Origin of the sequence: Brevibacillus sp. FSL K6-6036, assembly GCF_037964015.1 — a bacterium.
GTDB classification, from domain to species: Bacteria; Bacillota; Bacilli; order Brevibacillales; family Brevibacillaceae; genus Brevibacillus; species Brevibacillus borstelensis.
This window is the reverse complement of record NZ_CP150173.1, coordinates 4343759-4532500: the sequence shown is the minus strand read 5'-3', so window position 1 is coordinate 4532500 and position 188742 is coordinate 4343759. Positions and strand designations below refer to the sequence as shown.

The 188742-nt window shown below is 51.5% G+C and carries 170 protein-coding genes, 1 tRNA gene, 1 other RNA gene, 3 pseudogenes and 2 riboswitches (1 of these 177 running past the window's edge); of the genes and pseudogenes, 129 read left to right on the top strand and 46 right to left on the bottom strand.

The window, feature by feature from the left end:
• The first annotated feature begins 178 nt into the window (after positions 1–178).
• The 8 genes from NST37_RS22310 to NST37_RS22275 all read left to right on the top strand — a co-directional run bounded on the left by NST37_RS22310 (position 179) and on the right by NST37_RS22275 (position 6884).
• Positions 179–1864, top strand: coding sequence for a tetratricopeptide repeat protein (locus NST37_RS22310; RefSeq protein WP_003392510.1), 1686 nt, complete (start codon positions 179–181; stop codon positions 1862–1864).
• Between the two features lie 59 nt (positions 1865–1923).
• Positions 1924–2883 (top strand): thioredoxin-disulfide reductase, encoded by a 960-nt coding sequence (gene trxB / locus NST37_RS22305; RefSeq protein WP_003392512.1) that lies wholly within the window; start codon positions 1924–1926, stop codon positions 2881–2883.
• 253 nt (positions 2884–3136) lie between these two features.
• The gene (rapZ, locus tag NST37_RS22300; RefSeq protein WP_003392515.1) at positions 3137–4018 is read left to right on the top strand and encodes an RNase adapter RapZ; all 882 of its coding nucleotides are present in this window, start codon (positions 3137–3139) and stop codon (positions 4016–4018) included.
• An 84-nt stretch (positions 4019–4102) separates the two neighbouring features.
• Positions 4103–5113 (top strand): YvcK family protein, encoded by a 1011-nt coding sequence (locus NST37_RS22295; protein WP_024985590.1) that lies wholly within the window; start codon positions 4103–4105, stop codon positions 5111–5113.
• Positions 5114–5119: 6 nt separating this feature from the next.
• Complete coding sequence (gene whiA / locus NST37_RS22290; protein ID WP_003392518.1) at positions 5120–6070, top strand: DNA-binding protein WhiA; 951 nt, start codon at positions 5120–5122, stop codon at positions 6068–6070.
• Between the two features lie 53 nt (positions 6071–6123).
• Positions 6124–6381, top strand: coding sequence for an HPr family phosphocarrier protein (locus NST37_RS22285; protein WP_003392520.1), 258 nt, complete (start codon positions 6124–6126; stop codon positions 6379–6381).
• Positions 6382–6510: 129 nt separating this feature from the next.
• The gene (locus NST37_RS22280; RefSeq protein WP_003392522.1) at positions 6511–6684 is read left to right on the top strand and encodes a hypothetical protein; all 174 of its coding nucleotides are present in this window, start codon (positions 6511–6513) and stop codon (positions 6682–6684) included.
• Between the two features lie 20 nt (positions 6685–6704).
• Positions 6705–6884: an H-type small acid-soluble spore protein gene (locus NST37_RS22275; RefSeq protein ID WP_003392523.1), complete on the top strand. Its 180-nt coding sequence runs from the start codon at positions 6705–6707 to the stop codon at positions 6882–6884.
• 62 nt (positions 6885–6946) lie between these two features.
• Here the strand turns inward: NST37_RS22275 and NST37_RS22270 are convergent, their stop codons facing one another.
• The 6 genes from NST37_RS22270 to NST37_RS22245 all read right to left on the bottom strand — a co-directional run bounded on the left by NST37_RS22270 (position 6947) and on the right by NST37_RS22245 (position 11114).
• Positions 6947–7432 carry a QueT transporter family protein gene (locus NST37_RS22270; RefSeq protein ID WP_003392526.1) on the bottom strand — a complete coding sequence of 162 codons (486 nt, stop codon included), beginning with the start codon at positions 7430–7432 and terminating at the stop codon, positions 6947–6949.
• A gap of 8 nt (positions 7433–7440) precedes the next feature.
• Positions 7441–7485, bottom strand: a riboswitch (PreQ1 riboswitch).
• Positions 7486–7729: 244 nt separating this feature from the next.
• On the bottom strand, positions 7730–8326 hold the full coding sequence (clpP, locus tag NST37_RS22265) for an ATP-dependent Clp endopeptidase proteolytic subunit ClpP (RefSeq protein WP_003392529.1): 597 nt from the start codon (positions 8324–8326) through the stop codon (positions 7730–7732).
• A 120-nt stretch (positions 8327–8446) separates the two neighbouring features.
• Positions 8447–9574 carry a polymer-forming cytoskeletal protein gene (locus NST37_RS22260; protein ID WP_003392532.1) on the bottom strand — a complete coding sequence of 376 codons (1128 nt, stop codon included), beginning with the start codon at positions 9572–9574 and terminating at the stop codon, positions 8447–8449.
• A 1-nt stretch (position 9575) separates the two neighbouring features.
• A complete protein-coding gene (locus NST37_RS22255; protein ID WP_003392535.1) occupies positions 9576–10136 on the bottom strand; it encodes a zf-HC2 domain-containing protein in 561 nt (186 codons plus the stop codon).
• Positions 10123–10728: a sigma-70 family RNA polymerase sigma factor gene (locus tag NST37_RS22250; protein WP_003392537.1), complete on the bottom strand. Its 606-nt coding sequence runs from the start codon at positions 10726–10728 to the stop codon at positions 10123–10125. The genes NST37_RS22255 and NST37_RS22250 overlap by 14 nt, the downstream gene beginning before the upstream one ends.
• A 128-nt stretch (positions 10729–10856) precedes the next feature.
• Positions 10857–11114: a hypothetical protein gene (locus NST37_RS22245; RefSeq protein ID WP_003392539.1), complete on the bottom strand. Its 258-nt coding sequence runs from the start codon at positions 11112–11114 to the stop codon at positions 10857–10859.
• 401 nt (positions 11115–11515) lie between these two features.
• Between NST37_RS22245 and NST37_RS22240 the strand changes: the two genes are divergently transcribed.
• On the top strand, positions 11516–12763 hold the full coding sequence (locus tag NST37_RS22240; RefSeq protein WP_003392541.1) for a branched-chain amino acid ABC transporter substrate-binding protein: 1248 nt from the start codon (positions 11516–11518) through the stop codon (positions 12761–12763).
• A 255-nt stretch (positions 12764–13018) separates the two neighbouring features.
• Here NST37_RS22240 and NST37_RS22235 read toward each other — a convergent pair whose 3' ends face one another.
• From NST37_RS22235 to NST37_RS22215, 5 genes are all read right to left on the bottom strand, one after another.
• A complete protein-coding gene (locus tag NST37_RS22235; protein WP_003392543.1) occupies positions 13019–13156 on the bottom strand; it encodes a DUF4023 domain-containing protein in 138 nt (45 codons plus the stop codon).
• Positions 13157–13309: 153 nt separating this feature from the next.
• On the bottom strand, positions 13310–13660 hold the full coding sequence (locus tag NST37_RS22230; RefSeq protein ID WP_003392545.1) for a hypothetical protein: 351 nt from the start codon (positions 13658–13660) through the stop codon (positions 13310–13312).
• A gap of 149 nt (positions 13661–13809) precedes the next feature.
• Positions 13810–14265, bottom strand: coding sequence for a hypothetical protein (locus tag NST37_RS22225; RefSeq protein ID WP_024984827.1), 456 nt, complete (start codon positions 14263–14265; stop codon positions 13810–13812).
• 540 nt (positions 14266–14805) lie between these two features.
• A tRNA-Arg gene (locus tag NST37_RS22220) sits at positions 14806–14880 on the bottom strand.
• 153 nt (positions 14881–15033) lie between these two features.
• Positions 15034–16029, bottom strand: a complete 996-nt coding sequence (locus tag NST37_RS22215) for an iron-siderophore ABC transporter substrate-binding protein (RefSeq protein ID WP_031933209.1) — start codon at positions 16027–16029, stop codon at positions 15034–15036.
• Positions 16030–16202: 173 nt separating this feature from the next.
• Between NST37_RS22215 and NST37_RS22210 the strand changes: the two genes are divergently transcribed.
• From NST37_RS22210 to eno, 11 genes are all read left to right on the top strand, one after another.
• The gene (locus tag NST37_RS22210) at positions 16203–17213 is read left to right on the top strand and encodes an iron ABC transporter permease (RefSeq protein WP_003392552.1); all 1011 of its coding nucleotides are present in this window, start codon (positions 16203–16205) and stop codon (positions 17211–17213) included.
• Positions 17206–18246, top strand: coding sequence for an iron ABC transporter permease (locus NST37_RS22205; protein WP_122958724.1), 1041 nt, complete (start codon positions 17206–17208; stop codon positions 18244–18246). Before NST37_RS22210 ends, NST37_RS22205 begins: the two co-directional genes overlap by 8 nt.
• 161 nt (positions 18247–18407) lie before the next feature.
• The gene (rpoN, locus tag NST37_RS22200) at positions 18408–19784 is read left to right on the top strand and encodes an RNA polymerase factor sigma-54 (RefSeq protein ID WP_339166697.1); all 1377 of its coding nucleotides are present in this window, start codon (positions 18408–18410) and stop codon (positions 19782–19784) included.
• Between the two features lie 8 nt (positions 19785–19792).
• Positions 19793–20080 (top strand): glutaredoxin family protein, encoded by a 288-nt coding sequence (locus NST37_RS22195; protein ID WP_003392559.1) that lies wholly within the window; start codon positions 19793–19795, stop codon positions 20078–20080.
• Positions 20081–20354: 274 nt separating this feature from the next.
• Positions 20355–21380 (top strand): sugar-binding domain-containing protein, encoded by a 1026-nt coding sequence (locus tag NST37_RS22190; protein WP_003392561.1) that lies wholly within the window; start codon positions 20355–20357, stop codon positions 21378–21380.
• 19 nt (positions 21381–21399) lie between these two features.
• Positions 21400–22761 (top strand): Na+/H+ antiporter NhaC family protein, encoded by a 1362-nt coding sequence (locus tag NST37_RS22185; RefSeq protein WP_003392563.1) that lies wholly within the window; start codon positions 21400–21402, stop codon positions 22759–22761.
• 19 nt (positions 22762–22780) lie between these two features.
• Positions 22781–23785 carry a type I glyceraldehyde-3-phosphate dehydrogenase gene (gene gap / locus NST37_RS22180; RefSeq protein WP_003392565.1) on the top strand — a complete coding sequence of 335 codons (1005 nt, stop codon included), beginning with the start codon at positions 22781–22783 and terminating at the stop codon, positions 23783–23785.
• A 104-nt stretch (positions 23786–23889) separates the two neighbouring features.
• Positions 23890–25074 carry a phosphoglycerate kinase gene (locus NST37_RS22175; RefSeq protein WP_003392567.1) on the top strand — a complete coding sequence of 395 codons (1185 nt, stop codon included), beginning with the start codon at positions 23890–23892 and terminating at the stop codon, positions 25072–25074.
• A 14-nt stretch (positions 25075–25088) separates the two neighbouring features.
• The gene (tpiA, locus tag NST37_RS22170) at positions 25089–25841 is read left to right on the top strand and encodes a triose-phosphate isomerase (protein WP_339185849.1); all 753 of its coding nucleotides are present in this window, start codon (positions 25089–25091) and stop codon (positions 25839–25841) included.
• 12 nt (positions 25842–25853) lie between these two features.
• The gene (gpmI, locus tag NST37_RS22165; RefSeq protein ID WP_122958727.1) at positions 25854–27395 is read left to right on the top strand and encodes a 2,3-bisphosphoglycerate-independent phosphoglycerate mutase; all 1542 of its coding nucleotides are present in this window, start codon (positions 25854–25856) and stop codon (positions 27393–27395) included.
• 123 nt (positions 27396–27518) lie between these two features.
• Positions 27519–28805 (top strand): phosphopyruvate hydratase, encoded by a 1287-nt coding sequence (gene eno / locus NST37_RS22160; protein ID WP_003392575.1) that lies wholly within the window; start codon positions 27519–27521, stop codon positions 28803–28805.
• 407 nt (positions 28806–29212) lie between these two features.
• Here the strand turns inward: eno and NST37_RS22155 are convergent, their stop codons facing one another.
• From NST37_RS22155 to NST37_RS22140, 4 genes are all read right to left on the bottom strand, one after another.
• Positions 29213–29419, bottom strand: coding sequence for a DUF4083 family protein (locus NST37_RS22155; RefSeq protein WP_003392578.1), 207 nt, complete (start codon positions 29417–29419; stop codon positions 29213–29215).
• Positions 29420–29601: 182 nt separating this feature from the next.
• Positions 29602–30459 carry an ABC transporter ATP-binding protein gene (locus tag NST37_RS22150; protein ID WP_003392580.1) on the bottom strand — a complete coding sequence of 286 codons (858 nt, stop codon included), beginning with the start codon at positions 30457–30459 and terminating at the stop codon, positions 29602–29604.
• 20 nt (positions 30460–30479) lie between these two features.
• Positions 30480–31517 (bottom strand): iron ABC transporter permease, encoded by a 1038-nt coding sequence (locus NST37_RS22145; RefSeq protein WP_024984607.1) that lies wholly within the window; start codon positions 31515–31517, stop codon positions 30480–30482.
• A complete protein-coding gene (locus NST37_RS22140) occupies positions 31514–32524 on the bottom strand; it encodes an iron ABC transporter permease (protein WP_003392585.1) in 1011 nt (336 codons plus the stop codon). The genes NST37_RS22145 and NST37_RS22140 overlap by 4 nt, the downstream gene beginning before the upstream one ends.
• Positions 32525–32741: 217 nt before the next feature.
• Between NST37_RS22140 and NST37_RS22135 the strand changes: the two genes are divergently transcribed.
• Together NST37_RS22135 and NST37_RS22130 are read left to right on the top strand one after the other, a co-directional pair.
• Positions 32742–33755, top strand: coding sequence for an iron-siderophore ABC transporter substrate-binding protein (locus tag NST37_RS22135; RefSeq protein WP_339185847.1), 1014 nt, complete (start codon positions 32742–32744; stop codon positions 33753–33755).
• 227 nt (positions 33756–33982) lie between these two features.
• Complete coding sequence (locus NST37_RS22130; protein ID WP_152562252.1) at positions 33983–34213, top strand: hypothetical protein; 231 nt, start codon at positions 33983–33985, stop codon at positions 34211–34213.
• Between the two features lie 175 nt (positions 34214–34388).
• Here NST37_RS22130 and NST37_RS22125 read toward each other — a convergent pair whose 3' ends face one another.
• The 5 genes from NST37_RS22125 to NST37_RS22105 all read right to left on the bottom strand — a co-directional run bounded on the left by NST37_RS22125 (position 34389) and on the right by NST37_RS22105 (position 39005).
• A complete protein-coding gene (locus NST37_RS22125) occupies positions 34389–35750 on the bottom strand; it encodes a YjgB family protein (protein WP_339185845.1) in 1362 nt (453 codons plus the stop codon).
• Positions 35731–36264, bottom strand: a complete 534-nt coding sequence (locus tag NST37_RS22120; protein ID WP_024984602.1) for an RNA polymerase sigma factor — start codon at positions 36262–36264, stop codon at positions 35731–35733. The genes NST37_RS22125 and NST37_RS22120 overlap by 20 nt, the downstream gene beginning before the upstream one ends.
• A 743-nt stretch (positions 36265–37007) precedes the next feature.
• Positions 37008–37754, bottom strand: a complete 747-nt coding sequence (fetB, locus tag NST37_RS22115) for an iron export ABC transporter permease subunit FetB (protein ID WP_003392599.1) — start codon at positions 37752–37754, stop codon at positions 37008–37010.
• Positions 37742–38500, bottom strand: coding sequence for an ATP-binding cassette domain-containing protein (locus NST37_RS22110; protein ID WP_003392600.1), 759 nt, complete (start codon positions 38498–38500; stop codon positions 37742–37744). The genes fetB and NST37_RS22110 overlap by 13 nt, the downstream gene beginning before the upstream one ends.
• 109 nt (positions 38501–38609) lie before the next feature.
• Positions 38610–39005, bottom strand: coding sequence for a YqzM family protein (locus NST37_RS22105; RefSeq protein ID WP_003392602.1), 396 nt, complete (start codon positions 39003–39005; stop codon positions 38610–38612).
• A 321-nt stretch (positions 39006–39326) separates the two neighbouring features.
• Here NST37_RS22105 and secG point away from each other — a divergent pair, with 321 nt between their 5' ends.
• The 3 genes from secG (at position 39327) to smpB (ending at position 42976) form a co-directional block, all read left to right on the top strand.
• Positions 39327–39569 (top strand): preprotein translocase subunit SecG, encoded by a 243-nt coding sequence (gene secG, locus NST37_RS22100; protein WP_003392604.1) that lies wholly within the window; start codon positions 39327–39329, stop codon positions 39567–39569.
• Between the two features lie 133 nt (positions 39570–39702).
• Positions 39703–42177: a ribonuclease R gene (gene rnr / locus NST37_RS22095; RefSeq protein ID WP_172920173.1), complete on the top strand. Its 2475-nt coding sequence runs from the start codon at positions 39703–39705 to the stop codon at positions 42175–42177.
• A 325-nt stretch (positions 42178–42502) separates the two neighbouring features.
• On the top strand, positions 42503–42976 hold the full coding sequence (gene smpB / locus NST37_RS22090) for an SsrA-binding protein SmpB (RefSeq protein WP_003392607.1): 474 nt from the start codon (positions 42503–42505) through the stop codon (positions 42974–42976).
• Between the two features lie 230 nt (positions 42977–43206).
• On the opposite strand, the gene NST37_RS22085 is transcribed toward smpB, so the two are convergent.
• Positions 43207–43419: a hypothetical protein gene (locus tag NST37_RS22085; RefSeq protein WP_081787845.1), complete on the bottom strand. Its 213-nt coding sequence runs from the start codon at positions 43417–43419 to the stop codon at positions 43207–43209.
• Between the two features lie 3 nt (positions 43420–43422).
• Here NST37_RS22085 and ssrA point away from each other — a divergent pair.
• Positions 43423–43777: a transfer-messenger RNA gene (gene ssrA, locus NST37_RS22080) on the top strand.
• A 477-nt stretch (positions 43778–44254) separates the two neighbouring features.
• Positions 44255–44839, top strand: coding sequence for a Fic family protein (locus NST37_RS22075; RefSeq protein WP_339185843.1), 585 nt, complete (start codon positions 44255–44257; stop codon positions 44837–44839).
• Positions 44840–45086: 247 nt separating this feature from the next.
• Here NST37_RS22075 and NST37_RS22070 read toward each other — a convergent pair.
• A pseudogene (locus NST37_RS22070) lies at positions 45087–45199 on the bottom strand (TetR-like C-terminal domain-containing protein); the annotation flags it as partial.
• Here NST37_RS22070 and NST37_RS22065 point away from each other — a divergent pair.
• Positions 45188–45602 (top strand): annotated as a pseudogene (locus tag NST37_RS22065) (zinc-binding dehydrogenase); the annotation flags it as partial. The pseudogenes NST37_RS22070 and NST37_RS22065 sit on opposite strands and share 12 nt — an antisense overlap.
• A 285-nt stretch (positions 45603–45887) precedes the next feature.
• On the opposite strand, the gene NST37_RS22060 reads toward NST37_RS22065, so the two are convergent.
• Positions 45888–47219, bottom strand: coding sequence for a HAMP domain-containing sensor histidine kinase (locus NST37_RS22060; RefSeq protein ID WP_327925946.1), 1332 nt, complete (start codon positions 47217–47219; stop codon positions 45888–45890).
• Positions 47209–47907: a response regulator transcription factor gene (locus NST37_RS22055; protein WP_327925945.1), complete on the bottom strand. Its 699-nt coding sequence runs from the start codon at positions 47905–47907 to the stop codon at positions 47209–47211. The genes NST37_RS22060 and NST37_RS22055 overlap by 11 nt, the downstream gene beginning before the upstream one ends.
• A 142-nt stretch (positions 47908–48049) precedes the next feature.
• On the opposite strand from NST37_RS22055, the gene NST37_RS22050 reads away from it, so the two are divergent.
• From NST37_RS22050 to NST37_RS22005, 10 genes are all read left to right on the top strand, one after another.
• Positions 48050–48586: a hypothetical protein gene (locus NST37_RS22050; RefSeq protein ID WP_039070193.1), complete on the top strand. Its 537-nt coding sequence runs from the start codon at positions 48050–48052 to the stop codon at positions 48584–48586.
• 30 nt (positions 48587–48616) lie between these two features.
• On the top strand, positions 48617–50740 hold the full coding sequence (locus NST37_RS22045) for a multicopper oxidase family protein (protein WP_339185840.1): 2124 nt from the start codon (positions 48617–48619) through the stop codon (positions 50738–50740).
• A gap of 327 nt (positions 50741–51067) precedes the next feature.
• Positions 51068–52075 carry an ATP-binding protein gene (locus NST37_RS22040; RefSeq protein ID WP_339185838.1) on the top strand — a complete coding sequence of 336 codons (1008 nt, stop codon included), beginning with the start codon at positions 51068–51070 and terminating at the stop codon, positions 52073–52075.
• A gap of 12 nt (positions 52076–52087) precedes the next feature.
• Positions 52088–54661 carry a S8 family peptidase gene (locus NST37_RS22035; RefSeq protein ID WP_339185836.1) on the top strand — a complete coding sequence of 858 codons (2574 nt, stop codon included), beginning with the start codon at positions 52088–52090 and terminating at the stop codon, positions 54659–54661.
• Positions 54662–55252: 591 nt separating this feature from the next.
• A riboswitch (SAM riboswitch) is annotated at positions 55253–55357 on the top strand.
• A 116-nt stretch (positions 55358–55473) separates the two neighbouring features.
• Positions 55474–56406 carry an ABC transporter permease gene (locus tag NST37_RS22030; protein ID WP_339185835.1) on the top strand — a complete coding sequence of 311 codons (933 nt, stop codon included), beginning with the start codon at positions 55474–55476 and terminating at the stop codon, positions 56404–56406.
• 4 nt (positions 56407–56410) lie between these two features.
• Positions 56411–57358, top strand: coding sequence for an ABC transporter permease (locus NST37_RS22025; RefSeq protein WP_251247246.1), 948 nt, complete (start codon positions 56411–56413; stop codon positions 57356–57358).
• A gap of 13 nt (positions 57359–57371) precedes the next feature.
• Positions 57372–58394 carry an ABC transporter ATP-binding protein gene (locus NST37_RS22020; RefSeq protein ID WP_251237798.1) on the top strand — a complete coding sequence of 341 codons (1023 nt, stop codon included), beginning with the start codon at positions 57372–57374 and terminating at the stop codon, positions 58392–58394.
• On the top strand, positions 58387–59343 hold the full coding sequence (locus NST37_RS22015; protein WP_024984618.1) for an ABC transporter ATP-binding protein: 957 nt from the start codon (positions 58387–58389) through the stop codon (positions 59341–59343). Before NST37_RS22020 ends, NST37_RS22015 begins: the two co-directional genes overlap by 8 nt.
• Positions 59344–59371: 28 nt before the next feature.
• Complete coding sequence (locus NST37_RS22010; protein ID WP_339185833.1) at positions 59372–61003, top strand: peptide ABC transporter substrate-binding protein; 1632 nt, start codon at positions 59372–59374, stop codon at positions 61001–61003.
• 80 nt (positions 61004–61083) lie between these two features.
• Positions 61084–61248: a hypothetical protein gene (locus tag NST37_RS22005; protein ID WP_155808004.1), complete on the top strand. Its 165-nt coding sequence runs from the start codon at positions 61084–61086 to the stop codon at positions 61246–61248.
• A 137-nt stretch (positions 61249–61385) separates the two neighbouring features.
• Here NST37_RS22005 and NST37_RS22000 read toward each other — a convergent pair whose 3' ends face one another.
• Both NST37_RS22000 and NST37_RS21995 read right to left on the bottom strand, forming a co-directional pair.
• Complete coding sequence (locus NST37_RS22000; RefSeq protein ID WP_003390153.1) at positions 61386–61808, bottom strand: SRPBCC domain-containing protein; 423 nt, start codon at positions 61806–61808, stop codon at positions 61386–61388.
• Complete coding sequence (locus tag NST37_RS21995; RefSeq protein ID WP_003390152.1) at positions 61805–62131, bottom strand: metalloregulator ArsR/SmtB family transcription factor; 327 nt, start codon at positions 62129–62131, stop codon at positions 61805–61807. The genes NST37_RS22000 and NST37_RS21995 overlap by 4 nt, the downstream gene beginning before the upstream one ends.
• A gap of 493 nt (positions 62132–62624) precedes the next feature.
• Here NST37_RS21995 and NST37_RS21990 point away from each other — a divergent pair, with 493 nt between their 5' ends.
• Complete coding sequence (locus NST37_RS21990) at positions 62625–63044, top strand: VOC family protein (RefSeq protein WP_003390150.1); 420 nt, start codon at positions 62625–62627, stop codon at positions 63042–63044.
• Between the two features lie 99 nt (positions 63045–63143).
• Here NST37_RS21990 and NST37_RS21985 read toward each other — a convergent pair whose 3' ends face one another.
• Positions 63144–64421, bottom strand: coding sequence for an erythromycin esterase family protein (locus NST37_RS21985; RefSeq protein ID WP_339185831.1), 1278 nt, complete (start codon positions 64419–64421; stop codon positions 63144–63146).
• 404 nt (positions 64422–64825) lie between these two features.
• On the opposite strand from NST37_RS21985, the gene NST37_RS21980 reads away from it, so the two are divergent.
• The 11 genes from NST37_RS21980 to NST37_RS21930 all read left to right on the top strand — a co-directional run bounded on the left by NST37_RS21980 (position 64826) and on the right by NST37_RS21930 (position 75906).
• Positions 64826–65917, top strand: a complete 1092-nt coding sequence (locus NST37_RS21980) for a hypothetical protein (protein ID WP_339185829.1) — start codon at positions 64826–64828, stop codon at positions 65915–65917.
• A gap of 87 nt (positions 65918–66004) precedes the next feature.
• Entirely contained in the window at positions 66005–66412 is a 408-nt protein-coding gene (locus NST37_RS21975; RefSeq protein WP_339185828.1) for an ankyrin repeat domain-containing protein, read from the top strand.
• 150 nt (positions 66413–66562) lie between these two features.
• The gene (locus NST37_RS21970; RefSeq protein WP_003390143.1) at positions 66563–67246 is read left to right on the top strand and encodes an SOS response-associated peptidase; all 684 of its coding nucleotides are present in this window, start codon (positions 66563–66565) and stop codon (positions 67244–67246) included.
• 424 nt (positions 67247–67670) lie between these two features.
• Complete coding sequence (locus NST37_RS21965; protein WP_081607803.1) at positions 67671–67952, top strand: sulfite exporter TauE/SafE family protein; 282 nt, start codon at positions 67671–67673, stop codon at positions 67950–67952.
• A gap of 27 nt (positions 67953–67979) precedes the next feature.
• Complete coding sequence (locus tag NST37_RS21960; RefSeq protein WP_122957861.1) at positions 67980–69176, top strand: FAD/NAD(P)-binding oxidoreductase; 1197 nt, start codon at positions 67980–67982, stop codon at positions 69174–69176.
• Between the two features lie 88 nt (positions 69177–69264).
• A complete protein-coding gene (locus NST37_RS21955; RefSeq protein ID WP_339185826.1) occupies positions 69265–70698 on the top strand; it encodes a rhodanese-like domain-containing protein in 1434 nt (477 codons plus the stop codon).
• A 205-nt stretch (positions 70699–70903) separates the two neighbouring features.
• Positions 70904–71785 carry a PatB family C-S lyase gene (locus NST37_RS21950; protein WP_313897929.1) on the top strand — a complete coding sequence of 294 codons (882 nt, stop codon included), beginning with the start codon at positions 70904–70906 and terminating at the stop codon, positions 71783–71785.
• Positions 71719–72075, top strand: a complete 357-nt coding sequence (locus NST37_RS21945) for an aminotransferase class I/II-fold pyridoxal phosphate-dependent enzyme (protein WP_339186811.1) — start codon at positions 71719–71721, stop codon at positions 72073–72075. The genes NST37_RS21950 and NST37_RS21945 overlap by 67 nt, the downstream gene beginning before the upstream one ends.
• 22 nt (positions 72076–72097) lie before the next feature.
• Positions 72098–73501, top strand: a complete 1404-nt coding sequence (locus NST37_RS21940; RefSeq protein WP_243014883.1) for an L-cystine transporter — start codon at positions 72098–72100, stop codon at positions 73499–73501.
• 165 nt (positions 73502–73666) lie between these two features.
• Positions 73667–74221 carry an RNA polymerase sigma factor gene (locus tag NST37_RS21935; RefSeq protein ID WP_003390136.1) on the top strand — a complete coding sequence of 185 codons (555 nt, stop codon included), beginning with the start codon at positions 73667–73669 and terminating at the stop codon, positions 74219–74221.
• Entirely contained in the window at positions 74218–75906 is a 1689-nt protein-coding gene (locus tag NST37_RS21930) for a DUF4179 domain-containing protein (protein WP_031933184.1), read from the top strand. The genes NST37_RS21935 and NST37_RS21930 overlap by 4 nt, the downstream gene beginning before the upstream one ends.
• A 233-nt stretch (positions 75907–76139) precedes the next feature.
• Here the strand turns inward: NST37_RS21930 and NST37_RS21925 are convergent, their stop codons facing one another.
• Positions 76140–77216 carry a hypothetical protein gene (locus NST37_RS21925; RefSeq protein ID WP_339185822.1) on the bottom strand — a complete coding sequence of 359 codons (1077 nt, stop codon included), beginning with the start codon at positions 77214–77216 and terminating at the stop codon, positions 76140–76142.
• On the bottom strand, positions 77191–77781 hold the full coding sequence (locus tag NST37_RS21920) for a sigma-70 family RNA polymerase sigma factor (protein WP_003390131.1): 591 nt from the start codon (positions 77779–77781) through the stop codon (positions 77191–77193). The genes NST37_RS21925 and NST37_RS21920 overlap by 26 nt, the downstream gene beginning before the upstream one ends.
• Positions 77782–78388: 607 nt before the next feature.
• Here NST37_RS21920 and NST37_RS21915 point away from each other — a divergent pair.
• The 6 genes from NST37_RS21915 (at position 78389) to lpdA (ending at position 86280) form a co-directional block, all read left to right on the top strand.
• Positions 78389–80257 carry a sigma-54-dependent Fis family transcriptional regulator gene (locus NST37_RS21915; protein ID WP_339186810.1) on the top strand — a complete coding sequence of 623 codons (1869 nt, stop codon included), beginning with the start codon at positions 78389–78391 and terminating at the stop codon, positions 80255–80257.
• A gap of 22 nt (positions 80258–80279) precedes the next feature.
• Entirely contained in the window at positions 80280–81098 is an 819-nt protein-coding gene (locus NST37_RS21910; protein WP_003390128.1) for a biotin/lipoate A/B protein ligase, read from the top strand.
• A 309-nt stretch (positions 81099–81407) separates the two neighbouring features.
• Positions 81408–82400 carry a thiamine pyrophosphate-dependent dehydrogenase E1 component subunit alpha gene (locus tag NST37_RS21905; protein ID WP_327970315.1) on the top strand — a complete coding sequence of 331 codons (993 nt, stop codon included), beginning with the start codon at positions 81408–81410 and terminating at the stop codon, positions 82398–82400.
• Between the two features lie 18 nt (positions 82401–82418).
• The gene (locus tag NST37_RS21900) at positions 82419–83456 is read left to right on the top strand and encodes an alpha-ketoacid dehydrogenase subunit beta (RefSeq protein ID WP_003390124.1); all 1038 of its coding nucleotides are present in this window, start codon (positions 82419–82421) and stop codon (positions 83454–83456) included.
• A 70-nt stretch (positions 83457–83526) separates the two neighbouring features.
• A complete protein-coding gene (locus NST37_RS21895; RefSeq protein ID WP_339185820.1) occupies positions 83527–84888 on the top strand; it encodes a dihydrolipoamide acetyltransferase family protein in 1362 nt (453 codons plus the stop codon).
• Positions 84889–84900: 12 nt separating this feature from the next.
• Positions 84901–86280, top strand: coding sequence for a dihydrolipoyl dehydrogenase (gene lpdA, locus NST37_RS21890; RefSeq protein WP_327955496.1), 1380 nt, complete (start codon positions 84901–84903; stop codon positions 86278–86280).
• A gap of 39 nt (positions 86281–86319) precedes the next feature.
• Here the strand turns inward: lpdA and NST37_RS21885 are convergent, their stop codons facing one another.
• On the bottom strand, positions 86320–87600 hold the full coding sequence (locus NST37_RS21885) for an Nramp family divalent metal transporter (protein ID WP_339186809.1): 1281 nt from the start codon (positions 87598–87600) through the stop codon (positions 86320–86322).
• Positions 87601–87972: 372 nt separating this feature from the next.
• Here NST37_RS21885 and NST37_RS21880 point away from each other — a divergent pair, with 372 nt between their 5' ends.
• From NST37_RS21880 to NST37_RS21855, 6 genes are all read left to right on the top strand, one after another.
• Entirely contained in the window at positions 87973–88551 is a 579-nt protein-coding gene (locus NST37_RS21880; RefSeq protein ID WP_339185819.1) for a uracil-DNA glycosylase, read from the top strand.
• A 220-nt stretch (positions 88552–88771) separates the two neighbouring features.
• On the top strand, positions 88772–89692 hold the full coding sequence (locus NST37_RS21875) for a peptidase U32 family protein (protein WP_339185817.1): 921 nt from the start codon (positions 88772–88774) through the stop codon (positions 89690–89692).
• A 19-nt stretch (positions 89693–89711) separates the two neighbouring features.
• A complete protein-coding gene (locus tag NST37_RS21870) occupies positions 89712–90950 on the top strand; it encodes a U32 family peptidase (protein WP_339185816.1) in 1239 nt (412 codons plus the stop codon).
• A 680-nt stretch (positions 90951–91630) separates the two neighbouring features.
• Entirely contained in the window at positions 91631–92161 is a 531-nt protein-coding gene (raiA, locus tag NST37_RS21865) for a ribosome-associated translation inhibitor RaiA (protein ID WP_031931718.1), read from the top strand.
• 609 nt (positions 92162–92770) lie between these two features.
• Entirely contained in the window at positions 92771–93037 is a 267-nt protein-coding gene (locus tag NST37_RS21860; RefSeq protein WP_024984638.1) for a CD3324 family protein, read from the top strand.
• 314 nt (positions 93038–93351) lie between these two features.
• A complete protein-coding gene (locus tag NST37_RS21855; protein ID WP_024984639.1) occupies positions 93352–94017 on the top strand; it encodes an elongation factor G-binding protein in 666 nt (221 codons plus the stop codon).
• A gap of 393 nt (positions 94018–94410) precedes the next feature.
• On the opposite strand, the gene NST37_RS21850 is transcribed toward NST37_RS21855, so the two are convergent.
• The 4 genes from NST37_RS21850 to NST37_RS21835 all read right to left on the bottom strand — a co-directional run bounded on the left by NST37_RS21850 (position 94411) and on the right by NST37_RS21835 (position 97301).
• The gene (locus NST37_RS21850) at positions 94411–94485 is read right to left on the bottom strand and encodes a hypothetical protein (protein WP_275261596.1); all 75 of its coding nucleotides are present in this window, start codon (positions 94483–94485) and stop codon (positions 94411–94413) included.
• Between the two features lie 23 nt (positions 94486–94508).
• Positions 94509–94691, bottom strand: a complete 183-nt coding sequence (locus NST37_RS21845) for a hypothetical protein (RefSeq protein WP_003390111.1) — start codon at positions 94689–94691, stop codon at positions 94509–94511.
• Between the two features lie 347 nt (positions 94692–95038).
• Positions 95039–96658 carry a peptide ABC transporter substrate-binding protein gene (locus tag NST37_RS21840; RefSeq protein WP_003390109.1) on the bottom strand — a complete coding sequence of 540 codons (1620 nt, stop codon included), beginning with the start codon at positions 96656–96658 and terminating at the stop codon, positions 95039–95041.
• 133 nt (positions 96659–96791) lie between these two features.
• Positions 96792–97301 (bottom strand): hypothetical protein, encoded by a 510-nt coding sequence (locus NST37_RS21835; RefSeq protein ID WP_152562186.1) that lies wholly within the window; start codon positions 97299–97301, stop codon positions 96792–96794.
• A gap of 165 nt (positions 97302–97466) precedes the next feature.
• Here NST37_RS21835 and NST37_RS21830 point away from each other — a divergent pair, with 165 nt between their 5' ends.
• From NST37_RS21830 to NST37_RS21780, 11 genes are all read left to right on the top strand, one after another.
• Positions 97467–99086, top strand: a complete 1620-nt coding sequence (locus NST37_RS21830; protein ID WP_003390107.1) for an ABC transporter substrate-binding protein — start codon at positions 97467–97469, stop codon at positions 99084–99086.
• A gap of 136 nt (positions 99087–99222) precedes the next feature.
• Positions 99223–100404 carry an amidohydrolase gene (locus NST37_RS21825; protein WP_003390106.1) on the top strand — a complete coding sequence of 394 codons (1182 nt, stop codon included), beginning with the start codon at positions 99223–99225 and terminating at the stop codon, positions 100402–100404.
• 23 nt (positions 100405–100427) lie between these two features.
• A complete protein-coding gene (locus NST37_RS21820) occupies positions 100428–101444 on the top strand; it encodes an ABC transporter ATP-binding protein (RefSeq protein WP_003390105.1) in 1017 nt (338 codons plus the stop codon).
• A 2-nt stretch (positions 101445–101446) separates the two neighbouring features.
• Positions 101447–102415 carry a dipeptide ABC transporter ATP-binding protein gene (locus NST37_RS21815; RefSeq protein ID WP_003390104.1) on the top strand — a complete coding sequence of 323 codons (969 nt, stop codon included), beginning with the start codon at positions 101447–101449 and terminating at the stop codon, positions 102413–102415.
• Positions 102416–102486: 71 nt separating this feature from the next.
• Entirely contained in the window at positions 102487–103491 is a 1005-nt protein-coding gene (locus tag NST37_RS21810) for an ABC transporter permease (RefSeq protein WP_003390102.1), read from the top strand.
• A 14-nt stretch (positions 103492–103505) separates the two neighbouring features.
• Positions 103506–104402 (top strand): nickel transporter permease, encoded by an 897-nt coding sequence (gene nikC, locus NST37_RS21805; RefSeq protein WP_003390100.1) that lies wholly within the window; start codon positions 103506–103508, stop codon positions 104400–104402.
• A 48-nt stretch (positions 104403–104450) separates the two neighbouring features.
• The gene (gene gnd / locus NST37_RS21800) at positions 104451–105353 is read left to right on the top strand and encodes a phosphogluconate dehydrogenase (NAD(+)-dependent, decarboxylating) (protein ID WP_039070168.1); all 903 of its coding nucleotides are present in this window, start codon (positions 104451–104453) and stop codon (positions 105351–105353) included.
• Positions 105354–105471: 118 nt separating this feature from the next.
• Positions 105472–106344 carry a MurR/RpiR family transcriptional regulator gene (locus NST37_RS21795; RefSeq protein WP_003390098.1) on the top strand — a complete coding sequence of 291 codons (873 nt, stop codon included), beginning with the start codon at positions 105472–105474 and terminating at the stop codon, positions 106342–106344.
• A gap of 51 nt (positions 106345–106395) precedes the next feature.
• Positions 106396–107958: a gluconokinase gene (locus tag NST37_RS21790; protein WP_339185812.1), complete on the top strand. Its 1563-nt coding sequence runs from the start codon at positions 106396–106398 to the stop codon at positions 107956–107958.
• A 411-nt stretch (positions 107959–108369) separates the two neighbouring features.
• Positions 108370–109839 (top strand): polysaccharide deacetylase family protein, encoded by a 1470-nt coding sequence (locus NST37_RS21785; protein WP_339166638.1) that lies wholly within the window; start codon positions 108370–108372, stop codon positions 109837–109839.
• A 180-nt stretch (positions 109840–110019) separates the two neighbouring features.
• A complete protein-coding gene (locus NST37_RS21780; protein WP_031931711.1) occupies positions 110020–110709 on the top strand; it encodes a hypothetical protein in 690 nt (229 codons plus the stop codon).
• 276 nt (positions 110710–110985) lie between these two features.
• Here the strand turns inward: NST37_RS21780 and NST37_RS21775 are convergent, their stop codons facing one another.
• Positions 110986–111513, bottom strand: coding sequence for a DoxX family protein (locus tag NST37_RS21775; RefSeq protein ID WP_003390095.1), 528 nt, complete (start codon positions 111511–111513; stop codon positions 110986–110988).
• A gap of 279 nt (positions 111514–111792) precedes the next feature.
• Between NST37_RS21775 and NST37_RS21770 the strand changes: the two genes are divergently transcribed.
• From NST37_RS21770 to NST37_RS21760, 3 genes are read left to right on the top strand one after another with little or no spacing between them, the layout of a single operon-like run.
• Entirely contained in the window at positions 111793–112815 is a 1023-nt protein-coding gene (locus tag NST37_RS21770; protein ID WP_035990100.1) for a hypothetical protein, read from the top strand.
• 42 nt (positions 112816–112857) lie between these two features.
• A complete protein-coding gene (locus NST37_RS21765) occupies positions 112858–113418 on the top strand; it encodes a sigma-70 family RNA polymerase sigma factor (RefSeq protein ID WP_039070164.1) in 561 nt (186 codons plus the stop codon).
• Complete coding sequence (locus tag NST37_RS21760; RefSeq protein WP_339185811.1) at positions 113409–115589, top strand: YcdB/YcdC domain-containing protein; 2181 nt, start codon at positions 113409–113411, stop codon at positions 115587–115589. Before NST37_RS21765 ends, NST37_RS21760 begins: the two co-directional genes overlap by 10 nt.
• A 266-nt stretch (positions 115590–115855) precedes the next feature.
• Here the strand turns inward: NST37_RS21760 and NST37_RS21755 are convergent, their stop codons facing one another.
• Together NST37_RS21755 and NST37_RS21750 are read right to left on the bottom strand one after the other, a co-directional pair.
• Positions 115856–116521: a hypothetical protein gene (locus NST37_RS21755; protein ID WP_003390090.1), complete on the bottom strand. Its 666-nt coding sequence runs from the start codon at positions 116519–116521 to the stop codon at positions 115856–115858.
• 109 nt (positions 116522–116630) lie between these two features.
• Positions 116631–117038: a hypothetical protein gene (locus NST37_RS21750; protein ID WP_003390089.1), complete on the bottom strand. Its 408-nt coding sequence runs from the start codon at positions 117036–117038 to the stop codon at positions 116631–116633.
• A 201-nt stretch (positions 117039–117239) separates the two neighbouring features.
• Here NST37_RS21750 and NST37_RS21745 point away from each other — a divergent pair, with 201 nt between their 5' ends.
• The 5 genes from NST37_RS21745 to NST37_RS21725 are packed head-to-tail and all read left to right on the top strand — an operon-like array spanning position 117240 to position 122288.
• Positions 117240–118853 carry an ABC transporter substrate-binding protein gene (locus NST37_RS21745; protein WP_339185809.1) on the top strand — a complete coding sequence of 538 codons (1614 nt, stop codon included), beginning with the start codon at positions 117240–117242 and terminating at the stop codon, positions 118851–118853.
• A 33-nt stretch (positions 118854–118886) separates the two neighbouring features.
• Entirely contained in the window at positions 118887–119870 is a 984-nt protein-coding gene (locus NST37_RS21740) for an ABC transporter permease (protein WP_024985224.1), read from the top strand.
• Positions 119867–120682, top strand: coding sequence for an ABC transporter permease (locus tag NST37_RS21735; RefSeq protein ID WP_003390086.1), 816 nt, complete (start codon positions 119867–119869; stop codon positions 120680–120682). Before NST37_RS21740 ends, NST37_RS21735 begins: the two co-directional genes overlap by 4 nt.
• Positions 120683–120724: 42 nt before the next feature.
• Positions 120725–121693 carry an ABC transporter ATP-binding protein gene (locus tag NST37_RS21730; protein ID WP_003390085.1) on the top strand — a complete coding sequence of 323 codons (969 nt, stop codon included), beginning with the start codon at positions 120725–120727 and terminating at the stop codon, positions 121691–121693.
• The gene (locus tag NST37_RS21725) at positions 121683–122288 is read left to right on the top strand and encodes an ATP-binding cassette domain-containing protein (protein ID WP_003390084.1); all 606 of its coding nucleotides are present in this window, start codon (positions 121683–121685) and stop codon (positions 122286–122288) included. The genes NST37_RS21730 and NST37_RS21725 overlap by 11 nt, the downstream gene beginning before the upstream one ends.
• A 58-nt stretch (positions 122289–122346) precedes the next feature.
• Here NST37_RS21725 and NST37_RS21720 read toward each other — a convergent pair whose 3' ends face one another.
• Together NST37_RS21720 and NST37_RS21715 are read right to left on the bottom strand one after the other, a co-directional pair.
• Positions 122347–123783, bottom strand: coding sequence for an ATP-binding protein (locus NST37_RS21720; protein ID WP_003390083.1), 1437 nt, complete (start codon positions 123781–123783; stop codon positions 122347–122349).
• A complete protein-coding gene (locus NST37_RS21715) occupies positions 123773–124447 on the bottom strand; it encodes a response regulator transcription factor (RefSeq protein ID WP_003390081.1) in 675 nt (224 codons plus the stop codon). Before NST37_RS21715 ends, NST37_RS21720 begins: the two co-directional genes overlap by 11 nt.
• A gap of 313 nt (positions 124448–124760) precedes the next feature.
• On the opposite strand from NST37_RS21715, the gene NST37_RS21710 reads away from it, so the two are divergent.
• Entirely contained in the window at positions 124761–125507 is a 747-nt protein-coding gene (locus tag NST37_RS21710) for a stalk domain-containing protein (protein ID WP_003390080.1), read from the top strand.
• Positions 125508–125557: 50 nt separating this feature from the next.
• Here NST37_RS21710 and NST37_RS21705 read toward each other — a convergent pair whose 3' ends face one another.
• Positions 125558–126430, bottom strand: a complete 873-nt coding sequence (locus NST37_RS21705; protein WP_003390078.1) for a LysR family transcriptional regulator — start codon at positions 126428–126430, stop codon at positions 125558–125560.
• A gap of 131 nt (positions 126431–126561) precedes the next feature.
• Between NST37_RS21705 and NST37_RS21700 the strand changes: the two genes are divergently transcribed.
• The 3 genes from NST37_RS21700 (at position 126562) to NST37_RS21690 (ending at position 128903) form a co-directional block, all read left to right on the top strand.
• Positions 126562–127344, top strand: coding sequence for a SagB/ThcOx family dehydrogenase (locus NST37_RS21700; RefSeq protein ID WP_003390077.1), 783 nt, complete (start codon positions 126562–126564; stop codon positions 127342–127344).
• Positions 127345–127370: 26 nt separating this feature from the next.
• Entirely contained in the window at positions 127371–127724 is a 354-nt protein-coding gene (locus tag NST37_RS21695) for a nuclear transport factor 2 family protein (protein ID WP_003390076.1), read from the top strand.
• 213 nt (positions 127725–127937) lie between these two features.
• The gene (locus tag NST37_RS21690; RefSeq protein WP_338463196.1) at positions 127938–128903 is read left to right on the top strand and encodes a GNAT family N-acetyltransferase; all 966 of its coding nucleotides are present in this window, start codon (positions 127938–127940) and stop codon (positions 128901–128903) included.
• A gap of 69 nt (positions 128904–128972) precedes the next feature.
• Here NST37_RS21690 and NST37_RS21685 read toward each other — a convergent pair whose 3' ends face one another.
• The gene (locus NST37_RS21685) at positions 128973–129533 is read right to left on the bottom strand and encodes a cysteine hydrolase family protein (protein ID WP_031931702.1); all 561 of its coding nucleotides are present in this window, start codon (positions 129531–129533) and stop codon (positions 128973–128975) included.
• Between the two features lie 263 nt (positions 129534–129796).
• On the opposite strand from NST37_RS21685, the gene NST37_RS21680 reads away from it, so the two are divergent.
• The gene (locus NST37_RS21680; RefSeq protein ID WP_031931701.1) at positions 129797–130138 is read left to right on the top strand and encodes an MGMT family protein; all 342 of its coding nucleotides are present in this window, start codon (positions 129797–129799) and stop codon (positions 130136–130138) included.
• 88 nt (positions 130139–130226) lie between these two features.
• Here NST37_RS21680 and NST37_RS21675 read toward each other — a convergent pair whose 3' ends face one another.
• On the bottom strand, positions 130227–131264 hold the full coding sequence (locus NST37_RS21675; protein ID WP_339185807.1) for an acyltransferase family protein: 1038 nt from the start codon (positions 131262–131264) through the stop codon (positions 130227–130229).
• A gap of 268 nt (positions 131265–131532) precedes the next feature.
• Here NST37_RS21675 and NST37_RS21670 point away from each other — a divergent pair, with 268 nt between their 5' ends.
• The 26 genes from NST37_RS21670 (at position 131533) to NST37_RS21545 (ending at position 164910) form a co-directional block, all read left to right on the top strand.
• Complete coding sequence (locus NST37_RS21670; RefSeq protein ID WP_339185805.1) at positions 131533–132264, top strand: SDR family oxidoreductase; 732 nt, start codon at positions 131533–131535, stop codon at positions 132262–132264.
• A gap of 107 nt (positions 132265–132371) precedes the next feature.
• Positions 132372–132944 carry a DNA-3-methyladenine glycosylase I gene (locus tag NST37_RS21665; protein WP_003390068.1) on the top strand — a complete coding sequence of 191 codons (573 nt, stop codon included), beginning with the start codon at positions 132372–132374 and terminating at the stop codon, positions 132942–132944.
• Positions 132945–133069: 125 nt separating this feature from the next.
• Positions 133070–133549, top strand: coding sequence for a GyrI-like domain-containing protein (locus tag NST37_RS21660; RefSeq protein WP_003390067.1), 480 nt, complete (start codon positions 133070–133072; stop codon positions 133547–133549).
• A gap of 325 nt (positions 133550–133874) precedes the next feature.
• Positions 133875–135434, top strand: coding sequence for an ATP-binding protein (locus NST37_RS21655; RefSeq protein ID WP_003390066.1), 1560 nt, complete (start codon positions 133875–133877; stop codon positions 135432–135434).
• An 87-nt stretch (positions 135435–135521) separates the two neighbouring features.
• A complete protein-coding gene (locus NST37_RS21650) occupies positions 135522–138068 on the top strand; it encodes a WG repeat-containing protein (RefSeq protein WP_003390065.1) in 2547 nt (848 codons plus the stop codon).
• 268 nt (positions 138069–138336) lie between these two features.
• Positions 138337–140037 carry a molecular chaperone HscC gene (locus NST37_RS21645; protein ID WP_024985236.1) on the top strand — a complete coding sequence of 567 codons (1701 nt, stop codon included), beginning with the start codon at positions 138337–138339 and terminating at the stop codon, positions 140035–140037.
• Position 140038: 1 nt separating this feature from the next.
• Positions 140039–142675: a tetratricopeptide repeat protein gene (locus NST37_RS21640; RefSeq protein WP_339185802.1), complete on the top strand. Its 2637-nt coding sequence runs from the start codon at positions 140039–140041 to the stop codon at positions 142673–142675.
• Between the two features lie 3 nt (positions 142676–142678).
• Complete coding sequence (locus NST37_RS21635) at positions 142679–143596, top strand: DUF1266 domain-containing protein (protein WP_024985238.1); 918 nt, start codon at positions 142679–142681, stop codon at positions 143594–143596.
• Positions 143597–143855: 259 nt separating this feature from the next.
• Positions 143856–144524 carry an aspartate/glutamate racemase family protein gene (locus NST37_RS21630; protein WP_024985239.1) on the top strand — a complete coding sequence of 223 codons (669 nt, stop codon included), beginning with the start codon at positions 143856–143858 and terminating at the stop codon, positions 144522–144524.
• Positions 144521–145183 carry an AroM family protein gene (locus NST37_RS21625; RefSeq protein WP_003390058.1) on the top strand — a complete coding sequence of 221 codons (663 nt, stop codon included), beginning with the start codon at positions 144521–144523 and terminating at the stop codon, positions 145181–145183. The genes NST37_RS21630 and NST37_RS21625 overlap by 4 nt, the downstream gene beginning before the upstream one ends.
• 223 nt (positions 145184–145406) lie before the next feature.
• Positions 145407–146969 carry a PucR family transcriptional regulator ligand-binding domain-containing protein gene (locus tag NST37_RS21620; protein ID WP_339185800.1) on the top strand — a complete coding sequence of 521 codons (1563 nt, stop codon included), beginning with the start codon at positions 145407–145409 and terminating at the stop codon, positions 146967–146969.
• 150 nt (positions 146970–147119) lie between these two features.
• Entirely contained in the window at positions 147120–147749 is a 630-nt protein-coding gene (locus tag NST37_RS21615) for a hypothetical protein (protein WP_122957820.1), read from the top strand.
• Between the two features lie 77 nt (positions 147750–147826).
• The gene (locus tag NST37_RS21610; protein WP_339185798.1) at positions 147827–148306 is read left to right on the top strand and encodes a hypothetical protein; all 480 of its coding nucleotides are present in this window, start codon (positions 147827–147829) and stop codon (positions 148304–148306) included.
• A 533-nt stretch (positions 148307–148839) separates the two neighbouring features.
• Positions 148840–149850: an ABC transporter permease gene (locus NST37_RS21605; protein WP_339185796.1), complete on the top strand. Its 1011-nt coding sequence runs from the start codon at positions 148840–148842 to the stop codon at positions 149848–149850.
• A 24-nt stretch (positions 149851–149874) separates the two neighbouring features.
• The gene (locus NST37_RS21600; protein WP_003390053.1) at positions 149875–150771 is read left to right on the top strand and encodes an ABC transporter permease; all 897 of its coding nucleotides are present in this window, start codon (positions 149875–149877) and stop codon (positions 150769–150771) included.
• Between the two features lie 31 nt (positions 150772–150802).
• Positions 150803–152395, top strand: coding sequence for an ABC transporter substrate-binding protein (locus NST37_RS21595; RefSeq protein ID WP_024985243.1), 1593 nt, complete (start codon positions 150803–150805; stop codon positions 152393–152395).
• 111 nt (positions 152396–152506) lie between these two features.
• Complete coding sequence (locus NST37_RS21590) at positions 152507–153778, top strand: ArgE/DapE family deacylase (RefSeq protein ID WP_339185794.1); 1272 nt, start codon at positions 152507–152509, stop codon at positions 153776–153778.
• A 15-nt stretch (positions 153779–153793) separates the two neighbouring features.
• Positions 153794–154735: a DUF1177 domain-containing protein gene (locus NST37_RS21585; protein ID WP_003390049.1), complete on the top strand. Its 942-nt coding sequence runs from the start codon at positions 153794–153796 to the stop codon at positions 154733–154735.
• Positions 154736–154754: 19 nt separating this feature from the next.
• On the top strand, positions 154755–155732 hold the full coding sequence (locus tag NST37_RS21580) for an ABC transporter ATP-binding protein (protein ID WP_024985245.1): 978 nt from the start codon (positions 154755–154757) through the stop codon (positions 155730–155732).
• Positions 155729–156697, top strand: a complete 969-nt coding sequence (locus NST37_RS21575; protein ID WP_024985246.1) for a dipeptide ABC transporter ATP-binding protein — start codon at positions 155729–155731, stop codon at positions 156695–156697. Before NST37_RS21580 ends, NST37_RS21575 begins: the two co-directional genes overlap by 4 nt.
• 95 nt (positions 156698–156792) lie before the next feature.
• Positions 156793–158151 (top strand): amidohydrolase, encoded by a 1359-nt coding sequence (locus tag NST37_RS21570; protein WP_003390044.1) that lies wholly within the window; start codon positions 156793–156795, stop codon positions 158149–158151.
• A gap of 405 nt (positions 158152–158556) precedes the next feature.
• Positions 158557–159921: an amidase gene (locus tag NST37_RS21565; RefSeq protein WP_251237842.1), complete on the top strand. Its 1365-nt coding sequence runs from the start codon at positions 158557–158559 to the stop codon at positions 159919–159921.
• A 168-nt stretch (positions 159922–160089) separates the two neighbouring features.
• Positions 160090–160566, top strand: a complete 477-nt coding sequence (locus tag NST37_RS21560) for a hypothetical protein (RefSeq protein ID WP_339185792.1) — start codon at positions 160090–160092, stop codon at positions 160564–160566.
• Between the two features lie 244 nt (positions 160567–160810).
• Positions 160811–162505 carry a methyl-accepting chemotaxis protein gene (locus NST37_RS21555; RefSeq protein ID WP_339185791.1) on the top strand — a complete coding sequence of 565 codons (1695 nt, stop codon included), beginning with the start codon at positions 160811–160813 and terminating at the stop codon, positions 162503–162505.
• Between the two features lie 178 nt (positions 162506–162683).
• Positions 162684–162836 (top strand): hypothetical protein, encoded by a 153-nt coding sequence (locus NST37_RS21550; protein ID WP_243014149.1) that lies wholly within the window; start codon positions 162684–162686, stop codon positions 162834–162836.
• Positions 162837–162840: 4 nt separating this feature from the next.
• Positions 162841–164910 (top strand): methyl-accepting chemotaxis protein, encoded by a 2070-nt coding sequence (locus tag NST37_RS21545; RefSeq protein WP_339185789.1) that lies wholly within the window; start codon positions 162841–162843, stop codon positions 164908–164910.
• Between the two features lie 75 nt (positions 164911–164985).
• On the opposite strand, the gene NST37_RS21540 is transcribed toward NST37_RS21545, so the two are convergent.
• Positions 164986–165285 carry a hypothetical protein gene (locus NST37_RS21540; protein ID WP_003390039.1) on the bottom strand — a complete coding sequence of 100 codons (300 nt, stop codon included), beginning with the start codon at positions 165283–165285 and terminating at the stop codon, positions 164986–164988.
• 152 nt (positions 165286–165437) lie between these two features.
• Here NST37_RS21540 and NST37_RS21535 point away from each other — a divergent pair, with 152 nt between their 5' ends.
• A complete protein-coding gene (locus NST37_RS21535; RefSeq protein WP_031931685.1) occupies positions 165438–166448 on the top strand; it encodes an LLM class flavin-dependent oxidoreductase in 1011 nt (336 codons plus the stop codon).
• Between the two features lie 202 nt (positions 166449–166650).
• Here the strand turns inward: NST37_RS21535 and NST37_RS21530 are convergent, their stop codons facing one another.
• Positions 166651–168294: a formate--tetrahydrofolate ligase gene (locus NST37_RS21530; RefSeq protein ID WP_313897906.1), complete on the bottom strand. Its 1644-nt coding sequence runs from the start codon at positions 168292–168294 to the stop codon at positions 166651–166653.
• 180 nt (positions 168295–168474) lie between these two features.
• Between NST37_RS21530 and NST37_RS21525 the strand changes: the two genes are divergently transcribed.
• From NST37_RS21525 to ltrA, 3 genes are all read left to right on the top strand, one after another.
• Positions 168475–168882, top strand: a complete 408-nt coding sequence (locus tag NST37_RS21525) for a ClpX C4-type zinc finger protein (RefSeq protein WP_003390036.1) — start codon at positions 168475–168477, stop codon at positions 168880–168882.
• Between the two features lie 156 nt (positions 168883–169038).
• Positions 169039–170793, top strand: a complete 1755-nt coding sequence (locus NST37_RS21520) for a methyl-accepting chemotaxis protein (RefSeq protein WP_003390035.1) — start codon at positions 169039–169041, stop codon at positions 170791–170793.
• 632 nt (positions 170794–171425) lie between these two features.
• Positions 171426–172691 carry a group II intron reverse transcriptase/maturase gene (gene ltrA, locus NST37_RS21515; protein ID WP_024985202.1) on the top strand — a complete coding sequence of 422 codons (1266 nt, stop codon included), beginning with the start codon at positions 171426–171428 and terminating at the stop codon, positions 172689–172691.
• Between the two features lie 178 nt (positions 172692–172869).
• Here ltrA and NST37_RS21510 read toward each other — a convergent pair.
• A pseudogene (locus NST37_RS21510) lies at positions 172870–174103 on the bottom strand (FAD-dependent oxidoreductase).
• Between the two features lie 386 nt (positions 174104–174489).
• Between NST37_RS21510 and NST37_RS21505 the strand changes: the two are divergent.
• The 8 genes from NST37_RS21505 (at position 174490) to NST37_RS21470 (ending at position 182413) form a co-directional block, all read left to right on the top strand.
• Complete coding sequence (locus NST37_RS21505) at positions 174490–175284, top strand: DUF2167 domain-containing protein (RefSeq protein ID WP_279041682.1); 795 nt, start codon at positions 174490–174492, stop codon at positions 175282–175284.
• A 659-nt stretch (positions 175285–175943) separates the two neighbouring features.
• On the top strand, positions 175944–176138 hold the full coding sequence (locus tag NST37_RS21500; RefSeq protein ID WP_141334298.1) for a hypothetical protein: 195 nt from the start codon (positions 175944–175946) through the stop codon (positions 176136–176138).
• 645 nt (positions 176139–176783) lie between these two features.
• Positions 176784–177650 carry an McbB family protein gene (locus tag NST37_RS21495; protein WP_170208418.1) on the top strand — a complete coding sequence of 289 codons (867 nt, stop codon included), beginning with the start codon at positions 176784–176786 and terminating at the stop codon, positions 177648–177650.
• A complete protein-coding gene (locus NST37_RS21490; RefSeq protein ID WP_171505805.1) occupies positions 177643–178476 on the top strand; it encodes a nitroreductase family protein in 834 nt (277 codons plus the stop codon). Before NST37_RS21495 ends, NST37_RS21490 begins: the two co-directional genes overlap by 8 nt.
• Positions 178466–179551 carry a YcaO-like family protein gene (locus NST37_RS21485; RefSeq protein ID WP_327955515.1) on the top strand — a complete coding sequence of 362 codons (1086 nt, stop codon included), beginning with the start codon at positions 178466–178468 and terminating at the stop codon, positions 179549–179551. The genes NST37_RS21490 and NST37_RS21485 overlap by 11 nt, the downstream gene beginning before the upstream one ends.
• A 12-nt stretch (positions 179552–179563) precedes the next feature.
• Positions 179564–180676: a YcaO-like family protein gene (locus tag NST37_RS21480; RefSeq protein ID WP_024985469.1), complete on the top strand. Its 1113-nt coding sequence runs from the start codon at positions 179564–179566 to the stop codon at positions 180674–180676.
• Between the two features lie 215 nt (positions 180677–180891).
• A complete protein-coding gene (locus tag NST37_RS21475) occupies positions 180892–181650 on the top strand; it encodes an ABC transporter permease (RefSeq protein WP_081787884.1) in 759 nt (252 codons plus the stop codon).
• Between the two features lie 49 nt (positions 181651–181699).
• Positions 181700–182413: an AAA family ATPase gene (locus tag NST37_RS21470; protein ID WP_035980189.1), complete on the top strand. Its 714-nt coding sequence runs from the start codon at positions 181700–181702 to the stop codon at positions 182411–182413.
• Between the two features lie 253 nt (positions 182414–182666).
• Here NST37_RS21470 and NST37_RS21465 read toward each other — a convergent pair whose 3' ends face one another.
• Positions 182667–184220: a VWA domain-containing protein gene (locus NST37_RS21465; RefSeq protein WP_003390030.1), complete on the bottom strand. Its 1554-nt coding sequence runs from the start codon at positions 184218–184220 to the stop codon at positions 182667–182669.
• Between the two features lie 195 nt (positions 184221–184415).
• On the opposite strand from NST37_RS21465, the gene NST37_RS21460 reads away from it, so the two are divergent.
• The 5 genes from NST37_RS21460 to NST37_RS21440 all read left to right on the top strand — a co-directional run.
• On the top strand, positions 184416–185480 hold the full coding sequence (locus tag NST37_RS21460; protein ID WP_003390029.1) for a MoxR family ATPase: 1065 nt from the start codon (positions 184416–184418) through the stop codon (positions 185478–185480).
• Position 185481: 1 nt separating this feature from the next.
• A complete protein-coding gene (locus NST37_RS21455) occupies positions 185482–187068 on the top strand; it encodes a peptidase (protein ID WP_339185788.1) in 1587 nt (528 codons plus the stop codon).
• Positions 186960–187289 carry a hypothetical protein gene (locus tag NST37_RS21450; protein ID WP_339186808.1) on the top strand — a complete coding sequence of 110 codons (330 nt, stop codon included), beginning with the start codon at positions 186960–186962 and terminating at the stop codon, positions 187287–187289. Before NST37_RS21455 ends, NST37_RS21450 begins: the two co-directional genes overlap by 109 nt.
• Positions 187290–187651: 362 nt before the next feature.
• On the top strand, positions 187652–188302 hold the full coding sequence (locus NST37_RS21445) for a TetR/AcrR family transcriptional regulator (RefSeq protein WP_003390027.1): 651 nt from the start codon (positions 187652–187654) through the stop codon (positions 188300–188302).
• A gap of 41 nt (positions 188303–188343) precedes the next feature.
• A protein-coding gene (locus NST37_RS21440) for an ABC transporter ATP-binding protein (protein ID WP_003390026.1) crosses the window boundary here: on the top strand, positions 188344–188742 show its start. The gene runs 1329 nt beyond the window's last position; 399 of the gene's 1728 nt are visible here — the first part of the coding sequence; the start codon lies at positions 188344–188346; its stop codon lies beyond the right edge, outside the window.

Genomic DNA, 188742 nt, shown 5'->3' with positions numbered 1-188742 from the left:
TGTTTCCTGCTTTTATCCCGAAATGAAACCGCTTATTTGAAAAAATGAGAGCGGATCTGCTCTAGCAAAACGAAGCAGATCCGGTGAAAGAAAACTTTAAAAGGGTGCATCAGCTTGTGGCGTAAGGGCGCTTCTGGTACGATACATGGAGGTACTGCCCTGTGATGCTGGAGGTTCTATGAAACAAAACAAGAGAATCGAGAAGTCGACAGTCGTTCATTTTCATCAAGACGCCCGCTTTTTTGTCGAGCGCGGCTTGCGTTTTTTAAATCGCTATGACTACGATAAAGCTATTCGCAGCTTCCGCCGTGCCATCGAGCTGGAGCCGAAAAATGCCGAATACCAATGCCATTTGGCGAGTGTTCTGGCCGAAGTCGGCAATTTTGAAGCGTCCAACGACATCTTGTATGATGTGCTGGAAAAGTGCGAACCGAAAATAGTAGAAGTCTATTTTTATATGGCGAACAATTACGCCAACCTGGAAGATTACGAGATGGCAGAAGAGATGGCGATCCGCTACTTGCAACAACAAAGCGATGGGGCGTACCGAGAGGATGCCGAAGAGCTGCTGGACTATATCTACTTTGAGCTGGACATGCCTCCTCGCCATTTTCTCACAGGTGAACGCGAGGACGTGTACAGCAAGCATGAACGGGCACGGCGCAGTTTAGAAGAAGGCCGTTTTTTAGAAGCATTGGACATTTTAAAAGAAATCGTCGAAGCGGACCCTTCCTTTATGCCGGCTTGGAACAACCTGTCGCTGGCCTACTACTATGTAGGGGATTTTCAACAGGCAATGGCAACGATTGAGGAGACGCTGGAGAGAGAGCATGGAAATTTGCATGCTCTCTGCAACCTGGCAGTGCTGTTGTCACACCACAATCGGGCCAAGGAGCTGGTGGCACTCATCAACATGCTGAAAAAAGTCGTCCCCTACCATCCGGAGCATGCGTATAAGCTGGCGACGACAATGGGCGTCCTTGGCCAACACGAGGAGGCCTATCGCCTCTACGCCAAGATGCTTAAATCGGGTCGAACTCATGAAGCATGCACGTACCACTACGCAGCGATATCCGCCTATATGAGTGGTCATAAGGAACAAGCCATCCGCTGGTGGCAAAAGGTAAAGCAGCTGGACCCGGAATCGGGGGTAGCCGAGCACTACATGGAGATGGTAAAAGAGGCGAAGGACGGGCAAACTAAGCAGGTCATCCCTTACCATTACTATCAGCCGCAGCAGGAAGTGTCCTGGGAGAAGGCACCGGCATCCGGTGTTGAAGAGCTGAAAAACGATCCGATGATTCGCGCTTCCTTGTTGTGGGCCCTGCAGCACGGGCGCGATGAAGTTAAGTTTGCGGTTCTGCAAACCCTTGCTTTGATCGGCGATGACGAAGCGGAAGCAGCGGTTCGCCAGTGTTACCACCAAACGGACGATCCGCAGCTGCAAAAGCTCGCCCTGCTTGCACTGGCAGACATGGGAGCAGAGATGCCGGAAGCAAGGCCCAAGCGAAAAGCAAAGACGAAAGCGGCAACTGAGCATAAATTAGAGTTTCCGGGGAGCGAAACGGACAGTCAAAAAACGGAAGGCGTAGAAGACTGCATCAACCGGTTTTTTTCCGGTAGCGGACAGGAGGACATGAAGAACTGGTGTCTATCTGTTTGGAAACGGTTCTCGCAGCTAGAGAAGCCGCCTGTACAAGTGCGCAAGATTGTAGCGTGGGTGGCTGCACTCGAATATCTATACGGTGCGGTAAAAAACCAGAAACATGCGCAATCACAGGCAAAGGTAGCAGAAAAATACGAGCTTTCCCCCTCAACTGTGGCAAAGTGCGTAAAAGCACTGCAAACCCTTGATTTGAAATAGATTCTCATTTTATAATAAGTATAAATAAGAAGTGATTGCAGATTGAGGAGGCAGTGGATATGAGCGACCAAAAAATATACGATGTGATCATCGCCGGTGCAGGCCCCGCGGGGATGACTGCCGCTGTATATACCTCCCGCGCAAACATGAGCACGCTCATGCTGGAACGCGGAATTCCAGGCGGCCAAATGGCCAATACGGAGGAGATTGAAAACTATCCGGGCTTCGGCTCCATTTTGGGACCGGACTTGTCCACAAAAATGTTCGAGCATGCTCAAAAGTTCGGCGCTGAGTATGCATATGGCGAAATCAAGGAAGTAAAAGACGAGGAGCCGTATAAACGAGTCATTACTTCCGACAAGGAGTACCTGGCCAAATCGGTGATCATTGCCACCGGTGCGGAGCATCGCCTGCTGGGCGTTCCGGGAGAAAAAGAACTCTCCGGCCGCGGCGTTTCCTATTGCGCAGTATGTGACGGAGCATTTTTCCGCGGCAAAGAGCTGGTCGTAGTCGGCGGCGGAGACTCTGCTGTCGAGGAAGCCGTATTCTTGACCCGCTTTGCATCCAAGGTGACGATCATTCACCGTCGCGATCAGTTCCGCGCCCAAAAAATCCTGCAAAAACGGGCATTTGACAATGAAAAGATCGAGGTCATCTGGGATACGGTGGTCAAGGAAATTCGCGGCGACGGAAAAGTCCAAAGCGTACTCCTGGAGAACCTGAAAACCGGCGAAGAGCGCGAGTTCCCGACAGATGGCGCATTCATCTACGTAGGGATGGACCCGCTGACGGAGAGCGTTCGCAATCTGGGAATTACCAATGAAGCCGGGTATGTGCTGACAGATGAACGCATGCACACCAAAGTGAAAGGTGTCTTTGCCGCCGGGGATGTGCGCGAGAAGATGCTGCGTCAAGTAGTGACAGCTACTGGTGACGGCTCGATCGCCGCCCAATCGGCCCAGCACTACGTCGAAGAGCTGAACGAACGTCTGGCTGAGCAAAATGTCACAATCTCTTAACCTGCTTGTAACATGAGTGAAATAATTGGGCGGTAAGATGAAGACAATGAATTGACCCCCTTATCTATACGAACCATTTTGCGTGGCTGCCATAGCCACGCCATTTTTTTTCTGCAAGGCATGCACGAACGGCCGGATATCAGCTTCCTGTCTCCACGGGAGCGTTACGAGTCCTAACGGGACGAGTCCTAAAGGGTGCGAAAATGCCAACCGTTATGGTATGCTAAAGTCAGAATCGTAGGAGGCGAGTGGAGTGACAGAAGTGGAAAATGAGAGAGCCGTTAATCTGTTGATCATTACAGGGATGTCTGGCGCGGGGAAAACCGTTGCCGTACAGAGCTTGGAAGATCTGGGGTTCTTTTGTGTCGATAACCTGCCGCCGGTTTTGATCCCCAAGTTTGCGGAGCTGATCAAGCAGTCGGGAGGCAATATTGAGCGTGTCGCCTTGGTAGTTGACCTGCGCGGCCGCGAATTTTTTGTAAACTTGTCGGGAGCCATCGACAGTCTAAATCAAATGGAGGGAATCTCTTTCCATATTCTCTATCTGGATGCAAATGATCAAACATTGGTTTCCAGGTACAAAGAGACGCGTCGACGCCATCCGCTTTCACCCAACGGTTCACCATTGGAAGGAATCCATGCCGAGCGTCGGCTGCTTCAGGAAATGAAGGGGCGAGCCCATCAGATTATTGATACCAGCCAAATGAAGCCGGCACAGTTGCGAGAAAAAATAATTAGCCAGTATACACAGCAAGGTTCTTCCTTGACGATTAACGTCCTGTCTTTCGGATTCAAATACGGCACTCCGATTGATGCCGATCTTATGTTTGACGTACGTTTCCTGCCCAATCCGCATTACGTGGAAGAATTGCGGCCCAAAACCGGGTGTGACCCGGAGGTGGCCGAGTACGTCATGAATCATAAGGAAACGAAAGAGTTTGTCGATAAACTGATTGACTTTTTGGCCTATACGATGCCCCATTACCAACGGGAAGGGAAAAGCCAGCTGGTGATCGGGATCGGCTGCACGGGAGGCAAGCATCGTTCGGTGGCGATCGCGGAGCATTTGGGCGAGGTTTTTGGAAAGGACTACGCGATTCGGGTCAGTCATCGTGACATGGAAAAAAGCAAGTAAGCATAGGATGGCAGGAAAGAAAGAAACGCCATCCGTACTTGAACAGGGCCTTTGTATGTGTATCAGCATATAATGAGGTGACATATGCCGACGAGGAGAATGGGATCGCAGCAGGGCAACCGGCTGCGGGTTGTCGTGATCGGCGGAGGAACGGGACTGTCCGTGTTATTAAGGGGGTTAAAGCACGCACCGGTTCACATTACCGCGATCGTAACCGTCGCTGACGACGGCGGAAGCTCCGGGAGGCTGCGGGAGGAGTTGGATATGCCCCCTCCCGGAGATATCCGTAACGTTTTGACGGCCCTGGCCGATACCGAACCGCTGATGGAAAAGGTCATGCAGTATCGTTTTTCCACAGGTACCGGATTAGCCGGGCATAATTTGGGAAATCTACTTCTGGCAGCGATGAACGAAATTACCGGAGATTTTGTCACAGCGGTTAAGAAGCTGAGCGATGTATTGGCTGTCCGGGGAGAGGTGCTTCCGGCATCGACACAGTCGCTTCGGCTCATGGCGGAAATGGAAGACGGTTCAATCATTGCGGGAGAATCGCAAATTCCATTGACCGGCAAGCAGATCAAGCGGGTCTTTCTGGACCCCGAGGATGCTGTGCCATTGAGTGAAGCGCTGCTGGCCATCGAAGAGGCAGATGCGATCTTGATCGGCCCTGGAAGCCTGTATACGAGCATTTTGCCGAATCTATTGGTGAGAGGCTTGTTCGCCGCTGTAAAGAATTCGACAGCTCCGAAAATGTATATTTGCAATGTCATGACTCAGCCGGGCGAAACAGACGGGTTTTCCGCATCCAAACATGTCGAAGTGCTGTACGATCATGTAGGCGGACCGTTTTTGGATACAGTGATAGTGAACTCTGCTGCCATTCCCGATAAAACCTTGGAAAAATATGCGGAGAAGGGAGCAGCCCCTGTTGCTTGTGATGTAAAGCGCTTACGCCAGTTGGGACTGCATATCGTAGCCAAACCGCTGGTGGCGTTTGAAGAGGGGTATCTGCGTCATGATGCGACCGCCGTCAGCAAGCAGGTCGTCTCGCTGATCAAGCGGAGGCGCCGGACGCAGAAGATTGAGAAGGAGTGAAGGACGATGTCATCATTCGCCGCACAGACGAAAAAGGAACTGACGATGCTGGAGGGACCTGATTGTTGCAGCCGAGCAGAGCTGGCGGCGCTGATTCGGATGAACGGCAGCCTGCAATTCGGTGCAGGGCGTCTGGTACTGGATGTGACCACGGAAAATGCGGCGATTGCCAGACGGATATACACGTTGACGAAAAAAATCTTCAATATTCATGCCGAACTGCTTGTGCGCAAGAAAATGCGGCTGAAAAAGAACAACGTATACATCGTAAGAATCCCCAACAGAGCCAATGATATACTGCAAGAGCTGAGAATTATGGACGAGAGCCTTTCCTTCGTGCGCGGGATATCGCAGGACATTGTGAAGAAGTCTTGCTGCCGCGCTGCGTATTTGCGAGGGGCGTTTTTGGCGGGCGGGTCGGTAAACCACCCGGAGGCATCCAGCTACCATCTGGAGATCTTTACTTCGTACCAGGATTTTTGCGAGGCTTTGACCAAAATGGCCAATCGCTACAAGCTGAACGCGAAGTGCATTGAACGAAAAAAAGGCTACGTCCTCTACATCAAAGAAGGGGAGAAGATCACGGAGTTTCTCAGCCTGATCGGTGCGCATCAGGCACTGTTCTACTTCGAGGACGTGCGGATCGTCAAAGATATGCGCAACTCTGTAAACCGTCTGCACAATTGTGAAATCGCCAACATCAACAAGACGGTAAATGCAGCGGCCAGGCAGATGGAGAACATCCAGCTGATCCAGGAGGAAATGGGCCTGGAAAATCTGCCGAAGCGTTTGCGCGAGGTGGCAGAGCTTCGGTTGATTCATCCGGACATCAACCTGAAAGAGCTGGGAGAAATGATTCCCAGCGGAGTAGTCAGCAAGTCGGGGATCAATCACCGGCTACGAAAAATTAACGAAATCGCTGACAAATTACGAGAAAAACGAAATATTTCCGTGTAGAGACATGGTATACTAGACGGTAATAAGAGATACTGAGCGAGGAGGTTCCACCCATGGTTCAACAGCAGGTTGTGGTCAAGCTGAAAACCGGTTTGCAGGCCCGCCCTGCGGCATTTTTCGTGCAGGAGGCCAACCGGTTTGCATCAGAAGTATTTGTGGAAAAAGAAAACAAGAAGGTAAACGCGAAGAGCATCATGGGGATAATGAGCCTCGCTATCAGTTCGGGTACGGAGATCACGATATCAGCGGAGGGCCCTGATGCGTCTCAAGCGGTTACCAGCCTGACCAATCTGGTAAGCAAGGAAGAATAGCAAAAGAACAAGAGGGAAAGACACTTTCTACGGGAAGGTGTCTTTTTTTGTCCGGATCAGCTGCATGTTTCGACAACAAACAGGGCATTGCTAACTTATATAAAAATGGCTGACAAGGGGGGAGTTTAAGTGAGCACCGAACGCGATACATATACCGAGGGTCGAGACGATTACGACATGGATATTGACCGGATGGTAAACGAGGGGCTTGGCGGAGGACAGGTCACCGATCAGAATGGCCTGATCGAAGAGACCACGACCGAAACCATGACAGGAGCCAGCACAGCTCGCGATGATCGATAAACGGTAAAGGAGCGAAGAGCATGGATGTAAATCGCGCACAGGAAATTATCCGTTCCGAGAGCAAGATCGAGGTACAGTATCAAGGACAATCGGTATGGATCGACGGAGTTGACGAGAAAACGGCGCAGGCCCGCGTCCATACAGAGGGCAACCCGGCGGACAGCAAAACGGTGGACGTCGGTCAATTGGTAGAGAAATAGGCGGACAAGGCAAAAAACCGAGCAGCGCCGGAGAATCTCCTGGCAATTGCTCGGTTTCTTTTTCAAATCCGCTGTTCGAGGTTCAACCGTTTGTTCAGAACATACATGATCGGAGCTCCGACCAGCATGACGACAAATTCGCCAAGCGCAGTGGTGAGCCATGTAAAGTAGAAGGGCAGACCGAACGCCAGGTTCAGTTCAATCGCGATCAGAAACATCGTAATCGTAAAAACAATGGTATTGAATATCATGCGAGCCCAGACGCCTTTGATGAAGCGCATGGAAACAATCGTGACAAGCAGCGCCAGCACAGACTGACCCACTCCAAATACCAGGTCATAGGCGACCATGGGCGAGAAAAACAGATTCGTAAAAAAGACGCCGAGGACAATTCCGTACATGTACTTTTTGTTGAAAACGACGAGATGATTAAACATTTCTGAAACGCGGAATTGTACATTGGTAAAACCAAATGGCTGAATAAGCATCGAGACGGCAATGTACAAAGCCGCCAGGATACCGTTTGCGACAAGCGTTTTTACTTTCATATTCAATTAGCTCCTTAGTTTTTTATCGTGGGATGGTTTCGAACCACGTGGGTATAAAGACACCCAAGTTACTATACTAGCGCTTTACCCCGAGCCCAGTCAACCGTGAAATCTGCCCAGGGTGCAGCGGGTAAATCGCAGCCATAAAAAAAGCCGGAGACAAAAAAAGAAACCGAGGCCAAAAGAGAACCCCGGTAAAAAGACCCCTGGCATAGAGAACTCTGGTATAGAGAACCCCCGGTTAAAAAAGAACCCCGCCATCTCTGGCAGGGTCCTACGTAAATCAGCCGAAGCCGGTTATTTTTTTGCGGATGCCTCTGTCGAAATGACCTTGTCAATCAGGCCGTATTCCATCGCATCCTGGGCAGAAAGGAAATTATCGCGATCCGTATCCTTCTGGATGCGCTCCAGAGGTTGGCCAGTGCGCTCGGACAGGATTTGGTTCAGGTGCTCGCGCATTCTGATAATCCGTTTTGCCGCGATCTCGATGTCGCTGGCTTGACCTTGAGCCCCGCCGAGCGGTTGGTGAATCATGACCTCGCTGTTCGGCAAGGCGTAGCGCTTGCCTTTTGTACCAGCGGCCAGCAAGAAGGCGCCCATGGATGCGGCCATCCCGATGCAAATCGTCGATACATCCGGCTTGATAAATTGCATGGTATCGTAAATTGCCATACCGGCGGTGATGGAACCGCCCGGGCTGTTGATGTACAGGGAAATGTCTTTATCCGGGTCTTCCGCTTGCAGGAACAGCATTTGCGCTACGACAATATTAGCTACCGTATCGTTGATAGGAGTACCGAGAAAGATAATGCGATCCTTCAGAAGACGGGAATAAATATCGTAAGCACGCTCTCCGCGGTTGGTCTGTTCAATGACTGTTGGAATCAAATTCATGTGCATTCAGTCTTCCTCCTCTCTTTGTAAGAATATCATACACAAAAGGTCAATAAAGGTCAAACAGATAACTGCACGCCTCTTTCACCATAATTTCCAAAAAACGTGCGGCTAAACATGTCAGGCGAGGAAAGTTTTATTGGCCTGGGCGACAGAGCCGACCAATGCCCCGAAAAACGCGATCCAGACAGGCAGTGCAAACAGCCAGCCTACCAGCGGAATGATCAGCAGGCACTGCAGAGCGACGACACCAAGCAGCTCGGCCAAGAGCGGAGAAACCTTCCACGAAAAGCGCTCGGCTACTCGGATGCCGATCCATGAGCCGACGAATACTTTTGCCGACCAGGACAGGATCAGGAACGTCAGCAGCAGCGCAAGCGAGACAGGGATTCCTATGACCGTGATCAAAAGCAATAGCGACAAAAACGGCATACCCAGGACGAGGCACGCTCCCCAAACAAAGGTGGAGCCTTTTCGTTGATCCAATTGCCGGTAAACACGTGTCAATCCGGCCGGGAACAGGAAGCGGATGGCAAGCCAGAGCAACAGCGTACTCAAAAGGGAGGAAAGCCCGAGCAGAATCGGGAAATAGGAGAATCCTTCATCCGGTTCCTCTACCGGAGCAGGGGAGAAGCGTTCCTCTCCTTTGAGCGTCGCACCTTGGCTGATGACAGCCCGTTGGGGACTGGTATAGACCAAGTCACCGCCGATCACGGCCGGCCCGTCGATATGAATCGTACGACTGTACAGCATGGAGATACCCTCTCCGATGCTCCCCGTAATCCTGACGTTTTCCATGCGGCCGTTTGCTTCCCGCGCGATTTTGCCGTTCAAATCAACACTTGTCGCAAGCGTAAGCAGGTTTTTGCCGATACTGCCGTTCCGGTCAAGAACCAGGGTATGCGACAGATTGGTAACGCTTCCAGCCACCTTCCCGTTTAGGAGCAGCGTGTCTGTCATTGAACGGATGTCGCCGTCGATTTCGCCGGTGACAAGTGTTACGGCTGCAAACGTAAGGAGATCCCCTGTAATTCGTCCATTGACTTGGACATTTTCGCCAAATGCGTACACATCGCCGTCGACAACGCCATCGATGATGATTTTGGTGGCACTGACAGCCAGATCGCCGCGGTGAGCGGTATCAGGGGGCAGGTAGTACCGATCAGAGATGACCCCGCTAAACGCATAAGCGGTAGAGGCCACAATCAGCAAACTTACAAAAAGAATCAGACTAAGCAGCTTTTTCAATTCAATCCACCTCCCGCTTGGACAGTCGCGAATGGGGGAGAGGCGAAAAACGGATATTCAGGATAAGCAGCAGCCCGACCAGTACGAAAAACGGCAAGGGAAGCGCCATGACATACGATGCGGGAGCATGAAAAAATTCGCGGGCGTTGTCGTTGAGCCATAGGGCCGAACTCCAGAAAAGATGGCTTTTCCATGAGGTCCATGCCGGCGCAACCCACTCAAGCCAGATTCGCTGCCAAAACACGAGGTAACAAACAGCGACGGCCAGAATGCTGCCGCCAAGCAGGAGCATGCGCCACAGAAAGCGGCGGCGAGTTCGCTTGTGCAGCATGGCGATTCCATGAATCTGTGCAGAGGTCATGTCGTAGAGCTGGAAAGACATAGGGGGGAGGTCGTCGGAGAAAAAGCGGTCGGCCACGAATTGCCTCTCCGCGACCAGCTGCTCAAGCGAGCTGCCGCAGTGGTGACAACTGTCAACGTGTTTTTGGACGGCTTCTGCTTCTTCGCTAGAGAGTTCACCGTCACTGTACATCATCAAGGTAAGCTCATCAATATGCGGCATCGGACATTCTCCTTTCCTCCCTGTATTTATCCAACTGCTCTTTCAATTGTTTGCGGGCCCGGAACAAGCGGGTCCCGACCGTATTTTTACTCATGCCGACGATGCTTCCTATCTCATCGTAACTCATTTCCTGCACAAATCGGAGAGTCAAAATCAGACGATCCGTTTCGGGCAAGCAATCCAGCAAGGCCGTCAATTCAGAATAGCTTTCTTTTTCCAGCAGAAACAGTTCCGGACTTTTTACGGGACCGGAGGGACGCTTGTGAACATGCTGATGCAGCTGCTCATCCTCAAGCGCAATTTCCCGTCTCTTTCGCAAAAAATCGATGCAGGCATTGGAGGCGATGCGATACAGCCAGGAATGAAAGGGCAGGGTGGGGTCGTATTTGTGTAAATTTTGCGCTACTTTTAACCAAATTTCGTTGTGCAGGTCCTCGGCATCATGATAACTGGAGACCAGTCTTCTGATGATGCTCATGACACGGGGGGTAAATAAATTGACGAGTGCGGGAAAGGCCCGTGACTGTCCTTTGAGAAACTGCTGCACGAGCCGGACCGCTTCTGCATTGGCCCGAGCCAACTCTTGTTCCATGGTTGTATCCCCTCCTCCCCATACTAAATACGAAGACCGGCAGGAAAAATTTCACTGCCGCCCCCCTATTTATTTGCGGTTTAATTATCCACAAGTTGTGGAAAAGCGGGGGAGGTGAGCGAAGCGGATCACCCGTTTTCTTTCGCTGCGGCTTTATCCCCATCTGCTTCCGCCTGTGTATCTTCGTCCTCCTGCAGCTCCACAGCCAGCCGCAACGCTGCTCTCATCTTTCTTCCTTTGATGATCGTGTACTCGTCCACTTGCAGGGATTGCAGGCGGTTGATCGCTTCCGCCAGGGCCTGTTGGTCGTCGTAAGGCTGGATGGTCAGCAGGCATTCTTCATCGCTCGCTTCCTGATATATGAGGTAAAACCGGTCGGCTGACATGCAAAATCCTCCTCATCCACATTATCCACAGATTTATCAACAGGTTGTGCACAAAAACATTTGTTCGCGGTATAGATCAAAGGTTATCCACTGTGAGCGGATGCTCCTGATAGTTTTGGCATGTTTTTGCTGATGTCCGTTAGGTAAATCATGCCAAGGGTTGACGTTTGGCAGGTAAGCAAAATTTCCCGTCCGGGCCCGGGTAGCCTTTTTTGATTATGAAGGCAGCCGCAAAACTGTACTGGGACTTGAGTCTTGTATCGAATATCAATATTTTCGATGAAGTGAACAATATCAATCGATTTTGCCAATCTCTTTATATGTTGCAAATTTTCATATTTATTTTACAATGAGAGAAGGTGACTCATTGTTTGTCCGTAAAGTAAAAGGGGGATTTTCGAATGAAAAAACAGAAAACTATGGCTTTTCTTGCAACTGTAGTAGCGCTTGGTACAGCTCTTGCGGGCTGCGGCGGAGGCAACGCTGGCGGGGGCGGCGGAAATGCCAGCGGAGGCGAGCAGCCGGCTCCGCAATCCGGCGGCAATACCGGCTCTTCCAGCGGCGGCGCTCTGCAAAAAATCGTTATCGCGGCAGTAGGACCAATGTCCGGGCAGTACTCCGACTACGGAAGCACGGCAAAGGCCGGTGCCGAGTACGCACTGAAGCAAAATCAGGAGAAGTTTAAAGCGCTGGGCTTCGACGTCCAGATGCTGACACAGGATGACCAGGCCGATCCGAAGCAAGGCGTGGCCGTAGCCCAAATGTTGATCTCCAATCCGGATGTCCTCGGTGTTGTCGGTCACGTGACGACTGGTGCATCGATTACGGCATCGGCGCAATACGAGCAAGAGAAGCTGGTCATGGTGTCTCCGTCCTCCACAGGTTCCAACCTGACTGACGAGGGCAAGAAGGTCGTTCACCGCATCTGTGCGCGCGACGACCAGCAAGGCTCCAAGGCTGCAATTTACGCGAAAAACCAGTTGGGTGTGAAATCCGCTTATATCGTTCACGATAAACAAGCCTACGGCCAAGGCCTGGCTGATGAAGTGAAAAAGCAATTTGAGAAAGACGGCGTAACCATTGCGGGCTACGAGGGCATCACTGCCGGCGAGAAAGACTACAGCGCCGTGATCAACCAAATCCTCGCCGCGAACCCTGAAATGATCTACTTCGGCGGTTATTACTCCGATGCCGGCATCCTGATCAAGCAAGCTCGTGAAAAAGGCTACAAAGGCGTATTCATGGGCGGCGATGGCTACGACTCTGCTGACCTGGTGAAAATTGCGGGCGCAGACAACGCGAACAACGTAATCTTTACCTCCACTGTAGGCGATCTTTCCGCAACAGAAGAGGGCAAGAAGTGGATCAGCGAATTTGAATCGAGCACAGGCAATAAAGTAGGGATCTTCACTTCCTTTGGCTATGACTCCATGAACGTCATGCTGCATGGACTGGAAGAAGCGATTAAAGCGAACAACGGACAAAAGCCGACTCGCGAGCAAGTCCTGGATGCTGTCCATAAAACAAAAGACTTCCAAGGCCAGTTCGTAAAAGTAACATTCAACGAAAAAGGCGACAACGAATTCGCGTCTGTCTACGTGTACAAATACGAGAACGGTCAAAAGGTATTCGTAGGGGAAGCGAAGTAACGACTGATGGGGAAGGGCCGTACAGGACATACTACGGTTGATTGCGACTACCTTTGAAAGGGGTATCCACATGTCCAACAACCGCAGCACCCAATACGGCAACAATCAGGGACACAGCAGCAAATCGCAAACGTCCCAAAACCAAAAGTCCGAAAAGGACAAAAACCTGAACAGGCAAGACCCGCAGTAGCAGGTCAGGCCTTGAGAGGGAGCATAAGGAAACGCCCTGGAGAGGAGCAATCTCCAGGGCGTTTTTTAGCGGATGCGCTGTTTGCTGGGGAGACGTTTTTCCGGGTGGCCGTAGCCATTGTGCTCCTTGTTCTCCTGAGCATGGGCCTGCGCTTCGTGAACTTTTCCGACGAACTCCTTTGTGCTCATCTTGGTAAAATCCATGCGGCACCTCCCAAAATTGGCATCACGCTTTCTTACTATGGCCCAATTGGTCAGGAAACATTTACGGCTCTCCAGTTAACGCCTATTATGAAAAGCCGACATCCTTGCAGAAAAAGGATGATCGGCTTTGTTTTGTTAGTCCCAAGCGAATGTTTACATAGGACCTACATTGAAGTTGAATGTATAAACAAGCATACCGCTATAGTAAACATCTACCTTGTAGTAGCCTGTGGAAGAGGCAATCACTCGACCCCGGGAGTCGATGCTGATCCCGCCCGGTTTTGACTCGTAGGAGATGTAGTGTGTGTAATTGGGGCCGCTGGGAAGACTATCGTAAATAGGATTTTGATAGAGATCCAGGTTCACATTGACTTCAGTAACGCTTGCCACGCCGACTGCAGCTTGCGATGGGGCGATCAAGGCTTCGGCATTAGCCGCAGCTTGTCCTGCCAAAAGCAAGGGAATGGCCAGCAAACCTGACCTGATAAGGTTCATTTTCTTCATCAAGACCCGCTCCTTTATTTCAAATGAACGAACAATACTGTAAATTCCATATACAAAACGCTTTTCGCTGCAAACGACGCCTATCGAAGTTATTCAGTATTAGTAAGATGACGATGCCCGTTGGAATGCTCAACAGGCGCCAAAATAGATTACGGAGTTTGGATGTACATATAGTGCACATCAGCTCCCCAATTCCAGTTTCCAGATTCGTCTTGGACACCTACTGATACACCAAGCGTTTCATTTCTAGGCAGTGAAACGGGAATTTCGAAGGACTGCGTATTGCTGCTTGTGTTTTGGGGCAGTACACCAGAGCTATAAATACTGCCGTTTTTATCATAGACAAGAACCCAGAATGTACTAAATACGGTGTTGTCATCTGGATCAGATTGGACCCACGTTATTTTTGGCTGCTCATTATAGTAGATGGTCGGGCTGTACTCTTTGTTTGAAGCAGGGGTGGTGATGCTCACGTAAGGCCGGTTATTGCCCTGGGCAGATGCGGTTGCCTCGGTTTTGGCAAAGGAAATGGAAGGTACAAGCGAAGTAATTGCCATTAAAGAGGCTAGCAGCAGAGTGGTTTTCTTCAATTTTTTAAGAACCATAATAAAACATCACTTCTAAATAATGTAAATTCAAAATGAATTGTAAACCTTTGTTTCTCAAAAGTAAATAGGTTTATGGTAAAAAATGTAAAGAAAAAGCCGCACACCCGCCTTCCTAGAACGGCAATCTCTATGACGGCGCATTCGAGCGCAATAAAATTCGGAGGTCGATCGGTATATGACGACTTTATTGAAGGATGAAACGGTGTGCAGCGCGGAGTATAACGAAGTCGAACGTGAGGTTAACAAAGTCGAACAAAGTCGAACGTGAGGCTAACGTTGGGGGAGCCAGTAAAAACGCAGCATCAATCGTAACTCTTTTAGGTGCTTCCGTAGCGGCACTATGTATTAGCGCTGTCCACGGTCGTTTTTGCATAATAAAAGCCTCCGTTTCATGTAACGGAGGCTTGCACATATCAGGAACGAGTACATAACGGGTATGGGGTACACGGTGCAGGGGAACGGTTTTGCCGATTTGCTCGCCAGTCCGTCCGGCAAATCACCGCCAGAATCCCGTCATATCGTCGTTTAAAGTCAGTATGGTACGCCCGAGAGGAGTCGAACCTCCGCACGCGGTTCCGGAGACCGCTGCTCTATCCACTGAGCTACGGGCGCATAATAGGATAACTTAAATTATAAAAGATAAGGCGGACAGATGCAAATGAAAAAATTGCAACCCGGATGTTGGGATGCACGAAGGGGAAATGGTTCCATGTACAAGCTTACAGAGCAGCAGGGGTGGGCCCATACTGCTCTGTCGAGTGTGTGTTATTTTACATCAAAGCGCTTCAAAATATCGTCCAGCAACAGTTCGGCTGACAAAATGCTGCCCCCGATGTTCCACACGACGTCGTTGACTTCAAACACTTTGTTGTTTTTCACGACATTGAGGTTTTTCCAGAGCGGGTCGTTCATCACTTCTTCTCTATATTTGGAGCCTTCTTTCTTTTCTCCATGATCCGATACCCAGTAAAACAGCACATCGCCGTCGGCATCAGCCAGTTGTTCCTTTGCGATCACTTGCATGAATTCATCCTTATCCTGAGAGGCCGGACGGGCAAAGCCCAGCTGGCTCAGCATGACGCCTGCAAAGGTATCCTTCATGTAAAGACGGATTTTCCCTGGCTGAAAGCGGATCAATGATACTTTGGCTTTTGTTTTGTCGCCCAGCTTTGCTTTCGCCTCTTCTACCTTTTTGTCAAAGTCGGCCAGGAGCTTTTCACCGTCGGCTTTTTTGCCAAGGGCTTCGGCATACAGCATGAAGTTGGGCTTCCATTTGCCCGCCAGATCCTCGGAGAATACCGTCGGGGCAATGCCGGACAACTGCGAATATACTTTTTCATGGCGGACCTTGTTGCCCAGGATCAGATCTGGTTTGAGGCTCGCGATCAGTTCGATGTTTGGCTGCGCCTCATCGCCCAGTACGGTTACATCCTGCATTTTGTCTTTAATATGGTCATGCCACGGATTTCCGCGCGGGGACTGCACAGCGCCTACAGGTTTGACACCCAGACCGAGCAGGGCTTCTGTCCCCTCGCTGGTCAGGACAACGACGCGCTCCGGGGTACCTTTGATCTCGGCTTCTCCCATCGCGTGTTTTACTTTCCGGATGTCGCTCTTGGTGTCAGTGGCTGCAGCCTGGTCCTGGCCCTGAGATTGCGCCGGTTGGCTGCCCGTGTTGTTTTGGCCGCCGCTGCAGCCCGTGACCAAAAGCATGAGAGACAATGCTGCTGCGATCAAAAGCTGCCACGATGGCTTGTGAATTGCCGACATGATGAAAACCTCCTGATTGATAGTGATTATCATTGTAGACAACATACTGTATTTGGAAAATAGGTGTCAACAGTTTTTTGATAATAATTATCATTTTCATTGACTAGAAGGTGAAAGGGATACTAAAATGTTACCAATGCAATTGGGGAAAGTAGGGAATACGTGTGCCATTTCTCTTGTCCAGCCGAATCCAAAAATCTGTCGTACTGGTCGCAGCCGTTGCGGTGCTGATCGTGGCCGTCGTTGCGAGTATCTTGCTCGGCCTGCAAAATTTCCGTTTTTCGACGGCGGTGGAGGCCTATGTCAGTTTCAATGGAAGCAATGAGCATTTGATCATCAAAAATGCGCGAGTGCCCCGGGCGATCGTCGCCGCATTTGTCGGGGGGAGTCTGGCGGTAGCGGGGGCTCTTTTGCAGGCACTCACCCGCAATCCGCTTGCCTCCCCCTCTATATTTGGAATCAACTCCGGTGCAGCTTTCATGATCGTGTTGTCCCTGTTTCTCTTCGGTCCCGTGTTTTCGTTTACCGAGCTGATGTGGGTTGGCTTTATCGGAGCAAGCTTGACGGCTGTCATGGTCTACATGCTTGGATCAGCCGGACGGGGAGGGATGTCGCCGGTAAAAGTGACCCTTTCCGGCGCGGCAGTCGCTGCGTTTGCCTCGTCGCTGACATCGCTGCTCATGCTCATAGACAACATGGCGCTTGAAGAAGCCCTTAACTGGTTGATTGGATCTGTGTCGGGACGCGATTTGCGCCACGCCCTGCTGATCGTTCCCTATCTGGTATGCGGGTGGATCATTGCCTGGATGCTGGCAGGGTCCTTAAACCTGATGTCTTTGGGGGATGATGTGGCCAAAAGCCTGGGGCAAAAAATTGTCTGGGTCAAGGCAGGTATCGTGCTGGTAGTGGTTCTTCTCGCAGGAGGCGCAGTGGCTCTTGCCGGTCCGATCGGCTTTGTCGGTATCATCATCCCGCACATTTGCCGGTATCTGATCGGCTATGATTATCGTTGGATCATTCCGTACAGTATCGTATTTGGGGCCATCTTTCTGGTGGCAGCCGATCTTATATCCCGCTTTTTGCTAATGCCCAAGGAAGTGCCTGTCGGGGTGGCAACGGCTGTGATCGGAGTTCCGTTCATCATTGCCATCGTAAGGAGGAAGGCCCATGAATAGATATACCGTTGTTCGCAGCCACAAGCCTTCGTATTCGTTCCAGATAGACAAGCGAAACATCGGTATCGTGCTGCTGCTGAGCATCCTGCTGGCAGCGGTCGCCATCATCAGCATCGGCTTGGGCAGCATTCGCATCCCGGTCTCGGAAGTGTTGAGATCATTAGTAGGAGTGGCAGACAGTACGCATCAAATGATCGTCATAAACTTGCGAATGCCGAGAATTGTCGTTTCTCTCCTGGTCGGGGCGGCTTTGGCCGTATCGGGTGCCATCTTGCAAGCGCTGATCCGCAATCCGCTGGCCTCGCCGGATTTGACCGGGACAACTACTGGCGCAACAGCCGCGGCCGTGGCCTTTATCGCCTTTTCTGACGGAAAGTTCAGTATCCAGTGGCTGCCTTTGGTAGCCTTGGCAGGAGGTTTTTTCGCTTCCACTCTTACATACCTGGCCGCATGGAAACGGGGGGTATCTCCTTATCGGTTTGCTTTGATCGGGGTGTCCGTATCCACTGCGATGTCTGCATTGACTGTCTTTTTCATGGTCGCGGGTCCGCTGTACCTGGCATCCCAGGCGCTTGGGTGGCTGTCCGGCACGGTGTACGGCACTTCATGGGACCATGTCCTTGCTGTTTTTCCGTGGATCGCCGGATTTTTGCTGATCGCTGTCGTGCAGGCCCGCAATCTGAATGCCCAAGAGCTGGGGGAGGATGTGGCGAGAGGAGTGGGCGTACCGGTCGAGCGTAAGCGTCTGCTGCTGGTTGCCGTCAGCGTGGCATTGGCGGGCTCGGCTGTAGGGATCGCGGGAGGAATCGGGTTTGTCGGCCTGATGGCTCCTCATATGGCCCGCAAGCTGGTGGGCTCGTCTTATGGCACGCTGCTTCCCGTTTCGGCCTTGCTGGGCGCGTTGTTGGTACTGCTGGCAGATCTTGGAGCCCGCACACTGTTTGTTCCGCTCGATATTCCAGCCGGAGTGTTTACCGCAGCGGTGGGAGCGCCTTTTTTCATGTACCTGCTTTACAAAAGCCGGCAAGGGTAGATTTTTCAAGAAGCGATTCCGATGGTTGGAGTCGCCTTTTTTCATGGTTCCTTTCTTTATTCAGATATTGGCAGGAAAATTGCATGAAAAAGCGAATATAATGAAAAAAAGTGAAACTGCACATGTCGAAAAAACTGGATACTGAGAGGGGGCGGACGCAGATGAACATGGGGCTGGGGCTTTATCAAGAACAGACACTCAAGCTTGTGATGACACCGGAGCTCAGACAGGCCATTACGATTTTACAATATTCGGCCGTCGATCTCGTCTCGTATTTGCAGGAGCAAGCCAATGAAAATCCCGTGTTCGAGCTGCAGGAAGCGGTGGTGGAGCTGGCACCGGCAAAAATGGAAAAGCCGCTGCCGGAAATTGACTGGAAGGAAATTGTAGGCAATCGGGCGACGGGCGAATATACGGCGGGCAAAAATGAAAGCACTTACAATCCGCTGGACTTCGTTACGCAACGGTCGGTTACGCTGTATGAACATTTGGAGCGCCAGCTCGGCTATTTCAAAAGCTTTACGCAGCCGCAGCGGAGAATCGCTCTGTTTTTGATCGGAAACCTGGACGAAAAAGGCTACCTGGAAATTACCCTGGAGGAGGCGTCCCAGCGATTGGGCGCCGATCTTGAAGAGCTGGAGGACGTCCTGACTGTTCTGCAGCATTTCGATCCTGCCGGCGTAGCCGCGAGAAGCCTGGAAGAATGTCTGCTTCTGCAGCTCAGACACATGGGGAAGGACGATGATCATGTCGTTGAGATCGTCACCTCGCACCTCCAGGACCTGGCTGACTGCCGCTACCAGCGCATCGCCGACAAGGTGGGCTGTACGGTGCAGGAGGTTCAGGCGATAGCCGATCTCCTGCGGACGCTGAATCCCCGTCCGGGCGCAGCCTTTTCCCAAGTGGAGACGCGGTATGTGATTCCGGATGTAGCCGTTGAAAAGGTGGGCGACGAATACATCGTCCTGGTCAACGATGTGGCAACTCCCAGACTTAAAATCAACAGCTTTTACGAAAAAATGCTGAGCCAGCAAAAGAGCCAGGAAGAGGCGAAGCAGTTTATCCACGAAAAGCTGAACGCCGCCATGTGGCTGGCAAAAAGTCTGGAGCAGCGCCGTCTCACCCTGATGCGGGTGACGCAGGCCATCGTCGACATGCAGCGGGATTTCTTTGAGCGCGGCATTCATTATTTGAAGCCGATGACGCAAAAGGAAATCGCCGAGCGGGTAGGGCTGCACGAATCGACGATCAGCCGGGCGACGAGCAACAAGTACGTACAGACGCCGCGAGGCATTTTCGAGCTGAAATACTTTTTTACCTCGGCGCTTTCTACAGCGAACGGAGAAGCGACTTCTTCGGAAAGCGTAAAACGCAGGATCAAGGCGCTGATCGAGCAGGAAGACCGGAAGCAGCCGCTGTCCGATCAGAAGCTGGCCGAAATGCTGCTGCAGGAGGGAATTGAAATTTCCCGCCGCACAGTAGCGAAGTATCGCGAGGAGATGCTGATCCCATCCTCAGCCAAACGAAAGAGGTTCTAAGAGGTCCGATGAGTTCAAAGCCATTTCAAATCGTCCTGTACGGCCGCCCCGGATGCCATCTTTGCGACCAGGTGGAGCAACTGATCCTTCTGTTGCGGGAGGAATTTCCGCTGGAGCTGCGGCTTGTCAATATTGAGAAAGACCCCGCGCTGCATGAGCGGTACATGTTTGTCATTCCCGTAGTAGAGATTGACGGCGAGGAAGTATTTCCGTCGGTAACGCATGTGGTCACTTGGGAGGAGCTGCATGCCGAGCTGGCGAAGCGCGCGGCCAGAAAAACCGGGGAGGAAAAGTAGGTAGACCGAGGCAGAAAGCCCGGAAACCTCTGATCCTTTGTCCGCTACCTGCAAGCGGTCTGCGTGCAGTCGAGAGCCGGGCATATTATCATGTAATGTCATGTCAGATCCCTCTGCAAATCAGCGGAGGGATCTTGCATGTTATTTACATTTGTGCTACATTCGAAATGAAGCTGAAGTTTTATTTTTTTGCCCTAAGCGGGACGTAAAATGTATGTACAGGGACAAAAAATGTCCCGATTAGAAAAACCTTGGCAAAAAGGACGTACAGACAATGCGGCGATTTATCGAAATGCAACAAAAACTGCTTCCTGACCTGATCGAGGTTATGCGGGGCCGCTACATGCTGCTGCGGTCTGTTTACCACCTGCAGCCCATCGGGAGAAGGGCTCTGGCCCAAGCGATGCAAAGCACGGAGCGGATCCTCCGGGCCGAGGTTGAGCTGTTGAAGGAAACCGGACTTTTGCATGTGACAGCGGCAGGCATGAGCCTCAGCGAAGAGGGCCAGCGCATATTGGAGGAGATGGAGCCTCTGATGGGCGACCTGTTCGGGCTGACCGAGCTGGCTGAGCGTCTGCAGCATTTGCTCGGCATCCCGCACGTGATCGTAGTGCAGGGAAACGCGGACCACTCTCCCTGGGTAAAGGAAGAGCTGGGACGGGTCGGCGCCCGGATGCTGAAGCAGTACATCCGCGAAGGAGACATCGTGGCGGTGACGGGGGGAACCTCGATCGCGAGCGTTGCCCATCATCTGTCGCCGGCGCCATCCTTTCGGGGTGTGCAGTTTGTCCCGGCCCGCGGCGGTCTGGGCGAGCGCGTAGAGCTGCAGGCAAACACCCTCGCTTCCGCCATGGCAGCCAAGACAGGCAGTTCGTACCGGCTCCTCCACGTTCCTGACCGGCTTCACCCGGAAGCCCTGCAAACGCTGATGAAGGAGCCGCAGGTGCAGGATGTGCTCTCGCTTTTGCAGCATTCGCGGATTGTGATTCACGGCATCGGCGATGCGCTCGCGATGGCGAAGCGGCGGAACTACTCGGAAGCAGAGCTGGCAGAGCTGCAGGAGGCTGGCGCGGTATCGGAGGCGTTCGGCTACTACTTCAATGCCGCAGGAGAAACCGTACATCGGATGCCCACGATCGGGCTGCAGCTGGAGGATGTACAGCGGGCCGAGACGGTGCTGTCCATCGCCGGAGGAGAAAGCAAGGCAAAAGCGATTCTTTCCTTTGCCAGACAGTCGTGCCAAAATGTACTTATTACGGACGAAGGAGCAGCACTGGCGATTTTGTCCGAGCGACTGTAACGCAAAGGAAGTGCGCACGATGAAATTCCTGACGGTCCTTCCCATTGTCTCGCTGATTGTCGGCATAGCGCTCAGTTTGACATTCGGTTTTCCGCTGTTTTTGGGGATTGTTTTGGCAATCTTGGTCACACTGGTTAGTGTAAAAAGACTTGGGTATTCCTGGCGCAAGCAGTGGGAATTTGGCCGGGAAGGAATTAAACAGACGAAGCCGGTCCTGATCATCCTGTTTTTGGTCGGGCTGCTCATCCCGTTCCTGATGATGGGCGGCACCATCCCGGCGATCATTTACTACGGACTGTCTGTAGTCGACGTGCAGTACATGCTGAGTCTCTCCTTTTTACTGTCGGCCGGAACCAGCTATCTGCTGGGCACCTCGGTCGGCACCTTGAGCACGGTCGGGCTGGCGCTGATGGGCATCTCCCATACGGCCGGCATTTCTCCGGCTATGGTGGCTGGCGCTCTGATCAGCGGAGCGATGGTCGGAGAGCGGTTTTCTCCGATTTCCAGCAGCCGCCTGCTGATTCTCAGCACCATTGGCGTGCAAGAGGGAGAGGGGCGCAAAAGCAGTTGGCCTGCCTTGCTGGGGGTCGCGATCACGGCACTGATGTTTCTGGGGCTTGACCTCTTCCGGCAAGGGGCGAGCGAGACCGGGATGATCGGGCAATACCAAGGACTTCTGCGGCAATTCTTCTCCATCGGCTTGCTGCCGCTCGTGCCGCTGCTGGTGCTGGTCGGATCATTTGCCTGCCGGGTAAAGGCGATTCCGGCCCTCCTGTACGGCCTTGTCACGGCAGCGGTACTAGTCATCGCCACTGTACCGATGCAGTTCGCAGAGATGGGGCGCTCTATCCTCTATGGCTATGAGCTGCACACTGGCACAACGCTGGATCAGCTCGTGCACGGCGGAGGAATGCTCTCCATCCTGAGTGTCCTCGTGGTGATCACGCTGGCGGGCTTTCTGAACGGAATCCTGAACAAAGCAAACCTGCTGGCGCCACTCGTCGAGAAAATGATGGGGGATACGCAAAACACCGTCATCCTGGCCGGGAAGGCCGTGCTTTTGTCCCTGTTGGTCATCATGATCAGCTGCAACCAGACGATTCCGATCCTGGTGATGGGCTCGACATTGCTGCCGCGGTTTAGCCGCATGGAAAAAGGAAGCGTGTTTTTAGGGAGGACGATGCTTGATGCGACGCTGGTCATGCCTGTGCTGATTCCTTGGAACGGCCTCGCGATGGTCATGTCGGTGACGCTCGGCATTCCCACTTTAGATATATTGCCTTACTTATTCTTCTCATTTGTTTTGCCTGTACTGACGATAGCAACCGCCCGAACCTTTCAGGCCCCGGGCAGTCTTCTACCACACAAAAAAGCGATGTAGAGAGCAGGAGGTATTTTTTATGGTAAAAGTAGGGATTAACGGATTTGGACGTATCGGCCGCAATGTATTCCGTGCAGCACTGAACAACCCGAACGTGGAAATCGTGGCGGTCAACGACCTGACAGACGCCGCTACGCTGGCTCACCTGTTGAAATACGATTCGGTACATGGCGTGCTTCCGGTTGAAGTCGAAGCGCATGAAAATACACTGGTCGTAGACGGCAAGGAAATCAAGGTACTGGCTGAACGCGACCCGGCTGCTCTGAAATGGGCGGACTACGGCGTAGAGATCGTCGTCGAATCTACCGGCCGTTTCACCAAGCGCGAGGACGCTGCGAAACATCTGGAGGGCGGCGCGAAAAAAGTGATCATTTCCGCACCGGCTACAAACGAAGACATCACGATTGTTATGGGTGTAAACGAAGACAAATACGATGCAGAGAAGCACACTGTCATCTCCAACGCCTCCTGCACGACCAACTGTCTGGCTCCGTTTGCCAAAGTGCTGAATGAGAAGTTCGGAATCGTTCGCGGTCTGATGACGACTGTTCACTCCTACACCAACGACCAGCAAATCCTCGACCTGCCGCACAAAGACCTGCGTCGCGCCCGTGCAGCAGCCGAAAACATCATTCCGACGTCTACAGGAGCGGCAAAGGCGGTTGCGCTGGTGCTGCCTGAGCTGAAGGGCAAGCTGAACGGCTTCGCGATGCGTGTACCGACTCCAAACGTCTCTGTCGTGGACCTGGTAGTCGAGCTGAAGCAAGACGTAACGGTAGACGAAGTAAACGGCGTACTGAAGGAAGCCGCTGAAGGACCGCTGAAAGGCATTCTCGGCTATTCCGAAAAACCGCTCGTTTCTTCCGACTACAACGGTAACCCGGATTCCTCCACAATCGATGCGCTCTCTACGATGGTGCTCGAAGGCAACATGGTGAAGGTAGTCTCCTGGTACGACAACGAGTGGGGCTATTCCAACCGCGTCGTAGACCTCTGCCATTTTGTTGCACAGCGCGGCTTGTAACACGTAAAATAGAACTGTTGTGAAAAAGGGAGAGCAGCCTCTCCCTTTTCCCATATGGGGATGTTACTATTTTCGGGAAGCCATTCTACTGGGGAGGATCGTTCATGAACAAGAAGTCTATCCGCGATACAGATCTGGCAGGAAAACGGGTCTTTTGCCGCGTCGATTTCAACGTGCCGATGCAGGACGGCGTGATTACGGATGATACACGGATTCGCGCTGCCGTGCCGACGATTCGGTTTTTGCGGGACGCAGGGGCCAAGGTGATTCTGGCCAGCCACTTCGGCCGTCCAAAGGGACAAGTAGTCGAAGAGATGAGACTGACTCCGGTCGCGCAGCATTTGTCCGGGCTTTTGGGAACAGAAGTAAAGAAGCTGAATGATTCTGTCGGTCCGGAGGTGGAAGCAGCAGTTGCAGGAATGCAAAACGGCGACGTCATCCTGTTGGAAAACGTCCGCTTCCATGCCGGCGAGGAAAAGAACGACCCAGAGTTGGCGAAAAGCTTTGCGCAGTTGGCTGACCTGTTTGTCAATGACGCTTTTGGCGCCGCTCACCGGGCTCATGCGTCCACGGCAGGCATTGCAGATTACATACCGGCCGTAGCCGGGCTTTTAATGGAAAAGGAAATCCGCTTCCTCGGCGGCGCGCTGTCCCGTCCAGAGCGGCCATTTACAGCCATCGTCGGCGGGGCGAAGGTGAAGGATAAAATCGCCGTGATTGAAAATCTGCTTACGAAAGTAGACCATTTGATCATTGGCGGGGGAATGGCGAATACGTTCCTCAAAGCGCAGGGCTACGGAATCGGCGCATCCCTTTGCGAGGATGACAAGCTGGACTTGGCTCGCACGCTGATGGAGCAAGCGAAAGAACGCGGCGTACAGCTGCTGATGCCGGTCGACGTAGTGGTCGCGGATCGGTTTGCCGCAGACGCAGACAAGCAGACCGTTTCCATCGATGCCATTCCGGAAGGCTGGATGGCGCTGGACATCGGGCCGAAAACAGTCGAGCTGTATCGCAAGGTCATCGTCGACTCCAAGACCGTCGTCTGGAACGGACCGATGGGCGTATTCGAAATGGACGCGTTTGCCAGCGGTACGATTGGCGTAGCCAAAGCAATGGAAGCATGCCAGGGCACGACGATTATCGGCGGCGGCGATTCTGTGGCAGCTGTCGAGAAAGCGGGCGTAGCCGAGCACATGACGCATATTTCTACCGGCGGCGGCGCATCCCTGGAGTTCATGGAAGGCAAAGAGCTCCCGGGCGTGGCCGTTTTGCAGGATAACGAATAGGAGGGAGATTCCTCTTGAGAACCCCGATAGTGGCAGGAAACTGGAAAATGTTTAAAACGATTGCGGAGGCGAAGCAATTCGCCGAAGCTGTAAAACAGCAGGATGCTGTTGCAGGCGTGGAGCAAGTAGTCTGCGCGCCGTTTACGGCACTGGCGGCATTGGCCGAAGCGTTGAAAGGGACAGAGGTGGCCCTTGGCGCACAAAACATGCATTTTGAGGAGCAGGGCGCATTTACGGGAGAAATCAGCCCGCTGATGCTGAAGGAAATCGGCGTCTGCTATGTGATCATCGGACACTCGGAGCGCCGCCAGTACTTTAACGAAACAGACGAGAGCGTGAACAAGAAGACGCTGGCAGCCCTGAAGCACGGCCTGCGTCCGATCGTCTGCGTCGGAGAGAGCCTGGAGGAGCGGGAAGCAGGCAAAACGGCCGAAGTCGTTCGCAAACAGACGGAAGCCGCTTTGACAGACGTTACCCCGGATCAGCTCGCAGACGTAGTCATCGCCTATGAGCCGATCTGGGCGATTGGAACGGGCAAGTCCTCGACGGCAGCGGATGCCAACGAAACCATTGCGATTATCCGCAGTATGATTGCCGAGCGCTTCGGGCAACAGGAAGCCGATAAAGTCCGCATCCAGTACGGCGGAAGCGTAAAGCCGGAGAACATCGGCGGCTATATGGCCGAAAAGGACATCGACGGCGCGTTGGTAGGCGGCGCAAGCTTGACGGCAGACAGCTTTTTTGCGTTGGTCAAAGGCGCCAAATAAGGAGGGAACACCATGACACAACGTCCGAAACCGGTAGCCCTGATCATTTTGGACGGATTCGCCCTGCGGGAGGAGACGTACGGAAACGCCGTGGCGCAGTCCAAAAAGCCCAATTTTGACCGCTACTGGAATCAGTACCCGCATGCAACCCTTCAGGCGAGCGGACTGGCTGTCGGCCTGCCGGAAGGGCAGATGGGCAACTCCGAGGTCGGCCACCTGAACATCGGTGCCGGACGGGTTGTTTATCAGGATCTGACCCGGATCACGAAGTCCATCCAGGAAGGCGACTTTTTTGAGAACGAAACCTTGGTGGGCGCGTTCGAGCACGCCAGGCAAAACGGCAAGCAGGTGCACTTGTTCGGACTTTTGTCCGACGGCGGTGTGCACAGCCACATCAACCACCTGTTTGCGATTTTGGAGCTGGCGAAAAAGCAGGACGTGGACCGCGTCTTCATTCACGGCTTTTTGGACGGTCGCGACGTGGCCCCGGACAGTGCGGTTCGCTACATTGAAGAGCTGCAGCAAAAGATCGAGCAAATCGGCGTAGGCCGCATCGCGACGGTGCAGGGCCGCTATTACGCGATGGATCGGGACAAGCGCTGGGAGCGGATCGAAAAGGCGTACCGCGCCATGGTGTACGGAGATGCCCCAGCCTATACCGACCCGATCAAGGCCGTAAAAGAATCGTATGAGAAGTCGATCATGGATGAATTCGTCATGCCGACGGTGATCACGGACGATCAGGGCAAGCCTGTTTCCACGATCCAGAACGGCGATTCGATCATCTTCTTCAACTTCCGTCCGGACCGCGCGATCCAGATCTCGCAGGCGTTTACCAACGAGGACTTCCGCGGATTTGACCGCGGGGAAGGTCGTCCGCGCGACCTGTACTTTGTCTGCCTGACTCATTTTTCCGAGTCGGTCGACGGGTATGTGGCCTACAAGCCGGCCAATCTGGACAATACGCTGGGCGAGGTGCTTTCCCAGAACGGCTTGAAGCAGCTTCGCATCGCCGAGACGGAAAAGTACCCGCATGTCACGTTCTTTTTCAGCGGCGGCCGCGAGCAGGAATTCCCGGGCGAGACCCGCATCCTGATCCCGTCCCCGAAGGTAGCGACGTACGATCTCCAGCCGGAGATGAGCGCACCGGAAGTCACGGAGGCGGTCGTGAAAGAGATCGAGGCGGAGAATTTTGACGCCATCATTCTCAACTTTGCCAACTGCGACATGGTTGGCCACTCGGGCAAGATGGAGCCGACGATCAAGGCGGTCGAGACGGTAGATGCCTGCCTCGGAAAAGTGGTGGACGCTATCATCGCCAAAGGCGGTGTCGCCATCATCACAGCCGATCACGGCAACGCCGATCTGATGCTCGATGAGGCGGGACGTCCGATCACCTCGCACAGCACGTACCCGGTACCTGTCATTGTCACGCGCGAAGGCCTGACGCTGCGGGAAGACGGCATTTTGGCCGATTTGTCCCCGACGATGCTCCAGCTTCTGGGTGTAGAACAGCCTCCAGAGATGACAGGCAAGCCATTGACTGTGAAATAAACTTGCCGGGAAAAATATTTTGCAAAACGAAGAGCTTGACCGAATGATGTTCAAATAGGTATGAATGTATGTGTAACGGAATTGGTTATACATGAAAAGCGATCATAAGGAGATGGATGGCAAATGGCGATGATTACCGATGTTTATGCACGCGAAATCATGGACTCTCGCGGAAATCCGACAGTAGAAGTGGAAGTGTATCTGGAAGACGGCTCGATGGGCCGTGCTGCAGTGCCATCCGGTGCTTCTACGGGTGCATACGAGGCTGTTGAGCTGCGCGATGGAGACAAATCCCGCTACCTCGGCAAAGGCGTTTTGAAAGCCGTCGAAAACGTAAACGAGATTATCGCTCCTGAGCTGATCGGCATGGATGCCATGGATCAAGTCGGTATCGACATGGCAATGATCCAGCTAGACGGAACTCCGAACAAAGCGAAGCTGGGCGCAAACGCAATCCTCGGCGTATCGATGGCTGTCGCTCGCGCGGCTGCTGAATCTCTCGGCGTTTCCCTGTACAACTATCTGGGCGGCTTCAACGCAAAGACACTGCCCGTGCCGATGATGAACATCCTCAACGGCGGCAAGCACGCGGACAACACCGTCGACATTCAGGAATTCATGGTGATGCCGGTAGGCGCTCCGTCCTTCAAGGAAGCGCTGCGCACCGGAGCAGAGATTTTCCACTCCCTGAAAAAGGTATTGAATGAAAAAGGCCTGAGCACCGCTGTGGGCGACGAGGGCGGCTTCGCGCCAAACCTGAAATCCAACGAAGAAGCGATTACCACGATCCTGGAAGCGATCAAAAATGCAGGCTACGAGCCGGGCAAGGACGTCTTCCTCGCACTGGACGTGGCCGCTACCGAAATGTACAAGGACGGCAGCTACCACTTTGAAGGCGAAGGCGTCGTGAAGAGCACAGACGAAATGATCGCTTTCTACGAGGATCTGGTAAGCAAATACCCGATCATCTCCATCGAGGACGGCCTGTCCGAGGACGACTGGGATGGCTGGAAAAAGCTGACTGACCGTCTGGGCGGAAAAGTGCAGCTCGTCGGCGACGACCTGTTCGTGACCAACACCGAGCGTCTGGCGCGCGGCATCGAGTCTTCCACAGGAAACTCCATCCTGGTGAAAGTAAACCAGATCGGTACCCTGACCGAAACCTTCGACGCCATCGAAATGGCGAAACGCGCAGGCTACACAGCCGTCATCTCGCACCGTTCCGGCGAAACCGAGGATTCCACCATCTCCGATATCGCTGTGGCGACCAACGCGGGTCAAATCAAAACCGGCGCTCCGTCCCGTACCGACCGTGTGGCGAAGTACAACCAATTGCTGCGCATCGAAGACGAGCTGGGCGATACCGCTCGCTTTGGCGGCCGTGCTGCTTTTTACAACTTGAAGAAGTAAGGGCTGCGGTCCTTCAGGCAACTTGAAGAAGTAAGGGCTGCGAGCTTTGTTGCAACTCGAAAGAAGTAAGGGTTGCTTTCCTGCAGTCTTTTGAAAAGAGCTTTCTCCTTGAACAGGAGGAAGCTCTTTTTATGTGATGGGGGAGGCCCGTTATTTCTCAAAGAAGGGGGAATTGGCTTTTATCGAGACTATTGGCAACAGGCGATGGACGATTCGGAAACGAATGAACGGTTGTGCGGAGAAATAGTCAAAAGGGGTTTGGAGTATGAAGACTTCAGGAATGGTTGATCTCTTGAGATTTAAAAAATCCGGTGCTCCCGTATAGTGACGGCAGAAACATCGGATTTTCTTTTCGGATGCGAACATGAAAAAAATTTTACGCAGGCAGCAGCAGTCGCCAGCGGGAATCATTTGTTCTGATCGCGGTCTTCCTTGCGCTCCTGGAGTTCGATCAGCCGATCGAGCTTCTCTTCGATTTGTTTCAGCCCGTCGCTGCCCGTGCTCGAATTTTGGAGAAGCTTGCGGATAAAGGCTGCAAGGGAGATGACAAAGAGTATGAGCAGTATGACGACAACCGACATAAGAATGAGACCGGGGATGCCGATACTGTGCAAGGGTAGCAGCTCCTTTCAGTGGGTATATAGGAAGGATTCTCCATTTTACATAGTTTTCCTTGTACTTTCAGAAAGTTTACCCAGACTAAATCAAGCAGGCATAAAAAAGGCTCCGCCGTAATACAGCGAAGCCTTACTTATTTTGACAGTCATTGTCGTTCGTTACTCAGGTGATTCACTGATTAGGCGTGTACCGCGATTTTTTGCTCTTCCTTTTCTGTATTGGCACCTGAACCCGCAGTTGCACCAGCACCCAGACGGCTTTTGCTGAAAGGAATGCACATCGGCGTGTCGTAGATCGGATCCCGGGTGATCTGGCACTCCATCTGGAAGACGTGCCGGACGAGCTCCTCGTTCATGACGTCATGAGGATTTCCCTCGGCAAATACGCTCTGGTTGTGCACGGCCACGATGTGATGAGCGTAGCGGCAGGCGAGGTTCAAATCGTGCAGCACCATGACAATCGTCCGCTGCTCGGTCTGGTTGAGATCGTAGAGCAAATCAAGAATTTCAATCTGATGGGACATGTCCAGATAGGTGGTTGGTTCGTCCAGCAGGATCGTTTCTGTTCCCTGCGCCAGTGTCATGGCGATCCATGCGCGCTGGCGCTGGCCGCCGGAGAGCGAATCAACGGCACGGTCGGCCAAAGCGGTAAGCTGCGTCGCCTCCAATGCTTTGACGACCATCTTCTCGTCCTCTTCGGACCATTGCTGCAGCCAGCTTTGATGGGGATAGCGGCCTTGTTTGACCAGCTGCAGGACCGTCAGTCCCTCAGGAGCGACCGGGCCTTGGGGCAGGATGGCGAGCCGTTTGGCCACTTCCTTGGTAGGCCGTTTGGCGATCGCTTCGCCGTCCAGCAGGATCGCGCCTTCCTTTGGCTTCAGCAGCCGTGCGAGCGAACGCAGAAGCGTGGACTTCCCGCAGCCGTTGCTGCCGATAAAGACAGTAATCTTTCCCCGCGGAATGGTCAAATCAAGCGACTCGATAATATTCCGTTCCCCATACGACAAAGTGAGTTGACGGGTCTCCAGAGCATGCACGCTGATCCGTCTCCTTTCATTTAGCGATTTCGGTTTCTGTACAGCAGGTAAATGAAAAACGGTGCACCGACGGCGGAAGTGAACACGCCGACCGGAACGTCGATAGGTGTAAACGCCATGCGGGCGATTAAATCAGCAATCAAGACGATCAGTGCCCCGATAAAGGCGGAAAGGGGCAGTGCGCTGCCAAATGACGGCCCGATCAGCTGCTTGGCAATATGCGGAGCCAGGAGAGCGACGAAGCCGATCTCACCGCCTACGGAGACCGCTGTACCGGTCAAAGCTGCGCAGATCAGAAGCAGGAAAAAGCGGTCCCGCTGCACCGTGCTTCCGACGCTCATGGAAATATCGTCGCCCAGCTGTTGGATGTTGACCCGTCTGGCCATCAGCGCCGCGAGAAGCAGCAGCCCGATTGTCCAGGGGAGAATCATCCGCGCGTCTGCCCAGGACACCCCGTAAATACTGCCGGTCAGCCAAAGAATGGCTTTGTTTTGCAACAGGAACGGGCTGAACATGATCAGCATGGTGACGACGGCACTTGCGGCGATTTTGATCCCCACGCCAATCAGGACGAGGCGGAGCGGTGTCACCCCCTTTTTCCAGGCGAGAGCGTACAGCAGGAACATGATCAGTGTTGCCCCGAGAAACGCTACCGGCGGAAGCCACTTGATGCTCACCGTCTCAAAAAAGAGCAGGAATGCAACTGCGGCCACAGAAGCGCCGCCGGAAACACCGAGAATATCAGGGGCGGCCAGGGGATTGCGAACGACCCCCTGCATAATCGCACCGGCTCCGGCAAGGGAAGCGCCGACCAGCATGCCGACGACAACCCTCGGCATGCGAAACTGCTGAACGAGCAGGGTGTTTTGCTCGTCGCCCATGCCGATCAGCACCTTGAGGACGTCCAGCGGAGAGACCTTCATCTCTCCCATCCCCAGGCTGATCACCGCGACAGCCAATGTGGCGATGGCGGCGGCCACGGTCACCCATATCGATTTTCTGTGCAAATGAAAAGAAGACAAGCGCTTGCCGGGGCGCAGAGTCAGGTAGCCTTTCATCCTTTGTCCAGCCCCTTTCGTGCCACGTAGATGAAGAACGGAATGCCGATCAGGGCGGTCATCACGCCGATAGGCACTTCTGCGGGCTTGGCGACGAAACGCGCGCCGATATCGGCAGCAAGCAAGAGAGCCGCTCCCAACAGGCCGCTGTACAGCATCACCCAGCGCGTCTCAATCCCGACGAGAAAGCGGGCAAGATGTGGCGTGACCAATCCGACAAAGCCGATCGGACCGGCTACAGCGACAGAGCTGCCTGACAGCAGGACGATCGTAGCGCCTGCGGCCAGCTTCACCATCATCGTGCGTTGACCGAGGCCTTTTGCGACGTCGTCCCCCATCAGCAAGGTCTGGATGGGACGGGCCAGCAGGAAGGCGATGATCCAGGCGACAATCATATAAGGAAAGACTGCGGTCAAAAATTCCAGCTTTCGTCCGCCCACTGACCCGGAGAGCCAGAACAGCACCTCATCCACAGATTTTTCATTTAATACCATCATGCCGTGACGTGCGGAAGCAGCCAATGCGGTAATGGCGGCTCCGGCCAAGGTAAGCTTGACAGGCGTCATTCCGTCACGCCCGAGAGAACCGAGCAGGTAGACTACGACGCCGCTGACCGCAGACCCGAGAAAGGCGATCCATGTAAACTGCGTCAAAGAGCTGATGCCAAAGAAGGTGATGGCCACGACCACAAAGAAAGCGGCCCCTGCGTTTAGCCCGAACAGTTCGACATCGGCGATCGGATTGCGGGTCAGCGCTTGCAGCAGCGTACCTGCGATCCCCAGGCACATCCCTACGGCCAAGGCGTTGAGGACGCGGGGGACGCGCACCTCCTTGATGACGATATGTTCATTGGTACCGTTAAACTGCGTAAAGGCATCGATCGCTGTGTGCCAGCTTGTTTCCACGATGCCAAAAACAAGACTGGCGTAACTCAAGTACGCCAGAAGCAAGAGGAAGAATCCCACTCCCAAAATCTTTAAATAAGTATTGGATAGCAAAGCTTTCATAACAGGTTTTCATCCTTAGGTTGAGTTGTCTCGATCAATTGCGAACAGCGTATCCAATGATAAGTTTAGATGTAGGGATTTTTCTTGTCAATGATTTTGAGAGTCATTATCAATTTGTTGTTGACTTCCTCCCAGGCTTGGTTGTAGGATATTCAGTGTCAGTGATACACATTCTCATTCTCATTGATTCGAATACAACCCGAAGGGAGTCATCATCATGTTTCAACGTACATACAAGGGGACCAAAGGAAAGATGTTCTTTTCCGTTCTCATGGCTCTTCTGCTGATCGTCACCGGTTGCGGTGGCCAACAGGCGGAGCAAAAACCGACAGACCAAACGCAGCCGGCTGGACAAACTACCGGCAATGCAAGCGGCGGCTCCGACAAGGAATATGTAGTGAAGCACGCTATGGGCGAAACGCCAATTAAAGGTACACCGCAACGTGTCGTCGTTTTGACTGCTCAAGGCGTCGAGACACTGGTGAAGCTTGGTGTGAAGCCGGTGGGCGCGGTAGGTTCCTTTACCGATCCGACTCAGTTTTATGAGCCGGTGAAGCCGCACCTGGAAGGCACTAAGGTTGTCGGTTCCGAATCCCAGCCAAACCTGGAAGCGATCATGGCGCTCAAACCTGATCTGATTCTCGGTATGAAATTCCGTCACGAAAAAATTTACGAGCAATTGAAAGCAATCGCTCCGACTGTATTCGTGGAAGAGCCGCGCGGCGACTGGAAAGAGAACTTCATGCTGTACGCGGAAGCATTGAACAAGAAAGCCGAGGGCGAGCAAGTCATTGCCGATTGGAACAAGCGTGTTGAAGACTTCAAGGTAAAAGCCGGGGACAAGCTGAATACAAAAGTATCGATCGTTCGCTTCATGCCTGGACGGGTACGCATTTACTACAAAGACACGTTCCTGGGAACCATTTTGAAAGACCTGGGCGTAGCCCGTCCTGCAAGCCAGGATCAAGACAAGTTTGCTGATGAGGTAACGAAAGAGCGCATTCCGGAAATGGACGGCGACATCATGTTCTACTTCTCCTACGAAACCGGTGATGGCCAGGCGAGCAAGCTGGAACAAGAGTGGACAAATGATTCGCTTTGGAAAAACCTGAATGTCGTGAAAAACAACAAAGCTTTCAAAGTGGATGACGTTGTCTGGAATACCTCCGGCGGTGTAATCTGCGCGAACATGGTTCTGGATGAGCTGGAGAAATACATTATCGGTCAGTAAACGTTTTATGAACAAAGAGATGGCACGGTGCATGCTGTGCCGTCTTTTTTGTTATCAAAGAGGAAGACAGCAGCTATACGGATATGTTTTCTGGCAGCTTATTTCTCGTTCACACCGGCGGACATGGGGAACGGAAGGATGAGTTTACAGAATATGCTAAAATATACGTTGAAAGCACGATTTACACCGTGATCGGAAGAAAACCCAAATTGGGCGAGGGAGTAAAGATGTCGCAGACGCGTTCCATATTCATCATCTGTATGGCTGGCATCATGATGATATTTGCATTCCTGGGATTATGGGAGTCGTATCAGCCTCATGTCGGTCCTGTCGGAAATGGTCCGAGCCATCAACGAATTTGGTCCTGGTTTATTTTGCAGTTCCTCATCGCCGGATGTTTTCTTGCTACGGGCATACTCGGTTTGCGTGCGAGCAGAAAAGAGAGGGAGGAAGAGTAAGGAAACAGAGTTAGAGCAGATTGAGCTAAAGCAAACGATACCTTTGGGGAAGACGGTTTGCTAGAAAAACACAGTGCTAGGCTGTCTTGCTGTTTTACAGAACACTCTGAAACATCTTGCAAAGAAGCCGCTCCCCGTAAACCCGGGAAGCGGCTTTTTTGCAAAGAGTCTCTCGTTATTGCGCCATGATGTTAACGGCAGCTTTCGGATAAACGATATTCACATGATCGACAAGCAATGTTTTTGCGTTTTGACCGTTCGCCGTTCCGGAGAACACGAATTTCAATTCGTACTTGCTATTTACCTTGTAAGTGTAAATCGTTTGGCCAGACACATCGGCGGAAACGTCAGGCTTGCCGAGGGCAGATGTTACATCGGAGAGCGACAGCTCCTGCAAGCGGGTGTCATAGCTGCGAATATCGACAAGCTGCATTCCCTTGTTAAAGCCGAATACGACACCTTGCGTCCGGTAGCTGGCATACGTAACACCGTTAACCCCGCCCAGCATGTCGGCCTTGCCCCAGTCCTTTTCCACGGTGTCAAAGACGCTGGTTTCTACAGGGTATTCCACGCCGTACAGTCGGCCTTCTTTGGCGAGATCGCGGATGCTTTGCACCAGCTCTGGCGTGGTAACGGCCTGCATCAGATTGACGGTTCCGCGAGGGTAAAACACATCGGTGCGGACTGCACGAAGTTCGTTTTTGCCGTTATCTTCTCCTTGGTAGACAATCTTTAGCTGGTATTTGTCTGTGACGTTGTAGATATGAATCGTCTGGCCAGCGAACAGGATGGCGCGGTCCGGCTCCCCGAGCACACGAGTCACGTCTGCCATGGACAGGTAGTGAGGCTGGGAGCCCTTGCTGCCTATATTGCCGATCTCCCAGTTGCCGTATACCCGGCGGATATCGACGATTTGCATGCCCTTGTTGTACCCAAGGATGACCCCTTTGTTCTTGTAGGTCGCGTACGTAATGCCATTGGCGTAATCAGTACGGTCTGGCTTGCCCCAAGACTGCTCGACCTCGTCAAACATGGATGTTTCCAACGTTAGTTTTTGGTCGTATGATTGTCCGCGGACGGCTTTCTCCTTCATGGAAAGAATCACGTCTTTAATGGTGCGGTTCAGGTCTGCTTCCTTGTCGCTGGATGCGATCGGAGCACCTTCGCCTGAGCCAATCTCTCCTCCCGTGCCGTTCGGTCCTCCTGTTCCCTGGGACACGCCCTCCTGATGGGAACTTCCGGCGGGCTGCTGATTGGGGAGCTGGACAGTCGGATCAAGTGTCGCTGATTGATTCCACGTTATCAATTGACTCCCGAGCCACACTGTGGCAGCCAGCAAAGAAAAGGCGGCTGCTGTTCTGCCCAGCGTCGCCAGGCGGTACGAGCTTTTTTGTCCGTGGCGTGAGCTTCTTTTTCCGATAGAGGTATCTGTTTCGCGAATGGCGGTCATAATCTTCTCCTTTTGTTGCTCAGTGAGTGTGATGTCGGGCAGATTTCGCAAATCGTCCAACCAATGTTCATCGTGCTTTGACGGCATCTCCGAATCCTCCCTTTTCCCTGAATTGCCATATGCCTTTCATCGCCTTTAAGGCCCGGTGGTAGGTGACATTTACTTTGCTTTCGCTCCATTGCAAAATGTCGGCCGTTTCCCTGGCAGACAGCTCTTTGATGCCGCGGAGGATCAACACCTCGCGGAAAGCGGGCTTCAACTGCTGGAGGGACCGATAGAGCTCGTGCTGTTCCTCGTGAAGGTCCAGCCATTCCTCCGGTGTTTTTCGCTCGTCGCGGACGTCTTGCAGCCAACTGTCGGGCAGCCATTTGCGCAAACGCTGTTTTCGCCGGTGGTCGATGGCGGTGTTGCGGGCGATCGACAGCAGCCAGGTTTTGGGCTGGGCTCTGCCTTCAAACAGGTCCAGTGCTTGCAGGGCCTTGATAAAGACCTCCTGGACCAAATCCTCCACATCAGCGGTGCCTGTGTAGTACACGAGAAACTTGTATATCTCGTCACCGTAGCGCAGGAACCATTGTTCGATGAGTGCTTTCTTGTCCACGTGTTCCCCACCTTTTACGGTTGTTGTCTGTGTAATTGGACGGTGCAGCTTTTTAAATCTTACAGTTTTTTTGAAGAAAATTTTTGGCATCTTCAGATTTTGCCTCTTTGCCTTGCCGCAGCTTTCCTCTGATTTGGCATAGATCGGGCTTTGGCGGAGGAGATGAAAAAGGAGAAAATGCTCAGGGTACGGTGGGACACTCTCTGGGGGTGAACTGTCCGGCTCCCGTTCAAAAGGGAAACCGCGTCCAAAAGCAGCATGTTCAGGAAGGGTCTCAGAGTTGGACGCTAAAAGCGTGTTCCCCTTTTGAACGGGAGCCTGAGCGGGTGTCCCAAAGACCTTCGCATTTTCTCCTTTTTCATCTCTACAGCTGTTCCGTAAGTCGGCAAAGCAAAGAAAAGAGGGCTGGGGAGAAGGGGACGGAATATTTAAATCTTGCTTTCTTAGGATTGGTGATTATTTGGGAATGTATCAAGCGACTTTCTTTTGAGTGATTTGTGGGGTCCAATGGATGGGCAAATGGTTGAAAAGAAACGAGAAATGAATGTTGAGATTCTTAAACAGTTAGATGAGTATGAGGCACAAGCGGTTCGAATGATTGCACAGGATACCGGAATTGATCTCTCGGTGCTCGAATTACATTTTTCATAAAGGAAAAAGGCTGCACGTGGCGGCAGCCTTTGCTTAGAAAAGAAGTGGTAGTAAACAAGAGGCATCGATTTTTAGTGGGAGGAGTCACACCCTCACGGCCTCAGCATAGACTCACGTGTAAACCACGAGGAATAGGCGAGTGCGCTGATCAGGGCGGCAGAGATGGCCGCGGACGAGGAAAAGGCGAACATGATCAGGATTTGGTAGCGAACGGCTTCCAATGGGTTGGCTCCGGCGATGATCATCCCGGTCATCGTACCGGGCAGTTGGACCAGGCCGATGGTTTTCATTGTGTCAAAGGTGGGGATCATGCTTGCTTTTACCGCTCGTTTCAGCGCGCCGTGAATGGCCTGCTTTTTGTTTGCACCCAGGCAGAGCAGGGCTTCGATTTCCCCGCGGGCAGTCTCCGTCTCGCGCTTCATGTGGCTGAGGAACAGGCCGGCGACGATCATCGAATTTCCGATAATCATACCTGTGATCGGGATCAAATACTGGGGCGTCGGTTTGATCAGACCGAGCACAAGCAGCAGACTCATCGTCAGCGTTGCGGTCACGGTCAAGGAAGCGGCGACCCGCCACAAAATTCCCGGAAGGCCATCGCCGCGCCGGGATGCGTTCCAGGAGGCTACGCCAATCATCATGGCGATTACCAGCGCCTGGTAGATTGGATGGTCGGTGTGAAAGACGAATTGCAAAACGTAGCCGATCGCCAGCAACTGCACGGCACAGCGTACCGTCCCGATGGCAATTTCCTTTTCCAGACCGAGCTTTTGCCACATGGAGAGGAGCAGGGCGATGACGACAAAGGTAAAGGAAAACCACAGACTCATGGAAGACATGGGGCATCCTCCTTTTGAACAAGATGGGCGGATAAAAATTCTTGAGCCTCCTGTGTCTGCGGTCCTTCAAAGAAGCGATCGGCCGGGGAGTCTTCGAGCAGACGGCCACCCGCCAAAAACCAGATCCGCTGGCCGACCGCTCGCGCTTGCTCCCAGTCGTGCGTGATCCACAGCAGGGTAGTGCCTTCGCGGCGATGCAGGTCTACGAGAAGTTCTTCTGTAGCCCGCTTGCTGATGGTGTCCAGAGAAGCTGTCACCTCGTCCAGCAAGAGTACCGTTGGATGCAGGAGAAGAGAACGGACCAGTGCGACACGCTGCCGTTCGCCTCCGGAGAGCTGCGCCGCCTGCTTGCTCCAGTCCATCTCGCCGAGACCTACGGCTTCCATCCAGGTCCGGGCCAGCTCAGTCTCGAAAGGCCGCTTGTGCAAACGGCTGACCGCTCTCAGATTGTCTTCGACGCTGCCAGGCAGCATGACCGGCTGCTGAGCGACGTAGCTTACGGACATTCTCCATTTTTCCGGGCCCCACTCCGTTGGGGTTTTGCCCAAATGCCGAATCGTCCCGTCATCTGCCGTGTCCAAAAGTCCGAGCAGGCGGAGAAGTGTGCTTTTGCCTTGCCCCGATTTCCCCATGATCAGCGTAATCTCAGGCGAAGCAATGTCGACAGTGATATCGGAAAACAGCCAAGTATGCTGCTGTGTCGGGAGTTGTTTGCCCAGATGTTCCAGGCTCAGAACGCTGGCCATGATGATTCCTCCTCAAAGAGGTCTTCCAATGAATAGTCGGCAAAAACGAGAAAAACACCGAAGACATGCTTGCTTCGGTGTTTTGTCAGGTGGCAGGATGACTTATGTACTATTTATGTTCGGACAGCCACTGTGCAACCGCTTGAATCTCCGGTTGTTTCTTCAGAAGGCCAGGAGGCATGCCGCCTTTACCTTCTTTAATGATCTTTGCGATTTCGTCGGCACTGTACTTGCTGCCAACCTGTGTCAGAGCCGGTGCTGCGATACCTTCAAGGTTTTGGCCGTGACAGGAGGAGCAGTTTTGTTTGAACACGGTTGGCGCGTCGATGGTAGCAGTCGGTGCCTCTCCACCATTTGCCTGTTCTCCGTGTTGTGGTGGGAAAATAGCAGAACCTACAAGTGCGATGAGGAATACAAGAAACAAGATGCCAAACGAAGCAAAAAAGGCCTTCGCGGAATCAATTACGTCGTTTTGATTCATGTCTTTTTTGTTCGAACCAGCCATCTGACAAAGACCTCCTAAGGCGAGTATAGCAGTACACATGCAATTTTACGGCAAAATCGTGACACATGCAAGGAAACGTGAAAACAGACAAAGAAAGTACACAATTATTAATAGAAACAATCAAATCAGGAAAGCATGTTGATGATCATCCCTGTTTGTGATAAAGTAGTGATGCTGGTCTTTATTTAGTTGTCGCTGCTGCGGCATATAAATTGAGAAAAACCGGACACGCTTACCCAAAAGGCTTAGCAACATTCTCCTATAGAATGTTCATCTATTGCAATTCTTACGCCTTGGAAATATGTCTTGAGGTGAATAAACATGGCATTGGCAGCAAAAATTTTGCTTATAATCGCAAGTATCGGCTTGATTATTGTCGTCCTGCTTCAATCTGGCAAAAGTGCCGGCCTTTCTGGCGCGATTGGCGGCGGCGCGGAACAACTGATGGGCAAACAAAAAGCCCGCGGGATTGACGCATTGCTCGGAAAGCTGACTGTTATCTTTGCAGTGGCATTCATGGTGTTTGCCATCCTGCTCGGGTACTTCTTGAAAAGCGGAGCATAAAGTACGATTTGTCGAAGACAGCAAGGCTACCTTGCTGTCTTTTTCTCTATTTGGTTTGCCGTGAGCGCGAGCGGCGAATACTACATAGTAAGAGAGCTGGCGAGACACGTATTCGCGGCAGAGGAGGGTAAATATGAAAGAACAAGATATACTCGCGTTCATGAGGGAGCAGGCGTACCACCCGATGACGGTGGCAGAGCTGGAGGCCGCTTTCGGGATCACGGATTCCGACGACTTCAAAGAACTGGTCAAAACACTGAACCAGTTGGAGGATAGCGGGGAGATCATCCGGACGAGGACCAATCGTTACGGCGTGCCTGAAAAAATGAATCTGATCCGGGGGAAACTGCAAAATCATCCCAAAGGTTTTGGGTTTGTCATAACCGAAACGCCAGATCAGGACGATATTTATGTCCACGCCAACGACATGAATGGCGCCCTGCACGGGGACACCGTCCTGGTGCGAATGGAAAAAATAAGCGGGGGCAACCGCGCGGAGGGCAGGATTATCCGCGTGGTGGAGCGGGGCATCACCGAAGTAGTGGGGACGTTTCAGGATGAGAACCATTACGCCTTTGTCATCCCGGACGAAAAGCGGATCGGGAAGGATATTTTTATTCCGAAAGAGGCGTACAACGGAGCAGTGGACGGCCACAAGGTTGTGGTGAAAATCGTCCGTTACCCGGAGGGGCGCGTCAATCCCGAGGGTGAAGTAGTCGAGATTCTGGGCCATAAAAACGATCCGGGCGTAGACATTCTGTCCATCATTCGCAAGTTTGGACTGCCAGAGGCTTTCCCGGCGGATGTCATCGCCGAAGCGGAAGCGGCTCCGGACCAAATTTCCGAAGAGGAGATCAAGGGAAGACGCGATCTGCGCGACCGCATGATGGTCACCATCGACGGAGCGGATGCCAAGGACCTGGACGACGCTGTTTCCGTAGAGGTTTTGCCCAATGGCAACTATCGGCTCGGCGTCCATATCGCCGACGTCAGCTACTACGTCCGGGAAAATTCGGCGCTCGATCAGGAAGCGTATCGCCGCGGCACCAGCGTCTACCTCGTAGACCGGGTCATTCCCATGCTGCCGCATCGCTTGTCCAACGGCATTTGCAGCCTGAATCCAAAGGTCGACCGCTTGACGATCAGCTGCGACATGGAGATGGACGCCGGGGCCAACGTCGTCAAATACGACATTTTCCTGAGCGTGATCCGCACCAACGAACGGATGACCTACTCGGATATCCGCAAAATTCTCGAGGACAGTGATGAGGAGCTCATCGCCAAATACGAGGAGCTCGTCCCGATGTTCCGCAAGATGGAAGAGCTCGCCCGCAAGCTCCGGGCGAAGCGAATGGCTCGTGGCGCGATCGACTTCGATTTCCGCGAGGCCAAAATTTACGTCAACGAAGAGGGCACCCCGACAGACATCGGGTTCCGGGTGCGCTCCATCGCGGAGAGCATCATCGAGGAATTCATGCTGGCAGCCAACGAAACGGTAGCCGAGCATTTTCACTGGCTGAAGCAGCCGTTTATTTACCGGGTTCACGAAGATCCGAAAGAAGAGAAGCTGCAGGCCTTTATGGAGTTCATCACCAACTTTGGCTACTCCGTTCGCGGAAAGGGCAATACGGTCCATCCGCGTGCGCTGCAGCAGCTTTTGGAGGAAGTGAAAGGGACGCCGGAAGAGGTCATCATAAGTACGGTTATGCTGCGCTCGATGAAGCAAGCGCGCTACGACGCGGAAAGCTTGGGCCACTACGGCCTTGCGACGGACTTTTACACGCACTTCACGTCCCCGATCCGCCGCTATCCGGACCTCATCGTCCACCGCAGAATCCGCGAGTCGCTGGAAGGAGATCTGTCCGAGAAGCGGCTGGCGCATTGGCAGGAGCAAATGCCGCTCATCGCCGAGCATTCGTCGCAGCGCGAGCGTCTGGCTGTGGATGCCGAGCGCGAGACGGACGACCTGAAAAAGGCGGAATACATGCTGGAGCGTGTCGGCGAGGAGTTCGAGGGCGTCATTTCGGGCGTCACTTCGTTCGGGATATTCGTCGAGCTGCCCAATACCATCGAGGGCTTGGTCCACGTCAGCTTTTTGACCGACGACTACTACCATTACCACGAAAAAGCGTACGCGCTCATCGGTGAGCGGACAGGCAAGCAGTTCCGCATCGGCGACGTGGTGCAGGTACGGGTCTCCAACGTCAACGTCGACGAGCGCGCCATCGACTTTGAAATCGTCGGGATGAAAAAGTCGGGCGGCTTCCGCGGCCGCGAGCGCGGACCCAAGGTCATCGACGGCAGAGGCGGACAGCGTGCGGGCAGAAAATCAAAGCAGGAGCGCTCTGCAAAGCAAAAGACGGAAACGAAGCGAGAGCTGCACCCGGCTGCTTTCCGCAAGAAGCTCAAGGAACGGGGGCAAAAGACATATCGGCAAAACGCAAATCCGCAGGCAGACCTGGAAGGGGCTGGCGAGGTTGTCCCGCTGGGAGGTGCCGAAGGAGAGCAAGGCGCTCCGCGTGAAAAAGCATTCTGGGAGGACTTTGTCCGTTCCAAGAAAAAGAAGCGTAAAAATATAGCAGGCCAGGCGAAGAGGAAACGGCGGTAAAGCACCGCTGTTTCTTTGTTTGCTGGGCTGTAGAAGTAACTCGAAATACTTGAAAGCAGTTAGCAGCAGTTTAAAGAAGTTAAAAGCAATTAAAAGCAGTTAAAAGCAGTTAAAAGAGGTCAAACCGTTAAAAGCAGTTAAAAGCAGTTAAAAGCACTCAAAGGCTCAAAACTGCTCAATGGCTGAAAATCGCTCAAAACCGCTCGAATCTCTTAAAGCCACTCAAAGCAGCAGTCAGAAGGAATGGGTATTGCTGTATTAAGTGTTTTTTGCTATACTAACAGATACCATATTTTTTCATCCGGTACCAAGCGAGGTGATCTCCATGTCAAAACCGAAAACAGGTGTTAAAACGCTGGCTCAAAACCGCAAAGCGCGCCACGACTACCATATCGAGGAAGTCTACGAAGCAGGCATCGCCCTGACGGGGACGGAGATCAAATCCGTGAGGGCCGGACGCATACAGCTCAAGGACAGCTTTGCCCGCATCCAAAATGGCGAGCTGCTGTTGTACAACGTGCACATCAGCCCGTACGACCAGGGCAACCGCTTCAACCACGAGCCGGAGCGGACGCGCAAGCTGCTGCTGCACCGTCTGGAAATCCTCAAGCTGAACAGCCTCACCCGGGAACGCGGCTATTCGCTCGTGCCGCTCAGCATTTACCTCAAGGGCGGCTGGGCCAAGGTAGAGCTGGCGCTGGTCAAAGGGAAGAAGAACTACGACAAGCGCGAGGATTTGAAGAAGAAGGATGCTGCGCGTGAAGTGGAGCGTGCGCTGCGGGAGCGGCAGAAGGTGTAGGAAGCTGGTAAGGCAGGCAGTATTGCGGGGCAGCGGGAGGACCGTCTGGGTTTATACTGCAGCGGGTCGGGCCATAGGAACGCGGCTCTTGCCTGAAAGGCCGATGCAACACTGGCTGTGTCTCATGTAAGCCAGCCAAGCTGGCGCACACTGCCAAGGCTGCCACCAATATGGCGTTGAGAACGGTATCGATCATATGCTATAGTAAGAGAGCAATGAGTGATGCCAAATCAAACGTCTGGGTGTGGAACCGTTACCGTTTTCGCCTGGGCTTTTTTTATCTCGGCAAAGCTTGGCAAAGCGAGGCTCTTGCTGTTAGACAATGAGCTTCTGACGGTAAAACGAATCGTTTCCAAGCTGTAAAGTAATTCGTAACAGAAGGCTCTCATTGCCTTTTTGACAACCATCGTCGCTTGCCTAATCGGCGGCGCGATCTTTTCCATCCTGGGGGCGTTCTGGATTCGACGGGGATGGTAGAGCATAAGAAGCGAGCCGGGGGGTTGCGGACCTCGTCATCAACGCAAACGCCATTAACTGGCAACAAACAACTTTCTCTCGCTGCTTAATAACCAGTGAGGCGCTACCATTCCATCGCCCATGTGGCATGACTAGCGCTCAACTTTAGTGGGATACGCCGGAGGTCTCCGCCTGGGGCCAAAGGAAGAAGATCAATCAGGCTAGGTGCTGGGTCAGCGCGTCACTCCGCGAATCCATCACCGAAATGTAAATGAGTGACTGCGCTCGGAGATGCTTATGTATCGCTGTTTTCGGACGGGGGTTCGAATCCCCCCGCCTCCACCATACATAAAATAAGGCACCCTTTAAGGGTGTTTTTTTATATTTTGGAAGGTGCTTCTAAGCTCCTTAAGATAATAAATATAACCATATCATATAGCTTTAAGACACCCTGTTCTCAACTCATTTAGCCTTGCTATAACCATGTTGATGATAAATCCGAATGCAATCAAGTCATTGGGGAAGGAGCGCAACGAAGCATATATGTTTGTTATAATGGGAGTAATGGGATATTCAGATTGCAAGGGGGACAAACTTAAATGCATATGCATGTAGTAAGTTTGCGAAGCAACAGGAAAAGGGTGATCGTCTTGAAAAGATACTCACAGCAAAAGTTGCGACGTGCTCTATTAAATGCGAAAGCGTCCTTGGAGATTGAGGGGCTCTTTTTAACACCGCAGGAAGATCGTTTATTGTTGGATCGTGCGGAGGGGAAAATGACGTATAGCGAGTTTTTAGCACGAGCCAAGGAAATCGCAAAAAATGGATGAACAAGAGCATATTAAGTATTGTTACCCCGGCAGTGAAGCATTGATCAATCTTCCCGGATTTAAAGAACAAGCTCAGCTTGATGCATTTGAACGAATGGTGACAGTTGAGCGATTAAGAGCTCTTTATCTAAGACCCTTAAAAGGAAAGTTCGATAAAAAGCATTTATGTGATATCCACAAGTTTATTTTTAGAGATGTTTACCCCTTTGCAGGCAAAATACGGGACGAAGACATTTCAAAAGGCAATTTCCGTTTTGCCACGGCACGATTCTTACATGAGCAAACCGATGAGTTGCTAAACAAACTGCAGCAAGAAGGTTTTCTGAAGGAATTACCTTTTGATAACTTTGTGGACAAGCTAACCTACTATCTAACCGAACTTAATGTCCTCCATCCATTTCGGGAAGGAAACGGCAGAACTCAGCGCGAGTTTATTCGATGCTTAGCTTTACAAGCTGGGTATCAGATAGATTGGACAAAAGTTGAAGGCTCGAAAATACTTCATGCAATGATTCTTTCTCCAAGAGATGATTCGGAATTGAAAGACGTTATGAAAAAGGTTTTGTCGAAAAAATAACCAGCGAGGCTTCCCGCCGCGCCGCATCGGTCCGTGTGCCGTAGATCGGGCTCAACTTTAACGGGCTACGCCGGAGGCCTCCGGTGGTTCTAGATTCGCGAGCTATTACGTTCACGGACAGGATCGTTTCATAATGATTGGAGGAAAACAAATAAGTAGCGTTGCATTTCCGGTGTAAAAACAAATTTGAGTAAAGATCGAGAGCGTCCCGGCAATTACCGAGGACGCTCTTGTTATATATCAACGACAGACTTCTCCCTAACAAAACCCCGACTTGTTTGGCCATAACTTGCGGCGGGTACGGCATTTCATTTCGATCCACCACTCAATTACCCCTACATAGGCGTTCCCGGCAAGAAGATAGCTGTGGTTGGACTTGGGGGGCTTGGACACATGGCTGTGAAGGTCGCCCATGCCATGGGGGCAAAGGTTACGGTTTTATCACAAACAGTAAAAGTAGAAAGAAGACGGTTTGCGGCTTGGCGCGGACCATTATTATGCCACGAACGATCCAGAGACATTTAAAAAATTGGCTGGTTCGTTTGACCTCATCGTAAATACAGTCAGCGCGAAGATCGATCTGAACGCCTACCTATCGCTGCTGGCAGTGGACGGTACATTGGTCAACGTCCGTGCCCCGGCGGAGCCGTTGTCCGTTCATGTATTGTCTCTTATCGGTCAGCGGCGGTCGTTTGCTGGATCGATGATCGGCGGGATTCGCGAAACGCAGGAAATGCTCGACTTTTGCGCTGAACACTCCATTACGCGTCTTACAGGAAACTAACGGGTATCGATCGCTGAATAATGACACGAAGGCAGCCGACAAGTTCATCGGCTGCCTTTTTCTCAACTGAGGACAGGAATGTCTAATGGAGCGGGAGTGGAACGGGGGTGATAGCAACTATTCCCATACTTTTTGAAGAGGGAGTCCCTGCTTAGTTCGAGCCAGGTCGACAACATGCTGAATATAGGCAGTTTTTGCTCGGCCCTCATTGTCGGAATGATATTGTTCAGCCATCAGAGTCTGTCACAAGATTGCCTCCATCCGTCACATCGGCAAATAGACTTTGAACACAGAACCTCTCCCCACTTCGCTTTCCACCTCAATCCACCCCTGATGAGCCACGATGTTCTGCTGCGCGATCGCGAGCCCGAGACCTGTCCCGCCGCTCGGGCGGGCACGGGAATGATCCGCTCGATAAAAGCGGTTGAAGATATGAGGCAAATCCGCTTCGGGTATGCCGACCCCGTTGTCTTCCACCCGGATACAGGCGTATGGCTGCTGCCGGTCGGGCAGGTGTACGGTTTCCGCATGGAGGCGGATTTGGCCGCCGGGATTCGTATAGTAGATGGCGTTCGACAGGATGTTATACAGCGCTTGGAGAATCCGGGATTTCTCAACCGACACAGGAATATTCTCTTCTTTGGCGTGCACGGAAAGCTGTATGTGCTTATCCTCTGCCATAAACCGGGTCTTCGCCGTGACATCCTCCAACAACACGACCAGGTTTTCCGTTCGCGGGTGCAGTTCCATCATGCCGGCCTCAAGCCTGGACAAATCCAGTACATCATGGACCAAACGCGACAGCCGCAATACTTCATCGAGAAGGGAAGCTTGCTTGGCCGGAGAAAGGGGGGCCCCGGTCTCATGAGCCAGCTCTAATTCCCCTTGAATGATCATCAGCGGCGTTTTCAATTCGTGGGCGACATCGGACATCAGCTGTTTTCGGGTTCGTTCTGCGGCTGCCAGCGAATCGTTCATCTCCCGAAGAGCCTTGGCAATCGCTCCAAATTCATCTTTCCTTTGTTCCGGAAAGATGGCTGCAGCGTCGCCTTTTTTGATGGCCTCGATGCCCGCGATGATTTTGCGGATAGGGCTTGTCAGTCTCCAGGACAACAAAAAGATGGTCAGCAGAGCCGCGACAAAGGTGAACAGCAGGGAAGCGATGCCGATATTGGGCAGTATGCCGTACCACATCTTCTTAAACTCATACGTCTTGAACTGACTGTCGTTCATCACGTACAGCCTGCCGATCCTCTTGTCACCCGAGGCAAGCACGAGTTTGTAGCCGTCATTGCGTAGTTCATCCGCGCTTAGTTTTCCTTGCTGATACAGGAAGTTTCCATCTGCAGACAAAACGATTCCGGCAAAGGGGGCGGAATACTCAAACCTGGCGTCGCCGACATGTTCCCATGAATTGCCGTGGTCCCTATAGAATTGTTCGAACTCTTTCTTTAATGATTCAAAAGCAGCTTTATCCTCCAGATAAGCAAAATCACGAGAAATATAAAACTGTGCATGCGTGACAACGAGCAGAAAAAGCAGGAGCAGCACGATCATTACGCTCATCGTCAGGAACAGCTTGGTTCTAATTTTCATGTTCCGCTCCGAATCGGTAGCCGAATCCGTATACCGTCTGAATGTAGTCGGAGGTCCGGCTGCCGTTCTCTATTTTCTTGCGGAGCTTGCTGATATGGGAATCTACCGTCCGTTCGTCGACGACAAATTCCTCCTCGAAAGCGTGCTGCAGAAGCTGCATGCGGCTGTACACCCGTCCGGGCTTCGACGCCAGCAGGTGCAGGATTTTGAATTCGGTTGGAGTGAGATGCAGCTCCTCTGTCCCTTTAAACACCTGCAGACTGTCCTCGTGAATCGTCAAATCGCCTCTTCGCAGCACGCTGCCGGACCCGTCGCTTTCATTTCTGTTCATCCGTCTCAAGAGGGAACGGATTCGGGCGGAAAGCTCCCTCAAGCTGAAAGGCTTTGTCAGGTAATCGTCCGCTCCCATTTCGAGGCCGACGATTTTGTCGGTTTCCTCGGATTTGGCCGTGACCATGATGATGCCGGGAGAGCCGATCTGTCTGAGCTGCCGGCAAATGTCCAGTCCGTTCATTTGCGGAAGCATCCAGTCCAGGAGCACAATATCCGGTTTGTGTTTTGCAAAGAGCTGCAGGGCCGTTTTGCCATCTATCGCTGTTAGACAATCGTATCCTTCGCTCTGAAGAAACGATTCGATGAGCGATGCGATTTTGATTTCATCCTCTACGATCAGAACTTTACTCCCCATTTTCAACCTCCCAGTACTGCCCATTTAATACCACTTTATCGGATATCTGTGGCCCTCACAATGTGCAAATAGGTTCACCACAAGTTCGCAACATTTCGTTGGTAGGATGGCAAACAAAGAAGCTGTTAGGGAGGATTTGAGAATGGGTTACAAATTGTCGATCAGGAAAAAGCAATTGATCATCATCATCCATGTGCTTTCGGTCGTCTGCTGGCTTGGCGGAGCGATGGTCATGCTGCTGCTCGGTATGTATATGCTGAAGGCGGAGAACGGCGAGCAGCTGTATTACACCTTGGACAATATGCATTTGGTCGATGTTGTCTTCATCCGGTACACCGCTGTAGTCGCGCTGCTCACCGGCATTGTCTTGTCCGTTTGGACGAATTGGGGGCTTTTCAAGCATTACTGGATCTTGATTAAGCTGATCCTGACTGTATCGTTGATCGGTTTCGGCATCGGGTATATGGCAGACTGGTTGTCTCAAATCGTTCGGATCGCCGAACAGGAGAGATTCCTTGCGCTCGGCGATGCTGCCTTCCTGAACACTAGTTATTCATTGATTGGCGGAGCCATTGCCAATATCGTCTCGCTGATCTTTATGACGGCGATCACTTATTTCAAACCGTTTGGAAAAATCAAGCCGATCGTCCGGAAGCCCAAGCAAGAAGCGGCAAAATGACGAAGCATCCGATCACGAGGAGGGGAGACCATGTTTGAAACCATTTCCAGCATCGTGCTTACGATCTGTATGACCCTGTTGTGGGGGATCGCCGGTATTGTGGCAACAGGCCTTCCTTACTCGCAAACCAGCGACAGCTTGAAAAAGAGGAGAGCTTTCCTTCTGCGGGTGGGTGGCGCGGCGCTTCTTCTGAGTGCTCTGTGGTACGCGATCATCATCGGCCAACTCGTTACGAGCGGCTGGCTGTTTGTAGAGGGAACGGTCAAAGCGATTATCCCGCTGACGTTGATTCCTCAATTGTATTTGACGGTAACGGTATGGCCCCGGTTAAAAAGCTTGCGGGACTCCGGTGGAGATGCACCGACGACGGAAGCGTTGCGCACAGTGGCTCATCCATCCGTACTGCTGTCCTTTTATGCGGCAGCGCTCGCATCCGGCATTGCTGCTTTCAGCACCGTCTTTGCCCAGCCTGTTCTGCCCGGCCCGTTTGAGGTCGTTCAACGGATGATGCTGGTTGCGCTCCTTTTGCTTGTGCCGGCGATTTTTGCAAGAAGAAGGTACGCGAAGGTTGTACGGGGGGAACCACTTCAGCGCGGGCTTGTTTACAGGATGGTCAACTTCGTTGCTGCTGGTACGCTAACCGCGGTGGTCGCAATCGCCATCCTTGTATCAAACGTACTGGCGGGAGTGCAAGCCTCCAAGCTGCCGGAAGCATCCGACATGATGAATCACGACCGGATTGACGAAGGGGGCGGCGCGGCTACACGGATGTCTGCAGTCTCCGGGCATCATCGTCATGAGCAGCATGGCGCTCATCATCAAACCGGCACAGGGACAGTTGAAGTAGCAGCTCTGACCGGAGATATTTCCGCTCCTGCCGATGTGAAGTTCGAACTGGTGGCACAGCAAGAGAAGATACCGCTTGCGTCTGGAGCCGTGATCGATGCCTGGACGTATAACGGCGAAATCGCTCCCGAGCTCAGGGTGAAGCATGGCGATATGGTCGAAGTGAAGCTGATCAATAAAGATATCGATAGCGGAGTGACGATTCATTGGCATGGCTATAACGTGCCGAATGCAATGGACGGCGTGCCGGGGATGACGCAAAATGTCGTGAAACCGGGGCAATCGTTTACTTACAAGTTTCGGGCCGAGCAGGAAGGGACGTACTGGTTCCATTCTCATCAGCAAGCGTCGGAGCAAGTGGTGAAAGGGCTTTTCGGCACGCTGATTGTCGAGTCGAAGCAGGACGCGGAAACCTTTGACGAACAGTTTACCGTCATCAACCATCGCTGGACGACCAGCCAAGGGTATAAACATGCCTTTGGAAAAGAAGACGGTTGGCAAACGAAGCAGGTAAAGCCGGGGAAGAAAGTAAAGCTGAGAATCATCAATACGCATAAGCTTTCACAAAAATATCTTCTGCAGGGGACCGATTTCCGAATCACGAGCATTGACGGGATGCGGATTCAAGACCCGCAGCCATTGTCCGATCAAACAGCGTTGCGGCTTGGTTCGGGCGGCAGATACGACGTGACCTTCACGATGCCGGACCGTCCCGTTCTCTTTAAACTCGGCGATTACAAGAACACGAGCAATCCTGGCATCATTTTTTATACCGAAACCCCTCCGGAGGAACCGATCTTCAAGGCGGAATCTGCCGAGTTCGACCCGTCCGATTACGGTAAGCCCGTCACAAATGACGTCACGGCAGCGAAAAAATTCGATCGGGAATTCCAGATGATTCTCGGAAACGAGATGGGATTTTACAACGGCACGTTTCATTTTTTGTGGACGATCAATGGAGAGGTGTATCCCCGGGTGCCGACTTTTGTCGTCAAAGAAGGCGATAGCGTCAAAACGACCTTTGTGAATAAAAGCTTGACCGAGCATCCGATGCATTTGCACGGGCATCATATGACGGTTTTGAAGAAGAACGGCGAGAAGGTGAAGACTCCATGGCTTACCGATACGTTAAACGTGCTGCCCGGCGAATCGTATGAGGTCGCATTTGTCGCGGACAATCCGGGCATGTGGATGGACCACTGCCATAACCTGGATCATGCGGCGACCGGCATGATTTTGCATCTTATGTATGATCATGTGCGTGCTTCTTATGAAGTTGGGACGAGGTCTGGGAATTTGCCGGAATAGGTTATGGATTAAGGCCAGTCTAACACTTTATTTTCGTGTTTTGACTGCTATTGCCTGTATATAAATAAGTGTTGTTAGCTGATATAAGTATATCTCTTGTCAGAATAATGTTTCGCGGTTGGAGTTGTCGAAGTGCCGAAAGAAAATAATGGGGAATAATATAAAGATAACTATAGAATATTATACAAGCAGCATTTAGATCGTTAGAAATGACATTACAGTGACTAGTAGTATAACTTCGATTATAATGGCGATAAGATAAGTCTGTTAGTAAAGTGAAGAACAGTATACACGTAAAGTACCTCAACGGGAAAGGACAAGTTCAATATGAACGCTGATTTATATAAGAGGCTATTTAAAGCTATTTACTCAGAAGATATCGTTGCTTTAAAAAAAATTGCTGAACTCATTATCGCGAGTGAACGTAAAAAAAATCATGGAGTTTTAGCCGACTCCCTAGAAAAAATAAAAAATAATGATAAGCCGAAGGTGAATAATGGCTTTTCACTATATAGAGATAGAAATGAAAGAAATAGTGCCAATGGCATGGGTGCTTTGCCCACTAGTAAACGAAATGAGATGCCATTAGTTTCTTATGTTCCTCGTAACCAATTAAAACACCATATGATTCTAAATGATGAAATTGAAAATAGACTTTTGTGCATTGAAAAAGAATATGCGGCTAAAGAACGGTTGGCAAAATTCAACCTTACTCCCAAAAAAAAGATCTTATTATATGGTGACCCAGGTTGTGGTAAAACATTAGCAGCAGAACGCTTGGCATGGAACTTGGGGTTGCCATTATTGAAAGTTCGGTTTGATTCATTGTTATCCTCATACTTTGGAGAGTCAGCATCAAATCTACGAGCTGTTTTTGATTACTGTAAAAATGAACCTGTGGTACTGTTACTCGATGAATGTGATTTTATTGCTAAATCCAGAACATCCGGTCAGGACGTAGGCGAAGTCCCACGGATTGTAAATATGTTGTTAATGTTACTTGATGAATATAAATCACCGGGTTTAGTGGTGGCTACAACTAATTTAAAGGTTTCACTTGATGAGGCGTTATTTAGAAGGTTTGATGATGTTATTGAGATACCTAAACCATCAGTTAATGAAATAAGAAAATTATTGATAACCACATTTTCTGCTATGAATGTAAGTAAAGATATAGATTGGGATGCTCTTTCTCAGAAACTTGAAGGACATTCCGCCGCAAACATTGTGTCTATAGCACAAAATGCAGCTAAAAGTTGTGTCCTTGAGGGATCAAATATCGTAAAAAAGGAACATATCATGGGAGTAATAAAGGATATTACCATGAAATATTAGTGAGGTGGAACTATGTCTGAAAGAAATAATTTTTCACATCTTCCCTTACCTTTAGTTTTGGCTGGTAAACCCAAATTTCGAGGCATGGTGACACCGGATCAAAGGACAATTGAAAATAGAAAAAATCGAGTTAGCCATGGGGGATATATTAAAAGGAAGGTCGCCCAAATTTCTAAATTCTGGAGAGATAGACAAGAAAAACGCCTAAGAGAGCATTTGCCGGAAATCAAAAGTGGTATCCCAATTTTATTAGAGATTGATCCGAGTAGTGATGTAAGTTTTTTAAAAAACCTTGGATTTGAAGTTATATCTGAACTGGAGAATGGGTATGTAATAGTTTCCAACGGTGATACAGAATTTGCCACGTTAATAAGAAAAACAGAAGATTTTATAAATGAGGTGTCAAAAAAATGTAATACTCCGGCTCGCATATATGAATTTCATGAAGAAGATACTCGTTTGAAAAAAATACTCGGGAAGAATTTATTGAGTATTTGGACAACGTTAAAAGACGATGAAAAATATGAAGTTGATGTAAGTATCAGTTGCTCTAGTAATATTTTTGAGATAGATCGGCAGCCAGAAAAGCCCGATCATATCAGTGATGAAGAATATAAAAATAGTAGGGAGTATATAAAATGGCAACAAAAATATTACGAAGCTTATGATCGTTGGGATCAATTAAAGACGGAAAGAGAACTGCAATTTGAAAGCTTTATTAAGTCCTACGACGGAGAGTTTACTGGATCATTTATAGATGGGGAACCAACCTATCTAGAATTTTGCGATAGTTTTTCAGTTAGAGTTAAGATAAACGGAAAGTGTTTAAGGGACCTAATATATAACTTCTCACCCATATTTGAAATTGAATATGTTGGAGAGTTATGTATTGGAAAATCCCTCCTGGATGTTGTTGGAGATATAAATCCGGAGTTAACAATTCTTCCTCCTGATGATGATGCACCAATTGTTGCAGTTATTGATAGTGGGATTCAAGAAGGCCACAAATATATAATGCCCGCAATTCTTAGTGATGACTCAAAATGTTATGTCAAAGGAACAACTTCAGTTGCCGATGAAGTAGGAAATGGGGGCCACGGAACAAGAGTTGCTGGAGCAATTTTGTATCCTTTTGAAATTCCTCGGTCGGGTACATACAAATTGCCGTGCTTTATTCGGAATGCACGTGTTTTAGATGAAACTAATGGACATTCTATTCAAAGTAGTGTCTTTCCTCCCCTTATAATAAAAGCTGTTGTTAAAGAGTTTGCAGTGGACTCTACCAGAAAAACAAAGATTTTTAATCATTCTGTTGCTGAAATTAGCTCATGTGAGATTGAACATATGTCACCATGGGCTACTGAAATTGATATGCAAAGCTATGAGCATGATGTTCTATTTATTCAAGCTGCAGGAAATGTTTATGATACTACTATAAAAGAATTATACAACGAGGGGAAATCATATCCGAAGTATCTATTCGATGAGAGATCACGAATCGCAAATCCAGCACAAAGCATGCAAGCTCTTACTGTTGGTTCCATCGCGTATCTAAATTATGAAACGGAAGACTCTATAAGCATTGGTGGGGAAAATGAGCCTTCGGCTTTTTCACGATCTGGTGCAGGGATTTGGAATTCAGTAAAGCCAGATGTAGTTGAATATGGTGGGACTTGGGTGAAAAATAAAGAGGGTCATGATATACGACTTACTACACCATCAGATGTTTGTCCCGAATTGGTTAGAGTATCACCAGAAGGGTCTGCGTTCTCTAAAGATGCAATAGGAACATCATTTTCAACTCCAAAAGTTGCATATATTGCTGCTGAAATCCAAAAACTTTTTCCTAACTCTCCGGCGTTGTTGTATAGAGCTTTGATAGCACAGTCTGCTAGATGGCCGATTAGTATTAATGATAAATTTGTAAACGCACAGGAAATTGTTAGACACGTTGGTTACGGACTACCTAATGTAATTAGAGCTACTCAAAACGATGAATATCGTATTACTTTGGTAACAGAAAATACAATGTATATTTCAGAAGGACAGGCTCATATTTTTAAGATACCTATCCCAGAAGAGTTATATGCTATTGGTGAAGATTATGATGTTCGTATAGACGTAACTTTATCTTACGTAGCAAAGCCAAGAAACACAAGACGAACACTTAGTAGATACTTATCTACTTGGCTTGACTGGAGATGTAGTAAGATTGGTGAAAGAATTGATTCATTTGCAGAAAGAATTCTTAATACAGGTGCGTCTGTAGATGATGATGGAAATTTTAATTGGGTAATTGGTGAACAGAGCAATTATGGTCAAGCAAAAGATTTTTCTCGCTCTTATAGTACTTTGCAAAAGGATTGGACTATAGTTAAGTCAAACCAGTTAACTGATAGTTTCTGCATCGCTGTTCGCGGACATAAGGGCTGGGATTCGAATGAAGCCGCAAGATACTCTTTAGTAGTTAGTTTTGAAGCTATAAATCAGGATATACAAATTTACGAAATGATACGTAATCTTGTTCAAGTCGAAATTGATAATCTGGAACAGGAAATTGAAGTGGAAGACAGGCTGCAAGAGTAAATTACCGCGGAACCTCTGCGGGCATGATTTAATGATGAAGCCACATGGTTTCATTAAAAATTTTTGCAATTATTCCCGCTATACCACGTTACGACATAATATCTCCGTGTGGAATAACGAATAATTCCCCTGTCTCCTCCATATATATCAGTGATGCCACTATAGAGGGTGTGAGTTAAATAATAACTTTGCCGTTATGGTAACTAGTGGCGAAATATGCTATTAGAAATAGTTTTATAACAATAACTATTCGCATGCTCTAGTCTTTTCGTTGACGGGAGTATGCTTTTGTTTTATAAAACTTAAACTGATAACCTATTACAGTAACGAAAACAGGTTTAGTGGAATAATAGTTTCATTCAACTAGCGAGTATCGATAGTTAAATAGTGGTAGCCACAGCATCGGCAATCTAGGACTTTGTTTTTCCGTCTTAGTCTGCCGCTGTTGCTTTTATATGAGAGAATTCTAAAACCATTTAATCCCCCCAACAAATAAACAAAAATCAAATGCACTAAAACCACATTGACATATCCAAGTAAAATGATAAGATAAAAAAGAATTTAGTGAATGAAATTTAACTTCATAAAACATTCTTATCGAGAGTGGTGGAGGGACTGGCCCGATGAAACCCGGCAACCTTGGTCTGATGGACCTTACGGTGCTAAATCCTGCGGAGTTATTCTGAGAGATAAGAAGGTGGGAACCGTACAAATCGCCCCTCTTCTTTCTGGAGAGGGGCTTTCTGTATGTATAATCCACAGTATTCATATTTATTTACTTAGTATTGCAATTGCACAAAGGAGGAAACAACGTGCTTCATTATGCGGTCAAGCGAGGCTTTCTCGTGCTGGTTACGCTGTGGATCATTGTCACGGTGACGTTTGTGATCATGCACCTGATTCCGGGCGACCCGTTCGCGTCTGACGCCAAAATGCTTCCGGAAGAAGTCGTGAAAAACATGCGGGCCCAGTACAACCTGGATGAGCCGATCCCTATGCAGTACCTGCTCTATCTGAAAGGCTTGGTGCAATTTGACCTGGGGCCGTCCATCCAGTCCAAGACAAGGGACGTGAACACGCTGATTGCGGAGGGCTTTCCCGCCTCGGCTGTTCTGGGGCTCCAGGCGTTTCTTGTCGCGCTGGCAGGTGGGATCACAGTCGGAATCGTCGCGGCGCTCTACCAAAACCGGGCGTTGGATTTTCTGTCCATGTTCGCGGCCATCGTCGGGATTTCCGTCCCCAGTTTTATTCTGGCACCGCTGTTGATCAAATACATGGCGGTCAAATGGGAGCTTTTGCCCGTCGCGGCTTGGGGGAGCTGGGAGCATTCGGTTCTTCCGACGCTTGCGCTCGCCATCGGGCCGCTTGCCATTATCGCCCGATTCGTACGAGCCAGCATGCTGGAAGTCTGGCAGCAGGAATACATAAGCACGGCGGAGGCGAAAGGGCTTGGCACCTTTTCCATCGTCGTCAGACACGGGATGCGCAATGCCATACTGCCGGTGCTTACCTTTGTCGGTCCGCTGTTTGCCAACCTGATGACCGGAACCTTTGTGGTGGAAAAGATTTTCGCCATTCCGGGGCTTGGCAAATACTTCGTGGAAAGTATTTTTAACCGCGATTATCCGGTCATTTTGGGAATGACTGTGTTTTACAGCTTTGTGCTCATTTTTACTTTGTACATCATCGACCTGCTGTACCGGGTGATTGACCCGCGCATCAGATTGACGAGCGGAGGGAGATAGCGTTATGGCCAATCAGGCAACACAACTGGATTCGCTGTTTCGACCTGTCGACCCAAGCCGGCTTGCCGGGGAAGAGCGGGAACGTCCCAGCCTCGGGTATTGGCAGGAGGTATGGCAGCGGGTATGCCGCAACAAGCTGGCGATGCTCGGGTTCTTCCTGCTCGCGGCGGTGGTGGCGCTCTCGATCTTCGGACCGATGCTCGTTCCTCACAGCCCGCATGAGCAGTCGTTGACGCAGGGGAATCTGCCGCCCTCGGGCGAGCACTGGTTTGGAACGGATGACCTGGGCCGGGACATGTGGGCGCGTACCTGGATGGGCGGCCGCATCTCTTTGTTTATCGGTGTGGTGGCGGCGGCCATCGACCTGGTAATCGGTGTGTGCATCGGCGGCATTTCCGGATACATGGCAGGAAGGAGCAGGCTGGGTGACCGAGTGGACAACATCCTGATGCGGCTGGCTGAAATTCTCTACAGCATCCCGTATCTGCTGGTGGTGATCCTGCTGATGGTCGTTCTGGAGCCGGGACTCGCCACGATCATTATTGCGCTTTCGCTGACCGGCTGGGTGGGCATGGCCCGCCTGGTCAGAGGACAGCTCATGCAGATCAAGCGGCAGGAGTTTGTGCTGGCGGCAGAAAAGCTGGGCACCTCCCATGCCAAAATCATCATCAGGCATCTGCTGCCCAATACGATTGGCGTGATCATCGTCAACCTGACCTTTACGATTCCGCATGCGATCTTCGCCGAGTCGTTTCTCAGCTTTCTCGGTCTGGGCGTGCAAGCGCCGACGGCCAGTTGGGGAACGATGGCCAACGACGCGCTGGCGGTTGTGCTGAGCGGGCAGTGGTGGCGGCTGTTTTTTCCGGGATTCATGATTTCGCTTGCCATGTTCGCGTGCAACGCGCTCGGGGACGGTCTGCAGGACGCGCTGGACCCGCGCATCAGGAAATGAGGGGGAGTTCATCATGAAGCCATTGTTGGAAGTAGACCAGCTGCGCGTCTCCTTTCGCACGTACGGCGGAGAGGTGCAGGCAGTGAGAGGGGTGTCCTTTTCCGTGAGGGAGGGAGAGACGCTGGCCATTGTCGGAGAGAGCGGCTGCGGAAAAAGCGTGACCGCCCGGGCATTGATGGGGATGATTCCGCCCCGATCCGGCCAGGTAAAGAGCGGCAGCATCCGGTTTCGCGGGCGTGAGCTGACCCGGCTGACGAAACAGGAGTGGCAGCAGGTTCGCGGCTCGCAGATCGGCATGATCTTTCAGGACCCGATGACCTCGCTGAACCCGACGATGAAAATCGGGACACAGATTGCCGAAGGGCTGATCAAGCATCGAAAGCAGACGAAGGCGGAAGCAAAGGAAGAGACGCTGAAGCTGCTGGAGAGGGTGGGCATTCCGGAGGCGGCGAGGCGGTATGAACAATATCCGCACGAGCTGAGCGGAGGCATGCGGCAGCGTGTCGGCATCGCCATGGCGCTGGCCTGCCATCCAGAGCTGATCATCGCCGACGAGCCGACGACGGCGCTCGACGTGACCATTCAGGCGCAGATCCTTCGGCTGATGAAGGAGCTGCAGCAGCAGTTGAACACATCGATCATTTTGATCACCCACGATCTGGGCGTAGTCGCAGAGGTGGCCGACCATGTGGCGGTGATGTACGCGGGCGCAGTGGTGGAGAGCGGCCGGGTGGAAGAGATTTTTGACAACCCGCGCCATCCATACACACAGGGGCTGCTGCAGTCTGTGCCGCGTCTTGCGGCAGGAAAAAAAGAGCGGCTGGTCCCCATCGAAGGGACTCCGCCGGATTTGTTTCGTCCGCCAGCCGGCTGTCCGTTTGCCGCCCGCTGCCGCTTTGCTATGGAAATTTGCCTGGCGCATATGCCGCCAGCCGAATCGTTTTCCGATTCTCATGAGGCGAGCTGCTGGCTGAACGACCCGCGTGCCCCGAAGGCGGAAGCGTGGATTGCAGCAGGGAGGGAGACATATGCTTGACAACATCGTGGAGGTGGAGAATCTCGCCAAATCGTTTGAGATTGGCGGCGGCCAACGGGTCAGGGCTGTTGACCGCGTTTCTTTTGCCATCAGGCGGGGGGAGACGCTCGGTATCGTCGGGGAAAGCGGCTGCGGCAAGTCGACGCTGGGCAGGACGATCGTGGGCCTGTACCCGGCTACTGCGGGGCGCATCCTGTTTCAAGGAAAAGACCTCGCCAGGATGGACAGACACGAAAGGCGGGAAGCAAACCGCCACATGCAGCTAATCTTCCAGGACCCGCAAGCCTCGCTTAATCCGCGGCTCAGGGTGGGCGACATCATCGCCGAAGGAATCGACGCCTACGGATTGGCAAAAGGAAAAGAGCGGGAAGAACGCATCTACCGCCTGCTGGAGCTGGTCGGACTGCACCCCGGCCACGCAAAACGCTTTCCGCATGAATTCAGCGGCGGACAACGGCAGCGCATCGGGATCGCCCGGGCGCTTGCTGTGGAGCCGAGCTTTATCGTGGCGGACGAGTCCATCTCCGCACTGGATGTATCCATTCAGGCGCAAATCGTCAATCTGCTGGCAGATCTGCAGGCAGAGCGGGACATCACCTATTTGTTTATCGCACATGACCTGGCGATGGTAAAGCACATCAGCGACCGGATCGGCGTGATGTACCTGGGGCAGATGATGGAGCTGGCACCGGGCGAGGAGTTGTTTGCAGCACCGCTGCATCCGTACACGCAGGCTTTGATCTCCGCCATGCCGGTCTCCCATCCTGCCCAGCGCGAAGAGCGGGAGCAGATTGTCCTGACCGGAGAGATGCCGAGCCCGATTCATCCGCCAAGCGGGTGCCCGTTTCGCACCAGATGCCCGGCGGCCCAAGGCGTCTGCGCCGAAGCAGCGCCGGAGTGGAAGGAGGTGAGGCGCGGACACTGGATCGCTTGCCATTTTGTACAGTAGACAGAGGAGAACAAGGAGGAAATCATCGATGAAAAAAGGATTGCTCGCTTTTGCCGCACTGCTGGCGCTCGCCGTGCCTGCGCTCTCCGCATGCGGCAGCGATAAGCCGGCTGCGTCTTCCGATCAACAGACGGGGGCAGCCGTCAAACAAGTCATGACCGCCAATCTGCGGGGTGAACCGTACACATTGGACCCGGCATTCGCTTCCGATACCACCTCGTACTGGGTGATCGACCATCTGTACGAAGGACTGTACCGCTACGGCCAAAACGGGGACATCGTGGAAGGCGCAGCCGAAAAGGTGGAAGTCTCCCCGGATGGCAAAACCTACACGTTTACCCTGCGCCCCGAGATGAAATGGTCGAACGGCGATCCGGTAACGGCGCATGACTACGAATACTCCTGGAAGCGTGTGCTGAACCCGCAGACTGCCGCCTATGAACCATCTGCGCTCTACTACATACAAGGCGCGGAGGCGTACAACTCGGGCAAAGGCAGCGTGGATGACGTGCAGATCAAGGCAAAGGATGACCGGACACTCGTCGTCAGACTGAAAGACCCCATCACCTATTTCCCGAAAATCATGATGAGCCGCGCCTATCTGCCGGTGAACAAGAAAGTTGTGGAAGCGGACAAAAACTGGGCAGCGGAAGCGAAAGGCATCGTGACCAACGGCCCGTACACCGTGGAGAGCTGGGACCACAACAGTCAGCTGACCATCGCCAAAAGCCAGAGCTACTGGGAAAAAGACAAGGTAACAATGGAGACCGTCCACTTCAAGATGGTGAACGAAGCGACTACCTACTACCAGATGTTCAAAACGGGAGAGCTTGACCTGATCGACTCTTTGCCAATCGACGTGATTGAGCAGGAAAAGGGAAAAGAAGAGTACAAATCGTTCCCGGACTACAGCATTTATACGTACACGTTTAACGTAGAGAAAGAGCCGTTCACCAACGCGAAAATCCGTCAGGCCTTTTCCTACGCAATCGACCGGGACATCCTGACGGCAAACGTGACCATGGGAGGCCAGCTCCCGGCGTACGGCTACACGCCATTCGGGGTGAAAACTCCTGCGGGCAAGGACTTCCGGGAAGAAGTGGCGCCATACTATCAGTTCGATCCGGCCAAGGCGAAGCAGCTTTTGGCGGAAGGCTTGAAGGAAGAAGGCTGGACAGAGCTTCCGCCGATTACGCTGAAATACAGCACGGCGGAAAACCACAAGAAGATCGCCGAAGCGCTGCAGGAAATGTTCAAGAAAAACCTGGGCGTGCAGGTGAAGCTGGAAAATCAGGAGTGGAAAACCTACATCGATACGTTCAAGCAGAAAAACTTCCAGATCGCCCGCATGGGGTGGAACGGCGATTACCTCGATCCGCTCGCGATGCTGGAGCTGTACACGGGGAAAAGCTCCCGCAACTTTACCAACTGGGCCAATCCGAAGTTTGACGAGCTGATCGAAAAAGCGAAGGTCGAACAAAACGAGGAAGCGCGCATGAAGCTTCTGCACGACGCCGAAACCGTGTTGATGCAGGATATGCCGGTCATCCCGATCTATTTCAACAACGAAAACTACCTCAACAGCAAAAAGATCGAAGGTATCCGCTTCAGCGTAACTGGGACACCGGATCTGCGCGGGGCAAAAAGATTGGCTGAGTAACCTCACGGACCCGGAATAAAATCCCTCAGAGGCACTCATAGTAAGAAGGGTGTTTACCGCAGAACAGGAGGGGGACAGACATGTCCAGACCGAACAACAAAAAGCCGAATGATCAGCAGCGGGAGTCGCAGGACTTTTTGGCAAAGCAGGGGGATCGAGTAGAGGGCGAGAGCGAGCTGGTGAAGCGGATGTACACGGAAAACGTGGAGCCGGTCGCTTCCGTCCAGCGAAACGAGATCGAATAAACGAAACCAGCGTGGTCGAAACGTCTGAGGGGCCATGGCATGGCACAGCAAAAAACCGGAGCGATTACGTGCTCCGGTTTTTGCTGTTTATCGCCTCGATACGGCTGTCGCCATTGATGCATAAATATTGAATGCGCTTATTGTTCCAACACCTTTTCAAGCTCGCCGCACCATTTGGTCCAGCCATACTTAGCTCCACCCAGTGCTTGGGCATTTGAGAATCCGGTTTGTTCGAGATGAAGGTTAACCTTTCCGTCCCCTACATCCTGCAGCGTCCAGGTGATCGTATGCTTCTCCTCTCCGCTGCCCCAAGTATAGGACAATCGGTGTGGTGGCTCCACGATAAGCACTTCGCCTTCAACAATTCCATCCCAATATTCGTTCGGTTCCGTACGAAACTGAAAACGGTGTCCTACGACGGGTTTAAAATCATTTTCCATTGCCTGACCGGTGTGGATGTTGACCACCCACTTGGCAAGCTTGCTTGAATCGGTCAAGGCGGTCCAAAGCTTCTCCATCGATGTCTTGTACTGAAAATCCAGGGATAAGGTTAAACTCATTCTTCTTCCTCCTCTAATAGTTGGCTCAAGCGCAACATATTCGTACTCCAGAACTTGCTGTAGAAAGCCACCCAATCTTGAATTTCTCTGAGTGGAGAGGCGTTCAGCCTATATCGCGTTTCTCTGCCGACTTTTCGATCAAGTACCAGTCCGGCCTCTTTCAGGACTGTCAAATGCTTGGATACCGCTGTACGGCCCATTTCAAAATGCGTGGTTAACTCATGAAGCGGCATCTCCTCTGCCTCTGCCAACAGACGAATCAATCGGCGCCTGGTTGGATCTGCAATCGCGTCAAACACATCCCGCTGGTTGTTCTCGTTCACAGCTACCCGCTCCAAAAAATATGATTTTATGTAGGAGAAATCTATGGTGTACTAAGGGACAGCCGTTGATTTCACCACCTCCTTACAGTATGCAACTCTTCGGACGCAGTGTCCACGAGGCGATATTTCGTCAGCATGCACTTTTTTCAATCTTTTTTCCTCTGACTGGGTTTCTACTTTCGCAGTTGTTTCCGTACCAATAAGCTTGCTCATTGGTTTTCTTCTTTTAATTGGTTCAAGTCAAACTTATTCAGATTCAAACTTTACAAAATGAATAAATCGTCATTCGGACACCAAATGGTGTCTGTTTTGATAATACGACACCATTTGGTGTCCTGTCAAACAGTATTTTTTGCACCACAGCTTGTTTGAATGAGAGGCTGATAAATGAGCAGAAGAACCAATACAATGTTTGGGTTATTGAAGATAGCAATTGAAAAGAAATCAACGCATTTGATAAAAGGTATGATGGGAAAAAAGGAGCTGATCTAGGATGACAGTAAAACTTACCCCTTATGTAAATTTGGAAGGGAACGCAAGGGAAGCGATTCAGTTTTATGAACAAGCGATAGGTGCCGAAGTCCTCACCATCATTACTTACGGTGATATGCCGGAAATGCCTGATACTTTTACGGATGAGGTAAAGAATCTTGTGGCACACGCAAAGCTGCGTGTGGGTGAAACGGAACTCATGTTTTCCGATGCTCCAACCGGTTCGTCTATTCCCAAGGGCAAACAGGTAACCATTTGCCTTTCAACGAATGACGTGGAAAAATCAAAACGATTTTTTGAAGCCCTGCAGCAAGGCGGTCAAGTGAATATACCATTTGAAGAAAACTCTTTTAGCCCAGGGTTTGGCGATGTAACTGACAAATTTGGCGTGACCTTTCAAATTTATACGGAAAGCAGATAGAATTAGGAAAGAGAATGCCTTTTTTGCATCAGCAAAAAGGGCATTCTCTTTCTTTAAACTACGGTATGATCAGCAAGGAACCCGACAATTCCCGCTCCGTTACTCTTTTAACATTACCGAAGGAGTAGCAGTCCGCACGAAAATCAGCGCATCAAAAGCTTTCGCCGGAACCATCTGCAACGTATACATCTTTTCCATTTTTTCATACAATCCGCTAAAGACTGCTCCGATGGCACTGATGGGCTGCGTTTTATTCAGGTAGGCGGTGAAACTTTCATTATTTTTGGCCTTTGCAAAATCCAGGAATCCATCCTGCATGTTTGTCTGTGCAAACAGTACAGCCAGCCGATCGTTGCCGCTATTTTTTACATGAAACTCCTTTCGCTCATTGGTAAAGGCGTCATTGGCAATAAAGGAGCTTTCGTAAAATACACTGCCGATGGCGTAATACTGGTCCCCAAAGGCTTTGGCGAGATGGGCCCCCATGCAAGTGGCTGTTCCTGCGGTAGTGGAGGTTTTTTCAATGTGTCCATTATGTCCGGTGATGAACAGTTTTTCGCGACCGTAATATTTCTTTTCGTAGGACAAGACCCACTTCACTTTTTCCGCCATATAGAAATCGCGGGTATTGCTATAGTTGGCATTGGTTCCGCGAAGAGTAGCGTTTTGCTTGATCGCCTCGGCAAAGGCCAGTGCCAGCTCATATTCTCGCTCGGAGCTTTTGGCGATATAAACGGATTTATTTTCTTTCATACGCTCCATCAGGCTTTTCATATGGGAGAGCCCGTCTTGTACGGTGGCTTTCTTTTGATCATACACTGTCTTGTCATTCAGATTCGCAAGTGCCGTCTCATACTTGGAGGCAAGTGGCGGGTCCACCTTTTTCAAGTAGGAGAACAGCCCGTTTTTGTTGTGGTCATAGCGCTGCATGTCAAACCCGTAAAAATGAATTTTGTCTTTTGCATCCCGATGCTCGTTATAGGAGCGCATCCAGGAGAGAAGGGCTGCCATTTCTTGCGTATTGTAGATGGTAAATCCGATTGCCTTTGCCGCATCTTGGGCAGTTCCGCTGCCTCCCAGTATGTATTCGTTGACCTTTTGCCCTCCGCCAAAATCGCCTTCGATGGCGAATACGCGATATCCTTGCTTTTCTACGAGATGCTTGAAAATATCCAACTTTAGCATCGTAAATTGCTTGTTGCCATGTGTAGCTTCCCCAAACCCGATAATGGTTTTCGAAGGAAGCGCCATTTTGGAAACAGGGACGAGGCTGGATTTCACCGACTGTTGCAACGGGTTGGTGGATACCGCTTGGAAACCTGTCAGTACACTCATCATGATGAGCAAGCTCATGACGATCAAGAGGTTTTTTTTCATATCGTTCTCTCTTTCTTGAGTTGATCCTTGCTTTGATAAAAGATGACAACCGCATATGTCATCTTCCTTTTGGATTGATAGAAACGTACAAGGCTCATCTAATGGTTTTTCTTGCCATTTACATAATTATACTCTTTTCGGATACGTTTAACTACATTGAATTAATTTTATCCCAGTTCCAGTTTCATTTTTCGTCCCCGCGGAAAAGGGTTTTTGTGGAATTTGCGGAATAGTCAAATGAAAAGTTGCATTATCCGTTAGATGATCAGTCCGGCTAAGTAATTTTTTGGATGATTTATACAGTTCGTTTCACGCCAGAATCTTCGCTCAGGTAGTTGCGTTCTATAATGGACCGAAGCCATTTTGCCTCTGTCCGTTTCTGTATGATCGGAGGGAGTTCCCAATTGAAAAAATACATGCTGTTTCTGCTCGTATCCATCCTGTTCATAGCAGGCTGCCAGAATACGGATGAAATGCCTTTGCAAAATAAAACACCGCATCTGGCAGTCATCAAACAAGCGGGGAAATCCAATGTTGTTACTTTGGATAAAGACTACAAAGTAGTAAAGGAGAAGAAAATCGGCAAATTCCTGATCGATGCACAGATCGATGGGCAAACGCTGTATCTGATTGATCCAGGAATTGAGGAGCCCAGAAAAGACCTGTACGCCGTGAATCTATACGACCTTTCGTACGAAACATTGACCCTGCCCTACATTCCGCAAAAGCTTTTTATTCACGATCGAATCGCGTATATTGCTTCATCCGTGGAATCCCGAAATGTGGGTTTTCATTTCATGCTTGTCGATCTCGACACTTTTTCTCTCATCGAGACGCTAACCGTACCTGGGGCCGTGCGCTCTATGATCCCGGCAGAAAACGGCATAACGATGTACGTGAACTCAGGCGGGGCGCATAATTATGGGCAGTATGCAAAAAAGGTCCAAATTGGCAAAGCCGAGACGGGCAAGTACCAAATCATAACCATGAACGATATTCCGGAAGAACTTCCGCCCAATGGCGTTGTTCCATTTCAGGATCACTATATAGCTGTCTATGCCGGGTTCGCCAAAGGACCTAAACCGAAGTGGGTGAAACGTCTGGAATCCTATACGAGCAAAATGAAGGTGCTGAATCCGAAAACAGGTTCTGTCTTGCAGGAGATCACTTTGGAAGAAACCTTTCCTCAATCCATTGTGCGAAAGGGAGACATAGCCTTCGTTAATCATTTTACGGACTTGGACATGACGGGGGACACGATCTCAGTCTATGACCTGAAAAAAATGGAGCTGAAAGCAAAGCTGCAATCCCCAAAGCCTTCCTCTATCGCTTTGGATGGTTCAAACCTCCTTGTCTCGAATATGACACAGGGGACCCTATCGGTGTTTGATACTGAGGAGCTTAAACAGAAGCAACAAGTGGCAGTTGGCGAGTGGCCTTCCAAAGTGCTTGTCGTTCCAGAAAGGAATAAGCAAAGCAGCCTTTCGTTGAAATGACTCTGTTACGTAAACAGGATGCAAAGAGTTAGGCTTGCTGCTGCCATATACGTTCATAGGGGTTGTCTATAAAGAATGAGGTGCGATATGAATAAACGATATTTGATTTTTGCCCTATTCACTGTGCTTGTTGGAATCGGTTTATTTCAATTTTCCGCTGTTTTTCACTTCGGGCAAACGAAGAATTACAATGACAATTACGATGAAACCTTCAACCCAAATGAGTTCATCCGTGCTGCACAAAACGGCAATGTGGACGAGGTAAAGCCGTTCATCCAGAATAATATGAATCCCGATGTTACAGACAATGATGGAAGAACGGCGCTTTTACATGCTGTCATCGGGAAAAAGCATGAGGTAGCGGAGTACTTGCTAATGAACAAAGCCGATCCCAATATCAAAGATTTTTATGGAGACTCGCCGTTAAAAATCTCAAGGGAAATAAACGACGCAAAGCTCACAGAGTTATTAGAGAGAAATGGGGCAAAAGAATAGCGGGATTATGAAGAAAAAGCGCCTTCGGGGGCTTTTTTGTTATGTACCGGAGAGTAGGAGAGGGGATGACACGTCTAATCGCTCCCGTGCTTCGGGGAGGGGGTATTTTTGTTGGGAATGAGGAATGCTGGTGGCAGGAGGGAATTGCCTATGTGCGGGCGCTTTACGCTTGTCACCGACCCGGAGAAGCTGATGAGCCGGTTTCAACTGCAGGAAATCCTGTTCGACCTAAAGCCGCGGTACAACATCGCCCCCGGCCAGCCAATTCCGGCCATTCTAGCTGACGGAGGGCGCCAAAGACTCGGACAATTGCGCTGGGGGCTTGTTCCGTCATGGGCTCAAGACGACAGGAACAGTTATAAAATGATCAATGCGCGGGCCGAGACTTTAACCGAGAGGCCGGCTTTCCGAAAGCTCTTTGTCCGCAAGCGCTGTCTCATTCCGGCTGACGGCTTTTATGAATGGAGGCAAACGCAAAAAGGCAAGCAGCCCATGCGCATTATGATGAAAAATGAGGAACCGTTTGCTTTTGCCGGTCTCTTTGATACCTGGACAAATGCAGATGGGGTGAAGCTTCATACCTGTGCAATCATTACGACCAGTGCCAACGAGGTTGTCGCAGGCATCCATGACCGCATGCCCGTTATTTTAAAGGGACCTGAGGAGGAAGCAATTTGGCTGGATCGCGATACATGCGACTCTGAATTGCTGAGGTCGCTTCTCACTCCTTACGATGCGGCGCAGATGCGAGCCTACCCTGTCTCCCATATTGTCGGAAGTCCAAAAAATGATGTAGCGGAGTGTATACAGGAAATTGCCGAACCGGCGTGGTAGAGCCCGTTCCCGTTTTGGGAGAGGCGAGGTATAAGATTTGCAAGGTCACCTGAAAGGGTGGCTTTTTTGCGTAGCTTCCCGAATCTCTGCCTGCCTTTTGCCAACAATGCCAAACCGTTGTCAGTGTTGCAAGAGGCTTCAAGCTCAAATTATAACTGAATATTCCATCAATTATGCTTTCAAAGCTGACAATTGCGCATAAAAGCGACAAGCGAAAAATGGCGATTTGACGGGAAAAATCGAATTGGCACGATGCTTGCTATTACTCATGGTCAAGTATGTCTGAAGGGAGGGCAAGCGAGTCGGGAAGGAGGGAGTTATCAAAAGGACGGGTGTTGTCCAAAAGGCCGATGTTGTCAGAAGGAGAAGGTTGAGCAGACATCGATTCACGTGATTCTCGCAATCATGTCGTTGCTCCAATTTCATTCCGCACGCCAGGGCCGGTCATGTCCGATGGAAAACAGCGGTGATTTTTGCCATTCTTGGTGCAATAGGAGCATATTTCGGATCGTTTGCCGGTACATTGATACCTGAAAACCAATTATTGTTTTTATTTTCCATCTCGATGATGAGCATGGCTGTCCGAATGTCTATGCCAAAGAAAAAGCAAGAGGAGGCGAGTGCTGCTGGTGAGCAGGTCAATGTTTGGCGGGCCGCAGTTGCCATTTACATGCTGTTTTTCAATGCAGAGGCCTTGAATTTGTGACTTTACATGGGGATGGGGTGGATGGAAATGTCAGTTGCTCACTACAAAATCGTGATTGTAGGCGGAGGCAGCGCAGGCATCTCGGTTGCAGCACGTCTTCTGCGCAAGTCGCGTGATTTGTTCGGAAAGATTGCCATCGTAGACTTCTCGACGAAGCATTACTATCAGCCATTGTGGACGCTTGCCGGTGCCGGTGTCGTTCGCAAGGAGGTTACCGAGCGCGAGGAAGCATCGCTGATCCCGAATGGCGCGAAATGGGTGCAAGATGCCGTTACTGAATTTTTGCCGAACGAAAACACCGTCGTAACCGCGTCCGGAGACAAAATCCGCTACGACTATCTGGTCGTTTCAGCGGGCATCCAGATTGATTGGGAGAAGGTAAAAGGGCTGAAGGAGAGTATTGGCAAACACGGGGTTTGCAGCAATTACTCTTATGATTACGTCGAGAGCACATGGGACAATATTCGCAGCTTTACGGGCGGCACGGCGATTTTTACCAACCCCAATACTCCCGTAAAATGCGGCGGGGCTCCTCAGAAAATCATGTATTTGGCGGATGATTACTTTCGCAAATCAGGCGTACGCTCCCGGGCATCCATCCGTTTTGTCTCCGGCGGAGCGAGCATATTTGCCGTGAAAAAGTATGCGGATGCTTTGCAGAAGGTGATTGAAAGAAAACAAATCGAGACACGGTTCAAGCATAATCTCGTTGAAATTATCGGTGATAAAAAACAAGCGGTCTTTGTGAACATGGATACCAACGAGCGTGTGATCATGCCCTATGACATGATTCATGTCGTGCCGCCGATGAGCGCCCCCGATTTTATCAAAAAAAGTCCGCTTGCGGCAGGCGACGGTTGGCTCGATGTGGATAAATACACACTGCAGCATAAACGGTTTGGGAATGTTTTCGGGGTGGGGGACTGCACCAATTTGCCGACATCAAAAACGGGCGCCGCGATCCGCAAGCAGGGGCCGATCGTCGTGCAAAACCTGCTGGCCATGATCAGCGGAAAGCCTGTTTGCGACAAATACAACGGATATACCTCATGCCCGCTCGTGACCGGCTATGGAAAATTGATATTGGCGGAATTCGATTATGAGCTCAATCCCCAAGAGTCGTTTCCCTTTGATCAATCCCGTGAAAGGCTCAGTATGTATTGGCTGAAAAAGGATTTGCTTCCCGTGATGTACTGGAAGGGCATGCTCAAAGGGATGATGTAAAACCAAACCATTCCGCACAAACGCTTTGCTTACCGATCTCTTGTCAGATCGGACAAAAATTAATGAAAAGATGGATGGAGGCTGACTTATGCTGCTCAAGTATTTCTATGATGACAAATTGGCCCAGGCATCTTATCTGGTGGGATGCCAGGCTTCCGGCGAGGCCATCGTCATTGATCCTGCCCGCGATATCGAAACATATGCCAAAGCTGCAAAAGCAAACGGGGTGAAGATCGTTGGCGTGACGGAAACACACATTCATGCCGACTTTCTTTCCGGCGCACGGGAAATCGCTTCGAGATTCGGAGCTGCCTTGTACTTGTCCGATGCAGGAGGGGCGGATTGGCGCTACCAATACGCAAGCGAATACAAGCATTGCTTGCTAAAGGACGGGGACACCTTCCAGATTGGCAATCTTACGTTCGAGGTGCTCCATACGCCGGGACACACCCCCGAACACATATCGCTGCTGTTGACAGATGGCGGTTCTTCGGCGAACGAACCGATCGGGATTTTCACAGGGGACTTCGTGTTTGTCGGTGACGTGGGGCGTCCAGACCTTTTGGAAAAAGCGGCAAAGGTAAGCGGCTCCGCTGAGGAGATGGCACGGAAAATGTTTCACTCGCTGGCGCGATTCAAAAAACTCCCTGACTATCTGCAAGTCTGGCCCGGGCATGGGGCGGGCAGCGCGTGCGGCAAGGCGATCGGGGCCGTCCAATCGTCCACGGTCGGCTATGAGAAACGGACGAATTGGGCGTTGCAGCATGAGCATGAAAATGATTTTATCCAGGAATTGCTGGCGGGGCAGCCCGAGCCGCCAACCTATTTTGCGATGATGAAGCAGCTCAATAAAATGGGCCCACAACTGGTGCAAGAGATAGCAGCTCCGTTGCAAGCAGAGGCTTCATTAGACGTAGTAGAGGCATGGGTGCAGCAAGGCATGGTTGTCGATACCCGTCCGGCAAGCATGTTCGCCCAAAGGCATTTGCCGGGAGTCATCAATATTCCTTATGACCAATCATTCGTCACGTGGGCTGGCTGGCTGCTCGACTATGATCGGCCCATCTACCTGTTGGCCGACAAGCAGTCCGTTCCAGATATTCGAAAGGCTTTGCAGTCAATCGGATTGGACCAGGTCGCTTCCACGATGGATCTGGATGTGTTCGAGCTCCATGATGACTCGAAGTTCGCCAAATACGAGGAGGTAACGCCAGAGGAGGTAGGGGAGCAAGTACAAACGGGACAGATATACGTTCTAGATGTCCGTTATGCAAAAGAGCATGCTGATGGCTGTATTCCCGAAGCGAAACACATCATGCTTGGATACTTGCCGGCAAGCATTCAGGAATTGCCCCGTGACAAACCGATCCTGGTCCAATGCAAATCAGGGAGAAGATCCGCCATCGGGGTGAGCCTTTTGCAGGCACACGGCTTCAAAAATGTTCGGAACTTGATCGGCGGCTTTGACGAATGGGTGAAACAAGGGCTTCCCATCGTAAGGCGAGAGACAAGGAGAACCTAATCGAACATGGACATGGACCAGGTAGGTTTATGAGCACGATGCTGCCACTCGGGATCGAGAAGCCTGTATTCGCCTGTTTGGCAGGTCTGTATCACAGTGGCTCTGGCCGATGAAAATAGACGGTTGCCGAAAGGGAATGGCTGCCTGCTTTTTTACAGGCAGCGCAACAATAAAATGAAAGCGCCATCATGGGGAGGTTAGGTACATGCACTACGATTTCGATCAAGTCCACAACCGATTTCACACTGATTCGATCAAGTGGGACAGAACGGAAAAGCTGTTCGGTGACAAAGATATCCTGCCCATGTGGATAGCCGACATGGATTTTCGCTGCCCTCTGCCCGTCATTGAACGTCTGATCAGCAGGGCGGAGCATGGGATTTTTGGCTATACAGCGAGGTCCGACAGCTATTTTGAGTCGTTTGCCGGCTGGGTGAAACGCCGGCATCATTGGGAGATCAAAAAAGAATGGATACGCTGCAGTCCAGGCATTTTAACAGCATTGAGCATCATTGTCCAAACCTTTACGGAGCCGGAAGACAAAGTGATCATTCAGCCGCCGGTGTACCATCCCTTTCCCGGTATTGTGCAAAAAAATAACCGGGAGCTGGTGCTAAATCCGCTGATGCTGAACAATGGCCGGTATGAAATGGATTACGACGATCTTATCGGCAAAATCGATCCAAAGGTAAAGATGATCATTCTTTGCAACCCGCACAACCCGGTCGGGAGAGTGTGGACAAAAGCGGAGCTTGAACGCTTGGGCCAAATATGTGCCGAGCATGACATCCTTGTAGTATCCGATGAGGCTCACTTCGATCTGATCCACAATGGACATCGCCATACGCTGTTTGCCAGCATTTCGGAACCGTTTGCGCTTGGGTCGATTACATGCACAGCACCAAGCAAAACATTTAATATGGCAGGTCTGCAAATGTCCAACATCATCATTCCGGATCAACAGAAACGGGCGATGTTTACGAAAGCATTTGATATGCTTCATCTGAGTCTGTCCAACACATTTGGCCTGCCGAAACGGCCTACCGACACGGTGATGAATGGCTGGATCAATGCCTCGCGTATGTAGGAGACAATCTGGCTTTTCTGACAGACTTTATTGAAGCCCATATAAAGCCAATCAAAGTGATCCAGCCGGAAGGAACCTATCTGGTATGGCTCGATTGCCGCGAATTGGGAATGGATGCGAAGACACTCGAACAGTTCTTTCGAAAGCAGGCCAAGGTGGCATTGGACGAGGGCTACAAATTTGGGAAGGGAGGAGAAGGGTTTACGAGAGTGAATATCGCTTGTCCACGGTCTGTCCTGGAAGAGGGCTTGCAGAGAATGGCCAGTGCCGTTCACCAATGGGTCCAATAAACCATGAAAAGAGGGAGTCCTCATGACTGTACAGGTGCTTCTGAACATCCTGGGCATGCTGATCATTCTATTCATCCTGTATTCCATGCAAAAGAGGTTCGTCTCTTTTACCAAGCGGGTGTTTGCCGCATTGGGCCTGGGAATACTGTTTGGCCTCTTGCTGCAATTTGTCTACGGATCAGGGTCTGAAGTGATCAAGCTGTCCGTCGATTGGTTCAACATCGCGGGGAATGGCTATATCAAATTGCTGCAGATGGTTGTCATGCCGCTCGTGTTCATTTCGATCCTGTCCGCATTCACGAAAGCGACGCTGTCGCACAATATCGGCAAAATCGGGGGCTTGATCATCGGGTTACTGGTTGGCACGACTGCGATTGCTGCGGCAATTGGCATAGGGGCATCGCTTGCGGCCGATTTACAGTCCTTGCAGCTGGATCAGGGAGCAAAAGAGGTCGCCCAGATAGAGAAAATCGAAAAAACATTGGGGAATCTTGAGAACATGTCCGCACCGCAAAAACTGGTAGAGCTCCTCCCCGGCAACCCGTTTCTGGATCTGACGGGAGCGCGTCCGACATCGACGATTGCGGTCGTGATCTTCTCCGCCTTCTTGGGCATGGCTTATCTGGGAGTGAAGCGGAAAAAAACGGACCAGGCCGACATGTTTGCGAAGATGACCGACGCCCTTTACACGATCATCATGAGAGTCGTGACATTGATTCTGCGACTGACTCCATACGGCGTGCTTGCCTTAATGACAAAAATAGCGGCGACGAGTGATCTGAATGCCATTTGGCGGCTTGGCAAATTTGTGCTGGCTTCGTATGTCGCTCTGCTCATTATGTTTGGTGTTCACCTGCTGCTTATTGCGCTCTCTGGCTTAAATCCTTTGACCTACGTAAAGAAAGCGATCCCTGTCCTGACCTTTGCCTTTACCTCGCGTTCCAGTGCAGGCACCCTGCCGCTAAATGTCCAAACACAGCACAAAGAATTGGGCGTCCCCGAGGGAATCGCCAATTTTGCAGGATCATTCGGAATTTCGATCGGGCAAAATGGATGCGCCGGAATTTATCCGGCCATGCTGGCAGTCATGGTCGCACCTGCGGCAGGGATCGACCCGACGAGCCCAACCTTTATTTTGACCTTGATCGCTGTCGTGGCCATCAGTTCCTTTGGTGTTGCAGGGGTAGGCGGCGGAGCAACGTTTTCGGCGCTTATTGTCCTCTCCACGATGAACCTGCCAGTGGCACTGGTCGGGCTGCTTATCTCAATCGAGCCGCTGATTGATATGGCACGGACAGCCGTCAACGTAAGCGGGAGCATGACAGCAGGATTGCTTACAAGCAAGGTTACGAAACAGTTGGATATGGGGATTTACGGGAAACATGCAGGCGCCGAAGATAGCATTCCGCCATTGCAAAATCTGTAAGATCAAAAAGAGTAGAATGTAAAGGCTGTCCGGGATCATCCCGGCAGCTTTTTTGTGTCAGGAAAGAAAAAAATGCGATTTTTTTCCTCCATTTTCCGTCGTATATACATGTACAGCAAAAAGGCGACCGCTGCGCAGCGACCTTTTTGAATGGGAGGAGAACAGATGCAGGACGACAAGATGATCGTGGACGAGGTCCTCCGAGGCAACAAAGAGGCCTTTGCTCAGATCATACAAAAATATAATAGGCGAATCACGCTTCTGATCCGCAAGATGTTAGGGCAGCCGCCCCATGAGCAAGACATCGCTCAAGAAATATTTATCAAGGTGTACTACCATCTGGGCGACTACAACAAAAGCTACGAATTTGGCGCATGGCTGTACAGGATCGCGACCAATCATTGTTTCGATGAACTGCGAAGCCGAAAACGGTCGATAATGGTTACGAACACAGAAGTGGAGCTGGCCACCAGTCATACGCCCGAAGCGGAGTACCTTGTCAAAGAGCAAAACTCTTATTTGCAGGATCGGATAAAGGCTTTGGATTCGAAGCATCGTGTCGTCCTGGAAATGCGGTATCTCCAGTACATGAGTTATGAAGAAATCAGTAAAAAGCTGGGTGTTCCGATCAGCACGGTTCGTACGCGTTTGTCCAGAGGGAAGACAAAACTGAAGGAAGCGCTGACGAGAAGAGGCAAAGGAGGGGACTGCTATCTATGACATGCCTGGACAAAGACATGCTGGATGCTTATCTGGAAGACTCACTTTCTTTGCGGGATAGACAAAACGTACAAAATCATCTGCTCACCTGCTCGGCTTGTCAACGGCTGTTCGAGCAGTATTTGGACGAGTCGGGTACGCTTGGGGAGCAGGAAAAATGGCACACCGATGCAGTCATTCAGCAAGTCATGGAAAAGGTCCCGCCTCATCCCCTGAATGTGTTGAGACGGATCGATAGACACCGAGCCCAGAAAATAGACTGGAAAAAACGGAGTGTTGCTTTGATGAAAAAAACGACGATGGCTGTAGCAGGACTGGCTGTGGTTGTGGCTTTGGGAACACTTGTGTCACCGACTTTCGCTTCGTATGTGAATGGACTGTTCTATGCAGCAAATCCGCTGAAAGGGCCGTATACCGATACCGAGAGCGTTGTCAGCTTGTATTCAGAAGAGCAGACAGATAAAGGAGCTCTCGTAGCTGCCGAGAAGGGATATGTAAAGCCCCTTAACCTGAAAGTGACGGATCAGGGCCTGACCATGGAAATGAAGGCAGTGTTGGCCGATTCTGCTCGAATCATGGTTCTGGGTTCGCTTACCGACAAGGAGGGGAAAAAGCTGGATACCTTCTGGCAGGACCAGTTCAGCAGAATTTCCAGTGAAAATGTGGAAGAGTATCGAGTCATCCAGTTAAAAGACAAAAATGGGCGTGTCTTGAACCCGCCTAATTCAAAGCTTCCAGATTCATTTCGATGGATGCCTCTGCCAAACGGTGAGAATTTTGTAATCGGACGTGATTTTGCAGAGCTATTTGACGATCGGAGCAGGCTGCCGGACGAAGCGATACTCGAAGTACGGGTAAAGCAATTGGGAGAGACGAAAGGGAGCTGGAACTTTGATATCCCGATTGATCTGCGACCGGCAAAAGCAGCGACAAAAACGGTCTCCGTCCAGCAGAAGCTCACGACACCGCAAGGAGAATGGATCGATCTGAAGGAAGCTCGTTTTAGCCCAAGCGCGGCTCAGCTGCAGTTTGCCGTCAGCGAGGGGACCGGCCGGGACAAAGGTGTCCGGTACAGCCTGATTGATGAGCAGGGAACGGTTTTGGCTTCTTGGGACGACTTGCATGTGATTTATCCCGGTGAAGAGCTGAGCAGCAATGTCATACCGGGTTTAAGTCGAGGTGGAATGTATAATGCAGGACGTTTGCCCTATAAAAACGTCTGGGTTCATTCCTTCGCTCCGATTGATCACACAAAAAAAGTAACAATGAAACTGGATGCTGTCTATACAGCAGAAAAAGCTGATTTTCGTGCGAAGCTTTCGATTGCTGAACTGGATAAAAAGCCAGTGACGGTCACAGAGGAAGGAAATACGTTTACGTTTACACCCGTCAAAAAGCAAGAGCGTGGGGATGATACCATTTACATCATTGATATGGAAGGCGTTTTGGCAAAGGATGTTGTGGGTGTTGGGAAAAGCTGGATGGCAACAGACGAGAAGGGAGAGTCCAACGCTCTTTTACTCAGTCCCCAAATAACCATCGCAGAGGACGGCACAAGGAAGCTGAATGCCCAGATTAAGATCAGGACGAAAAATAAAGACGTGAAAGAGTTCACGATCACGTATGATGAGAAAATCAAACAGCATGATGTAAAATGGGAAGTTCCGATCCAGGTAGAGCAATAGCAACGAAGCCTTTCTTCAACCTTTCAAACAAGGGTGGAAAAGTTTATAAATCAACCCTTGACGCTAGACTTTTCCTGTCCTACACTCACAGGCGGTTGAAGAAAGGTCCCGCCAACAAACTGCGGATTTTGTACGCTAAGCCCCGTTTGATCTAAAAAAGCCGGTTTCCTGAACGATAAGGAAACCGGCCTCTTATTCTTGTTACGAATCTCGATTGATACTGTGGTGACTGGTCAGTTCTTCGCTGGCGTTTCAGATTTGTGTTCAATAACATGTACTACTTTTGGTTCAAGTGCTTTCATCATTTGTTCCTTTACATGATTGCTTACACTTGCTCCATTTTGGTCAGCTTGTAGCTCTTTTTCAACCTGTGTTTTTGCAATCACATCAATCACTTGTTGTTTAGAGACATTTTTAGAGGCGGCAACCTCCACAACAGATTTGCCTTTTGCTAATTCTTGTTTCAATTCTGTTGGGCTCATGTTTAGTAAAGAAAACAGGTTTTCATCATTTAAAAAGGAATCAGCAAAAGTATCAGGCTTGCCATCTCTGGTGAAAAAGCCTTCTACTTTAACAAGGTTTGAAGGTGTACGCTCGCCTCCGTGCAGAGTAACATATATTCTATTGTCCTTAACAAATACCTGGTAGAACGGTATTTGGGACCCCTTTTCGATGTAATTCAATAGAAACGTCTTTTGATGCGGATCCCCCATTGGCTCCATAGAAACCTCATAGCCATCGATGCTGCCATACATTTTGTCAATGAGGTTATTTACTTTCTCTTTGATTTCCTGATTGGTTAAAGAACTGACGGGCTTCTCCTCCCAATTCTCTTGAATCACGCTGTCAATCTTGCCCGTAACACCGATGGTAAGGCTGATCTTTTTGCCGGCTCCTCCCTTTTCCTGCAGTGCGATGCTTGTCTGGATCGCTTGCTTTTTAGTTGAATCAGCGGGGGCTTCTCCAAGGTAGCTTGCATCGACAATCTCAAACGATCTTGTTTCGGGAAATGCGCTATACAGCTTCTCCAGTGCTGCTTTGCCAACCTCATCCACCTTGACTTGTTCAGCAGTCATGGGTGTTCTGGTAAGCATTTCAATCAGGGCAGGGGCCGCAAATGCTGCGGTTGGAATCAAAAACGCAGCAGCAACGATTCCGCCAATTACTCGTTTTTTCATGGGTTTTTCGCTCCTTTTTCGTTGCAAATATTGATAGTAGGATTGTTCGATTCGTTTGGAAATGGCCGGAGGGCACTCCATCGTTTCTGCCTCTTCGTGCAGATGCTCACGGATTTTGCGTTCGATAGTCATTGATCTTTTCCATCCTTTCCAGGGGGAGATTCCCTAAGTTTTTTCGAAGCGCCTGGAGGCCAGCATGATATCTAGACTTCACTGTACCCAGCGGAATGTCGAGCAAAGTCGCAATTTCTTCAAGGGTATAGTCGTGAAAAAAGCGGAAGATAATCACTGTCCGCTGTTTGTCGGTCAGTTTTCGTATGGATTGCGATATCATTTGGTTTGTACCATCCATCAAAGCAGTATGTTGATCCCAATAAGACTCTTCCCGAGAGAAGGCACGGATGCGTTCAAAAATTCGGAATCTCCTCCAGCTCTTGACCCGAAATCTCTGCACTTGACGGATTACCAAGCCGTGCAGCCAAAAGTGGAAAGGACGGTTCGTATCGTAGTTGGCAAGTGAGGTCCACATTTGCATATAGATCTCATTCATGATATCTTCCCGATCCTGCTGATGATCCACCAGAAAGGAGACTGTCCGGTAGATGTCCTTATAGGTGGCATCATACACCGTATGAAACGCCTGTTGATCACCCTCTTTCATTTTTATGAGTAATTGGTACATCTCTTCATTTTGCATTCAGAGGGCCCTCCTGAGTAAGCAGCTTACACCCTATATTGCCTCTCTATGGGAAAAAGGTTCGGGTCTCTTCTTAATTTTTTTCAAACGGTTGAGTGCGAGGGGCATTTCACCTTCTGCCGGATCAGTCACCGTACAATATTTGCTAATAGATGAAGCAAGAAGCGATGAGTTTCAGTTGATGGTAAAGGAATTGGCTGATTTAGTGCTACATCATCCTGGCGGTATTGTGAAGGTTAACAATCTGTGGTTAAGGTCATATTCCGTGTAAAACTGATGCCCTGTCAGTCGATACGGGCAAAAATACAGTTTTGTCCATCATAAATGATTATCAGACTTTGCGTGAAACTCGCTGGGTGTTTTTTTTTTGCGAAGCAGAAATCACAGAAAGCCATTCGCTATCCCAAGCTACAGGAGAAGAAAAATTGAACGAAAAAGGCAAACTATAATGAGCTGGCTTTTCGACGGAAACACCGGCAGCCAAGACAAAGAGGTCATTTTCGGAATATTGAGAAACCGGATGAAAACAGGTAATCTATAGATATTCCCTTATCCATGAAAAGCAAAGGAGGGCGGCTCCTTGTATAACGAAACGCTTTCTTCGAAAATGTGGAAACGTTTTGTACAAGAAGGTGTTATCGACTCTGCACGCATCAACAAGCGAATCTCTGAATCGTGGCTTCGCTGCAAAAACAGGTATGTCGATCCCTATCTGGGGACGGGACGGGAAATTTTGAAGGGCGAGTCTTTTGACAGCCAGAAGCGGAAGCATCGGCAATTGCTCGAAATTACCTTGCCGCATGTGGAGAAAATGTCCAAATTTATTGAAGACACCGGGATGATCGCCATCCTGATAGACGCTGAGGGTTATGTGCTCTCCATGAAAGGGAAGAAGTCCATTTTGCAATATGCCGAAGATATCAATTTCGTGGAGGGCGTTCGCTGGACCGAAGAAGAGGTGGGAACAAACGCGATTGGCACAGCGCTCCATGCCGGAGAGCCGATCCTGATCAGCGGCCCGGAGCACTATTCGGTGGCTTCCCATAAATGGAGCTGCTCGGCCGCGCCTATTCACGACGACGAAGGCAAACTGGTCGGCATCCTCGATATCTCGTGCCCGCTGGAGCGAAGCCATCCCCATATGCTGGCCATCGTTTCCTCCATCGCTTATACCGTAGAGCAGGAATGGAGCAGAAGGCGCGAGCTGGAAGAGCTGGAGCTTATCCGCTGTGGATGGGAGCTGGCGGAGACGAATCAGCCGATCGTGATTTTGAACCTGCGACAGCAGGTCGTTTTCGTCAACAAAGCTGTTCGTCAAAAGATGCTGCAGTGGCCGGGAGCATGCGACTACCAGGACCTGTTGGACGAGTACCGCTATGTGGAACGAAAGCGTACGCCTGTCTACTCCAGGCAGCACGGAGGACTGCTCGGGTACTGTGCGGTATTGCTGGAGTCCGAGGCAAGCATCCGGCGTTTGCAAGCTCCGTTTCCGTCCAGTCAGATTCAGTTCCCGGGCGAAGCAGGAACAAGCAAAGCGTTCCGGCACGTTCTCGGGCAAATCGAACGCATCTCCAAAAGCAGCGCCAATGTATGCATCCGGGGGGAAAGCGGGACGGGGAAGGAGCTCGTCGCCCGGGCCATTCATCTGAACAGTCCGTACAAGGCGGGCCCCTTCGTTGCGGTGAATTGCGGCGCCATCCCCAAAGACCTGATCGAAAGCGAGCTGTTTGGCTATGCGGAAGGGGCATTTACCGGATCGCGGCGCCACGGATATAAAGGAAAGCTGGAGCAGGCAAACGGAGGCGCCTTGTTCCTCGATGAGATCGGCGAGATTCCGCATCAGATGCAGGTTGCCCTGCTGCGCGTTTTGCAGGAAAGGAAGGTTACGCCGATCGGCAGCCATGCGGAAATTCCGGTAAATATTCGCGTCATTGCCGCTACGCACCGGGACCTGGCCCTGCTGGTGAAGGAAGGGAAGTTCCGGGAGGACTTGTACTACCGTTTGCACGTGTTCCCGCTCTATCTGCCGCCGCTGCGCGAGCGGAAAGAAGACATCCCCAGTCTGATTCGCTTTTTCTGCCAGCAGAATAAAGTGGAGCTGCCGGCTATCCCTCATGTCATGCGGCAGCTGATGGAATACGACTGGCCCGGGAACATTCGGGAGCTGTTCAATACATTGGAGAGGCTCAGCATTATCGGCGAAGAGGAGCTGCCATACCTCCTGCATGAACAATTTCAGACCGGGGCGGGAGGGGCAGCGTCCCCAAACCTGATGGCTGGATCGCTGACTGCTGTGAAAGGCGGTGGCGAGAGCGGGGGCGGCCGTGCGGAAACGTTGACGTACCGCGAGGAGCTTGAAAAGCAATTGATCATCCAGGCTTTGCAGAAAACGAATGGAAGCGCTTCCGCTGCAGCTGGTCTTTTGGGAATGCCACGCAGCACCTTTTACAGGAAATTGCAAAAGTACAACCTGTAAGGCAGCGCGGAAAGGAGATGGAATGGACAAAGCAAGCTTGCCTGCTCGGCTAGGCGCTATCGATGCCGCAGCCAACGTGATGACAGGAGACATCGTGGTTCCGTTTGCTTTCGATGAAGTGTACGGAAGGCAAGTAGGGCACGGCCTGCTGGAGCCCGCTGTTCATCTATGGAGGCATGAAAGAGCGTTTGTGCTCGGGTCGAGAGACTGGAAGCTGCCCCGGGTCCGGGAAGCTGTCCAGTGGCTGCAGGGACAAGGCTATTCCGTGACGGTTCGCAATTCAGGAGGAGCGGCAGTGCCGCTGGACCCCGGCGTCGTCAATCTGTCCCTGATTTTGCCCAATCGGCAAGGCGATCTGGATGTACAGCGCCACTTTGCCCTGATGGCGGAGCTCATCCGGCAAAGTCTGAAAAGCCGGTCTTGCAGGATCGAAACCGGGGAAGTAAGCGGCTCGTACTGTCCGGGAGAATTTGACGTCAGCGTCAGGGGGAAAAAGTTTTGCGGAATCGCCCAAAGAAGGCAGACGAGAGCAGTCATCGTCCAGGCATTTGTGCTGGTCGAAGGAAGCGGCGAGGCGAGAGGAAAGCTGGTCAAAGCGTTTTATGATCTCGCCGCCGGGGGAGCGTCTGCGGCAGACCATCCCATCGTGGAACCGGCCCGCATGTCGAGTCTGTCGGAGCTTGTGGGGGACATGACCGCAGAAGACTTTGTCGGGCTGCTCACACAGCAGCTTGCCTCGCTGTCATCACTCGTGCCGTACAGCGACTGCTTGCGGTTTGAGCTGGACGGCTTGCAGCAGGCTGTGGACGATTGCCGCAGGAGGTACCCTGTGCACGTGTAAGGAAAAAACAAAAGCGCAGCCATCGGTGTTTTCCGCACCGGTGGCTGTTTTTTTGTCCAAAAGCAGCTCTGGGGCACGTCTGAGACAAAATGAGACAGTTTGGGAATTCGTCTCATTTCGTATTGCAAGATAATGGGACGACGCGCGGACAATGCCCGTTTTTCAACGAAGCGGCGGTGTTTGCCGCGTTGGCACACGACTTGCTTCGGGTATAGGGCAAGGAAGGGGGAAGGCTGGCCGAAGCTGGGAATCGTGTGCGAGTAGTTGATTTGCGGGTTGTAAGCTCAGGAAAGATGGGAGGAAGCTCGAATGAAGATAACGGCGACAGAGGATAAGGTGTTGTCACAGGAAAAGGCGAGATGGATGTATCAAAAAATGCTGGAGATTCGCAAGTTTGAAGATGCCGTGCATCTCCTGTTTGGCCAAGGGAAGCTTCCGGGATTTGTTCATTTGTACGCTGGCGAGGAGGCGATTGCGGTGGGAGTCGGAGCCCATCTTGAAGTGCGGGACACGATTACGAGCACACACCGCGGGCACGGCCACTGCATTGCCAAGGGCTGCGATCTGGACGGGATGATGGCCGAGATTTACGGAAAGGCGACGGGGCTGTGCAAAGGGAAAGGCGGCTCCATGCACATCGCCGATCTGGACAAAGGGATGCTGGGAGCAAACGGCATCGTGGGAGGAGGCTTCCCTCTGGCGTGCGGAGCGGCTTTGACAGCCAAGCTGAAGCGGACTCAAAGTGTAAGCGTCTGCTTTTTTGGCGACGGAGCCAACAACCAGGGGACATTCCATGAGGGGATCAACCTGGCGGCGATTTGGAAGCTGCCCGTGATCTTCGTCGCCGAAAACAACGGATACGGGGAGGCGACGCCATTTACGTATGCCTCCAGTTGTACAAATATAGCCGACCGCGCAAGCGCTTACAATATCCCCGGTGTTATCGTGGACGGCAAAAATGTGCTGGAGGTCTACCGTGTCGCCGAAGAAGCGGTGAAAAGGGCCAGAGCGGGAGAAGGGCCGACCCTGATCGAGTGCATTACTTATCGCAACTACGGTCATTTCGAGGGCGACGCCCAAAAGTATAAAAAGGAATCGGAAAAACAGGCCCACATCCAGGAACGCGATGCGATCAAGCTGTTCCGGGATTATCTGACGGAAAGCCGGCTGCTAGCGGAAGCTGAATTGGGGCAGATAGAGGAAGCGGTGGAACAGTCGATTCAGAACGCGATCCGCTTTGCCGAGCAGAGTCCATACCCGGAAGCGGGCGAGCTCTTGACCGATGTATACGTCTCTTATTAATGGAAGGGAGGAGAAATGATGGCGAGAAAGCTCAGTTTTTCAAAAGCGATTAATGAAGCGATGAAGATTGCGATGAAGCAGGACGAAAACGTCATTTTGCTGGGAGAAGACGTAGCCGGAGGGGCGCAGGTCGATCATCTGCAGGACGATGAAGCATGGGGCGGCGTTCTTGGCGTGACCAAAGGCTTGGTCCAGGAATTTGGCCGGGACCGCGTACTCGATACGCCGATTACGGAAGCCGGTTATGTGGGGGCGGCCATGGCTGCAGCCGCAACGGGCTTGCGGCCGATTGCGGAGCTGATGTTCAACGATTTTATCGGCAGTTGTCTCGACCAGGTGATGAACCAGGGGGCCAAATTCCGCTACATGTTCGGAGGCAAAGCCCAGGTGCCGATCACGATCCGCACGATGCACGGGGCCGGATTCCGCGCTGCGGCCCAGCACTCGCAGAGCTTGTATGCCATGTTCACCCACATCCCCGGCATCAAGGTGGTGGTTCCGTCGACACCTTACGATGCGAAAGGCTTGCTGCTGACGGCCATCGCCGACAACGACCCGGTCGTTTTCTTCGAAGACAAAACCCTCTACAACATGACGGGTGAGGTACCGGAAGGACACTATACGATTCCTCTCGGGAAAGCGGACATCAAGCGCACCGGCTCCGATGTGACCATCGTCGCCATCGGCAAACAGGTGCACACGGCTCTGGAGGCGGCCGAGCTGCTCGCCAAGAAGGGCATCGAGGTCGAGGTGGTAGACCCGCGCAGCTTGTCGCCGCTGGACGAAGACACCATCCTCTCCTCCGTAGCCAAAACCAACCGGCTCATCGTCATCGACGAAGCCAATCCGCGCTGCAGCATTGCGACCGACATCGCGGCGCTCGTCGCAGACAAAGGCTTTGACACGCTCGACGCGCCGATCAAACGGATTACGGCTCCGCATACGCCTGTGCCGTTCTCGCCGCCTCTGGAAGACCTGTATTTGCCCTCTGCGAAAAAAGTGATCGAGGTCGTCTCCGAATTGATCGGCGACGAGTCCATCATGGCGGTTTCCTGAAAAAGCGGGGCACTCCCCGAGCGAGAAGGAGTGCCTGCCAGCCCAATAAACGAGGGAGGGAATGGAAAACATGGCAGCGGAAGTGATCATGCCCAAATTGGGAATGTCCATGGTGGAAGGAACGGTGATCGCCTGGAAAAAGCAAGTCGGGGACCCAATCGCGAAAGGCGAGGGAATTGTCGACATCAGCTCGGAAAAAATCGAAATGGAGCTGGAAGCGCCGGCAGACGGCATCCTGCTTGCGATCGCCGTCAATGATGGCGGAGTTGTACCTTATGGAACCGTACTCGGCTATATCGGAGAGTCGGGGGAGCAAATTGAACACGCATCCCATGCAGGAGCAGAATCAACCCAGGAGGTGGCCGCAGCGGCAGTCGCGGCGGAAAAAACGGCGCCGGTGTCAGCAGCAGTCACGGCGGAAAACACGACACCAGCGCCGACAACGGAAAACACGACACCAGCGCCGGCAGGGCGCAAAGGCAGCAATCTGAGAGTTTCGCCGGTCGCCAAAAAAATGGCGGAAGAAGCGGGATTGGATCTGGAGTCCATCACAGGTACTGGCCCGCAAGGCCGCATCACGAAGGAGGACGTGGAAAAGGCGTTGGCGAAGGAGGCCGCTTCCCGCGCAGAAACGGCCCCTCAGCCGCAAGGGACTTCTCAGCCTGCGGCAGCCCCTTTGTCATCCACGCAGCCTGCCGTGGAAGCTTCAAAAACGGCTTCCAATCAGGAAGTGGTGGAGCGTACCGCAGTGACCGGAATGCGAAAGGTAATCGCCACACGCATGCTGGAAAGCCTGCAGCAGAGCGCCCAACTAACGATGACCGCAAAGGCTGACCTGACCGACCTTTTGGCGTTGCAAAGACAGCTTGCCTCCGAACTGGAAAAGCGCCAGGAAGGGAAGCTTACCGTAACCGACTTGATCGCCCGGGCGGTTGTCCTTTCGCTGAAAAAGCATAGACTGATGAACAGCGCGTATTTGACCGATCAGCAGGAGCCGAGAATCGAGACATATGGACATGTCCATCTCGGAATCGCCGTCGCTCTGGAGAAGGGGCTCGTGGTCCCCGTAATCCGCCACGCTGACCAACTTTCGCTGCTGGAGCTATCGAAGGCGATCAAGTCGCTTGGCGAGCAAGCCCGCAACAACCGGCTGAGCGGCGACGAGATGAAAGGATCAACCTTTACGATCAGCAATTTGGGGGCGTACGGGGTAGAGCATTTTACGCCTGTGCTCAATCCTCCGGAGGCCGGCATTCTCGGTGTCGGCGCAATCGAGGCGGTGCCCGTTTACCGGGGAGAAGAGCTGCAACGGCGCAGCCTGCTTCCGCTCAGCCTCACATTTGATCACCGCGTGCTGGATGGAGCGCCGGCGGCTCAATTTCTGGGAAGCGTCAAGGACTGCCTGGAGAATCCGCTGAGTCTGCTATTGTAAGGAGGAGACCTCGTGGGAACTGTAGTCATTATCGGCGGAGGACCGGCAGGCTACGTCGCTGCCATAACAGCCGCACGCAAAGGACAGCAAGTCATTGTCATAGAGGACCGCCAATTGGGCGGCACTTGCCTCAACGAAGGCTGCATCCCGACGAAATCACTGCTGGAAAGCGCGGAAACGCTTGAACAGGTAAAGCGGGCCTCCGCCTTCGGGATCGCCGTGCCGGCAAGCGGCGTGTACGTCGACTGGTACGGGGTCCAGCAATATAAAAACAGCGTGATGAAAAAGCTCGTCCTCGGCGTAGGATACCTGATGAAAAAAAACAAGGTGCAAGTCATCCAGGGGAAAGCTTCCTTTTTGACGGACCGGGTCGTGAAAGTGGAAAAACCGGACGGAGTGGAAGAAGTCGCCGCTGACCGCTTTATTATTGCAACGGGTTCCGAGCCGATCGAACTGCCGTTTGCTCCATTTGACGGAAGCTGGATCATCCACAGCAGTCAGGCGATGTCGCTTTCTCGCATTCCCGCCACGCTCCTGATCGTAGGGGGAGGGGTGATTGGCTGTGAATTTGCCAGCATCTACAGCAGAATGGGCGCAAAGGTCACGATCGTAGAAATGGCTGAACAACTGTTGCCGGGAGAAGACCGCGACATCGCAGAGGTGCTGAAACGGCGGTTGGAAGAGGATGGGGCAACCATTTATACCGGGACTGCCCTGTCGGGCGCAGATGCGGCAACGAAAACAGTGTCCGTACAAACGGGAGCCGGAGTGGAAGAAATAAGGGCGGAGCATGTATTGGTGGCAATTGGCAGAAAGCCGAGGGTAGAGGAGCTGGGGTTGGACCGGGTCGGCGTGCAGTATTCCGGGAAAGGCATTCAGGTTGACGAGACCATGCAGACAAGCGTCTCCCACATATATGCCTGCGGAGACGTCATTGGCGGCATTCAGCTTGCCCATGTCGCTTTTCACGAGGGCGAAGTGGCGGCACTCAACGCTTGCGGCGTGGAGAAGAAAGCATCCTATCGCGCTGTCCCCCGCTGTATCTACACCTCGCCGGAGATCGCCAGTGTCGGGCTTACGGAGTTGCAAGCCAGAGAGCGGTACGGAGATGTCCGCGTTGGCGAATTCCCTTTTGCCGCAAATGGAAAAGCGTTGATCTTACATGAACAGGCGGGAAAAGTGAAGGTTATCGTCGAGCCGACATTCAATGAAATCGTCGGCATCTCGATTGTCGGTCCCCGGGCGACGGAAATGGTCGGTCAGGGAACCGTCATGCTGCATGCGGAAATGACGGCAGATGCCATGGAAGACTTTATCGCGGCCCATCCGACTCTGTCGGAAACGCTGCTGGAGGCCATACTGAATGCGACAGGCCAAGCCATCCATGGCTGAGACGCGGATTGCCCCATGCAAGTGAGTGGCGAACCCCTTTTAAAAAAGCGTCTCAACCAGCAGAAATATATTCAAAATGACAACCAAAAGAGCGACGATCCAAGCTAATAGCGTTGTCACACGATGATTCGCCAATCCCCCCATAATGCTCTTGTTGCTCGTAAATAGAATGAGCGGGACAAGGGCAAAAGCAATTCCAAATGACAAAACGACCTGGCTTGTCACCAATGCACTCGTAGGGTTTACTCCCGAAACGATGAGCAGCAGCGGAGGAATCATCGTGACGGCTCTGCGAATATACAAGTTGATTCGCATGTTTACAAACCCTTGCATGACAATATCGCCTGACAGTGTTCCGACCGACGAGCTGGACAATCCGGCGATGAGCAGTCCAAGCCCGAACGAAAAGGATGCGACTGGGCCGACATAAGCGTTAAATTCGTGAAAGGCTGTGGTCAAGTCTTCGATGAATAGACCGTGTACATGAAACATTGCGGCGGACACGATCAGCATACTCATATTAATCGCTCCAGCGATAACCATTGCGATGACGATATCGATGCATTCAAACTTGAAGATTTGCTTTTTTTCATGATCGTTCCGTCCGATTACGCGATTTTTTGTCAGCGAGGAATGTAGATAAATGGCATGGGGCATAACCGTCGCACCCAATATGCCAGCGGCCAGCAGGATACTGTCTGTGCCTGCAAACCTCGGCATAAACAAGCTTTTTGCAATGGCTCCAAAATCCGGCTTTACCATGAAGGTCTGGACCGCGAATGCCAATACGACGACAAGCAGCATGGAAGCGATAACCGCTTCAAAGGAGCGGTAGCCCCTTCGCTGGAGCTCCAATATGGCAAACGAGCCTGCAGCCGTAATGACTGCAGCTGCAGGCATCTGAAGGCCGGATAACAAAGAGAGCCCGAGTGCCGCTCCGATAAACTCCGCTAAATCTGTCGCGATAATCACGAGTTCGCTCTGCACCCATAGAAAAAAAGACACGCCTTTAGGCAACCGTTCACGTGCTACTTCGGGCAGATTTTTTCCCGTCGCGATGCCCAGCTTTGCTGACAAGGATTGGATCAGGACGGCCATCAGATTGGAGACGGCAATCACCCAGAGCAACAGATAGCCGTATTTTGAGCCGGCTGTAATATTTGTCGCGAAGTTTCCTGGATCTATATAAGCAATAGAAGCGATAAATGCGGGGCCCAGAAAAGGAAGGAGCCTTTTTACGCCCGACAGCTCTCCTCTCAGTGCAGCCTGCGCGTTGCGGGAGTTTGTATGTCCATGTAAGAATGTCCGTTTGGTAAACATTTTGTCTTTCAATGATGTTCATCCTTTATGAATACCGTTCTGCTAGTGTCCTCATCTAGCTTTCCCAAAACTTGACTGCTTAACGGAAGATCATCATTTGCATGACAAAAGAAAAAGTCCCTTGCATTGAAGGGACAATCTTTATTGAACTTTTTTGATTGGGATATAAATATCAACCTCGGAATTCGGGAGCCAGGTCGACATAGATGTAATCAAATGCATTCCCAAGTGTATCCAGTTTCTCCTTGTGGGTAACTTAAAAAGGAGCAGCCCTCATAGGAGCTGCTTCTTCTTTGTATGCGTTTGAAACTCCTTCCTCCATCCAATCCTATTCATAGGCGGATAGCCGACAACGACGGCGGAGGGATCGCGATGGATGCAACATGCCCGGCCATTTGGCCTGAGGAGGAGCCGCCAAAGGGCGTTGAGAGCTGCATGGATTGCGGACTGTTTGAGCACGGCTCGCGGATGATTTGGGGCGAAGGGAATCCGCATGCGCCGATCATGGTCGTGCTCGACAATCCGGGAGCAAGAGAAGACCGGCACGGCAACCCGTTTGTTTGCGGCACGAGAGAAACGCTGCAAAAGGCGGCTTACGAGACAGGGCTCGGGGAAAGAGATGTGTACGTTACGTATGTATTGAAGCGCCGTCCGACCCGGGCTTATGACAAAGAAGGAGCGAGAGAAGCCTGCATGCAGCATCTGCTCGTCCAACTGCAAAGCAAAACGCCCCAGCTCGCCTTTTGTTTGGGAAATGTAGCCACACAGGCGTTTTTCGCAAACAGGGAAGCGGAGGTGAAGGCGCTGCGGCAGCAGTGGCACTTCCCCCGTGGTGTGAAAACGGCAGTTTCCTACCATCCATTGGCTGTGCGCAGACGCCCTAACCTTTGGGCCTATTTTCTGGAAGATTGGAAGTTTCTTGTGTCCGTGTATAAAAAAAGCCGTCAGTAACAAAGTGAGCCTTGGTCATCTAATCGCCCGTGGGGATGGCCAGGGCTCTGTTTTTGTATCCGTCCAGCCACCCTTTTGCCGGGAGAAGACTTCAACTGGCATTGTCATTCCGAAAATCAGTGATTTCACCGGAGAAAATGGGGGAACCCCCTGATTGAGTGGAAGCGCTTTGGTCCATAAAATGGTTCTGTTGGCCTGTCTGAAAGAAAGGATGGTTCTGATGAATTTCCACATACCGGAGTTGGTTGTCTCCGCAGGCAGCCCGGAAGAAGCAGAGAAGCTGCTTGCAGCAGGCGCAGATGCCGTAACGGTGGGAGACGGGCGGTATGCGCTGCGCGTGCCGGGCAATTTTTCCATGCCGATGATCACTGACGTTGTCCGTATCGCTCACGGGCAAGGGAAAAAAGTATATGTCGCCCTGAATGCCCTGCTGCATCAAGAGGAATTGAACGGGTTGGACGAGTACGTACGGCAGCTTGAGCAAAGTAAAGTGGATGCGGTGGTGTTCGGTGATCCGGCGGTACTCGTGGCAATGCAGAAAACAGCGCCCGGGTTGAAGCGGCATTGGAGTACGGAAACGACGTCGACGAACTGGAGAACCGTCAATTTCTGGGCGAGAAAAGGGGCGAGCCGGGCGATACTGGCCCGTGAGCTGTCTTTAGAAGAAGTCATTGGCGTGAAACAGCAAAGCCGGATTCCGGTCCAGGTCCAGGTTCACGGCATGACCTGCATCTTTCATTCAAAGCGGCCGTTGGTCAGCAATTACCTGCACATTCTGGGCAAAGGGGACAACAAGCAGGAGCAGCTGATGGTATTGAAGGAAAATACGCGCAGCGGACAGCACTATCCCATTATTGAGGATCACAACGGCACACATGTCATGAGCCATGAAGATATATGCATGCTGGAGCACTTGGGAGTTTTGATCGAAAACGGCATCGATTCCTTCTACATAGAGGCGCTGGGCAAACCGCTTTCTTACAATTGCCAGGTTGTCTCCGTCTATCGCCAGGCGATTGACTGCCTGGCGAAAAATCCGCAGGCTGCACTTGACCCTGCCTTGCTGGATGCGATCAATGCGGTTCAACCGACGGAACGGCCGATTGGTACCGGCTTTTACTTTCGAGAGCAGGTTTATTAAAGGGGGAACGGAAACTGCGATGACGAATCAGATCAGGAAAAAACCGGAACTGCTCGCACCTGCCGGCAACTTGGAAAAGTTGAAGTTCGCCGTGCTGTACGGTGCGGATGCGGTATACATTGGCGGGCAGCAATACGGGCTGCGTGCCAAGGCGGGAAACTTCACGTTTGAGGACATGCGGGAGGGCGTGGCATTCGCCCATGAACGGGGAGCGAAGGTGTATGTGGCAGCGAACATCATGGCCCATAACGAAGATTTCGCGGGGATGGCTGATTATTTCCAAATGCTGCAAAAGGTTGGCATTGACGCCGTGATCGTGGCTGATCCGGCGATCGTCGATGTGTGCAGGGAAGCGGCCCCCGGTCTGGAGATCCATATCAGCACGCAAGCGTCCGTCACCAACTGGCAGGCGGTGCAATTTTGGGCGGAAGAGGGAATTCCGCGAGTCGTGCTGGCCCGTGAGGTTTCACTGCAGGAAATCTGCGAAATCAAACGGCACGTCGATATCGAGATCGAGGCGTTCGTGCATGGAGCCATGTGCATTTCCTACTCAGGCCGGTGCGTCCTGTCCAACCACATGACGAACCGCGACGCCAATCGCGGCGGCTGCGCCCAATCGTGCCGCTGGAAGTACGATTTGTTTGCGGAGGAAGAGGGCGACATGCATCCGTTATTTGCCGAGGGTGATGAGACCTTTACGATGAGCTCCAAAGACCTGTGCATGCTGGAGCATATCCCGGAGATGATCGAAGCGGGGGTGGACTCGCTGAAAATTGAAGGGAGAATGAAAAGCATTCACTATGTCGCTACCGTTGTCAACGCGTACCGGCAAGTCATTGACGCCTACTGGGACAGCCCGGAAACGTTCGTGTTCAAGCCGGAGTGGCGGGAAGAGATCATGAAGGCGGCCAACCGTCCGCTGACCACCGGCTTTTATTTTCACCAGCCGACCAAAGACGACCAGATCTTTGGCGTGCCGCCGAAAATGACCGCCTATGATTTTGCCGGACTGGTGCTTGCCTACGATGAAGAGACGGGCATCGCCACCATCGAGCAGCGCAACCATTTCAAACGGGGGCAAGAGGTTGAATTTATCGGACCGGGACGGGAGAGGTTCATCCAGCGGATCGGCGAGATGTGGGACGAAGACGGGAACAGTCTGGACGAAGCCCCGCACCCGATGCAAAAGGTTTTGGTGAGAGTGGAGAAGCCGGTAAAGCCTTACGACCTGATGAGAAAAGAAAAAGGGACAACGTGACGGTTCGGCGAATATAATAAAATAATTGCTGTGATTGGTTAGCTACTGCGAAACAACACCTGGATATGACACAGGGGTTGTTTTATTTTTTAAGAGCATATTCAAGGAGTGGTTATGTTGAAAAAGTTCTTTGATTTTATTTGTAAGGGATTTTTTCACCCGTTAGATAAATTAATACTGCTATTTTTGGTGAGCTGGATCTCAAAACTGTTGTCAGAATGGACGGGGGTATTTTTCATTGGTGTGCCAACATTGATTTTGCTGATCATCTTTACAACGCCTCGATTTGAAAAAACTTGGTTCGCCCAAAAAGTTCTCAATCCATTAGGAAGCATTTCTGTAATCGCTTTATTAGTAATCGGAATGATTCTTATGATAACGTGAAGTTCTTTATGATGGCACTAACTGTAAGGATATACGAGATATACTCGGAGATGGCTTATCGGAGCCATTCACGCGATATACGTTTGCTTGGGAAGGTGAATAGAGGCGGAGCCACTTATTTGCGGCCGCGGCTATTTGTGGCAAATGTTTTAAATATTGCAACTGCCGAGCGGGATTTGACGCTTTTCGAGAGCGAAGTGTGATTTATCTCACACCGCTCTTTTTTTTATCACCCATAATGAGAACTAGGGAGGACAAGAAAAGCTCCCCAGAAGCCGCGAAAGGGGTTTTCGCTCATGAGATGCAATATTCACGGTGACCATTTGGTTGTTACGCCAGCTTTAAGCGAGTATGTGGAAAACAAGGTAAGCCGTCTGGAGAAATTCGATTTGCTGACCGCTTCCGACGAGTGCCGGGTAACCCTGCGCGTAACGAAGAAACGCCACACGGCGGAAATGACGATTCCGACCCCAGGCGCCATTTTTCGGGCTGAAGAATCCACCGAGGATATGTACGCATCTGTCGATCTTGTAATTGACAAGCTGAACAGACAGATTCGCAAATATAAAAACCGCTTGGAAAACCGCAACAGGCAATTGCTGACTTCTCCGCCTGAGGCGTTTGCAGAGGAACCGGCGGAAGCACAGGAGAGCGTCGTCAGAATCAAGCGGTTCGAGTACAAGCCGATGAGCGTGGATGAGGCGATCCTGCAAATGGATTTGCTCGGACACAATTTCTTTGTTTTTTCCAACGCGGAAACCAATCAGGTGAGCGTGGTCTACAAGCGAAATGACGGCGGGTTTGGCTTGATCGAACCTTCCGTATAGTCGATGTGAACAAGCTTGCGTATAAAAAAGTATGCGGGACAAAAATATCCTCTCGTACAAACAATCCGTCTGAGAGTTGAGGCCATGTCTGTAGCCGAATGAAGAGCTGCTGCTGCCCCAGATCAACAGTATAAAAGTTGATCTTGTACAAATCATTCGATGCCATCAAACCGCCCTGTGCGCCACAATGAACTGCGCCCAGGGTGTTTTTTCTTGTCTTGCAAATCAGGGAAACGAAAATGGCCGTGGCGACAGTAAAGGCCGACAGGCAACAGTTTGCGGTACGGGAACTTTTCTGAAGGAAATGGAAGAAACGAAAATTTTCACCGAATCCAGGCCTGCTATTGAACACCGAATCCGTACATGTATATGATGAAAGGGAGCGGACAATCGTTTCAAAGACAGCAAATGTCCGGGGAGGTGAGCAGCAATGGCAATAACGGGTTTGTTGCCGCATACGGCAGCCACTCATGCAAAGCCAAGTATTGGAGGCGATACTTTGCATGGGGCGGACATGAATTTTTCATCGCCCGTATGAGCATCGATCATTTCTAATCATTTGGCTTTGCCCCTTATTTCCATTCTCGAATGAATAAGGAGCGGGCAGAAATGAAATATGTAAAAGCAACCACGATTTTACCTGAAGAGCTGATCAGCGAAATTCAGAAATATATCCAGGGTGAAACCATCTATATTCCAAAACCGAAAACCACCTATGAAAAATGGGGGGCGCGTTCTGGAGGAAGAAGGGCCATCCAGGAGCGAAACAGCGCGATTAAAGAAGCGTTTAAAAAAGGAAAGACGATCCATCAATTGGCTGACGATCACTTTCTTGCAGTGGAGACGATCAAAAAGATTGTGTATACAAACAAATAGGAAAAGACGACGGAAGCGCCGGTTATCGAGGGAATCGATTGCCGGTGCTTTTTTCTTGCAGGGACGTTTCACTTTTTTCTCAAGTGTATAGGGCTCAGTATAAGCGTTCCGGTCCGCATAAACAGCTTTTGCTGCCAAAGAATCCGCTGCTGCGAAAAGGATTCAAAGGGAAGCTTTTTATATGGCGAGTTCGTTTCTAAATCAAATCCGGCATTTCTTGCGAGCAGCACATTTTTTTATAGTGAAAGGGGGCGCAAATGAACAAAGCTCCCGAGAACGAACGGACGACAAATTGATTGCAAGGAGGGAACGGTATGGTTGAACCGTTTATTCGACACCATCAATATAACTTCATTAAAAATCAGGCGGAGATCGTGCAGAAGGCGACCGTATCCGTTGCCGATCCGAAAGTGCTGGAAGCCGTAAGGTACAGCGCGGAATCAAAGGTATTGAACGCGTTTCCGCATGCTACGGAAATCCAGGTGCAATTGTTGAAGAAAATAGCTTCTCTAAAAGAGGCAGAGGATTTCAAGCAGTATGTACACTCGCTATTGCCGTATGTAATCCCGTTTCCGCAGGTGACCGAAAAACAGCTCAAGAAGCTGTTCCCTAAAAATAAAAAGCTCAAGGTTCCCGATCTGCTGACGATTGATTACCACGCAATAACGTATCTGGGCTGGATGGATGTCGCCACAAACAAGTTGTTCATCGTGTACCCTGCAAGGGAAGATGTCGTTGGGATCGAAGGAAAGTATACGATCGCAAACAGGAAAAATACGTGCTCCTTATGCAATGGGCACGGGGAAGTGGCTTTGTTTTCGGCTATCAGCAAAACAAGGATGGCTCATGTATCGCCCGATTATTACAAAGCGATTGGCAACTATATTTGCACGGACAGCGCCCAGTGCAACAAAAGGATTACGGACGTGACGGCATTGGAGCGCTTTATCCACGATATTACAGGCCGCGCAATCGACTAGTTCACCCGGATTTGGCTGTATGGAATGTCCGCCTCATCTCTCAGTCAGGTCACCGGAACAGGCGATTTTTTGCTTGCATGGGCGATTTGATTTCGACCGTATCAAAAATGCATGAGGCTTGGTCAGGGGGAGCTGCCCTGCAGAGAGGAAATTCCGATAGTCATCGTGAACGTTTACGAAAGTAACAAGCGGCAGAATGACGAAAGTTTCTCTTCCGTTCCTATCAGCGGTAGACCGGGTTTAGCTGTCTGGTGTTCAAATTCCGCATGCAGGTGATCGTCGATGAGGCCTAAACGCCTGAAATACGCTGCACATAAGAAAAACCACCTCGTCGGGTGGTTTTTTGTTCTGGTACGAGCTGTCGGAGGCACTCAACAGGGAGAGATGCTTTCGCTATTTCTCTTTTGTCAAATACAGCACCAGCTCAGTGCGGCTGTTCAGATGAAGCTTGCCAAGGATATGGGACACATAGTTTTTTACGATGCCTTCGCTCAGAAACAGTGTCTCGTCAATAGCCTCTTGCCCTGCATGACCTGCTCGGCCGCAGGGTATGTTTCCTTTACAGCCTTGGTCGCTTCCACGCCAGTCATAACGCGCATCCTGAGGTCCATGAGGATCATTTTCAAGCCATCTCGAACAATTCTCTGGTCATCGACAATCATGATATCTGTCATCTAGACACTCTCCCTAGCTGTGACATAAGGAATCTTGGCGATTACCGCAAAGCCGCGGTCTTTTTCCGAGCAAAAGCGGACCGTGCCTTCAAGCAGCTGGATTCTTTCCTCGATGCCGCGGAGCCCATGAGATTTGGATATCTCGCTGCAGCCGCTGCCATCGTCTTTTACCGGACGTGTATGAAATGGCCTCGCTTGGCTACTTCAATCTGAAAGGCACCGGGATTTCCGTGCTTCACACCGTTGGTGACAGCTTCCCGCACCGTTTTGTAAATGCAGTTTTTGATGTCCGGAATGGCGTGCTCTACGGCTTCGTCAAAAACGAGCTGGACGCCCCGGCTTCCACGCTACTTTTCGATATACGCGTACTTGAAGTAGGAACCGCCCAGCGGCAGGATGACGAAATCCTTCACCTTGTCGTTTTTCACATAGGCGTTTCCGCGGAAGTGGAGCGGAGCCAGCGGCATTTCCTCCATCAAAATCGTTTCTGCCTCAAACATCAGCTTTTTGCGCTTCTCCGGATCGGTTTCGTAGTAGCTTTGGTTCAGCAGATCGCGATACTTTTTGTTGTCAAAGCGGACTACGTTGTTGCCCCCGGCCTTGTCCTTGTACATTTCCAGAAAGTTGATCGGGTCGTTGAAATCCGCCCCCCACAGCCAGATGCCAAAATCGTACTTGCCATTTTGTACGTCGGAATTAAACACCTTCCACTCCGAGGTGCGGATCTCGATGTCGAGCCCCAGCGTTCGCTTCCACCCGTCCTGCAGGGCTTGCGCCAGCTTTTTGTCCGTCTCGCCGGTGTCATAGTAGTAGGTGACCTTCGGGAATTCCTTCAGTCCCAGCTCCTGCATCCCTTCGGCCAGAAGCTGCTTTGCCTTTTCCACATCTTCTTTGAAATAGCCGTCCGGATTCAGCCCCATGGAAATGGGCACCCAGCCGTACGCCGGAGGAACTCCAGTCTGCAGGATGTTGTCGATCAGCTCCTGGCGGTTGATGGAATAGGCGAATGCCTGGCGAATCTTTTTGTTGGTGAACGGCGGCTTTTCCGTGTTGAAGATGACGGCCTTGGTGCCGGGATTGTCCGCGACAAGGAGCCGGCCTTCTTCTTTGAGCTGTCCGACCGCGTCCGGCGACAAGCCAAAGGACGGGTAGCCGCCCCAGTCGAGGTCGCCGTTTTCAAACATGGAAAGGGCCGTGTTGTTGTCCTCGATCATAACGATTTCGATGCGGTCCAGCTTGACGCTGGCCTTGTCCCAATAGGTCGGACTTTTACTGAATGCCATCTTGGCCTTATGCTCCCACTCATCGATCACGAACGGGCCGTTCCCGACGATGGTGGCTGCTTCCGTAGCCCATTTCGGATTGTTTTCGACCGTTTCCTTATGCAGTGGATAGTAGGTGGTGAAGGAGGTAAGCTCGCGGAAAAACGGAGTCGGCGAGCGCAAGGTGAATTCGACGGTGTAGTCGTCTGTTGCCTTGACTCCTACATCCTGCGGCGTCCCTGTCCCGTTGAAGTATTCCTCGCCGCCTTTGATGTAGAAGAGCTGGTAGGCGTAAGCTGAGGCGGTTTTGGGGTCGAGATTGCGCTTGATCGCGTATTCAAAATCGTGTGCGGTGACGGGATCGCCGTTGCTCCACTTGGCATCCCTGCGGAGGATAAAACGAAACTGGGTAAAATCGGGGGTATTGGTAAAGCTCTCGGCAACTGCGTTGATCAGTTCTCCTTGCCGATTCACAGCGGTTAAGCCTTCAAAGGCAAGATTGATCATATCCATGGAAGACGCATCTGTCGCGATGCCCGGGTCCATCGTCGGCGGTTCCCCGGTGATGCTCCAATGCAGTACCATCGGTTCGGTTGAAGACGTTTCGGAAGCAGGCTGAGCATTCTGTGAAGCATTCTCGCTGCAACCCGTTACAAGACTAAAGAGCAAAGCCGCGGCGGACAAGGCTGAAAACCATTTTTTCATGCTTTTCCTCCCAAATTGTCTTTGTCATTGCTAAAAGGATAAGGTGGAAAAATGATTATGTCATTCACCGTGATGTATAAATATAAGCCGAAATTAGCTCATAAAAAGTCAGTAAATTCATACAATTTGTCCCTTAACGAATAAAACGCATGGAAGAGGAGGTTTTGACTCGGGATAGCAAGGCAGCCGAAAATCCAGAAAGAAAATTTTTTTCAGGGCTGCCGGCTGGCGTAAATAGCGTCAACCGGGCGTGAACAGCAGTAAACTGGCGCGACCTGGCGTAAACTGGAGCAAACGCCGCAAACACTGCAAATACTGCAAACCATTGCCGATGCTGCAACCGCTGCAAACTGCCGCGAACGTCGCAACCGCTGCAAATGGTCGCCAGCGCTGCAAACGCGACAAACTGCACAAATCGTCGCGAGCTGCCGCAAACGCGACAAACGACAAACTGCTGTTGCTGCAAATCATAGAGAAAGGCATCTGAACGCAGGTGTCTTTTTTTCTTGACTGAACTGCCAGAGTAACGAAAAAGGGCATAAAGAAGCCATTTTAACGAAATATGACCTTCCGGTTGTAAAAAAATTTTCTTTATACTATTTTCAAATGTAAAAAAATTTACTATAATCCACCTTAAAGTCAATTCGACAAATTAATAAGATTTTCTATTTTTCGACATTATCAAAATCTCTCGGCGAGGAGGAGCTGACAAAAAAGTGGTTTGACATGAGGCTTGCAGCTTTCATCAGGAATGACAACTTGGAAGTTACCCGGCACCAATTTCAGGAGAAAAAAAGGGGGAGTTGTAATGAAGAAGCTTGCTATCAAGACGTCTGTTGTTTTATTGGCTGCACTGTTAGCGCTTACAGGATGTTCGTCCGGTTCCAATCCGTCCGATAAATCGTCGGAAAAGTCCGCAAGCGAGAAAATACTCGTAGTGGGACGGGGCGGAGACACAGTCACCCTCGACCCGGCGCAATCCACAGAAGACGAATCAAATCGCGTGACAGAGGAAGTCGTCGAAACCCTGGTTACATACAAAAAAGGGACCTCCGATCTGTCTCCTCTGCTGGCCAAGAGCTGGGAGGTTTCACCCGATAAGCTGTCGGTGACCTTCAAGCTGGAGGAAAATGTAAAGTTCCATGACGGCACCCCGTTCAACGCTGATGCAGTCGTGTTCAACTTCGAGCGCTGGTGGGACCCGAACCATCCGTACCATCAGGGAACGTTCTCGATCTTCAAAACGGATATGGGCGGATTCAAAGGCGATGATTCTACCGTGATCGAAGGCATCGAGAAGGTAGATGACCATACGGTACGGGTCAAGCTGAAGCACCCGTTTGCCCCGTTTGTCGCGATGCTGACAGAACCGCAATACGGCATCGTTTCGCCGGAGAGCTTGAAGAAGAGCAATGGTCAGTTTAAAGACCAACTGATCGGAACCGGGGCCTTCCAGTTTGTAAGCTGGACTCCAAACGACAAGGTCGTTCTCAAGAAAAATCCGGAATACCGCGTTCCTGGCTTCCCGAAAGTAGACCAGCTGATCTTCCAGGTAATCAAAGACAACTCGGCTCGTCTGAATGCATTGAAGTCGGGGCAGATCGACCTGATGGAAGGGGTCAATCCTTCCGATGTCAGCTCTCTGGAAAAGCTGCCCAATCTGAAAACGTACACCAGCGCGAGCAACAACGTCGGCTATCTGTCTTTCAACACCAAGCAAAAACCGTTTGACGATCCGCGCGTCCGTCAGGCGATCAGCATGACTATCGACAAGCAAGCGTTGATCGACGCCTTCTACTACGGACAGGCGGAGCCGGCTGTAACGATTCTTCCTTCGGGGAGCTGGGGCTTCAACAAGGAATTGAAAACCTATCCGGTTGACATCGAGAAAGCAAAGCAGTTGCTGGCCGAAGCGGGCTATCCAAACGGCTTCCAAACGGAACTGTGGGCCATGCCTGTCGCCCGTCCGTACATGCCGCAGCCGGAAAAAATCGCAACGGCCTTGCAGGCGAGCATGAAGCAGATCGGTGTCGACGCCAAAATCGTTTCGTTTGAATGGGCGACGTATCTCGACAAGGTACAGAGCGGCGAAGCGCCAATGGCTCTCTTGGGCTGGTCCTCCGCTACCTGGGACCCGACGACGATGATGTACACGCATCACCGTTCCACGGACAGCGTGCCGACCAACAATATCTCAATGTATAAAAATCCAGAAGTGGACAAGCTGCTCGATGATGCACTACAGGAGCCCGATCAGGAAAAACGGGCGGAGATGTACAAAAAAGCGCAGGAAATCATCTATCAAGACGCGCCGATCAACCCGCTGGTGCACTCGACTCCGGTGCGGGCGGCTAGCGCGAGGGTAGCGAATTACGTTCCGCAGGTTACCTACGGTCCGCAGTTTACGGATGTAGATCTCACCAATTAGAAAACGCCTGCACGGTTTTGCAAAAACGTGAGGGCAAAAAATAGAGAGCTGCACCTGCATGTCTTGCGGCAACGCGTGCAGGTGCGGTCACCTTACGGGGAAAGAATGACGAAGCGCGAGGAGGAGACGGTGCCCGATGAGTACGACACGCGATCATCTGGAGACTATGGCAGAGCAAATCAAGGAACAAGTCATTGCATGGAGGCGTCACCTTCACGAAAATCCGGAGCTTTCGTATGAGGAAGTGAACACCTCCCGCTTTATATATGAAACGCTGCAAACGTTTGAGGGACTGGAGCTGTCGCGGCCGACTGAAACGAGCGTAATGGCCCGGCTGATCGGCAGCGAGCCGGGAAAAACATTGGCGATTCGGGCCGACATCGACGCATTGCCGATCCCGGAAGAAAATGATTTTTCGTTTGTTTCCAAAAATCCCGGCGTCATGCATGCCTGCGGACATGATGGACACACCTCGATCCTGCTCGGGACGGCAAAGATTCTGGCCGGCATGCGCGAGCAGGTAAAAGGGGAAATCCGCTTCCTGTTCCAGCACGCCGAAGAGCAGTTCCCTGGCGGAGCGGAGCAAATGGTCGAGGCGGGCGTGATGGACGGCGTCGACATGGTGATCGGGCTTCATCTGCATTCTCCGCTGGAGGTAGGGTACGTGGCCGTCAGTGCGGGGCCTTCCCACGCGGCTGCCGATACGTTTGAAATTACGGTGTTGGGCAAAGGCGGGCATGCCGCGCAGCCGCATGACACGGTAGACAGTCTGGCTGTAGCCGCGCAGGTCGTAACGAATCTGCAATATGTGGTCTCGCGCAATACGGACCCGATCGAGCCGCTCGTCCTCTCTGTGACCAAAGTGACAGGGGGAACGGCCAACAACGTCATTCCTGGCGCTGTCCACCTGGGCGGTACAGTCCGCTTGTACAATCCCGAGGTGCGCAAGACGATTCCCACTTTGATGGAACGCGTCATCAAAGGCGTCACCGAGGCTCACGGAGCGTCGTACGAGTTCCATTACACGTACGGAAATGCCCCGGTCATTAACGACAATGAGCTGACGGCAAAAGTGAAAGAAACGTTGGTCGAGGTATTCGGGGCAGATCAGGTTCAGCCGCTGATTCCTACGATGGGCGGAGAAGACTTTTCTTCTTTCCTTACGAAGGCGCCCGGCACGTATTTCTGGGTGGGAGCGGGCAACGTGTCCAAAGGAATCGTCCATCCGCATCACCACCCCCGCTTTACGATTGACGAGGATTCGCTTGTCATCGGCGTCAAAGCGTTTACGAACGTTGCACTTTCACTGCTCAAATAGCTTGGACAGAAAGGGATAAAACGATGGCTCCACTACTATCTGTGCGTGGTTTGCAAACCTATTTTTTCACTGACGACCTGGTTGTCAAATCCGTTGATCGTGTAGATCTCACGCTGGACGAAGGGGAAATCCTGGGTGTCGTCGGAGAGTCCGGCTGTGGAAAAAGCGTCACATCGCTGTCGATCATGGGGCTTGTGCCCAACCCACCCGGCAAGGTGGTCGGCGGGGAAATCCAGTTTGAAGGCAGGGACCTGCTCAAGCTGTCGGCAAAAGAGATGCGCGCCATCCGCGGCAATCAGATCGCGATGATTTTCCAGGAGCCGATGACCAGCCTGAACCCGGTCTTCCGCATTGGCGAGCAGATGTGCGAGACGATTCAGCTGCATATGGGGCTGAAAAAGAAAGAGGCCAAAGAGCGTGCCATCCAGTTGCTGAAGCAGGTAGGCCTGCCGAGGGCAGAGCAAGTGGTCGACGAATACCCGCATCAGCTTTCTGGAGGAATGCGCCAGCGCGTCATGATCGCCATGGCGATGGCGTGCAATCCCAAGCTGCTGATTGCCGACGAGCCGACGACCGCGCTGGACGTGACGATTCAGGCGCAAATTCTCGATTTGATGAAGCGCATCTCCAAGGAGTCGGGAACAGCCATCATGCTGATTACCCACGACCTTGGCGTGGTGGCGGAAATGTGCCACCGGGTCGTCGTCATGTACGCCGGCAAGGTCGTGGAGGAAGCGGATGTCCACACGCTGTTCTCCGACCCGAAGCACCCCTACACGCAGGGACTGCTGCGGTCGATGCCGACGCTGCACGAGCGAAAGGACAGGCTCGACTCGATCAAGGGCAACGTGCCCATACCGGCGGAAATGCCCAAAGGCTGCAAATTCGCGCCGCGCTGCGAGCATGCCTCCGAAATCTGTCTCGGGGAGGAGCCTGTGCTTCAGCAGGTGGGCGGCGCCAAACCGCACCAAGTGCGATGCTGGCTCTTTGCGGAAGAACGACCTTCTCACCTGGCGAACCCGGAAGCGAGGAGCGAGTGACTATGAAAAAAGCGCTGTTGGAAGTAAACGGACTCAAAACGTACTACCCGGTCGGAAGCAAATCGCTGCTGGGTCGCCAGCAGCATTTTGTCAAGGCGGTAGACGATGTCAGCTTTACGATTTATGAGGGCGAAACATTTGGACTTGTCGGCGAAAGCGGCTGCGGCAAGTCGACGACAGGCAGATCGATCCTGCGCCTGACCGAGCCGACGGATGGCGAGGTGCTGTTTCAAGGGGAGAATCTGGCTGCGCTGAGTGAAAGGGAAATGCAGGCCAAGCGCAGAGACTTGCAGATCATTTTCCAGGACCCCTTCGCTTCGTTGAATCCACGCATGACGATCGGTCAGATCCTGGAGGAACCGCTGCTGGTTCACGGGGTGAAGAGCAAAACAGAGCGGCAGCGGCGTGTCAGCGAGCTGCTTGAAGTAGTCGGATTGCACCGGTATCACGCCGACCGGTACGCGCATGAATTCAGCGGCGGCCAAAGGCAGCGGATCGGGATCGCCCGGGCGCTTGCCCTCAAGCCAAAGCTGGTCGTGGCAGACGAGCCGGTTTCCGCTCTGGATGTAAGCATCCAGTCCCAGGTGATCAACCTGATGCAGGATTTGCAAAAGCAGTTTCAGCTTACCTATTTGTTTATTGCCCATGACCTGAGCGTGGTGCGTCACATCTGCAACCGGGTGGGGGTCATGTACCTCGGCCGGATCGTCGAGCAGGGGGAATGCGACAAGCTGTACGAAAACCCGCTCCATCCATACACCCAAGCGCTGCTTTCAGCGGTACCGATTCCCGACCCGAGCCAACAGCGGGAGCGGATCATCCTGCAGGGCGATGTGCCAAGTCCGGTCAATCCGCCTGTCGGATGCGCCTTTCATCCACGGTGCCCGCATGCGATGGATGTGTGCAGGACGACCCGTCCGGATTTCAGAGAGGCACACGAAGGGCAGCTGGTTGCCTGTCATTTGTACTAAGGCGGGTGTAACAGATACCGTTCAGGCCGCAAAGGCTGTGGACAGATTTTGAAGCAATGGGGTGTAAACCAGTGATAAGGTACACAGCCAGACGAATCTTTCAATTAATCCCGGTACTCTTCGGCGTATCCATTATCGTTTTCGCGATCATCAACCTGATTCCGGGCGATCCTGCGCAGGTCATTTTGGGCGAGCGGGCGGACGCGGAGTCGATACAGAAGCTGCGTCACGAGCTCGGGCTTGATTTGCCGCTGTATCAGCAGTACGGCAACTACTTGCTGAACATTTTGCAGGGAGACCTGGGCACATCGCTGGTGACGGGAAAGGCGATCAGCGAAGAGCTGCTCCCGCATTTGGCGGCTACGGCGGAGCTGACGCTGTTTGCGATGATCTTTGCCGTGATCGTCGGGGTCAATGTGGGAATTGTATCGGCGTGGAAACGGAACACCTGGATCGACTACATACCGATGCTGCTGGCGTTGGTCGGGGTGTCCATGCCGATCTTTTGGCTCGGCTTGATGGAGCAATGGCTGTTCGGGCTGCAGTTGGAATGGCTGCCGGTTCTCGGACGCAATGACCCGCGGGTGACCGTCGAGACCATCACCCATTTTTATCTGATCGACACGCTGCTGGCGGGGAATTACGAGCAGTTCTGGTCCTCCGTGCGCCACCTGATCCTTCCGGCGATGGCGCTGGGAACGATCCCGATGGCGTACATCGCCCGGATGACCCGGTCGAGCATGCTGGAGGTGCTGAAGCACGACTATGTCCGCACTGCGCGGGCAAAGGGCCTGCACGAATTCTTTGTCGTCTACAAGCACGGATTGAAAAATGCCTTCGCTCCTGTGATGACGATCATCGGCCTGGAGGTTGGGCGGCTTCTGGGAGGAGCCGTGTTGACCGAGACGATCTTCGGATGGCCGGGCGTTGGCCAGTACATCTACAATGCCATCGGCTACCGCGATTACGCTGTCATCCAGTCCGGCATTTTGGTGCTTGCTGTCATCTTCATTGTCGTGAATCTGATCGTCGACTTGTTGTACAGCTATCTTGACCCAAGAATTCAATACAAATAGCGAGGTGTTCCCTGATGCAGTCGGGTTTGGCAACGATGCCGGCAGAAGAATTGTCCGCCGGCAAGGTACGGAGACGAACACCATGGAGTGAAGGCGTAAGGAGACTGCGCAAGCAAAAAGCGGCAGTCATCGGCGGCGCGCTGGTCTTGCTGTTCATCCTCACGGGATTGTTTGCGCCTTTGCTCGCGCCGCATGATCCCATCGAGCAAAACCTCGCCAACACGCTGCAGCCTCCGTCTGCAGAGCACTGGTTTGGAACGGACGACTCCGGCCGGGATATGTTTTCGAGAATCTTGTACGGAGCCCGCATCTCGATGACGATTGGTATTTTCTCTGTCCTGGGCTCCCTGGTAGTAGGTACGCTGCTCGGCTTGATTGCCGGGTTTTACGGCAAATGGATCGATACGCTGATTTCCCGCATCTTCGACGTCATGCTGGCGTTTCCCGGCATTTTGCTGGCCATCGCGATCGTCGCGATCCTCGGACCGGGACTGTTCAACGCGCTTTTGGCGATTGCGATCGTCAACGTGCCGATGTACGGCCGTCTGGTGAGGGCAAAGGTGCTGGGTATCAAGCAAGAGGAGTACATCATGGCGGCGCGAGCGCAGGGCATGTCGCAGGTCCGCATACTGTTTCGCCATGTACTGCCCAACAGTTGGACTCCCTTGATCGTTCAGGGGACGCTGGGCGTGGCTTCCGCCATTTTGGAAGCGGCCGCGCTGGGCTTCCTCGGACTGGGGGCGCAGCCTCCGGAAGCGGAGTGGGGAAAAATGCTGGCAGACTCCCGCGACTATATCACGACGGCACCGTGGGTCGTGATGATTCCCGGCTTTGCCATTATGGCAAGCGTGATCGGATTCAACCTGTTTGGCGATGGATTGCGCGATGCGCTTGATCCAAAGGCACAGTAGGCTTTCGTCGAACACAAGCGTCTTAATTTCTTGCATGGTGGTGGAATTATGAATATTGGTCTCGTTGGTCTAGGAAAAATGGGGCTGAATTTAGGATGTAGCATGATCGCAAAAGGGCATCACGTAATTGGATGCGATATTGACCAGTATTCTTTGCAAAAGTTTGAACAGGCCGGAGGAATGGCCAGCCAATCCTATCAGGAGCTGGCCGAGCGGCTGTCCGTCTCCCCGAGGATCATCTGGATGATGGTGCCGGCAGGTGAGCTGGTGGACCAAGTCATCGAGGCCGTCCTGCCGCATCTGTCTCCGGGAGATATTCTGATTGACGGCGGAAACTCGTTTTACAAGGACTCGATCAGAAGATACGAGCGCGTGAAGCAATCCGGCGTTCATTACCTGGATATCGGCACGAGCGGAGGAACTGAGGGAGCACGTAATGGCGCATGTCTGATGGTCGGAGGAGAAGAGGACGTGTACGCTGTAGTAGAGCCGCTGCTGCGGGATATTTCGCTGGCGCATGGCTACTTGTACACGGGTCCTGCCGGTTCAGGACATTTCCTGAAAATGGTGCATAACGGCATCGAATACGGAATGATGCAGGCGATTGGAGAAGGCTTCGAAATTCTCGACAAAGGGCCGTTTTCCTATGACTACGAGAAAGTGGCGCGGTTGTTCAACAGCGGCTCGGTCATCCGCTCCTGGCTGATGGAACTGTTGGAGCAGGCTTTTTCGGAAGACCCGCGGCTTTCCACGATCAAAGGCGTGATGCACGCGTCGGGCGAAGGACAGTGGACAGTCGAAACGGCTCTCGACCTGAAAGTATCCGTGCCGGTCATCGCCATGTCCCTGTTGATGCGCTACCGCTCGCTGGATGAGGACGTGTTCCACGGCAAGGTCGTCGCCGCACTGCGGAACCAGTTTGGCGGCCACGCTGTGGAAAAAGCCGACTAGCCTTCGCAGCGGGAGTGTCGACGGGCAACAGGTTTCCGAAGAAGTTGCTATGCGCGGGAGCGGAATTTGGTAAAATCATGGTAATAGTCCGCTTGCGTGTTTTTGAGGAGGTTTCCCAATGAACAAACCGAATTTCCCCTGGAAAGAAGACCAGGGCTGCTTGGCTCGCATTCGCTACATGTACGACAATTTCACGGCTACGGAATTGAATATCGCCAACTATATACTGAATCACCCGAAGGATATCATTCACCTCTCGATTACACAGTTTGCCGAGATGGCCAATTGTGCGGATGCGTCTATTTTTCGGTTTTGCAGGCGACTTGGCTACGAAGGGTACCAGGCGCTGAAAATTTCATTGGCTGCCGACCTGGTGACGCCGCTGCAGGCGATTCATGAAGAGGTCGAAATCTCGGACAATATGGCGACGATCGCCAAAAAAGTGTTTACGGTAAACGCCGAGACGTTAAGCGATACATTGCAGGTGCTGGACCCCGACTCCCTGGAGCAGGCGGTAAACGCGATCGCCAAAGCAGACCGGGTGGAATTCTACGGCTGCGGAGGCTCAGGGCCCATCGCCCTGGACGCGTATCACAAGTTTGTGCGGACAGGCCTGTCATGCATCGCCTTGACAGACTCCCACCTGCAGATCGTATCCGCCGGACTGCTGAAGCCCGGGAGTGTCGTGGTGGGCATCTCGCATTCCGGTAGCAGCAAGGACATCATCGACGCGGTACAGGCTGCCAAGGAAGCGGGCGTGACCACGATTTGCATTACGGACTATACCAAATCGCCGTTGACCAAAATCTCTGACATCGTGCTGTATACGTCGTCGCGGGAGACGCTGTTGCGCCCCGAGTCGATGTCTTGCAGACTGGCGCAGATCAGCATCCTGGATACGCTGTTTATCGGCGTCTCCATGCTGCGGGAAGAAGAAACCTACGACAATCTGGCAAAGGTTCGGAAGCTGATTGCCCAAAAGCGGTATTGACCATTTTGCTTGCCTTACCCCATATGATTTTCTGATTGAGAGGGTACATCAATGGGACAACAAACCATCTACATGGGTTTAGATATCGGGACTACAAGCACCAAAGGCGTACTGAGCAATTTGTCCGGTGAGATTTTGGCGGAGAGCATGGTGGAGTATCCCATCTACCAGCCGCAGCCCGGCTGCGCGGAACAGGACCCGGATGAAATCTCCCGGGCCGTATGGATGGTTGCCCGGCAGCTGATGCGGTCAGAGGCGGCACAGACCGGGCAATTGGCTGCGATCGGCTTCAGCAGCGCGATGCACAGTGTGATACTCGTGGATGAAGCGCATCAGCCGCTGACACCGTGCATTATTTGGGCGGACAACCGGAGCGCGGCAGAAGCGAGGGAGCTTTTGGAAAGCAGCGCAGGTCTTGGGCTGTACCGAAAAACGGGGACGCCTATCCATCCCATGTCGCCGCTGACCAAGCTGCGCTGGCTGTCGCGGATGAGGCCGAAATTGCTGAAAAGCGCCCACAAGATCATTTCGATCAAGGAATACGTCTTGTATCAGCTATGCAAAACGTATGCGGTCGATTATTCAATTGCCTCCACCACCGGATTGTTCAACCTCAGGCAGCTTGAGTGGGACCGGGAAGCGTTGGAGTACGCAGGCATCTCGCCCAGGCAGCTTTCCCGGCCGGTTCCGACGACACATATCCTGGAGATCTCGGAAAAGGACAAGGCCGGAGAGCTCGGGATTCCGCCGCAAACGCCAATCGTCATCGGAGCAAGCGACGGCGTCCTGGCCAATCTCGGGGTAGGGGCCATCACGGGGGAAGCGGCGGCGATCACGATCGGAACGAGCGGCGCTGTCCGCACCGTGCGAAGAGAGCCGTTGACCGATGAGCGGATGCGCTCCTTTTGCTATGCGCTGACCGAAGGCTACTGGGTCGTCGGCGGCCCGATCAACAACGGCGGCATTGCGCTCAAATGGTTCAAGGACCAGTTTGCCGGAGACGAACGGGTACTGGCGGCGGAGACGGGGGATCACATCTACGACATCATCACGCGGGAAGCGGAGCGGATACAGCCGGGCTCAGAGGGCCTGCTGTTTCTCCCGTATTTGACCGGGGAACGTGCGCCGCATTGGAACGCGCAGGCGCGGGGTGTATTTTTCGGGGCCGGGCTGAATCACCGGCGCCAGCATTTTATGCGGGCGGTGCTGGAGGGAGTCGTTTTCAGCGCATTCAGCGTTTACCAATCGCTGATGTCGACAGAACAATCTGGAAAAAGCCTTTTGGCGACGGGCGGCTTTGTCCGCTCTCCGGTTTGGCTGCAGATGACGGCAGATGTATTCGGTGTGCCTGTCCACGTGCCGGCTTCTCGGGAAAGCGCGTGTCTGGGGGCCGTCATGCTGGCCATGCTCGCGACCGGGACGATCTCTTCTTTGGAAGAGACGCGATCGCTCGTCAGGATTACGGAGACCTACACCCCCAACAAAAAGCATACAGAAGCGTATCAGGAGCTGTATAAGCTGTTTGCAGATGTGTACCGTTCGCTTGTTCCGCATTTTGATGCGCTGTCGAAATGGCGGGAAGCCCAGGCTGACATCGTGAGAGCAGGAAAATAGAGAGGAAACGCTTAACACGCGGCACGTCCGACAGAAGTACCGGTCAAAGCAGTTGGAAGCTGATTAACAGCAGAAGGCAGTCACGGCGAGAGGAAAGGTCTCTCACTGCGACTGCCTTCTTTAGCTTTAGATGCATCATATTTGCCTTTGCCTGGCAGCAGCAGCTAAAAGCGATTCCAGGGCTTTTTGGAGATTCGTCCTCCAAAAACGGCAAACGCGGCGACCAGGCGAGATCACTGGGGCATTTCTACTTGTTCAGAATCCTTTCAGTTTCGCTTGCTAAGATAAACGATGCTGATTCGGCTTACTGTTTGCCAAACCGCATGGCCCCTGCTGATTGCTTAAACCCGGGCTCAACCTCTCTGAAAAACCAACTTTCATTAATTATGTTTCGAGAAAGGAGTAGAAAGCATGACGATCTGTAAAAACCGAGCAACAACTAGAATTTTTGCTAGAACGATATTGGCAGCGACAGCCCTCGTCCTGCTGACGAGCTGGGGCTCTATGGAAAGCCAGGTGAATGCTGCTGCAAGCTCCCAGACACTGAACAAACCGGCCACCCAAACCGCCCGCAATACTGCCGAAAAGAGCAAAGCGATCTCGATGGTCTACACCACGAAACGGGAGCTGGCCCTCACCTTCAATGGCTTGGGGGACGCACAAAAGATGAAGCGGCTGCTCGACGATCTCGACACCTACAAGATCAAGGCAACCTTCTTTTTGCCGGGAGACAAAGTAGCCAAGCAGCCTGCATTGGCAAAGGAAATTGTCGCCAGAGGGCATGAAATCGAGAACAATGCGGTGCGTTCGCTGGATTTAACAAAGCTGACCTACGAGCAAATGGACAAGGAGATAAAAGCGAGCCAGGAGCTGATCAAGCAAAAGACGGGTATTGTCCCGCGGTATGTCAGGACGAGCTTGGGGACATACACGGATGATGTCCTCCGGGCTGCCGCACATAACGGAGAGGAAGCCGTGATCGGATACAGCCTGTTTCTGCACAACTGGGAAAAGGAAACCGATGAGCAAAAGTACCACTACGTGAGAAAGTACATCAACCGCGGAGGCATCATCGCCTTGGATATCGAGGAGAACAAGCATCTGGCCGTATCCATTCCGCTGCTCGCCAAGGCCGCGGCAGATGCGGGATACGAGTACGTCAAGCTGGACAAGCTGATCAAGGATGGAGCAGAGAAAAAGCCGCTCAAAGACATTGAGGGATACGACGCGGCAAAAATCAATCCCGACTACGGCAACGCGTCGTACAAGCTCGTGAAAGAGCTGGATACGGACGAAAAGAAGGTCGCCCTGACATTTGACGATTGGGGGAGCGACGCGAACGTCACGAAAATTCTCGACATCCTGGACAAGCATCAGGTGAAAGCGACCTTTTTCCTGCGAGCGGACGGAACGGTCAAGAACCCCAATTTGGCCAGGGCGATGGCAGAAGCGGGGCACGATGTGGCTAATCATACGTACTCGCACCCGACTGGCACCGAAATTACGCCGGAGCAGCTGCAGGAGGAAGTAGTCAAGGCTCACCAGATCATTACCGAAGCGATTCAGCAAAAGCCTGCGATGCTGTTCCGGCCGCCATTTGGAGCGCAAAACGAAAAATCGCTGAAGGCCATCGCCGCTACTGGTTATTCTACGATCGCCATGTTTTCGGTCATACCGTCCGATCACGATTCGAAAAACAGCGCGGATGATATCGTGAATGCCGTTTTGAAGCAGACGAAAAACGGAAGCGTGATCCTCCTTCACATGCTGGACGATATCCACACGGCAGAGGCTTTGCCGAGAATCATCGAAGAGCTGCAGAAGCAGGGGTATAGGTTTGTAAAGATGACGGAAGAAAAAAATAACCAACAATGGAAATGATTCAAAATACCTCAAGAGATAAAAAGTTAAAGACTATAAAGTAAGATACACCTTACAGAGACATAATGAAAACTTTGCGGTTGACTGTGACTCTGTAGGGTGTATTTGCTATAGATAGAGTGACTCGTTCATCAAAGGAATAGGAATTGAAATTGGAAAATAAAAAGTGGAGGTTAAGTGATGAAAAAATTAATTTCTTCTTTGTCTTCGTTATTTTTAATCGGGGCAATACTGTTTACAGGAGTTGCTTCTCCTAAGACGGTTGAGGCAAAAAATTCTTCAGTTCCAATTAAGGATATTGAATTTTTAACAGGGAAAAGCTTGAAAGGGTACAACTTTATAGAATACAATGAGCCTGTAACGAAAAGATATGACGGGAAGCATGAGGTTTTACTAGGATACTATGAACCTGTACAAAATTCAGGCAAATCTAAACCACAGGACTATAGAGAATACGATGTATGGTATGTGTACGATCAGGGAATAACCCAAAGCTGGTCTTACCTTTCAAATCCTTATTTTATCATTAGTGTTGCACGAGGTATGGAATATGAAGAATCTAAAGAGGTTTCTTCAACTTTTACAGCTTCATATGGTACAAATATTCCAAGTGCAGCCAAATCTTCTGTTAATGACGCTTTTGAGTTGAGTTCATCCGGAACGAAAAAAGTAACAGTAAGAGTAAAACTGTCGGGGCCAGACGCTGGTTACAGTAGCCGAGATTTTTATTACAAAAATGGTAGACACACTCATGCGGTGCGGATTGTTCAGGAACACAGATCAAATTGGGACGGGAAGCTTTGGACAAAAGAATACTCTAGCACTGTAGGAGTTCCGGCGATCTACCACTACTCTGTCGATAGAAAATAGGAGATTCGTATGATCAATCAACTTATTAGATGGCTTTTGTTATGCATTCTGGTTGTTTCATGCTTATCCTTGCTTGTAGTGTATCAGTTTCATGATTATATAGGTGAAGTACATAGTGCAAGGGCTCTGCCTTTGGCCGTTGTAATTGGATTGACCTCCATAGCTGTTGCCATTTATGAGAAACAGAAATAACTTCCTTGAAAAGGCCCTGGCCCTCCAGCAATCTGCCGCATGGAGGGTCAGGGCCTTTTCACGCATCCAACACAAGAGCTCCGGTTAAATGATCTTCCGGTTTGTAAGAAGGATCGGTTTGGGCGGATTCTTATGAAACAAGCGGTCGTAAAACGGAAACAGATAGCGGTCAAGACCGATCATGCCAGCATTGCGGCCGCCGACCAGCAGGAAGATGCCAAACAAGATCATCCACGGGTTGGTAGAGACGGTGCCGGCCAAGAGGAAAGCGAAGTTCATCACGACCCCAAAGAATCCGGCAGCCGTGGTCAAGCAGCCGAGGATCAAGCCAAGCCCGACGAGAAACTCGCCCAGCGGGATCAGAAAGTTGAACAGTTGGGCGTTAGGCAGGGCGAAGCTCTCCAGAAATGCGGTGAAGTTCGGATAAATCACTTCATTATGGCTGGTAACGGGGTTGGCAACGGCGTTCTGCAGAAATTTGGCGGTTTGAAAGCCTTCAGCGCTGGTCAGCTTGCCCCAGCCTGCGGTCAGCCATTGCCATCCGATGTATAGGCGCGCGAGCAACAGCAGAACGGAGGCGTATGCATTGTTTCGAAGCCAGTTCACGATCATAACGGTCATCTCCATCTTGTGACTTGAGTAGTTGAACCTTTCAGCCTGGCGGGGTGTGTTCCAGATAGGTTCACTTGCAATTGTAGGGGAAATCAATGGATTTATCTGTAAGGGAGCTCCCTGAAACGAGAGGGGAAGCTCCCTGATTTGTTGGGAGGTGATTTCCTGACGGATCCAACTCATCCAAAATTTCTGGAGGAATATTTGCTTGTAGGTGTCACGAAATTGCCGCTGCTGGATCAAATGAGTGATTCGAAAGCTGAAAGGATGATTTTCGTGATGAAAAAACAAACACTCTTGTCCATAAGCATGCTGGCGCTGTTGGTATCTGCCGCAGCATCGCCGTTCCCAGGAATCTCTTCGACCGTGCACGCAGCCAATAACGCCCCAGTGCCAGCTGCGGCCCCGAAAATGATCACCATCGCGGAGCTGGACAAAAAGGTTGTCGACGCGGCAGCCCAAGCCATGCAGCAACTAGCAGAAGGCAAACCCATTGTGCTGGAGAGAGTCAGCGGCCAAAATAAAGATTGCTGGGTTCTCTCTGCCAAAGACGACAGGGGAGAAGTCCTCATCGCCAAGAGCAATGGCGACATTGTTTCGATGCGGATACGCTTCAAGCTCGACGAAGTAAATGCCGCTTTGAAAGCGACTGTCATGAACACGCTGAAAGAAATGGACGCCAAGCGTTCGTTCAACATTCGTGAGGTCGAGCGGATCAAGTGGGAAAAGCAAAACATCTGGTCGTTTAACGGAGAAGGCGTCAATGTGGCGCTTGAGCCCGGCACAGGCAAAGTTCTACACGCCAACGCGGAATATGAAGCGGCACAGGTTCCCGCAGCAGTCGTTCAAGCTGCTCAGCAAACGCTGAAAGGACTGTCCGGGGGGAAGCAGGTTCCCTTGGCGCCTTCCGCGACGCTTTACAAAAACCCGCAGGAGCACATCGACAATTTGTGGGGACTTTCGGATAAAGACGGAAAATACGTAGTGGGCATCGGAGCCAAAACGGGAAAACCGCTATCCGTCAAAATGCTTGAGCAAATCTCCGGAGACAATTTTGTCTTTGAAAGAGACATCCCGAAAGTGTTTGCGAAGCCTTTCTACACGATAGAAAAAGCAATCGACGCAGCCAGCCCGGCGGTGAAAAAGCACTTTCAGATCGATTTGGCCGGGTACGACATGGCTGTCCAGCATGATACGTACACCTTTACGAAAAAGGGCAAACCCACCGTTATCGCCCAGATCAACAAAAAAGGAACCTTCTGGAGCTTCCTCGTGACGCCGGAAAACGGCCTGGCGAACTAGCGCAGAGCAAGGGACGAGATGAAATGAAGGAGACAAACTGACGTGTATCCCGAAACTAACCAGGCGGATCAGTCGCTGCGCATGACAAATGAGGCTGTCTTGGAACAGTTGATGAGAGAGTACGGAGAGAAGATCATCCAGCTCGTATACCTCATCGTCAAAGACCGAAGCATGGCCGAAGATATTACGCAGGAGGTATTTCTCAAGGCGTTTCGCGGCTTGCGGACCTTTCGCGCGGAAAGCAATATGAAAACCTGGCTGTATCGCATCGCCATCAACGAATCGAACAAGTACCTCCGCTCCTGGTCTTTCAAGCACATCTTCTCTACCTTTAAAAAAGCTGACGTGCCGGACTGCGAAGACGACGAGCATGTAGAGGATGCGGTGATCGGAAAATGGACCAAGGAGCAGGTGGCGGAGAGGGTCATGGCAATGTCCCCTCAATACAGGCAGGTCATCGTGCTCCATTATTACGAGGATTTGCGGATCAAGGAGATCGCGCAGGTGCTGAATGTAACAGAAGAAGTGGTCCGGACCAAACTGTCCCGGGCACGGAAGCAGTTCAGGGCGCTGTTGGAAGAGGAGGGGCTGGAATGGACGTAGACAAGGAATTTCGCGAGGCGGTCCGAAATGTCAGCCGCAAGTCGGCACAGGATATACAATTCACTCCCGAATTGGAAAAGCGGATCAATGATCAGCTAAGCAAAAGACGGGCGAAAGGGTATCGCAGTCTGTACGCGGCAGGTGCGGTAGCCGCCAGCATTGCTTTGGCGTTTGCGGTATGGAAGCCGGTGACGTCTCTATTTCCAAGTGATTTGCAGCAAGCGGCAGCCGAGCTGTCGGGGCAAAAAGCGAAGGCGCTCGTTCAAAAGGCATTGCAGCCGCTGCAAAAAGCGATTCCCGAGCTGGGCGGCTATCAGTTGACTGTGAAGGAAGTCGGGCCGGGCGTGGTCATGGCCGAGTTGAGAAAGAGCGACAATGAGTACGCCCAAGTGGCCGTCAACACAGGCACAGAGCAATTGGAAATGTTCAAATGGTTCACAAGCGATGCCGGCAAGCAGGCTCTCACGGAGCAAGCGGCCGCGGAGAAAGCGAATGCGTTTCTGGACGCGCTCCTTGGCGAGCAGCGCAAGCAGTACGAACAGACGGCGGCAGGCGAGATATACCGCCCGCAGAACGGTTTTTTGGAGCTGGACGTAAACGGCATGTATGTCACTTACAAACAAATGAAAGACGGCAAGGCGGTGCCGTTTGGCGACATCACGCTCTGGGTGGATGGCGCAGGCCGGATCGTCGCGTTCGGACAGTTGAACAGCGAGGAGCAGGCAACCCTCGACAAACTGGCAAAGGCGCTGCCAGAGTTCAACACCGGGGCCGTTTTGGTAAACAAAGACAAACGGAAGGACGGCTCCTCGCTGACGCTTGCGAATGCAGATGAACAGGGGAACACAGTAATGGTCATCACACAGGGGAAAGGCGATACAATTTCCCGCTACCGCGTCGATGCCCCCCGGGACGAGGGATGGGTGCATGCTCCGAAGGCATTGGCAAGCGAAAAGGCAAGCCAGTTCCTGCAAAGCGTCCTGGGTGAAGACTTGAAAAACTACCGGGAAAAGGATTCCTCCGACATCCCGGGATATCAACGCTATCACAACGGATTGCCTGTGCTCGGGGACGATCTGTACGTTGTCGTCGACAAGACGGGACGCGTCACGGATTTTGCCAAGAACGCGTCAGCGTACGACCTTGCCGCATTGCCTGATCCGTCAACAGCGGTTTCCAGAGAGGCGGCGGAAAAAGAAGTAGCCGCAAACATGAAGCTGCGCTACATCGAGCGGCTGTTTGAGCGCTCCTCCTCTGACCAAAAACAGCAAGACCTCGGGCCGCTGCTCGATTACACCCCGGCGGTCGCCTTTTTTCAAATGGGTCAGTCCGGGTCGCTTCATTGGTATATCGACGCGGAAACAGGGAAAATCCAGTTCGGAACCGGAAACAACGGAATGGAGTACGACCGCCTGGGCACGCACGAACCGATCACGCTTGCAGCGCAGAAGCAGGCGGCCGCCATCAAAACGAAGGAAGAGGCGGCAGCCCTGCTGACAGAGGAATGGGGAGCCGATCTGAAAGGCCTGCCGTATAGCGAGCGGGAGCAAGAGAAGCGCGAGGGCGAAGGAAAAGAGAAAGTCTTCCACTGGGAGACAAAAGACGAAAAAAGGCTGGAGGTCGTCGTGGACGCCGCAACAGGGCGGGTCGTGGATGTCACGATTCCCCGCAAGGATACGAATATCTCCGTATCGGAGCAGGCTGCGCTCAAGGAAGCGATCCGCATCCTGGAAAAATACGTCGATCCGGGAGTCACAGAGGTACAGGTGAGCCAGATTATCAAACCGGGAGAGCCCTCGCCGGTCACATCCGGAGACTGGCAGTTTGAATTTATCAAGAGCCATGACGGAGTACCCGTACTTCAGCAATATCCCGATGAGGCCTACATCGTAACGGTGGACCCTTCCACGGGCAAAGCGAACGGGTTCTTGAACAGAACGGCGTCGGCGGAAGCAGTCGCTCTTCCCGACAAGAGCAAAGCGGTTCCCGTGGAGCAGGCTGTCCGGGAATACCTGGCGTACATGCCGCTGCAATTGGCCTATACAATCAAGGGCGTGGAAGATGAAAAGCTCGCCAAGCCGAAGCTGATCTATGTACCGATGAGCGACAAAAAGTACGCCGATAAATACATTTATATTGATGCCATCAGCGGGAAAGCCGTGATCCGCTAGGTTTCCGGAGGCGAAATCAGGAAAGGAGCCAACACTTCCTTCCGACGTCTCATACGGGAAATGACCGGTTAGCTGTTTCAGGTTTATGAGAAGGCCTTGCTTTTAGCGGGGCTTTCTTTTTTGCTGCATGGACAAGGGGGCTTTCAATAAGGAAAAGCCCTCCGCTCTGGAGAGGGGAGGGCAATTTTCGATCATGCGATTGTGTTCAATATTACAGGCGTGCCGCTTGAAAGAGGCTGCCTGTCTGCAAGTCGGAGAACAGAGCCTTAGTTGACTTTGTAGGACTGCAAAATTTGTTGGGCAAGCGGTTTCCACTCATCCATTTGTTGCTCGGTACAGTTAAAGGTGGTCATTAACAATTTTCCGTCCAGTTCCGTAAAGAAAATGAGATTGTACACCTTCGTATCTGCAGCAGGCGTTAACAGTTCAAAATAGCCGACATTTTTGCCGTTGATCTGGGTTACTTCGTCCTTATACCATGTCGCATCCGGGTAGAGCCCTTCAAACATTTGCTTCATTTGATCCTTCAGTTCCTTGATCTGGCCGTCTTGGATCGGTGTGGCAGTATGATTGAAAGCGACGTTGATGGAGCCTTCCGCATCGGTGTAGATCAATGTTGGCCGATTTTCTGAAGGATACTTCACTTTTGCCATTTCTTCCGACATGATGTCAAAGCCTTTCGGAATCAGAATTTCGACTTTGTCAGACAATACTTTTTTCAGCTCAAGCTTGTCGCTTGTCTGATTGCTTGCGTTTTCCGCAGGCGCCTCAGTTTTTGCGGCCGAGGAGTCGCTGCCATTCGTGCCGGAAGCTTGCTGAGTCGCGTTTGTTGCTTCGTTTTGTGGTACTGGCTTCGTGTCTGTCGACTGGTTTGAACAAGCAGAAACAGTCAACATAGCGAGTAGTGCGGCTGTTGAGAGAACCTTTTTCATTTTGAGTTTTTTCCACCTTTAACGATTTTTTGGTAATGAAAGGAAACGCAAAAGTGATTCTACCATATATTTCATGAAAGTGGAAATGAAATAATTTTAGTCAGAATGTTCAAATTACATGCACCAACTTTTCCTCCCGACTTGGATTTACAAGAAGGAACCGGGGCCAAGTGCAGCCAGGCTTTTTAGGAGGACGGGCAGTGGCTATCTTCGTCGAATCCCGGCGGCGATGACACACAGGGCCACGCTGATGAGCCCACCTGCAAAATTCACAAACGACCGTGACCAGGCTGACTGTGAACGCTTGTCTGACGGGGTTGTCCTGGATGAAGCGCATGAGCAGACCGTACGTGATATACGGAATCGTAATCATGAATATGCCGATAAAGTTTCCGGACAAATCCCAATCGTGATCAAAAGGGATTTGATAAATCCAATAATAGAGAGCAAATGCGCTCCAGAGAGTCACAAAATACAAAATGGTCGTGATCACCAATCCCTCTATGATCTTGCCCATATCATCACTCCTACTGCGATAAAGACGATTCGTCGGGACTTTCGTTTCTCCAGAGTATTGTAAAAAGTTTCTGAATCGGAACGCTGCTTTTTTGTTCGAGGAGGGTAAAAAACTTGCCGGGAATAAGGTATGATGAAAAAATAGGCCAAATTCTGATGATTCCATACAAATTTACTTGCTGAATGGGAGAGAGAGAAAAGAATGCTTGGAAAATGGTACGCAAAGCCAATCGCGGCGATAATGGCGATGGTTCTTCTGCTTGCGGCGGGCTGCGCACCCGACAAAAATCAAGGGACGGGTGCTGAGGCAGAAAAGAAAAAAGATGAGCTGATCCTGGCGATCGGCTATGAGCCGGAGGACGGCTTTGACCCGACCACAGGCTGGGGACGTTACGGCTCGCCGCTGTTCCAAAGCACGCTGCTGAAACGCGACAAGGATTTGAAAATCGCAAACGACCTGGCAACAGGCTATGAGGTAAGCGACGACGGTTTGGTCTGGACGGTAAAGCTGCGGAGCGATGTAAAATTCTCTGACGGCCAGCCGCTGACGGCGGACGATGTGGCGTACACCTATGACACAGCTTCCAAGAGCCGATCGGTTATTGATCTCACCGTGCTGAAAAGCGTGGAGGCTGTCGACCCGTTTACGGTCAAGTTTACGCTCGTCCATCCGCAATCAACGTTTGTCAATATACTCGTCGCCACCGGGATTGTTCCCAAACACGCCCATGGCGAGGACTATGCCAAAAAGCCGATTGGCTCGGGGCCTTATAAACTCGTCCAATGGGATGCGGGCCAGCAGCTGATCGTCGAGGCCAACCCGGAATATTACGGACCGAAGTCCGCTTTTAAAAAATTGACCTTCCTTTTCCTGAAGGAAGATGCCGCGTATGCCGCTGCCAAAGCGGGGGAGGTGGACATGGCTTTCGTGCTGCCGAATGCCGCCAAGCAGCAAGTGCCGGGCATGCATCTGGTCACGGTAAACAGCGTGGATAACCGCGGGATTCTGTTCCCGGTCGTAAAGGCAGGCGGAGCGACCAAGGACGGAGCTCCGGTCGGCAATGACGTGACCGCAGATATCGCTATCCGGAAAGCGATCAATATCGCCATCGACCGCAAAAAGCTGGTGGAAGGCATTTTTGATGGTTTCGGTACGCCTGCATACTCGGTAGCTGACGGCATGCCGTGGTGGAACCCGGATACCGTGATTGAGGATGCAGATTTCGACCAAGCAGGGAAAATTCTTGCCGAGGCCGGCTGGAAGGATGCCGATGGCGACGGCATTCTGGAGAAAGGGTCTCTGAAGGCGGAGTTCACGCTCGTCTATCAGGCTGACGATCAATCGCGCCAATCGCTCGCCATCGCGGCAGCCGATATGATCAGGCCGCTCGGAATCAATATCAAAGTAGTAGGCGGCAGCTGGGATGACATCGCGCGCATGATGCATTCCAATGCGGTGCTGTTCGGCTGGGGCAGCTATGATCCGCTGGAGATGTACAATTTGTACAGCAGCAAAACAGCAGGCATTGGCTGGTACAATACAGGTTTTTATGCGAACCCGGCTGTTGATGAATACATGGAAAAGGCGCTGAAAGCGACGACGGAGGAAGAAGCGCTCGGCTACTGGAAAAAGGCGCAGTGGGACGGAAAAACCGGGTTCAGTGCCAAGGGTGACGCTCCCTGGGCCTGGCTGGTCAACCGTCAGCACCTGTATCTGGTACGGGACGGGCTTGATATCGGGCAGCCAAAAATTCAGCCGCACGGTCATGGGTGGCCGATTACCGACAATATCGTCGAATGGTCCTGGAAGAAGTAAAGACAAAGAGAAGAGGAGTTTGGGTGACAGCAAATGGGCCTGGTACCTTTTATTCTGAAAAAACTGCTGCGAATGGCTGCACTGCTGATTGCCCTGTGTATACTCTCATTCTGGCTGGTGAGCTACTCCCCGCTGGACCCGGTGCAGGCGTATGTCGGAGCCGATATGACGAGGGTAAGCAGCGAGCAGAGAGAAATGATCGCCGAGTACTGGGGGCTGAACAAGCCGCCCCTGGAGAGGTTTTTGCATTGGGGCTCGGCTGTATTGCACGGAGATTTGGGGACCTCAATGATTTTCCGCCGTCCGGTAGCGGAGGTCATCGGAGAACGGTTTATGGCTTCGCTGGCCTTGATGAGTACGGCCTGGCTGCTGTCCGGTGTGCTGGGGTTTGCGCTCGGGGCTGTCGCCGGAATGAAGCAGGGCACCTGGGCGGACCGGCTGATCAAATGGTACTGCTTTACGCTGGCTTCGACACCGGCATTTTGGCTGGGGCTGCTGCTCGTCATGGTATTTGCCGTCTGGCTCGGCTGGTTTCCGGTCGGCTTGGGAGTGCCGGCGGGAAAGCTTGCCGATGATGTAACACTGGCAAACCGCATCTATCATCTCATCCTGCCAGCGTTGACTTTGAGCATTCTCGGCGTAGCCAATGTTGCTCTGCATACGAGGCAGAAGCTCGTGGACGTTTTGGCCAGCGATTACATTTTGTTTGCCCGGGCCAGGGGAGAAAAGGGACTGCAGCTCTTTTGGCGGCATGGCTTGCGCAACGTCGCCTTGCCCGCCATTTCGATTCAATTTGCTTCCATCAGTGAGCTGATTGGTGGGACGGTACTGGCCGAGCAGGTCTTTTCTTACCCCGGCCTTGGACAGGCCACGGTTCAGGCCGGATTGCGCAGCGATGTACCGCTGCTATTGGGCATCGTCATTTTCAGCGCCCTCCTCGTTTTCGTCGGCAATCTTGCGGCCGATATTATCTACCGCGTGGTTGATCCGAGGATCAGAAAGGGGGAATCGGCGTGAACCGCAGGCAAATAACCCTGATCACTACCTTTTGTGCCGCCATCTTGTTGATCGGTGTAGTTGTCGGCGGATTGACGCTGGGCGAGGAGCGGCTCTCCACCAATTTGGACATAAGAAACGCATCGCCGTCGCTTGAGCATCCATTTGGTACAGACCACCTCGGCCGGGATATGCTGACGAGGACGCTGAAGGGGTTGACCGTAAGTATCGGCGTGGGTGTCATCGCCGCTGCAGCCAGTGCCGCCATTGCGCTTGTGCTGGGCATGCTGGCGGCCACGATGGGCAAGGCTGTCGATGCCGCCATTAGCTGGCTGATCGACTTGTTCCTTGGCGTTCCGCATCTGGTCGCCCTTATCTTGATCTCGTTTACACTGGGCGGCGGATTGAAAGGGGTAGTGGCTGGAATCGCGCTGACCCATTGGCCAAGCCTGGCTCGGATCATACGGGCTGAGGTCATGCAGCTCCGGTCCGCCGAGTATGTGCAAATCTCCCGCCGTTTGGGCAAATCACGCTGGTGGGTGGCCAGCCGCCATATTCTGCCGCATCTGTTTCCGCAGCTGCTTGTCGGCTTCGTGCTGCTGTTTCCCCACGCCATTTTGCATGAGGCGTCGATCAGCTTCCTCGGCTTTGGACTGTCGCCCCACCAGCCGGCAATCGGCATCATTCTTTCGGAATCGATGCGCTACTTGACTTCGGGAATGTGGTGGCTGGCGTTTTTTCCGGGAATCTCCCTGCTCATCATCGTGCGGGCCTTCGATACGCTGGGCGACAATCTCCGGCTGCTGACCGACCCGCATCGTGCCCATCAGTAACAGTTGCCCGACCGGTTTGCGGGATAAGAGAGGAGGATGTACGTGCCAACACAGACGAAGAGCAAACCGATCCTTGAGGTGGAGGAGCTCTCCATTTCATTTGCACAGTATACGAGCGGCCTTCGGCAGAGCAGCCTGAAGGTGATTGCGGATTTGAGCGTATCCGTCTGCCCTGGTGAAATTGTAGCCGTGGTAGGCTCCAGCGGATCAGGAAAAAGCTTGCTTGCCCATGCCATACTCGGGATACTGCCGGGCAATGCTGCTATTTCGGGATCGATCCGATTTGCGGGCCAAAAGCTTACAGCCGAGTACCAGGAAGCGATCAGAGGACGGGAGATCGCGCTCATCCCGCAATCCGTCAACTATTTGGACCCGCTGATGCAGGTGGGCAAACAGGTGCGGAACGCTGCAAAGATTGCGAGGGGGAGCTCTCCAGACCGTGCAGCTGCCCGCAAAATCCAGCGCGAGGCATTTGCCCGGTACAACCTGGCGCCGGAAGTGGAGCGGCTGCTCCCGTTTCAATTGTCCGGCGGCATGGCACGGCGTGTGCTGGTAGCCACTGCGCTGGTCAGCAGTGCCCGGCTTGTGATCGCGGATGAGCCTACGCCGGGTCTCGATGATGCCGCTGTCCGGGAAACACTCGGCTGCTTTCGGGAGCTGGCTGATCAGGGGCGCGGCGTGCTGCTCATCACTCACGATATCGAAACGGCGCTTGAAATCGCAGACCGGATCGCCGTCTTTTACGCAGGCACGACGGTCGAGGTCGCACCTGTACAGGACTTTTCCGGAGGTGGCGAAGCGCTCCGCCATCCGTATACAAAAGCGCTGTGGAGGTCGCTTCCGAAAAACGACTTTGCGCCCATTCCGGGCTTTCAGCCGCATCCCAATGCGCTTCCCGAGGGCTGCCTGTTTCAGCCTCGTTGTCCGATGGCTACGCCCGAATGTACGGCAGGACGGCCGGAGATGCGAGCGGTTCGCGAGGGGATGGTGAGGTGTATCCATGCTTCTTGAAGCAAGTGAGATCGGGTTTCGATACAGCAAAAATCAGTGGGTCCTCCGGGGAGTCAGCGTTGCAATACGTTCGGGTGAAGTCGTTGGTCTGATCGGTCCGAGCGGGTGCGGAAAAACAACGCTGGGGCGCATCCTGGCCGGGTATGAGCGCCCGCATGAGGGCAGCGTTGCACTGGATGGCAAAGCGCTCCCCGCAACCGGGTACCATCCTGTCCAGCTTGTATTCCAGCACCCGGAGAAAGCGGTCAATCCCCGTTGGAGGATGCGCAAAACGCTTGCGGAGGGCGGGGGGCCGGATGAACAGCTGCTGGCGGCTCTCGGCATTCAAGAGGAGTGGCTCAGCCGCTGGCCAAACGAGCTGTCCGGCGGGGAGCTTCAGCGCTTTTGTGTAGCGCGGGCGCTCCGGCCGCAAACCCGTTTTTTGATCGCTGATGAAATGACAGCGATGCTCGACGGGATCACCCAGGCGCAAATCTGGCACGCCGTGCTGGACTATGCCCGCAAGCAAGAAATGGGCGTGCTCGTGGTAAGCCACGAGAAAAGCCTGATCAACCGGCTGTGCACCAGAGTTGTTGATCTGACTCAGTTTTGTTAGCGAAATAACGGGAGGCCAGTGGATGCTTTCGAAAATACAACGGAAAGAGCGCAGCGGACTAAATCGCTGCGCTCTTGCTTGTAGAAATCGGAAGCGCCACGGTGAACGTGCTTCCCTGGCCCGGAACGCTGGAGACATGAATGCTGCCTTGGTGGATTTCCACAATCCACTTGGCGATAGCAAGTCCCAGACCTGTTCCTCCCATCTTCCGGGAACGGTTTTTTTCAACCCGGTAAAAGCGGTCAAAAATGCGCTCCGCATCCTCTGGCGCGATGCCGACGCCGGTGTCCCGTACCTTGATGAGAATCATGGTTTGCTTCTCCCGTGCTTCAACAGATACAGTGAGGTGCACCTCTCCCCCTGGCGGCGTGTATTTGATCGCGTTGTCCACGAGGATGTAGAGAAGCTGCTTGATTCGTTCATGATCGCCGTACACGATCAGAATAGAGGGCATGTGGTGATGCAGGCTGATGTTTTTGGATTGCGCCAGTGGCCCTGTGGAGCTCACCAGCTGCTCGATTGTCGGGACCAGATCAAACCGCTCAACCGTAAGAGCCGGGCGATCCGTTTCCGAACGTGCGAGGGTCAACAGATCACTGACCATTTTGGCCATCCGCTTTACTTCATCCTTCATGTTGACCAGGACGGTCTTTGAAAAGTCGGAGAGGTGCTCGCCGTCTTCCATTTCAAACACGTCCAGCGAGGAGTTCAGAATGCTGAGCGGTGTCCGCAGTTCATGAGAGGCGTCAGCGACAAACTCCTTTTGCCGTTGAAACGATTGCCGGATCGGGATCATGGCGCGTTTGGACATAAAGTAGCTGAGCAGGACGGCAACCCCGAGAAACAGGATGCCCAATACGATCAAAATCGTCAGGAGCCTTTTGATCAGCTCGTAGGTGTACGATATTTCGCGCCCCGTATAAAGCGTTCCGGCCAATTCATTGCCATGATAGATGCGCTGGCCGGTAATCATCAGGTTTATTTCGCGATCCGCCTCTTTGTTCTTTACCTTTACTTTGTTCGGAGAAGCATTGGTCCCCCGCTTGTTGCTGGGAGGAGTGGGGATCGTCATGGTCTCGTAGCGGACTTCCCGGATGCCGGGTGTCCAGTCTTGTACCAGCTTCAGTAGTTCCGGCTGCAAGCGGCGGTTCCATGCATCTCCAAACAAGAGCTTCCCATCCGGCTTTATGTAATAGTAAAAAAATTGCCTGCCGCTTTCGCGAATGGTGCTCAGGTCATCGAGATCCTGCTGGTCGAGGTTTTCATCCGGCAGCGATTCCTTGATGATCTGGGCCTGTTGCTCGGTGATGGTGTACAGTTGTCTTTCCTGTTCAAAAAAGATCGCGAAGTGGACCAAAAAATAGACAATCGTAATGAAAAGAGAGAGAAAAATCATGATGACGATGCTGTACTGAAAGGCCAGCTTGGTCTGGGTATGGACAAATACGTCCTTTCTCCAAGGAAGACGAGTGCGTGAAAACCAGTCAGATATCAAGCTTGTATCCCACCCCGCGAATACTTTGTATGTAGTCCTTTTCGCTATTCCAGTTTAGCTTTTTCCGAAGCAGCTTGACCGTGGCATCGATCGTCTTCAGAGAGACGTCGGCCTCGTACCCCCAAATCCGGTCGTAGATCAATTCTCTGGACAATACCTGGCCTTTATTGCGGATGAGCAAGTCCAGCAATTGAAACTCCCGCGGAGTAAGGTAAACCTCTGTTTCTCCGTCAAAAACGGTGCGCTGTGTCAGGTTCACGCGAATATTCTGCAGCTCGACCAGTTGTTCCTGGATCGGAGCGAAGTTTCTCCGGCTGACAGCCCGAATTCTGGCGAGCAGCTCATCAATTTCGAAAGGCTTGATCAAATAATCATCGGCTCCGGCATCCAATCCGTTAATCTTGTCCTCAAGCGCATCCTTGGCGGTCAGCATGATGATAGCCCCCGAATAGCCTTCTTTCCGCAATCGGCTGCAGATGCTCACGCCTTCCTCTCCCGGCAGCATCCAGTCGAGGATCAGGACATCGTAATGCGATTTCAAAGCGTACTCGCAGACATCGTCACCTGTTGTCAGCCACTCTACCTGATATCCGCCTTTTTTCTTCAAGAGATGGGCAATCAGTTGACCCAGCATCAGATCATCTTCTGCTACCAGTATGTGCACGGCTTTCCACCCCTTTTTCACATAACCCATTATGCGATCATGTTACCGTATTTTCGTGAAAAATGAATGAAAAAAAGTTGGAAGAGGGAGCAGAATTTCACCGTTTTTTCACCGTTCACAGGTACAGTAAAAGATGATGCTTTGGCCACGAACGATGAGGGCACTGTATGCGGGAAGCACCGCGAAAGTACATACCGGCGGGAGCATCAGTAGTAGCAGGGAAAGCGATTAAGCTTTGGTGAAGCCACCAGTCAACTGAATATTGGAAATAAATGCTTTGCATCACAGAAAAATACGATGGGAGAGATGTAGTATGTGGAAGAAAAAATGGGTACCGATCTTGTCGTCTGTAGTACTCGCGGGTGCGACTTTCTTGCCGGTCACCACGGATGCGGCTGTCGGAAAAAAGAATGTGCAGGCTAGCTACAATAATATCAAAGTTATGTATAACGGTGTAAATGTTCCAACGACCATCGAGCCGTTCATCGTCAATGGAAGCACCTATATCCCGGTGCGGATGATGGCCAACGTCTTTAACAAGGATGTCGTTTGGAATGGAACGACTTACACAATTGATGTCAAAGACCGCCCGGATACGCGCGTAACCGCTCTGCAAGCGGAAGTCGCAACGAAAGACGCGAAAATCAAAGATCTGGAAGCAAAAATTGCCGATCTGGAAGATGAAATCGACGACCTCAAAGACAGAAAGAGCAGCAAGGACGACGATGTCGATGATCGCATCGATGATCTGGAAACCGATTTGAATGACGATTACGGCGATTACGAAGACCTTGAATGGGACATCTCGCTGAGCGGCGATGAGGATGACATCTCCGTAGAGATCGCGATTGACTTCGATGATTATGAAGATGAATTTAATGATTTGACTAAGAGCCAGTTGAAAAAACTCGTAAAAGAAATTTGCAACGACATCTGGGACGAATTTGAAGATGCGAATATTGACGGCGAAATCATTGATAGTGTCGAAGATGATCTCCAGTATGAATTCTCCGGTGATGGAGACGACCACGACATCGAATTCGACGGAAGCACAATTTAAGTATGTACCAAAAAGATCTTGCTGCCTGTTTTCAGGAGCAAGATCTTTTTTTAAATCGCGACGGCTCGCTGCTTGATGTAGTGCTGGCTGTGCACAATGAACTCTGCCGCTATCGGCGAGACCGAATCAAAGCTGCGGGTACTGATGACCAGCTCCCTCGTAATCGTGGGAGACAAAGGGACGGGCACTACCTTGGGCAGCATTTCCGGCAAGTAGAGCTCCGGAACAATCGTGACCCCGACCCATTCCTGCACCATGGCCAGAATCGTCGTCACGTCCCGGACTTCAAAAGCAACGGTGGAAGCAAGCCCGTTGGTGTGAAGCAGCTTTTTGATGCATTCGTCCTTCGGCATAATAAAGCACTTGTCCCGAATGTGGGAGAAAGTGAGAAACGGCTCGCTCCGCAGCGGATGGTCATCGGGGACAACCACGACCATTCTGTCGGTTGCAAGCGTGTATGACTCCATATCCTTTCCCGGCACGGTGGTAAAGCCGACATCGACGACAGAGCTGGATATCCAACTGTTTACCTCTTCATACTCACCCTCAAACAAGACGATGTCCACTTGGGGGAACAGCTTGCGGAATGAGCCGATCAAGCCGGGCAAAATTTTATTGGACACGCTGTGGATGGAACCGATCCGCAGCGTACCCGTCTCGATCCCTTGCGCCGCTTTTGCCTCTTGCTGCATGCGCGAGCTGATCCGCAGCATTTCCCTTGCATGCTGCAGCATTCTCTCCCCGATGTTGGTCGTGGCGACCCCTTTTCGGCTGCGGTGAAACAGAGGAACGCCCAGTTCCTTTTCCAGGCTTTGAATCATCTGAGAGACAGCCGATTGTGTAAAACCGAGAGATTCAGCGGCTTTCGTGAAATTTTTCGCTTCGGCCACGGCGATAAACACTTGCAATTGGGCCAGTGTCATAGGGATTCTCCTTGAATTATTAGTAAAATCTAATGAATTGTATTAATAAACACCGTTTTACTAATGGTTGTGCTGTTCGTATACTCGATTTTAGCGAGATACAGTCGCAAGCACAAGAGGAGGAGAACACCATGCATCCGGAATGGCAAAGAATATGCAACGAATTTTTACAGGCGACCTCATACGCAGTCGGCGATCTGGAGGAAGGCTGGGCCGCCAAATATGACTTTGACAAAAGACCGCCTACTTACATGCGGTATGACGATGCGGTAGTCCGCATACCTTTGGGACCAAGAGAGCTGCCCCCGTCCCCGGATCTTTGGGAGCTGATGCAGAATCGGCGTTCCAGACGGAATTTCCTGTGTGAACCGATGACACTCAATGAATTGAACATTTTGCTCTGGGGAACCCAAGGCATCACCGCCGACATGGGCGATTACCAAATCCGCGCGACCCCTTCCGCGGGAGCGCTGTATCCGATCGAGACCTATTTGCTCGTAAACAACGTCGAGGGCTTGGAAAAAGGATTGTATCACCTGGATGTGGAAGAGTGGTGCCTGGAAGGGTTAAAGCTGGAGGACGTGTCTGAAACGGCTTATGCCTTGACGGAGAATCAGGAAATGACGCGCCGGGCGGCTGTCAATTTCGTGTGGACGGCAGTGGTCAACCGTACACGGCATAAATACAGGGAACGGGCGTACCGGTACATTTGGTGGGATGCCGGCCACGTTGCCCAGAATCTGCATATCGCGGCAAATGGCCTGGGATTGGGCGTGTCCACGATCGGCCACTGGTTCGACAAAGAAATGAATGAATATTTGGGAATTGACGGCCAGGAGCATCTCTCCGTCTTGATGGCTTCCGTAGGCAAGGTGGAAGGCAAGGACTGGCTGCATGACCGCAGGCCGCGATAAGAAAGACATTGCAGGGGGGCTTTTTTGTGCACAAGAACAAAACGCCGGAGGAAATCGTGCAGCAGCAGCTGCTCTGCTACAACAGCCAGGACTTGGCGGGATTTGTGTCCACGTATGCCGAGGATGTTCTGATCATGGAGCATCCGAGCGGAAATGTGTTGGTCAGTGGAAAAAAAGCGCTGACAGAACGTTACGCGAAAATGTTCCAGGAAAATCCGAACAACCATTGCGTTATCAAAGATCGCATTTGCTATTCCAATTACGTCATCGACCGCGAGGAAATTACGGGAAGAGACAATCGTGGAGCATTTGAAGCCTTGGCCATTTATGAGGTCAACGATCAGGTGATTAGCAAAGTGTGGTTTCTTGAGGCGAAGTGAGAAGCAAAACCAGTTTACTGTTCGGTTAAGAAGGGGCAGCATTCTGTTGGATCGCGTCGGATCGCGAAATGAACAAAAAGGCGCTGGGAAAATGTGGTTGCCGGGCTGGGATGGGTTGTGATACAATCAGCTTGTAACTATTAATGGTTATTTTGGTGGTTACATAAATTCGGTTTCAAAACCCGTTTTTATAAAAAGGAATGAGGGAAGCGAATGACAGTGGCCACAGTGCGCCCGATCAGACCGGAAGAGATTGACGATTTCGCAGGAGTAGGCAATAGCGATCCGGCCCGCGTGCAGGAGGTAAAGCGTTACGTAGAAAAGATGATCGCAGTCGGTTCGATGCGCCCGGAATGGTGCTTTGTCATAGAGGAAGCGAACCGGCTGCGGGGACGTGTAGCATTTTGGACACTGCCCAAGCTGGACAAACCGCTTGACTTGGTATTGCTCGATATTCCATGGGATAGTGAGGATTCCCTTTCTCTCGGCAAAGAACTGCTGCAAACAGCGCTGGAAGCCCTGCGCGGCATGGGAGTCAAGGAAGTGGGGCATGTGCTGGATACTCCTCCTTTGGCCCCCCAGTGGCAGACGTTTCCGACAGAGCGCAGGGAGCTGCTCAGAGAGATGGGGTTTCGCCTGGAGCGGGAGACCTGTCGCTTTGAGTGGAAGCCGGGTATTGCAGACATTCCCGTGCCTGCAGGTCTCTCCTTTCGCTCGCTCGCCGAAGTGGGCAACGAGGTCTTTATCGAAGCTGTCATGCGCGTATCTGAAGGAACGCTGGACCGTCGCATTTTGCATGACAGTGAGCGCCTGGGAGCAAGGGGACAAGCGCTGGAATTGTTTCAGGACCTGCAGCAGCTAGTGTATGATCCGCATTGGTGGCAGCTTGCCTATAACCAGGACGATGAATGCATCGGATTGGTGATGCCCGCGAAAAGCCCTGCCTTTGCTACGATCGGCTACATCGGCGTGATGCCGGAGCAAAGAGGACGCGGATACATCCATCAGCTTCTTGGGCGGGGAACGGACATCCTGCTGAAAGCGGGGGTCACTCCTATTCGGGCGGATACCGACGTGCATAACGAACCGATGGCCAATGCCTTTCGGAGGGCCGGGTACATTCAGTTTGCCACACGTTCAGAGTACGGACGCAACATTCATATAGAGATCCCACGATAGAAAAACACCCCTCCAGACAAGCGGGCGAGTCCCAGCATTGTCGGGAGGGGTTTGCTGTTTCATTCGCTTTTATCTATACTGATCGTGGGTCGGTTCAAAAACGTTTTCGCCTGAATGGCGCACCATGACAAAACCGCTGACATTGTCCAGACCATGCAGCAGCGCGTTGTGGTGAGCGATGATTCGCTCTGCCGAAAGAACATCGTTGCCAGTCGTCGAGTGGGCGTCTGCCACCAGTGTCACATCATATCCGAGGGTGGTCGCCCTTCTGCACGTCGTATCTACGCAGTATTCCGTCTTGCAACCGACGACTGCCAGATGGTTGATTTCCCGCGCTTGAAGTTCTTTGTGCAATTCCGTGAGCTGAAACGCGTCTGTTGCTTTTTTTCGGATGACCAGTTCGTCGGAAAGCGGCGCAATCTCGGGATGTATTTGAAATTCGGCCGAGTCTTGGGCGGCTACATCCAAATCTTGAACATAAACAACAGGTATGGACTGGCTTCTCGCCGTGGAAATCAGTTTCGTTATGGTCTGCAAAACGTCTTCCTTTTGAAAAACCGGACCGATTTCGGGTCCTTCGACAATTCCTACTTGTACGTCAATGACAAGCAATGCCGTTTTCCGCTGCATGCAGTACCTCCTCCTGAAATGGGGGGAGTCAATGGGTATGCATCCCCCTGCAGAATGACAAGTGGTGATGATTTGTATCGTAACGAGTGTTCAAATATGTGCTCATAACCATTCAGCTCCTTTCAAAAACCAGGATGGCAATCCCGTTAGTATGGGTAGGATTGCTTACCGAGTAGCGTAGCATAAATTTTCTGTCAAAAACAGAGGGGAAACTGGACAAACCTGCCAGTGGCTTCCCCGGCAGTAGAAAAGGAGAAAAAAGCATGCGGCCATTCACAGAAAGAGCGGTGGCAATCATCCGCAGTATTCCTCCGGGGAAAGTGATGACCTATGGGCAAATTGCCACGTTAGCCGGAAGTCCGAGGGGGGCAAGGCAGGTCGTCAGAATCCTCCATTCCATGAGCAATAAGCATCGCCTTCCGTGGCATCGCGTCATAAACGCGGAAGGGAAGATCAGCTTGCAGGAAGAGGAATCCCGGACCATGCAAATGCTTCTGCTGCAAGGGGAAGGGGTCGAGGTGATCGGCGGGAAATCAATCAACCTGAGCATCTACCAATTTCATCCTCAGCCCGCCATGCACCCGGATAGCGAAGACTGCTTCTGAGAGCAAGAAAGTGAAAGCAAAAAAGCAGGGACACCAAAATATATAAAAAGGCACCCAATCAGCTTGGATGCCTTTTTCGGCTGTCGTCTTATTCATATCTCTCCCGAATGACCCGCCACCTCGTCTTGATGAGGCTCTCAATGCCTTTCGTAATTTGCACCAGCAGGATGGAAGCAAGCCCCGTGCTCGCGTAGACGACGAGCAAATACATCAGCGAATACCACGTGTTGCTGAACAGCCACGAGACGTCATTTCCGAAAAGATCCTTCAGCCATTCCTTGTAGAGAATGAGGAAGGCCGAGTGAAACAGGTAGATAAAATAGGTAAGACCTTTGCGAAACTTGAGCTGTACCTTGTCGACCAGCTCCAGGAAGAAGACGACCATGACCAAAAAGGTAATCAGTGTCGCAATCACAAAGGACAGATGAACCGCCACATACATTTTGCTGGATAGGATGAAAAAGACAGCACTGATGACGGAGACGCTTGTAAACAAAATCAGGTAGGACTGTTTCCTTTGCAGGTAAGCAAAGATGGTTTCCCGATACCAGTACACCAGATGGCCGATATAAAACGTGAAGATCCACGTCGGGAGAAGATGGCGAGTCGTCAAGCCAAGCCACCCCTGGTGGAGGTAATTAATGTACACATATTGAACCGCCATGAATACCCAAATGAGAAAAAGGATGTTTTTCTTGGTAATCACATTGCGGAACAGGTAGGCGAACAGGTAGTACTGGCAAATCATAAACACAAAATACAGGTGGCCGCCCGTTTTTCCCAGAAAGATGTTGAAAAAATCTGTGGAAGTGCGAGGCCACACGTCATTGAGCAAGTAATGATACAAGACGCCGCACACCAGGAACGGCACGTAGATGTAGGGGAGCTTTCCCGAAAAGAACTGCCAAAAGCCCGGCTTTTTCTTTTCAAGCGTATAGGCGGTCATGTATCCGCTCACGATGGCCAAAAGCACTGTGCCATAGCGGCTGATCTGGTTTAAGGCAAGCACCCAGAAGGGATCGGTAAAGTCCAGCACGGAAGCGGTAAAATGACCGGCGACGACCAGAAAGGACGAAAGCAGTTGAATGAAAAACAAGGCTTTCAGGATCTTCGAGTCGGTGGACATAAGCAAGTAATCTCCATTCGTTTATTTCATGAAACATCATCATTTTCAATGAAGATAAAGATGAAAAAGAATCAGTTTTCATGATAGTAAACTATTCTTTGAATTATATTAGAATACAGACAGTATGAAACATGTAAATTTTAAAGAGAATTCCATCGTATGGTAACGAACTTGTTGAAGCTTGGCAATTCGTCAGCATGTTCATATGCACAAGGATGATATGCATGGATATTCAGATTCCTGATTCCGCAAAGGGAGGAAGCCGACATTGCTGAAAGAGAAAGCCATTATCGTTACGGGCGCTGCTTCAGGCATCGGGCTTGAAATTGCCAGACAATGCATTCAAGAGAATGCCCACGTAATCGCCTGCGACCGAAATCGCGAGAAGCTTGCGGAAATCAAGCAATCTATCAACTCGGACGCGCTGGACGTATACACTTTGGACGTCACGAGATACGAGGAGGTTGCAAGCTTTTTCGCCTGGGCCAGCGAACGGCATCCCGCAATCAACGGGCTGGTCAACAACGCCGGCATTTATCTGGGAAAAAGCATCCTCGATTATGACGCAGATGAAATCGACCAGGTGATCAACGTAAACATAAAGGGATTCATCTACTTTTCGAGGCTGTTCGGGAGAATGCTGCTTGATCAAAAAAGAGCCGGAGTCATTGTGAACCTGTCATCTGTTTCGGGATTGGAAGGAAGCTCTGATGCCGTATACGGTCTGTCAAAGGCGGCCGCAGTCGGTCTGACCAAAAGCTGTGCGATGAATTTTGCGCCGTATATCCGGGTGAATTGCGTAGCACCCACACTGGTAGATACCTCGATGATGGACAAGGTGCCTGTGTGGAGAAAGAACGAATACAGAGAGCACGAGCTGATCAAGTCCCCGGTGCTGCCTGTCGATGTGGCAAACACGGTTGTATTTCTGCTGTCTGAAAAGGGGAGGAATTATACTGGCGCTACCTTTGATTTGAACAACGGGTGTTACCTAAGGTAATCGATGGAGCGAAACGAAGAGATTGATAAACAAGCGGCTCCGGTATATGATAGAAGAAACGGATTGCGAACGTTTGTTTGCAATGGTGAAAACAGGAGGACAGGCAGATGAACCGATGCGGGTGGGTGACACAAGATCCGCTTTACCTCGAATACCATGACAAGGAGTGGGGCGTTCCGGTCTACGACGACCGTCTGCTCTTTGAATATTTGAATCTGGAAGGCGCGCAAGCAGGGCTGAGCTGGTACACAATCCTCAAAAAGAGAGAGAACTACCGGCAGGCTTTCGACAACTTTGAGCCCGAAAAAATCATCAAGTATGACGAGCGGAAAATAGACGAGCTTCTGCAAAACGAAGGCATCGTCAGAAACAAGCTGAAGATCAACGCTGTTATTGCAAACGCCAAGGCGTATTTTCGGGTTGTCGAGGAATTCGGTTCATTCAGTGCGTACATCTGGTCATTTGTGGACGGGAAACCGGTCCAAAACCATTTCAAAGAGATGAGCGAGGTGCCCGCCTCCACAGAGGTAAGCGACAGGCTGAGCAAGGATTTGAAGCGGCGGGGATTCAAGTTTGTGGGAACCACGATCTGCTATGCGTTCATGCAGGCCGTCGGAATGGTAAACGACCATATTGTGACGTGCATGTGCTACCAGGGGAAACAGAAAAAAGAAGCATAGGGATATACAGGTGCAAGCGCCTCGGGAAAAACGGGATTTGGCTGATCAAACATGACACCCAGTTGTCAACTTTCTACCCGTAAAATGTGTTTGTAAAGACAGAGACAATGAAGGGAGCAATTGGGATGGAACCGACCTATGTTTTTCAGGATGCTTTGTACATAAAGGGGATTGCTGCCAGGACGACGAATGAGCGGGAAGCACGGGGAGAAGGAAAAATTCCGGGCCTGTGGGAACGGTTTTTCACCACGGATGTAAGCGGACGGGCGAAAGCAGTCAAAAACCCTCATCTCACCTACACGCTTTATGCGAATTACGAAAATGGAGCGGCTGGCGAATATACCGTGCTGATCGGCCATGAGTCGGAAGCTGGCGAGGCAGAAGAGGGGATGGAGGTCATTTCGGTACCGGCCGCGAAGTATGCCGTCTTTACCTCGGAGAGAGGGCCGGTCGGCGCCGTCGTGACCGAAGCGTGGAAGCGCATCTGGGAATGGTCTGCGACTTCACAGGAGCGCCGTACCTTTACCGGAGACTTTGAATTGTACGATGCCCGTGACTTTGATCCGCAGAATGCAGTCGTTCGGATTTACGTAGCCGTTGAATAAGACAGCGAAGGAAGGGGCTGACAAGGAGCCTCCTATTCCTGCAAATCGGGACCGGAAACTTCTCCGGTCCTTTTTATGCCTGGAACAAAAAGGCCGCAATTGTATGAAGAAGGGGTCAGTGCTCGCAGCTCCTATTGCACGAAAATTCCGTTTATCTGTCGCCTCTCCTGTTTAAATGAGGGGAAACGGGACAAATTCGACAAATTTAAAAGGAGATTGCCCAGCTTTAAAAGAAAGAAGAACTACCCATGAAAAAATATCCAACGAAAGAAAGGGAGCAAACAGTTCTCTCACAAGCTGGGGAAAGGAGCAGGACGTGAACTTCATGGAAACGCATCGTGTAAAAAATGATGTGCACATCAGTCAACTAGCCTCAGTAGGGCAAATCGCCGCAGGGATTGCACATGAGGTAAAGAACCCGCTGACAGCCGTAAAGGGTTTTTTGCAGTTGCTCAAGGAGGAGCCGAATGAAACATACGTTGACATTGCCCAATCGGAACTGCAGAATGCTTTGGCTACGCTTGAAAACCTTTTGCATGTAGCCAAGCCCGATCTGGAGGAGGAGCCCATACAGTCCGTTAATCTTTCTGTAGAGCTGGAATCCTTGGTACATCTTTTTCAGGACCAATTGTATCGCGTGGAGATAAGAAAGAAAATTCACAATACGGACGCCTGCGTGTATGGACGGAAGAATCAGCTTAAAAAAGCATTTTTCAACCTGCTGAAAAACGCTTTTGAAGCGATTCCGGACAAGGGAGCCATCACGATTGAACACAAGGTGGAAGAGGAGCAAGTGGTTATCTCCATCGAGGATACCGGAACGGGAATTCCGCAGGAAAAGCTGTCTATGCTGGGCACCCCTTTCTTTTCCACAAAAGTCGACGGGACCGGGATGGGACTGACCCAAGTGTTTTCTGTCATTCATCAACATGGAGGCAGGATTCAGGTTTACAGCGAGGAAGGAAAGGGTACACGCTTCACGCTGAGCATCCCCAAGGAATCAACAAGGTTAACTCGTGGAGTGATTGAATTGAAATTGCATTCAACAGCAGGCCAGGAGCTGCGGGATTTCTTTCTGGAAAATCGGAACGAATTCGAACAATGCTTGCTGGCTGAGGCGGTCAACGTCAAGGAGAAAATACACGAAATACAGCAGGTGGGAAACGTCAACTTGCTGGCGAACGCTCATAAGCTGGTCCTTTACATCGTCGATGGCCGCGAGCACGATGTGATTTCCTTCGCCCGACAGGAAGGGGTTGTCTGGGCCAAGCATTCGCTGACATTAGCGTTCAAGCTCGAGTGGGTGCAATCCATCCGCAGGGTTCTTTGGGATTTCCTGTACAATTATGACAAGCTGCAGAATCTCGAGAGCAGCCGGGAAAACTTCTACTCGCTGGAAAAACAAATCAATGAGTTGGTCGATCGGTTCCTTAATTATTTCTTTATCAGCTACTCCGATTACAAGGAGCAGCTTATTCAGAAGCAGAGAGAACTCGTCGACTATTTATCTGTCCAGTTCATTCCGTTAAAGCCTGCCATGTGCATTTTGCCGCTGGTAGGAGCGATAGACAGCCATCGTTTTTCTTTAATTGAGGATAAAGTCATTACGCAGATTGGCACGAATAAAATCGAGGTGCTGATTTTGGACCTCTCCGGCGTTGCCGAAATGGAGATAGCCGTGATGGAACGCTTCTTGCACCTGCTCGAAGGCATAGCGATGATGGGCTGCAAGGGTGTCATCACCGGTATGCGCCCGGAAATCGTAAAGGTCATGATCAGAAACGGAATATCGTTTGACAGTAAAGCTATTATGAAAGGAACGCTTCAACAGGCCTTGGTGGAGTACATGACGCCGGGACCTGAACCGGAAATCCCCCCGGTGTAACGGCTGTCGCATGGCCAGCATTTTGGGTCACCACCTGTATTTGCCCACATATGATATCTCAAAACATTTACATGGGAGAGTTAGGCAATGTGGGATAAACAGCTGGAACTTACGGTAGATAAGCTTTTGCCCTGTGGAGCAAAGATCCTCGCAGCAGCAGGGAAGGCGCCGTCGGACGAGGCTCCCTCGCCGTTTATTTGTTTGCGCGATCTGGACGGCGATGGAGAGGCAGAGCTGGCTGGCGCCTACAGGTGGGTCGGGGAAACCTTTTTCACGGTATGGAAAAATGGAGCGGACGGCTGGTATGCAGTCCAGACGCTTTCCAGCAGAAAGGCGGTCATTTGCGATCTGCACACGGCGCCCGTGACCAGCAGCGAAAAGTTTGACGTCATCATCGGCTGGCAGGCTGACGGGGAAGCTGCGTTGATTCAAACCCGGCATGATTGGCCGTTTGTGCTGACAACCAGAGAAGCGGGAGAAGCAGAGCCAGCCGCGCTTGCTGTCTATGAGTGGACGCAGCGCGGGCTTTTGAACAGAGCGATGCCCCCTCTCTCCTATCACAAGCTGGAAGTAGCCGATCTCGAATCTGCTGCGGGAGTGGACGGGATTGCCGAGATCATCCTCTGGCAGCAGGAGGAGGGAGGGGTGTATACGGCCGATGTGTACAAATGGAACGGGGAGCGATTGCAGCAAGCCAATGATCGCTTTCCTTCCTATTTTCAGCAGATAGCTGCGCAACTTCGGGAACAGGCAAAAGAACGGCCGGAAGATGCGAGTCTCTGGTACCAGCTTGCCAGTGCCGAGCAAAAAGCAGGACTGCCGGCACAGGCGGTTCACTCGCTCGCTACAGCGGTGAAGCTGCGCCCGTCATCCGCCGGAAAATGGCAGTCGGTTATCCGGTTGATCCGCAGCGAGCTGCAAACCAGGGCTGCTTTGTACCCCGCCCCCGTCAAAACGGCAGAAGGTACAAAATGGGGGTACATTGACAGAAACGGACGTTTTATCATTTCACCTCGTTTTGACTACGCCGAAGATTTTCAAAATAACGGTTTGGCCGTCGTGCAAGCAAACAACCACAGCGGCCTGATCAACCAGCTCGGGATATTTGTCGTAGGTCCTATTTATCAGTCGATTGCCCCCTTTTCCGAAGGGCGGGCAGCCGTTGTCGATGACCGCGGCTTTCGGGTCATTGATGAAAGAGGGAACATGTTAACGGCCACGCCTTACTCCTATATCGGAACGTATAAGGAGGGGCGGGCAGTTTTCACAAAGGTCGATGCACAAGGCCGTTCCCATTACGGCTACCTGGATCTTTCCGGCACGGAAATTATCCCGCCGGTGTATATGTCTGCCAACGACTTTCAGGACGGAAGAGCGCTTGTGCAGGTCAGGGAGGGAGAATTCGCCCTCATCGACCGCAGCGGGAAGGCGCTTCATTCCTACCAGCATCCCTATGTAGGACCGCCGGGAGACGGCCTGTTGGCATTCTCGGAGACGGAGAGCGGCCCCAAGGGCTACATCAATGAATCCGGCGAGGTGGTCATCCCGCCGCAATTTTCGGTGGCCTTGCCGTTCGAAGCGGGAAGAGCCATCGTCAATGCCTCCAGGGATTTCTCGGAAAATCTGTACGGTCTGATCGACAAGACCGGGGCGTACGTGATCAAGCCGGAATACAACGACATCAATATGCTGGGAGCAGGGCGTCTCGCTGTTGGCCGGGCAAAGGATCCGAGCAAGCCCTACATCGGATCGGCCTATGCGATAACGGACACAGACGGCCGTTTCCTGACCGATTTTCTCTACGACCAGGTCGCCGAGTACAAAGAAGGGGTAGCATCTGCAACCGATGGCCAGAGAACCTTTTTCATCGACAGAACGGGACATGTGGCGAGAAATCTTCCGGTCGTCCCGGGCAGCGGAACGTTGACGCTGGAAGGGGAGCTGGTCAAGGCGTTTGTCGATCAACGGATATCCTACTATGACCGCAGCGGAAAACTGGTCTGGAAGCAAAACACCGCCATCCCGCTGACTGGTCAGTACCGGGTTGTCGAGCACAAGTACGCTCCGAACAGAGATTATCTCGTCTACTACCCCGAAATCAGGGGCATGGCGAACAGACAGGCGCAGGAGGCGGTCAACCAACGCTTGCGTGAGCTGTCCCAGATCAAACCGATTGATCCAAATGCACAGTTGGATTACAACTACTTTGGCGATTTTGCTGTGGCGTTCTTCAAAAATCGGCTGGTGGAGCTGGAGCTGACCGGCTACAATTACCCGTTTGGCGCCGCTCACGGAATGCCGACCATGACTTATGTCCCGATTGATTTGGTCAGCGGACGGATCTATGCTCTGAAAGACCTGTTTAAGCCGGGCAGCGATTACGTCAGGGTACTGAGCGATATCGTCGGCAACCAAATCAAAAACAATCCCGAATACTCGTACGTTTTCCCGGACTCCTTTAAAGGAATCAGTCCCGATCAGCCTTTTTATGTCAAGGAAAACGCCCTGTATCTCTACTTTGCTCCGTATGAAATTGCGCCCTACGCTGCAGGCTTTCCGACGTTCCGCATCCCTTTTTCGCAGATCGCGGACATCATTGACGAGAATGGGGATTTTTGGAGATCGTTTCACTAAAATAGAGGAAATCGAGAAGCGCAGGTCTGCCTCAACAGCAGATTTGCGCTTTTTTGCGAAGAAAGAAGCGAGACGAGGCAAAATGCCGGTTTGTGCCATTTGCGGTCCGCACAGCAAATGGCAGCGTGGTCCGAAAGTCCTGTTTCATTTGCTTGTCCTTATATATAGGAAAAACGATTCATGATTTTTCCAAAAGTGAAAGTTGATTCAATATATTGGCAAATGCTATGATTACTTTCAAGAATTTTTTGTAGGATGTGATCGTATTATGCCGATTATTGGCATTGATTTAGGTACGACCAATAGCCTGGTTTCTTGTTGGACAGAGGAGGGCTCAGTGATCATTCCCAACGCTTTGGGAAGCAACCTGACGCCTTCTGTTGTGAGTGTAGATGAAAATGGGGAGATCCTCGTCGGACAAGTGGCCAAGGAGCGTCTGATTACACATCCCCATCTGACAGTAGAGACATTCAAGCGGTATATGGGCAGCAACAAAACCTTTCAGCTTGGATCGTATACATTTTCCCCGGAAGAGCTGTCTGCATTTGTCATCCGTTCGCTGAAGGAGGATGCAGAGGCATTTCTGGGAGAACCCGTGACAGAGGCCGTGATCAGCGTTCCGGCTTATTTTAATGATGCGCAGCGAAAAGCCACGCAGAGGGCCGGAGAATTGGCCGGCTTGAAAGTGGAGCGGCTGCTCAATGAGCCGACGGCGGCCGCGATCGCCTACGGTCTGCATCTCCAGGACCCGGAAACCAAATTCCTCGTCTTTGACCTCGGGGGCGGGACTTTTGACGTCTCCGTCCTGGAGCTGTTTGATCAGGTCATGGAGGTCAAAGCGATCGCCGGTGACAACTACCTGGGCGGCGAAGATTTCACCGAGCTTCTCTGCTCGCACTTTCTCCAGCACCATCTGCTGACAGCGAGCGATGTCAGCGAAAAAGCGATGAACGCCTTGCGTAAGCAGGCGGAGCTGTGCAAGCGGCAGCTCGGCACAGAAAAGTACGGCACGATGAGCTGCATGATCGATGACAAGACCTACGAATTGCAGATCGGCCGGGATGAATTTGAAGTCATTGCAAAGCCGCTGCTTGCTCAGCTCCGCGCTCCGATCGAGCGGGCCCTGCGCGATTCGTCGATTACTCCGCGCGAGCTGGACGCTATCGTACTGATCGGCGGCGCTACACGGATGCCGCTCATCTATTCGTTTGTCGGCAAACTGTTTGGGCGCCTGCCTGCATCGCATATCCACCCGGATGAAGCCGTGGCTTTGGGAGCGGGGATTCAGGCCGCGATGAAGGAGCGGAATGAAGCGCTGCGGGAAGTGGTATTGACTGACGTCTGTCCGTACACGCTCGGCACTATGGTCGCGGTCGAGACGGACTCGGGAAGCTACGAGTCGGGTCATTTTTATCCGATCATTGAACGCAACAGTACGATCCCGGTCAGCAAGGTAGAGCGTCTTTACCCTGTGCACGAGAACCAAAAGGTGATCAAGGTGGAGATTTATCAGGGAGAGAGCCGTCTGACGAAAAACAACATCAAGCTCGGGCAGATGGAAATCCCGATTCCTCCCGCCACCGCTGGCCAGCAGGCTGTGGACGTCCGCTACACTTACGATATTAACGGCATTCTGGAAGTAGAGGTCACCGTCGTCGAGACGGGCGTGAAAAAACGGATGATTATCGAAGAGAACCCCGGGGCCGTTTCCCGCAAGGAAATCGAGCAACGTCTGAAGGAGCTGGAGGCCATCAAGATCCATCCCCGAGACAGGATGGAAAACAGGCTGCTCCTGGCACGGGGAGAGAGGATGTACGAAGAATCGCTGGCGGAAAAACGGTACGAGATCGCCCAAGCCTTGCAGCGCTTCGAAAATGTCCTCAAGCGTCAAAATGATGCGGAAATCAAGAAGGAAGCGGAGCTGCTGAAGGCTGTGCTGGATCGGATTGAGAGGTGCCAGGACTATTAATATGAACAGTTGGGAATTTTTGGGTATCGAACCTACGTCCGATCAGGGGGCAATCAAGCGAGCGTATGCCAGACTGTTGAAAACCTATCACCCGGAGGACGATCCGGAAGGGTTTCAGCGGCTGCGGGAAGCGTATGAGCATGCCCTCCGCGAAGCGAAATTTTTACAGGAAGCGGCTGCGTCAGGCGATGCGGCTGGTTCTGTTTTTGTACTCGATCCGGAGGAGGAAGCAGCTCCGGCAGCAGAAGCGGTATTGACTGGCGTCCGGGAGCAAGGACCCCGCGAAGGGGAAGCCCTTGAAGCAGGGGTCCCTGAGCAAGCGGGAGAAAGGCTGGCCAGCCGAAGCTTTTCAGCGGGAAAAGAGCCGGCCACACCCGAGGAGCTTGCCGAGCATTTTATTTCGCAAGTGACTGTGCTCTACGCTGATTTCCCATCCCGGATTGACCGCGAGAAATGGGTGGCGCTGCTGGAAAAGGAAGAATACTGGCAGCTGGAAGTCAAGCAGCGGACCAACAAAGAAATGCTGACATTCCTGATGGAGAAGTACCATTTGCCCCGTCAAATATGGAGGCTGTTGAACGATTACTTCTTCTGGACCGATCAGGAGATGGAGCTTTCCCAGGAGTTTCCGGAAAATTTCATTCGCTTTGTCATCAACCAGATCAAAAAGCCGTGGGAGCTTCGCTACGATTTTTTGAAAAAAGACGAGGACAGCGATTACGAGTACGACGACTTTATCGATTGCCGGGAGCACGCGTTTCGGGCGATGCTGGACAATGAGCTGGAGGAAGCCGAGAAGTACCTCGCGATTGCTTCCAACATGTTTACCGAGGACCCCGATCTGCTCAGGATGATCGGGCACTTCTATCTGCGCAAAGACGATCTGGAGAACGCTTTTCATGCCTTTTACCGGCTGACCGAGGTGCTTCCGGAGGAGATCGACGGCTACATCCATCGGGCAAACATATTGCGGAAGATTGGCAAGTACGAAGAGGCGCAAGAAGACTATCAGCATGTCCTCTCGCTTTCTCCCGACAATGAACTCGCTTTGAGCGGGCTTGCCCGCTGCTATGTCTCGCTTGGAAAGCTGACCGAGGCGAGGGCGGTGCTGAAGCGGATACTCGTTCAATGTCCGTACGACATCGACGTACAAGTCCGCCTGCTTGCGCTAAACGGCTTGCTCGCCGATCAGCTTCAGGAGGAACTGCAGGAGGCGCCGGACGATCACGAGCGCAGGTTTTGCTTGGCGAGCGTCTGCTTCGATCTGGAACGGTATGAGGAGTGCGTAGAATCACTCGACCGCATTCAGAGAGCCATTCCGCTTACAGTGGACATGGAGCTGCTCTGGGGCCGGGCGCTGATCAAGCAGGAACAGACGGAGGAAGGACTCGCTCATCTGGATAAGGCGTTGGAGCTTGCCCGCCAGGCAGGGGACAGCGAGTGGGCGATTCTCCTGGAGCGGGGTACTACGTATGTGGAAAGCAACCAATACGAGGCGGCCATCGAAGACCTGACCGCCGCCATGGAGCTTATGCCCAACCATCCCGAGATTCTCCATCAGCTGGCGGAGGCATATCGCTGCCAGAAGGAATACAAACGCTGCGTGGAGCTGTCCGATCAGGCCATTTCGTTGAACCCTACACGCTGGATTTATTATTCGACCAGGGGGCTCGCCCACTATTGGCTGAATCATTACAAGGAATCCAGAGATGACCATCAGATCGTCATCAACCACGAGTACAACTTCTCCGGGGCCTGGCATCGAAAGGCATACAGCCATTTTCGTCTGGGCGAATACGACAGGGCGATAGAAGGCTTTCACGAATCCGAACGGTGGGGGGACAACGAGCTGTCCTTTTACTTTATCGCGATCTGCCATTTCAAGTTGGGAGATTACGAGAATGCGCTCGGGGCCATTGAATATTACAAAGAGAGCCACGAAAACGACCCCGATGCCTATCTGGTGATGGGCGACGTGTATCGCGGGATGGGAGACGAGGAGCAAGCACGGGAAGTGTACTGCAGCGGGGCTGCCCAGTTCCCAGACAATCAGGATCTGGTCAAAATGGCTGTATACAGCCTGCTGAAGGAGAATGCTCAGACGAGAGCGATTCCGTATCTCAAGCAGTTGCTGCTGGGCGAGGACTATCGCGAATGGGCCGCCACTTCATTGCTCAACATCTCGATCCAGCAAGGGGAGTGGGAAGAGGCTGTCGCCATCGCAGACAATTTCCGCAATGTGGTACCGAAGGAGCAGTGGGACCCGACCCTCCTGTTTTATGCCGGCTATGTTCATTACCGCCTGGAGCGTTATCAGACAGCTGCGCTTTACCTGGAGCAGGCTTACCGGCTCAAAGCGGACGGCGATACATGCAGTTATTTGAGCATGGTCTATTTTGATCTGGGCAGGATGGAAGAGGCTGCTGCTTTTGCCAAGAAAGCGTTGGAGGCCGTTCCCGGAAATGCCGAGTATCAGCGCCGTTACGAGGGAATCGTCAGCCAAAGCAAGAAAGGGCTTTTCGGTCTGTTCCGTAAAAAACAATCCTCCCAAGCTTTGTGGCCATCCTCGCTTCCCTTCGTATGGCACCAGGAGCTTGAAGAGGTTCCCGACATACATTATTGGCAGGGGGAGGAATAGCCGATGAGCAGCAAACAAGCGACACTCGATCCGACCGACTTGTGGGGATTGGCGCTGGGGGCCGTTTTATTTGAGATGAACGGCTACGATGCCGCAAACAACTACGAAATCGAGCCAACCGAAGAGAATCTCGAAGCAATCCGGCGGTCTCTGAAACGAGGCTGGGGAATCGAGAGCACCGAGGATTTGATGAACAACCTGCGCTGGCTTCAGGAAGAGGGGCATCGCACCTCCTTTTACGAAATGCGTAGCTTCTTGTCCACTCTGTCTATGGCGGATCAATCAGCCTTCCTTGAGACGCTGCCGAAAAATACGGAAAAGCATATGCAGTACATCCTGGTAAAGGCGTACATGCACAAGCTTCCTCTGGCGGGCATCGCAGCATGGGATTTTGGCAGATATGTCGATTTGTGCAGGATGGGGGCTTTTGTCGGATACATATCCGAGGAAACATCATGGGAGTTGATCAGGAAAGTGGCGGTCGTGGCCCAGGAATCGTATTCGGGCTGGCTGGAGTACGGCATCAGCTACGTGGCTGGCCGTCAATTTTGGCTGGGGACGATCAGTGAGGAGAAGGCCAAGCAGCATACCGACTATGTCCGAAGCCTTGTTTTGAATAAGGACAGCCTGTGGCGGAGGCTTGATTGGAATTTGAAGCTTGTGGATGAAGAAGAGGCGGAAGAGGCTGCGGAAGCGGAAGAAGTGGAAGCAGAAGCTGTGGAGACAGTTGTAGTTGAAAAAGAAGAACTGGAAGCAGAAGCTATGGAAACAGTAGTAGCAGAAACAGTAGAAGTACAATCAGAAGCCGTAGAATCAGAAATAGCCCAAGCAGAACCAGCAGAAGTCACAGCGAAAGACGCAGAAACTGAACACATAGAAGTGGCTACCGAAGAAGCGGAAACAGAAACCAGACAGAAGTAGAGGAACGAGAACGAAAGAACGAAAAGCATTTCTGGAACAAGTACAAAAGCGAAGTCAAAGCCATGTCAAGCTATTGAAATGCCACACGACGTGAAAAGTCACCCCAGAGGTGGCTTTTCTCTTTTTTCTGCAAGCACTGATTTGTGCATAAGGGACAAATTTTATCCGTCTTTTTAGCTGATCAGGCCGTATTCCTCGCCAAACGGCTCTGCCTATAATGTAAGGAAAACACAAGGCAAAGTTGACAGGAGGGGTTGGCATGCTGGGCATTATTCGTGTTCTCACGCTTTCCGATCCCCGCGATGTACACCGTCACGGGGAGCTAATCGAGCGACAGTACCAGATTCCGGTAGTGAGCGAGTGCATCTGGGATCAGCCGAAAGGCATCTACGATCAGGAAACAGAGGACATTGCGGTCCCGAAAATCATTGAGGTGGCCAAACGCCTGGAGGCAAAGGGCTGTCAAGCGATCGGGATCAGCTGCGCGGCCGACCCGGCTTTGGCGGAAGTGAGACAGGCTGTCCGTGTCCCGGTGATCGGAGCGGGCTCGGCTGCCGCCCATCAGGCGATGGCGATGTCGCGCAAGGCGGGTGTATTGACGATTCTCGATGATGCACCGCCGCTGGTCAAACAAATCCTCGGGGATGCCTATGTCGGCATGAAAAGGCCCGATGGAGTGCGAACTACTCTTGATCTGCAAACCCCGGAAGGACGGAAAAATGCGCTCGAAGCGGCGAAGTGGCTGAAAGAACAAGGAGCAGAATCGATCGTGCTGTGCTGCACCGGCTTTGCCACGATCGGCTTTGCCAAGGAACTGATGGAGAGGCTGCAGCTGCCCGCCATGGACCCGATCATGGCGATCGGAACGACTGCCTCGATGTTTCTGAAAAAACAGAATTCGCTTTCCCCGGATGGAGCCGCCGTATGAAAAAGCTGGGGGCAATCACCATCGGTCAATCACCGCGTGTCGATGTAACGCCGGAGATGCTGCCTTTTCTCACCGAGTTTCAGGTCGTGGAAAAAGGGGCATTGGACGGGCTTGGCCCGGAAGAATTGGCAGCCCTTGCGCCGAAGCCGGGTGAAAATGTGCTGGTCAGCCGCTTGCGGGACGGCTCGCAGGTTACGATGTCCAAGCAGTCCATCCTGCACCTGATGCAGCAGCGGATCGACGAGCTGCAAGCAGATGGAGTCGACGTTATTTTGCTGTTGTGCACCGGTCATTTTCCGTCTTTTGACTGCAACGCTCTACTGCTGGAGCCGGACCGCATCCTAAACAACGCCGTTCACGGCTTGCTGGCAAAGGGCAAGCTCGGCGTCTTCAATCCGGTACCCGAGCAGCGCGAAGCTTCGTTGGAGAAATGGGAACGCGACGGACTCGAGGTCTTCACGGCAGCCGGTTCTCCGTACCTGCCGGGCGACGAGATCGAAAAGGCGGCACTTTCGCTGAAGGAGCATGATGTAGACTTGATCTTGCTGGATTGCATGGGCTATACGGAGGAAATGAAGCGGACGGTCAAGCAGATTACAGGCAAGCCGGTCATCCTGTCGCGGACGCTGGTCGCGCGGGTGCTGGGAGAGCTGGGCTAAATCTACAGAGGATGACGAACTGAAGAATGGATAGCAAACTGGGGCAGTCCTATCGTAGGCAACTACTTGATCGGACTGCCCCTTTTGATACAGAGAGTGTCGCCTGCCCCTGACTATTTCAACCAGCAAGAAAATTTTATCGTTAATACTAAATTTTTTGTCTATTTTGACTATATTTTTGCTACACTATTTTTCAAACAGCGCGGCGAAGGAGGGAAGCTTTGTGAACGGAGTGACCATTCGAGAGTTAATGGAGATGCCCCTTTTGAAAGACGCTCGTGTTATCAGTGGATTTGAAGGCATGGATCGTGTGGTGCGGTTTATTGATATCATGGAAGTCCCGGATTTGAGAGGGTGGCTGCGAGAAGGCGAACTGCTTTTGACTACAGCGTACTCCATCCGTCACGCTCCTTCGCTTTTGCCCGAAATCGTCGAACATATGGCCCAGGCGGGAGCAGCGGCACTGGCGATCAAGCCGGAGAGGTTTCTCCACGACCTGCCGGAAGAGATGATTTCGGTGAGCAATCGCTATCAGCTGCCGATCATTGAGCTGCCGGCGATGATCCCCTATATGGACATCACCCATGCCGTCATGGAGCAGGTGCTGGATCGCCAGGCGGCTCTGCTGCGCCGCTCCGAGGAGGTATACCGGACGCTGACGACGATGGTTTTGGAAAACAGCGGGCTGCAAGCGGTGGCAGATAATGTTTCGGAGCTGGTCAAAGGAGCGGTCCGGGTGCTGGACAACCACGGACACGTACTCGTCTCCGTCCCGCCGGACTGGAAGCCGCAGTCCAAGCAGCTGGAATGGGATATAGCGGTAGACAAGCAGGTAGTAGGCAAGCTCCAGATAGACAAGGAAAGCCTGGACGACATCCAGCAGGTATGCGTGGAGCAGGCGCGAGTCGTGGTCGCCCTGGAGCTGATGCGTACCAAAACGGCCATGGATACAGAGAATCGATTGAGAGGAAATTTTATCGACGAGCTGCTCTCCGCCGTTCCCCCCGCCAGACATGAGGTAGAGCGGAGGGGAAGACAGCTCGGCTTGAACCCGGGCCAGGATTGGGAGGTAGCCATTATTGAAGGCAACGAAACGGTTGTTCGCCAGATCGCGGCGCCCGCTTCGCGTTTTCGCCAGTCTCTGGAGCAGGAGGCTCAGCAGAGGGGCTTCCAGGCACACGTGGAGGTCAGGCATAATTCGCTGCTGCTTCTGCTCTCCAGCAAACCGGCAGGCCAAGAACAGCCAGGAAAGGCCAAGAAAGGCACGGAAACCGAAGCTGTCCCCGGTTTTGAGTGGCGGCATGGCATTGAGCGAAGTCTGCGCGAGCAAGGGGGCAAACGGCATGATATCCATATCGGATGCGGAAGAGCCTATCCCTTGTGGCATGTGCATCAGAGCTATACGGAAGCGAGAAAAGCGCTGGCGATCGGGATGAAGCTGTCCCGTCCCATGGAGGTCACGGCCTTTGAAGATGTCGAGGCCTTTCAACTGTTGGCAGAGTATGCGGATCATGCTCATTTCTCCGAGCTGTTCGAGCGAAAGCTGGGGAAACTCCATGCACATGACAAAGAGCACGGCAGCGACTTTTTGCGAACTCTTTACCACTTCCTGGAGTCATCGGGAAATTTGATCGAGACATCCAATCGTCTCTATATTCACCGCAATTCGGTCAAATACAGACTGCAGCGGATTCGCGAAATCATTCCAATCGACTTGAGCTGTCCGAGGCAGCGTTTTGTCTATCATCTATGTCTGACGTATCATTACTTGAAAGCAAATGAATAGCCCGCTGCAGCCGTCTTCTGGACGAATCATGATCCAGCGGCGATTGCCATGCATTGCTACAAATCCCAACCATTGTAAATAATTGGGATTTTGTGTTAGAATCATTCCGTGTTGAAATTATGGGGAATACTAGGAGGAGAAAATGAGAAAATGAATATTAAAAAACTTTCTATTGCGACTGTCTTGGTTAGCAGTTTAGTCGTATCTGGAGCTGGTTCTGCCTTCGCAGCATCTCAGGGCGAGACAATTAAAATAGGGAGCCTTACGATTGTTGAACGGGTATATGAAAACCCGGTAGAATATGATTTTACAAAAGCCCTAGCAAAGAGTGATTTAAATAAGATTGGTCCCTTAGGCAATGATATGACTGGTACAGTCTATGAAATGTCCACCAAGGATCTATACAAATCAAAATCTTATGAAGCTGAAATCGAAAATGATAGTGACGAAAACGATTCCTTTTCAAGAAAGGTAACAAGAAAAACCTTTTTGACCGGAAAAATAGGTGGGTCAGGCGAGACGAAAGTCAACTGGAGGATAATAGAGGGGAAAGTCGGGATTCATGCAGAAATTTCATTCGGAAAAGAAGACACTATAGAAACAACCCACACTTGGGTCATACCAAAGCGTACGATAACAACCGTTGAATACGGATCAAAAGCTGTAAAAACAACCGGAAACCTGGTGAAATATTTCCAAGGGAGAGTAAAAGATTCTAACTACGTTAACGTCAAATATTCGTACAAAGAATATTCCAGTAAAAAATCAAAAAATCTATGATCCGACCTCTCCATGTTCTTCTCCTTCTGTTTATCGTTCTTCTTAGTGGTTGTAGCGGGGATAATTCATCAGAAACAGTGGAAAAAACACCAAGTGACATGATGCAAACAGTCCCCAAAGAAAAGTCGTATGGAAGCGTCTACGACTATTTCGAAGAATTTACAGGGGAGAATTTGAAAACATCCGTGCTTCAAATCAAAAAAAGCGATAATTCGGTAGAACTCACGTTACGAATCTTACTCTCGGATTCCTTGAAAGAAAAAATGATGCATACGGAAAAACCCATTTACTTTACGTTTGGAGATCTGCCGGGTAACGAGACAATTAAGAATTTGCTTGCTGAATCTCCTTCACTCGTTCAAATTGAGTTAAACAGTAAAGAGAATCTGTATACGATTTCGCAAAAGCTGAAGCTAAAAGAAAATTTGACGGAAGCTGATAAACAGGCATTGTCTCCTGCCAATTACCGATTTCAGGTTATAAACGAAGAAGAGCTCTCTGTAGCCAGTTTTATGGGTTTAGAAAATTCGCTACTTCCAGAAGATAATCAGAAGTAGTAAAAACGCTTGTTGCGACTTGTACTTCATGTGGCCATCGTGGCCACACTCCTCATGCCATAAAAAACACTAGGGACTTGGATGCAAGATGGAACTCGATTTCCTGTACACGATGGAAATCGAGTTTTTTCATATTGGATTACTCCACTCTGTACTCCAGACTCGAAAATACGTTTCTGTTGATCCTGCCAGCCTATCTTCCGGGCTTTATTTTCCCCGTCTCACCGTCCTTCGGAACAATCAAATGTCTCCTTTCTCTTCCATATAAGCATGCCTTTATGGCAGGTTGCTTTGGAGATTCCTGTTTTTTACAAACAATTTTCCATTCATGCTATGTATTTGTTCGGTATTTTTTTGCACGGGTGCAAGCGAGTGAAACCGGGGCTCTTTGTTCAATGGGGACAAATGTTATGCCTCTTTTTTATTGCGAGCGGACGTAGTGGACAAGAAGTCGGTACAGGTACAATAACCACAAATATATGAAAATTTTCATATTTCAGACCTGGATCGGAAGTATGAGGGGGGTTGGGAGATTGCTCATTTACATTTTCCGAAGATTGCTGCTAATGATTCCGGGCCTCATCGGGATTATCCTGATTACATTCCTCTTGTCGAGGGTGCTGCCCGGCGATCCCGCCCTGATGATAGCGGGAGAGCAAGCGGACGAGGCACAGCTGGCAAAAATCAGAGAGGACCTGGGGCTAAACGATCCGCTCTACGTTCAGTTTTTCGACTATTTGGGCGCCCTTGCGAAAGGCGACCTTGGCTTTGCCTGGCACACCGGCCACAGCGTGCTCGAAGACTTCGCCACGCGCTTTCCGGCAACGGTCGAGCTGACGCTCTTCAGCATTTTGATCGCGATATTGGTCGCCATCCCTGTCGGGGTCGTTGCGGCGACGAAAAAAGAGTCGATCACCGACCACATATCGCGGGTGTTTTCATTGATCGGCGCCTGTGTTCCGATTTTTTGGCTCGGACTGATTCTGATCTACTTCTTTTATTCCAAGCTGGGCTGGTCCCCTGCACCGATGGGACGGATCGGCGGCGATATCAATCCGCCTACCCATGTAACGGGGCTGTTCCTCGTGGACAGCCTGCTGTCCGGCGACATGATCGCCTTCAAGCAGGCGCTGTCGCACATCTTGCTCCCGGCGATCTGTCTGAGTACCGGGACGATGGCAATCGTCGCACGGATGGTCCGCTCCAGCATGCTGGAAGTGATCGGACAGGACTACATCCGGACGGCGAGAGCAAAGGGCTTGATGGAGCGTATCGTCATTTTCAAGCACGGTCTGGTCAACGCCTTGATTCCGACCTTGACGATACTCGGACTCCAGTTTGGACAGTTGCTGGGCGGGGCGGTCATTACCGAGACGATCTTTTCCTGGCCCGGCCTCGGGAGCTACGTGACCGAGTCCATTTTGGCGACGGATTACGCTCCCATCCAGGCGTTTACCCTGGTCAGCGCCATCCTGTACAGCCTGATCAATCTGTCAGTCGATTTGATTTATGGATTTATCGATCCGCGCATCCGTTATGACTAGGCATCAGAGCAAAGGGGGGATTTCATGAACAGCGCAACACAGAGTTCGCCCACAACCGTTGGGAGTGCAAAGACAATCAAACCGAGGTCGACTTTTCGGCTGCTGCTGCAAAACAGGCTGGCAGCGCTCGGACTATTTTTTATCGTGATGTGGACCGTAGCGGCACTCGTGGCGCCGCTGGTCGCACCGTACGCGCCGAATGCCCCGGATACCTCCATTAAATTGCAGGCGCCAAGTGCAGAGCATTGGTTCGGTACGGACAACTTCGGCCGCGACATTTTCAGCCGCGTTCTCTACGGCGCGCAAATTTCGATTTGGACAGGCCTGATCGCCGTGGGAATCTCCTTTTGCATCGGGGTTCCGCTGGGCGGGATCGCCGCTTACTACGGCGGGGTGACCGGAAACGTGATCATGCGGGTGATGGACACCTTGCTCGCCTTTCCGTCGCTCGTCCTCGCGATGGCGATTGCCGCTTCAATTGGTCCCGGACTGATCAGCGCGATGATCGCGGTCGGGATCGTCGGGATTCCCGAGTTTGCCCGGCTGATGTTCGGACAGACCGTCTCCCTTCGCGAAAAGGAATTCGTCGAAGCGTGCCGGGCTACCGGCGTAAAGGATTCGATCATCTTGTTTCGCCACATTTTCCCCAACGCGCTGGCGCCATTGCTCGTCCGCGCGACGCTCGGGATGGGCTTTGCGATCCTGACCGCAGCCAGTCTGAGCTTCCTCGGTCTCGGTGTAAAGCCGCCGATCTCCGAATGGGGCGCGATGATTTCGGAGGGGCGGGAGTACATCATTTCCGGCGAATGGTGGCTGGTTACCTTCCCGGGCTTGGCGATTGCCACATCGATTCTCGGTTTCAACCTGCTGGGAGACGGCCTGCGAGATGTCCTTGACCCGCGCCTTCGATCCAGCAGGTAACACATATACACAAAAGTAGGGGGAGATTCATGTGAAGAAACGCAAGTGGCTAGCTCTACTAACACTGTCAGCCATGCTCGTCGCTGCGGGCTGCAGTCCCAATGCCAACCAGAAGCCGGCCGAGGGGCAAAAACAGCCTGAACAGCAGCAGGCGCAGCCTCAGGCAGGCAAAGGCATTACCATCGCGTACTCCGAAGGCGGCACGACGATGGACCCTGCGCAGGCGAGCGATCTGACCTCCGATACGCTGATCGTGGCGACCTACGACCAGCTCGTGCAATTCGGAACCAAAGAGGTAGACGGCACGCAGGTCGCCGATACCGAAGTGGTCAAGCCGATGCTGGCAAAAGAATGGAAAGTGTCCGACGACAGGCTGACCTATACCTTTACGCTCCGTGATGACGCGAAGTTCCACAGCGGCAATCCGGTCAATGCAGAGGCCGTCGTCTTCTCGATGGATCACCTGAAAAACGGGGAGTCCAGTATCTTCAAAATGGCCAGCATCGAAAGCTTTACGGCCAAGGACGACAAGACTGTCGAGCTGAAGCTGAGCAAGCAAAATCCGTTGATTCTCCAATACCTGGCGCAATACAACTTCTCGATCATCGACCCGTCGGTGGTCAAAGAGAAGGGCGTCGACTACCTGAAGACAAACGCTGCGGGCTCCGGTCCGTTCAAGCTGGAAAAGTGGGACCCTGCTTCCGAAGCGGTTCTGGTCGCCAATCCCGACTACTGGCAAGGCGCACCAAAGGTAGACAAGGTCACGATGAAATTCACCAAGGAAGCGTCCAGCCGCGTCCTGCTTTTGGGCAAAGGCGACGTCGATCTGGCTATCGAAATTCCCGTCAAAGACGTGGAAAGCTTGAAGCAAAATGAAAACGTCACGATCCACTCCAACCCGAGCAACCGGATTCTGTATTTCGCCATGAACAACAAAGTAAAGCCGTTTGACAACCCGAAGGTCCGTCAGGCCATCTCCTACGCGATTCCGTATGACAAGCTGATCAACGACGTCATGTACGGCCAGGCCAAACAGTTGAAGAGTGCCGTTCCGAGCAACACGCCAGGCTCTACCGACGCCGGTTTTGTCTACACGCACGATCTGGTAAAAGCAAAGCAGTTGCTGAAGGAAGCGGGACTTGAGAACGGATTCTCGTTTGACTTCACGCTCGGCTCCGGGTTCCAGGATTGGGAAGATGACGCGGTGCTGATTCAGGCCGAGCTGGAAAAAATCGGTGTAAAAATGAACATCAAGAAAGTGGCTCGCGCGCAGTTCCTGCAAATGCAAAAAGAAAAGAATCTGACGGCGTTTCTGTCCAAGTGGACTTCGTTTGTAAACGACCCCGGCTATCACCTTGGCTTCCTGCTGTACGGCAAAGGCTCCTCCAACTACATCAACTACCAAAATCCGAAGGTGGACGAGCTGTGGGAGAAGGCGGATGTCGAGGCCGATCCGGTCAAGCGCTACGAAATGTACAAAGAGGCGCAGCAGCTCATCACGGCTGATGCACCGTGGGCGTACATGTACGAATACAACCGTGTAGTCGGAGTGAACAAAAACCTGAAAGGGTACGCGTTCTTCCCGGATGAAATCATCCGCTTCTACCCGCTCTCCAAAGAGTAGAGACAACAGCCCCCGGTTCGCACAACGGGGGCACTCACTTTCCGTACCTGGCAGTTTCCTTTCGCCGATGGGCCATCACATCTACTTATTGCCGTGAAAAGGGGTGCACCAATGACTGATTGGAATCGATTGGTTATCGAAGAAATTGACAAGCGACAAGACGAGCTGATTGAGCTTTGCTCCAGGCTGATTCAGTTTCCCAGCGAAAACCCGCCGGGAGATTCCCGGCCGATCAGCAAGTTCATCATCGACTATTTGAAGCAGGAAGGGATCGACACCGCGATCCACGAATCCGGGGAAACGATGTGGAACCTGATCTCCACCATCGGCAGCCCGTCGCCTGACCGCCATCTTTTGTATTGCGGCCACACGGATGTAGTGCCGGCTGGCGACCTCTCCCGGTGGGACGTACCCCCGTACAGCGGCCTGGTGAAGGACGGCTTTATTCACGGACGCGGCGCAACCGATATGAAGGGCGGTCTTGCCGGATTGATCTTCGTCACGGGCTTGTTTGCCCGGCTGGGCGTTCCGCTGGCGGGGAATTTGTCTCTCTTTATTGTCCCTGACGAGGAGACCGGCGGCGATCTCGGTGTGCCCTGGGTGCTCGATCGCGGTCTGATCGCGGGAACAGCAGCGGTGATCGCGGAGCCATCCCATCCGCAAAACCCGACCATCGGGCAAAAGGGCAGCTGCTGGTTTGAATTTACGGTTGAAGGCACCCCCGGTCACGGCAGTCTCGCTCCGCTCAACGGCGAGAGCGCCATCCTGAAGGCGGCCCGGGCGATCCAGGCCCTGCAAAAGCTGTGGGAGCTGAAGCCGGACATTCCGGCAGAGGTACAGGACATCATCAACATTTCCAAAGAGTTTGCACTCGTGCGCAATCCCGGCAAGGACGTCAGCGCCGTGCATGACCACGTGACGATCAACATCGGCACGATCAGCGGCGGGACGAAGGTAAATGTGGTGGCTGACCGCTGCACCGTGCAGGTGGATACGCGGGTGCCGTTTGGCCTCGACTATCGGGACGTGCTCGCCGAAGCGAAGCGGCTGCTCTTGGAAGAGGGAATCGATGTGGAGCTGAAGCCGTTTGGATTCCAGGGCAACGCCAACTGGACATCGGATTCCGAAGACATCGTCCGCCTGCTGGTGGAAAGCATTACGGACGTGAGCCAAAAGGAAGCGTACGGCGTGCTGCAATGGGCGTCAAGCGACGCTCGCCACTTCAGAAAGCACGGAATTCCGGTGCTGCAATACGGTCCTTCCGAGCTTGCTGGCATCCACTCGTTCAACGAGCGCGTGCCGGTCGATCAAGTGATCCAGGCGGCAAAGGTATACGCGCTGACCGCCTTGAAATTTCTCGGCACCACAAATGCCAACAAGTAAAAGGAGGGTACTGCCTTGTTAAAACAAGTATTGGAAGTAGTAGATTTGCTCGATGACGCGACAGTAAACGGAAAAAAGGTGGAGGCGTACTTGCAAGGCAAGGGAGCGGCAGCGATTCACGTCGAAACGGTTTCTTCCCCGAAAGGCTCCACCGACTTCATTCAGATCAAAATCCCGGGGAAGACCGGACGGACAAACGGCGGACAAAGTCCCACTCTCGGAATCATCGGCCGTCTCGGCGGCATCGGTGCCCGGCCTGAACAAATCGGCTTCGTATCCGATGGCGACGGTGCGGCTGCAGCCATCGCCGCTGCCGCCAAGCTGATCGAAATGCAGGCAAAGGGCGACACCTTGGACGGGGATGTCATCATCGCCACCCACATTTGCCCCGATGCGCCGACAAGACCGCATGATCCCGTTCCGTTTATGGATTCGCCGACAGACATTTTGACCATGAACAAGTACGAGGTATCGCCGGAAATGGAGGCGATTCTCTCCATTGATACGACGAAAGGTAACCGCGTCATCAACCACAAAGGCATCGCCATTTCTCCGACCGTGCGCGAGGGGTATGTACTGCGGATCAGCGAGGATCTGGTTGAAATTCTTCAGACCGTAACCGGGCAGCCAGCCGTCACCTTTGCTGTCACGACGCAGGACATTACTCCGTACGGCAACGGCCTGTACCACATCAACAGCATTTTGCAGCCAGCCGTGGCCACCTCGGCTCCTGTGGTCGGCGTAGCCGTCACGGCAGCTTCGACAGTTCCCGGCTGCGCGACAGGCGCTTCGCACGAGGTCGACATCGCGCTTGCGGCCCGTTTCGCCGTTGAGACGGCCAAGCAGTACGGCAGGGGCAAATGCTCGTTCCACTCCGAGGAGGAGTTCGCCCGCATCCAGGAGCTGTACGGCTCGATGAAGCACCTGCAAACACTGGGCGGCGTTTCAAAGAATTAGGAAAGAGAGGCGACTCGTTATGCAACCACTGCTTTCGATCACCGGCTTACAAACAGAATTTGTGACCCATGCGGGCGTGGTTCGGGCGGTGGACGGGGTCGATCTGGTCTTGCACAAAGGCGAAACGCTGGGCGTCGTGGGCGAATCCGGCTGCGGAAAAAGCGTGACATCGCTGTCGATCATCGGGCTTTTGCCCAAAGGACAAAGCCGCATCGCCTCGGGGGACATCCGGTTTGAAGGAAAGAGCCTGCCGTCCCTCTCGGATGCGGAAATGCGCAAGATTCGCGGGAACCGGCTGGCGATGATTTTTCAGGAGCCGATGACCTCGCTCAATCCCGTGTTCAAGATCGGACACCAAATCTCGGAGGCAGTCCGCTTCCACCTGAAGCTCGGAAAAAAGGCGGCATGGGAGCATTCGATCGAGATGCTGAGAAAAGTGGGGATTCCCCGCCCGGAGCAGATCGCGGACGAATATCCGCACCAGCTCTCCGGCGGAATGAGGCAGCGCGTCATGATCGCGATGGCGATGGCCTGCAATCCGCAGCTGCTGATCGCCGACGAACCGACGACGGCTCTCGACGTGACGATCCAGGCGCAAATTCTCGATCTGATGCGGGATTTGCAAAAGACAGAAGGGACAGCGATCCTGATGATTACGCACGATCTCGGTGTCGTGGCCGAAATGTGCGACCGTGTCGTCGTCATGTACGCGGGACAGGTCGTCGAGGAGACGGATGTAAAGACGCTGTTTCGCGACCCCAAGCATCCGTACACCAAAGGGCTGATGGCGTCCTTGCCGCAGCTTGCGGGCGATCAGACGCGCCTGCAGTCGATCCCGGGGAACGTGCCCAATCCGCTGGAAATGCCGCCGGGCTGCCGGTTTGCCCCGCGGTGCTCGTTCCGGATCGACGCTTGCGACCGCGTCAAACCGGAGCTGCTGGAAGTAGAGGCCGGGCATAAATGCCGTTGCCTGTTGTATGAGGAGGTGGAAGCGTGAAGCCGCTGTTGGAAGTAAAGGATCTAAAAAAGCACTACCCGATCAAAAAAGGTCTGTTTGGCAAGCAGGTAGGCGCAGTCAAAGCGGTGGACGGCGTTTCCTTCTCCATCCAGCCGGGAGAGACGCTCGGGATCGTGGGCGAATCGGGCTGCGGAAAATCGACGACAGGCCGGACGATTCTTCGTCTGATCGAGCCGACTGCGGGTGAAGTGCTGTTTGACGGCCAGGACATTCGCAAGCTGCCGCCAGACGAGATGCGGAAATTCCGCACCAACATGCAGATCGTGTTTCAAGACCCGTACGCCTCGCTGGACCCGCGGTGGACGGTTCAGCGGACGCTGGAAGAGCCGCTCCGCACCCACCTGAAGCTGTCCGAGGCGGAGATCAAGGACCGGATCGCCGAGCTGATGAGCGTAGTAGGCCTGGCCCCGTATCATGCGAGCCGTTTCCCCCACGAGTTCTCGGGCGGACAGCGGCAGCGGATCGGGATCGCCCGGGCACTCGCGCTCCGGCCCAAATTCGTGGTCTGCGACGAGCCGGTATCGGCGCTCGACGTGTCCATCCAGGCCCAAGTGCTCAACCTGATGCAGGACTTGCAAAGCCAGTTTTCGCTGACATATATGTTTATTTCCCACGATTTGTCTGTGGTGAAGTTCATCTGCGACCGGGTAGGCGTCATGTACCTGGGCAGAATGGTGGAAATGGCGCCGACGGCCGAGATGTTCGCCGAGCCGCTGCATCCGTATACGAAAGCGCTGATGTCTGCTGTCCCGGTCCCTGACCCGGAGGCGGCACGGGAGAGAATCGTGCTCACAGGCGACGTGCCCAATCCGCAATCGCCGCCGACCGGCTGCACCTTCCATACGCGCTGTCCATACGTTATGGACAGCTGCCGCCAGGCTGTGCCGGAATGGCGCGAGGTGTCGCCCGGACGTCACGTCGCCTGCCATCTGTTCGAGCAGTAACAACATTTTCATCTCAAAAGGCAGCCGTCATCTCTCTGGAGAGGCCGCTGCCTTTTTCGCAGGCAAGCATCATGATCAGAAAAGAGGAGACGCACATGAATCAGCAGATGAAACAGTTGGTGGAGAGCCTGACCCCGGAATGGACGGCGTGGCGGCGTGATTTTCACAAGTACGCCGAATCCGGCTGGGTGGAATTCCGCACGGCCTCCAAGGTGGCCGCCAAGCTGAAGGAATGGGGCTATGAGGTCCGGGCGGGTAAGGAAGTGGTCCGTGATGAAGCGCGGATGGGCGTCCCGTCAGCGGCGTTTTTGGCGCAGCAGGAGAAACGGGCAGTAGAGCAAGGGGCGGAACAAGAGTGGCTGCCCTATTTTTCCGGCGGCTTTACAGGAGTCGTCGGCATTCTCGATACGGGGCGCCCGGGTCCGACGGTCGGCTTTCGCGTTGACATGGATGCGCTGGACATTCAGGAGTCGGAGGAGGCGGATCATCTCCCGGCCGCAAACGGCTACGTCTCGGTCAATCCCGGCATGATGCACGCCTGCGGCCACGACGCCCACACCACCATCGGTCTTGGCCTCGCTCAAGTACTGATGGCGATGAAGGAAGAGCTGAACGGACGGATCAAAATTGTCTTCCAGCCAGCCGAGGAAGGGGTGCGCGGAGCCAAGGCAATGGTCGAGGCGGGCGTGTTGGACGACGTCGACTTTTTCTTTTCCGGCCATATCGGCAGCGGCGTGCCATTGGGTGAGATCGTCTGCGGAGCGAGAGGCTATTTGGCGACGACCAAGCTCGATGTCACCTACAAAGGGTATTCCTCCCACGCCGGCGGCCATCCCGAGGACGGAAAAAACGCGCTGCTCGCGGCAGCTTCGGCGGCTCTCAATATGCACAGCATTTCCCGGCATTCGCAGGGCTCGTCCCGGATCAATGTGGGCGTCCTGCAGGCGGGAAGCGGGAGAAACGTCGTGCCCGGCTCGGCTTTCCTCAAGGTGGAGACGCGCGGGGCTACCTCCGAGATCAATGAATACATGCTGGAAAGGGCAGTGCAAATCATCAGAGGAGCCGCTGCGATGCACGACGTCCAGGAAAGCATCGAGGTCGTCGGGATGGCCAACAGCTGCGACTCCAGCAGCGAGCTGATCCCGTTTATCCGCTCGCAGGCGGAAAAGCTGGCGGAGGTGCACACCGTACACGACTTCGTCGTAGCGGGCGGCTCCGAGGATGCCACCTACATGCTTCAAAGGGTGCAGGACAACGGCGGCCTCGCTTCCTACCTGGTGATCGGGACGACTCTCGCGGCGGGGCATCACAATGAAAAATTCGACATCGACGAGCGCGTGATGGCGATCGCGATTCAGACGTACGCCCTGTGTGCCTTGCATGCCGGAGAGCTGGAAGCATTGGGAAGAGGAAAGAGCGGGAGCCAAGGGCAGGACGGAAAGATCACGGAGTGACAGAAGAAGCAAAAAAAGTGATAGAAAGGGAAAAAGGACAGGAACAAAGAGCACAGAGCGGATAAGATGAGAAAGGTACTAATAGAAGACAGGTCGTAACGGAGAAGACAAAACGCCTGGTTTTTCATGGCGCACAAGCAAAGACAGGACAGCGGATGCAAGAAAAGGGCGGGTCTCCTATGGGGACCGGCCCTTTTGTTCAAGCTGAGAATAAATTCAGCCCGACAGCAGATACGAGGATGAGCCCAAAGGGATGCCGGTTTCGCTCTACGCGAATGGCATGGACCAAATATTCTGAAAGGTATATGATGAAAGTCAAAGAACTATGCTGCGTGATGCTTGTGTCTCTTCTAGAGGCATTTTCGAGGCCAAGCCGGCATGAAGAAGGAGTGGAGGGGTACTTACATGGATGTTTTTGCACTATCAGAAGCTGTTCGCGAGAGAAAGGTTTCGCCAGTCGAACTGGTCGCGCAAACGCTGGCAGCGATCGAATCGAAAAACGATCAGTTGAATGCGTATATCACGATCTGCGCCGAGGATGCGCGGAAGGAAGCGGCTCAGGCTGAAGCCGACATTATGCGCGGCGAGTGGCGGGGCATGTGGCACGGGATTCCTGTCGCGGTCAAAGACATGATTCTCACCGCTGGGGTGAGGACGACATTGGGCTCCAAAGTGTTCGAGCGGTTCGTCCCGGAACAGGACGCAACGGTCGTGAGGAAATGGAAGGAAGCGGGGGCCATTGTGCTCGGAAAGACGAACACCCATGAATTCGCCTATGGCCCGACCGGTGACAAATCCCATTTCGGTCCGTCCCGCAATCCCCACAATCCGCAGAAAATTACCGGCGGGTCCAGCAGCGGGTCCGGGGCTGCTGTAGCCGCCAATCTCGCCTATGCTGCACTCGGAACAGATACGGGCGGTTCGGTGCGGATACCGGCTGCCGCATGCGGCATCGTAGGGATGAAACCGACATTTGGCCTTGTCAGCAAGTACGGCGCGTTTGATCTGGGCTACACCCTTGACCACGTAGGGCCGATGACACAAAGCGTCAGGGATAACGCCGGCCTGCTGAACCTTTTGGCAGGCTACGATCACAACGACCCGTATTCGCTCTCCTGGCCTGAGGAGGACTACGCCCGTTTGCTCGGCACAGCGATCCGGGGAAAGGTCATCGGAGTTCCGCGCTGGTATTATCAGCATGTGGAAGGGGAAATCGTACAGGCGCTTCAGCAGGTGATGGAAGTCTACCGGGCACTCGGAGCAGAGGTGCGGGAGGTTGAGCTGTCGATGATGGATGAGCTGGTCGAAGCACAGCGCATTACGGTCCAGGCCGAAGCCTCGGCTGTTCACGAGAAAACCTTGCGGGATTACGCAGCCGATCTGGATCAGGAGGTGTGCGAGCGCCTGTTGGACAGCAAGGAAGTGCGCGGCTATCAGTACGTGCAGGTACAGCAGCGGCGCGGGAGGCTCACGGCGAGCTACAACGAGGTGTTTGCCGGCGTTGACGTCCTGCTGACGCCGACACTGCCGATTCTGCCGACAGACATTGGTCAGCGAACAGTGATGATCGGCGATTATCAGGATGGTGTCCGTCCGGCACTGCTGCGGCTTACAGCCCCGACCAATTTTACGGGCAACCCAAGCTTGTCTGTGCCATGCGGATTTTCAAAGGATGGCTTGCCTATCGGGTTTCAACTGATCGGAAAGCACGGAGAGGAAGCAAAGCTCTACCAGTTTGGATACGCCTACGAACAAGAGACGCGTTCGTGATGTCGCAGGCTGTCGGACAGCAGGAGGCTATTCAGGTACAAATGTCTTCATGTCCGCCAGAGAATTCGGCCCATTACGAAAACATGGGGAACACGGCAAATCCGGGTAGCGCAGGAGATCCTCTGGACTCGTTCAAGCCCGTGAACGCAGCAAACTTGGCTGAAGGCATTGGCCCCGGAATATTTCGTCCGGTACACGATGGAGCCGGAATCCGTCTGGGCGCTCGATGAAAAGGGACGCGTGCATGAAATCATCGTAAACCGGGTGCCGCCCTATGCGGCAAAGCTGGAACGGATCGAAGCGAGGGCGGGTGACGCAAAGGAGGACGATGTGCTGGCCATCAGCGGCAGGCTGCGGATTACTCGCGATCGACACATCTTCGAGCATGATTGGAAGCCGTTTGAGCGTGAGGCCATCCGCGATCAGGCACGAATCATATCCTCCACCTATGATTACGCGATTGAAGGCCCCGGCTCCCACTATCACTTGCTGGTGACGGCCAATGACAAGCTCGTCGTTATCGGCTACAATCCGTTCGGCCACCGTTCCGCAAAGCCGGATAGAGTGGTTGTGCAGCAAGCAGGAGCAAAAAGCGCGAAGCAGATTGCCGGAGGGGCAGTCTGTATTTCAGCAATGGCCCGTTAGACGGACACTGTAAAAAGTGACGTTCTGGCGGGCCAATTTTGGTTGGCTTGATACAATCCAAGAGGGACTTGGAAATTTTTTTCTTTTTGGAAAAATGATTGACCGAATTGTCACTGGAATATCGTACAATGATTACTTTAGAGAAAAAACCAGGACGATATGCATAGGTTGAATGCCCTTAAAAATGAAACGGTTTGACAAGCAGTCGGGCATTTGAACCAAAAATGACAACGGGGTGTGAAGTGTGAGAACAACCATTGGAACCAAATTGATTGCGGGATTTGTAAGTGTTGCCTTGCTTTTGGCGGTGACTGCCGGTGTCGCCTATTACTATTTCGACAAGGTGAATGATTCGTATTCGGATTTGGTAGGCAGACGGGCGGTCATTTTGAGCAGTGCCTTAAAAATACAGGTGCTGACAATCAAACAGTCAAATAGCCTGAGGGGATATTTGATGACGGCTGATAGTCAATTTTTAAACAGCCTGCAGGCCGATGACGAGCAATTGCGCGGGATTATTAGGGAGACGGAATCCCTGATTCATCGCCAGGAAGATAAAGAGACAGTGGATACATTTATGCGGCTCTATGACCAATACCAGAAGGAGGCCCAAGAGCTTCTGCAAATGGTCAAGCAAAAAGAAGACGGGTCGAAGCTGATGGAATCGTACATGAAGGAAATTTTGCCTTTGGCAAGCCAACTGGAACCGACGATTGAGCAGATCGTCACCGGACAGCAGGAGCTGATGGCCGAAGGGAGCTTGGTCAATCAGAGGACTGTTTCCGGGGCTACGGCGAGTCTTGTCGGTTTTAGTGCAGGGGCTTTGATCCTCTCTATTTTGATCGGCTATCTGATCTCCCGGCTCATTTCCAAACCGATCAGACAGATCGCTGCGCTTGCCGAGCAGGTCGCGACAGGGGATTTGACACGTGAGGACCTTCACGTCAAAAACAGAGACGAGATCGGGGATTTGGCGCATTCGTTCAACCGGATGGCGGGAAATCTGCGCGATCTGATTCGGCAAATCAATGTGAGCGCAGAGGGCGTAGCGGCTTCGTCCGAAGAGCTGTCAGCCAGTGCCGAGCAGACCAGCCGGGCGTCCGAGGCGATCAGCTGCGGCATTCAGGAAGTGGTAGTCACGGCGGAGAAACAGGCCAGAAGTGCGGAGGAAAGCGTTGCGGCCATGGATCAGATGGCGATGGGCATCCAGCATATTGCGGACCAGACCGAGGCCACCTCGTCTTTGTCCGTTCAGGCAGCGCAAAAGTCGGAGGAAGGAAATCGAACCATTCAGCAAGCGGTCAAACAAATGGATTCTCTGGATGCAACGATCGGGCATCTGGCCAAAGCCGTACAGGAGATGGACGATCATTCCATGCAGGTAGGAAAAATTGTCGGGGTCATTTCGGAAATTGCTGCCCAAACCAATCTGTTGGCGCTTAATGCAGCGATCGAGGCGGCGAGAGCGGGAGAGCATGGACGCGGGTTTGCCGTCGTGGCAGACGAGGTTCGCAAGCTTGCCGAGGAATCCGCTCGATCCGGAGACCAGATCACCAGCTTGATTGGAAGCATGCAGCAAAATACAAAGCAAACCGTGGAAAAAATGCAGCAAGGGATTACAGAGGTGGAAGAAGGCATCCAGACAGTGAATATGGCAGGCGACCAGTTCGGTGAAATTAAACAATTTATAGAACAAGTGACCGAACGGATTCAGGCAATTTCGGCCGCTATTAGGCAAATTTCTTCCAGCAGCGAGCAAGTCACGCAAGCCGCGCACATGATCGGAGAGGGGGCCAAAACAGTAGCGGCCAGTTCGCAAACGGTTTCCGGCGCATCCGAAGAACAGCTCGCCGGTGTGGAGGAGGTATCCTCTTCGGCAGCTTCGCTGGCAAAAATGGCAGAAGAGCTCCGTTGCCTTGTCGCTTCCTTTCGGGTATAACCACCTCGCATGGAAATGATCGGAAATTCGTATTTGTCTTTTTTGTATGACTCAAGTATTATAATAAACATGAAAATACATCCAGCAAAATTCAAATATACTAAAAAACGGGCCAATTGAATGATTTTGCAAAGGATTATGATCCTGGTCCTTTCTTCATAAAAAGGTTCATCCAAAGATGGATAAGCCTTTTTTCTTTGCCCGGCAAAGCGGCAATCGCTCGGCAGAGCCGACGATCCTGCCTGTAAGAGGCGTTTACATAGAGAGAAAAAGGCGGGCGCTGCAAGCAAAATCGCCGGAGCCACCCGCTTTCGGACAGTGGAGGATGTAGAGACATGCTGCGAAACATATCGTATCGAAACAAAGTGGTGCTGGCCATTCTTTGTTTTAGTCTGATCAGTACGCTGGCAATATCGTTTTTCGACAACAGGCAGTTGGAGCAAACGATTGTCGGAGAACGAAACACGCAATTGAAGCTGGTGGAAGAGAGCGTGCTGAATTCGATCAAGGCAGTCGATGTGGCCTATCAGGTGTTTGACGTGGAAATTGAGGAAGAGATGAGAAAAAACATGGCGGAGTTGATGGAGGAATACAGCAGGAACCCCGATTTCTCGGCATGGAACTTCGCGGGCTACAAGCAGAGGTTTGACGGAATGGACATTTTCGTGCTCGACCGAAGCTTGAAAATCCTGTACTCCAGCAACACGGGGGATATCGGTCTTGATTTTGGCAATGCCGGAGCGTTTGCCGAGCTGTTAAAAACAAGGATCGACGGAAAGGATTTTGTCGCAGACGGCATGGAGGTGTCCGTCAATACCGGGTCGATCAACAAATTCGCTTATATGCCTACCCCTGATCACAAATATTTGCTTGAGCTGGGGATGAATGTGCAAGGAACGCCCCTATTTCAAAAGTTCAATTTCCTGGACGTATCAAACAGACTGATTAAACGCTATGCCTCCATTGATGACATTACGGTTTTCAGTCATGACGGCTATGCTTTGGGCAAGACGGATGCAGAAGGAAAGTCGCTTCGGGTCAGTCCTGAGCTCGAGTCCATTTTCAGCGAATCGTACCAGACCCAGACCGTGAAGGAAGCGACTCTTGATCAAGAGGGGAAATCTGTCACGTACCGGTTTGTTCCGTATAAATTGGACGAACAGTCGAATGATCTGAGCCGCTCGCGGATGATTCAAATCGTCTACAATCATGATGAAGTCGACCAGGCGGTAGCCGCCAACCGGTCAAAATTCATGCTTCAGCTATTGGTCATCGTCATCGGATCGATCCTGATCGCCTACTTGGTTGGCCGGATCATCTCCCGTCCGGTCCGGATGATGTCCGCGCTGATCGAAAGGACAGCCGCCTTCGACCTTACAGAGCAGCACGGATATGAAAAGTTCATGACCTCGCAGGACGAGCTGGGACGTGTGTTCCATGCCATCGTGAAGATGCGGGCTGAACTGCGTCAAATGGCAGAAGGCTTGGTGAGCGTAACAGAGTCCATCGTGGAGAAGGCAAGCGCCGTGCAAAACGTCAGTGACGATGTCAGCAGCCGTTCCGTCCAAACCTCGCTGGCAACGAAAGAGATGTCCAGCCGGATGCAGGAGACAGCCGCGATCTCGCAGGAAATCGACGCTACCTTGACGGAAGTAAGCGATGTGATTCAGTCTGTTTCACAGAAAGCCAACAAGTCCGTTCACGTTGCCCAAAATGTCAGCGAGCGGGCAGGTCATTTGAAGGAGACAGCCGTCGCTTCCAGACAAAGCGCCAATCTCATCTACAGCGAAGTAAAAGCGCAGGCGGAAGTCGCCATAGAGCAGTCGACCAAATCCGTGGACCACATCCACGTACTGGTAGATGCCATTCACAGTATCGCTTCCCAGACCAATTTGCTTGCATTGAATGCAGCGATTGAAGCGGCGCGCGCAGGGGAGAGCGGAAAAGGCTTCTCGGTCGTCGCCGAAGAGGTTCGCAAGCTCTCCTCCGAATCGGCCAAGGTGGTTACCGATATTCAGCAGATCATCGGTACTGTGAAGGAGTCCGTACACAATCTGTCTGCCAGTCTGACCCGGCTGCTTGATTTTGTGGATCGAAATGTCAGAGAGAGCCTGGACGAGCTGATGGAAACCTCGGATACGTATAACGAGGATGCCCTTCATTTTCAGACGCTCCTGAGTGAATTCAACCGCACCTTTGAAGATTTGGCCGCATCGATCAAAAGCACCGCGGAGGCAACGGGAAGAGTAAACCAGACGATCCAGGAAAACTCACAGGACATCGAGACGATTGTTCATCTCTCCGAAACGATTGCCCAGGAGAACAGCAAGCTTACAGAGTATTCCAAGGGAAGCTTGAAGAACGTTCAGGAATTGAATCGAATGACCAGCCACTTTACCCTGTAAAGAAAGAGAGAGCCTCCCGTTGTCTGGGAGGCTCTGCCTATCTTCAAACAGTATGTTCGCGCACTGGCCGAGTTTTTATTTTTGGCGTTTCTCGATTTCTTCGTTTACGACAAAAGCGAGGTCGTCGTTGCCAAAAAGCGAGAGAACACCCAGCAGGGTCGCATCCGGGATTTCTTCGGATTCTTCTTTTGGGACGGTGATTTCTGTCATTTGACGCAGCAGCGGATTTTCTGCCTGCCCGGGATATGCGCGGCGGTAAAGCTCATGGGCATCCAGACCGTGATTGACACACCACTGGGCAAAAACCAGAATCATCATGCCCTCGTCACGCTGGTAATTTTCAATGATTTGCTCTTCTACTTTCTTTGAATTCATCGGAAGTCTCCTTTGGTACAGGCAGTTTGTTCACACTGACAACTGTTTCATGCGGATGAACGGATACGTGTTTTTATTGTAGAAAAAGAGTGCGGGATTCTGCAAGGGTGTATACTTGTACATAATAAGGAAGCAAAAAAGGAGGGGGACCAGTGATACGATTAAGCGCTTTGGATCAATCGCCAATCGCGGAAGGCAGCACGGCTGTGGAGGCGTTGGCGCAAACGACACGGCTGGCACAGGAGCTGGATAAACTGGGCTATCATCGACTCTGGGTATCGGAGCACCACTTCAGCAACAGTCTCGCCGGTTCCAGCCCGGAGGTTTTGATCGCCCACCTGGCTGCACATACAAAGCGCCTGCGGGTAGGCTCGGGCGGGGTGATGCTCCCGCACTACAGCGCCTACAAGGTCGCGGAAAACTTTCGCGTGTTGGAAGGGCTGCATCCGAATCGGATCGATCTGGGGGTAGGGAGAGCGCCGGGGGGCATGCCGCTCGCTACAAGAGCGCTGCAGGAAGGAAAGGCTCCGGGGTTGGACCAGTATCCCGATCTGCTGGACGATTTGATCGGCTATTTGCACGACGCGCTCGATCCTCGCCATCCGTTTGCAGGGCTTCGCGCTACGCCTTACATAGAGACGGCGCCAGAAGTGTGGCTGCTCGGCTCGAGCAGTGAGAGCGCCCGGCTGGCAGCGGAGAGAGGGGCTTCTTTTGCGTTTGCCCACTTTATCAACGGGGAGGGAGGCGAAGCAGCGATGAGCTGGTATCGCCGCCGCTTCCGTCCGTCTCTGTTGGGGGATGCCCCGCAGTCGATAGTCGCGGTCTTTGTGATCTGTGCCGACACGGCTGAGGAGGCGTCAGAGGTGGCATCGAGCCTTGATTTGACCCTGCTGCTGCTGGAAAAAGGCGGAGCGGCCCAAGGAGTTCCTTCCGTCGAAACCGCCAGACAGTATCCGTACACGGAGTTTGACCGGCAGCGAATCCTGGCCAATCGCAGCAGGATGATCGTCGGAAATCCCGCACAGGTAAAGGCAAGAATCCTGGAGATGAGCAAAGCCTACGAAACAACGGAATTCATGATCGTGACCATCACTCATGATTTTGAGGCCAAGCTAAGGTCCTACAGACTGCTGGCAGAGGCGTTTTCGGGGCAGGAAAACTAGCTCGTCCTCTCGGCGGCTGCAGGTGCATCGTTCATAGGCTTCGTATTCTGCTTGTTTGGCCCTATTCAAGATGAAAAAGAGGTGCAGGGAGCCAGTTCCCCCGCACCTTTTTTATGCTTCCCGAGCCATTGGTGATGCCGCCGTTTCCGGAGCAGCGGCTGCGGTTTTGCCTTGTCTTTCACATGGTTCTGGCGGCTTTGCATTAAGCCAATCCGATGATCTGCCCGCCTTCGCCGATGGCAACAGATTCCGCCGCCGGCACTTTGGGCAATCCCGGCATGGTGACGAGACTGCCGGTCAACACGACGAGGAAGCCGGCACCTGCAGATATTCTGATCTCACTTACATGTATCGTGAAATCGGAAGGAGCGCCCAACTGCTCAGGCTGATCGGAGAACGAGTAGGGCGTTTTTGCCATGCATACCGGGAAGTGCGTAAGCCCCATCTCTTCCGCCTTGCGCAGCGTCTGTGCAGCCGCTTTGGAGAAAATCACTCCGGAGCCGCGGTACAGCTTCTTCACGATGGTCTCGATCTTTTCGCGAATCGGTAGCTGGTCATCGTACAAATAGTCAAATGAAGAAGGCGAATCCGCTGCTGCCACTACCTTCGCAGCGAGGTCCAGTCCGCCGTCGCTGCCCTTTGCCCACACCTGGGAGAGCGCCACTTCTGCGCCAAGCTCCTCACACATGGAAATGACCAGATTGTGCTCCGCTTCCGTGTCTGTGGCGAAGCTGTTGAGCGCGACGACAACAGGAATGCCAAACGACCGCAAATTCTCGATGTGCCGCCGGACGTTGGCAAAGCCGGCACGGAGGGCGTCCAGATTTTCCTCGTGCAACTGGGCTACAGGGATGCCGCCGTTGTATTTAAGCGCCCGAGCTGTGATGACGAGGACGGCGGCGGAAGGGGTGAGGCCCGCTTTCCGGCATTTGATATCGAAAAATTTCTCCGCGCCCAGATCGGCTCCAAACCCGGCTTCCGTCACGACGAAATCAGCCAGCTTCAAAGCCAGGCGGGTGCCGATGACGCTGCTGCAGCCGTGGGCGATGTTGGCAAACGGACCGCCGTGCACGATCACCGGTGTGCCTTCCGTCGTCTGGACGAGATTGGGCTTGAGCGCATCCTTCAGAAGCACGCACATGGCGTCTACCGCCTTGATGTCCGCTGGCGTAACCGGCTTGTCATCGAGATCGTAGCCGATAATGATCTTGCCGAGCCGTTCGCGCAGATCGTCCATATTTTCGCTCAGGCAGAGGATGGCCATGATCTCCGAGGCGGTCGTAATCATAAAGCCGTCTTCTCTTGTTTGCCCGTTTCCGTCCCCGAGTCCGATCACGATGCTGCGCAGGGAACGGTCGTTCATATCCATGGCCCGTTTCCAGACGATCTTTTTCGGATTCAGCCTTAGTTTATTTCCGTGGTAAATATGATTGTCTATCATTGCAGCGAGCAGGTTGTGGGCAGATGTGATCGCATGAATGTCCCCGGTAAAATGCAGGTTGATTTCATCCGCGGGCAATATTTGCGCGTTTCCGCTGCCCGTAGCTCCGCCTTTCATCCCCAGGCAGGGGCCAAGCGACGGTTCGCGCAGCGCTGCAATCGTTCTTTTCCCGAGCTTGTTGAGGGCTTGGGAAAGTCCGATGGTGGTCAGTGTCTTTCCGGCGCCTGCCGGGTTGGGGTTCATCGCGGTTACCAGAATCAGTTTGCCGTCAGGACGATCCTTTACCTTTTCCCAAATATCCGGGGACAGCTTTGCTTTGTACTTTCCATAAAACTCCAGGTCCTCTTCCGTAATGTCTACGAGCTTAGCAATGTCGGCGATAGGTTTCATGGACGATGCCTCCATACAGCTTATTTACGAACATGATCTAATTCAACAAAGCGGGGCGAATGTCCTTGGAAAAATGTCAAAGAATGGGGAATGGACCGGTTGATTGTGTCAATTTGTAAACCGGGAAGGAATCATTTTCCTGGCGGAGAAATACGCGTATACAAATGTATACAGTAATGAAGAAGGGAGAAACAGATGGATCGGGATTTCCGTAAAAAAACATTTCGCGGCGCCAAAATCGAGGACATCATCCAAGAGCTTGAGCGGCTGATCCAGCTTTGCGAACAAAACAGGGACAAAAGCGACAGTCTGGACAGGCAGCGTTTTTACGAGGGCATGGCGATTGCCTACACGACGGTATCGCTAAAGCTCAAAGGCGAATTTGACTACATCGAGGCGGAGGCAGTCGAACAGCTTTGCCATGCCGCGGAGAAAACGGGAGCAAACAGCCCGACCGTGGCGAATTACACCGATAGCTGTTCCTTTTGCGGAAAAAGCAAAAGCGATGTCGGCGAGCTGGCCCTGGGGCCGGGCGTCTCGATTTGCCGGGATTGCTTGCAATTCGGCGTTGCGGTGATTGATTCACAGTCGCCGAAGGGATGAAAGGTGTCTAGAAGTCGCATATTTCCGGGAATTTCGTCATTGGTTCAATTGATGGATTATTCCGCCTTTTTTCTCCGCCCATTTTTCTGTTTATGACTGGGGAAAACAGGGAATAGGTACCCGTGTAATACAGGACTTGGAAGGGAGAGAGAGGAAATGGCAGTAGAAAAAGAGAAGCGGTCCATGTCTTTGCGCAGCCGCTTATTGATCATCTGTTTGTTGTTGCTGGGAATTCCCAGCCTGCTGATCGGTTTGGTCGGCTACGAACGTTCCAAGGTGGAGCTGGATCATGCGGGGATGGACCGGCTCAAGGGAAACGTCCAAATGGTACTAGGAATGATTGCCCTGCTGCAAAAAGAGGTGGATGCGGGCCATTTGAAGCTCGAAGACGCGCAAAACAGGCTGCGTGATGAAATCCTGGGCCCAAAAGGGAGCGATAATAAGCGACCGCTCGTACAGAAATATACGATGGGAGAAACGGGCTACGCTTGGGCTATCCTTCCAGAGGGCATCAGCATCATGAATCCTGCCAACGAAGGAACGGATATCAATGATTCGGTTTCAGCGGATGGAGTCAATTTGGTGCAAGCCTTCGTGGAAAAGGGAACAAACGGTGGCGGATTTGTCACCTACCAATGGCGAGTCGCAACAACAGATTCCATTGATACCAAAATTGCTTATGTCGAGCAGGACCCCCATTGGGGCTGGATCGTCGGGGTTGGCGCTTACCAGTCTGAATTCTACAAGGGAGCCAATCAGGTACTTTACTATATCCTGGTGATTTTGGGCATCTCCCTCGTTTTGGGTACGCTGATCATCATATTCGTTGCCAAACGGATCACGGGTCCGATTATAAACATAGCAGAGCACGCCAGACGGGTTTCCCAGGGAGATTTGACGGTTGATCAGGTGCAGGTCATCAGAAAAGACGAGATTGGGCAGCTGGCCCAAGACTTTAACAAGATGACCAGCCACCTGCAGGAGGTCATCCGGGAAGTGCGGGGCAGCACGCTGTCTGTAGCATCTACCGCGGAGCAGCTGTCAGCTTCGGCTGAACAGAGCACGCAGGCCGGCGAGCAGGTAGCCGTTGCCATTCAGGAGGTAGCCGCTGGCTCGCAAAAGCAGGCCGATCAGCTTGACAGCGCCAGCCGCGTAGTCGATGAAATGGCCGGTGAAGTGAAGCGGATCACAGATGCAGCGATATCTGTCACCCACACATCCCAGCAGGCATCGGAGAGATCGCTTGAAGGGAACAAGGCGATCCAGACCGCGATTAATCAGATGAATTCTATCAATCACACGGTAGAGGAGCTTTCCGAAGTGGTCGAAGGTCTGGGGCAACGTTCCACGCAGATCGGCAATATTATCGAGGTGATTACAGGTATTGCCGAACAGACCAATTTGCTGGCTCTGAATGCTGCGATCGAGGCCGCTCGTGCTGGCGAACATGGCCGCGGCTTTGCCGTTGTTGCCGACGAAGTGCGGAAGCTGGCTGAACAGTCTTCCGGATCAGCACAGCAAATCGCTGATTTGATCGCAGCTATTCAGGCAGAAACAGCGAAGGCCGTTACATCGATGGAGTCGGCCACCCAAGAGGTACGGGAAGGAATCCAGTTGGTGCATGGCGCAGGGGAATCCTTTGGCCACATTCAAGGCTCGGTAGGCGAGGTAGCACAGCAGATCGACAGTGTAGCTTCTTCTGCTGAAAAGCTGAAGGCCGGAATGGACGGGGTCATGGACGTAATCCGCCAGATTGCCCATATCGCCAATGAAACCGCCTCCGGTTCGCAAAATGTCTCCGCCGCCACCGAAGAGCAGCTTGCGGCCATGGAGGAAATCGCTTCGTCGGCAGAAGCTCTTTCCAAGATGATGGAGGAGTTAAACGACTTGGTGCAAAGATTTAAAGTGTAGGTAAAGATATTTTGGAGTAACGAAAACAGAAGGCATACAAGAGAGGTCGTCTCGTTGATGAGACGACTTCTTTTTTGGTGCGCCCAGCATGGGCGATAGCTATAGGGTGAAAGTCCCGAACGGGGGTTGGCTGTACCAACCGTTAGCTCAAGGCAAGGGTGTCGACCGCGAGGTCGAATCTGAAGGAAGCCGGCGGCAAAATCCCGACCTGAGGTACACGAACCCAATTTGAGGCTGTTGTATCCGGGCGAGTCTGCCAAACAAGACAAAGCCCCATACAGCCAAGGGATACAGTAGTAAACTTGGGCAGGTACATGGGATGAAAGTTATCGTTCTTACCTGGGGAGGTCTGCATGAAACGCCTTCAACTGTTGGTAACCGTCTCCGTAAGGAGACGCTGAACATGCAGAAGTCAGCAGAGGCCATAGTACCCGAGTAGAGGACGCTTGAATGGGGAAGGGCCGAACATCAAGTCAGCATGCGATCCATGTCTTTTGATACGGTACGTCGAAGCAGAATTCTGTCAAGGAACTACTTTTGAAGAGCAGGGGTGAAGCCCCGAGGGTACAAAAGAGGGCTGAGTATCGTACAGCAAGCACGGAGTCCGCATGTGCGAAGGAAGGAACATCATTATGGATTTGCTGGAAAAAGTCTTATCACGGGAAAACTTACGGATGGCACTCCAACGAGTGGAGGAAAACAAAGGTGTCGGTGGAGTCGATGGTGTTTCAACCGAACAACTACGCGATTATCTACGTGAACACTGGCAAGCCATCCGCGAGAAGATGGAAAGGGGAACCTATAGACCTTCACCTGTTCGCAGAGTCGAAATCCCGAAACCTGACGGTGGTGTAAGGTTATTAGGCATTCCCACCGTGGTAGACCGCTTTATTCAGCAGGCCATCCTCCAAGTGTTAACGCCGATCTTCGACCCCACCTTCTCGGAATCTAGCTATGGGTTCCGTCCAAAACGTAGCGCTCACATGGCAGTAAGGAAAGCGCAAGCGTATATCTCCGAAGGATATCGTTTCGTGGTGGACATCGATCTAGAGAAATTCTTTGATCGCGTAAATCATGATATTCTAATGAGCCGTGTGGCTCGAAAAGTTCAGGACAAGAGAATTTTAAGACTGATTCGTTCCTACTTGAATGCGGGGATCATGATAAATGGCGTCTGTACAACATCAAGTGAAGGAACACCGCAAGGTGGGCCGTTAAGCCCACTTTTGGCAAATATCCTACTTGATGATTTGGACAAGGAACTCGAAAAGAGAGGCCACCGTTTCTGCCGCTACGCAGACGATTGTAATATCTACGTGAAAACAAAACGGGCAGGGGAACGAGTAAAGAAGAGTATTCAAAACCACTTGGAGAAGGTACTAAGGCTAAAAGTAAATGAGGAGAAAAGCGCGATAGACCGACCATGGAAACGAAAATTCTTGGGCTTTAGTTTTACCTTTGCAAAACAGACAAGGATTCGCATCCACCCCAAATCCCTCCTCAAGCTAAAAGAGAAAATCCGCACGATCACGAATCCGGTGTGGAGCATCTCGATGGAGAAGCGGATTGAAAGAATAAATCAGTACCTCATGGGCTGGATTGGATATTTCGCCCTTGCAGACGCGAAGGGCATTCTACAATCCATTGAGGAATGGACAAGGCGCAGGCTCCGTCTTTGTTTGTGGATGCAGTGGAAACGCGTGAGAACCAGATATCGAGAACTTCGCTCTCTTGGCATATCTCACGTAAAAGCCATTGAAATTGCAAATACCCGCAAGGGTGCATGGCGTACCACAAAATCTCCGCATATACACAAAGCCCTCGGCATTGCCTACTGGCAACAACAAGGGCTGAAAAGCTTAGTGCAACGATATTCTCAAATTCGTCAAGCTTGGTGAACCGCCGTATACCGAACGGTACGTACGGTGGTGTGAGAGGACGGGGGTTAGTCGCCCCCTCCTACTCGATTCTATCTGTACAGGGAGCAGATGGAGAATGGGATCTCCAACTTCTGAAGTCTATGATTCCGGGGCTGTTGCATCCCAAAGCAATCTGCTGAAGTTTGCTGGCAGCCAATCAGATGACAGGCTGCTCATGAACACCAGGACGCTGCTGACGGTATAATCCCAGATCAGGATGAGAGCCGCTTATGATCACATCCCGCAATATTTTGGCCAGCAGCATGCTGTAGGCAATCCCGCTGTCCCCATAGGCGAACAAAAAGTACCAGCCCGGGTAATCATCGTACATGCCGATCATCGGAAGGCCGTCACGCGACCCTCCGTAAAATGCGGCAAGCTGGTAGGCGGGCTGTACGTTCAGGCCTGGAAAGAGCTCGTTGAACTTTTGGATCAGCTTCTCTCTTTTCTGGGGCAGCATTCGAGTCTCGCTTGTTTGCGGAGGCGGTCTTTTCATCCAGACCGCCGATGATGATGCGGTTATCCTTCGTCGTTCGCATGTACATGTAAGGGCGGGCAGTCTCCCAGATCAACGTGCGGTCGGACCACATGGACAAGTCGTCGACGGGGTTTGAAATCACGGCGTAGGAGCTGATGACCGAGGCATTCTGTTCGCGTTTGAATGCAAGACTCTCGCAGCCGGCGGCAACGATCACTGTGCGGGCCCGGATTTGGCATCTCCCGTCAGTCAGGATGAAGGCAGTCCCGTCTTTATTCAGCTTCTTGCCCGTAATCTTGGTGTTCTCATAGATGCGGACCCCTCTGGCATGGGCGGTTTCCAGCAGACCCAGCGTAAACGCATACGGATTCATCTCGGCGTCGCCGTAGATGTAGAGGGCAGCATGCTTGGAGAATGGATAGCGCTGCCTGATTTGCTTTTCCGTCAAAAGATCAAGGGAAAAGCCGTTTCTCGTGAGGAGGGCGAAGTCTTTTTCAAGCTTCGCGACATCCTTTTTCGCACTCGCGTAGTACAAGCTGTCCCGACGCTCGAATTCTGTGTCCCGCCCGATATCCCTGATAGCTGCTTCCATGTCATCGATAGCTTCCCGGCACAGCTTCAAATGGCGGATGGCGGCGGTTTCCCCGAAGCTGTCTGCCAGCTCGTGGGCCATTTTATCTCCGGCATATTGCAATACTGCCGTATTGGTACAAGTGCTGCCAAGCCCGGCCTTGCCCTTTTCCACGATCACGACGTCCTGCCCCAGCTCACTTAGGTAGTAGCCGCATTGGGCCCCTGAAATCCCCGCGCCGATAATCAGCACGTCACAGGAAAGATCAGAATCCAGAGCGGGATAGGAGGGGGGATCAGGAAGCCTGTTTGGCCAGTAAAAGGTTCCGGTATGTAGATCCATGGCGGTATCGCTCCCGATTTGCACATTTTTTGATAGCGTAGCCTTTTTGGGTCTTGTCCATTCCGGCATCCCTCCTTTTGTTAGGGGACTGGTAGGAAATGCATGGTAAATAGGGACTAGAAAATCCAAGCTCGTTTTTCTTTTTGGGAGAATTGTATGATTTTCCCTGTTTAAAACTGTATGGTACGATGTGGAGGTTCGTTTTTACAAAACCAAGGGCTAGAGAGAGAAAGGACTAGAAAATGAAGAAAAAAACCATCCTGTCTTGTTTACTGAGCGTTGCCATGACGTTTGGGGTCGTCGCTGCAGCGAGTGCTGAGCCAGAGCTGAACTGGATCGAAGGAGGAAAATCCGTCGAGGTCGGATCAGGTCTTGGTACTTAGGATCTGGGCAAGGATTTTGTCTTTTTGAGTGGTGAGGACACAATCAAGCTGCAAAAGCAGATCGGCAATATTCCCACCGAAAATGAAATCGGAAGCATTTTTCCTCAGAATGAAAATGAGCAATGGATCGTCGTCATGGAGTACGAAGAGGTAGGGCATATCAAGGACGAGGAAAAGAACAACATTGACGCCGATGCCATTTTGGAAAGCTACAAGGAAGGAACGGAAGCGGCGAACAAGGAAAGAAAGCCGGAAGACCAGCTACACGTCATCGGCTGGGATGTAAAGCCGTTCTACGATGAGAAAACCCACACGCTGGAATGGTCCATGCTTGGCGAGGATTACCAGAAGACTCCTTTGATCAACTACAACGTTCAGGTTCTGACCCGCCAAGGCTTTGTTTCTTTTCTGCTGATTTCCGATCCGAACAATTTGCAACGCGATAAAAAGAAGCTGCATGATGAAATCATTCCTACTTTTAAACTGAAAGAAGGCAATCGTTACGAAGATTTCAATGAAGCGACAGACAAAGTGGCAGAGTACGGCCTGACTGGGCTTGTCCTCGGCGGTTTGGGCGTCGCGATTGCAAAGAAAGTGGGGATTCTCGCGGGTCTGCTGCTCTTTTTGAAAAAGGGCTGGGTCCTGATCGTAGTTGCGATCGGCGGACTGTGGAGATTCCTGACTGGCAAAAAGAAAAAGCAGGCCGCTGCTCAGGCAGAACAACAGGCAGCGATGGAGCAACAGCCTCCAGGCGACAACAACCAAAATCCTCCTGCCAGCCAAAACCCGCCGGTATAAGGAGAATACCGGTAGAAGGAAAATAAAAAGAAATCACCGGCGGTAAAAGCAAGTGGCCCCAAAAGTTATTTGAAATCATGTAAGGTTTGAGTCGATAATTTACTGGACTCAGACCTTCTAATTTTGTCTTGATTCGTATGTTGTTATTTGCTATGAAGCGCAATGCCTTTATTAAGATTCCATGCTCCTCCCTATGGTCACGAATAGGCTTCTGAAAGTTGCTCAGTCCTTATCATCAGGACTTAAATAACCTACAGATTTCCATAGATAACCTCTAAACCATCTCACTTAAAATTGGCTGCTCTAGCGTTGCAACGTGTTCATGCTAGGCTACCCGGTCCACTGAAACACCTTCCTGGATAAGTTGATTCGTTTGTATTTTAAATTCCTTATCATATCTTGTTAAGTATTTTGGTGTGCTCTCTGTTCTCAGTGTTCAATATTTAATCTAGCATCAGATCCAAAAATAACACATAGGCTCTAAAAGTAGTAACGACTAAAATTGGAAATGCAAAAATACTCTCGAGATTATTGGCAAAAATATCAGAATATTGGCATAACAATTTGATTTTCTTTACAAAATTTCACAATTACCTTATATTAGAAACAGATGGAATTTATGTCCATCATTAAATTTTTTTGGGAGGGTATATAAAAGTATGGAAAAAGAGATTGTTCGAGGTGCCAGCAAAGAAATTATCGGTGATGGGGGTGGATTAGGAGTTTCAAAGTTTGGTATTGGTTCGAATTTCAACACTATTCAATCTTTAACTGACAAATCAAAAGGCGGCGGTCGACTTTGTGCCTCATCTTCATCATCAAGCAGCGGTGCTGCTACTATAGCTAAAAAATAAAATGCTGTTATATCTTTGGAGTAGGGCTTAGTAAATTCGGCCAAATTCAAAATGAAGGTTGGTGCAAAGATATTTACTTGCTGTTTTGAATTTGGCTAAGAATTTTTAAACATAAATGTCACCTTCGGGATAAACTGATTCACCCTCACCTGGATTAAAGTGATCAATCCGTACATATACTTCGAAAACCGGCAGTTTACTGAGGATTTGCGAAGAGCATACACGGTAAACGGGCTAGATAATTACCAAACGACTTCGGAATAAAGTTTGACCTAGATTCCTGTTTACTAACGAAATTGGTTAGTTTACCGTTTGGAAGTTTTGAGGCCGATCTCTTTTCAGGTAGTAAGTGTAAGACATGTGGAAAGGTTCCTATTGACAAGCAGTACCGAATCCTTACTAATTGGGACAACTGATGGATAATCTAATGATTGATAGAGTTATTTTGTAGCGATACTATAACTACTCTCTTATCGTTTCAACATTAAGAGAAACTGTTAAACAATATCGTGAAAGAAATGCTGAGCCTCAACCGTCTAACAAACAGAAAAAATTGCAGTTTGGGTCATTTAAAACCGGCTATGGTATATCAAAATAGGTCAGCGTTGATATAAATACGGAATGAAGGCAAAGGTGAATGTAAATATGATTTCAAACTATCGAATCAATAAATTTTTGTGCCATTATTTACCAAATGGAGAACTGGTTGTTCAAACTATAAATGGAATAATGAAGATTCACAATAGGGAACTAATAGATTTAATATTGCTATGGGACAAAACTGACATGAAAGAAATTTCAGAATCGTTTTTAGAAGAGTGTTTCAAAGATGACAAAATGCAAGCTATTGAATTTCTTGAAACAAATGGGTTAATAAGTGCTGTAAAAGAAAAAAAGATTAAGATCGATTTAATTACAGTTATGAGTAATGATTCTTTTATAGATGAAATTTTGTTAAAAACACTATCGGAAGATTTCAAAGACAAATTATCAATTAAGTCAATTGAAATAAATGACTTACAACAAATTGGGAAAAATGAACTATCGCTGGTTTTTCTTAATCCTTATAACAAAAACTTAGGTAAGATGATAAGGGATAGGCATTTAAAAGCAGATAATTCCTATCTTTTGATGAGCTATATTTATAATAATAAATTTTATATGGATTCACTTTACAATCGAAATTGGTGTAATCCTTGCCATTGCTGTCATATTGGTCACATTGAATCACATATGAGGATTGGAAGCGCAGAAAATTTAACTTATCAACAAGTTGTTGATATTCTTTATTCTTTGGATCAAAACATAGAAATCGGCGTTCCATTAACTAATGCTCAACGGATTATTATTGCCGCATGTTTAGTCAAGCGCATTCAATTATTAATAAATGATTTCACCTACTCTAAAATTCATCATGAAGACATTAATAAGGCTACGATAATGAAGTTGGACGATTTGAAAAAGTATGAAGATACTTCAATTCATTGGGAGCTGTGTGATTGTTATGAATAGAAGGAATGAGAAGCAGGAATTATTAGTGCAAAAAAGAAGGAAAGATGATTTTTCGAATCACTTGCAAGCAGAGGTTCTTAATAACCGGTTACTAAACGAAGTTATAAAAATGCATCAAGAAACCTGTTGGATATCAGAGATTATGTTCGAATATGATAAGAATTTGCTTGAATGGATGGGCTTGGTCGAATTTACTGACATTATTCCAGATTATTATGAGAAATCCTTCCAATTCAGTGTTGAACCGGATTTTGTCGAACGCAGTAGAAGTTGCAGAACATTTGTGAATGATTGGAGTATAGAGATGGATGACTTTGGGGAAATTCTACGTGATTCATTCGGAAGATTTTCTAACACTTTATCCAAAAACTATCCTTCTGCAGGAGGATTGTACCCAATATTACCACTCGTATACATTTTTAATAAAAATGTACTAAAAGGCGTTGATATTAAGGGGTGTTATTTATTTAATTCTACACAATTTGAGTTGATTTTACTTAAGGAATATAGCGAGCAAAGTATTGAAGAAGTAAAAAAACAAATTAATCCAACTGACAGTTTTTTATTTTCGAATATAGCAATTGGTTACGCTATTGATTTAAAACGGGCTATAACTAAATATCGAAAACGCGGCTATAGATATGCACTAATAGAAGTAGGAGCAATGTGCCAAAGTTTTAGGGAGTCAATTAGTAAATTTAATAACTTAGGTGACTTCTGCTTTGCTGGTTTTAATGATAATGCTTTAACATATTTATCTGGTTTAAATCCCAGATTAGCACCAGTGGCATTAATCCAGTGGTTTGGTGAAAAAAATGATGTTTGAGGTATCTAAAAGAAATTTTGGTTATAAAGAATCAATTTTCATTAATAAAACGATCTATTTATCGACATCAAGGATCGGAACATTCAAAAGTGAAGATGGTGGACTAGGGCCGGTTGACTGTGGCTCAATTTCTCGAGATAAAAAAAAGTCAATTATGAAAGGTTTTTCTGAATCCTTAGAACGCCGAGCATTAGTAATTGGAGCCAATGGAGCTGATGAAGATGATATGATTAGATCATTTGATCTAATAAGTGGGAGTGTATCCTATATATCAAAATACTATACTAGACTGAATAACAAAGCTCCTTTTATTTCCGATACTTCTGGAACGGCAACTTACACAAACAGTAATGTGGCTATGTTAAATGCAATAAAAGAACTTTTGGAAAAAAATTCCACTTTTCTTTTTTGGTATGGTAAACAAGGAAGAAAACTTGATTTAACTCGTTATAGTTCAATATACTTTGACCTTTTTCGGAAAGAAGGATACCAAGTACGAGCTTATGTTGAAGAAACATTCAGTCCATTAAAAGTTGCGTTTATTATTGTGATAAATCCAAATCATATTACTCCTTTTAAATTTATGGCAGGAGTAGGTTCAAGTGTTGTTCTTACTACTGCGATTCATAAAGCTATGTCAGAAGCATATTTACTCAAAGAAGTTTACGATGACGCTTTTTTTAGGTTCCAAACAGAAGAACTAGATTCCAATTCCTATTCTGGCATCGTTTTAAATTCTCAAATGAACCCTGAATGTCTAGAGTATATTGAAATTTTAGATGGTCTAGACACTTATGAGGAACAAAGGAAGGATAACGAATTTTCAACATTAGATGCTGAAGGGGAAATAGACCTTATTGTTCAAAACCTACCATTTTGGGTAAAAGAACTACATACAGTTGTTTTAAATCAAATTGTAAATAGAAATTTAATAGTTATTAAAGCCATTTCCCCTAATCTTTACAATCACGCTGCACTTAAGAAGTATATCAATATTGATAGCGATGTCAATCGGTTTACAGTCAATCTAGATCAAGAGTCTTTAAAAAGTATTCCAATGTGTCCAATACTATAAAAGGAGATACCTATGCATTACTTAATTAATAATCTAATTAGTGGACATCCTTTTGTTGCAAATAAAATCTGGATAAAGAAAGGGATTTTTCAAAGCGGATATTCTAATTGCTATGTGGATTGTGCATTACATAAAGCAGCATATGGGAATTCGGTTAAGAATAATAGCAAAAAAGCAATAGCAGCTGCTATTGGCGAACATCTTGAAAGATTAGCTCTTTTTAACCCATTAATTAAAAATAATCAAGGAATAAAATATTATGTGGAAGCTTTTAATTTAGTGACAGGGGAGACAATTAACATACCACTTGAGGATGTCATTTTAGAGTATGGATTGCCTATCTTTAATGATAGAGATATGAGTAACGCGTTTAGTGATACTTGTGGAGTAGCATCACACACTTCAAGCGATTTTGCACTTGAAGCAGCTTTTCTTGAATTTATTGAAAGACAATCACTGATCCATACATGGTTAACCAAAAAAGCAGGGAAATTAATTCCGCTAAATTTGTTAAACAATATTGATCTTAAAAAGATAATAAATATGAGTAGAACATACAAGGGTATCCAAGAATTTTATCTGGTTGACATTTCGATAACAGACGAAATTAAGGTGGTACTAGCTTTAGGTTTTGGAAAAGAAAGTTTCAGTATTGGCGCAGGAGCACATTGGAACATTATGAATGCAATTGAAAGAGCTATGAATGAGTATTTCCAATTTATGACTGGCTTTTGGGGGAATAACGATGAGAGTGAAAGCAGCGATGGTGATTTATATTATGAATATTGTAACACTTTAAGCCCAGAGGCTTTTAAACAAGAGTACAAATTTGTCATCGATACAAAAACGCAATATAATCCATATCAATTCCACAAAAATACTAGTCAAGAACGAATAAATTTAAGTAACAAAATCCGAAAAGTGGTAGAAGATCTTGATATTTCAGTTTATGCAACATTTATACCTGAAAGAATGGATTTTAATACAAAAATAGTAAAAGTTTTTTCAAGTGATTGTTATCCACATATGAATACAGCATTACTCAATCCAATGGATTATAAATTCTCTAGTAAATTTAATCAATCAATTTTTAAAAACTTGTATAGGTTAATTCCGTTCCCCTAAGCTTTATAGGATTTTGAGGAATTGGAAAAAATTTATATTCCGCCAGCAAACGACCATATTCCTTCTTTTTGATAATAGAAAGCCTTGACTTTGGCACTTAATGATCTTTTTCAAAGAGAATCCCTTTTGAATAAGCCCATTTCCTTATCCTCTCAGATGTATCTATATTTAATCCACATAAAAAATTTTCTCAATTAAAGAAAGGGAAGTAATAAATGCTAAAAAAATCATATGAGTTTTTTATAGTATTTTTAAAATCAATGATCGATGAAAAGATTGCATTAGCTTGGTCAATTATTTTGCCACTTTTATTGTTTTTTACCATAAATTATAGTTGGTTCCACACTAAGCCTGACGTATCAAAAGCTGTATTTTACTTTGCTAGTTTTTGGGCATTCACAATAGTATTGATACTTTTTAATGGAGTTGGATTAACTTTAACCAATTTTAGAGAACTAGGTATTTTGAAAAGTTTTGTATTTCTTTGTGGTTCAAAAACACCTGTTATTTTTGGATTAGTTTTTAGTCAAATTATTTTTGGTATATTTTGCCTAGCTCTATTTACTGTTACTATCTCTCTCGTCTTTACCTATCCTATCTTGATTTTGTTCCTGACTGCAGCATGCACATATTTAGTAGTTTTAATTCCTTTATTTATGTTATCCTTATCTGTTGCCAGCTTATCCGTACGAGCGTCATCCGCTTATACACTTGTTAATATATTGATTTTTCCTGCAACGTATTTAGCAGTGTATCGTGGTGAATCTTCAAATTTTTTTATAAATACACTATATAATTTAAACCCAGTTGAATATGTTTTTAATTTTTCAGTATTTATTTATTCAATTTTGACTAATAATCTGCATTCCATCAGTAACCAATTATATTTACTTTTCATATCACTGGTCTATATTGCGATTGGAACTATAGCATGGTCGAGAATTAAGATTACGTCAACTATAAGAAGAACATAAATAATCCATTACTCAACATAATCGCCGAGAAAAGAGTGGGTGAATAATTATGATCGAATTAAAAAATATTTCATTCTCATATCCAAAGAATGCCAAAAAGGCAATCAGTAATCTAGAAATGATTATAGAAGAGAATAAAGTCAATGTAGTAATTGGACTAAATGGGGCAGGGAAAACGACCCTTTTTGATATATTAACAGGAGTTTTAACAATCCAGGAAGGCAGCATCATAAACATTCCAAATCAAAGGGATATTGTTTATCAAACTCAAAGCTTATATTTTTCACCGATACTAAAAGGAAAGGATATTACTAGACTTATTCTTAATATATCAGACAAAAATTTTAATAATAATTTTGAGACTTGTTTATCGCTTGCGGATGATAGAGAAAAGGAATTACTAGGTGAACTTTGGAATCGGAAGTTTGGTCAGATGTCTGTCGGGGAAAGAAGATGGTTGCTCGTAACATTATTCGCAGAAATAGATAAAAGCTTCTATATATTTGACGAACCTACAAGTGGAGTTGATCCTACGGCTAGGCTAAAAATATACAATAAAATCGAAGAAATAGCAAAAAAAGATAGGCATACGGTGTTAATTTCAACTCATCAATTACAGGAGCTAGAATTTATTGAATGTAAAATTTTTGTATTACATTTAGGTAATATTAAGTTTGCTGGTACTTACCAAGATTTACTTACAAAATACAATACATCCAATCCTGATAGGGCATTTCAGTACTGCATTGAAAGTAATACGTAACCTAAGAACTTTCTCATTATGCAACATTAAATTCTATTAATTTCTGTGTGGTAAAACACGGAGCAATGAAATATCCGTTTATGAAAAAACTGAGGGGTATTTTTTATAAAGAACCCTTCAGTATTTAAGCCTCGATTCCACCAAAAGCTATTTTCCTCCGTATTTCGGCAAACAAATTATACTGGCCGTGTTTTCAAAATTGAGTAGGAGAGGTTAATTACCCCCCTCCTACTCAATTTTGGTTTTTGCAAACTCAGCTTCCCCGCAGGGCCAGTGCATCCTTGACCAGGCGGACAAATTCCAACTGCTGCTCGCCCGTTGCCGTTTTTTCCGCCAAATCGGCTACCTTCTTCAGCGAGCTACCTTCTGCCCATTCGCTGCCTCGCAACATTTCCGCGAATTCCGCTACAGAGGCGAGGAATTGGACTTCTCTTTGCAGCGTTTTTCCAATTGCCATCGGCTCGGCCACTTCTTTTGCCTGCGATGTCTTCTCGTCTTTATACCTTACCCGGACTGTGCCCAGCTTTTCGGCTTCCGGGCGCTTTCGCTTGATCTCGTAAAGGGCTGTCACGGTATGGCCGGCTCCGATTTCCCCGCCGTCGACGCGGTCATTGCGGAAATCCTCATCCGCCACATCCCGGTTTTCATAGCCGAGCAGCCGATACGTTTCTACAGCCTTTGGATCGAATTCGACTTGAATCTTTGCGTCGTGGGCGATGGTCTGGAGCGTCCCGGTCAAAGCTTCGGTGAAGACGCGCCGCGCCTCGGAGAACGTGTCGATGTACGAGTACGTTCCGTCCCCCTTGTCGGCCAGCTGCTCCATCAGCACATCGTTGTAGTTGCCCATGCCAAAGCCGAACGTGCTGAGCGTAATGCCCTCGCCAGCGTATCGTTCAATCGTGGAGAGAATGCCTTCCGCGGTGGTTTCCCCCACATTGGCGACACCGTCCGAGCAGAGAATGACCCGGTTGATCGCATCAGGAGAAAAGGCTTGTGCAGCCATTTCGTAGCCGAGGCGCAGCCCTTCTTCGGCATTGGTAGAGCCTTCGGGCAAGAGGTAGTCGAGCGACTCGATAATTGCCGCCTTGTTCTGGGCAGATGTCGGATCGAGCAGCTTTCTGCCTTTGGAGCCGTAGACGACGATGCCTACCTTGTCTTTTTCCTCCAGTTGGTCAACCAGGACGCGGAGGCTTTTTTTGACCAGCTCCAGACGGTTTTCCTGGTTCATGGACCCGGAAATGTCGATCACGAAGACGAGGTTGGCCGGCTTCCGGTTTGTAACGGCGATTTCCTTGCCTTTTATCCCGATGCGGAGCAGGTCGTAGCCCGGACGAAAAGGCGAGGGACCTCCGTCTGTATGGATCGCGAATGCATCCTTGGCGGGCGGCTCGTAGGAGAGAGGAAAGTAATTGATAAACTCTTCCACGCGGACAGCATCCGCAGGAGGCAATGAGCCTCGCGTGATGTAATTGCGCATGACCGAGTAAGAACCTGTATCTACATCGGCGGCAAAGGTGGACAAATGATCTTCAGCCGCATCGACAGCAGGGTTGGTGCCGTAGTTCTTGAAATGCATGCCGTTGTAAGACCCTGCCGGCGCCGGGGCTGACCTTTTGGCAACAGTCCTGTCCATAGCACTGCTAGGCGCCGCGTACTGCGCTTGATTTTGTACGGCATGCTCTGCCTTGCTCTCGACACTGCGGCCAGCCTTCTCGCTTGGAGCAACTGCCTGTTTTTCCCCTGAGCTGCACCCTGCTGCCGTTAGGGTGACCAATGCCAAAGCGCTTGCCACTATCTGTTTTTTCATCTCTGTATACCCCCTTTTCTGATTCGACGTGGAAAAAAAAGGAATGTTACAACGGTCTGAAGATTTTGGTTGCTTCGGCTTCCTGATCTGGATTAGAATGGGAAATATTTAGTGGTGTGACGGGTGCCCATAGTCAAAAAGGCAGAAAAGCGAGGATGATACTTAAAAAACTGATGAGAAAAGAAAGGAACAAGAATGAATCTGGGAATTCACGTAACACAAACAAAACTGTTGGATGTTTTGCTGCATGTCGCGGTTGCGCGGCCTGTTTTTATCTGGGGAGCGCCGGGAATTGGAAAATCGTCGCTGGTGCAATCCTTTGCCCGGCAGGTCGGACTTCCATGCGTGTCCTTGCTCGGCAGCCAGCTCGCTCCGGAGGATATTATCGGGGTTCCGCAAATCGTAGAGGGCAAGAGCCGTTTTTGCCCTCCCGGGATGATCGCGCGGGAAGAGCCGTACTGCCTGTTTTTGGACGAATTGAACGCCTGCTCGCAGGAGGTCCAAAAATCCTTCTACAGTCTGATCCATGAACGGAGAGTCGGCGATTATCATCTCCCGGAGGGCTCAATCGTCATCGGAGCGGGAAACCGGGCCCAGGACAGCGCTATTGTCAAGCCGATGTCCTCCGCCCTGATCAATCGCATGTTTCATGTCCAGCTCAATGTGTCGTACCAGGAGTGGATGAGCTGGGCGTATGAGAACGGCATTCATCCGTATGTACTGCAATTTTTGGAGGTGCGCCCCGACTACCTCTGGTCGCAGCCGCCGAAAACGGAGGAGCCTTTTTCCACACCGCGCTCCTGGCATATGCTCTCGGACATTTTGTACGAATACGGCGAAGCGATCGATAATGAAACGGTCGGAATTTTGGCGCGGGGCTGCTTGACGCCCCAGCATGCGGCGCAGTTTCAGGCTTTCCATAAAAACATCCAGGGAAAGTATCAGTTGAACCGGATACTGGAAGGAGAGGCTACTTTCCCGAGTGCCCCGGAGGATCGGGATATTCTCTATTTCCTCGCCGACTCGTTCCGGGCGCAGATCAGAAAAGAGCTGCCTGCCGACAAGTCGCAGGTAACGGACCAGCACAAGCGTTTTGCCCACCGGGCCAAGGCGCTGCTCAAGGAGCTGAGCATGATTTCGCTGGAGATGGCGCAGATGGTCGTGGCCAAGCACGAAGAGGGAAATGCGCTTCCGTCGTGGTTTGTGGTGGAAGTGGTTCGCGATTTGCCCCGGTTGGCTGCGGAAAGAAGGGACGGCTGAGATGGCGAAACGAAGCAAGACGGAGCTGGACCCCGCCCTTGCCGCTTATCTGGAAGCGGTCAGCTATCTCGAGCGTCATCCGATGTTTTCCCCGCTCATGGGCCGTGTCTCGCTGGTGAGGGACAAACGGAGCAAGTGCCCGGAAAACGGGTGGGCAGTCGTGGGCAAAAACGGAGTGATCCACGTCCACCCTACGAGAAGACTGGACGTTCAGGAGTGGGTCTACGTGCTGGCTCATAATCTGCTGCACCTCGGGTTTGGCCATTTTGTCGAGAAAGAAAGGCCGGCTCTGTGGAATATCGCCTGTGATGTCTACATCGCTTCCTTTCTATCCAGCATGAAGCTCGGAAAGCCGCCGATGGCATGGGCGGGCGAGCTGGAGCACTCCGTCAGGAGCGAGGAGGAGCTGTACAGGCGTTTTTGCGACGAAGGCGTCCCCGAGCGGTTTGCCGGATGGGGAACCGGAGGGGATAGACAGCCTGACATGCTTTTGTCCGGCAAGCTGGAGGGGAGCGGCTGCTTTCGCGATGTCAACTGGGAAGCGCTGTTTGGCACAGGCCTGTCCAATGCTGTGCATTCGGCCGTCAGCGTGGCGGGAGGATACGTCCAGGCGTTGGATGACCGGACTGCCACGCTGTCCCCGGCCCAGGAGGCAAGGCAGTGGTTTATCAATCACTTCCCGCTCCTTGCTTCGCTGGCAAGCCATTTTACGATGATCGAAGATGCGCAGCTGTGTCAGCGGCTGCAAATATCCGTCGCCGCCATTGATGTGGTCGCAGGTGAAATCTACATGAATCCGGCGGCGGGGCTCGACCGGGAAGAGGCGATTTTTGTCATGGGCCACGAGCTTCTCCACGCGGGACTGCGGCACCATGAGCGCTGCATGGGGCGTGACCCGTACTACTGGAATGTCAGCTGCGACTACGTGATCAACCAATGGCTGGTCGAAATGAACGTGGGGCAACTGCCGCAGGTCGGCGTTTTGCTGGACCCGGAGCTGCGCGGGATGTCGGCCGAAGCCATTTACGACCGCATCGTCTCCGACCTGCGGACCTACCGCAAGCTGTTTACGCTGCGCGGGATCGGCATGGGGGATATCCTGGACAAGGGAGACCCCCGCTTTTGGGACGCCAATCACGGGACGACGCTGGATGACTTTTACCGCAGCGCTTTGATGCAGGGGCTCGTCTATCATCAGGAAAAGGGACGCGGCCTTCTTCCGGCAGGGCTGGTCGAGGAAATTCGCGCTTTGGGACAGCCGCCGATCCCTTGGGATGTTCAACTGGCGCGCTGGTTTGACGAGCACTTTCCCCTTTTGGAAAAGAGCAGGACATACGCGCGTGTCAGCAGACGGCACATTCTACGCCGAATATTCCGCGTCCGGCATGGAGCTGCAGGGAATCCGACCAGGCCGGCCGTACGTTTGGTGTCGTCCTGGATACGTCAGGCTCGATGGACGCCAAGCTGCTGGGCAAAGCGTTGGGAGCAATCGCCAGCTACAGCCAGTCGCGTGATGTCCCGTTTGCCCGCGTCGTTTTCTGCGATGCCGCCGCCTACGATGCCGGGTATCTCTCCCCCGACGATATAGCGGAACGGGTCCGGGTAAAGGGCAGGAGCGGGACGGTCCTGCAGCCGGGAATTGATCTTTTGCAAAATGCCCACGACTTTCCCCCGGACGGCCCTATTCTCGTCATCACCGACGGCGAGTGTGACCGCATCCGTGTCGCACGGAGCCACGCTTTCATTTTGCCAAAAGGGAAAAGCCTTCCGTTTGTGCCCAGAGGACCCGTGTTTCGCATGGAATCGTGATACGGAGAAAGCCGCTTTGAGAAAGCAGAGTTTCCGGCCTGGAGCAGGGTTTCCGGCCTGGAGCAGGGTTTCCGGCGCCGAGCAGGATCGCCGTCGATGCTGCCGATTGTAAAGCAAGTAATAACCGGAAGAAGAAAAAGACCAGTTCGCCTGTGCAGGGCGGTCTGGTCTTTTCTCGTGCAATGTTTCGGAGCGGGGAGTTGCAGGGATTTGAACTTGTGCCCCCCTTTGTCAACAACGCGGCCTTTCGCTGAAACAAACTACTGAATAGAATCTCGCAGTTCGGCTATTGACAGAAACCTGACAATAGGTTTATATTTTGACTGACAAAAAAGTCAATCAAAAAAGGCGGTGAACAAACCGTGCCTCGGACGAAAGAGCAAAACGAAGAAATCCGTGCCCGGCGCAAAGAAGCGATCATGAGGGGCGCACTCAGTGTTTACGTTGAAAAAGGATACGCAGCCGCCGATATTGGCGATGTCGCGGAACGAGCGGGCGTTGCCAGAGGACTTGTCTATTACTACTACAAAGACAAGCTGTCGTTGTTCCGCGATCTTTTTTTGCACATGTTCGATTTGTCCAACAATCACATCCGCACCCACTTCGGCCAGGAGGGGTCCGCGGTCGAGCTGTGCCAACAATTTGCCAATACCATGTTCAACAACCTGTTTGAACAATCCGACCACGTGCTGTTTTTTTTCCGGATGCGCCACGACTTGCGCGAGCTGTTTGGCAAAGAGGAAATAAAAGGATTGCTCTGGAGAGACACCAAATTGCAAGTGATGGTTGAGAAGCTGAAGATGGGAATGGATGCGGGAGAAGTGCGCCGCATGTCTCCGGAACTGCTCACGGACCAGTTCTGGGGGGCGATGATGCATGGCATGGCGCATTTGCGGCAGAGAAACGATGAACTGTTGAAGCAAGGCCATAGCCTGGAGAAAGTCAAAGAGCTGCTGGAGACGGAAATCCGCGATGCGGCGTTGTCCTGCGCGTTGATGCTTCGCCCTGTCTAAGCTTTGCAGCCGAGTTCAATGAGGTCCGGAGGGTGGTTATTTTGCGTACATTAATGCGGTATTTGCGGCCTTACCGGTCCATGATCATCTGGACGATGGTATTTGTGCTGTTGCAATCGATAGCAAATCTGTATCTGCCGACGTTGATGTCGGATATCGTCAACGAAGGCGTCGTCAAAGAAAACACGCCTTACATTTTGAAAATCGGCGGGCTGATGCTGCTCGTCTCTGCGGTCGGCGCGGCGCTTTCTGTCGGTGCCAGCTACCTGGCTTCGCGGACGGCATCGGGCTTCGGCATGCGGCTTCGCAGCAGCGTTTTCAGCCATGTCGAGCGGTTTTCGCTGCAGGAGTTCGACAAGCTCGGCACAGCTTCGCTCATCACCCGGACGACCAATGACATCACGCAGCTCCAGCAGGTGCTGATCATGATGCTGAGGATG

Coding starts and splice junctions, on each gene's coding strand:
- NST37_RS21900 (WP_003390124.1), top strand. CDS start 82,419: ATGGCGAGAAAGCTCAGTTTTTCAAAAGCGATTAATGAAGCGATGAAG.
- clpP (WP_003392529.1), bottom strand. CDS start 8,326: ATGAATTTGATTCCAACAGTCATTGAACAGACCAACCGCGGAGAGCGT.
- NST37_RS21910 (WP_003390128.1), top strand. CDS start 80,280: ATGGACAAAGCAAGCTTGCCTGCTCGGCTAGGCGCTATCGATGCCGCA.
- NST37_RS22225 (WP_024984827.1), bottom strand. CDS start 14,265: ATGGTTCTTAAAAAATTGAAGAAAACCACTCTGCTGCTAGCCTCTTTA.
- NST37_RS21905 (WP_327970315.1), top strand. CDS start 81,408: ATGAAGATAACGGCGACAGAGGATAAGGTGTTGTCACAGGAAAAGGCG.
- NST37_RS21990 (WP_003390150.1), top strand. CDS start 62,625: ATGACAGTAAAACTTACCCCTTATGTAAATTTGGAAGGGAACGCAAGG.
- smpB (WP_003392607.1), top strand. CDS start 42,503: ATGTCAAAACCGAAAACAGGTGTTAAAACGCTGGCTCAAAACCGCAAA.
- NST37_RS21490 (WP_171505805.1), top strand. CDS start 177,643: ATGAATAGAAGGAATGAGAAGCAGGAATTATTAGTGCAAAAAAGAAGG.
- NST37_RS22060 (WP_327925946.1), bottom strand. CDS start 47,219: ATGAAAATTAGAACCAAGCTGTTCCTGACGATGAGCGTAATGATCGTG.
- NST37_RS22145 (WP_024984607.1), bottom strand. CDS start 31,517: ATGAAAGGCTACCTGACTCTGCGCCCCGGCAAGCGCTTGTCTTCTTTT.
- NST37_RS21540 (WP_003390039.1), bottom strand. CDS start 165,285: ATGAATTCAAAGAAAGTAGAAGAGCAAATCATTGAAAATTACCAGCGT.
- NST37_RS21665 (WP_003390068.1), top strand. CDS start 132,372: ATGAACCGATGCGGGTGGGTGACACAAGATCCGCTTTACCTCGAATAC.
- NST37_RS21655 (WP_003390066.1), top strand. CDS start 133,875: ATGGAAACGCATCGTGTAAAAAATGATGTGCACATCAGTCAACTAGCC.
- NST37_RS21775 (WP_003390095.1), bottom strand. CDS start 111,513: ATGATCGTGAACTGGCTTCGAAACAATGCATACGCCTCCGTTCTGCTG.
- NST37_RS22075 (WP_339185843.1), top strand. CDS start 44,255: ATGGATGAACAAGAGCATATTAAGTATTGTTACCCCGGCAGTGAAGCA.
- NST37_RS21785 (WP_339166638.1), top strand. CDS start 108,370: ATGACGATCTGTAAAAACCGAGCAACAACTAGAATTTTTGCTAGAACG.
- NST37_RS21930 (WP_031933184.1), top strand. CDS start 74,218: ATGACATGCCTGGACAAAGACATGCTGGATGCTTATCTGGAAGACTCA.
- NST37_RS21815 (WP_003390104.1), top strand. CDS start 101,447: ATGAAAAAAGCGCTGTTGGAAGTAAACGGACTCAAAACGTACTACCCG.
- NST37_RS22185 (WP_003392563.1), top strand. CDS start 21,400: ATGAAATTCCTGACGGTCCTTCCCATTGTCTCGCTGATTGTCGGCATA.
- NST37_RS22190 (WP_003392561.1), top strand. CDS start 20,355: ATGCGGCGATTTATCGAAATGCAACAAAAACTGCTTCCTGACCTGATC.
- secG (WP_003392604.1), top strand. CDS start 39,327: ATGGCATTGGCAGCAAAAATTTTGCTTATAATCGCAAGTATCGGCTTG.
- trxB (WP_003392512.1), top strand. CDS start 1,924: ATGAGCGACCAAAAAATATACGATGTGATCATCGCCGGTGCAGGCCCC.
- NST37_RS21845 (WP_003390111.1), bottom strand. CDS start 94,691: ATGACAGATATCATGATTGTCGATGACCAGAGAATTGTTCGAGATGGC.
- NST37_RS21870 (WP_339185816.1), top strand. CDS start 89,712: ATGACGAATCAGATCAGGAAAAAACCGGAACTGCTCGCACCTGCCGGC.
- NST37_RS22230 (WP_003392545.1), bottom strand. CDS start 13,660: ATGAAGAAAATGAACCTTATCAGGTCAGGTTTGCTGGCCATTCCCTTG.
- NST37_RS22020 (WP_251237798.1), top strand. CDS start 57,372: ATGAAGCCATTGTTGGAAGTAGACCAGCTGCGCGTCTCCTTTCGCACG.
- NST37_RS22250 (WP_003392537.1), bottom strand. CDS start 10,728: ATGGAACAAGAGTTGGCTCGGGCCAATGCAGAAGCGGTCCGGCTCGTG.
- NST37_RS21745 (WP_339185809.1), top strand. CDS start 117,240: ATGCTTGGAAAATGGTACGCAAAGCCAATCGCGGCGATAATGGCGATG.
- NST37_RS21770 (WP_035990100.1), top strand. CDS start 111,793: ATGAAAAAACAAACACTCTTGTCCATAAGCATGCTGGCGCTGTTGGTA.
- NST37_RS21875 (WP_339185817.1), top strand. CDS start 88,772: ATGAATTTCCACATACCGGAGTTGGTTGTCTCCGCAGGCAGCCCGGAA.
- NST37_RS22005 (WP_155808004.1), top strand. CDS start 61,084: ATGTCCAGACCGAACAACAAAAAGCCGAATGATCAGCAGCGGGAGTCG.
- NST37_RS21985 (WP_339185831.1), bottom strand. CDS start 64,421: ATGAAAAAAAACCTCTTGATCGTCATGAGCTTGCTCATCATGATGAGT.
- eno (WP_003392575.1), top strand. CDS start 27,519: ATGGCGATGATTACCGATGTTTATGCACGCGAAATCATGGACTCTCGC.
- NST37_RS21475 (WP_081787884.1), top strand. CDS start 180,892: ATGCTAAAAAAATCATATGAGTTTTTTATAGTATTTTTAAAATCAATG.
- NST37_RS21955 (WP_339185826.1), top strand. CDS start 69,265: ATGCTGCTCAAGTATTTCTATGATGACAAATTGGCCCAGGCATCTTAT.
- NST37_RS21915 (WP_339186810.1), top strand. CDS start 78,389: ATGTGGAAACGTTTTGTACAAGAAGGTGTTATCGACTCTGCACGCATC.
- NST37_RS21660 (WP_003390067.1), top strand. CDS start 133,070: ATGGAACCGACCTATGTTTTTCAGGATGCTTTGTACATAAAGGGGATT.
- NST37_RS21520 (WP_003390035.1), top strand. CDS start 169,039: ATGGCAGTAGAAAAAGAGAAGCGGTCCATGTCTTTGCGCAGCCGCTTA.
- NST37_RS21880 (WP_339185819.1), top strand. CDS start 87,973: ATGGATGCAACATGCCCGGCCATTTGGCCTGAGGAGGAGCCGCCAAAG.
- NST37_RS21780 (WP_031931711.1), top strand. CDS start 110,020: ATGAAAAAATTAATTTCTTCTTTGTCTTCGTTATTTTTAATCGGGGCA.
- NST37_RS21855 (WP_024984639.1), top strand. CDS start 93,352: ATGGTTGAACCGTTTATTCGACACCATCAATATAACTTCATTAAAAAT.
- NST37_RS22240 (WP_003392541.1), top strand. CDS start 11,516: ATGAAAAAACAGAAAACTATGGCTTTTCTTGCAACTGTAGTAGCGCTT.
- NST37_RS22245 (WP_003392539.1), bottom strand. CDS start 11,114: ATGTCAGCCGACCGGTTTTACCTCATATATCAGGAAGCGAGCGATGAA.
- NST37_RS21795 (WP_003390098.1), top strand. CDS start 105,472: ATGAACAAACCGAATTTCCCCTGGAAAGAAGACCAGGGCTGCTTGGCT.
- NST37_RS21565 (WP_251237842.1), top strand. CDS start 158,557: ATGGATGTTTTTGCACTATCAGAAGCTGTTCGCGAGAGAAAGGTTTCG.
- NST37_RS21885 (WP_339186809.1), bottom strand. CDS start 87,600: ATGTTTACCAAACGGACATTCTTACATGGACATACAAACTCCCGCAAC.
- NST37_RS21750 (WP_003390089.1), bottom strand. CDS start 117,038: ATGGGCAAGATCATAGAGGGATTGGTGATCACGACCATTTTGTATTTT.
- NST37_RS21530 (WP_313897906.1), bottom strand. CDS start 168,294: ATGGAGGCATCGTCCATGAAACCTATCGCCGACATTGCTAAGCTCGTA.
- NST37_RS21895 (WP_339185820.1), top strand. CDS start 83,527: ATGGCAGCGGAAGTGATCATGCCCAAATTGGGAATGTCCATGGTGGAA.
- NST37_RS22205 (WP_122958724.1), top strand. CDS start 17,206: ATGAATAGATATACCGTTGTTCGCAGCCACAAGCCTTCGTATTCGTTC.
- NST37_RS22045 (WP_339185840.1), top strand. CDS start 48,617: ATGTTTGAAACCATTTCCAGCATCGTGCTTACGATCTGTATGACCCTG.
- NST37_RS22055 (WP_327925945.1), bottom strand. CDS start 47,907: ATGGGGAGTAAAGTTCTGATCGTAGAGGATGAAATCAAAATCGCATCG.
- NST37_RS21925 (WP_339185822.1), bottom strand. CDS start 77,216: ATGACTATCGAACGCAAAATCCGTGAGCATCTGCACGAAGAGGCAGAA.
- NST37_RS21645 (WP_024985236.1), top strand. CDS start 138,337: ATGCCGATTATTGGCATTGATTTAGGTACGACCAATAGCCTGGTTTCT.
- NST37_RS22275 (WP_003392523.1), top strand. CDS start 6,705: ATGGATGTAAATCGCGCACAGGAAATTATCCGTTCCGAGAGCAAGATC.
- NST37_RS21465 (WP_003390030.1), bottom strand. CDS start 184,220: ATGAAAAAACAGATAGTGGCAAGCGCTTTGGCATTGGTCACCCTAACG.
- NST37_RS22175 (WP_003392567.1), top strand. CDS start 23,890: ATGAACAAGAAGTCTATCCGCGATACAGATCTGGCAGGAAAACGGGTC.
- NST37_RS21820 (WP_003390105.1), top strand. CDS start 100,428: ATGGCTCCACTACTATCTGTGCGTGGTTTGCAAACCTATTTTTTCACT.
- NST37_RS21790 (WP_339185812.1), top strand. CDS start 106,396: ATGGGACAACAAACCATCTACATGGGTTTAGATATCGGGACTACAAGC.
- NST37_RS21760 (WP_339185811.1), top strand. CDS start 113,409: ATGGACGTAGACAAGGAATTTCGCGAGGCGGTCCGAAATGTCAGCCGC.
- NST37_RS21625 (WP_003390058.1), top strand. CDS start 144,521: ATGAAAAAGCTGGGGGCAATCACCATCGGTCAATCACCGCGTGTCGAT.
- NST37_RS21860 (WP_024984638.1), top strand. CDS start 92,771: ATGAAATATGTAAAAGCAACCACGATTTTACCTGAAGAGCTGATCAGC.
- NST37_RS21600 (WP_003390053.1), top strand. CDS start 149,875: ATGAACAGCGCAACACAGAGTTCGCCCACAACCGTTGGGAGTGCAAAG.
- NST37_RS22040 (WP_339185838.1), top strand. CDS start 51,068: ATGAACGCTGATTTATATAAGAGGCTATTTAAAGCTATTTACTCAGAA.
- NST37_RS21580 (WP_024985245.1), top strand. CDS start 154,755: ATGCAACCACTGCTTTCGATCACCGGCTTACAAACAGAATTTGTGACC.
- NST37_RS21550 (WP_243014149.1), top strand. CDS start 162,684: ATGGATAAGCCTTTTTTCTTTGCCCGGCAAAGCGGCAATCGCTCGGCA.
- NST37_RS22195 (WP_003392559.1), top strand. CDS start 19,793: ATGAGTTCAAAGCCATTTCAAATCGTCCTGTACGGCCGCCCCGGATGC.
- NST37_RS21920 (WP_003390131.1), bottom strand. CDS start 77,781: ATGCAAAATGAAGAGATGTACCAATTACTCATAAAAATGAAAGAGGGT.
- NST37_RS21545 (WP_339185789.1), top strand. CDS start 162,841: ATGCTGCGAAACATATCGTATCGAAACAAAGTGGTGCTGGCCATTCTT.
- NST37_RS21935 (WP_003390136.1), top strand. CDS start 73,667: ATGCAGGACGACAAGATGATCGTGGACGAGGTCCTCCGAGGCAACAAA.
- NST37_RS21700 (WP_003390077.1), top strand. CDS start 126,562: ATGCATCCGGAATGGCAAAGAATATGCAACGAATTTTTACAGGCGACC.
- NST37_RS21940 (WP_243014883.1), top strand. CDS start 72,098: ATGACTGTACAGGTGCTTCTGAACATCCTGGGCATGCTGATCATTCTA.
- gap (WP_003392565.1), top strand. CDS start 22,781: ATGGTAAAAGTAGGGATTAACGGATTTGGACGTATCGGCCGCAATGTA.
- NST37_RS21525 (WP_003390036.1), top strand. CDS start 168,475: ATGGATCGGGATTTCCGTAAAAAAACATTTCGCGGCGCCAAAATCGAG.
- NST37_RS21455 (WP_339185788.1), top strand. CDS start 185,482: ATGGCGAAACGAAGCAAGACGGAGCTGGACCCCGCCCTTGCCGCTTAT.
- NST37_RS21705 (WP_003390078.1), bottom strand. CDS start 126,430: ATGACACTGGCCCAATTGCAAGTGTTTATCGCCGTGGCCGAAGCGAAA.
- NST37_RS22015 (WP_024984618.1), top strand. CDS start 58,387: ATGCTTGACAACATCGTGGAGGTGGAGAATCTCGCCAAATCGTTTGAG.
- NST37_RS21635 (WP_024985238.1), top strand. CDS start 142,679: ATGAGCAGCAAACAAGCGACACTCGATCCGACCGACTTGTGGGGATTG.
- NST37_RS22050 (WP_039070193.1), top strand. CDS start 48,050: ATGGGTTACAAATTGTCGATCAGGAAAAAGCAATTGATCATCATCATC.
- NST37_RS22270 (WP_003392526.1), bottom strand. CDS start 7,432: ATGAAAGTAAAAACGCTTGTCGCAAACGGTATCCTGGCGGCTTTGTAC.
- NST37_RS22025 (WP_251247246.1), top strand. CDS start 56,411: ATGGCCAATCAGGCAACACAACTGGATTCGCTGTTTCGACCTGTCGAC.
- NST37_RS21690 (WP_338463196.1), top strand. CDS start 127,938: ATGACAGTGGCCACAGTGCGCCCGATCAGACCGGAAGAGATTGACGAT.
- NST37_RS22110 (WP_003392600.1), bottom strand. CDS start 38,500: ATGGCCAGCGTTCTGAGCCTGGAACATCTGGGCAAACAACTCCCGACA.
- fetB (WP_003392599.1), bottom strand. CDS start 37,754: ATGTCTTCCATGAGTCTGTGGTTTTCCTTTACCTTTGTCGTCATCGCC.
- NST37_RS22235 (WP_003392543.1), bottom strand. CDS start 13,156: ATGGATTTTACCAAGATGAGCACAAAGGAGTTCGTCGGAAAAGTTCAC.
- NST37_RS22140 (WP_003392585.1), bottom strand. CDS start 32,524: ATGAAAGCTTTGCTATCCAATACTTATTTAAAGATTTTGGGAGTGGGA.
- NST37_RS21680 (WP_031931701.1), top strand. CDS start 129,797: ATGCGGCCATTCACAGAAAGAGCGGTGGCAATCATCCGCAGTATTCCT.
- NST37_RS22295 (WP_024985590.1), top strand. CDS start 4,103: ATGCCGACGAGGAGAATGGGATCGCAGCAGGGCAACCGGCTGCGGGTT.
- NST37_RS21470 (WP_035980189.1), top strand. CDS start 181,700: ATGATCGAATTAAAAAATATTTCATTCTCATATCCAAAGAATGCCAAA.
- NST37_RS21495 (WP_170208418.1), top strand. CDS start 176,784: ATGATTTCAAACTATCGAATCAATAAATTTTTGTGCCATTATTTACCA.
- NST37_RS21615 (WP_122957820.1), top strand. CDS start 147,120: ATGAATATTAAAAAACTTTCTATTGCGACTGTCTTGGTTAGCAGTTTA.
- NST37_RS21740 (WP_024985224.1), top strand. CDS start 118,887: ATGGGCCTGGTACCTTTTATTCTGAAAAAACTGCTGCGAATGGCTGCA.
- gpmI (WP_122958727.1), top strand. CDS start 25,854: ATGACACAACGTCCGAAACCGGTAGCCCTGATCATTTTGGACGGATTC.
- NST37_RS21630 (WP_024985239.1), top strand. CDS start 143,856: ATGCTGGGCATTATTCGTGTTCTCACGCTTTCCGATCCCCGCGATGTA.
- ltrA (WP_024985202.1), top strand. CDS start 171,426: ATGGATTTGCTGGAAAAAGTCTTATCACGGGAAAACTTACGGATGGCA.
- NST37_RS21950 (WP_313897929.1), top strand. CDS start 70,904: ATGCACTACGATTTCGATCAAGTCCACAACCGATTTCACACTGATTCG.
- NST37_RS22010 (WP_339185833.1), top strand. CDS start 59,372: ATGAAAAAAGGATTGCTCGCTTTTGCCGCACTGCTGGCGCTCGCCGTG.
- gnd (WP_039070168.1), top strand. CDS start 104,451: ATGAATATTGGTCTCGTTGGTCTAGGAAAAATGGGGCTGAATTTAGGA.
- NST37_RS21830 (WP_003390107.1), top strand. CDS start 97,467: ATGAAGAAGCTTGCTATCAAGACGTCTGTTGTTTTATTGGCTGCACTG.
- NST37_RS22035 (WP_339185836.1), top strand. CDS start 52,088: ATGTCTGAAAGAAATAATTTTTCACATCTTCCCTTACCTTTAGTTTTG.
- rpoN (WP_339166697.1), top strand. CDS start 18,408: ATGAACATGGGGCTGGGGCTTTATCAAGAACAGACACTCAAGCTTGTG.
- NST37_RS22105 (WP_003392602.1), bottom strand. CDS start 39,005: ATGGCTGGTTCGAACAAAAAAGACATGAATCAAAACGACGTAATTGAT.
- rnr (WP_172920173.1), top strand. CDS start 39,703: ATGAAAGAACAAGATATACTCGCGTTCATGAGGGAGCAGGCGTACCAC.
- NST37_RS21840 (WP_003390109.1), bottom strand. CDS start 96,658: ATGAAAAAATGGTTTTCAGCCTTGTCCGCCGCGGCTTTGCTCTTTAGT.
- NST37_RS22130 (WP_152562252.1), top strand. CDS start 33,983: ATGTCGCAGACGCGTTCCATATTCATCATCTGTATGGCTGGCATCATG.
- raiA (WP_031931718.1), top strand. CDS start 91,631: ATGAGATGCAATATTCACGGTGACCATTTGGTTGTTACGCCAGCTTTA.
- NST37_RS21650 (WP_003390065.1), top strand. CDS start 135,522: ATGTGGGATAAACAGCTGGAACTTACGGTAGATAAGCTTTTGCCCTGT.
- NST37_RS21675 (WP_339185807.1), bottom strand. CDS start 131,264: ATGTCCACCGACTCGAAGATCCTGAAAGCCTTGTTTTTCATTCAACTG.
- NST37_RS21970 (WP_003390143.1), top strand. CDS start 66,563: ATGTGCGGGCGCTTTACGCTTGTCACCGACCCGGAGAAGCTGATGAGC.
- NST37_RS21825 (WP_003390106.1), top strand. CDS start 99,223: ATGAGTACGACACGCGATCATCTGGAGACTATGGCAGAGCAAATCAAG.
- NST37_RS21570 (WP_003390044.1), top strand. CDS start 156,793: ATGAATCAGCAGATGAAACAGTTGGTGGAGAGCCTGACCCCGGAATGG.
- NST37_RS22255 (WP_003392535.1), bottom strand. CDS start 10,136: ATGCCGCATATTGATGAGCTTACCTTGATGATGTACAGTGACGGTGAA.
- NST37_RS21975 (WP_339185828.1), top strand. CDS start 66,005: ATGAATAAACGATATTTGATTTTTGCCCTATTCACTGTGCTTGTTGGA.
- NST37_RS21500 (WP_141334298.1), top strand. CDS start 175,944: ATGGAAAAAGAGATTGTTCGAGGTGCCAGCAAAGAAATTATCGGTGAT.
- nikC (WP_003390100.1), top strand. CDS start 103,506: ATGCAGTCGGGTTTGGCAACGATGCCGGCAGAAGAATTGTCCGCCGGC.
- NST37_RS22285 (WP_003392520.1), top strand. CDS start 6,124: ATGGTTCAACAGCAGGTTGTGGTCAAGCTGAAAACCGGTTTGCAGGCC.
- NST37_RS21710 (WP_003390080.1), top strand. CDS start 124,761: ATGTGGAAGAAAAAATGGGTACCGATCTTGTCGTCTGTAGTACTCGCG.
- NST37_RS21480 (WP_024985469.1), top strand. CDS start 179,564: ATGCATTACTTAATTAATAATCTAATTAGTGGACATCCTTTTGTTGCA.
- NST37_RS21485 (WP_327955515.1), top strand. CDS start 178,466: ATGATGTTTGAGGTATCTAAAAGAAATTTTGGTTATAAAGAATCAATT.
- NST37_RS21685 (WP_031931702.1), bottom strand. CDS start 129,533: ATGCAGCGGAAAACGGCATTGCTTGTCATTGACGTACAAGTAGGAATT.
- NST37_RS22000 (WP_003390153.1), bottom strand. CDS start 61,808: ATGAGTTTAACCTTATCCCTGGATTTTCAGTACAAGACATCGATGGAG.
- NST37_RS21725 (WP_003390084.1), top strand. CDS start 121,683: ATGCTTCTTGAAGCAAGTGAGATCGGGTTTCGATACAGCAAAAATCAG.
- NST37_RS21640 (WP_339185802.1), top strand. CDS start 140,039: ATGAACAGTTGGGAATTTTTGGGTATCGAACCTACGTCCGATCAGGGG.
- NST37_RS22135 (WP_339185847.1), top strand. CDS start 32,742: ATGTTTCAACGTACATACAAGGGGACCAAAGGAAAGATGTTCTTTTCC.
- NST37_RS22085 (WP_081787845.1), bottom strand. CDS start 43,419: ATGGAAAAGATCGCGCCGCCGATTAGGCAAGCGACGATGGTTGTCAAA.
- NST37_RS21460 (WP_003390029.1), top strand. CDS start 184,416: ATGAATCTGGGAATTCACGTAACACAAACAAAACTGTTGGATGTTTTG.
- NST37_RS21960 (WP_122957861.1), top strand. CDS start 67,980: ATGTCAGTTGCTCACTACAAAATCGTGATTGTAGGCGGAGGCAGCGCA.
- NST37_RS21590 (WP_339185794.1), top strand. CDS start 152,507: ATGACTGATTGGAATCGATTGGTTATCGAAGAAATTGACAAGCGACAA.
- NST37_RS22125 (WP_339185845.1), bottom strand. CDS start 35,750: ATGCCGTCAAAGCACGATGAACATTGGTTGGACGATTTGCGAAATCTG.
- whiA (WP_003392518.1), top strand. CDS start 5,120: ATGTCATCATTCGCCGCACAGACGAAAAAGGAACTGACGATGCTGGAG.
- NST37_RS22310 (WP_003392510.1), top strand. CDS start 179: ATGAAACAAAACAAGAGAATCGAGAAGTCGACAGTCGTTCATTTTCAT.
- NST37_RS21755 (WP_003390090.1), bottom strand. CDS start 116,521: ATGAAAAAGGTTCTCTCAACAGCCGCACTACTCGCTATGTTGACTGTT.